Source organism: Yersinia vastinensis (genome assembly GCF_044905075.1).
GTDB lineage: Bacteria > Pseudomonadota > Gammaproteobacteria > Enterobacterales > Enterobacteriaceae > Yersinia > Yersinia vastinensis.
Window position 1 is genome coordinate 3,396,113 of record NZ_CP173260.1, and the last position, 230,686, is coordinate 3,626,798.

Here is a 230,686-nt window from a genome sequence, read left to right on the forward strand (position 1 = left end):
CGGGTAGGCTAACAATAAAGTCATGAATGTGAGCAAGTTTTGCGGCTCGTTCTATCTCTTCAAAACTGGAAGTAGTTCTACCATAAGCGATGTTATAACGCAGCGTGTCATTAAATAGCACCGTATCTTGGGGCACAATACCAATGGCTTCACGCAAACTCGCTTGGGTAACATTGCGAATATCTTGGTCATCAATATAAATCGCACCATCGGTCACATCATAAAAACGAAATAGCAAACGACCGAGTGTTGACTTACCTGCGCCCGAAGCTCCAACCACCGCCACAGTTTTGCCCGCAGGGATAGTGAAACTCACTTTCTTCAAAATAGGTCTACGTGGATCATAGCCAAAACTGACTGAATCAAAACGCACTTCACCTTTTGTAAGATGCAAAGCCGGAGCATTAGGACGATCAGTAATCTCTTTTTTCACCATCAACAAATCAAGCATGTTCTCCATATCAATTAATGCCTGTCTGATCTCCGAGTAAATAAATCCAAAGAAATTGAGTGGCTGATATAACTGAAGAAGATAGGCATTTACCAGTACGAAATCGCCGATAGTCATATGGCCTTGCGTAATGCCTTTCGCTGCCATGGCCATCATGACAACCAGCCCTATTGATATAATGGCAGTCTGTCCCAGACTTAACGCCGTAAAACTGAACTGATTTTTTATCGCGGCATATTCATAAAGTTGCCGTGACGTATTAAAACGTTGGGCCTCAAACTCTTCATTGCCAAAATATTTTACTGTTTCATAATTTATCAGGCTGTCGATAGATTTGGTGTTGGCATCCGCATTAGCTTGGTTCAATTCTCGCCGAAAGCGGGTTCGCCAACTAACGGCTATAACAGTAAATAAGATGTAACAGGCAACAGTGACAAGAATAGCAACCGCAAACCAGCCATCTAATAGATGCCACATGATCAAAGAGACCAGTGTTATCTCAAATAAAATAGGAAAAATAGAGAACAGCAAACGCGAAAGTACCGTCGCAACAGCTTGTGTTCCGCGTTCAATAGATAAAGATAACCCCCCTGTTTGCCGGTCTAGATGAAAACGTAAACTAAGTTCATGTAATTGCTTAAATACCCGTAGCCCAAGTAGCCGAGTTGCATTCTGGCTAATATGGATAAACATGACGTTACGTAATTCTTCAAATAAAGAGGCACTAATTCTCGCGACCCCATAAGCAACGATAAAGCCAATTGGAATCGCCAGCATCTTGGCACTTTCACTGCTTAACGCATCAACCATTGCCCTATAGGCGAGTGGAACCAGTGTGGTGCTGACTTTAGATGCCACCATAAAGATAACAGCAGCAATCAAGTAGTAGCGTAGTTTGGGGTTATTTTGGGGCCACAGATAAGGCAGCAGGAACTTCAGTAAACGGGAGCGATCCATATTTAGGTATCTGTCATCTCAGGTGAAAAAGCTGTCATTATTTTTTTATATTCTGCCACGTATCAGAGTAATGGGCTAATCAGGTGGATGATGTTCGCGACTTTGTATACCGGAAAAATCATTCATATTTTTTGAACAACATCAGCAATTCTCTTTGATATCCAAATTATGTGATCGGAGTAACATTTCTTCTATCGAAAGCAACCTGCTTTCCCATAAAAAACAGAAGAGAATTTATCATGAAAACAACTATCGCAGCACTGACCCTGATCGCAGCAATGTTAGCCCCAACAATTTCAATGGCAAATATCGGTGACCATGACAGCTATCAAGGTACTTACTCTATAAGCCAAGGCCAAAATACCAATACTGCTGGCCAGACTGCGAAAAACTAATACGTGAAAAGTCCCACTGAATTTCAGTGGGACTTTTTTAATGACAGGCTAGCGCTTATTTATTCTGAATACGTTCTATTGCTGTGTCATAAACAGGGTTATTTTTCTGCTCTTTTGCCAATTGATAATAGCGTAAAGCATCTGAGTTTTGACCCGCAGCTTCATAGATACGTGCAATATTGTAATTAGCCCCTGCACGAATTGTGGCAGCCTTTGGCCCACTGGCTAATGCAATAGCTTTACGATTAGCCCAAATAGCCTCCGCTGTTCGCCCCGCTTTCTGATAAACCAGCCCCAGATTACCGTATGCTTTACCGTTTTCGGCGTCAATATTGATTGCCTGAGTAAAAAGCGAAATCGCTAATTCTAAATCTTTATCCTGATAAGCTTTCTCACCCTGCAAATTCAAATTCTTAACCTGTTCAATTGTTGTGGGGCTAAGTGATGAGTGAGAAACAACAGCACTATTACTCAGTAGGGGTTGTAGCTGATTAGCGATATCTGACGCCTGAAGTGTCATACCGGCAAAGTTATTAATATCTTCAATTTCACCGGTTTTATTTATTTTGAAAACAGTCCATAAATTGCCCACTTTGCCTGTTGGCACATAGTAGGTTCGCACTAATGACTCACCAATATAGACAAAGACTTTCGCCTGGCTACTGGAAAGATTTGTGGTCTCACTGTCATCTTTATCGCTGTAGTCATGAACGGCATAGATATAATCCTCACCATATCGTTTTTTGCTTAATGTCACCGTTTCAGGGCCAAAACTGTCGGTATCATCAACATCAAGATTACCGTCTTCACCTATTTTGTGGTCGAAATAAATGTGATTACCGGGATAAACCATATGCGAGTCAAGGTCACTTGGCGTCTCCCCCCATGTCAGCACAACGCGAATGCTGTCTAATCCTTTCATTACGGGACTCAGCGCGTATGACATGCCATCGCAAGGGCATTTAACCACCAACGTTGAGTAGCCTTCTTTTTTAATGATAAGTATATTTTCGCCATCGTCCGCAGAAGCACTATTGATCTGCGCACTACCACTCGAATGAGTTGTCGCAGTGAGTGTCTGTCCGCCATTGCGTTGTAATAAGATGTTGGCGTCCGAAATTTTTTGATCTTTTACTGTCGCACTCAAAACATCAATATTGATATTCTGCGCATAGGCTGGAAAAAAGGAGAGTGTAAGCAACGAAATGATGCCAAGTTTGATGATCCTGTTCATGTAAAAAATTCATCCTAGTAAGATAAAAAAACCAATAAATATTATGCTGAGTGATATTATCTACTTTTAGATTGCAGGCAAACTAATTCAGTAATAGCGAGATGTTAAGTCTCTCCCCGACCTATATTCAATCATATTGAAAAATAAAATCGTTGTTATTAATTCGTTAAAAACAAATTTGTATGAATATTCTGACAGGGCAAGTAAGAATATTCCTGACATAGGGGAATAATATAGTTTAATTTCCTGACATACGAACATCATTGACGGTATAAGATACTAAATCAACGAGTAAAACCCCACAATCGTAAAATTGTGGGGTTAAATAGAAATGAATTGATTAACAGAAAACCCGGCACAAGCGGCCGGAAGTTGTGAGAGAGTAACTGCCTGCTGATGCCGGGATAAATACTGATTGGCCGGTTTGAACTGTCAATACTTCTCCATCACAATGTCTTAGCAAGGCATTACCACTTATGACTAATAAAATCTCACCGCTGCTAATACTGACGGGATGATTATTGACTTCGTTAAAAATACTGAAACGAAAATCATCCACTGGAATCGGATAACTCGCCTGCTCACTCTCCCAATGGGGTGCCATTAATAACGATTCAAACCGAGTAGGTTCAAACGATGTGCAATGAACCAGTTCAGTCAAATTAATGTTTTTACCCGTTAATCCCGCGCGAAGTACATTATCTGAACTGGCCATCACTTCAATGGCAGTACCTTGGACATAAGCATGTAGTGTGCCGGGATGCAAAAACATAGCTTCGCCAGGTTTCAGTGTGATGCAATTAAGAATGAGTGGCGCGAGAATGCCAATATCATTTGGGTAATTTTTATGAAGGCGCTGAATAAACGCAGAGAGTTCTTCACCATATAATCTCTGGGATGCATTGACCAACAGATGTAATACCTGCTCTTTAACCGTCAGAGACATCTGCATCAGGGCGATAAAGAACCTTTTTAATCCTTCAGAGTTTGGGCATTGCTGTAGAGAACTCACTGCGCTGTCCAGTGTTGGAGTCGCTAACAATTTGAAGTTATTTATGATGTCAGCAATCTCGCGAAAACCATTCATCGCCATAAAGTCGGTAATAGCGTAGACCAACTCCGGCTTATGGTTTTCATCGTTATAATCAGCTGCCCCGCTTTGCTTCTGACGTAAAAAACCCGCTTCTGCTTGAGTTTTAGTAGGATGAACCTGAATCGACAATGCCGTCTCTGCACTAAGAATTTTCAAAAGAAACGGTAAGTTATCGAAACGCTGAGAAACAGTAGCTCCCAACATGGCAGGCTTGTTCTGCGCAATGAAATCCGAAAGCAGTAAAGGCGTTCCCTTTTCAATAACACTTGACGAACCGGCGGGATGCACACCCATCCATAACTCTGCCTGCGGCTGATTATCTGGATTTAAAACATGAAAAAATGTATTCAGTGCAGTATGGCTACCCCATGGGTAGTTTTTCACAACATTGGTCAGCGGATAAAAATTGGCATGGCTCATGAGTCATCCTCACAAGAAAATTGATTGCTTTGCGCTAACGTTTTAAACCATAAACCATTACGTTTAATTTGCCGTTGACCTGTTGCAAGATCCAAACGGTAAAAACCGTAACGGCGCTTAAAGGAGTTAATCCACGACCAGTTATCAATAAAAGTCCATTGGTGCACACCAAAGCAATTAGCCCCAGCCGTAATAGCACGATGAAGCTGAACTAAATGTTCTTTCATCAGTTCAATGCGAAAACTGTCGTCAATTATACCGTCTTGTTGAACTGGCCCTTCGGACTCAAGATCCATCGCAATACCAATTTCAGCGAGATACCATTTTATATTGCCGTAGTTATCGCGGATATTCGTGGCAATATCGTAAATAGCCTGTGGAAATATTTCATTATTATCGCGATAGGGGTTAAAGCGGCCATCTGGATCGATATAGTTCTCGAAATAAAACTCAGGCGTAAAATAGTCTAATGCATATTCTGTCTCGCGTGCTTTTACACGACGCGGTACATAATAATTAACGCCCAAGAAATCGATGCGTGACTCAGTAATTAACGTCACGTCCGTATGACTGACGTCAGGTAGACAATGATGCTTTGCCAGTACATCACACAGTTCTTGTGGAAACTGATGCTTCACCAGAGGGTCAAGGAAGCTACGGTTAAACAGGAGGTCAGCATACCAAGCTGCTTTTTTATCTTCTGGCGAATCACTACGTGTGTAGGATGGCGTTAAATTGAGAACCACACCAATTTCGCCCGACAAATTTAATTCTCGGTAGCATTTTACGGCTTTTGCATGGGCCAACATGATATTAAAACCTACCTGAGCCGCAAGCTTACCGTCTTTTTTGCAAGGGTAATGGAAATCATACAAATACCCACCCTCTACTGGAACGATAGGTTCATTAAATGTTATCCAGTATTTAATCTTATGCCCAAAAAGAGTGAATGCCGTTTTGGCAAAGAGGGCAAAAAGGTCGGTGACATGATTGGATTCAAACCCACCGTAGCGATTTTGCAAAACTTCTGGCATATCGAAATGATAGAGATTGATCATCGGCTCAATGCCCTGATTGATCATCTCGTCAAAATAGTCGTTATAAAAACGCACGGCCTCTGCATTGGGTTTACCGGTTTCAACGTCTTCAATAAGGCGCGACCACTGAATAGACGTGCGAAACGAATTAAAACCAATTTTTTTCATCAACGCGACATCTTCTTTATATTTGTGCAGAGTTTCGCAGACTTTTTCCGGCCCTATTCCCTGAAAAAAACGTTCTGGCTGATGAGCATGCCAGCTATCCCAAATTGAGCGATATGGCTTGTTATCCGCACCTTCGGTTTGTGGACCAGAAGCCGCGGCTCCCCATAAAAAGTTTGCTGGGAATGAATACGTTGTCATTTAACCTCCTCAATGATTCAAAAAAAAAGCTGCGCCAATCATGACGCAGCTAAAACACTACTCGGCAGTCACCTGGATAGACTTGATAAAGAGATATCCCCAATCACCAGCAAATTTCCCGAAATCGATGATATTTTCCCCCTGCTTAAGTTGCACTGGTAACGTCATTTTCTGACCTTTATCATCCGTTTCCGGGAATTCTATTTGCTGCGGTTTCTCACTGTTTACTTGTACTGAGTTTTTCTTGCTGCCCCATTTGGCATTAAAATTCAGGTGCAATAAATACTCGCCATCCCAAGGTGCATCAACCAACCAGCTCACCTTATCTCCCTCATTAACAAACGGGCCGAGGAAACCATCGTCACCGGTTGCCAGTTGATTTTCTGCACTCTTCACGACCGTGACTTTCCCCTGCTTGAGAGACAGGGGTTTACTGTCAAACTTGCAAAAATCAGTTGGCACTCGCCCCGTCGCTTGAGTCACGGTAACGTCCATGGTTTTGCTACTTTTCAACAGGCCGTCATCCGCAGTAAATGTCAGTTGATATTGACCCGGCTTAGAGAACCAAACTCGCGTTGATGGTTTTTCCGCATCACAGAAATGCGCCTTACTTTTGCCCGAACTCCGCCATTTCACACTGACATTGCGGTTAGGCAGATTGTCATCTGTCCAGCGAGCATCAAGGCTAATACCTTTATTCTGTACCGTTGATGCAGAGTTATTCAGTTCAATAACCGGTGGCTGGTTTTTCTGGTTATGCGTCACGCTAATAACATTTGAAGGTGCCGACTGACCCGATTCATTTTTAGCAATAACTCGGTAGTAATAAGTTTTACCTAGCTCAAGTGAGGAATAATCGTCACGGAACAGGTCCATTTTGGCTGGATCCCACTCCTGAATACCGTCGGAAATATCTTGGCCGACCATTATCCATGGACCTTCTTTCGTTTCTGCCCGTTCAACATCGTAGTGACGACCAACGGCGGACCCCATCCAATTAATAGCGAATGGCGATGCCGTTTCACGGAGTTTTGGGGCCTCTGGTGCAGGAAGCGGTGACATTTTATCCCGCCCATCCATTTGTGCGGCCGCTGTCCGCACCAGATTAACCACATCCATTTCCTGTTTATCTTTCCCCTCTTGCGGGAAGCCCGGTAAGTGGTAGCTGTAGTGACCGGTGTACTCTTTGTGCCAGTAGAAACCGCCGTCATGGCGATGCCCACGGAAGCCCCAGATGAAACCGCCTGCGGCTTTCGCCCCATTCACCTCGGTATGGACGATCGATTGCATGATGTCGTTGAGATTTTTGCTATCGAGTAAACCGAACTCACCCACCAGATAAACTTTCTTCCCTGCTATGGCCTGTAAATCTTTCTTCACTTGGTCAGGATGGTTATTTCCAGCATTGGTGTAATAGTGGTTGCTGACGATATCAATGTTTGGATCATCTAATGAAAAATCATTAATTTTCTTATATGTACCATCCACCACCAACTGATGTGGCGCCCAACGTTTTATCCATGCGGCGGTTTCATGTAGGAAAGCGGCGTTGGTATCTTCAAGCTCATTCCCTGTTTCCCACGCCATAATGGCCTTTTCATCGTAATAAGGGCGGCCCGTAATCGTGTTGGTACGGGTGATAACCTGACGAATAATGTCTTGGTATGCTTTATAGGTTTTACTGTTGGTATTATAAAAATCTTCTGGTTTTTCATGATAGAAAGCGGCCAACTGCTCGCGCCCTCCCCACCACCACCATTGATCGATAAAAGGCAGGATTAATCTCAACCCTTGTTTATCAGCCTCAGCAATCATGTTGTCGTAAACTATCATGGCTTTCTCATTCAGGCTGGGCATGCCATCAGGCGTCGTCGGTGCCAGAATATGCGTCTCTCGCTCACACGCTTTATCATTCTCTTGTTGCACCGAGAGTACATATACTCGCTGCACCTTAGCGCCCGTTTGCACGATGGCTTTGATCCAGTTTTCCTGCTCTTCAGCCGTCGGCCAGGTAAAATATTGCCCCCAACCGCGCGGGTCAGCCTTACAAACCCCACGCGCATCATTTTCAATACGATGCAATTCAGGGGCATGAATACCAGCAAAACGAAATGTATTGCTGCCCTCCATTAACTGAGCGCCCTGCCGAGTAATAAAGTGCTCAAAATGGGATTGTTCCGCCGCCATGGCACCAACACTTGCCAACGCCGATAATAGCGACAATAACAGAGCTTTTCTGATAGGTAGTTTCATCGTGTTTCTCCTTAGAACCACACTTCGGCCTGAATACCAAAGTTCAGAGTGTCGGTTCCACCAGTACGGCTATAACCGCCAGCACTAATGGTGTTGGTGCTCCAGTCATAGTTGCCGTCGAGTGCGTCGGAAACCCCTTTATCCCATTTAGCATAAGTCGCAAATACGCGGATTTGTGGACGGCTCCAGAAGCCCGAGTCAAAAGTCAGCGTGGGTGCGATTGTGACTTTGGTTAAACCGCCTTTGCCTTTGCCATCCACACCTTTGTAGTTTTCATCGTCGAGATACTCGTAGCCCACCTCATACTGCATCGCGAAGTTTTTGGTGATTTGTTGGTAAGGGCGAATACCGGCGACCCAACTGGTGCGTCCCCACCCTTTGTCGTCGCTGGTCCACCAACGGTAATTCTTATCTTTTTGGTAGTAAGCAAAAGTGGAAACTTCCCAACCATCGCCCACAGAAACCAGACCATCTAGCACGACTCGCCAAGATTGCGTGTCTTCCAGATTCGCCCATCCCCAGCCATTTTTGCCCAATGAATCGCCTGCTGCTAACCCGCGACCGTACTGAGCAACAAATTTGGAGCTTCCATCAAGCAGGCCATAGAATCCATCAAAGTGATACACACCGGTGACGCCATAACCCTTTTCTGCCGCCCCAACATGATTTTCGTTGTTGTTCATATGGTGGCCGACCAGTTCCAGGTCAAAAGCCGAGCCGCCAATTTTCTTGAACCACAGATTAAGGGAGTAATCATCTGGGTAGCCCTGTTCACTCTTATCCACTGGATAGGCTTTGGCTTCATCTGTCGTGGAAAAGGAATAGATTCCCGCATCAAAACGTGCAAAGCCCAGATCAAGATTATCGAAGCCGCCTCCCGTACCGTTGTATTGGATATATTCCCAGTCAAATTGGTGGCTGGAAGTATTGGAACTGCTATAACGTTTCCCCCCCCAGAACGTGATATCTGGCGCGAAATCCAGTTGGCTTAGCTCGACGTATCCTTCGCGGAATTGCACTGATTTGCCATCATCATCAAGACAGTTCCAGTCAGAGGTACATTTGCTTTGATGAGTAATATTGGCCTGAACTTTTGCCACTACTCCAGAATCAGACTTCAGTGTGACTTGTGGGATGAGTTCAATCTTGGTGTCGTCTTCGTTGCCAAGGCGGAATTTTCCGTCCGGCATCAGGCCAACAGAATCGACACGGTTACCATCAGTGTTTGCAAGAATGCCGGAGCGGATATAGCCATGCATTTTAAAATCGTATTGATCCGCATAAGCAAGGCCACTAATTGCAGAGCTAACCAGTAAAGACAGAGGCAATAATCGGTTCAGACTTTTCATGATTTCCCTTTTGTATTTTGAGTGAGATGGCATCTGAATAACGCGGAGGGAAATTTACGGATCAATTACGGAAATGTACATCCAATAACGGAAAGCGCTTTCCATAATTGCCGGATTGCGTCACAAATTAGCGGTGAATGTTCGCTAAATCGTGATAGAGATCACTCTATAAAGTTTGCAGGCATAAAAAAGCCAGCTACCCGTAGGCGCTGGCTAAGAGTAAAACATGACATTGATGAGCTATTTGTTTTCTAATTCAGTGAGTTGCCGTTCGTAGACTTTGAAGAATGGCCGATAGATCATCCAAGAGTTAAAGATGGCGAACAAACACATAAACATATTTTTCCAGCTACCATTAGCGGCCCATGCAGCCCCTAAGGGTGACGGCATAGACCAAGGAAGCATCGCCACAGCCCGGTCGAGCACACCTAAGTGTGTTAGATACCAGGCAATGCAGGCATTAATCATCGGAACACCAATAAAAGGCAACAAAAATACAGGGTTAAGAATGATGGGAAATCCAAAAAGAATCGGTTCATTGATATTAAACAAGGAAGGAATAAGGCCTATTTTACCGACACTTTTTAGCTGCCTTGAACGACTACGCATCGCCATAAATATCAGCGGAAGTGTAGAACCAATCCCGCCAATCAGCAGATAAAAATCCCAGAATCCCTGCAAATAAATATGGGGGAGTGGCGTAATACCCTGTGCTAATGCTTGTTGATTTTCAAACAGATACGTCATCCAAAACGGGTTCATAATGCCAGTAACTATCAGCGCACCGTGAATACCGACAAACCACAGTAGATGGCAGATAAGTAGCGAGATAAGCAAAGCCGTCAGGGTGTCGGATGCAATAATTAAGGGGCGAAATGCTTCGCTAATTAGGTTAGGTAAAATCATCCCTGTTGTCAGTTTGAGCCAAGCGTTAATCACCGTGATCGACAACATAATCACGAGCAACGGCACCAATAACTGGAAGCTGTTACGCGTCATCACGGGGACTTCTTCAGGTAAGCGGATACACCACCCTTTACGATAAAAAAAACGTATTATTTCAATCGTATAAAAACTTGAAATAAGCGCACTAAAAATCCCCATTCCGCCCAGAAAAACGTTCGTGCCGGCATTTTCCTTAAACCCAACAAACATCAAAAAAGCCAGACACCCAGTCAAACCCGATAACCGTTCAGGTAGGCGGTATTGCTTGGCCAAACTGGCACTCGCACCGAAGGCGATAATCACCGCCACCAGTCCAATGGTTAATTCAAAAGTCGGTAACAACATCGGGCGAACAACCTGATAAACCCCGCCATACCAAGAAAAAATATCAATGGCAAAAGGGGGAAATATCAGCGGCACCATGAGGCTGCCAATAATCACAAATGGCATGGCAAGAGCAAAGCTGTCGCGCATTGCGGTGATGTGTTGGCTGCGAGTGAGCATATTCGCAAAGGGAGTCAACCGCTGTTCAATCAGCGTGACAGCAACATTCATAAACTGAATGTTCATCTGGAAACCTATAAGGAACCTATTAGTTCCGCGATGATCGCTTACATCCGTGGAAAGTGAAAGCCTCCATCTGGTGATCGTGCTCACATTTAACGGATCCATTAACGGAAAGCGCTTTCCGTTTTGAATCCATATAATTATAGTCCGCTCATTGTTATTACCCAATCAGGAGTTACCAATGAAAAAAATCATGCTTTGCTGCTCTGCCGGAATGTCCACCAGCTTGTTGGTTAAAAAAATGGTGGAAGAAGCAGATAAGCGCGGTCTTGAGGTGGATATCAAAGCTTTTGGCGTCGCGGAATTTGAGCAAGTCGTTGGCGGTTATCAGGTAGTTTTGCTTGGTCCTCAAGTGAAGTACATGCAAAAAGACCTGCAAAACAAAGCGAACGCATACGGCATTAAAGTCGAACCCATCAACATGATGGATTACGGCATGCAAAAAGGTGCGGCTGTTTTAGATTTTGCCCTTTCATTAATTGAAAATAATAAATAAAGGATAAGGTATGAGCACTCTGTACTCTAAATTAATCAGCGTGATAGAAGAAAAAATCACGCCAATGGCCGGTGTCGTTGGACAGCAAAAATATGTCACGTCTATTCGTGATGGCTTTATTACCGCCCTGCCCTTTATGATTGTCGGTTCATTCATGTTGGTCTTTATTTTCCCTCCTTTTTCGCCGGATACCCAGTGGGGCTTCGCCCGGGCTTGGCTCCAATTTTCGTTAGAAAATCGAGAAAGTCTTATGCTGCCATTTAATTTCAGCATGGGCATCATGACGATATTTATTTCTGTTGGGATTGCGGCAAGCTTGGCTCGGCATCATGGCCTTGACCCGCTAACGTCTGGAATGCTATCGCTGATGGGATTCTTGCTCGTAGCTGCCCCTTTAAAAGAAGGGCAAATATCGACAGCTTATTTCTCTGGGCAAGGCATTTTCACGGCCATTCTGGTGGCTATCTACACCACAGAGCTATACGCCTTCCTGAAACGTCACAATATTACGATACGCTTACCACCAGAAGTTCCTACAGGGGTCGCGCGTTCTTTCGAAATTTTGATCCCAGTACTGGCCGTCGTGCTCACTTTACATCCTCTGAATCTGTTTATCGAAACGCAACTTGGCATGATTATTCCTGAAGCCATTATGTCGCTGGTCAAACCGCTAGTGGCGGCTTCTGACACACTGCCAGCCATTTTACTTTCTGTCTTAGTTTGCCAAGTGCTTTGGTTTGCGGGGATCCACGGGGCATTAATCGTTACAGGCATCATGAACCCATTCTGGATGGCAAACCTGTCAGTCAATCAGGCGGCGATGGCGGCTGGTGCTGCCATTCCGCACATCTATGTTCAGGGTTTCTGGGATCACTACTTGCTCATTGGTGGCGTAGGTTCCACTCTGCCACTGGCATTTTTACTGATGCGTAGCAAAGCCGTACATTTGCGCACCATTGGTCGTATGGGTGTGGTTCCCGGCCTTTTCAATATTAATGAGCCTATTTTGTTCGGCGCACCGATCATTATGAACCCATTGTTTTTCATCCCCTTTGTATTAGTACCGATGGTAAATGCCACTTTTGCGTATTTTGCCCTCGATTTAGATTTAGTGTCCCGTGTGGTGTCGATGACGCCATGGACAACCCCAGCGCCAATAGGTGCCTCGTGGGCGGCTAACTGGACATTTAGCCCGGTCATTTTGTGCCTGCTGTGCATGGTAAGCTCCGCCATAATGTACTTCCCGTTCCTGAAAGCATATGAAAAACAATTACTTGAACAGGAATATGAAAATACTGAACTGCAAGGTGCGAACGCACAATCAGAAACTGCATAATTTTTTGTCTTAAATATCAGAGGTTGTCATGGAATTAGAAGAACAGGTTATGGGCATCATTATTAATGCCGGTCAATCGCGTAGCTTGTGTTACGAAGCCCTCAGTAGTGCGAAACAAGGTGATTTTGCCGATGCTGATGAAAAAATGAAGCAGGCTCAACATTATGCTCGTGAAGCTCATTTGGTTCAGACCCAGTTGATTGAAGCCGATGAGGGGGAGGGAAAAACCAAAATGACACTGGTCATGGTGCATGCGCAAGACCATTTAATGACCTCGATTCTCGCCAAAGAACTCGTGACCGAATTGATTGAGATTTACCGCACCCGCCAGTAAGTTTCTGTGTCTTTTAAGAGAGGCGCTATCGCCTCTCTGACTTTTTTGTGAGGACAATATGTTACATCTCGGCCTGGATATCGGTGGCACTAAAATGGAGGCCGTGCTGCTCGATCAGCATGGCAACCTGCACTACAGTGAACGCCGCCCAACACATAAAGAGAGTTATCAAGGTTTTCTCAGTAACCTGCTCTCGATGATTGAAAGTGTCAGACACAGGGCAGAAGAAGAATTTACTCTCGGTATCGGCTTACCGGGGGCCATTGATCCACAAAGTGGGCTTATCAAAAATTGTAATTGTCTGGTACTCAATGGTGAGGATCTCAAAGGCGATCTTATCCATCAACTCAAACAACCGGTATTTTTGGCAAATGATGCCGATTGCTTTGCACTCTCGGAAGCGGTCGATGGTGCAGGTGCGGGGTATGCTTGCGTGTTTGGCGTCATTGTTGGAACTGGCTGCGGTGGCGGTGTTGTGGTTAATGGGAATTTACTCCGCGGCCCTAACGCAATTGCCGGTGAGTGGGGACATAACCCCTTACCCGCCATGAACCAAATGAACGATGGCCCGGCGCAATATTGCTATTGTGGCCAAGAGAATTGCATTGAGAGTTTTATCTCTGGGACCGGTTTTGCCAGACGATTTAATGAAACTCATGGAACATTATTCACCACAGAAGCCATTATGGATTTCGTGCAAAAGCAGGAGGCACACGCGGTTGCGCATTATCAGCATTTTATTGATGCTTTTGCTCGCAGCCTCGCAAGTGTAATCAACATTCTTGATCCCCACGCGATAGTCATTGGCGGTGGATTATCAAATGTTGAGCAAATTTATCAGGATCTACCGAAAGTTATTGAAAAATATATTTTCTCAACACATTGCCGCACCGCCATTCTGAAAGCCAAATATGGCGATTCTAGTGGTGTACGGGGGGCTGCGTGGTTACCAACATTGACGTAATATTGAGAATATACGCTTTCGCAAGTGGGCTAATTCCACTTCGCATTTGTGTTACTATAAGGGGAAAATCGTTATACAGAAGACACCATGCCTACAATTGATGATGTTTCAAAGTTAGCCAACGTTTCCCGAGCCACCGTGTCACGTGTTCTTACTGGCACACGCGGCGTTCGTGATGAAAGCCGTGAGGCCGTATTACGGGCGGTAGAAGAGTTAAACTACCGTCCAAGCTTTGCCGCCCAAAATTTGGCAAGCCAAACATCCAGTTACGTTGGAATGGTGTTACCGGCAACTGAAGCCGGGTTAAGCGCCTCTCTGTTACCTCAGCTATCTCAAGCCATAAAATCCCTCAATAAGTCATTATTGATTCAATATGTAAACGATGAAATTGAACAGCAACGCGCTGTTGAAGATTTACAGCACCAATGTGTTGCTGTCGTGACTTTGGGGAGAAATAGCACAGCTATTGCCAACAATGTCATTGCTTTTGATGAGTTTTCAGTAAAAGGCAACGTCAGTCAGGGCTATAATTATGCGTTTGCCACTGAAAGTGCGTGCCGCTATGTCTTGGGGAAAGGGCATCGTAATATTGCTCTCTTGGTCGATAGCGAACAGGATGAAGCCAGCAAACAGATGCTCGAAGGCTATCGCAGTGTCTTGCAAAACTACTCGCTCCCCTTTAACCGACAATTATTGGTCACGGCTAATCGCAATGTTGAGCAGGCGTTGCTCACCCTCATAAACAGTTTCACCAAGTACTCGGTCATTATTGCCAAGCGCGATTGCTACGCGGCTGAAGCTATGCGTTTGTTGCGTGAATTTAATATCGCAGTTCCGCAAGAGGTCTCTTTGGTTAGCCTTGAGGATTCACCACTGGCATCCTTGCTCTACCCACCACTGACGTGCATCGCTTACCCGGTGGAACAGCTTTTAGAAAACTGTATGCAACGTATTCGCGCATTGATTGACGGGCATCCCGTATTTAGCACGGAAGGCCATACAATCACCGGCCGTCTGATTGCACGCGCTTCAGTTTCTGATATTAGCTAAAAGCGATCATTGCAAATGTATGGGAATGACTCTAATGCCAACAGCATTTATGAGTACCATTCATAACTTCTATCCTTTTACATGTAATTATTTCCCCGCCTGAAAGCGTTAACCTATGTCTATCTCCTTATCTCCAAATCGATAATTATGATTGACACTCAGGCGCACATGCAGACCATTTCCCGAAAAACGACCGGCCTTTCTTTTGTTATTATTCTCAGTGCATTAATGGCTTTCACCTCTTTATCTACCGATATTTATTTACCGGCTATGCCTACCATGGCGGAAGATTTGCAAGGCAATGTGGAACTGACCATCACCGGATTTTTAATCGGCTTTTGCATTGCTCAATTGATTTGGGGGCCATTAAGTGATGGCACATGGGTTGGATAATCGCAGTATTTACCGTGGCCAGTGCAGCGATGGCACTGACTACCCGAGTAACAAAAATAGCCAATTAGGTGAGTAGAAAGGAGTGGTAACGAGATGATATGTCTCTGGAAAAATCTATATTGCATCTATGGCGTATAGCTCCATTACACTAGCATACCAACAGAAACTGATATCGCATTTCTCTTTTTGCGCTTCCTGAACATTTATTTCTGGTTAACTACTGCAATTTGTCACATCAAGTTTATCGAAGCAGATCACACTTTTCCGGCGCCCACATACATCTTCTAAAACCACGTGTTATTATTCACCTCGTAAATACCTTTCAACTCAATCCGAGGCTTTGATGCTGGAGAATGTAATCATCCGATAATCAGTTTACCGACCTTTTCAGGCCGGGCTGATTATCAATGCGCCGAAATCGAATGCGGACACCGCTGTGTGTTTGCACGTTTTGCACATGATGATTAAACAGGTTTTCCAGTATGAATTTATCCCGTCAGGAACAACGTACCTTACACGTTCTCGCCAAAGGTGGACGTATTGTGTACGTTCGCGACACATCAGGCCGCGTCACATCCGTTGAATGCTACAGCCGCGAAGGACTGTTGCTCACCAATTGTACACTTGCCGTTTTTAAAAAACTCAAAACCAAAAAACTGATTAAATCCGTCAATGGTCAACCTTACCGCATCAACACCACCGGGCTGAACAATGTTCGTGCCCAGTTGGACAATCGCTAAGGAGCGCTTTATGACATCACATTACTGCAACGTTCACATCGCCGCAGAATGCGACACCGATGACATTCACGAGGTTAAAACTCGCGCATTTGGATTCAACACAGCAGCCACTCTGGTGGCTGATGTGTTTGATAACAAAAACATCTACTCAGTGTTGCTGCTGTCTGAAAAAGCAGTCACCAAAATTTGTAAGGGAACTCCCCTTAACACTCGACCCTATAAAAGGAATTAAGCATTGGATATTCCACGTATTTTTACGATTAGCGAAAGTGAGCACCGCATCCATAACCCGTTCACACCAGAAAAGTATGACACCCTTGGGCGCGTATTACGCATGAAATCGGGCACGCAAATCCTCGATCTCGGCAGCGGCTCGGGCGAAATGCTCTGCACTTGGGCTCGCGATTATGGCATTACCGGTGTCGGCATCGACATGAGCCAACTGTTCAGTGAGCAAGCTAAACTGCGCGCTGAAGAACTCGGCGTCAGCGATCGGGTGACTTTTATCCATAACGACGCAACGGGTTATGTTGCAAAAGAGAAATGCGACATAGCAGCCTGCGTCGGTGCCACTTGGATTGCTGGAGGCGTCGCCGGGACCATTGAGCTGCTAGCAAAAAGCCTTAAGCCTGGCGGAATGCTGCTCATTGGGGAGCCGTATTGGCGTCAGTTGCCCACGACGGATGAAATGGCAAGAGAGTGTGAGAGTGGCGTCACATCTCTGGCCGATTTTCTTACCCTTTCCGAGCTGGTCACCTCTTTCGACACACTCGGTTATGACGTGGTGGAAATGGTGCTGGCGGATCAAGAGGGCTGGGACAGATATGAAGGAGCTAAGTGGCTGACCATGCACCGCTGGCTGGAGGAAAATCCTAACGATGACTTTGCCGAAGAGGTCAGAGCGGAGTTAACGATATCGCCGAAACGCCACGTCACCTACACAAGGGAATACTTTGGCTGGGGCGTGTTCGCACTCATCGCTAGATAGCATCGGTCTCCCTGTATGAGCTAACTCATTGAGGACATTCTATTTAGCCCATTAAAATAGAGTGAAGATGAAGATAAGATGTAAATTTGGGCTATTGCAAAATAGCCCTCCCATATCAAGTGAGGCTCAAGCAGCTCGATATTATTGACCACCCTGTGCCCTATAAAAGGAAAAACAGGGGACTACGCCGTGTCATCGGCGACAAGAGGCTACGGCGAATTCTGCACATATCTTTGTTGGTAACCGCTTGGTAGATACTGAAGAAATAACACACACAGGTGAATCACTGTGTTGCATTTTGGCTAGGAATGGCGTGGCTACATCAACCTCCACAGCAGCACCGTATCGTTTAGAAATATCAAACGATACATTCATTATTAATAGATATTCTAAATAAAATAATCTCCATAGAATGATTTTACAGTAGTAAAAACACGCTTAAGGAGGAAAAAATGGTCATTTATAATGAGCATAATTTTTATTTTTTCCAGTTAGTGACAGAGTCGCTCACTTATATTTAGTGACTTATTCTTCCCCTCCTAAACCATTTCAGTGCCAAGGCATGTAACCCTCAAACAAGGTGTTTATTTATGTCATTTCTTCTCACCAATCCTGCGTTGGAGCAGTTGTTCAAGCGATTGCGACTTGATTACAGGATTATGGCGCCAGTGGCCGAATATCAGGGTGGCCGCTTCTCCGACACTGACAACGTCACCTACCGCAATATCCGTCAACCCGCGGAACTGGTGTGGCAGGAAAAGTCCCACTTCTCCCCCAAGGAGGTGGTACTTCCCATCACTCAGACCCTGTTTCACTTCGACAATTTGGAACTACGGGAATCGAAAGTCGATGCCAAGCCCACCCTGCTGTTCCTGCGTAGCTGCGATATTCACGCCCTGCGCCGACTGGATCAAATTTACCTTAAGAACGGCCAAAATCAGGATGTCTACTACGCGAGGCTACGCAGTAAGCTCAAGCTGGTGTTGCTGGAGTGCCGCGAGAGCTTCGAGAACTGCTTTTGCGTTTCCATGGGCAGCAATAAAACCCATGACTACGCTGCCGCCATTCGCATGAGCGACCATAACGCACGCATCGAGATAAAAGACCCAGATCTGTTGCCCTATTTTGCCGAGCTGGGAAAACCTGACGCTTTCACGCCAGAATTTGTCCAGAGCAATCCTGTCAAGGTACGTACTCCAGATAGTGTCTGTGATGATCCCAAACGTATTCGTCAAATCCTTACAGGCCATCCTATCTGGGCTGAATATGACAGCCGCTGTATCGGTTGCGGTCGCTGCACAACTTCCTGTCCTACCTGTAGCTGCTATAGCGTACACGACCTAACCTATGCCGAGAACTCACAGCAGGGCGAGCGACGCCGCCAGTGGTCAAGCTGCATGGTGGATGGTTTCAGCGACATGGCTGGTGGCCACGGTTTTCGAGTCAAGCATGGCGAGCGGTTGCGTTACCGAGCTCTGCACAAGGTTAATGACTATAAAGCCCGTCAGGGGGAGGAACACATGTGCGTTGGCTGCGGCCGCTGTGACGATCGTTGCCCTCACTACATCTCCTTTACCAACATCATCAATAAGATGACTGATGTGGTCGAACAGACCATAGAGGCTGACCAAGCACAGGGGGGGAACTGATATGTCCGACTGCCAGCAAACCACAACAATGGAACAGACAGAGTCGAAGAACCGTCTGCTCCCCAAACCCTACACCATCCAAGACATCGAACGTCACACTGAACTGGAGTGGAACTTTCGTGTTTCCCGTGACTTTGATGTCCACTATGGTCAGTTTGTTGAGGTCTCTCTACCCGCCGTCGGCGAGGCCCCCATCTCCGTCTCAGACTATGGAGATGGCTACGTGGATCTATTGATCCGTAAAGTTGGCAAAGTAACCGATGCTCTATTCACTCTTGATGTGGGTGAAAAGGTGTGGATGCGCGGCGTTCATGGCAACGGCTATCCACTGGAGAGCTATAGCAATCAGCATCTTATTGTCGTAGCTGGCGGCACAGGTGTCGCCCCTGTCAAGGGTTTGCTACGTCGTTTTAGCAAACACCCAGAGGAGGTGAAATCCCTCGACATCATCCTCGGTTTCAAAAACGAGCAGGCAGTGCTCTATCGCCACGAAATGCCTCTATGGGCCGAGCAGCAGAACCTCATCGTCACGCTAGATGAGGGCAAGGAAAGCGAGCAATTTCGCATCGGTCGGGTGACCGATTACATTGATCAGTTGGATTTAGCCGACAAGGAGGATATCCAAGTGATCGTGGTCGGCCCCCCCATAATGATCCGCTTCGTGGTACTCGCCTTCCTCAAACTCGGCATCTCCAAGGATCGCATTTGGGTCGACTACGAGCGGCGTATGGCTTGCGCAGTTGGCAAGTGTGGTCACTGCAGGATGGGTGACACCTATATCTGCATGGATGGCCCGGTCTTTCGTTTTGACCAAGCCCAGCATCTGATCGATTGAGGGAGAACATTATGAGTCTCGATATTGACATCATCAAGGCACGCGCTAATAACGAATACCGCCTCTCCAAAGTGCGCGGTGAGGCGATGATCAGCGTCCGCATTCCCGGTGGAATTATGCCCGCCCATCTACTGGCAGTCGCCCAGCAGATCGCCGAACAGTACGGCAATGGTCTGATACACCTCACTACCCGACAGAAACTGGCTATGCCCGGCATCAAGTACCGTGACATGGACAAGGTCAACGCCGCCCTGGAGCCGTTCATTAAAGAAATCGAGGTGGAGACCTGTAGCATCGAGATAGCTGATACCAAAGTGGGTTACCAGAGCATCGGCGGGCGCAACATCGTTGCCTGTCAGGGCAACACTATCTGTCAGAAGGGCAATATCGACTGTACCGGTCTGGCCCAGCGGATGGAAAAGCACCTCTATCCCAATCCCTATCACCTCAAGATGGTGATCGCTGGCTGCCCTAATGACTGTGCCAAGGCTAACATGGCCGACTTTGGCATCTTCGGTATCGCCAAAATCCACTTCAAGGCCGAGCGCTGCATTGGCTGTGGTGCCTGTATCAAGGCATGCAGTCACCACGCGGTAGATTGCCTCACCATCAAACATGGAAAGGCGGTGAAAGAGAAGAGCAAGTGCATCGGGTGTGGCGAGTGCGTGCTGGCCTGCCCGACGCTCGCCTGGCAGCGAGATCCCCAACAGCTCTACATGGTCAAGTTGGGAGGCCGTACCAGCAAGAAGACTCCTCGTACCGGCAAGCAGTTTCTCAATTGGGTAACCGAAGATGTGCTGCATGCGGTGATCAAGAACCTGTTCGAATTTGAAGCCGAGATGTTGGGTGGTAAACCCATTTACCTCCACATGGGCCATCTGATCGATCGAGCCGGTTATCACAAGTTCAAGGAACGAGTGCTATGCGGCGTCACCCTCAACCCAGAAGCCATGGTTGCCGAGCGTATCTTCTGGGCAGAAGATCAATACGTCGCCAACATGCATGTCAAAGCGATAGGAAAAACCTAGTTTTAGAAGTGGTTTATCATCGCCGACAACCGCTGGCAATCACCTCGAATGCCGGCAAGAAACCTGCGCTCAACCGCTTGATACGCCACCGCAGCGCTAGGGAAGTTTGCCTCTAGTGGACGCAGGCCCGACAATGCTGGGCTGTTCACATCGAACAGCCTACAACAGCTATCACTGGCTGATGTATAGTTCCGTTTAGCCCCTCAACACTGTTATACAAATCCGCTTCACGCCCTGAGTCACCTACAGGAGCCAAATTAAAATCCTAATCAACTGTTAAAATTTGTTATTTTTTTCGTTCAATTTTCCATATACCCCAAAATTATTTTGGGTCACCAAATTGAGTCTAAAAAACGCTTAGATTGGAAGGTGATATTGTTATCTTTAAACTGTGTTTAACCATCAACAGCATCATTCAAACGCAATCATTTCCCCCATGTATTAAAGAAAGTTAAGGCAGTTTTAACAACCGTGGCTCATGCTGATATAGCGCAATAACAATCTCAATTTGGCTATTCTCATTAGTTGCGGGATTATCAACACTCGCGCGGCCAATTTCCCATAGTTCTTTCTTACTAAGTGATGAATCCACCAACAGCGCCCCAGCGGCTGCTTTTGCATAACAACCATTCTTGCTTTCCTTCGGAGCACCATAATCTCCTTTATTAATACCTTTAATAAACCCAGCTTCACAAAGGGCAAGAAAGGCACTTCTTGGGCACCCTTTTTTCTGGGATGCGGATCGCCCCTCAAACACATACACCGCCTGTTTGCACCACTCATCACGGATATCTGATCGATTACTTTGGCGTGCTAAAACTGTAGCAACAGCAACTTCACCGTACTTATTAGCCATATTTCATCACCTGTAGTTAAGGTCTGCGCATCAATTGATATTCGCCTGACAAACTAATTTCTTAGTTACATCAAATTCAAAAATCTGGAATAAATCCCTCTTTTCGCAAAGCATGAATGACACCACGCATCAGATCTGATTTCGAAAAACCAGCGGTATAAATTCGTGATCCTGCCTCTACGGGTTGCAAAAGGCCACGATCAACTAACTTACCAATCTGATAGGTAATTTGAGCCGATTTCAATCCGGGCAAAACCTCTTTTAAATCATTGGCTTTTACCGTCCCCTGGCTAATGGTTCGCTTAAGAATTTTAGATTCCGTCTCATTGATTATCCCCCGCCCCTTGGAATACTCGAGCGCTGGATAAAGAATTTTTGAGTTTAAAAAGTGAAGATTAGAGAGCTTATCGACTTTCTTTAACTCCGCCGATATACCGGTAAGAACATACAGGCACCATTGCTCTAGCCCCTCAACAGCCCCTGTATCCGCTTCGGCCAGCATCGAGTAATAGCGTTCACGATCATTACAAAAAACCGCCGTTGGGTTTAGTACCCGCCCACTGGTTTTCACATTAAAACCGTACTTTATCAGCAAAGAATAAGTCAGCAGGCGCACCGTTCTGCCATTGCCATTACCAAATGGATGAATCCAGCCAAAACGGTGATGTGTCAGAGCCACTTTCATCAGATCATATTTTGGCGCGTCTGCACGATTCATAAACCCGACCAATTCCTGCATATAAGCCGGAACATGGATGAATTCAGGCGGCAAATGAATTGATTGAGCAATACTCACTCCATGACTACGATAGGCTCCTGGCGTTTTATCCCCTTCCCGTTCAAGCCCATTTACCGTTATGGCATGCAGTTCTCTGACAAAATACTCCGTGATATCTTCACCAGCATGCAGATGCTCATCAATAAAGTTCATAGCATGTTCAATGTTGCCAATCTCTTTCAGTTGATCCGTGGAATCCTCTGCCCCTTCAACTTTACTTTCAACGTAATCGGCTAACGTTGTATGGTTACCTTCGATTCTTGCTGAACCCAAGCTTTCCAACATATGAAAAATGCTTTTTAACTGGGCAAATAACAAAGGATGCACATCAGTTTCAAGGCGCAGGTGTCTCAGTAACTCAAGCTCGGTCAACGCATCAACCAGTGGCGAGTCGAAACTGGGGTTTAACAGTGCTAAATCATAGTGATTAAATTTAGGCATAAAGTCAGATTATCTCAAACAGATGAATGTCACTATCTTAAAAATAGATTAAAAAACACTTTATAGCCATAATGTTAACAGATTATTGTTTGTAGATTATCTCAAAAGTAACTTTATGATTATCTCAAAAAACCTATAGCGATACATCCGATTGAATATCACTGTACACCGAACTGAAATCAACACCCCCCCCCTACTACATTCACTTTGAACCATTATGTTCGGTACCATTCAAAGCAGGGCCAACCAGAGATAACAGGAGTAATCTCATGATAAACCCAGCGGAAAAGCTCAAGGCGAAGCAGCAGGAATTTATCAGTATCAGGGAGCTGATTAACCGGATATCACGGCTCCACCCTGCCATGAGTCAGGCGCAGATAGCTAACTGGCTGCTGATAGAATTGACGGATGCCAGGCCATTGACGCCATCATTTACCATGATTTGAATAACTTCATTAGGGATGGTCTGATTATCTTCGAGTTTTGCATTACACCAACAAATACGGCCCCTCTCGCATCTACAAAAATGTTTGTCCTAATTTACTACTGGTTAATTGAACAGTAGAGAATGGCTGGATATAGTGCCCTCGCAGCGGCAAAATCCGTTGCTGGGTTTAGCAGCCCGAGACAAAACAGAGCGCACAACCGCGCAGGCGGTTACTATGTGCGGGTACAGTTACACCTGTGAAAAAGCAATGGTGGGCTGGACGGGGGCATCGCAAGATGCGCCGGGTTCTCTGTTGACCGGTCTGCTAACCCCGTTCAGTCCACCACCCAAAGGGATTAGCAGCTCTTGGTGGTGGGATAAAGCCATCAACTGAGAGGTTGTCATCATGGATTCGACGACTAAAGCCCCTTGCCTTACAGCTTTTCTTCACCTGCCAGCATTACTGGCCTCCACTCTCCGGTCGGAGGTGCGCCATGTACGATAACTCGCCCCGCGAAGTGGAAGACCTCATTGATCATTGCCGTGCGCTCATTTACGCCCTCATCACACTCGAATCGCAGGAAGTGAAAGAAATACTCAGTTTTGTCCTACAACAGCAAATAGACCTGCTACACCGCATCTATCATCAAGATCTCAACGAACCTCTGGAAGCTGCGGCATAACGCCCAAAATACAAAAAGGCATCGTGAGATGCCTTTCCCGAAAGTATGCATTAGTCAATAAACAGATTGAAATCCTTACCATGTAAGACTAAAATTAACTCAACCTAAGTTAAGGTGATGTCAAGGATGGCTACATAATGGATTTTTTGCAGTTCATTGAAGCCCCGTTCTTCTCTAAGCAACGGGAGATATTACTAACCGAAGATGAGTTCAGAGAGCTTCAGCAAGTCTTGCTATTAAACCCATCTTCGGGTGCATTGATTATGGGTACCGGCGGTGTACGCAAGGTAAGATTTGCCATCGGTCAGAAAGGGAGTGCGGCATGAGTGATTTTTTCAATGATTTAATGACATCCGCGAAACAGGCTGTAGCGATTAGCCATGATGAATTAAAAGCAGGCAGAGTCACTGAGGTTGCTATCCCTAATGTAAAAGAAATCAGAAAGAAAATTGGGTACAGGCAAAAAGACTTTGCACAACTTGTTGGTGTGAGTCCTTCATTAGTTGAAGCGTGGGAGCAACATAGAAGGATTCCATCAGGTAGCTCACTTAAGCTATTGATAATGATTGATCGGCATCCCTCTTTGATTAACGAGCTTTCAGGAATTTAACCCTTTAAACTGCTCATAAAAGTGTATCTTAGCCTCAGTCTTCTGGGCCATCTGCCATAGTGGCCCGTTTTAACCTATCTTCAGAATTTGTGATACGAATTATGCCCGTTTCCCAAATCTGCCATGGATTACATTCTCACCACGTTCCAAACTATCCATATAGTCGGCATACCATTGCAGCATTTCTCTGCGGCCATCCAGATATTGAGCGTAATTATAAGTACCGCGAATACTATTTTTATCGACGTGCGCCAGTTGTGTTTCTATCCACGCAATATTGAAACCCTGCTCATGCAAGATAGTGCTCATGGTGTGGCGAAAACCGTGGCCGGTGGCTCTGCCATGGTAGCCAATACGCTTTATGACCTGATTGATACTGGCCTCACTCATTGGCTTTAAACTGTCATTACGACCAGGAAAAACTAATTTAAAGCGGCCGGTTATAGCATGCAGTTGCAATAACAACTCCAAAACCTGTTCAGATAGAGGAACCAGATGGGGGCGACGCATTTTCATTCGAATAATGGGAACTTCCCACAGACCTTTATCTAAATTGAATTCAGTCCACTCAGCAGCACGTAGCTCAATTGTTCGAACGCCAGTAAGCATGAGCAAACGGGTAGCTATTCGAGTAACAGAGCTACCGCTGTAGGCACTAAGGGATTGGAGATATTCAGGAAGCTCAGCAGCTAAAAGGTAGGGATAATGCTGATGTTTCTGAACGGATAAAGCACCTGCCAGCTCACTGACGGGGTTGTTCTCCGCCCTGCCGGTGACGATCGCATAGCGAAAAGTCTGATTGCACGCTTGACGGATTTTGCGCATTTTATCGAGGACACCACGCGCTTCTAATTTGCGCAGCGCTTCAAGCATCTCTAACGGCTTGATTTAGGCTACTGGACGATTTCCTACATAGGGGAAGATATCGTTTTCAAAAGCTTCCATCAGATCTTCGGCATAGCCTTTAGACCAGTTAGGTCGTTTGTATTCATGCCATTCCAAGGCAATAGCTTTGAATGTGTTTTCTACATTAGCCTTTTGAGCTAATTTTTCAGCTTTCTTCTCTTCGCTCGGATCGCCACCCAAAGCAACAATCTTGCGAGCTTCTTCGCGTTTCAGCCGGGCATCTGCCAAAGAGATATCAGGATAAACCCCGATAGAAAGTTTTTTCTCTTTACCCAAAACACGATACTTAAAGCGCCAGTACTTCGCGCCATTAGGCTTTACTAACAGATACAGGCCGCCGCCATCAGTGAGTTTGTATTCTTTTTCTTTGGGTTTTGCAGTATCAATCTGTCGTGCATTTAGTGGCATATGGGGCCTCTAATTTCCATTGAACGAGATGAGCCCCCTCAAAGGCCCCCAGATACCGCTTGATTTGGGTATAACTGAGTTGACTTCGATAGAACTCGTGACAGAAAAATCCAGTAATTTCAGGGAGTATAAAGGAGAAAAGGCGAATTCAGTAGAGGTGTATTGACTTGAAAATGGTACGCCCTACAGGGCTCGAACCTGTGACCTACGGCTTAGAAGGCCGTTGCTCTATCCAACTGAGCTAAGGGCGCATTTGATATTTACCGCAGCACAGAATACTGCAGGTTGTCAGTTGCGGGTTGGATTATACGGGCAGTCGCTTTCGAGTCAATGGGTTTTCGCCTTACGGTTTATCATCTGGCTATTTAATCGTTAATTAATCGTTATTATACGCCTGACAGCACGCCCCGCTTCTGACAAAATAGACTGATTCCCGCTTTTTTAATTGATGGACCCCTCCACTGATGTCAGCAAAAATTATTGATGGTAAAACGATTGCGCAGCAGGTAAGAAATGAAATTGCTGCGTTAGTACAGAAACGCCTAGCTGCGGGTAAGCGTGCTCCCGGTCTTGCCGTGGTGTTGGTTGGCGAGAATCCGGCGTCACAAATTTATGTCGCCAGTAAGCGTAAGGCCTGTGAAGAGGTCGGCTTTGTTTCCCGTTCTTATGACCTGCCGATGACCACCACTGAAGCCGAGCTGCTATCCTTGATTGATTCACTGAATGACGATAGTGAAATTGATGGAATTTTAGTACAGCTACCGCTGCCTGCCGGTATTGATAATGTCAAAGTCTTGGAGCGTATCCATCCAGATAAAGATGTCGACGGCTTCCATCCGTATAACGTTGGTCGCCTGTGCCAGCGCGCACCAAAACTACGCCCTTGTACCCCACGCGGTATCGTTACCTTACTTGAACGCTATGAGATCCCAACTTATGGGTTGAATGCGGTCGTTGTTGGGGCATCTAATATTGTTGGTCGCCCGATGAGCCTAGAGCTACTGCTAGCGGGGTGTACCACAACCGTAACGCACCGTTTCACCAAAAATCTGCGTCAGCATGTTGAAAATGCGGATTTATTGGTCGTGGCAGTCGGCAAACCTGGTTTTATTCCCGGTGAGTGGATTAAACCCGGTGCTATCGTGATTGATGTGGGCATTAACCGCCTGGAAAGTGGTAAAGTAGTCGGTGATGTAGAATTTGATGTCGCTGTTGAACGTGCGGGTTGGATTACACCGGTCCCCGGTGGGGTCGGGCCAATGACCGTTGCAACGCTGATACAAAATACCTTGCAAGCCTGCGAGGAATATCACGACATCAACGAAAATTGATAGAAAGGACAGTAATGGACATTTTTCATTTGGAAAAACACCCGCATGTCGAGCTGTGTGACTTACTCAAGTTGCAAGGTTGGAGCGACAGTGGTGCCTCAGCAAAAGCCGCCGTCGCTGATGGGCTGGTAAAAGTCGACGGAAATGTAGAAACGCGCAAGCGCTGCAAAATCGTGGCCGATCAGATTGTTGAGTTTGAAGGTATGAAAGTGCAGGTTAAAGCCTGAGCTTAATCTCCCCTGCTGGTAGCACACGGTATGGGCAAAAAAATGCGGTTACTGGTTAGCACCAGAACCGCAATTTTTTTATCTTATTGCCTAATTCGCCCGGCTATTTGCGACGCCAAGTCGTTCCTTGTGGACCATCTTCCAGCACGATGCCCAGCTCATTGAGTTGATCACGAGCAGAATCGGCCAATGCCCAATCTTTGCTGCTGCGAGCATCATTGCGTTGCTTAATCAGAGCTTCAATTTTTGCCACTTCATCGTCGTCAGTCTTCGCACCACTTTGTAAAAACAGTTCAGGATCCTGTTCCAACAAGCCCAGCACACGGGCCAGTTTGCGCAGTTCCGCTGCTAAACCATTCGCCGCAGCGATATCTTCGGTTTTCAGGCGGTTCACTTCGCGGGCGATATCAAACAACACTGAGTAGGCTTCTGGCGTATTGAAATCATCATCCATAGCGGCGCGGAAACGCGCTTCAAATTCAGCGCCACCGGCTGGGGCTGCGCTTGCATCTGTACCACGTAACGCAGTATAGAGACGCTCTAATGAAGCTCGCGCTTGTTTGAGATTTTCTTCGCTGTAATTAAGCTGGCTGCGATAGTGCCCTGACATCAGGAAATAGCGCACAGTCTCAGCATCGTAATAAGCCAGTACATCACGGATAGTGAAAAAGTTATTCAGTGATTTCGACATTTTCTCTTTATCGATCATCACCATACCGGAATGCATCCAGTAATTAACGTAGGGGCCATCATGCGCACAGGTGGATTGCGCAATTTCATTTTCATGATGTGGGAACATCAAATCTGAGCCCCCCCCATGAATGTCGAAATGTGCCCCCAACTGCTTGCCATTCATGGCAGAGCACTCAATATGCCAACCAGGGCGGCCCGGACCCCAAGGTGATTCCCAGCTAGGTTCTCCGGGTTTGGACATCTTCCATAAAACAAAATCCATCGGATTGCGTTTAACATCAGCAACTTCAACCCGTGCTCCCGCCTGCAATTGGTCCAGATCCTGACGAGACAACACGCCATAGTCAGGATCACTGTCGACAGCGAACATAACATCACCATTTGAAGCCACATAGGCGTGATCACGGGCGATCAAACGCTCAGTCAACTCAATGATTTCGGGAATATGATGCGTAGCTCGTGGTTCTAAATCTGGGCGCTCAAGATTCAGGGCATCGAAATCTTTGTGCATTTCGGCCAACATCCGCGTCGTGAGCTGCTCGCAGGTTTCATTGTTCTCAATCGCACGTTTAATGATCTTATCATCGACATCCGTGACATTACGAACATAGGTCAAAGAGTAACCTAAATAACGCAAATAACGCGCAACAACGTCGAAAGCCACAAAAGTGCGCCCATGCCCGATGTGACACAGGTCATAAATGGTGATCCCGCACACGTACATACCAATTTTACCGGCATGGATTGGCTTGAATTCCTCTTTTTGGCGACTCAGTGTATTAAAAATCTTTAGCATCGGGACATTCCGTGGTTTCTGTTTTTGCGGTACGCATGGTTTAATAGGATATCATTAGATTATGAGGCAAATCAGCCTCTGATACAGTACTTTTTCGCACATCTTGGCGGCGTTTCGAGTGCTGACTCAATCTCAGAGATATGATATAAGAGCCGTCTAAAGAGTTACGGCTCATTTGTGAGTACACTTATTACACTAGCAGGAACATTATTATGGTCACGTTTCATACTAATCATGGCGATATCGTCATCAACACCTTCGCCGATAAAGCGCCGGTTACCGTTGAAAACTTCCTGAACTACTGCCGTAAAGGTTTCTATGATAACACTATCTTCCACCGTGTTATCGATGGTTTCATGATTCAAGGCGGTGGTTTTGAGCCCGGCATGAACCAGAAGAATACTGATGCTCCTATCAAGAACGAAGCCAACAACGGTCTGAAAAACACCCGCGGCACCTTGGCAATGGCACGTACTAATGATCCGCACTCTGCCACTGCTCAGTTCTTTATTAACGTTGCAGATAACGACTTCCTGAACTTCCGTTCAGAGCGCCCAGATGGCTGGGGATACTGTGTATTCGCTGAAGTTGTTGAAGGCATGGACGTGGTTGATAAAATCAAAAACGTTTCAACTGGCCGCAGCGGTATGCATCAAGATGTGCCGAAAGAAGATGTGATCATTAAAAGCGTTACTGTTAGCGAGTAATAACGGCTTAATGAGCACGCTTTTTATCGCAGACTTGCATCTTAGTGTTCAGGAACCGGCAATCACTGCCGGTTTCCTGCATTTTATACAGCGTGAAGCTATTCATGCTGATGCCCTCTATATTCTGGGTGATTTATTTGAGTCTTGGATTGGCGACGATGACCCCGAACCTTTGTATCGGCAAGTCGCTGCTGCATTAAAATCCCTCCAGCAACAGGGTGTACCCTGCTACTTTATTCACGGCAACCGCGATTTTTTGCTCGGTAAACGCTTTGCGGCTGAAAGTGGCATGATCTTACTGCCCGAAGAAAAAGTGGTCGAATTGTATGACCGCCGCATTGTGATTTTACACGGAGATACTCTGTGTACTGATGATGCTGACTATCAACATTTTCGCCGCCGAGTGCACAACCCACTGATCCAAAAATTATTCCTGTGGCTCCCTTTGCGCTTTCGCTTGCGAATAGCAGTTTATATGCGCGGCCAAAGTCAGCAAAATAACACCGGTAAATCGCAACTGATTATGGATGTTAATCCACAGGCTGTGGTGGACACTTTTCAGCGTAATAATGTCAGTTGGATGATTCATGGACATACCCATCGCCCTGCAGTTCATACTGTAGAATTGCCAACAACAACAGCCCATCGAGTCGTTTTAGGAGCTTGGCATGTTGAAGGGTCGATGGTAAAAGTCACTAAAGAGAGCGTCGAGTTGATTAAATTCCCCTTTTAATCAGACATCGTTATAAATCACGACAGCATCCCCATAGATAAAAAAACCGGTAAATCCCGCTAAAAGCCGCGACGCAACCGTTTTCCTTGCCTTTGGCTCATGATATGCTCTACGCCCTCTTCGCCAGTCACGATTTATATCAAGTCGTTCTGGCCGACGCTTGCGCAATTACAGGAGCTTTACACCCATGGGAGCCAACCTCGATTCGGCTTATGCAGCCGGGGTTAAAATCGCTATCGTAATGGGGTCCAAGAGTGACTGGGCCACCATGCAGTTCGCCGCCGACGTGCTCACCACGCTCAATGTTCCGTTTCATGTCGAAGTTGTTTCTGCACACCGAACCCCTGACAAACTGTTCAGTTTCGCCGAACAAGCGGATGCCAATGGCTTACATGTCATTATTGCTGGCGCGGGAGGTGCAGCTCACCTGCCGGGTATGCTGGCAGCAAAAACATTGGTGCCGGTTTTAGGGGTTCCAGTACAAAGTGCCGCACTAAGTGGCGTCGATAGCCTGTATTCTATTGTGCAAATGCCGCGCGGTATTCCGGTGGGAACGCTGGCGATTGGTAAAGCAGGGGCAGCGAACGCGGCCTTACTAGCAGCTCAAATACTGGCGCTACATGACCACAAGTTAGCAGAGCGTCTAGCCGATTGGCGTAAAAGCCAAACTGACGAAGTGTTAGATAACCCAGACCCACGGGAATCAGATCTACCAATGCCGAATTCACAGGTGAAAGCATGAAACCCGTTTGCGTATTAGGCAACGGTCAGTTAGGGCGCATGCTGCGTCAAGCTGGCGAGCCTCTGGGTATTGCTGTTTATCCGGTAGGTTTGGATGCTGAACCGGAAGCCGTACCTTATCAGCACAGTGTTATCACCGCTGAGATTGAGCGCTGGCCAGAAACCGCCCTGACTCGCGAACTCGCCACACACACCGCTTTTGTTAACCGCGATATTTTCCCGCGCCTGGCTGATCGTCTGACACAAAAGCAGTTACTCGACAGCCTGAATTTGGCGACAGCGCCATGGCAATTATTGGCCAGTGCCAGCGAGTGGCCACAAGTCTTCGCCACGCTAGGTGAATTAGCCATCGTGAAACGTCGAGTCGGCGGCTATGACGGACGTGGTCAATGGCGTATACGTGCTGGCGAGCAAAACACCTTGCCTGCTGATGCTTATGGCGAATGTATTGTTGAACAAGGCATCAATTTTTCCGGCGAAGTCTCTTTGGTGGGCGCACGTAGCCATCAAGGTAAATCTGTCTTTTACCCACTCACTCATAACCTGCATGAGGATGGCATCCTACGCATGAGCGTAGCCTTGCCACAGCCAAATAGCCGTCTACAGCAGCAAGCTGAAAAGATGCTGTCAGCCATTATGGATGAGCTGAATTATGTCGGTGTGATGGCGATGGAGTGCTTTATTGTCGGGGACAGTTTACTGATCAATGAACTGGCACCACGAGTGCATAACAGCGGTCACTGGACTCAGAATGGGGCTTCTATCAACCAGTTTGAGCTGCATTTGCGCGCTATTTTAGATTTACCGTTGCCAACGCCGGTAGTGAATACCCCATCAGCCATGGTCAATCTGATTGGTACGCCAGTGAATACCGAGTGGTTATCGCTGCCATTAGTACATCTGCATTGGTATGAAAAAGAGGTGCGTGACGGGCGTAAAGTGGGTCATTTGAATTTAAATGATCCCGATGGCGCAGCACTGAGTACCGCACTGGCCGCATTAGCGCCTTTGCTGCCTACTGAATATCAGAATGCTCTACGTTGGGCACAGGCGAAGTTATAAATAAATCGCGGGCGGCAGAGGCTGCCCGCGATGCTCCTAAATTTCGTCATTGCGGAACAACGCCCGCCCCTGTAATAACCTCGCGCCTAGCCATCCGCCACAAAGAGACAGCAAGAGCGCGGCCGCCAGTGGCAATAGCCACCACATCACCCAATTAGGTTGCCACGGGAAATCAAACACTAACCGCTGTAATGCCCAGAGTGCGGCTTCTGCGCCGATGGCCGCTGCAAGACCCGCAACCAACCCCAATAGCGCAAACTCCCACCACAATGTACCTCGCAGTAAGCGTTTACTTGCTCCGAGTGTGCGATAGACCACCAGCTCCTGACGGCGCTGGCGCATGCCGACCTGCACCTGAGCCAACAGCAGCAAGGTGCCACAAATAATCACCAAAACCACCATGACTTCCAGTGCACGACTGACCTGTTGCAGCACCTGCCCGACTTGTTTCAGCATCGCGCCGATATCCAGCAAACTGAGTGTTGGGAATTGGCGATTTAATTGCGTCAGAACCTCTCCATCCCCCTGATAGCGGAAGCTGGTCAGCCAAGTTTGCGGCTGGTTATCCAGTGCGCCCGGCGGGAAAATAAAGTAAAAATTAGGACGCAGACTTTCCCAATCCACTTGGCGAATACTACTCACCGTTGCCTCAAATGATTGAGTATCGCCGCTGAATGTCAGTTTATCGCCGATTTTAATTCCTAGTCGATCAGCAATCCCCTGCTCCATCGAGACTTCATTTTCCTTCGGTGGCCACTGCCCCGCAGTCAAAATATTGTGTGCAGGTAAATCCTGCTGCCAAGTCAGATTCAACTCACGGTTAACCGCCTCGCCGCCAGGGTCGTCTTCATGTACACGCTCCGTGGCCAGTTGTTGGTTAATCTCCGTTAAACGCACCCGGACAATAGGATAGAAAGTCGACGGCGTTATTTGATGCTGTGTAAGGAACTCCGTGACTTGTGGCACCTGCTGCGGCGTGATATTTAGCAGAAAATAATTCGGGCTATCGGGTGGCAACTGTTGTTGCCAACGATCTAATAGATCGCCGCGCAGCACCAATAATAAAGCCAATAACATAAACGACAGTGAGAATGCCGCCAGTTGAGTCAGTGTCATCCAAGGTTGGCGCAATAACCGGTTGATAGCCAGCCGGAGTGACAGACGAGTGACCGTCAAGCGGCGGAGTAGCAATAAACCGCCCCAGCCAATCACCCCCAACAACAACGCCAACACCACCATACCGCCAAGAATCGCCCATAGCAGCGTGTTTCCGCCCATGAGTAAGGCCAATAACCCCACCACAACTACGATCATGGCTGGAATAAAGTAACGAAGCGGCCAAACATTAGCAGAGACATCGCGGCGCAAAACTCGCAAAGGTTGAGTCGCCAGCAGTTGCCGATAAGGGCGAATTCCCACCAGTAGCGAAATCAATACCAGCGATCCCATTGACCATACCCATGGCCATAGACCAGCCGCCGGTAATGCTGCCGGTAATACCGGGGACAATAAGCGGATTAATATTTTCTCAAACAGTAGCCCAATCACACTGCCACACAGGCCTGCCAACACCAGAACAGAGAACCACTGACCAATAATCAACCGCCGTAATGCACTGCGCCCGGCCCCCAATGTTTTCAGCACCGCCACCAGAGAGTAGCGGCTGCGGCAATAGTGCCCCATCGCCACAGCAACAGCAGCAATGGACAACAACAACGTCAATAATGCCGATAACAGCAAGAACTGTTGCGCACGTTGCAGTGATTTCCCCAACGCACCACCGGATTCTTGTAAACCATACCAGCGCTGATCAGGTGTCAGTTGCGGTGTGAGCCAATCACTAAATTGCGTAACCGCATCTGGCGGGCCTGCAAACATATAGCGATAACTTAAACGGCTCCCCGGTTGTATTGCTCCGGTTTTTTCTACATCGCTCAGATTGATCAAAATACGTGGGGCAGTTTGGAATGGATTAAACCCCGAATCTGGCTCCTGAATCACTTCACCAATGATTTTCAGGGACGTATCCCCCACTTCAAGGGTGTCACCTACCTTAACGCCCAACAGGGCTAGCAACCGTGGGGCCACCAGTGCCGTACCCGGCTCAAGTTTGACTTGAGGTGGTAAGGTTTCTAACTCGCCATACAGCGGATAGGCTAAGTCAGTGGCCTTCACATCCGCCAGCTGTGGCCGGTCACCGGCAAAGGTCATGGTCATAAACGAAAGCTGACGACTGATAACCAGCCCCTGTTTTTGCGCTTCTTGCAACCAACTTTCGGGGACGGGATGAGATGATCTCAGAACTCTATCACCTGCCAGAAAATCACGGCTCTGCTGACTCAGCCCTTGATCCATCCGATCACTAATACTGCCCAGTGCCAATACGCAAGCCACCGCCAGTGTTAATGCCAGCCAGACAATCAGCAGTGAGGGTGAGCGCCACTCACGCCAAAACCACCGCCAGATCATGCTTCCTCCCACAATTTACCGTCCTGTAAGCGCAGCCGACGCTGACAACGGCCAGCCAGTTGCACATCATGGGTGACGAGAATAAGCGTGGTGTCGTAATCCCGATTAAGGGAAAACAGCAAGTCGGCAATGCGATCGCCGGTGTGTCTATCAAGATTACCGGTGGGTTCATCGGCAAAAAGTATTTTGGGTCGGCCACTGAAAGCCCGCGCCAGCGCCACACGCTGCTGTTCACCGCCAGAAAGTTGGGCAGGAAGGTGGTGCAGGCGTTTCTCCAGCCCCACCTGTTTTAACAGTTCAATGGCGTGCACTTTACTTTCGCGCTCACTTTCGCCGCGCAACAACGCTGGAAGCTGAACGTTTTCCAATGTATTGAGTGTTGGCACCAACATAAATGACTGAAACACAAAACCGACGTTTTTTGCGCGCAACTGCGCCCGCCCTTCTTCATCCATTGCGGTCAAGGACTGGCCGAGCAGACTCACCTCACCACTACTGCCATCATCCAACCCGGCCAGAATTCCCAGCAAAGTTGATTTGCCTGAACCTGACTCACCAATAAGCGCAATTGTCTGAGCGGGTTTGACAACCAGCTCAACTCCGGTAAGGATGGAGAGCTGTTGCTCACCCTGACCGACGTGTTTATTAAGATGATGAACTTCAAGAACGTTTTCCGCTGGCATCTTCCCTTCCTATTACTGTTGGGATTATTCAGTTTGCGTGCCGCCGCAACCGACACACTTTTGATTCTCGGCGACAGTTTAAGCGCCGGCTACCGCTTGCCCATTGCCGAAGCATGGCCTTCACGGCTGGATAAAACATGGCAGGCCACGCCCTCATTGCCAAAGGTCATCAACGCCAGTATCAGTGGTGATACGGCGGCACAAGGTTTAGCTCGCCTGCCCGCGCTGCTCAAGCAACATCAGCCGCGCTGGGTATTGATTGAATTGGGTGCCAATGACGGCCTACGCGGTTTTCCAACGCAGGATATTCAACGGGATCTCACACAAATTATCAATCTGGTCAAGGAAGCGAAAGCCCAACCATTATTGATGCAAATCCGCATTCCGCCTAACTATGGCCGCCGTTATACTGAGGCCTTCACCGCAATGTATCCGCAATTGGCACAACAATTTGGCATCCCGCTTGTCCCATTCTTTATGGAACACGTTGCCGTAAAGCCTGAGTGGATGCAGGATGATGGTTTACATCCTAATGCAGAAGCGCAACCTTTTATCGCTGATTGGATGGCGCAACAACTCAAACCGTTAGTTAGTCATTAGTATGAATACTCTACCTAATAGATTTCAAAATGCAGGCAGGCGGCAAGGGAGAGAATCCCGATGAGCTTACGAAGTCAAGTGATTCGGGTGAGCGAGAACAGCCAACACACCGGCAATTTGAAAGATGAAAGGTATAACATTTGTTTAAACAAATAGATTCATTCACTAGGTAAAGTTATGCAAAAAGCAGTATTAATTACCGGTTGTTCCAGTGGTATCGGCCTGGTTGCGGCGAAAGATTTGAAAAACCGCGGTTATCGCGTACTCGCGGCCTGCCGTAAACCCGATGACGTGGTAAAAATGACGCAGATGGGTCTGGAAGGTATTGAACTGGATTTGGATGACAGTGACAGTGTCGAGCGTGCTGCGGCACAAGTTATCGAGCTGACTGGTGGACGCTTGTATGCCTTGTTCAACAACGGAGGTTTTGGCCTCTACGGACCGTTACATACCATCTCGCGCCAGCAGTTGGAGAAACAATTCTCAACCAACTTGTTTGGTACTCACCAACTGACACAGTTGCTGCTACCCGCGATGCTGCCTCACAGCGAAGGCCGCATTATTCAAACCAGTTCCGTTATGGGGTTGGTTTCAACTGCGGGTCGTGGTGCCTATGCTGCCAGTAAATACGCTCTGGAGGCTTGGTCAGATGCATTACGTATGGAACTACACGGCAGTGGAATTCAAGTCAGTCTGATTGAGCCTGGCCCGATAAGCACCCATTTTACGCAAAATGTTAACCAGGCCGAAGCCGACAAACCGGTGAACAATCCCGGCATTGCAAAACGCTTTACACTACCGCCAGAGGCTATATTACCGAAATTACGCCACGCATTGGAAAGCCCGCGTCCACAGTTACGTTATCCGGTCACCTTAGTGGCCCATGCGTTGACAGTACTGCGCCGTATATTGCCAGGTCGCATGTTAGATAAAGTCCTGCGTGGTAATTCTTGATAAGCGCCGTGAGGGTTGAAGCTACATAATCTGCCCCCATCTACTGCTAAAACGGATGAGAGAAATAAGTCATGCTAGCACCTACAACGATTGATATTACCGAAGCGAATCTGCATCAGACATTAGAACAATCCATGGCTGTGCCCGTGCTGTTCTATTTTTGGTCTGAACGCAGTCAGCACTGCCTGCAACTGACCCCGGTACTGGATAAGCTGGCAGCAGAATATGCTGGTCAATTTATTCTGGCGCGTGTCGATTGCGATGCACAACAGATGGTCGCATCACAGTTTGGTTTACGCTCCATTCCGGCAGTTTACCTCTTTAAAGATGGTCAGCCGGTTGATGGTTTTCAGGGGCCACAGCCAGAAGAAGTGATTCGCGAATTGCTGCAACGAGTGTTGCCAAAACCAGAAGAGCTAAAAGCGGCAGAAGCGGCACGTTTGATGAGCGAGGGGAATGCGCAAGACGCTCTGCCATTGCTCAAAGATGCCTGGCAACTGATGCAGCAAAATCACAACCCACAAACCAGCGATATCGCGCTGCAATTGGCTGAAGCACAAATTTTGCTAAATCGCAGTGAAGATGCCGAAGGCGTACTGGCGACAATCCCACTGCAAGACCGTGATACACGTTATCAGGGGCTGATTGCACAAATCGAGCTACTCAAACAAGCCGCTGACACACCAGAAATTCAGCAATTACAGCAGCAAGTGGCCGATCAACCAGATAACGTTGAACTGGCCGTGCAATTAGCACTGCAATTGCATCAGGTTGGTCGCAATGAAGAAGCGCTGGAACTGCTATTGGGGCACTTGAAGAAAGACTTAACTGCCGCCAATGGTACTGCCCGTAAGACATTAATGGATATTTTGGCTGCATTAGGCACTGGCGATGCACTGGCAGCTAAATATCGTCGTCAGTTGTATGCATTATTGTACTGATTGACATATTTAACCGGCATTCGTTGCCATTATTTACGACTGCGCGAGGCCATCCCGCGCAGTTTTATTCTGCCCTAATCAAGCTTTCTCTCATTTACACGCTTTTACCCGCCTTTCGTTAGGCATTTAGCGCTCTGTCACGTAATATTAAGAAACAATATTCATTGCTGACAGGAAGTTAAATATGTTTACGGTTATCCCTGTTCTTATCGTTGTCGCCCTGATTGTGGTCTTCTCCTCAATCAAAATTGTTCCACAAGGTTTTCAGTGGACGGTCGAACGTTTTGGTCGCTATACCAAAACGCTAATGCCGGGTCTGAATATCGTTGTGCCATTCATGGATCGTATTGGTCGTAAAATCAATATGATGGAACAGGTCCTGGATATCCCATCCCAAGAAATCATCTCCCGCGATAATGCTAACGTGGCAATTGATGCCGTCTGTTTTATTCAGGTAATTGACCCAGTAAAAGCCGCATATGAAGTCAGCAACCTTGAACTGGCCATCGTTAACCTGACCATGACCAACTTCCGTACTGTTTTAGGCTCAATGGAGTTGGATGAAATGTTGTCTCAGCGTGACAACATCAATAGCCGTTTGCTGCATATCGTCGATGAAGCCACCAACCCGTGGGGCATTAAAATCACGCGAATTGAAATCCGTGATGTGCGCCCACCGACTGAACTGATTTCAGCGATGAATGCTCAGATGAAAGCTGAACGTACCAAGCGTGCCGATATTCTAGAAGCTGAAGGGGTTCGTCAGGCCGCGATTTTACGTGCTGAAGGTGAAAAACAGTCACAAATTCTGAAAGCGGAAGGTGAGCGTCAGTCCGCATTCTTACAGGCTGAAGCGCGTGAACGTGCCGCAGAAGCGGAAGCTCAAGCAACCAAAATGGTTTCTGAAGCTATCGCCGCCGGTGATATTCAAGCCATTAACTACTTTGTAGCGCAAAAATATACCGATGCACTGCAACATATTGGCTCTGCCAATAACAGCAAAGTCATTATGATGCCACTGGAAGCCAGCAACCTAATGGGCGCTATTGGTGGAATTGCAGAACTGATTGGTGAGAGTAAAAACAGCCGGGGTAAATAACCATGCTGGAAGAAATTGCAGCAAATCCAAACTGGTTTTGGCTTTCACTCGGCGGCTTATTATTGGCCGCTGAGATGCTAGGAGCCAGTGGTTATATGTTGTGGAGCGGTGTTGCTGCCGTGGTCGTCGGCATTTTGGTCTGGCTATTTCCTTTTAGCTGGGAAATGCAGGGCGTGCTGTTTTCTATCCTGACAGTAGTCTCTGCCATCCTGTGGTGGTATTGGCTAAGTAAACGTACCAAACCGCAACCCGCTATGCTGAACCAGCGTAACCATCAATTATTGGGAACTCGAGCAACACTGACCGAGGCCACGGTTGACGGTTATGGCCGTATGAAAGTAGGCGACAGCAGTTGGCGTATTTACAGTGCGACGGAGCTGAATGTGGGCACCGAAGTTGAAGTGATACTAGTGGAAGGCAATACTTTGCATGTCCGTCCCACAATTCATCACTGATGATTGAATCTAAAGGCGTATTTATCTAAATACGCCGAGGCTAATGACATAAATTAATCGCCGATTGATTTGTTAACTTACCACTTTTTGCTTATCACTCATGTGGCAACATCCCGCCAAGTTATTAATAATCGGGCAATCTGCACCATCATCACCAGGGCATTCATCGGCTAACGCTAATAAGCGTAATCGCATCTGATTAAGATCATTAATGTGCTGCTCAATTTCTGCGACTTTTTGCAATGTCGCTGCTTTTACATCCGCGCTATGCCGCGCTGGGTTATGAAACAATGCCAGCAATTCACGACATTCATCCAATGTGAAGCCAACCTGCCGTGCCTGACGCAGCAGAGTTAACTCTTCAATATGTTTAGCATTGTAGCTGCGATAGCCATTATCCGTGCGGATCGGTGGCGTCATCAGCTTTTTTTCTTCGTAAAAGCGAATGGCTTTGCTGGTTAAGCCTGTTTTTTTTGCGACATCGCTAATATTCATATTCCCCCTTGACCTTCCCCTTGCTGGAAGGTTTAACCTCTATCATTAGTGAAAAGAACCATGCGAGTCAAGCGGAATGAAAGACGTTCAAGCTCAATAAAACCGGTACAACTAGAGGCAATGAATAAGACCATTATTGCCATAGATAAGGAATATGACGGGGAATACCGACTAAACTTATCCCTACAAAATTTATGGATAGGTTCCTACTCGATAAGGAGTTAACTATGTTGCAAACCACAGTACTGGCCTTACACGGCCTTTCCTGCATGAATTGTGCCAAACGCGTGAAAACAGCGCTAGAAAGCCGTGAAGATGTCCATCATGCAGAAGTGAATGTTCACTACGCAAAAGTGACCGGTGAAGCTGAAACCAATACGCTGATTGATACAATCAAACAAGCAGGTTATCAGGCAGAAGAAGCGCAGACTCCTGATGTTGAACTACAACTCTCGGGCTTGAGTTGCGGGCATTGCACTGAATCCACCCGAAAAGCTCTGGAGGCAGTTCCCGGTGTGATAGCTGCTGATGTGACCCTCGACAGTGCCAATATTTACGGCAAAGTAGATGCACAGACATTGATTGATGCTGTCGAACAAGCGGGCTATCACGCTACACTGCAAGGGGCTGAACTCCCAAAAACTGAGCCGCTGACTCACTCAGCCCCATCTCAGCCGGAACATCTGGCAGCGGCCTCTTCAACTGTTCCGGCAGCGACAGTATCAACATTGGCAACAACCGCATCGACGACAGCCGCAGAGCCACCAGCCAGTGATAGCGATAGTGTCCAACTCTTGCTCACGGGGATGAGCTGCGCCAGTTGCGTCTCTAAAGTACAAAATGCACTGGGAAGTGTTGATGGCGTTGAAGTTGCACGCGTCAATCTTGCCGAACGTAGTGCATTGGTTACCGGTAATCCGAGTCACGAGGCTTTAATCACGGCCGTGAAGAATGCCGGTTATGGTGCTGAAATTATTGAAGATGAAGGGGAGCGGCGCGAGCGTCAGCAACAAATGTCGCAAGCCAGTATGAAGCGCTTCCAATGGCAAGCCGCGCTCGGCCTATTGCTGGGTATCCCATTGATGGCATGGGGGTTATTTGGCGGCAGTATGACGCTAACACCAGAAACCCAAACGCCGTGGCTGATTGTCGGCATAATCACTCTGCTGGTGATGATATTTGCCGGTGGTCACTTTTATCGTAATGCTTGGGTCAGTCTGAAGAATGGCAGTGCCACTATGGATACCTTGGTGGCATTGGGGACAGGTGCCGCTTGGGTTTACTCCATTACGGTGAATATCTGGCCAGACGTTTTTCCAATGGAAGCTCGCCATCTTTATTACGAAGCCAGTGCCATGATCATCGGTTTGATTAACCTTGGTCATGCCATGGAGCAGCGCGCCAGACAGCGCTCATCCAACGCGCTGGAGCGCTTATTAGATTTAGCCCCTCCGACCGCTCGGCTGGTAACTGATGAAGGTGAGAAAGTTATTCCATTGGCGGATGTTCAATTAGGCATGACATTACGTCTGACTACGGGTGACCGTGTCCCGGTTGATGGCGAAATTGTGCAAGGGGAAGTGTGGATGGATGAAGCCATGTTGACTGGCGAACCTATCCCACAGCAAAAATCGGCTGGTGATGTGGTTCATGCAGGGACGCAAGTTCAGGATGGTTCAGTACTGTTCCGCGCCAATGCCATCGGCAGCCAAACAACGTTGGCGCGCATCATCAAATTAGTTCGGCAAGCGCAAAGCAGTAAACCGGAAATCGGCAAACTGGCTGATAGAATCTCTGCGGTATTTGTTCCAACCGTGGTCGCAATTGCGGTGATAGCCGGGTTGATTTGGTATTTCTTCGGCCCACAACCACAGTTGGTCTATACCCTGGTCGTCGCCACGACAGTACTGATTATCGCCTGCCCATGTGCTCTCGGGCTGGCAACACCTATGTCGATCATCTCAGGTGTTGGGCGAGCGGCTGAGTTTGGCGTTCTGGTACGTGATGCTGATGCATTACAGCAGGCCAGCAACCTCGATACTTTAGTGTTCGACAAAACCGGCACATTGACCGAAGGGCATCCGCAGGTAGTTGCCATTCATACTTTCAATGGCGTGAACGAACAGCAAGCGCTGGAATGGGCAGCAGCACTGGAGACTGGCTCTAATCACCCCTTGGCTCGTGCGATTTTACAACGGGCGGAAGGACTGACACTGGCGACAGTGAGCCAATTCCGCACACTGCGCGGCTTAGGGGTCAGTGGTGAAGTGGATGGCATTCCACTATTGCTGGGGAATAACCGCCTACTGGAAGAGCAACAGATTGACACCAGCGAGTTGCAAGCATTGATGCAGCAACAAGCAGAAAGTGGTGCAACACCTGTTATTCTGACGGCACAGGGCAAACCCGCGGCACTGTTATCGATTCGTGATCCACTGCGCAGTGACAGTGTTAGTGCCCTGCAACGATTGCATCAGCAAGGATATAATTTGGTGATGTTAACCGGCGATAACCCTATTACTGCGAATGCTATTGCTAAAGAAGCGGGTATTGATCAGGTGATCGCCGGAGTCTTGCCTGATGGTAAAGCAGAGGCAATTAAGCAACTGCAAGCTGCCGGACACAAAGTAGCGATGATTGGCGATGGTATCAATGATGCACCAGCACTGGCGCAAGCCGATGTCGGTATTGCTATGGGTGGCGGCAGTGATATTGCGATTGAAACCGCCGCTATTACCTTGATGCGCCACAGTTTGCATGGCGTTGCTGATGCGGTAGAGCTTTCCAAAGCAACATTGCGCAACATGAAACAAAATCTGCTGGGAGCGTTCTTCTACAACGCCTTAGGGATTCCGATTGCTGCGGGTATTTTGTTCCCCTTCACCGGAACCCTCCTCAGCCCTGTGGTGGCAGGGGCGGCGATGGCGTTGTCATCTATTACCGTTGTGAGCAATGCGAACCGATTACTGCGGTTTAAGCCTAAGCAATAATTAGGAACCTAATGGCGCACAACCCCTTTCTTGTGCGCCACTTAGCGTTTAGCATGTTAAGAAACGCTAATAAGGGAACCACATGGGCCAATTATTACGCCGCCTCGCAAAATTTTTGGGCATGACTGCCCCGGCGAGCTATTCCTACCCAGCTTTAGACATGACTTTACCTGGTGAACGTCATTTTCACTTGGTTGGCAGTATCCATATGGGAACCGAGGGGATGTTTCCCCTCCCCCATGAGTTACTCAATAAATTGAATCAGGCTGATGCACTTATTGTCGAAGCTGATATCACCGATACAGCCTCTCCCTTTGGTAACGATAGCCTTGATGAACCATTAATTGACAGGTTATCTGCAGAGCATTATCAACAATTTTTGCAACGCTGCGAAGAACTGGACAATGACCCACTTACTATGGCCTTTCTGCCAGCATGGCAAGTGGCCTTAATGCTCCAGGCCCGTCAGGCCCAGCGTTTAGGGTTACGAGGGGAATACGGTATCGATTACCAATTATTGAAAGCGGCGACAGCACAGGACAAAAACGTGATTGAGCTGGAAGGTGCGCAGATGCAGCTCGATTTGTTGGAAACATTGCCTGACAACGGCATGTCGTTACTGCTGGATACCTTAACTCACTGGCACACCAATGCCCGTTTACTGCAAACCATGATTAGCTGGTGGCTGGAACATCATCCAGTCAATGACCTGACGGCTCTGGCCCCCACCTTTAGCCAAGGGTTGTACGATGTTCTGATGATTCAAAGGAACAAACGCTGGCAAAGACAACTTGAACAACTGCCTTCCGGGCGCTATGTCATTGCCGTCGGTGCGCTACACTTGTATGGCGAAGGGAATCTTCCTGATTTATTAAAATCCAACGCCCAATAAAAAAATGGCCGATATCGCTATCGGCCAGTCAAAGAGGAATTTTCGTTATTTTAGTTATTAAGCGCCCACATTCCTTGCGGATAATATGAGCAGCCAATACAGGGTAGCAACCTGACGATTAGATTAGCAACCGACATTCATCATAACTCGCGGAGCACCTAACCATTATGCTGATTTTGCTCGGTTAATTTTTATCCCTGTCACCATGATTCCGTGTAGGATAATCCACCTGAATAAATCTTCATTTTTAATTGGACGTTTATTATGACACCTGCCGTTGTTTTGCTGGAAAAACAAAAAGTTCCTTTCACACTACACCCATATCACCACGATGCAGCAGAAACCAACTTTGGCGATGAAGCCGTTAAAAAATTGGGTCTCAATGCCGATCAAGTCTATAAGACATTGCTGGTCGCTTTAAATGGTGATGCCAAAAATTTAGCCGTTGCCGTCACCCCTGTCGCCACCCAACTTGACCTGAAAAAAGTAGCCCGTGCATTGGGGGCAAAGAAGGCTGAAATGGCCGATCCACAATTGGCACAGCGCAGCACCGGATATTTAGTGGGGGGTATTAGCCCATTGGGGCAAAAAAAACGCCTCCCCACGGTAATTGATAGCCCAGCACAAGAATACGCCACGATATTTGTTTCCGGGGGTAAGCGGGGATTAGATATTGAACTAGCCGCAACAGATTTATGCCGATTACTGCAAGGCACATTTGCTGATATCGCAAAAAGGGATTGATGAACAGCCACGAAACCGAGCAGAAATTAACAACCTAGCCCTGCTCGGCTTAATAATTGCGTAGGATTTTTATCTACCCCTATAAAAAACAAAAGCTTTGCGAATTATACTCTGAGGACAAAGGCTGATAACCAGCAAAGATATCTTCATACTTAAGCTAATAGTACTCGTGAGTATATAACGGCGAGCACTCGCCTTATCATTACTTAATAGACTATAAGTAATTCTCGCTAAACTGATACGACGAAATTGCTCTGGATAATCTTTGGATATACGCTCACCAAATTGGGACAATGTTAGATCGGCGAGAATTTTATGTTCTGCTGAATATTTAACTTGCGTAGTAGCACTAGTTAAGCGCGATGGAGCATCATTTGAAACATCGATTAATTTCATATTAAAGGTAGGGATTCCTTTATAATCTAACGCAATACGCCACCACAATAGATGCTCACCACCAAGCCTAGTTTGAGGATAGCTTAACCCTGTTGCTAAGAATTTTTCTCTATTAAAGACAGGCGTAAAATCGCCGATAATATACCCAGACATATAATCATCAAAACTAATTAGATGATATTTATCCCTCATACTCCCGTTAGAACAGGCAAACATAGTTACTAAATATGAATCAAGATTTTCGTCATCAAGAATATGCATAAGTTTTTCAACAGATCCTGATGTCATCACATCGTCATCATCTAGTATTAATACCCAAGGTGCATGGGATAATTTAAGCCCCTGCATCCTTGCTAAACCAGGACCGCCGTTGATGGGCATGCGATAAGTGATAAGTTCAGGTACATTGAATTCGGGTAAAAGTGATGTCGAGGCATCATCAACAACTATGATTTCAATACGATATTTCTGACTTCTCTGTGACACTACGGAATTAACAGCCCTAACCACTAATTCGGGGCGATTATAAGTTGTAATCACAACACTTAGAGTTAAATCATTCACTATCTATTCCTACAAAAAAAGAATATTAGCACCAAGAACATTATTATCTCGGCCACCAAAAATGCGAGTGTCATACCCAGGCCACCTAGCGTTGGAATTAATAGTATAGCAAGCATGCAAATAAGGCTTATATTAGCTATCATCACTCTGCTGGCAATACGTTCTTTTCCTGTAGGAATGAACCATAAAACGGCCAAAATCATACTATTAATACGAAATGGCACTACCCACACCAGTATTTTTAATAAATTAATAGCATCTTGATAGCCTGGCCCGAAAACAATATTCACAACCCAGGCTGATGCAAATACAGTGGTAATTGAGAATAATATAGTGGCGATTGAAATTACCACTAGTGCGATAGTGACTAATTTTTTAGCAGTACGTTCGGAGTCACGCTGCAATTTAACCAGATGTGGAAATGCTGCATTTAAAGCCGGAATAGCCAAGCCACTAGCCGCTCGAATTAGTTTTTCCGCAGGGACAAACGAACCAACAGCACGAGCACCACCTAAAAAACCTAATAATGTTGAAGCAATGGAACCCATAATACTTTGAGCACCTTTGTACAAAAATAGCTCCCAACTATCACGAATAACTTGCCATGTACCATTCAGGTTTATTCGCCCCAAGCCCGTTTGGCGCAGCATAATAAATGTTGGAATAAAGGTGTTAAGAATTCCAACCGTTGCCTGGATAATTAATACACGTTGGGCATGTTCTGGTGATGAAACCAAAGTGATCGTAAATAAAAGTCCCGTGCTGCGTAGTGCAAGATCTAATAATGAAGGCAAGATTAGCCGTTCAATTCCTACGTAGTACCATAGTGGACTAAAACCAAATGCAACAAGAAACAGTGAAACCCAAATAAACCAATAGTGAGGAATCGTAGTCGCCCCCATACTGAAAAATATCAAAACTCCGATGGCAAGAATAACTACCGAACTTAATAGCAGCTTTGCTGCCAATACGTTAGTAACGAGTTGAGCTAGTCTTGCACGATCTTCTTTCACTTTTACGACGCTACGTGCTGCGCTGAAATTAAAACCAAACTCGACAAAAACGGAAGCAGTCAATGCTAGCCCCAAAGCATAAAGCACTTGCCCATAACCTTGTTGCCCCAAAGCTCGAGCCAACACAGGTAGCTCAATCAAGGGGATAAATAAACCGCCAATTTGTGCCAACATTAGCCAGAATGTATTTTTTGCTACACGCGACATGAACTATCACCATGGATGGATGCAAGAAAAACCAGTTAATTCCTTGCTCAATGAGGACAAAAAATCGATGGGTGAGAAATTATTGTTGCATACAGCTAGCAAAAATTTTTCTTTTACGAAATCTATTCTAAAACAGCAGTCTTCTCAAGAAGTTCTGCTTATCGGGGACGAAAAAAAAGATGAAGCACAGTATACCACCTGAACATCATCTTTATTAAATACAGCACGTTACAATTAATTACTTATAAACAATCTCACCTTTCGGCTGATACTGACTGGCATCCAGTGTAGAGTGTTTTTCAATATACTGTTTTAGAACTTCTGCATCGATAAAACCGGTATTGACATAGCCAGGTAGGGTATCAATCTTCGGATATCCATCCCCCCCTAACGCATTAAAATTCAATGTTGCCAGACGATAGGTTTTATTTGGGTCTAGCAGCTTGCCCTGTATTTTGACATCACTCACCCCCTCACCATCGGCCACTAGGCTAACGTTGGCAAATTGGGCATAAGCACCAGAATCTACTTTTTTATTTGCCACCACAGCCAGATACTTCTCAACATCACGCCCTTTCATGTCAGCGTAAACCAGAGTATTACCGAATGGTTGAACTTTGAGCACGTCTTTATAGGTGATATCACCTTTTTCGATAGAATCACGAATACCGCCACCACTCATCACAGCAAAATCTGCTCCCGCACGTTCCATTTGTGCTGCCAATAACATGCGAGCCAAATTCGTTTGCTCGAAACGGACTTTGCTGCGATCCCCTTCTAGCTTGTCATTCACACTCCCCACTTTAATCTCCAGCTGCGCCTTGCCCTGCTCTTCAAATGGGGTCAACAGTTTCAGCATCGATGGGTCTTGGGCTATTTCTTGCGTATAAAAGACACGCTCGCTAGTGCCATCAGCTTTTTCGATTTTTTTCTTCAAATTAATTGGGATTAACTGATAGCTCACTAATTTCAGCTCGCCATTGCGGAATGTAAAATCAGCTCGGCCAACATATTTTCCCCACTCATGGGCTTGTACGATCCAAGTGCCATTTTGTCGATCGGGGACGCAAGGTGTCCCTGGTACATAATCAGCCTGTTTATGATTCTCGCTAGCCATACAAACCGGATCCTGCGAGTGACCACCTACTATCATGTCTAAATAGCCTGCTGGTAAACTGCGTGCCATCTCGACATCACCCGCAGCATTAGAACCATGCTTACCATCATCGTAATGCCCCATATGGGTTGCAGCGATGATAATGTCCGGCTTTTCTGTTTTTCTTAACTGATCGACAACTTGCTTTGCTTCTACTGCTGGCACTCGAAATTCAATATCAGTGAAATATTCGGGATTACCGATCTTTGCTGTATCGTCAGTCGTTAGTCCAATTACCGCAATTTTCACCCCTTGTTTATCAAACAAAGTGTAGGGTTTGAATAACCGCTGCTGGGTACTTTTCTGATAAATATTGGCCGACAACAATGGGAAAGTCGCCCACTTCTCCTGTTGGCGCAGCACACTCAGTGGGTTATCAAATTCATGATTGCCAATAGCCATCGCATCATAGCCAACCAGATTCATCCCGCGGAAGTCTGGCTCGGCATCTTGCAAATCCGACTCAGGAACACCTGTATTGATATCCCCGCCGGAGAGTAACAGTAAACTTCCTCCTTGGGCGGCAACTTGCTTGCGAATCTCATCAACAAGCGTTTTCTGTGCCGCCAGACCATACTCACCGTGATCGTTTTGCCAAAAATGCCCATGGTGGTCATTAGTATGCAAAATGGTGATGTCGTAGGTTTTGTCTTTTTCCCACGCAGCGGCCCATCCCGGTGTAAACGCCAGCGACACAGCCAAAGCACAGGCGGTGGTCGGTAATGAAAAACGCATGGCAAATCTCCATATTGTCGTTAAAAACCGACACCATCAATGCCAGTCTAATGAGTGAAGTTTGAGTGGTATATATTAATACCACGATAAATCAAGACCATACTGTGACACACTTTGTATTGTAATGTGATAGTGCCGCTATCAATTTCATAACTTTGGAATAGATATCAAAGAATGTCAGGAGTAGTAAAAATCGTCCGAACTGCATAATATGTATTCGTTACCAACATATTATTAACAGTGAAAATTATTAGGCGAATACTCACTATGACCGATCGCTCTGAGACGGAATTCCCACCCTCCGTTACTGCCTCCGTAAAACGCACCTCATTCTCTATTTTAGGTGCGATCAGCGTATCTCACTTGCTCAACGATATGATTCAATCGCTGATTTTGGCGATTTATCCTCTCTTACAAGCCGAGTTTTCACTGAGTTTTGCCCAAATCGGGTTAATTACTCTGACTTACCAGCTTACCGCCTCACTGTTACAGCCATTGATTGGCCTGTATACAGATAAACATCCACAACCCTACTCATTGCCCATCGGTATGGGATTTACCCTATCAGGTATTTTGTTGTTGGCTATTGCCACGACTTTCCCTGTGGTTTTACTGGCAGCGGCGTTGGTCGGGACCGGCTCTTCAGTATTCCACCCAGAATCTTCGCGAGTCGCCCGGATGGCCTCTGGTGGGCGTCATGGTATGGCTCAATCTATTTTTCAAGTTGGTGGCAACTTCGGTAGTGCTCTTGGCCCACTGCTAGCCGCAATTCTGATCGCACCTTATGGTAAAGGCAACGTTGGTTGGTTCTCACTCGCGGCATTACTGGCGATCGTGGTGCTACTGCAAGTCAGTAAATGGTATCAGCAACAACAAAGAGCCAGCCATGGCAAAGCCATAAAAGTCTCATCGGCAAAAGTACTGCCAAAAAAGACAGTTATTAGCACATTAGCTATTTTGATGGTGCTGATATTCTCTAAATACTTCTATTTGACTAGTATCAGCAGCTATTACACCTTTTATCTGATGCATAAGTTTGGAGTTTCGGTACAAAACGCCCAGATACATTTGTTTGTTTTCCTCTTTGCCGTAGCCGCTGGCACTATTATTGGCGGCCCTCTTGGCGATCGGATTGGGAGAAAATATGTTATTTGGGGGTCAATCTTAGGCGTAGCGCCATTTACACTCATTTTACCCTATGCATCTTTGTATTGGATTGGGATTTTAACCGTGATCATTGGTGTAATCCTCGCATCGGCCTTCTCGGCCATACTGGTGTACGCGCAAGAGCTGATCCCAGGAAAAGTCGGTATGGTTTCTGGTTTATTCTTCGGTTTTGCTTTCGGTATGGGGGGGTTAGGTGCGGCTGTACTAGGGTATGTTGCTGATTTAACCAGTATCGAATTGGTTTACCAAATATGTGCATTCTTACCATTACTGGGGATATTTACTGCCTTACTGCCTAATATAGAAGATAAGTAATAGTAATAACCTTATAATCCCGACTGAGACATGTGTTTCAGTCGGGAGAGTCCCCTGCATTATCGAGATGAAAACATCAAGTCCACGACAAACAACCACTTCAAACAATTTTCGTGCCAAACTAGACTTTTCTTGATAAAAAATGAAATTTTATCGCGCATTGATCGCATAAATGCAATAAACTGATGTTATTGCTGTGAAATGCTTGTCGCTCTGTATATACCCATCGATTTAACATGCAGGAAGGTGGCAAACACCGGCCCGAAGAGTGAGCCTCTTATGAAGCTCAAAAACCCTGATGAACTTACCCAGGTAAGTGACTTTAGTCATTGAACACAGCCAACACGCCTGTAATTTGAAAAATGACGGGTAGTCACGAGAAGGAGTCTGGATGCACCACTCAACACCCTTAATTACCACGATTGTCGGAGGCCTTGTTCTCGCCTTCCTTTTGGGCACTCTGGCTCATCGCCTGCGCATCTCACCTCTGGTGGGATATCTTGCTGCAGGGGTGCTTGCCGGGCCATTCACGCCAGGTTTTGTTGCTGATACCTCATTAGCTCCTGAACTGGCTGAAATTGGTGTTATTTTGTTGATGTTTGGTGTTGGGCTTCACTTCTCACTTAAAGATCTTCTCGCCGTAAAAGCCATCGCCATCCCCGGAGCCGTAGCGCAAATTGCTGTCGCTACCTTACTGGGTATGGGGCTATCGCATTTATTAGGCTGGGATTTGATGACAGGATTTGTCTTCGGTCTTTGTCTATCAACCGCCAGTACAGTGGTATTGCTACGAGCATTGGAAGAGCGGCAACTGATTGATAGCCAACGAGGGCAAATTGCGATTGGCTGGCTGATTGTTGAAGATTTGGCAATGGTACTGACATTAGTCCTCTTGCCGGCATTTGCAGGCGTCATGGGGAACGAAACCACCAGTTTGGGCCAACTGTTCACTGAGCTGGCCATTACCATCGGTAAAGTTATCGCTTTCATTACCTTGATGATTGTTGTCGGTCGCCGATTGGTCCCGTGGATACTGGCCAAAACTGCCAGCACGGGTTCCCGTGAGTTATTTACTCTGGCCGTGCTGGTATTAGCTCTCGGTATTGCCTACGGCGCTGTCGGGTTGTTCGATGTCTCCTTCGCTCTGGGTGCATTCTTCGCCGGAATGGTCTTGAATGAATCTGAACTCAGCCACCGTGCTGCGCAAGATACTTTGCCACTACGCGACGCATTCGCCGTACTGTTCTTTGTCTCTGTTGGGATGCTGTTTGATCCGATGATTTTGGTGCATGAGCCGTTAACCGTGTTAGCTTCGCTGGCTATCATCATCTTCGGTAAATCTGCTGCAGCATTCATATTGGTACGCATGTTTGGTCACTCCAAACGCACTGCACTGACCATCTCAGTCAGTCTGGCGCAAATTGGAGAGTTCGCCTTTATTTTGGCAGGGCTTGGAATTTCCCTTGGTTTGATGTCAGAACAGGGCCGTAATTTAGTGCTGGCTAGCGCAATTTTATCCATTATGCTCAACCCCCTGCTTTTCACCTTGCTAGACCGCTATTTAGCCAAAAATGAGACGATGGAAGATCTGATTCTGGAAGAAGCCGTAGAAGAAGAAAAACAGATCCCTGTCGACTTGTGTAACCATGCATTATTGGTTGGCTATGGTCGAGTCGGTAGCTTATTAGGGGCAAAACTGAATGCTGCGGGCATTCCACTGGTCGTCATTGAAAATTCCCGACCAAGAGTTGAAGCGCTACGTGAACAGGGTATTAATGCCGTATTAGGGAATGCTGCTAGCGCTGATATAATGTCACTGGCACGTCTGGATTGCGCACGCTGGTTATTGCTAACCATTCCAAATGGCTACGAAGCTGGAGAGATAGTCGCGTCTGCCAGAATTAAGCGACCAGACCTTGAAATTATTGCACGCGCACATTATGACGACGAAGTGGTTTATATTTCGGATCGCGGTGCGAATCAGGTTGTTATGGGTGAACGTGAAATTGCCAATAGCATGCTTAATATGCTGAAAATAGAAACACTAACCGAGGATGATAAGCGCCCGGTTTGCCCAATCTAAATCGTTTCGATGGCGATGATTTCACGCCATATAGACAAAAAGGGCCAGCATAAGCTGGCCCTCATTATTTTTGATGTCGGCGCGACGTAAATTATCGCTCCCAGTAAGACTCTTCCAAACTGTCTTCTCTCTCAGGCAATCCACGAGTTAAACGTGGTGAATGTTGATTCAATACTTGATAGCTGACCCGATTGGCATATTTGCACACTTGCGCCAAGGAAGAGTAACTCAGATAACTACGTACATGTTTACTTGAGTTAGGAACATTATTACGGTGATAACCATTAGCAGCAATGTCATGCAGCAAAGCTGATAAAGCACCATCACCAGCCCCATTGGTATTCATTATTTTCTCAGGTCCCCCCATATAGGGAGCAATGTGAGAATAAATACGTAATGGGTTATCACAATGCTCTTTACGCATTGCTCGACTGAATTCATACAAGTTAAATTCGGCAATAGCGCCGGGGAGTAAAGGGTGCTGTGTCTGTCGTTTATTAGCTTCTTCTGTATAGCCCGCCATATAAAGACCATTAGGGCCAGCAGTACACAGAACCAAATCAACCCAGTTCAATGCCATATCAGAGGCCATTAACGGATCATTTAGGCCCGTCAGCTCATAAGCCTCATCTTCATTCATTGCGACGATAGAAACATGCTCATTAAGGAAATCACGCCACCACTGCGGATTATCTGCAATGACGTATTTTGTTCCCAGAGTCATCACCACAGGCACATTATGCTTCTTCGCATAACGAATTGCCTGCATCGTCGCATCTGGCATCGGCTCTCCAGGTTTACAGCGCACCAGATAAGCGGTAAGAACTAGCGCTGATGCCCCAGCAATAACATCCTCAGGAATGCTTTCTGGCCGCAATTGATTCATTTGCCCCGGGCTGATGGCAAATGTCCGCTCACCATTGTCCGTAATTAAAGTAAAGCAGCGGCCAATAGCACCATCAACGGCCTGTAAGTAATTCAAATCAGTACGACTTGAGGTATTGCACAGGTAGCGATAGGCATAGCTACCAATCTTAATATTACTACACATCGTACCCAACAAAATTGAACGATCATCAGCCAGTACGGAATAGTTATGTAACGTATTGCCAATGGTACCGCCAGCAAACTCATGCGTAATTAATCCATTGGCCGTGAGCTCCTGATAAAGGCGTTCAGCAACATCATCTTCAATCACCAAAGAGTGCCCTTGGCTCAAACCATAACGCGCAATAAAGTCCTCATCGACCTTCGCTTCAATATCAACCAGCGTCTGATCAATGCCAACAATATAAGATGTACTCACTTCATTTTCTGTTTGAGCTGGCTGCAATAAGGGATCGCGAGCATTAACAGGAAAATAGTGTTTAGATTTGCGTTTGCCAGGAAATTTCATTGTTATGAGTTACAAATTTAGAAATGAAAAGATAAAGAATTTTAGCACAAGTCATCTGGGATTCAGCGCGCATAACCATTTGGATTACGCTGCTGCCAATTCCATGCATCTGTTAGCATATCGGTTAAGTTTCTTTTGGCTTCCCAACCCAACTCGTTAAATGCTAATTTCGCACTCGCCCAACATTCGGCGATATCGCCAGACCGTCGTGCGACTATCTCATAAGGAATTTTTTTACCCGATATACGTTCAAACTCATTAATCATCTGTAACACAGAATACCCAACGCCCGAGCCGAGATTATAAACCTTAAATCCTGTCGTTAGTTTATTCAGTGCACAAAGATGCCCTTCAGCAAGATCCATAACATGGATATAATCACGAACCCCTGAACCATCTACTGTAGGATAATCATCACCATAGACAGCTAACTTAGGGAGTTTTCCAATAGCAACTTGCGTGATAAAAGGCAACAAATTGTTAGGTTTCCCATTTGGATCCTCGCCAATTAACCCAGATGGATGAGCACCTACAGGATTAAAATAACGTAATGCGCTGATGGAGAAGTCTGGGTGCGCGACAGAGAAATCTTTCAGTATTTGCTCAACCATGACTTTAGATGAGCCATAAGGGTTTGTCGTACCACCGATGCGTGCGTTTTCTGTCAAAGGAACAAACTCTGGATCACCATATACAGTTGCAGATGAGCTAAATATTAGTTTTGTTACACCAGCACTGACCATCTCTTCTAGCAAGAGCAGCGAGCCGGTAACGTTATTTTGATAATATTCAATCGGCTTAATAACCGATTCACCTACTGATTTTAAACCAGCAAAATGAATGACAGCATCTATTTTATGTTCAGAAAATATTTTTTTTAGGCAATGCCTATCGAGTACATCGCCCTCATAAAATATTGCACTTCGGCCCGTAATTTCGGCTACACGTCGCAGTGACTCTACCGAAGCATTAGATAAATTATCTAACACAACAACATCGTTGCCTTGTTCTAATAATGTTAATACTGTATGTGAGCCAATATATCCTGCACCACCAGTTACTAAAATAGTCATAATGCACCTATTGTATTTGAGGTATTTGAACAGAATTCATTGACCAAGAATAATTTCACGACACTTATTTTTAACATTATTTATATCAAACTTACTCTTTTGTTTCTGAGCTGCTTTATAGAATGACTCATAATTTGAAAATACAGTATTAAGCGCTGACTCTAGCGCTTCTGTTGTATTTTCAATTAAGATGCCATTTTGATCGACAACCTCACCACAACCACCGACATCACTCAGAATAACGGGTAAGCAGGCACTAGTCGCTTCAATCGCTGCCATGGGTAAACCTTCACTTTCTGATGTTAATACAAATACATCATACTCATTAAATTTATCAAATCCCTTTATCTCACCATAGAAATGAATGTTTTTATAATCATCATATTCTTTTTTTAGATCTTGATAATATTCACCATCACCAACAACATCTAGGTTATATTGAGGGTTAGATGCGGCTACCTTTAACATCAAATCAGGTCGTTTAGGATAGGCTAACCGACAAACATAAATGATTTTATTTTGGCAAGGACGATCGGCTCTCTCAACCAATGGTGTAATTGCATTAAGTTGAGTCATGATTTTTTCAGGCTTGATACCAATAATATTTATAGCCTTATCAGCATCACTTTGAGAAACACACCAGATAACATCAGTAATATTCGATAATAACTTTTCAATATAGCAAAAAATAAATTTCAATACATTCCCATTGTAGATACATGACCAGCCATGGGAAACATAGACACCACGAAAACGTAAGAACAAACGAGCTAATCGACTGTAAAGACCTGCATTTGCAGAGCTAGAGACAACAATATCAACCTTATTTTCTTTAAGAGTCTTATATAAAGAGTAGATAGCCTTAATACTGGCCATTTTTCTGATCTCTGGAATAATAACGACTTTATCGCAAATAATTGTTTCAGTTAACCAACCTGGCTCAGAAGTTATTAAAATAATCTTACAATCATCTTTAAGTAATTTTACTTGCTCAAGAACCCAGCCTTGGGCTCCACCAATGATTGACTTTGTGATGACAAATGCAATATTTTTCATATCTTTTCCATAAACAATAAAATGCAAATATGACGAGAGAACAGCCTCAACACTCTCAATGGACTGTTATATTTTTTGCATTTCCTTCGTGAGTCTTCTGCCAAACTATATCGCAGATACCATCTGTAGGTTGAAATCCTGCGGGCGCTTCTAATAATAAAGAGCGAATAGACTCATAATTAAAGTCATTGCAAGCAGCTTCAATTTTGTTTAGTAAAATATTCAAATCACTCCATGCAAGCATAACTTCAGTTGCAGTCATAATTCGTGGATGATAAGTGTTCTGTACAGATTCACCAATGAGTAACTCTTCATATAATTTCTCACCAGGGCGTAAACCTGAGATCTCTATTGCAATATCACCTTCAGGATTATCTTCACTCTTAATTGAAAGACCTGAAAGGTTAATCATACGTTTTGCCAAATCAATAATCTTAACCGGATCGCCCATATCCAATACAAAAACATCCCCTCCTTGCCCCATAGCACCAGCTTGAATAACAAGTTGAGCTGCTTCTGGAATGGTCATGAAGTAGCGAATAATATCTTTATGGGTTAGCGTTATTGGCCCTCCCTCAGCGATCTGTTTCTTAAAGAGCGGTACAACAGAACCTGAAGATCCAAGAACATTACCAAAGCGAACCATACAAAATTTAGTCTTATCCTGTTCTTTAGATAATGCCTGCAATACAAGTTCAGCCATCCGTTTGGTTGCTCCCATAGTATTGGTTGGCCGAACTGCTTTATCTGTAGAAATTAAAACAAACTTTTCCACCTCAGATTTTATTGCCGCTTTAGCGCAACAAAGCGTACCAAATATATTATTTTTCACCCCTTCAATAACATTATTTTCAACCAGAGGGACATGTTTATAAGCGGCGGCATGGTATACTGTATTCACGTTGAAACTAGACATGACTTGAATTAAGCGCTTTTCACTTTGTACAGAACCAAGTAGTGCCACAAATTTTGTATCAATATGATGATGTCTACAAATTGCAGCAATTTCATTTTCAATGGAATAAAGTGAAAACTCAGAAATATCAAAAAGAATGAGTAAAGTTGGTTTTTCAACAATAATTTGGCGGCATAATTCTGAGCCAATTGACCCCCCAGCGCCGGTCACCATAACGACTTTGTCGGTGATATTTTTAGCTAACAACTTTTCATCCGGCTCGACAGGATCTCTTCCGAGAAGTTCCTCTATTGACACTTTCTTTAAACTACTGATTTGTGCTCGACCTTCAACTAAGTCAGACATACCAGGAATAGATAGAACTTCACAAGAAAGATTTTCAAGTTTACTTATCACGGCTCTGCGCTGACTTTGGCTAACACTTGGCATCGCCAGTAATACTTTCTTTATGCCATAACGGCCAACTAAATATTCAAGTTTTTCTGAGGGATAAACTGTCACACCATGGATAACAGCTTTATGTAGTTTAGGATTATCATCAACAAAGGCGATTGGGAAGTATTCACTTGCTTGCATAAGTGCAGGTACTAATTGTCGGCCAGATGCACCTGCACCATAAATAACGACTGGAACCTGCCCCCTAACACCATAGTTTAATAGCATTCGGAAGAATATCCGAGAACCACAGATTAGCACTAACGAGAAAATAAAGAACATAACGGATACTGTTCTTGGCAAGTACACACCTAGGAAATAGGAACCCAATACCAGTAAACCAGAGGACAACACAACACCAACAAGTACGGTACTGATAATTTTTGCACTAACATAACGTAATACAGTCCGATATAGACCAAGACGAATATATACCAATAGAGTCGGTGGTATAATTACAGCCAAGGCGACCCACTGTTCAACACTGCTAAATGGACTATCAACATCCAATCGTACCCAAAAAGCGCCCCAGTATGCTAAAGCAATAAGAATAGTATCTAGCAAAAGCATAATGATTCGTTTTACAGGCCTTGGTAAAGATAATAAAAAAACAAGGAACATAGAGTACCAACCCAAGACGGAATACGTCGTTTTAAATATTCGGATGCAACCAGTTATCTGACAACAAACCCAATCAATTAATTATTATTAACTCCAGCATTAAGTTTATAATCAATATAAAAAAGAGGGATATAAGAGATAATTAGTGCAACTACCGGATTAACAATATTTAATCCAACCAGAAGTGCAATAGGGAAAAGCCAGATAACATTAATAGCAATGGCAGACAGTGTTACGGGCAAATGTCGTTTAAATTTTCTGGACGCAATTTGGTAACCATGGCTTCGATGAGCTTCATAAACTTTAAACCCACCAAGAACTCTACGTATTAAAGTCCAAGTTGCATCAACAATAAATAAACCCAATAAAATTAGCCAACAGAAGAAGAACTTCGTTTCTATCCATCCCGCGTTTATCGCCAAAGCCCCTATAACCAGCCCCAAAAAGCCGCTACCTGCATCTCCCATAAATATTTTTGCTGGCGGAAAATTCCACAATAAAAAGCCCAAAACTGTACTCGCAAGTAACCAAAGAACCAAATAATTATCTAGTGCGATATGATCGGCGCTAATGTAATAGATAACGATTGCACCAATACAACTAGTTACCGCTTGAGCACTGGCTAAACCGTCAATACCATCCATAAAGTTATAGAGGTTCAGCATCCAGACTAGAAATAGTAAACCAAACAAACTGCTCAATATCCCAAGATTAAGAGTATATTCAGAGAAAGTTAATACAGGGAAACCACCTAAACAAAATAATAAAAATGCCGCAGCAGAAAAGTGGGCAAGAAGACGCCAACGAGCCGCAATATGCCCATGGTCATCCCAAAAACCAACCAATGCAATGATCCCACCGGAGATAATTAATCCTACAGAAGGCAATAGTGGTAGATAACCTTGAAAATAAAATAGAGCTATGCCGACAAGGAAACTAATCACAATAGCAACACCGCCACCACGTGGGGTTGGAATCACATGTGAACTGCGTGAATTAGGTGTATCTATAATATTATTTTTAAGAGCATAACGACGCAACTGCCAAGTTAATATAATCGATAGAGCAAGATAGAAGAACAACTCCAACATAATATTAGACATATATTCTCTTCACGTTTTATAGACAATGAAATTACATATAAAAACACAATAAACAAAGAAAGTTTTATTATAGCTTCAATGAATATTGATACTGAACAATCATCTCATCACAAAATTATTAGTTTTTAATAATTAATTCATTTGCCCACGATATATATCAACCCATCTATTCATGATTACATCAATAGAATTATTTTTAATAATTCGTTCTCTCGCATGGGCACCCAATTTTGTTTTTTCCTCAACGGTAATTGTTAACATTCTTGATATAGCGTCAGATAATGCAATATGATTCTTTATGGGTACTAGTTCACCACAATTTCCAATAACTTCTTTTACTCCACCACAATCAGTCGCGACAACAACTCTTTCACAGGCCATTGCTTCTGCTATAACCAAACCAAACCCTTCCCACTCAGAAGATAATATAAATATATCCGCAGCACACATTAAATCAGGAATATCATTTCTTATTCCTAAAAAGTGAATACTACTTTTAATATTCAACTCTTCAGCTAAAGTTTCAAGCTCTGTCTGTAGATGTCCAACACCAACTATAAAAAATAATAATTCCCTACCAAAATAATTTTCTTTACATAGTTTAGCATATGCTTTAAATAGATTAGGATAATCTTTGGCTTCAGTCAGTCGACCTACACTTAATAACATTAGATTGTTATCATTAATATTTAATTCTTTTCTTTTTATCAACCTAGTTTCAGTCGTATATTTAAATTTATCAGTATCAATTCCGTTGGGTATACTGATAATCCGTCCAGGGTATGAAGCTCCTTTATCAATAAAAGTTTGGACTGCTTCCTGACTTACATTTGTTGTGATAGACGCCAGTTTATCAGTTAATCGATATATAAACATTCTAGCTTTATTGCCCTCATTAGTACTGTGAGCAGTGCATACTAGACAAGGTATTTTAGTAAAAATACGTAATATACGTGAAAAAATATTTGCATGAAACATATGGCTATGAACCACATCTGGTTTGAATTTTTTTATTAATTCCCTTGCTCTTATCAATGTATATATAAAAGAAAATATATTCTTACCCATTTTAAGTTCTTTAATAGAAATATTGTTTATTGGTCTTACAACTGTATTACCAGTAAGAGATATGATTATAACATCATGTCCAGCATCAACCATTCTATCTGCCAATAAACATGTTTGCTTTTCGGCGCCGCCCATACCAAGCCCTGTGATAACAAATAGTATCTTCATTAGGAACTCTTTACTTATGATAGTTTAATTAAGAAATTAATTATAAACTTACAAAACATGCTATATGTGAAACTATTTTTAGTTTATATAAGACTTAGCTTATTAAATACTAGATTCGCACTAGACAAAATCACGGTAAGCGTAGAAGTCATTTTTACAGATATAATAGAGACACGCTACCGCCCTTGGCTTGCAGCTACCAATGTACTGTTCTGGGAATCAGCATTCTGTTCGACCGAATAAAAATCAATTTATAACAAATGGTTACAGGATATAATCACATGCCTATTTTTTATAATTAAGTAATTCTCATACATCTAAACAGGTATTACAAGCAAAAGGCCGAGTAAAAAAAGTGTAATGATGGCCACTTAGCGACCGACTGATACATAAAAAATTATGAAGACAAGGATAGTGAACCAATTTCTTGTTTTACCAGTTGTTCTAAAAGATCAATATGGCTCTCGTCGTCGTTCAGTGCCGGAATATATTCAAATTTCTCGCCACCTGCATGCAAGAAAATCTCTCGGTTTTGCTCTTTGATCTCTTCCAATGTTTCCAGACAGTCAGCAGAAAAGCCGGGGCAAATCAGCTGAATATGCTTAACACCTTGGGAAGGTAGACTTTTTAATGTCTCGTCTGTATAGGGGGTAAGCCAAGGCTCGCGACCAAATCGAGATTGATAAGTCATCATGACTTGTTCAGCAGGTAGCGTTAATTCTGCCCGTAAAGCATGGCTGGTATCTTCACAGCGCTGTGGATAGTCATCACCTAAGTGGGCATAGCGTTTGGGAATGCCGTGGAAAGAGAGCACTAACCGATCAGGTTTTCCATGCTGCTCGAAAGCACGTTCAACGCTGTGTTTCAATGCCGAAATATAAGCGGGATGTTCAGCATAATCACGGATAAATGACACCGACGGTAAGCGGCGATAGCCTTTCAAAATACGAGCAACAGCATCCCAAACGGCGGCACTTGTTGAGCAAGAATATTGCGGATAAAGCGGCAATACCACTAGCTTGGTCACGCCTTGCGCTAACAATTTATCAATAGCATTAGCTAGATTTGGCGAACCATAGCTCATACCTAATTCGACGGGGATTTCAGGCATACGTGCAGCGAGTGCTTTTTGCTGTCGCCGACTATAAACCAAGAGAGGAGAGCCTTCCTCCATCCAGACTGATTGATATAATTTTGCCACACGGGGCGAGCGAATTGGCAGAATAACCCCACGCAACAGTGGCCACCAGAGCCAAGGGGAAGTATCCACCACACGACGGTCGCTCAGGAACTCAGCCAGATAGCGTTTAACCGCTTGTGATGTAGGGGCATCCGGTGTCCCTAGATTAACCATCAGTACGCCAAGCTTGCTGTGCATCATGCATAAGTCCTTGTTGTGGGTATTGCACCGATTATGTGAGCAGATGGATAAACCCGTAAAATAATAAAGGCGACCTCAGGCCGCCTTCGCTATCTTACCATCCAGAATTAACCGAGAATAGTCGCCAGCTCTGCACTGACTTCTGCTACTTTACGGGTTCCGTCCAGTTTATAATATTGGGTATTTCCTGCATCAGCTTCTTTACGATAATAAGAAACTAAAGGTGCAGTTTGCTGATGATATTCGATCAAACGTTTACGGACCGTGGCTTCCTGATCATCTTTACGGATAGTCAGATCTTCACCGGTCACATCGTCTCTATCGTCAACTTTTGGTGGGTTGAATTTAATGTGATAAACACGGCCTGAAGCGGCGTGCACTCGACGGCCGACAATGCGCTCAACGATCAACTCGTCCGGAACATCAAACTCCAGCACATAATCAACCTTGATACCGGCTTCTTTCATGGCATCAGCCTGAGGAATGGTACGTGGGAACCCGTCTAACAGGAAACCGTCACGGCAATCGTCCTGAGTGATGCGCTCTTTAACCAATGCGATAACCAGCTCATCAGTGACCAGCTTGCCGGCATCCATAATTTCTTTCGCTTTCAGACCTAACTCAGAACCTGCTTTTACAGCGGCGCGCAACATGTCACCAGTAGAGATTTGCGGAATACCGTATTTCTCCATGATGAATTGAGCCTGAGTACCCTTACCAGCGCCCGGAGCGCCCAGCAGAATGATACGCATTGCGTAAATCCCCTTGCTATGTAGTTTTTCTATACCCTTCATCTTTCAAGCTGCAAATGTGTTGCCTGCTCTAGGTCACCCGAATCGCTGACTTAAGTCAGTTCATCGGGATTAATGAATCCCATCTCTGAGGTTCACCCTGCGGACTAGCGCAAACACGGTTCAAATCGGTTCCCGACCAATTTTTCTCTCGTTTGTCGCCTTTCTGCATCATGAAATCTATTGGGTATCTGTGTTTTTTTAAATTAAATCGAAATTGCGGAAAACAAGCAACCTTACCATTTTCAGGGGGGTTGGCTCAAGGTATGCGATTTTGTTTCATGAGATAGAATTCATAAGAACAAGACAAAAAATAAGAATAACACAATGAAATTAAACAAAAAACGCCCCTGACAACATCTCTGTCAAGGGCGTCTCATTACTTAATTAAGCAGTTAATAGCTGATTCATTCTACGAATGAACTGGTTAGGATCTTCTAATGTTCCACGCTCGGCAAGCAGAGCTTGATCCAGTAATAACTCGACCCACTCGGCAAACTGAGCGTCATCAGCCACATCAGCAGCACGTTTGACCAGGCTATGTTCTGGATTCAATTCAAAGATATACTTCACTTCCGGTGCCTGTTGACCCGCAGCAGCGAATAATTTCGCCATTTGCGTGCTCATTTCGTCAGCATCTGTGGTCACAATCGCCGGAGTATCCGTCAGCCGATGTGTCAGACGGACATCTTTTACACGCTCACCTAACAGCGTTTTCACACGCTCAACGAAAGGTTCCAACGCTTTGTCCGCCTCTTGCTGCTCTGGGCGTTCTTCATCTGCCAGTTTGTTCAGTGAGTCATCGGCCTTGCTGACAGATTGGAAAGATTTACTCTCAAACTCAGTCAGGTAACTCATCATCCATTCGTCAATACGGTCAGATAACAGCAAGACTTCAATGCCTTTTTTACGGAACAATTCTAGATGCGGACTGTTCTTCGCAGCAGCGTAGCTATCAGCAGTGATGTAGTAAATCTTCTCCTGCCCTTCGGCCATGCGGCTGACATAATCTTCTAACGACACGGTCTGCGCAGAGCTGTCAGTATGAGTTGAAGCAAAGCGTAACAACTTGGCGATAGTCTCTTTGTTGCTACCATCTTCCGCAGGGCCTTCTTTTAATGCCATACCAAACTGTTGCCAGAACTGCTGATATTTCTCAGCATCATCTTTCGCCAGTTTCTCCAGCATTTGTAGCACACGCTTTGTCAGCGCACTACGCAGGTTCTGTGTCACACGACTATCTTGCAGAATTTCGCGTGAGACGTTCAGCGGCAGATCATTAGAATCGATTAAACCACGAACGAATCGCAGATAATTCGGCATGAATTGTTCAGCATCATCCATGATAAAGACACGCTGGACGTACAATTTCAGGCCATGTTTATGGTCGCGATTCCACATATCCCAAGGCGCTTGTGCCGGGATATATAGCAAACTGGTGTACTCTTGCTTACCTTCAACGCGGTTATGGCTCCAAATGAGTGGATCAGTGAAGTCATGCGCGATGTGTTTGTAGAATGCCTTATATTCGTCGTCGGTTATTTCTGCTTTACCGCGAGTCCACAGCGCTTGGGCTTTATTAATTTTTTCCCATGTCACTGTGCCATCTTCTTCATTCTTGCTCTGAATTTCGACCGGCAGTGCAATATGGTCTGAGTATTTGCTGATAACGGAGCGCAAGCGCCAGTCATCAAGGTATTCATCTTCACCTTCTCGCAGGTGCAATGTAATTTCTGTACCGCGATCTTCTTTGGTGATATCTGCGATAGTGTAATCACCCTCGCCTGCTGATTCCCAGAATACGCCAGCATCAGCCGGGGCACCTGCCGCGCGGGTACGAACAGTGACTTTATCTGCCACGATGAAAGCTGAGTAGAAGCCCACGCCAAACTGACCGATTAATTGACTGTCTTTGGCTTGATCAGAACCAATAGATTCGAGGAATGCTTTGGTCCCTGATTTTGCGATGGTGCCGAGATTATCAATGACTTCATCACGGCTCATACCGATGCCGTTATCACTTAGGGTCAAAGTGCGTTTTTCTTTATCAAAAGATAAACGCACGCGCAGCTCACCATCCCCTTCAAACAATTCAGGGTTAGACAGCGCACGGAAACGCAGTTTATCTGCCGCATCAGAAGCGTTAGAGATCAACTCGCGCAAGAAAATTTCTTTATTGGAATAGAGCGAGTGAATCATCAAATGGAGAAGTTGTTTAACTTCAGATTGGAATCCACGGGTTTCTTGACCTTTCATACTCATTAATTACCTCAATCCAAATTACCGACAGGTATATAAAATCGAACAATGTGTATCAAATGGGGCCAACAGGAGGGGGTTTCAAGTCGTTACAGAGAAAAAAACAGAGAATCAGGGGCGATTTACTGAGTATCAGGAATTGAAATATTCATATGATAATCAATGGAAAACAATCGCCCACCAGATTAAATACGATTAATACTTAATGGGAGTCCGCCCGGCTAAAGAGTGGGATAAGGTCGTACCATCAACCATTTCCAGCTCGCCCCCCACCGGTACACCATGTGCTATACGGCTAGCTTGCACACCATACTGACCACACATCTGGCCAATATAGTTGGCGGTTGCATCACCTTCAACGGTTGGGTTGGTTGCTAAAATAACTTCACTGATAGTTTCAGTTCTCAGCCGTTCTTCAAGCAAATCCAGACCTATATCGCCGGGGCCAATACCATCAAGCGGTGATAAATGCCCCATCAGCACAAAGTAACGCCCACCAAATTGGCCCGTTTGCTCAATTGCATGGATATCCGCTGGACTTTCGACCACGCAGATTTGGCCGTTTTGCTGACGGCGTGGATTAGCGCAAATAGTACAACGGTCTTGCTCGGTAAATGTGCGGCAATCCGCACAGTGACCAATCTCAGACATCGCGCGGGTCAAAGACTGCGCCAGACGCATCCCACCGCTACGGTCACGCTGTAGCAACTGAAATGCCATACGCTGCGCTGATTTTGGGCCGACACCCGGTAAACAGCGCAACGCCTCCATTAATGACTCAAGGAGTGGACTGGTTTGCATCAGAACGGCATCTTAAAGCCTGGTGGCAATTGCATACCACTTGAGACAGAAGCCATTTTCTCTTTTTGCGTTTCATCGATACGGCGAGCAGCATCGTTGAAGGCCGCAGCAATCAGGTCTTCCAGCATTTCCTTATCGTCTTCAACCAACAGGCTTGGGTCAATTTCAACCCGACGGCAATTGTGCGCCCCATTAATTGTCACTTTGACCAAGCCCGCGCCAGATTCACCGGTAACTTCCAATTTGGCGACTTCTTCCTGCATCTGCTGCATTTTTTCCTGCATCTGCTGGGCTTGTTTCATTAAATTGCCAATACCGCCTTTACCAAACATAGTCATCTCTCATAGCAAGGGGCTGCGTCAGTGCACCACGCACTTATCACAGCGATTAAACCGGCCGGATACTATCTTCATCCAATTCAGCGTCGAAGAAACGACGCAGCGTCTGAATATTATTATCCGCAATAATTGACTGGCGTGCTTGTGCCAGTTTTTCTTCATAAATGGCCTGCCGCCATTCCAACGGGGTACGCTCCGTTAGATTATCATCTTCAATAACACTCAATGTAACAGCGCTACCGTGTAATTCACTCAACGCATCAGCCAGCGCCTTTTGCGCTGACGGCGAGTTTAAATGGCGCTGAGCAGAACGCAGGTGAAGGCAAATATTACCCGGTTCTATTTCTTCTTTAAATGCATTCAGTGCAAGTTGCTGCACCAACTTAGGAATCTGTAGCTTATCTATCTCAGCAGCCCAAGGGTCTCGAGCTATAGCAGCTTCAGCCAATTTCGCAGATAGCTCCGGTGTTTTCTCATGTTCCAACGCAGAACGTAGTGCTTTCGGTGTGGCGACAGGTTCAGGCGACACCTCGGGTTGGTTCTGCGCAGTCCAGCGATACGCTTCTTTCTTCGCCGGCTTCTTTTCTTCCGTTGATTTAGCCGCCAGACGTTGCTGGCTTCGCTCAGTCACCGAGGCTAATCGCTCCAGTGCTGAGTTTGCCGGCCGCGCTTTTCCTGGCGCTGCCGGCTCATTCTTTTTTGGTGTGGTTGTCCCCGACTGTCGCAGTAACTGTGTACGTGCCTGAAGCAGTTGCGCAGTAGAATCCGGAAGTTGAGTATTCACCTGCATAGTTGCACCTAATGGCGGCGCCTCTTGCTGGGGAGCTGGCTGAGTATGAGCAGAAACTTGCGTATACTGCTGGGCAGGTACGCTATGATTAATGGCCGCCGGAACACTCACTGGCACCATTTGAGATTCAGCAATTATCGCTTTTGGGTGAAAAGCTAACGCTCGCAAAAAGGTCATTTCAACCCCCATGCGGCGATCGGGGGCAAAAGCTAACTCTTTACGTCCCACCAGCAAGGTTTGGTAATAAAGCTGAATATCCGTAGGCGGCAGAGTCCGGGCCAACTCACGCAATCGCGGTTCCAAGGTAGCGTAATGATTATCCAGCATCGATGGTAATAACTGCACCATGGCAATGCGGTGCAACAAACTTAGGGTTTCGACCAACAGGTTTTCCCAATCGATGCCGCGTGATGCCGCTTGTTCAAGTTGGGCCATTACCCGCGCCCCATCAGCACTCACCAAGGCTTCAATTATTGCCAATGGTTGCTCGTCATCCAATGTCCCTAACATTTGGCTGACAGTGGAGGTCGTCACACTACCATCCCCCATCGCGATGGCTTGATCAGTCAAACTTAGCGCATCGCGCATGCTACCATCAGCCGCTCGAGCCAGTAACTGTAAGGCGCGAGCATCACTGCTAATCTGTTCAGCCAGTAGTATTTTTTCAAGCTGCGCACGAATGATATCAACATCAATAACTTTGAGATGAAACTGTAAGCACCGGGAAAGAATCGTCACTGGCAACTTTTGCGGATCAGTAGTCGCCAACAGGAATTTCACATGAGCAGGCGGCTCTTCAAGCGTTTTTAGTAAGGCGTTAAAACTGTGCCGTGACAACATGTGTACTTCATCAATCAAATAGACCTTGAAGCGACCACGGGCCGGAGCATATTGAACATTATCTAGCAGTTCTCGGGTGTCTTCGACTTTCGTGCGAGAGGCGGCGTCTATTTCGATGAGGTCAACAAAACGGCCTTGTTCGATTTCCTGACAATTGGCGCAGACGCCACAAGGTGTCGCAGTAATGCCCGTTTCGCAATTAAGACCTTTGGCTAACAAGCGAGCTATAGAGGTCTTGCCGACACCACGAGTACCAGAGAATAGATAGGCGTGATGAATTCGCCCTAACGAAAGGCCATTAGCCAACGCCGTCAGGACATGTTCCTGACCAACGACGTCTGAAAACGTTTTGGGGCGCCACTTACGGGCCAGTACCTGATAGCTCATTAATGCTTCATCGTTGATTTATGATGGATAATTTAACCTAGTATATCTAATTTGGCCGGTTTTCGGACATATGCAAGTCGCATAATGATGATGCTCAGCGTAGTGTACCAGTACGTCTATCCTCATTCCCATAAATTTACTTTGTGGATGCCAAGTCGTCTTGGCGAGATCATGGGAGATAGTGGGGAACATGGTGATAGCAAGGCGGGTTTTCTGTGATGAGAATATCTTTATACCGGGTACCCTTCCCCAACCTAACGTTCTCAGGCCTAATACAGGCCTAATAAAATAAATAGTAGGTCGGATAACCCAAATATCAGCCTCACGACTTGCTGCGAGACTGATATTATCAATGCGATCAGTGGCCGCTGAAAGAGACCAAACTGTAGCAAGTAATCCCTTGCTGAGTCAGACGCGTTTCGCCACCCAGTTCAGGTAAATCGATGACAAACGCAGCATCTGTCACTTCACCACCCAAACGACGGATGAGCTTAACCGTCGCTTCAATTGTTCCACCGGTCGCCAGTAAGTCGTCAATTACCAAGACTTTATCGCCAGGTTGAATGCTATCGGTGTGGATCTCAAGTTTGTCAGTACCGTATTCCAATTCATAGCTTTCGCTGATGGTTTCACGCGGCAACTTGCCCGGTTTACGTACCGGAACAAAACCCACGCCCAGCGACAAAGCCACTGGCGCACCGAACAGAAAACCACGAGCTTCAGTACCGACGACTTTAGTCACGCCTGCATCCAGATAACGTTCAACCAGCAATTCAATACTGGCGGCATAGGCTAAAGGATCTTCCAGCAAGCTGGTCACATCACGGAACAGTATTCCCGCTTTTGGATAATCGGGGATAGTTTTGATACTGTTTTTAATATATTCAAGCTGTTGTGCTGTATTAGGTGCAGTAGCGGTCATAATTTGTGCCTGATAAAACTGCTGTACATACTAAAGCGCGGCCAGTCGGTGCAAAATGGCATCAACTGAGTAACTTATTCTACCCATCAATATCGCCTGAATAGAGTAAATTACTGCATCCTTAACCCTAAGGACGCAACGAGGGATTACCCCGCGCACGAAAACGCTCAAATCTATGCAAACTGATACTAAAATGCAACTGGTGTAAGCTGCTCAGGGCTTTTTTTGTTGCGATAGGTCAATAACTGGCATGCGCAACATGAAAGTCAGCAATAACGTTAATATAACGAGCAAGATGACTCTGACCCACCAAATTTTCACTAACCATAGCGAAATAGCAAAAGTGAGTAAGGTCACCATTATTGCTTTCCATTTAACACCTGGTGGCAACGCTTTATGTTGTTGCCAAGTGCGTATGTAGCTGCCGAACCACGAACGATACAGTAGCCAATGATGAAAGCGGGGCGATGAACGCGCAAAACACCATGCAGCCAATAGTAAAAATGGCGTAGTGGGCAGAAGAGGCAGCACAACACCTAAGGTTGCTAAAACCACCGCCACCCAACCCAAGGCAATTAACAACCAACGAGACATAAACTCCCTTTATAATATTCATCAAAATATGCCGCTCTATCATTAGCGCATGCGTTGAGCATCATCAATAGATATTCTTGGCATTATTAACACGATACATATATTTACTCGTCCTTGCTTGTCACCCCCCCTTTTCGAGGGCAAGCTGGCGAGAAACCTCCAGGAGAAGCGCCATGAGTACAGAAAAATTATTACAGGTGCTTGAAAGCCAAATTGAAGCATTGTCTACGCAGGTTGGCCCACAAGCCAATACTCCATCCCAGCAAGCCCGTTTTGATCTGAATTTATTCAGTAATCATGGTAATCGTTTTCGCGATTATCTATTAGAAGTGCATAAGAATATGGCACAACTAAAGCAAGTCGTGGCAGAGAATCGTACACAACAGGTCGCCTTTTTGGCTGAGAAATTGGTAGCGCAGATATCCGCATTACAAAGAGAGTTAGCGACGCAGAAATTGAGAAAATCTAATCCTGAACCTCGTGAAAGCAAGTCGGACCCTTACCATAAACTGGCTGAACACCAAGATTATGAACGAAGAATACTGGCGATGATTCAAGATAGAGAGAGCCTGCTCGGTAAGCAAAGTCTATTAAGTGAACAGCAAAAAATACAAAAAGAACTTGCCGCACTAGAGGGACGTTTAATGCGTTGTCGGCAGGCGTTAATAAAAATTGAGCGCAGCATTGAAAGGAAAGAGAACGGTTTTTGAATATTTGTCACATTTTTTGAATCATTAGGGTTTCGACATCGAATAGTTTTCTATAATGTTTAAATCTATTGTCCTTCAGGTTGCATGTATGTCGGTTGTTTCAATCGCCAGAATGACTTACTTATGTAAGCTCATCAGGGCTAATGAGGCCTCTCCAGAGGCTCACCCAGTAGATCCGTCCCACATATTGCAACTAATTAGGTATAGAGATTGAAATCAAGTCAGGTGAAAACTCACAGTAGCGGTGTTCCCCGACTTTCCCAATTAACTGAAAATCAAATGTTGGCCACATTATGTCAGTTGAAAAAGCTTCACCAGAACTGCAACTGGCAGTAGATCTTATCTACTTGCTGGAATGCAATGAGATAGCGCCAGAAACAGCATTGGCGGCATTAGCGATCGTGCAACTTGATTATCAGCGTAAGCTCCGCCGCCAGACTTCGGATTAGTCATGATGTTTAACCAAGGCGATACATTCAGGTATCGCCTTGTTGTATAGCGTTCGTTTTACGAAATGCAGTGTGGTTGGTCGCCATCCCTCATTCCATGCTTTCCCTGCAGAGTATCTTAAGCGAGTGGTTTATTGATATCTGGTAAACCAGGTTTGGCATTTCCAATTTTAGCCTGAGTTGAAGGTAACTCTTTGGTTTCAAAAGGACGATTAACTTCTTGAACTTCTGTTCCATCCGCTTTGTGCAGATACACTTCCAACTGATTAAACGCGATATTAATGTCGTTCTCACGACATAGTTTATCAATCGCCCGGTTTAATTCGTCCACCGTATAGCTTCGATCTCGTAATTCACGCACATACACACGCAACTCATGATCAAGGGTACTGGCACCAAAGTTCAGGAAGAATGCATGAGGTTCCGGATCAGACATTACCCGTGGATTTTCATGGGCCGCTTGCAGCAATATGTCTTTTACTTTTGTCAAATCAGAGCCATATGCCACCCCGACTTTAATAATAATCCGGGTAACAGTGTCTGACAGTGACCAGTTAATCAGCCGCTCGGTAACAAAGGCTTTGTTTGGAATAATGACTTCTTTGCGGTCAAAATCAGTAATAGTTGTTGCACGTATACGTATCTTGCTGACATTACCCGAGAAAGTCCCAATAGTGATTGTATCGCCGATACGAACAGGACGTTCAAAGAGGATAATTAAACCCGAAACAAAGTTGGCGAAGATTTCCTGCAAACCAAACCCCAAACCGACGGAGAGTGCCGCAACCAACCATTGCAACTTATCCCACGAGACACCGAGTGAACCAAGTGCGGTAATGACCCCAATAGCGGTAATCAGATAGGTCAGGATTGTGGTGATTGCATAAGAAGTCCCCTGACGTAGTTGCAGGCGCGACAGCACCACCACTTCAAGTAAACCAGGTAGGTTACGTGTCAAAACATAAGCAACCACCAGAGCCATCACTGCCACTAGCATATTACCTAATGTGACAGCTTGTGTGATGCTCGCACCAGCTACTGTTGAGGTGTAGTGCCATAAAGAGATGCTATCCAGATAAGAAATAACGGTTATCAGATCCGCCCAGATGCCATAAAAGGCACTACCGAATATCACGAACAGTGTCATGGTAGTCAGACGCAATGACTGCTGATTAATTTGGTCCAAGGCCAGTGGCGGTTCTTCTACTGGTTCACCACCTTCAGCCCCCTCTTTAACTAGGCTTTGTCGCCGCGCAATGGCTCGCCGATAGGCCAAGCGCCGTGCTGCAACCCCCAAGCCGCGAATAGCCGTTAGATAAACAATATTCCACAAGAATAATAAATACAGGCTATCAATCCAGCGGCCAGCAAGTTGTAATGCTGTGTAGAAATACCCAGCGATCATTAAGCCGATCAGTATTATCGGTGTTATCGCTACTGCGGTAACAATCACTAACCGTACTGCATGTGAGTTTTTCTCACGCCAACTATCTCGGCAGAACGGATAGACAAATAGGGCCAGCAGCCCCAAAGCAATCACAATAACAATCTGCCCAATGACATCATCGACCAAACGAAGTGGGCTTTTCGCCCCCAACACAGACCAGAAAATAACAGGTAATAATGCCGCACCTAACCGCACCATTTGGCGGCGGTAATGTGCACATCGGTCAGCCGCTATCATAAAGTGCCGCTCAGTGATGCCCCCGGGCGACAACATGCGGTATGACAAGTCAAACACGAGCCAGAACAGGGCAAGACGCTGGAAGAAGCTCCAGAATAAATCACTGAGGTTGAAGTCTGAGCGGAAACACCAGTAACCCACACCAAGAATGATCAAGGCCCCCGGCAGCACTTTCAGTAAAGTGAGCATAATGGCGTTGGGCGTGTGCATTTGACTATCGTGCTTTAGCTGCCCGACATCAGCAGCCAGCCGCTCCAAATGCTTATTGATGATTTTATAGCGTGAGCGGATGACTGCGACCACAACCAGCATTGGTATCAGGAATACCAATGACTTAAGTAATCCCGCAAATACATCATCCCATGACAGGGTAAAATGAAAACTGCTTAATTCTGCTTTAATCGCCCCTGGTAATGCTTTCAACCAAGACCAATCCATCGGTTTGTTACTGCTGACCCAAAAAATCTGCTGCGTCAATGTATGCTGCAGTGATTCATTGACACTCAAAAGCTGCTGTTGGTTAATTTGCAGATTAATTGCCAGTGTCAGTTGGTTACCCAGTTGCTTATTTAATTGGTCCAGCAATTCACGCCGAATATCAACAATTTGCCCTAAGGCATCCTCCACATCGGGGCTAACTTTCTCTTTACTGTCACTCGTCAGGGTTTGAATATAGTCATTGCCTTGGAATAACTGGTCACGCTGCTGGTTAATTTCAAACTGCTCAAGTCGCAGGTCAGCAATGCGTGGCCCCATATTAGTAATCAAGCCAGAAGTCGGTAAATTGAGTTGTTGCTGATACAGAATACGAGAAAGCAGTAAGCTGCCACGCAATACGGTAATTTGCTCCTTTAAATTACGTTCAGATTGCAGGGCACGATCGAGCCAGTTTTTAACCCTGATGTTCTGCTGTACCAGTGTATTGCCTTCTTTAGTGGCATTAATAAGCCGTTGGCTTAATTCTTTATTAATGGCTAATTCACGACTGACTAAAGGATCATTTTGGATATCAGTCGCATCACTGGGTGCTTGCGCTTCTTTGGCTGTTTTCTCTGATAGGATTAGCCGCTTTCCGCTAACAACTTCTTGCAGTAGCTGAACATAGCGCTCTAATTGATTAATGTGTGCCGTGGTGTAATCGCGCTGTTTTTGCAGCAAATCTTGCAACGTCGTATTAGCTTCCAGATTTTTACGCTGCAAATCTAGCTGCGCATTTAACATGACTTGTTCAGTCAATAACTCTTGCTGTTGGGTGGGCCGTAAAACCTCTTGATTTGAAGTCAACCCATTGAGTTGGTTACGAATCTGCATTAAACGCATAGATGCATTGTACATCGCACTCTGTACGCGTTCAGGCTGAGTTTGCAGAGAAATGAGCTGGCTATTATAGGCGGAGAGATCTTCCTGAGCAGATTGTAAATCATCCAGCGTTTCGTTGAGACGTGACTCTAACTGGCGTAATGAATAATTGGCCAGCGACTCGCGAGTTAGAGTATCTGCGCTATCGTTTTTGAGTGTATCCAGCCCTTCTGTCGCCTGACGTAACTTCGCCGGAGCCTGCGCTAGTTGCTGCTTAAGCTGAGCCGTTTCCTGCCGAGTCCGCTCAATAGTATCAAGATACTCGAGCGTCTTAGTCAGATCCTGCTGCGATAGTTTTTCCGCTGGTGACAATATCTTTTGCTTGGATAATGTATCCAACTGGCTCATCACTTCTGAGCGGGTCGGTACATCAATATTCATTCCCGCAGCAAAGATCGACGGAGAAAATGTAAATGCAATTATAAGCAGAGTAACCATTACTTTCAGGCGTAATAAAAATACACCTGTTAACGCCATTATTGGCAAAGAGAAGGGTAAAGAATATTGATTGTGAAATCTGATGCTCATATTTGAACTTCATTTCAACAGAGAAGCTGAGATCCTATCACGTTCAGTCTCAGGCCATAATAGGAAAAATATTTCCGAGCATGAATAGCTGCAATAATGCGAGCAGTGATGCAATGACAGCTCGATGGGATGCAACAGCCAGAAATATCAGTTAATTCAATATATCAAAAAAACAGCGATCATCAGCACTCAGAATGTCAGTACTTTTTCAGCAGCCAGTGTCCATTGGGCCAATTCGACTAAAGTGCCAATTTCCACGCCATCGACCAATTTCAACTCACTAATCCCCCGCGCATTGGCGCAGGTTTTACAGAGCAGCACCGGAACATTCTGCGCCGTCAGTATTTCCAGCATCTGCTGCAAATTATATCCTTCATTTGGTTTCTGCCCATCAAGGCCTGCAATAACCGCGTCTGACATTAAGAATAGACGTAAATCAAGATCTATTTGTTGTTCTTTCAAAGCGATGGATAAACGCAGCGCATTAAATAGTGATTCGTGACCATAAGCGGCACCACTTGCAATCACGACCAGTGAATTCGTTTTATCGCTCATATAAACTTCTCCAGTTAATCCTATACCTTGCTATTAATCTCTTTTCGCAATGAAAGGCTGTGACTTAACATATCCAGATATGCATCAATTAATGTAGGGGCCTCTTGTTTTATGTCAAAACTTTCTGGCATAAAAAGCCAATTTTCCATCAAACCTGTAATATAGGCTCTCATGATTATCGCAGCACGGCGAGTATCAAGATCGACGGGTAATTGATTTGCTTCAATACAACCTTGCAAAACCGATTCAATTCGCTCATAACTAGCTAAATCAAGAACTTTACGCGCATCATGGACTGAGGTCATCTCACCAACAAATTCACATTTATGGAATACAATCTCCATCAATGCGCGGCGTCGACAATCCTCACGCGTAGAAACAAGTACATAGATGAGTATTTCGCGCAGAATACGTAGTGGATTATCAGGATATTTTACCTGATACTCTGATTCGAGCTGATCAATTTTAGACTCTGATAATTCCCAAACCTCGTTAAAGAGGTCTACCTTATTCTTGAAGTGCCAGTAAATTGCCCCTCGAGTGACACCAGCGGCGGCGGCAATATCAGTAAGCGAGGTGCTGGAAACACCGTGCGCAGAAAATTCCCGCACGGCGGCATCTAGAATTTGTTGCCGGGTCTCTTCGGCTTGTTGTTTGGTTTTTCGTGCCATAGCGTTGTTTTTTCGAGGGGGTGCGATTTACATACATTCACGAATGTATGTACCATAGCACGCACATATAATTTACGCAGCAATGGGTTTTAAAGCTTGTGATCCATTGGATTAAATTAAAAATCGGACACTTGAGGTTTATCTATGAGCAAAAACAGAGGGGTAATGCCTCTGGCTGCAATTCTGGTTCTTTCAGGCAGCTTAGTACTTATAGGATGTAATGATAAAGATGCGGCGCAAGCCCATGCTCAACAGGCACCTGAAGTCGGCATTGTGACATTGAAAGCGGCTCCACTGAACATCACGACCGAATTGCCAGGCCGCACGTCCGCATTCCGTGTTGCAGAAGTTCGTCCGCAAGTTAGCGGGATTATCCTTAAACGTAACTATGTTGAAGGCAGTGATGTCACCGCCGGAACATCTCTTTATCAAATCGACCCTGCGACTTATCAGGCGGCTTATGATAGTGCAAAAGGTGATTTAGCTAAGGCGCAAGCGGCTGCGGAAATCGCACGTCTGACAGTAAATCGCTACAAACCATTACTGGGCACCAATTACATCAGTAAGCAAGAATATGACCAGGCAGTGTCAAGTTCAATGCAAGCCAATGCTGCGGTTGTCGCTGCAAAAGCCGCAGTAGAAACTGCGCGCATTAATCTGGCATACACTCAGGTCACATCACCAATCAGTGGCCGTACAGGTAAATCTTCAGTCACTGAAGGCGCACTGGTGACTAGCGGCCAGACCGTTGCACTGACCACTGTTCAGCAGCTTGATCCGATGTATGTTGATGTCACTCAATCAAGCGATGAATTCTTGCGCCTGAAAAAAGAGCTGGCTGACGGCACGCTCAAACAAGAGAACGGCAAAGCCAAAGTTCGCTTGTTACTGGAAAACGGGACTGAGTACTCTGAAACAGGTACGTTGGAATTCTCGGGTGTGACCGTGGATGAAACCACCGGTTCAATCACTATTCGTGCCATCTTCCCTAACCCGAATGAAGCATTACTGCCAGGGATGTTTGTCCGAGCCCGTCTGGATGAAGGTGTTAGACCTGATGCACTGTTAGTGCCTCAACAAGGTGTGACCCGTAACCCACGTGGTGAGGCAACAGCAATGGTCGTTGGTGCCGACGACAAAGTTGAAATGCGTACGCTGGTTGCTAATCAAGCTATTGGTAATAAATGGTTGGTTACCGAAGGGTTGAAAGCAGGCGATCGCCTTATTGTTTCCGGCTTGCAGAAAATCAGACCGGGCGTGCAGGTAAAAGTGCAGGAAGTTACTGAGCAGACGCAAGCAGCAGCCCCAGCTGATACAGCGAAGAAGTCTTAAAAGGAGCCGGTAATTCATGGCTAAGTTCTTTATAGATCGCCCTATTTTCGCTTGGGTTATCGCTATCATAATTATGTTGGCGGGCGCCCTGGCGATAATGAAATTACCTGTCGCGCAATATCCGACCATTGCGCCACCGGCAATTACAATCTCCGCCAACTACCCTGGCGCCGATGCGACAACTGTGCAGAATACAGTTACGCAGGTTATCGAACAGAATATGAACGGTATCGATAACCTGTTGTATATGTCTTCGAGCAGCGACTCATCCGGTAACGTTCAGTTGACGTTGACCTTTAACTCAGGCACTGACCCGGATATCGCTCAGGTTCAGGTCCAGAACAAACTGCAATTAGCCATGCCACTGTTGCCACAAGAAGTGCAGCAACAAGGTGTGAGCGTTGAAAAGTCTAGTAGTAGCTTCCTGATGGTGGCCGGCTTTATTTCTGAAGACGGCACGATGAAACAGGAAGATATTGCAGACTATGTGGGTTCAAACGTTAAAGATCCGATCAGCCGTACGACAGGGGTTGGTGACGTTCAGTTGTTCGGTTCCCAATATGCGATGCGTATTTGGATGGACCCGCACAAGCTGAATAACTTCGGTTTGACACCTGTTGACGTTATTAGCGCCATTAAAGTACAGAACAATCAGGTTGCAGCCGGCCAGTTAGGTGGAACACCACCCGTACCGGGCCAAGAGCTGAACTCATCCATTATTGCGCAAACCCGTTTAACCAATGCGGAAGAATTCAGCCAGATCATGCTGAAAGTCAATACCGATGGTTCGCAGGTTCGTCTGAAAGATGTGGCTATTGTTGAACTGGGCGCTGAAAGTTATAACATCATTGCCCGTTATAATGGTAAGCCAGCAGCAGGTATCGGTATTAAGTTGGCAACAGGGGCTAACGCCCTGAATACCTCTGCTGCGGTTAAAGCTGAACTGGCAAAATTACAGCCGTTCTTCCCCGCTGGGTTGAAAGTAGTCTATCCGTATGACACCACGCCGTTCGTTAAGATCTCGATTAACGAAGTGGTTAAAACACTGGTAGAAGCTATCATTCTGGTGTTCTTGGTCATGTACCTGTTCTTGCAAAACTTCCGCGCAACGTTGATCCCAACGATTGCGGTACCGGTTGTATTGATGGGGACGTTTGCCATCCTTTCTGCCTTTGGCTATTCGATAAACACCCTAACGATGTTCGGGATGGTGTTGGCGATAGGGCTATTGGTGGATGACGCCATTGTGGTCGTCGAGAACGTCGAACGTGTCATGCAAGAGGAAGGGCTACCACCGAAAGAAGCCACCAAGAAATCCATGGAGCAGATCCAGGGTGCATTGGTGGGGATAGCCTTGGTACTTTCTGCGGTATTTATCCCGATGGCCTTCTTCGGCGGCGCAACCGGGGCGATTTATCGTCAGTTCTCTATCACTATCGTTTCAGCCATGGTGCTCTCGGTTATGGTGGCATTAATTCTGACACCAGCACTGTGCGCCACCATGTTGAAACCTATCGCCAAAGGCGAACATGGCCCGAAAACCGGCTTCTTTGGTTGGTTTAACCGCATGTTTGAGAGCAGTACCCACCATTATACCGACAGTGTTGCCAACATCCTGCGCAGCACCGGCCGTTATCTGGTGATCTATCTGGCACTGGTGATTGGTATGGGCTTGCTGTTCCTGCGCTTACCTTCGTCATTCTTACCAGAAGAAGATCAGGGCGTGTTCCTGACCATGGTACAAATGCCTGCGGGGGCAACCCAAGAACGTACTCAGAATGTACTGAATCAGGTGACTGATTATTACCTCGACAAAGAAAAAGATGTGGTTAACTCGGTCTTTACCGTTAACGGCTTCGGTTTCAGTGGTCAAGGTCAGAACACCGGTCTGGCATTCGTGAGTCTGAAAAACTGGGACGAACGCCCGGGTGAGCAAAACAAAGTTCCAGCCATTGTGGGCCGTGCTTCTGCTGCTTTCTCACAAATTAAAGACGGTTTGGTCTTCGCCTTTAACTTGCCAGCGATTGTAGAATTAGGTACAGCTACCGGCTTTGACTTCCAGTTAATTGACCAAGGTAACTTGGGGCATCAGAAATTAACTGAAGCACGTAACCAACTGCTTGGCATGGCTGCGCAACATCCCGATATGTTAGTGGGGATGCGTCCAAACGGGCTGGAAGATACACCGCAGTTCAAAGTGGAAGTTGATCAGGAAAAAGCACAAGCCCTTGGCGTCGCCATTTCTGATATCAATACCACTCTGGGTTCCGCTATGGGCGGCAGCTATGTCAATGACTTTATCGACCGCGGTCGTGTGAAGAAAGTTTACGTACAAGCTGATGCCCCATTCCGTATGTTGCCGGGTGATATCGATAAATGGTATGTCCGTAACAGTTCTGGCCAGATGGTGTCATTTGCTACCTTCTCCAGCGCGAAATGGGAATATGGTTCGCCGCGATTAGAGCGTTATAACGGCTTGCCATCCATGGAAATTTTGGGTCAAGCAGCACCGGGTAAAAGTACTGGTGAAGCAATGGATCTGATGCAGGAGTTAGCGGCTAAATTACCAAGCGGCATTGGCTATGACTGGACGGGTATGTCCTATCAAGAGCGTTTGTCTGGTAACCAAGCTCCAGCACTGTATGCCATCTCGCTGATTGTGGTCTTCTTATGTCTGGCTGCGTTGTATGAAAGCTGGTCGATTCCATTCTCTGTTATGTTGGTGGTTCCGCTGGGTGTAGTCGGTGCGTTACTGGCTGCGACACTGCGTGGGTTGGAAAATGACGTTTACTTCCAGGTAGGCTTATTGACCACCATCGGGCTATCGGCCAAGAACGCCATATTGATTGTTGAGTTCGCCAAGGACTTGATGGACAAAGAAGGCAAAGGCTTGGTTGAGTCAACATTGGAAGCCGTGCGTATGCGTCTGCGTCCAATCCTGATGACCTCACTGGCCTTTATCCTTGGGGTTCTACCGCTAGTTATCAGTAGCGGTGCAGGTTCTGGCGCACAGAACGCGGTTGGTACTGGTGTTATGGGCGGTATGATAACCGCGACAGTACTGGCTATCTTCTTTGTTCCAGTCTTCTTCGTGGTAGTTCGCCGCCGTTTCAGTCGGAAAAGCGAAGATGTAGAACATGCACATCCAGTTGAGCATAAGTGAAATAATTCAAACTGACAGCAGATGATGTCATACCTAAAAGGCCGCAAAAGCGGCCTTTTTCTTTATCTCTACTTTATCAATGCCCCACTGATGCAGTAGAAAACAGGGCACTGTCTCTGCGATAAAGCAGACAATTCCATTAATGTGACTATATTGTGATCTCTATGCCAAATGGTGAGTTGAGTATTTGCAGTAAGGAAATAAGTTACTATGATGTAAATATTCATAAAAATGAAGATAAAGACAAGCAATATCAAGGAAAGATAGATGGAAACGAGATTAAAAATTCTCTATGACGCGCAGGTTATTAACTCCGATGTTTATCTCGGTATGCTTAATGTCCTCGAGCGCCTAGAACAACACTGGCAACTCTCTATTCGCCATCCTCAGGGAGAAATGCTGATAACGCATATGGCTAATGCGCTGATGCGGGCCAACCAAGGACAGGCAATTCCCCCTATTGATGAAGAAATATTAAAAGAAATCGAAGCCGCAGAAATTTATGCCAATATCAGGGAAATTAATAACGATTTACTCTCGCTGTTTACCTTTAATGTTCCCGATTACGAAATAGGATATTTACTCGTCAACCTATATGGCCTGCATCTTGCCCAGCAGGCAGAGAGCTAATTGTATTTACATAAGCTAAATATTCAAAAAAATGAATAATAAAATATCGCTATTTGGAAATTTAATATGCTATTGAAAGCACTACAAAAACAGAATCCAGCACTTATAGATGCAGCACTTTTACTCTGGCAGAAAGGTGCAATTAAACCCGATAGCTATGTCATTGACGTCGATCAGGTCAAGCAAAATGCCCATTTATTGCTGGAAACCGCTGCCCGTTATGGCATTACACTTTATCTGATGAGTAAACAGTTTGGCCGTAACCCCCTACTCTGCAAACTACTGCTCGAATGGGGTTATCAAGGTATCGTGGCGGTGGACTTCAAAGAGGCACGCCAGCTTTACCAACATCACTTACCAGTGGCCCATGTCGGACATTTGGTGCAAATCCCCAGTGCAATGGTGGATGATGTTGTAGCTCATCGGCCAGAGGTGATCACGGTATACAGCATCGCTAAAGCGCGGGAAATTGCCGCCGCGGCCCTACGCCAAAAAACAGAACAGGCTTTATTACTAAAAGTTTGGCACCACAGTGACCTAATTTATCCTGGGCAAGAGGCGGGATTCGCCCTCGAAGAACTACCTTCCATTATTAATGAAATAAAAACCTTATCCGGTGTTCGTCTGGTGGGCGTCACACATTTTCCTTGCATGTTGTTTGATGATGAAAAAGGAAAAACATTGCCCAGCCCCAACCTCAATACCTTAATTGAGGCAAAAAGTATCCTTGAACAAAAGGGAATACAGGTAGAGCAAGTTAATGGCCCTTCGGCCACGGGAGTTGAAAGTCTTCCACAGTTGGCTCGCTTTGGTGTAACTCATGCCGAGCCGGGGCATTCATTGACCGGCACCATGCCGTCCAATCAGCATGGCAATCAGCCCGAGCACGTCGCCATGCTCTATCTCACTGAAATCTCGCATTGTCACCAAGGCAAAAGCTATTGCTATGGCGGCGGATATTATCGGCGTGGTCACCTCAGTAATGCGCTGGTTTATGACCAACAATGGCGGATGAGCAAGGTACTGAAACCCGCCAATGACAGCATCGACTATACGCTGAGCCTCACTGAGTCATTCACTGTTGGTAGCCCGGTTGTGATGTGTTTTCGTACCCAAATTTTTGCCACACGCAGTGACGTAGCTCTTGTCGCTGGGATTCACTGCGGTCAGCCAACCTTGCTGGGTATTTATGATAGTCAAGGTAATACCATTCCAACGTCCAGAGGACAGGAGGGGTTATGAGTAAGTTTATCGTGCTGGTTATCGACAGTTTTGGCGTGGGTGCCATGCCTGATGTTTGTGACGTTCGACCACAAGATAAAGAGGCCAATACCTGCGCCCACATTTTGCAAACCTACCCGACGTTACGTTTACCAAATCTGGAGACGTTGGGGTTAATCAATGCGCTGCATATTGGCTCACCTGATTTCAATGACAGTGTGATGCAAGATAATCCACAGGCCAATTTTGGTGTCGCGCTACTGCAACACGAGGGCGGAGATACGTTTATGGGCCATCAGGAAATTATGGGTACCCTGCCCCGTTCGCCCTTAAGCATGCCATTTTCCACCCTAAGATCACTGGTGGCTGATGCATTACGCCAGCAGGGATATTGGGTGGAAGAGCGCAGTGCGCCAGGTGATAGCAGCAATTTACAATTTCTATGGGTCAATAACTGCGTCGCCATTGGCGATAATCTTGAGGCAGATTTAGGTCAAGTATTTAATATTTGTGCTAATTTAAGCGCCATTGATTTTTCTCAGGTAGAAAAGATAGGTAGGATAGTGCGCGGTTGTGTGGAAGTGAACCGCGTGATTGCCTATGGTGGGCAACTGACGGACAGTCTCGCAATCATCAGCGCTGCTGAAGTGAAGCAACAACATTATATTGGCATCAATAGCCCAAAATCCGGAGTTTACGATAACGGCTTTCAAGTTATTCATCTCGGTTATGGTGTTGATGCCGATGTGCAAGTTCCGCGCCAGTTGGAGAAAGTGAATATTCCAACGGTTTTAGTCGGTAAAGTTGCTGATATTGTTGCCAATCCAGCAGGGCGAAATTACCAACAATTGGTTGATTCCCAAGTTATTTTGGATATCACATTGGAAGAGGTTCAACGTGCCGGCAGTGCATTTATCTGCACCAACATTCAGGAAACCGACTTGGCGGGGCATGGGCAAGATGTCGAGCGTTATGCTGAACGTCTGCAATTGGTCGACCCTATGTTAGGCAAAATAATTTCAGCCATGTCCGCAGGTGATTGTCTGGTCGTGATGGCTGACCACGGTAATGACCCGACAATTGGCCACAGTAAACACACACGAGAGCAGGTCCCGCTGCTGGTTTATCATGCGGGCACCCAAGGCTCAATGCAGAAACCTATTCAGCTAGGGATCCGCAAAACAATGTCTGATGTCGGCGCGACAGTTTGTGAGTTCTTTGCCGCTCCTGCACCACAAAATGGCCACTCTTTCTGGCATCAACTAACTAATGCCAGCAAATAATGGAATAAATACAGACTGCTTAAATAATATTCAAAGTGGGGACGTGGAAATGCTTAAAATTGCTATTGGTGGGCAGCTTAATAAAAATGAAATACAAGATTGTTTAATTAAATATGGTGCAGGGAAAGTTTCTTCTGAAATATTCACCGACATGGATGCTGCCATGAAAGTTAAAAATGGTAGCTTCGATTATTATGTCGGTGCTTGCCAAAGTGGCGCAGGCGGTGCTCTGGCTATGGCCTATGCCCTGATTGGCCGCGACAAATGTGCCACTATCGCCAATGCGCTGACTCAACCTTCAGAAGCGAATGTGAGTCAATTGATAGAACAGGGAAAAAAAGCATTTGGGTTTACCAATGACCGCGTTGAAAACTCAGTTAAAGCTTTGTGCGCCGTTTTACTGGCCGACAAATAATGCTGTCAATTAATAACGCTTAGTCACTTTGTTGCCTATATCCAAAGGATTTGGCGTTACAGCTAACAACAATAATAAACAAATTAACCTAGGGCCGATTGGTCCTGATGGGATTGTGATATGGAATCGTTTAATTTAGTCAAGATTATCCTTTTCTCGTTAATGGGAGGATATGCCACTTTTCTTGCCAATAAATCTATCGCGGTTTATCACGATGGATTGCGCCCTATAATGCCGGAGTTTATGAACGGCAATATGAGCCGCAAAGAACTTGCCGGTATCTCTTTTGCCATCAGCATTGGTTTTATCACCGGCTTTGCAATGCCGATTACGTTGGCAACCGGGATTATTGTTATCCATATTGTGTTGCTGACGGCCGATATTATTGGGGTATCACTGAGCAATACTAAACTGGCTGTATTAATTGGTACGGTTTATGGTGCATTAGTCACGATTGCACTGGATGGTCTGATTAAAGGTTTTGCTTATCTGCCAGTAAATTTCCTCGATGCATTAGCATCAGTGGGAGATCCCATAATTTATGCATTTGTGGCCTTCCCCGCGATTGCCGTCGGTTATCAATTTGGCAAGAAAGCCGGGTTAATCACCATTATCATTGCCTTCTTGGCCCGCGTAGTAATTGAGCGCATTAACCCGGTCACCATTGCCGGCAATGAAGTTGCGCTCAGTCCTGAAGGGATCGCGATGCTGTTTGGCATGATTTGCCTGCTGTTTTTTGCCTCTCGCGATAAGCGCCATGGCGAAGAAGTTGAGCACAGCCTATTTGATGACAATATTAAACGTATTCGGAAAAATGCGATTTATCTATTGCCCATGGCAGCACTGATCACCATCACTGCCCACTACCATTGGATTGCAGGTGAACCCATTGCCGCGGCATTGCTCGGCAAAGGGCAAATCACATCAGCGGCCATTGTGGCCATTGTCCAGGCACTTGCTTTTATGCCGCTGATTATTACTACCGCAATGATAAGTGGTGTGTATGGCACTAACGGCTGGTGTGACTGGTTCCTCGGATTGGGCTATCTTGCCCCAAACCCGGTGGTAGCTGGCATCCTCGGCGCTGGCGCTATGGGGGTGGAAATTACCAGCCTGAGCCGAATTGGCAAAGCAATGAACCGCTTCCCATCCTTAAAGATGTCCGGTGACAATATTCGTACCGCCATGACACAAATTCTTGAAATTGCACTATTAGTTGGCGGGGTCAATGCGGCTAATCAGATCTGGCCCGGCACCGGTATTTTTGTCGTCGTCAGCTTATACATCCTGAACGAAATTTGTGGTCGCCCAGTCATGAAACTGGCTGCTGGCCCAATTGCCGCCATTATCGTCGGGGTGTTGGCAAATATCTTTGCTGTTCTCGGATTACATGTTGTTGCCTGAAACACCACTATAGTGTCATCCGTATTGAGAAACCGCAGGCATCAGTCTGCGGTTTTTTTTTATTCGGGCTTGAAACTGGAAAGTGAATGGCGCATAATTATTGTTATATTATAACATAACAAATGGAGTTCTTATGAAACCTGCCATCCATCCTAACTACCGGACAGTGGTTTTTCACGACACCAGCGCTGACATCTATTTCACTGTCGGCTCTACCATAGCCACATCACGCACGATTGAACGCGATGGCCAGACGTATCCATATGTCACATTGGATATCTCTTCAGCTTCTCATCCGTATTACACCGGTAAACAAAAAGAGTTTTCAAAAGAGGGCAGTACAGCACGCTTCCATCAACGTTTCGGTAGTTTTTTGACCAAAAAAGCCAGCTAATTCTGAGAGTTAATTATGCAAGTATTGAGTTCATTACGTTCAGCAAAAAACCGCCATCCCGATTGTAAAATCGTCCGCCGCCGTGGTCGGGTGTATGTTATCTGCAAAAGCAACCCGCGTTTTAAAGCGGTTCAAGGAGGTACGCATAAAAAGCGTTAATGCTGAGTTATATGCCTACGAATAAGCCCCGTTGCTGCCCAACGGGGCTTTTTTCTGTCATAAAAGGTACTGAAATTCAGCCTCTGATATCAATCAGAGACCGAACTGTCTTCATTCTTGCAACTACTTCATACTGCCCACAATCGTATCTACATTGTGCTTAAACGCCTCAACATAGGTCGCAGCCGGGCCACCTACATCAGACAGCGCTTCTGGATACAGTTCCCCACCCGCTTTAGCGCCACTGGCTGCAGCAATTTGCTTAACCAGACGTGGATCCGTCTGATTTTCAATGAAATATGTTTTTATTTTCTCTTGCTTGATTTGATGAATCAGTGCCGCCACACCACTGGCACTGGCTTCAGACTCCGTAGAAAATCCGACTGGTGACAAAAAGCGAACCCCATATTCCTGGCTAAAATAACCAAAAGCATCATGGCTGGTCAGTACTTTTCGCTGTCCGGCAGGGATCGCGGCAAACTGGGCTTTGGCATAAGCATCCAGCTTTTCTAACTGCTGAATATATTCCCCTCCCCGTTTGCGAAAATAATCCGCATCTTCTGGATCGGCGACAATTAATGCATTCATCACATTGGTGGCATATTTAATACCATTAGCCATGCTGTTCCATGCATGAGGATCAGTCACCACTTTGCCCTCTTCATCCATTTTACGAGTGTCGACTCCAGTTGATGCGATAACAACCTGTCCTTTATAACCTGAAGCACTGATTAATCGCTCCAACCACCCCTCAAGCCCTAACCCACTGATAAACACCACATCCGCTTTAGATAATTGCCTGCTATTTTTCGGTGTCGGCTCAAAACCATGGGGATCACCATCTGCTCCAACCAAAGTGACGACATTGACATGCTCCCCCCCGACCTGCTGGACGATGTCACCTAAAATAGAAAAACTGGCAACGGCCTCAACAGTTTTGGCCATTGCCAATGGGCTTGACAGTAGGGCAGCCACCGCCAAAGCGATAGGTAAACGCTTCATTTTACTCTCCTTTAATGACAGGTACTTCTCAACGGCGCGCAGTGACCCAAACGCCACCTCGCGTTCCAAATAGAATAGATAAAAAGAAAATCAGACTGGCACTCAGCACAATTGCCGGTCCGGCGGGTAATGAGGCGTAATAAGACCAGAGCAAGCCAACAATGCTGGCAATCATGCCAATTAGCATGGCTACGCCCAGAGTTTGGGGTAGATTTTTAGCCCAAAAACGCGCACTAGCTGCCGGCAACATCATTAACCCGACTGACATCAAGGTGCCAAGGATCTGGAACCCAGCCACAAGATTGAGTACCACCAGTGACAAAAATAGTGCGTGGACCACCATCAACCAACGGCCCATACTGACGCGCAAAAAGACAGGATCGAACGATTCAACCACCAGTGCGCGATAAATAACCGCGAGTACCAACATGGATGATGTAGTGATGATGCCGACCATCGTCATGGCGCTGGTATCAACGGCCAGAATAGAACCGAATAACACATGGAGCAGATCCATACTGGACCCCCGCAGTGATACCAGCGTCACCCCTAAGGCCAGAGAGCCAAGATAGAAGCCGGCAAAACTGGCATCTTCTTTTAAGAGTGTTCGCCGACTGACCCATCCAGACATCATGGCAACGGCCAGTCCAGCAATAAAACCCCCTATCCCCATGGCGACCAGTGACATCCCTGAAATCAAATAACCAATGGCTGCTCCGGGCAATACTGCGTGGGACAAAGCGTCGCCGACTAAACTCATGCGACGTAATAATAAGAAAACGCCCAAAGGAGCTGAACTTAGTGACAATGCTAAACAAGCTATCAAAGCTCGGCGCATAAAACCGAAATCGATAAAAGGGTCGGTAAGTAAATGAAGCAAAATCATGAGTTCATCACTCTCAATGGTTCATGTAGGTCCAACGAGGAAAGTGCACAAGATGAATGGTGCGAGTGATGCCATTGCGCTAAAACCTGCTCAGATGATTGCCAACAATAGCCCTGAGGGGTTAACCACAATGCATGAGGAAAATGTTCTGCGACCATCGACATATCGTGCAGAACTGCAATAATTGTTCGCCCCTCATTATGTAACCGATGAATAACCTCAAGTAATAATTGCAGTGTATGGCTATCAATGCCGGTAAAAGGCTCATCCAGTAAAATCAAGGGGGCCTGCTGGACTAACAGACGAGCAAATAGCACACGTTGTAACTGACCACCTGAAAGCTCCCCTACGGGCCACCGCGCCATATCCTGCATACCGACAATACTCAGTGCCTGCTTGATTCGTTGACGTGATTGAAGATTAATCCCACCGAGTAATCCACTTTGCGGCCAACACCCCATCGCCACAACATCTTGGACAGCAATAGGAAACTGCTTATCTAATTCAGCCTGTTGGGGAAGATAGGCAATTTGTGGGGCTTTACCGCCAGTGAATGCTATTTGGCCACTGACTGTTGGTTGTAAACCTGCCAATGTTTTGAGTAGTGTTGATTTTCCCGTGCCATTTGCTCCAATGATGGCAGTCAAAGACCCGGCCAAAAAACAACCATTGATAGGAGGAGTGAGAGCATGCTGCTCATATCCAATTTCGATATTTCTCAAATTTATCATGGCAGTACATTAGCCCAATAAATAGCGCACCATAGCAATATGCAAAGCGGTGCAACGGCGGCAACACGCCATGATGAAGAAAGTGAAAACAGGGTTCTGTAAGAAAAAAAGTTAAGCCAGGCAGATAATCTATTCATATCGGAAAGAAACACATAGCCACAATTGATACAATATAACATCACATGTTTTACTTCGATTCAAGAGCTGGTGGATGTCTTATCGATATCATTAGTAACAAACTCTAGCGAGATAGCTGATCAATGAAGATGACGGGAGGAAGGAAAATTACCGCTGTAGATATAACAAGCACTGCAAACATGATTAGTTACAGTAAATTAAACTATCTTTACGGGGGCTTGGCTGGTTATGGTTGGTTGGATTTTGGTACTCTACGGTGAGAATGACTCGTTAACGCTCGCAAAATGGTAAATTACACAATAAAAAATAACGCCAGTGGCAACCGCACACTTGATAAAACTCGTTGGGCATTCTAAATTAATAGTGATGTGTTAAATTAATCGCGGGTAATTATCTTAAATATTGAGAATTCTATTTAAGTATTGTTATTTTATTGCAAGACCGTGTTATTGAGAGGGTGATTCAAATAACATCACTATGTGTTCGCTAACCATTTGGGTTGATAAATCTCATTAAATTTGAATTTTCTGATTCAAATCATGTCAATAGTTGTTGAAAACAAATATCATCGCATTTTTTGTAACGATAGCAACACGGTAATGAATTATTCTTACCACCATGAGCGGACAATTAATGAACAATGAAATAGCTGGCGATTTCACCTCAGGGTGTTACCCAATTTCATTACTGAAGAATGTTATCAGCAATAATATCCAGAAAATTGAAGGAAGCTTAGTTTCCGGCTTAATGTATTATTCTGAAAATGCCAGATACAGTGCTGGTTCATTAGAAATTCTTGATATTACCGAGTTGGAAGTTAGCTGTTATTCAATGACTTACTGTTATCAGTGGTATATTTTTAATCCTTGTTTAGATATCAATACTGAAGAATCACTAACAGATACTGTAAGATTTGTTGTACATCCAGATAAAATCATCTTTGATATAATTAACAAAGACAGGCCTTCAACCGCTGACGAATTGTAAGATTAAGTAATAAAGTTGCGCGGTGAGCGGAGAAATGATTTATATTCATAGCAAGACAAGCTTATTTACTTTACCGATAAGCTTCTGCGTTAATATGATTACCGATCTACTCACATTGTGTTATCAACACCGAATTAAGAATTTACGGAGGGGATGATATGGATGAGTACTCACCGAAGCGGCATGACATTGCCCAATTGAAGTTCTTATGTGAGAGTTTGTATGATGAAGGCATTGCCACTCTAGGTGATAGCCACCATGGCTGGGTAAATGACCCCACATCTGCCGTAAACCTACAACTCAATGATTTGATCGAGCATATAGCTTCATTTGTGATGAGTTTTAAAATAAAATACCCTGACGGCGGCGATCTCTCAGAGTTAGTGGAAGAATATTTAGACGATACATATACTCTGTTTAGTAGTTATGGGATCAATGATCCTGAATTGCGTCGCTGGCAAAAAACCAAAGACCGTTTATTCAGACTTTTCTCAGGGGAATACATCTGTACCCTGATGAAAACTTAAGGGATAGTTTCCCTAATATTATTTGTATATTGAGAAGAAAAATCACCATGACAAAAACTGACTACCTGATGCGTTTAAGAAAATGTACGACTATTGATACATTGGAGCGTGTAATTGAAAAAAATAAGTACGAACTATCCGATGATGAGCTGGAATTGTTTTACTCAGCTGCTGACCATCGTTTAGCGGAACTCACAATGAATAAACTTTATGATAAAATTCCGCCTACTGTCTGGCAACATGTGAAATAGTCTGCTTAACGCTGGTTAAGACACACAACGTTGAGCCGATAATCGTTATCGGCTTCAATGCAGCAAGCGGTTTGTACGTGTTTTAATTTGGGATAAATGTCGTGATAGTGCTACGGTATTGAAGGTTATCTTTAATCCCGCGTTATTGCCTATGTGTGATTAAGTGAAGTTCTGAACCCGATCAGAGCATTTAAGTAAAAGTGCATTTTGCCCTATTTAACTTATTAACATTCGATCTTATCGCTAATAATTTAGAGACTTTATTAATTCCTCGCTAAACTTAAAGCGTAATTAGAAAACCTAACACACATAGAAATAAGAAAAATCCTACTACACCGTGTAATATCCTATCCGCGCAGTTCATCCCCAAAACTTAAAGATACCTCGTTTGGAAAATCCCAGTAAACGTGATGGAAACATGACACATTGAATTGCTTTCGGAACTAATCAGACAAGAGAGTGATACGTTAGAAATGGTGGAGGCCCTGCCAGCTACATCCCGGCACACACCTCGCCTGCTGCGGCTGCTTCCTTCCGGACCTGACCGAGTTCACAAGTTAGTGTTGCGGGAGAACCAACAGGGCCTCCATTGACGTTAACGGCTCCTTATGCTCTGGAGCGACGGGCATTATCGACCATGCCCCACCAAATAGCAAGACAACCCGCGCTAACCGGTGATTTCTTACCCAGCTATCTGTTAATGAATGCTGAATTTATTTTCTTCTAGCAAAAAAAACGCTGATGATATTATTTATTCCTAGCGCATTGTGCCAAAAACAGAAAATAAAGAGGATGCTGTGACATCATCAAAAACAGAAACTGCAAACTGGGATGAAGCGGATGCTCAGAATCAGATGGCAGAGCAAAGCAACACGCCGACAATAGACAGCTTTCGCCAACGCGTATTTCATGTGGTCGCCGCTATTCCCTACGGCCAAGTGACCACCTATGGTGATATTGCCCGGCTGATAGGTTCCCCCAGAGCCGCACGACAAGTTGGCGGGGTGTTAAAGCGCTTACCGGAAGGTTCTACACTCCCTTGGTATCGTGTTATTAATCGCCATGGCGAAATATCATTAGTCGGAGAAGATTATCTCAGGCAGAAAAAGGCATTATTGGCCGAGGGCATTGAAATAACCCCAGCTGGACGGATTGATTTACAGCAATATCGTTGGCAATACACATGACTTTAGCGCAACAGAATAACGATTATCCTGCTGCGCTATATAGGATTACTGTATCGTCCCAGTACCTGATGTTGTCGCAGTCGGCGCTGTTTCAATGGCGACTGAAGTCATTGGAACCAGCAGCAGATTAGCCTGAGTCCCGTTGCCATTGTTAATCACCTCTTGAATGGTATCAGTGATAAACATCAGCTGGCCATTATGCGTAATCGCCGCACTGACGATAATACGTGCATTTGGCTGAATCTCTGATGGGTTAAACGGCAAGGTAAAAGTGAAAGGTGCCTGTTTACCCTCGGTACGAATTGCTTTTTGAGCGATCACCCGAGTTGGGGCATCAGCCAGTGAGGCATCCGACAGCGTCACCGTTACAACTGCATCAGGTGGCAAGGCAATGCGCTCGCGGATATTCACTGTCCCTTGTACGGCAGGTTGCGCAATAGGTGCCGCGGCTGTCGATATCCCAGCTGGTGCTGGAACCGGAACATCTGCGCCCTGATGAGCACATGCGGATAGGCTCACTACCAATATCGCCCCACCCGCTAACTGACAAAATTTTATGGGTTGCCAAGGTTTCATAGGTCGCACTCCTTCTTATTATTAAGATGCTGGCTACTCACAGAAAAGCCCGCGTTTAATAAGTGGCTTCAACCACCTAGCTAGCTAATTATAGCACAATATGCTACCACCTGCCGTTCTCGGCCCAATTAAGCTATTTATCAGACTAATCCTTATAAAAGAAGTATCAGTTAGGTAGCAGTTTCACAGCAATATATTGACGACCCCCTAACGGATTCAGCACACTGTGGCTGAACTCAATCATCAGAGGCCACAACATGAGCCAAGCATTAAAAGAACTGCTCGATCTACTCGATTTGGAAAAAATTGAAGAAAGGCTCTTCCGTGGCCAAAGTGAAGACCTTGGCTTACGTCAGGTGTTTGGTGGTCAGGTGGTGGGTCAGGCGATTTATGCTGCAAAGCAGACCGTCCCTAGTGATCGGCTCGTCCACTCATTTCACAGCTATTTTTTACGTCCGGGTGATAGCAGCAAGCCAATTATTTATGACGTGGAAACATTGCGTGATGGCAACAGTTTTAGTGCCCGCCGGGTCAGCGCGATCCAGAATGGTAAACCTATCTTCTATATGACAGCATCTTTCCAAGGTCAGGAAGAAGGTCTTGAGCACCAAAATACCATGCCAGATGTTCCTCCGCCGGAGGGATTAATGTCTGAAACGGATATCGCTCGTCAATTTGCCCATCTAATCCCCGAAAAAGTACGAGAAAAGTTCATTGGTCCTCAGCCGATAGAAATGCGGCCTGTGAAATTCCACAATCCCCTGCAAGGCTCAGTTGATGAACCCCATCGCTATGTCTGGTTCCGCGCCAATGGAAAAATGCCAGATGACTTACGAATTCATCAGTATTTGCTGGGTTATGCCTCTGATTTCAATTTTCTACTGACCGCTTTACAACCGCACGGTATTGGTTTCCTAGAACCGGGTGTGCAAATTGCCACGATAGACCATTCAATGTGGTTCCACCGGCCATTCCGTATGGATGAGTGGCTGTTGTATGCCGTGGAGAGTACCTCAACTTCAGGCGCTCGCGGTTTTGTTCGTGGGCAAATCTATACTCGCGAAGGCGTGTTGGTCGCCTCAACGGTTCAGGAAGGGGTTATTCGTTTACACCGTTAGTTCCTTGAAAAGTTCAGGGGCGATGTTTCCATCGCCCCTGTTACCATCATCATTAATTATTATTTTCTAACTTGCCAGCCATTACTGGTTGTATGCATTTTCGCCGTGGCTGTTAACATCCAGACCTTCGCGTTCTTGCTCTTCCGGTACTCGCAATCCGACCACCAAGTCAGCAATTTTGTAAGCAACGAAAGCAACAACACCCGACCAGACTAAACAGACCCCGACGCTGAACAACTGAACACCAACTTGATGCCCCATTGTGACGCCGGCGGCATAGCCTGTACCGCCGAGTGAAGCAGAGGTGAAGACACCGGTCAGAATACAACCGACAATCCCACACACACCGTGGACGCCAAACACGTCACAGGTGTCATCCACCCGCAGCCATTTTTTCAGCAGTACCACACCCCACAGACCTGCAACCCCGCCAATCAAGCCGATAATCAATGCGCCCCCCACTCCGACAGTCCCTGCCGCAGGAGTAATCGCTACCAGACCCGCGATACAACCAGAGCATGCACCTAACAGTGACGGTTTGCCACGCAAAATCCACTCAGCAAAGACCCAAGAGAGGATGGCACCCGCGGTTGCCACGACAGTATTTAAGAAGGCAAGTGCCGCAATCTCGTTAGCCGCGCTAGCGGAGCCAGCATTGAAACCAAACCAGCCGATATACAGGATAGCGGTCCCAGTGAAGACCATCGGTAAGTTGTGCGGTTTGAAGGCCTCTTTACCAAAACCGGCACGTTTACCCAACAAGTAAGCGCCAACCAGACCTGCAATCGCGGCATTAATATGCACCACGGTCCCACCCGCAAAGTCCAGTGCGCCGTCCATTGCCAGGAAACCGCCGCCCCATACCATGTGCGCCATTGGCAGGTATGAGAAGGTGAACCACAGCACCGCAAAGATTAATACGGCGGAGAAGCGAATACGTTCAGCGAATGAACCCACAACCAATGCCACCGTGATACAGGCAAATGAAGCCTGGAAAACCACATGGATATATTGATAGAACGTGCCGCTCAAGCTTGTCAGCTCAATCCCTTTAAGCATCGCCATATCGAAACTGCCAAAGAATGCATTACCGGTACTGAACGCCAAGCTGTAACCATACAGCACCCACAGCACACAAATCAGCGCAAAACTGACCATGACCTGAGTCATCATGGATAACACGTTCTTAGAACGCAGCAGGCCACCATAGAACAGGGCAATACCGGGCACAGTCATAAACAGCACTAAAGCGGTACAAATCATCATAAAAGCGTTATCGGCTTTGTCAGCTACAGCCGGTGCTGCGGCCATTGCCAAAGAGGGCAGCATCGCTACCGAACTCAGGCCCAACACGGATAAAAGTTTTTTCATCATCAACCCATCCCTATTCACTAAATTTGAGCCTGCAAATTACAGTGCTGCTTCGTCTGTTTCGCCGGTACGAATGCGAATAACACGTTGCAATTCAGCAACGAAAATTTTGCCATCACCAATTTTGCCGGTGTAGGCCGCCTTACTGATCACATCAATAACTTCATCCAATTGATCATCCGCAATAGCGATATCAATTTTCACTTTGGGTAAGAAATTAACGCTGTATTCAGCCCCTCGATAAAGTTCGGCGTGCCCTTTCTGGCGACCAAATCCTTTTACTTCGGTGACGGTCAGCCCCTGAATACCCACAGAGGACAAGGCTTCACGCACATCCTCCAGCTTAAATGGTTTGATCACCACGGTAACCAGCTTCATATTTGCCCCTTCTCGAATTAAGTCGAATTCATGTCTGCCACGAAACAGATAAAGCAAAGGCTATGCCATAAATATCAGTCACGAGAATTTAATGCAGAAAGGGCGAACACAGGGAGGTTGAGATAGTCAGCTTAGTGACAGCCTGAAGGAATCAAGCAGATTGACTAGTTTTTGTGCACCATAATAGTGCGATGCGCGTCACGGAAGTGCACTCCGCCTTTAGCTCAGGATTACGCTGCCAGATTATGGTGCGGAATTCATAGTAGATGGGCGTTTACGGGGCTATGGGCTGAAGAAATTAGGAGATATTGACTGAAAAAATCTGCGGAGCCAGCAACTCCGCAGACTCTTGCTTAACTTGCTGCGGTTTCCACCTGATCAATGGCGGCTAAATCTTCACTGACTAATTGCAACTGATACATTTGATAATAGCGCCCGTGAGCCGCTAATAGCGCTTGATGTGTCCCTTGCTCAACAGCAACACCGCGGTGCAATACCAAAATAGTATCTGCATCAACAATGGTTGAGAGGCGGTGTGCGATCACTACCAGTGTGGTATTTTTCCGAATAAGTTGTAATGCCCGCTGAATCGCCTGCTCTGTGCCAGAATCAATATTCGCTGTTGCTTCATCCAAAATCAGAATTTGTGGTGCCTGCACCAACACCCGAGCCATCGCGAGTAATTGTTTTTGCCCAACAGACAAAGTGTTGCCCTGCTCACCAAGCAGACTGTGCAACCCATCAGGCAAGGCACGGACCAAGGCAGCCAATTGCACCGTTTCCAGAGCATCCCACACTTGCTGTTCACTGATATCACGACCTAAGGCCACATTGGCATAAAACGAGTCTGCCAAAACCACGGGGTCTTGCTGCACCATAGCTACACCTTGGCGCAAGGTTTGATGTGATAATGTCGATAGAGGCCGGCCATCAAGCAAAATCTCACCTTTCTGCACGGGATAGTAGCCCATCAACAAGTTAGCCAAGGTGCTTTTACCACTGCCCGTATGCCCGACTAAAGCAACAAAACCACGAGAAGGCACATCAAGGGAGATATTTTGCAGCACCATTTTATCGCTACGGTAAGCAAAACTAACGTTATTCACTTGAATACGACCACTGGTCAGTGGATTGTCATCCGTACCATAACCTTGCTGGGTGCGATCCATCAGCTCGAAAATACGCTCCCCTGCCACCACAGCCTGCTGCATGATGGATTGTTGAGATGTCAGCTCAATCAATGGTTCGTTCAAGCGCCCCAGATAGTTAATGAACGCATACAGCACCCCAACCCCCACGGAACCTTCTGGGCTGAAGCCGAACAGGAGTAACAAGCCGCAGAGCACCATGGCGGAGAATAAGCTCAGTAGCGGGCGCAAGAGAAAACCTTCTAAACGCAGCGTCTGCATACGCGCAACATAATGCGCGCGACTGACAGACTCCATACGCTCCCCAAAACGGGCTTGCTGGCGGAACTGTTGAATAACACCCATGCCGTTAATAACTTCATTAAAGCCGTCATTAATATCCGCTAAATAAGCCCGAACCCGGCGCACAACAGGCGTGCTATAGCGCTGATAAATCGCCATAACCACCAGCACCGCAGGGAAAATACAAATCGAAATCAACGCCATGCGCCAATCCAAGCTGAACATAGCTACCAGCATCGCACCGATTAATGCTGCACTTTTCAGCACCGTTGACACCACCATCACATACAAATCTTTTATCACTTCGGTGTCATTCGTTACGCGAGATATTAATTGCCCTACCGGTTGAGTATCAAAAGCACTCAGAGGCTGGCGCAAAGCGGCATCCATCACTTCAATACGCAACCGTTGAACCACGCCGACTGCCGCTCGGTTAAATAGCAATGCCTGAAAATAGTGCAATGATGCAGCCAGTAATTGCAGCAGCAAATAAGCCAACGCCAACCCACTGACCAACCCCAGAGGCAACGTGCCTTTGGCAACCACATGGTCGATAAAATAACTAATAAGCAAGGGGCCACTAACCTCTGCCGCCGCCGCTACCCACAGCATGAAGACTGCCAGCCCTAAAGGTTTACGGTACGGAGATCCATAAGAGAGCAGGCGCTTTAGTGTGGGCCAGAGTTTCCGTATTGGTAGAGGTTGCTGAACTTTACTCATCGGTTTTGGCCTCCGATTCACCCTCATCCAAAGCGGCCTCTAACTGCTGATAACGGTACATTTCTCTATACCAACCAGACTGATTAACCAATACGTTATGCGTGCCTCGCTGCATCACGCTACCTTGTTGCATCACCAAAATTTCATTCGCCTCAGTCAAAGCAGAAAGACGATGAGCACTGATAATAACGGTGCGATGTTCGCCCCATTCGCGCAGATTTTTTAATATTTCATACTCCGTCTGACCATCAACCGCTGAAAGCGCGTCATCTAGGATCAAAATTTCAGTGTCAAGCAACAGTGCGCGAGCAATAGAAATTCGCTGTTTCTGCCCGCCTGACAGCATCACACCGCGCTCCCCCACTTCAGTCTCATAACCTTGCGGGAGACGGAGAATGTCTTCATGCACGCTGGCTAAACGGGCTGCCCGTTCAATCTGTGCTTGGGTGGCATCGGGTTTACCCAACGCAATATTGCCAGCGACCGTATCAGAGAACAGAAATGGCGTCTGACTGACCACAGATAATCGCCCGCGCCAGTCATGCAAGCGGATATCAGACAGCGAATGTCCCTGATAGCAAATCGAGCCATCATCAACATCAAATTGCCGCTGAATTAATGCCAGTAAGGTACTTTTACCCGACCCCGTAGGCCCACAGAGTCCTAGCATTTGCCCCGGGGCCAATGTCAGCGCCACATCATGTAATGATGGTTTTTCAGCCCCCGGATACTGGAAGTGGTGAATATTCACCGCCAAAGTGCCGCGCTCATCAGATAAAGCCATATCGCCATCTTTTACCACTGGCACTTCTTCCAACAAACTGCGAATGCGACTATAGGCCGCACTGCCCCGTTCGACGATATTAAACATCCATGCCAGTGCCAGCATCGGCCAAATCATCAACCCTAAGTACATGACAAAACTGGTCAACTGCCCAAGGGTAATGCTGTGATTCACCACCATCCAGCTGCCGCCGCCGATGGCCAATAAATTAGCGACGCCGATGGCGATATAAATCGTCGGGTCAAAGCGGGCGTCAATTTGTGCAACGTACATGTTCTTCGCACCAGCCTGCTCTGCGACCTGCGCAAACTGATGTGACTGGCTATCTTCCAAACCAAAAGCTTTAATCATGCGAATGCTGGTTAGACTTTCTTGCGCCTGATTATTGAGGGTAGAAAATGCCCCTTGAGCTGACTTGAATCGCTGATGTAGCTGGTCACCGTAATATTTGATGACCACTGCCATGACTGGCATCGGCAGTAATGACAACAAGGTGAGCTGCCAACTAATTTGCGTGCTCATCACAATCAACACCGCGCAGCCCATCACAAGCGAATCTACTAGTGTCAAGACCCCTTCACCGGCAGCAAATACCACGCGGTCAACATCATTTGTGGCACGCGCCATTAAATCGCCAGTGCGATGACGTAAATAGAAACCTGGGGCCTGCCGGCTGAGTTGGCGGTAAAATTTTGCCCGCAACTCTACGGCTAATTGATAAGAAGCACCAAAAAGTAGGACGCGCCACACATAGCGCAATAGATAGACCACAATCGCCGTTAACAGCATCACGCCGACCCAGACCAACAGCATATTAGTCGACATCTGTTTTGTACTGATGCCATCGACTATCACCCCGACCAGCTTAGGTGGCAATAATTGCAAGATAGCAATAATGATCAGCAACAATACCGCGCCCACGTAACGGCGCCATTCACGGCGGAAATACCAGCCTAATTGTGCAAACAATCTCACGCAGTTTTATTCCATGGTTTGACACCGAAAAGCATCGGTATTTCACTACAGCGACTAAGAGTAGAATATCATCATTAAAATAGCTTTTTATTCAAAAAATCATTCGGGCACAGGTAGCATGGTTGTATATTTTATCTTTTCCATCGCAAAGCTCGAAGTCACATCAATCAACCCAGGCACACCATTAACCATTCGTTTGTAAAAACGGTCATAGCTCTTCATATCGGCAACTTCAACCTGCATCAGATAGTCATATTCACCCGCCATACGGTAAAACGCCAACACCTCTGGCATTTGCTTAGTAAACTCGACGAATTCTTGATACCAGCCACTATTATGCTGTTGTGTTTTGATCAGCACAAATGCGGTGAGTCCTAATCCTAATTTTTCACTATCTAATAACGCGACTCGCCCACGAATAAACCCCTCATCTTCAAGGCGCTTTAAACGTTTCCAACACGGAGTGGAGGTCAGATTGACCGCCTCGGCCAGAACTTGCAGTGACTGTGTGCAATCTTCTTGCAACATACAGAGGAGTTTACGGTCAGTTTTATCTAGCATAGCGATTAACCATAGAATAAATTTCTACCATTTGGCGATAAAGCAGGAAAAATGGCAACGTTTTTTTCTTTGATAACCGTTAATCTAGTCATCATTAGTTTACTACCTACATCGCAGGCCATGAAATGACCAATACTTGGGTAAAAAACGCTATCAGCGAAATAGAAGCCGATTTTCAACGCTCCGCTGATACACACCTAATTCGACTCAACTTGCCCGCTTTTCCCGGCATTTATCTCTATTTAAAGGATGAAAGTACACATCCAACAGGCAGTTTGAAGCACCGTTTAGCCCGCTCACTGTTTCTCTATGGTTTGTGTAATGGTTGGATAAAAGAAGGCACTACGATAATAGAGGCATCGTCAGGAAGCACCGCGGTATCTGAAGCCTATTTTGCACGTCTGATTGGTTTACCCTTTATTGCAGTAATGCCTAGTTGTACCGCCCGACGTAAAGTTGAACAAATCGCCTTCTATGGTGGCCGCTGCCATTTTGTTGAAAGTGCAGGGCAAATTTATGCCGCATCAGAACAATTGGCGCGCGAACTTAACGGTCACTATATGGATCAATTCACCTACGCCGAGCGGGCGACCGATTGGCGTGGCAACAATAACATCGCCGATAGTATCTTCCGCCAAATGGCCCGCGAACCTTTCCCAGTCCCTGACTATATTGTGATGAGTGCAGGTACTGGCGGCACATCGGCGACCTTAGGCCGCTATATCCGTTATCAAGGTCATGATACTCAGCTTGTGGTGGTTGATCCGGAAAATTCAGTATTTTATGACTGCTTCTGCAATCGTGACCGCGCAGTCACTGGCAGTTGTGGGAGCCGTATTGAAGGTATTGGCCGGCCACGTGCAGAGCCTTCATTTATTCCAGAAGTGATCGACAGTATGTTACGCGTACCGGATGCTGCCAGTATCGCTACCATTCATTGGTTAGAAGGTATTCTTGGCCGTAAAGTGGGAGCGTCAACCGGCACAAACGTCTGGGGAGCGCTGCAATTGGCCAAGAAAATGCGCGAAGAGGGTAAAAGCGGCGCGATTGTGACTTTGCTCTGTGATAGTGGTGAACGTTATCTTGATACCTACTACAACCCACCCTGGGTAAGCAGTAATATCGGCGACTTAACCCCCTTCAGCCATGAGTTAAACAACCTGTAGCTGACAGATAAAAGGGGCCTTGACACTGGCCCCTTTCGGAAGAAAAAAACCGGATGGTTATCCGGCTGGCTAATAGCTACCCCAACGTAAAGTACGCTGGGATATACCTCAGAATTCGGGGGAATAGGTGAGGTGTGGTGAACTTAGCCAATGTTGCAAATAGTGCGCCACGCCTTGTTGCTCGCAGCGTCCAATAACTTGTAATTGAGGTAACTCTTGCTTCAATTGTGGCAATGCATTTCCCATCACCAAACCACGACCCACTCGCGACAACATCTCTTTATCATTCATGGCATCACCAAATGCCATGCAATCTGCCAGAGTTAAATCGAGGTGGTGACTTAATCTCTCCAAAGCCGCCCCTTTATTACAACCGAGGGGTAAAACTTCCAGACACTCCAGCGCAGAGAAACAGAAGTCAGCTTTCCCCCCCATTTGCTGCTCAAGTTGAGTTTTCAGCTCAACCAGCTCTTCATGAGGCGCGATAAAACAAATTTTGTGATTGCCTGTCAGGGGCAATGTATCCCATTGAGTATGTTGGAACCGGAAACCACTGGTTTTATGTGCCGTCAACAGGGTGGAATCATTGCAGTCAGTAAACCAGCCCTCATCACGGAAGATATGAATACTGGCATTCGTTTGCCATGGTGCGTGTAGAGCAAATTCCACCAGTTCTGCAGGCAAATCCATGCCATAAAGCGGCTCCCCATCCATGCCACAGACGCGAGTACCATTACCAGTAATCAAATAGCCGTTAATACCTGAGTGGGATAAGATCCCTTTCATATCAATGTAATGTCGACCAGTCGCAAAGGTCAGGATGATGCCATTTTCCACCAATTGATGTAACGCGTTCAATGTCGCGCCACCAATATTATGGTCGCGCATCAGTAAAGTTCCATCCATATCAAAAGCGGCTAAACGGTACATTCAAAACCTCATAAAGAGTGAAACTGGTGATATGTATAAAATTATGGCGTAATATTTACGGAACTAATAGTGAACAATTAATTTAAACTGTTCTGTATTTAGCATCGATTCAATCAGTGGTCTATTTTTATGCGAGTGCTGGTGAGATTCAAATTGGCAGATAAGATAGCCCTAATGGAATAGGTTATTAATTATGCGCATTATTCACCGACTTGCCCAATATCAGCGTCTATACAAGAAGTTTGCAGACCAGCAGGTATCTACCACGGTAGGTGAAATTGCGGGTCTACTATTTTGCAGTGAACGTCATGCCCGCACCCTGATTCAGCAACTACAAGCGAACGACTGGCTCAGTTGGCACTCTCAGGTTGGCCGAGGAAAACGCGCGCAGTTGCAATGCCTGAAAAGCCCGGAAATACTCAGGGCAAGTTATCTGCAAATCTTTCTTGAGCAAGGTGATCATCAAGCCGCATTTGAATTAGCTCAGTTGGAACCTGAACGCCTCCAAGCGTTGTTGAACCCGCATATGGGTGGGCAGTGGCAAGCCGATAGCCCAATATTGCGAATCCCTTACTACCGCAAACTTGAACCATTAAACCCTCTTACCGCCACAGGCCGGGCTGAACAACACTTAATTTATACGTTACATGCGGGTTTGACTCGGTTTAATACCGGTGACCCACAGCCTCAACCCGATCTGGCCCATCACTGGCACGTCAGTGAAGATGGTTTAATCTGGCAATTCTTTTTACGTAGCCAATTGCGCTGGCATAACGGTGAACACATCCGTGGCGAACAATTATTACAAACACTGACACTGCTGCAGGAAAATACGCGCAGTCAGCCTAGTTTCGCCAATATTTTAACTATTACCCTGCCCCATGCTCTGTGTCTGCAATTTACGCTTTCTCGGCCTGATTACTGGCTGGCTCACCGATTAGCTGATTTACCCTGCCGGTTATTTCATCCAGAGCATCCGCTGCTAGGGGCTGGCCCTTTTAAGCTAGCCACGTTTGAACCGCATCTGGTGCGATTAGAACAGCATGAATTTTACCATTTGCAGCACCCTTATCTGGAAATCATCGAATACTGGATAACGCCAAGTCTGGCGATCCCCTCAACCGATGGCAGTTGTCAGCATCCGGTGCGCATCACCATCGGTCAAGAAGAGGATTTCCCTCTGGTTCGCCCTGTCCAGCGCAGTATGAGCCTTGGCTTTTGCTATCTGGCAATTAATCAGCACCGACATCATATGACTTCGCAGCAAACCGCTAAGTTACTGATGATCGTGCAAACCTCTGGAATATTGGAGGAGCTTTCCATCAAGCGCGGTATTATCACCCCCAGCCATGAGATGCTGCCGGGCTGGCCTATTCCACAATTTAGCACCAATGAAGACCCACCACTGCCAGACCATTTGGTATTGGTTTATCAGCCGCCAATGGAGCTTGAGACGGTCGCCATGCAACTCAAAACAGTTCTGGCTGTTCACGGCTGCACATTAGATATTCGCGCCAACAATGATAAGCAGTGGAAAAGTATTCGCCAAATTGAAGAAGCTGACTTATTGCTTGCAGACCATTTAGTTGGTGAATCACCTGAAGCGACGATGGAAAGTTGGCTCCGGCTTGACCCGCTGTGGCGTGGCATTCTCTCACCCGAACAGTGGGAACAGCAGCAAAAAACGCTGACCCGTATTCAGCAAATCGAACCCTCTCCAGAGCGCTTTCGCCAATTGCGCGCACATTACAATGAGTTAATGCTGTCAGGGCTGATTCTGCCACTGTTTAACTATCAATATCAGGTCAATGCCCCACCACGAATTAATGGTGTTACGTTAACTGCTTACGGCTGGTTCGACTTTAGTCAGGCGTGGCTCCCCCCAACTACAGTCTGATGGCCAAACGCACCTTGCTACCTTTTCTCGTGCTAACTGAGTACCATACTGTCAGTTCTTAATTTTGCTGTAGGGGATGACGTCCTTAAATCCCACAGCCGCACGAGGTAATAGCATGACACGCGCCGTCGTTGTTTTTAGTGGTGGGCAAGACTCCACCACCTGTTTAATCCAAGCATTACAGCAATATGATGAAGTCCACTGTATTACATTCGATTACGGGCAGCGCCACCGTGCAGAAATAGAGGTTGCCCAAAAATTGGCAACTGAACTTGGTGCTGCGGCTCACAAAGTCCTGGATGTCGGTATGCTCAATGAGTTAGCGGTTAGTAGCCTGACCCGCGACAGTATCCCCGTCCCTCTCTACAGTGAGGACGAAAAAGATGCTGTTCCCAGTACTTTTGTCCCTGGCCGTAATATTTTATTTCTTACCTTAGCGGCTATTTATGCATATCAGGTACAAGCTGAAGCCGTCATCACTGGGGTCTGCGAAACTGATTTCTCCGGCTATCCAGATTGCCGGGATGAGTTCGTTAAAGCACTCAACCATGCCATAGATTTAGGTATTGGCCGAGATATCGCGTTCATCACGCCTTTGATGTGGCTAGATAAGGCCGAAACCTGGGCCCTAGCCGATTATTATCAGCAACTCGAACGAGTCCGCCATAACACCCTCACCTGTTACAATGGAATTCAGGGTGATGGCTGCGGCCAATGTGCCGCATGTCATTTGCGTGCTAAAGGGTTAGAGTTTTATCTGGCGAATAAATCTAATGTTCTGCTGAGCCTAAAGCAAAAAACCGGATTGATTTAACTCTTTATTGTCGCTACCTCGTGCTATCCGGCCGAGGTAGCTATTAATAAGCAATAATTCGTTATGATTATAAATAGCAAAGCCGTTTCTTTTAGCGCTCCCGATTCACAAACTCCTCAAGTTTTTCGCGCAGCGCCCCTTCAATGGGCAATGCCTTTTGGCTACGTAAATCAATACAAACAAAAGTCAATTCCGCATCAGCGACAGCAATAGACTCTGGTTCCAGTGTGACAGTTTGCTTCATTACGCCGCTTTTACCATTCAGCCTCAATAGCTGACTATCAATGCGCAACAGATCACCCAATACTGCAGGCCGTCGGTAGTTAATATTGATATTAACTACGATAAAAGCGATTTGGTGTTCCGCCATCCACTGTGCTGCTGGTTCTCCCTCAAGCCACTCCCAACGCGCCTCTTCGAGAAACTCTAAGTAGCGGGCATTATTAACATGTTGAAAAACATCAATATGGAAACCCCTAACTTTAATATGAGTATGCATGACGACGAGCTTCTCCAGACAGTTAATTGTAATTATAGAGTGACGGGCACAACTGGTATGACCTCAAAAAGAAAGATTAGCAGAGGAAAAACACTTCATAGCACGCTGACTATATAATCTGGATCAGCATCACAGTTTTACCCCACCTTTGCGACTTACATTATGAAATACTGGGAATTATTCGTTATGAAAATAGTCAGGCAAACACTCTCTCGAATCTGCCTGACTGCCCTATTTATATCTTAATTCTGGTGCTATTTTTCTCTAGAAAAGAGGGACCAATCCCCGGGACTTCAAGCAGTTGTTCAGCCTCTGTAAAAGGGCCGAATTGCTCGCGATAGCTAACAATTGCCTCGGCTTTTTTCCTACCAACACCATTGAGGTACTGCGCTAACTGTTCTGCATCAGCACGATTAATATCAATTTGGCTTTGTAGACTATCTGATGCTTTATTTGCTGAGTGCTTGTCCGCTGTAGCGGTTACCGTCATTTTGTCCTGTACCACTTTTGATGCGTTACTGGATACGGTTACCTTACCTGACGAATGAAGCACTTTTTCTTGCGGGGAGCTACTGGCGGAACTTGCAGCTACTGCGTGGGCTGGAGAGTGGATATTTAAACCGGTTAATAGCAACGTAACTACAAATAATTTTCCTAGGGATTTCATGCTGTGTCCTCCTTGTATTTGACAGCATGACTACCTTGCCGTACCTCCCGACTCACCGCAAATGACAGATTTCAGATATGCGAAAGGCCGCCAAAGCGACCTTTCGTTGTTACATCGATTTGCAAATGAATGCGAGACTTATTGCGGTTGCTGCTGCTCCGCAGGCCCCATCTTGATAGTCGCCTGTTTGTGCAGGTTAGCCATCAACGCATCAAAAGTGACACCGCTGGAACCCTCTTGCATTTTAGCAATAAAGGTTTTCATTTCACCTTCCGGCAATTTACCCGGCGTCACTGATAACAGTTCAATCAATACAATGTTGTCCTGACGGTCCTGAGACAAACCATAAACCGGTTGGTCTTTTTGCGGATGAGGCAATGCAAAGATGGTCTGCACCAGTTGATCATCATCTGGTGCCCGCGACAAGGTTTTCTTCTCACCGAAGCTGATACCCGCGGCTTTCATGGCTTCTTCGCCTTTACCTTGTTTCAGCGCCGTTAGGATCTTCTCACCATCAACTCGTGCCAGTTGTTCTGCTTTCTGGCGTTTCACCAATTCAGCAACTTGATCACGAACTTGAGCGAATGGCTCAATGCCTTCTGGTTTATGCCCATCAATACGAATAACAAACGCACGATCACCATCAACAGTGATGACATCTGAGTTGCTACCCGGTGCGCCATTCTCACCCACTAAACCGCCATCAAAGATGGCTTGAACAACAGGTTTGAAATTAACTTCAGCGGGTACCGTATCACGGGTAAACCAATCTGTTTGTTTGGCTTTAGCCCCTGCTGCTTCTTCGGCGGAGGCCAAAGACTCGTTATCACTGGTTGCCGCTTCGCTCACTTTTTGCTGTAACGCGTAATAAGCATCAACCGCTTTTTCCTGCTTAACCTGTTTAGCCAGCGCATCATGCACTTCAGATAATGGTTTAACTTGCTCTGGCTTGATGTCATTCAAACGGACAATCAAGTAGCCTACAGAAGATTTAACTACATCAGATAACTGACCTTTTTCAGTCAGATTAGCTTGTTTCAGTTCATCCGCAGTAGTTTCTGGCTCCAACCAACCCAATTCACCGCCATTCTTACGAGAGATGATATCGGTAGATTTCTCTTTTGCCATCGCGGAAAAATCAGCACCTTTTTTCAGTTCATCCAGTGCAGCTTTGGCTTCTGCTTCGGTTTTAAACTGAATAACACTGTAATTACGCTGTTCTGGTTGGGTGTAGCTGCTTTTGTGTTGGTCGTAATAAGCAGAAATGTCTTCTTCGGTAACCGTAATCTTGTCCTGCATCGCTGCAGCATCCATCACAATGAAACTGACTTTCATCTGTTCCGGCGCGATGAAGCTATTTTTGTTCTGATCATAGTAGGCTTGCAGCTCTTCATCGGTCACTTTTTGCTGTGCTTGCAGAGCTTTAAGGTCGATGGTTGCCAAGCGGACTTCACGTTGCTGCAAAATCAGCTCTGACATGGCTTGTGCTTCGACAGGAAGAACAAAACCAGTATCGCCAAAGGCTTGCAGCAATTGTTGATTAATGAGCTGCTGACGTTGTAATTGAGCAAATTGATCTGGGGTGTAACCCATGCGATTAACCAGCTCAAGATATTTGCTGTTATCGAACTTACCATCAGTTTGGAAATAAGGTGCCTGGCGAATGGCATCTTTAACTTGTTCGTCGCTCGCTGTCAGGCCCAGTTTTTTAGCATATTGGTCAAGTAACATATTGTTGACCAACTGCCCAAGAACTTGCTGGCGCAGTTGCAGCATGTAGCCTTCGTTCGCAGCCAGTGCGGAGAACTGTTCACCTAATTGCTGTTGCAAGCGGCCACGTTCACTCTGTACAGCCTGTTCTAACTGAGCACGACTAATCTCTTGGCCATTAACCTTGGCGGCGAAGTCGTTGGAACCACCAATCAGATAGCTGCCAACCCCAGTCAGGATAAAGGACAACATGATCAAGGCCAGAATGATTTTGAGCACGACGTTATTAGCAGCCGCGCGTAAATTGTCCATCATAATGTGACAATACTCCGCTGTAATATGGATTAAAACTGTTGCGCAGGTCTAAATAAACCCAGCATTCCTTGCGACAGCCCTTCGTGCTGCTGCGCGTTAAAACTGCTTATTGTACTTTCTTACTACTGCATTTTTTACTCAAAAGGCTACCGACATTTTTTCGACAAACCAGAATGTTACGTAAGTTCAGCGCTAAGTCAGTTCAACTGCCTAAACGAAAAAAAAGCGCATCATTAACGATGCGCCTTGTATCTTACCTTACCAGCTCAACTGCGTCAGGTTATTGTTTAACACAAACGCAGGTGAGAATTGACGCGGCAATCAGTTTACAGCGTCTTTCAGACCCTTGCCGGCCTTGAAGCCTGGTACTTTAGCTGCTGGAATACTGATTTCTTTACCAGTCTGAGGGTTACGGCCAGTTCGTGCAGCACGCTCACGAACTGTAAAAGAACCAAAACCAACCAGAGCTACTTCATCCCCATCTTTCAAGGTATCAGTAACAGAAGAAATAATTGCATCCAATGCGCGCCCAGCGGCCGCTTTAGAAATATCAGCACCTGCGGCAATTTTGTCGATCAGTTGTGACTTATTCACTCTTTCATCCCCTTTAGAATTCTATCGTCGCGCCGAAAATCCCTACGGACAACACGACAGCGCAGCTGTTATATCAATCCTGCCCGACCTTAGCAAGCAGCCCAAAGGCTTAAACTTTTGCCAGACAGCCGAACTAACTTAGCCGCACAAAAAATAGCTGGCAAGTAGCATTTCACTCACCAGCATCAGTTTTATCAATACTTTTTGCGATCCGTCACTATTTTGACGCTACCGGCTGTGCCCCGAAGGCTGGATTTTGCAAAGCAATGGCTAAAACATCATCAATCCGTTTAACCGGGTGAATCTCCAGATCAGCAATAACGTTATCCGGAATCTCTTCTAAATCACGTTTATTATCATCTGGAATCAGCACCACTTTGATCCCACCACGGTGAGCGGCCAGTAATTTCTCTTTTAAACCACCGATAGGTAATACTAAACCACGTAAAGTGATTTCGCCGGTCATCGCCACATCGGCCCGAACTGGGTTACCGGTCAAGCAAGAAACCAATGCGGTACACATTGCAATACCTGCGCTTGGACCATCTTTCGGTGTCGCACCTTCAGGCACATGCACGTGAATATCACGTTTTTCATAAAAATCAGGGTTAATGCCCAATTTATCTGCACGTGCGCGCACCACCGTCAATGCGGCCTGAATTGACTCTTGCATGACTTCGCCCAGCGAACCGGTGTAAGTCAGTTTACCTTTACCCGGAACACAGGCCGTTTCGATAGTCAGCAAATCGCCGCCGACTTCGGTCCATGCCAAGCCAGTGACTTGACCAACACGGTTTTCAGTATCAGCACGGCCATAATCGACTTTCTGTACACCTAAGAAATCTTTCAGATTGTCGCCTGTGATTTCAATGTGCTTAACCGTTTTATCCATCAGCAGATTTTTTACCGCTTTCCGACACAGTTTGGAGATTTCACGTTCCAAACTACGTACCCCTGCTTCACGGGTGTAATAACGGATAATGCTCATAATGGCGCTATCGTCGATGGTCAGCTCGCCTTTTTTGATGGCGTTGCGCTCAAATTGTTTTGGCAGCAGATGCTGCTTGGCAATATTGAGTTTCTCATCTTCGGTATAGCCAGACAGACGGATAACTTCCATACGATCCAGCAGTGGGGCCGGAATATTCATGGAGTTAGACGTTGCTACAAACATGACATCTGACAGATCATAATCCACTTCCAGATAGTGATCGTTAAATGCGACGTTTTGTTCTGGATCTAATACTTCAAGCAATGCAGAGGCAGGATCACCACGCATATCAGATGCCATTTTGTCGATCTCATCTAACAGGAAAAGTGGGTTTTTCACTCCAACTTTTGCCATTTTCTGGATCAATTTACCTGGCATAGAACCAATATAGGTACGGCGGTGACCGCGAATTTCCGCTTCATCACGCACGCCACCCAATGCCATGCGCACATATTGGCGCCCGGTTGCTTTGGCAATAGACTGCCCCAAGGAGGTTTTACCTACCCCAGGAGGCCCTACCAGACACAAAATTGGCCCTTTAATTTTGCTAACCCGGCTTTGTACTGCGAGGTATTCCAAAATACGATCTTTAACACGTTCTAAGCCGTAGTGGTCGGTATCCAGAACTTCCTGCGCTTTGACCAGATCTTTTTTCACTTTACTGCGGCTGTTCCACGGAACCTGCAACATCCAATCAATGTAACCACGAACAACGGTGGCCTCCGCCGACATCGGCGACATCATTTTCAGTTTTTGCAGTTCAGCTTCTGTTTTTTCACGCGCATCTTTCGGCATTTTGGCCGCTTCGATTTTGCGTTTTAATGCTTCATGTTCGTCTGGTGCGTCATCCATCTCGCCCAGTTCTTTCTGAATAGCTTTCATTTGCTCATTCAGATAGTACTCACGCTGGCTCTTTTCCATCTGTTTTTTGACGCGATTACGAATCCGTTTTTCAACCTGCAACAGGTCAATTTCAGACTCCATCATCGCCATCAGATATTCCAGACGCTCGGTCACATCGAACATTTCCAGAACAGCTTGCTTATCATTTAATTTCAACGGCATATGTGCCGCGATAGTGTCAGCAAGACGTGCCGCATCATCAATACTGTGCAATGAAGCCAGTACCTCTGGTGGGATTTTTTTGTTCAGTTTGATGTAACCTTCAAACTGATTAATCGCCGTGCGAACCAGCACTTCTTGCTCGCGATCGTCCATCACCGGTGATTCTAAATATTCTGCTTGAGCAGCAAAGTGCTCACCGCTGTCGGAAAGCGTGGTAATACGCGCACGCTGTAGCCCTTCAACCAGCACTTTGACTGTGCCATCAGGCAATTTAAGCATTTGCAGAATTGAGGCTACAGTGCCGACTGAAAACAGATCGTTGATACCAGGCTCATCAGTTGAGGCTTCTTTCTGCGCAACCAGCATGATTTTTTTATCATGGTCCATTGCCGCTTCCAGGCACCGAATCGACTTTTCCCGGCCGACAAACAGTGGAATCACCATATGCGGATAAACCACCACATCGCGCAGAGGCAATACAGGGATTTCTATGCGTTCGGAACGCTCAGGGTTCATAGAGCTCTCTCTTAGTTTAGCTTCCGCCAGATTACTGGGAATCTCGTGAAACACGAATCATCACGAGTTTCACTAAATAGGTAATTGAGTATATGGGGACGAATGTCTTACATTCAACGATTACAATGCGAGGAAAAAGAAATGGGGGATAAAATCCCCCATTGTCGTACTAACCATCTGGATTATTTGGCTAATTATTCGCCAGAAGCTTGAGCTTCAGGCTGACCATAAATTAGCATTGGCGCAGACTGACCAGCAATAACTGACTCGTCTACTACGACTTTTTCCACACTGTCCATTGATGGCAAGTCATACATGGTATCGAGCAAAGCAGCTTCTACGATAGAACGCAGGCCACGAGCACCGGTTTTACGCGCCATCGCTTTTTTAGCGATAGCGGTCAACGCTTCATCACGGAACTCAAGCTCTACCCCTTCAAGATTGAACAATGCCTGATATTGTTTCGTCAGAGCGTTTTTCGGCTCTTTTAGAATCTGAATCAGAGCATCTTCGCTCAACTCGCTCAAGGTCGCTACAACAGGTAAACGGCCGATAAACTCAGGGATTAAACCGAATTTAATTAAGTCTTCTGGCTCTGCCTGGCGTAATAATTCACCTTCAGTCGCCTTTTCTGACTTACCTTTTACTGTGGCACCAAAGCCAATACCGCTACCGGTGTTAATACGCTGCCCGATAACTTTATCCAAGCCCGCGAAAGCACCACCACAGATAAACAGAATCTTAGAGGTATCAACCTGCAAAAACTCCTGCTGAGGATGTTTACGGCCACCTTGCGGCGGAACAGCAGCAATAGTCCCTTCGATCAATTTCAACAGGGCCTGTTGCACACCTTCACCCGACACATCACGGGTGATAGATGGGTTATCAGACTTGCGTGAAATTTTATCAATTTCATCGATATAGACGATACCGCGCTGTGCTTTCTGCACATCGTAATCACATTTCTGCAGCAACTTCTGAATGATGTTTTCAACATCTTCACCCACATAACCGGCTTCAGTCAGTGTGGTTGCATCTGCCATCGTAAATGGCACATCCAAGAAGCGAGCCAGCGTTTCCGCCAACAGCGTTTTACCACTGCCTGTCGGGCCAATCAGCAGAATGTTACTTTTACCCAATTCGATACCATTGCTGGTGTCGCCATTGCGTAAACGTTTGTAGTGGTTATACACCGCAACCGCCAATACTTTTTTCGCCGGTTCTTGCCCGATGACGTAATCATCAAGGTGGCGACGAATTTCGTGTGGCGTTGGCAGCGAGCTACGCTCGCGGTGCGGTGCGACTTCTTTGATCTCTTCGCGAATAATGTCGTTACACAAATCGACACATTCATCGCAGATATACACTGACGGCCCGGCAATTAGCTTACGCACTTCATGCTGGCTTTTGCCGCAGAAAGAGCAATACAGCAGCTTTCCAGAACCGTCTTTGCGCTTATCTGTCATCAGTAAACCTCTTCTTTAATATCTGCCACATCGAAAACCTGCGGCAGGGAGACTATTCTCGCAACTTCTGTACGCCACGTTAGCCTTCAACGGACAGTCGACATCATATGGAGTGAACAAACAATACGCAACCTGGCTAATTAAGCATCGCGATTTGTTCTATTTACATTCACTATAGTATATCGGCTCACAGAAATAAGTCGTTAGTCACGACGGGTGAACACAGAATCGACTAAACCGTATTCTACAGCCTGTTCGGCAGACAGGAAACGGTCGCGCTCAGTGTCTCTCTCTATTTCTTCGAGAGATTTTCCCGTGTGATGCGCCATCAGTTCGTTCATGCGTGATTTCACTTTTAAAATCTCTTTTGCATGAATTTCAATATCTGTGGCCTGGCCCTGGAAGCCGCCCAACGGTTGATGAATCATCACCCGCGAATTCGGCAGGCAGAAACGTTTACCTTTGGCACCCGCAGTCAACAAGAATGCGCCCATCGAACACGCCTGGCCCATACAAATAGTGCTGACATCAGGCTTAATAAATTGCATGGTGTCATAAATTGACATCCCGGCAGTAATCACCCCACCTGGTGAGTTGATATACAGGAAAATGTCTTTTTCCGGATTCTCTGCTTCCAGAAACAGCATTTGCGCTGTGATCAAGTTGGCCATATGGTCTTCAACTTGACCGGTCAGAAAAATGATGCGCTCTTTCAGCAGACGGGAGAAGATATCGTAAGAACGCTCCCCACGTGAAGTCTGCTCAACTACCATTGGCACCAGAGCCATGTTAGGTGCAAATTGATCTCGTTCGCCACTGTATGACATTACCGTCTCCTAATAGAATTTACTTTGGCGCCATTCATAACCGATTCTACTTGAGATAAGCAATGATGACTATGTTCATGCATCAAGGTCGCATGCAAACAGTCTGGTTATCCAGACTCATTTGACGGTGGTATTCAGCCAGTGTTTTATCAACATCGAATATGAACGTCTATTAAGTTAATTGGGGGATTAATATTCTTTTTCAAGTCCCACACACATTTTTCAACCTAACCATCGTTCGCGATCCCTGCCGTAATCCCGACGCCGTATTAATAAATTATTTGTTAATGACTTCATTTCACTTTTCAAATATAGCGCAGATTACAGCGAAACATGCCAGATTAATCATACTATTGAGGGATTATTGTTACTAAAAGAAAAAGCCCGTAGCCAAAGGCGACGGGCTTAATCCGTTTACTACGCTAAAAAAACATTACGCAGTCGTGGTCTGATTCATCAGTTCACTAAAGGTCGTTGGTTTTTCAGTTACTTTGGCTTTAGCCAGCAGAGTTTCTACGGCTTGTTCTTCCAGAGCAACATTGCGCATATTGTTCATCAGCTCTTTGTTTTTGCTGTAGAACTCAATCACTTCTTGTGGATCTTCGTAAGCAGAAGCCATTTCTTCGATCAGTGCTTTCACACGATCTTCATCAGCTTTCAGCTCGTGCTGGCTGATAACCTCACCCAGCAACAGACCAACAACAACGCGACGTTTAGCTTGTTCTTCGAACAATTCACGTGGCAGTTCAGCAGCTTGTTTCTCGTTACCACCGAAACGCTGTGCAGCTTGACGGCGCAGAACGTCGATTTCACCTTCAACCAGTGCTGCTGGAACGTCGATTTCGTTAGCACTAACCAGACCGTCGATTGCCTGAGTTTTAACACGGTTACGCACTGCACCTTTCAGCTCACGTTCCATGTTTTTGCGCACTTCAGCACGCAGACCCGCTAATGAACCATCAGCAACGCCGAAACGTTTGATGAATTCTTCAGTGAGTTCTGGCAATTCACGCACTTCAACTTTTTTCAACACGATGTCGAATTTAGCTGATTTACCTTTCAGGTTTTCTGCGTGGTAATCTTCTGGGAAGTTGACGTCGATGGTGAATTCTTCACCGGCTTTATGGCCGATTACACCTTCTTCGAAACCTGGGATCATACGACCCTGGCCCATTGCCAGCACGAAATCAGATGCTTTGCCACCTTCGAACACTTCACCGTCGATAGAACCAGTGAAATCCAGAGTGACGCGATCTTCAGCCGTTACTGCAGCGTCAGTTTCTTTCCAAGTTGCTTGTTGCTTACGCAGAGTTTCCAGCATGGTATCAACGTCAGCGTCATTAACTTCAACAACTGGCTTTTCAACTTCAATGCTTTCCAGATCTTTCAGCTCAACTTCCGGATACACTTCAAACTCAACGGAATAAGTAAAATCTTCACCCTGCTTGTACTGGCCCGGCACATAGTTTGGCGCGCCCGCTGGGTTGATTTTTTCTTTAATGATCGCATCAACGAAATTACGTTGCATCAGATCACCCAGCACATCCTGACGAACTGATGCGCCGTAACGCTGTTCAACGATGTTCATTGGCACATGGCCTTTACGGAAACCGTCGATACGAACATTTTTAGCGGCTTTAACTAATTCGCTTTTTACTGCTTTCTCAATGCTGTCAGCAGCAACAGTAATTGTTACACGGCGGCCAAGGCCTTGAGTGGTTTCAACAGAAACTTGCATCTTGTTACCTCAAAAAAATCACAGTGCTCGGTCAACTCCAGAAGCTGCAACGAAGCAGCACCATTACCCTTTCAGGAATGATGCGAACTCTGAAAACACCCTCTAAGAACCGGGACGGCCGCATTAAACAGAACCGAGTATCCCAGATGTCAGAAGCGTCCCGAAACCATTCCGGAAAAATAAGACGCGACATTATAGCGGCGCACAGGTTATGAGTCGAGGAAAGCAAGCGAATGTTGTCGCGGTAAAATTCACGCGTGAATCGTTCCCTCGGCTAAAACTCCTGCGGCGCACCGATTAAACTAAGACGTCGCCTATACAGAAACAGAAGCGGCCCTATAGGCCGCTCGCAAAATTCTCACCTACTAATACCCTAAATCAGACCAGAATTACTACTGTTATCCGGTTTGTATTTGATTACGCTCGCAGATTAAGCCAGTGTACCCGCGCCACGACAAGAAGGTGAAGCCGGTACAGTATCTTGTAACCCCGCCCACTCTTTTTGAGTGTAAGTATGTAAGGCCAGCGCATGAACAGTGCTTGCCAGCTCATCAGCCAACGCACTATAAATCGCGCGATGGCGATTCAGAAAGCGTTGATCTTGAAATTTATTGCTGACGATCACAATTTTAAAATGACTTTCAGAACCCGCGGGAACATTGTGGCGATAACTTTCATTAATCACCTCCAGATGATCCGGTTCGAATGCCCTTTTTAGTTTTTCTTCAATTTGTTCTCGAATCAAAATCATCATGCTCTCCTTACTACTGAGGCAGAAAACTGCCTACTATTTATTACAATATTAGTTGATTTTCGCTGTTTTATAACATTTCAGATACAAAATATCCTGAATATCTCTGCATCGGGATCTTCCACCCGTCAATCGCGGTGATATGATGTGGCAACTGCAAACTTGCAAAATAACATGGCTGCTATCCCGCTCTGATTATTAAAAAATTCCATAACTATTGAGAAAGTGAACATGCTAAAGAAAATTCTTTTCCCGCTGTTGGCGGTTTTTATATTGGCGGGTTGTGCTGCCAGTAACAACACCTTGAATGTCACCCCGAAAGTCGTATTACCACCACAAGACCCAACATTAATGGGGATTACTATCAGCATTAATGGGGCAGACCAGCGTCAGGACTCTGCACTGGCTAAAGTCAATCGTGATGGCCAACTGGTCGTGTTGACCCCATCTCGTGATCTGCGGTTCCTGTTACAAGAAGTGCTTGAAAAGCAAATGACCGCCCGTGGTTACATGATTGGTACTAATGCACCTGTTGATCTGCAAATTGTTGTCAATCAACTGTATGCCGATGTACAAGAAGGTAACCTGCGCTACAACATCACCACGAAAGCCGATATTTCTATTACCGCTACCGCGAAAAATGGCAATAAACAGGTGAAGAATTACCGTGCCAGCTACAATGTTCAGGGCGCATTTACTGCGACCAATGAAAAGATTACTGACGCAGTGAATACCGTATTAAGCGATGTTATTGCCGATATGGCGCAAGACACTAGCGTCAGCAGCTTTATCAAGCAAAATGCCCGTTAATTGGTTGTGCGTTTAACATCATGATTACTGCTTAACAGAATGCTCTGCCCCGCTCACGGGGTGGAGCATGTAGGTCTCACATGCCCAATCGCTATTCAAATCTTTTTACCCAGCGCAATTCTCTTGTTCTGCTATTGTTGGGTTTTGCTTCAGGCCTTCCTCTGGCCCTTACGGGCGGAACGCTGCAAGCCTGGATGACGGTCGAAAACGTCAGCCTGAAAACTATTGGTATCTTTTCGCTGGTCGGTCAGGCTTACGTATTTAAGTTCCTCTGGTCCCCGTTGATGGACCGCTACACTCCCTCATTCCTTGGCCGTCGACGTGGTTGGTTGCTGGTCAGTCAGTTGTTATTAATTGTGGCTATTATCGCCATGGGCTTTATGGAGCCTGCCAAACATTTATGGTGGCTGGCCGCAATTGCCGTGCTGGTTGCCTTCTGCTCTGCATCACAAGATATTGTTTTTGATGCCTATAAAACCGATTTGCTCGCAGCGGAAGATCGCGGTACAGGGGCGGCAGTTTCCGTCTTAGGCTATCGTCTCGCCATGTTGGTGTCGGGTGGGTTAGCGCTATGGATAGCTGACCGCTATCTTGGCTGGCAATCCACTTACTGGCTGATGGCTGGGTTAATGCTAATTGGGGTGTTTGCCACGCTGTTTGCCCCTGAACCTGAGATTCGAATTGCCCCACCAAAAACGCTGGAGCAGGCAATTGTTGAGCCGTTGCGTGATTTTTTTGGTCGTAATAATGCATGGCTGATTCTGCTGCTGATTGTGTTGTACAAAATGGGGGATGCATTTGCAGCCAGCCTCAGTACAACGTTCCTGATCCGTGGAGTCGGTTTTGATGCCGGCGAAGTCGGGCTGGTTAATAAAACGCTAGGGTTGATTGCCACTATTATTGGCGCTCTGTATGGCGGTTTGCTGATGCAGCGCTTGAGTTTATTCCGCGCATTGATGATTTTCGGGATTTTACAAGCGATCTCCAACATTGGTTATTGGCTATTATCCATCACCGACAAGAATATAATCTCCATGGGCAGCGCTATCTTCTTGGAGAACTTGTGTGGGGGAATGGGAACTGCGGCATTTGTTGCACTGCTGATGACGCTTTGTAATAAATCGTTCTCCGCCACACAATTTGCGTTGTTATCGGCACTTTCTGCGGTAGGTCGAGTTTATGTCGGCCCAATTGCTGGATGGTTCGTTGAGACGCACGGTTGGCCGCTGTTTTATTTGTTTTCAATTGCTGCCGCGATTCCCGGTTTGCTTCTGCTTTATATCTGCCGACAGACGCTGGAACATACCCAGAAAACAGATGAATTTATGCCTCGAACAGCGTTCAAAACAGCTTATCGTTGGGCGCTACGCTTTTTAACGATTGGCTGCATATTATTAGGTGCATGGTTAGTTTTACTGATCTGTAACGCTCTGGATTGGACGGCAGTCCCACAAATAGCCGATATATTGTTGCTACGCGGCATTCAGCTCAGTGTGGTCGGCATGGTTCTTGGCGGGGTATTGGATTATCTTGCGCTAAGACGAGAAAAATTAGCTTAATAAACCACACTCATTAACCAAAGCCGGCACTTGTGCCGGCTTTTTTGCATTTATCAGCCCGCTCCACTCATTCTACTCTCGGAAGAACCCTGCATATTTATTGAACCAAGTCACAAATTACAGCAACACTTGCAAAATATTATTCACAAAATGAGACCTGCATCACCTCGAGCTATTTATCCTTTCGTGCTCTGAGACTATGATGTGCGCACTTTTTGTTAAGGACTGTGTCCTTTTATTTCTCCTGATATCTTTCAACTACACAGAGGCATTTATGCGTAAAATTCTTCTCGGCGCTGTCGCGCTGACTGCGGTCACGGTGGCTCCCGCCGTACAAGCTGAATACCAGTGGGGATTTGCTAATATCAGCATGAACTATCTTGACTGGACCCGCAGCACTACGCATAAATCAGGTGATTCTTCGCACAAAGATGACTTTGCTTATATCGAACTTGAAGGTGGTGCAGGTTATAGCTGGGGTGAGGTCTACGGCTTCTTTGATTTAGAAAACCCATTCAACTCAAAAACGGCGCAACCGGGTGATAACCAGCGCTATACCTTCAAAACAACAGGCCGCTACTATTTAGGTGATTCCGGCTTCAACCTGTATGGTCATCTTTATGGCACTTACTCGCTACCGAGTGCTGAAGGTAACAATTACAGCAACTTCCACGAAGTAAATACCCTGTACGGTATCGGCTATAACGCCACCGTAGCAGGTGTCTGGATGAAACCTTTCGTCGCATTGCATTATGTTGACCAAACCTATTACTCAGGTAATAACGGTTATGTAGTGGGCTGGGTTGCAGGTTATGACTTCACCGCATTCGATGAAAACTTCAGTATCACCAACTGGAATGAACTGGAGTTTAATCGCGCTGAACGTTATGCCGCAGGTAACGGTGGCCGTAATGGGGTAAATGGTGCCATTGCACTTTGGTGGACACCGGTAAAACAATTCACTACTGGTATTCAGTACCGTTATGCTTATAACAAATTGGGTGAAGATTTCTTACAAGACGGTATCGTTTACTCAATTAAATATAATTTCTAGTTAAATGATTCTGGGGTGACTATTTATAGCGCCCCTGAATATATTTTATTTTACCGTGTCATCACATATTATTTACATAAAATAAGCCTAGGTAATAATTTAAAATCAGTATTTCCCATGAATAAAACGCTAATTACCGTTGTTTTTCCTTAACATCTAGCGATTCTCCACCAGTCACTATCGCCAACATATTGTTGCTATTAGTAAATTGTCACGCATGGCAACATCTGTGACCCCCTTAACATAAAGTGTCAACAAGCCGCTGACACAATCTTAAGCATGTTTACAGTCCTGCAACCTTCCCGTAAAATGCCCGCACACATGAAACGACAATAGAGCCCTTTTGTAATTGAGGTCGTTAGATGAGACTTAAGAAATACATTAAAAATATGGGTATGTTGTCTTTATTAGCAGCCACGGTAATGCTCAGTGGTTGCGATATGGTATTGATGAATCCCAAAGGCGCAATCGGAGTCGAACAAAAAACACTGATACTTACTGCTATCGGTTTAATGTTGATCGTCGTAATTCCGGTTATTTTTATGGCGTTTGCTTTTGCATGGAAGTACCGCGCGTCCAACAAAAGTGCGACCTACACCCCAAACTGGTCCCATTCCAACAAAATTGAGCTTGTTGTTTGGGCTGTTCCAATCATTATCATCGCTATTTTGGCAACGATAACCTGGAAAACCTCCCACGAACTTGACCCGTTCAAACCGCTTGAAGTGGCTGGCAAAGAACCGATCACTATTGAAGTGGTCTCCCTTGACTGGAAATGGCTATTTATCTATCCAGAACAAGGTATTGCTACAGTAAATGAACTGGCTTTCCCTACTGATGTTCCGGTGAACTTCAAAATCACCTCTAACTCAGTAATGAACTCGTTCTTTATCCCTCAGTTAGGCGGGCAGATTTATGCGATGGCCGGGATGCAAACCAAACTGCATCTGATCGCCAACGAAGCCGGTAAATACAATGGTATTTCCAGTAGCTTCAGCGGCAAAGGCTTCTCTGGTATGAAATTTACTGCGATAGCGACACCAACGCAGGAAGACTTCAACCAGTGGGTCGCACAAGTGAAAAAATCGCCAAATACCCTTAATACCACTGACGATTTCAATAAGCTGGCTGAACCGAGTGAAAATAACCCGGTTGAGTATTTCTCCAGTGTTAAACCGGAGCTGTTTAAAGGAATTATTGGCAAGTTTATGGGCGATATGAACATGCACCAGAAAGGCAATGACCCCCATAAAGGTATGGACATGAGCCAGGGCATGGATATGGGCGAACACGCCGCTCACGCCGGAGCCGAGGAATAAAACGATGTTGGGAAAATTAACACTTGATGCGGTTCCGCTACACGAACCAATCATTATGGTTACCGTTGCTGCAATTGTTCTGGGTGGGCTGGCTCTTGTCGCCGCTCTGACCTATTTTGGCAAATGGAAATGGTTATGGAGCGAATGGCTGACCTCGGTTGACCATAAAAAAATCGGTATCATGTACATTCTGGTCGCCATGGTCATGCTGTTGCGTGGCTTTGCCGATGCTATCATGATGCGCAGCCAGCAAGCACTTGCTTCAGCTGGTGAGGCTGGGTTCCTCCCGCCTCATCACTATGATCAGATTTTCACGGCGCACGGCGTTATCATGATTTTCTTCATGGCGATGCCTTTTGTCGTCGGCTTGATGAACGTGGTTGTACCGCTACAAATCGGCGCTCGTGACGTCGCCTTCCCGTTCCTGAACTCACTGAGCTTCTGGTTCTTTGTCGTCGGGGTGGTGTTAATTAACATCTCTCTGGGGGTCGGTGAATTCGCACAAACCGGTTGGTTGGCTTATCCGCCACTGTCGGGTAAAGAGTACAACCCTGGTGTCGGGGTCGATTACTGGATCTGGAGTCTACAGATTTCGGGTCTTGGGACCTTGTTGACCGGTGTTAACTTCTTCGCAACTATTTTGAAAATGCGTGCACCAGGCATGTCGATGATGAAGATGCCTGTCTTCACATGGGCGGCACTCTGCACCAACATTTTGATTATCGTTTCTTTCCCAATCCTGACAGTGACCGTCGCGTTACTGACACTGGACCGTTACCTTGGCACCCATTTCTTTACCAATGATATGGGTGGCAACATGATGATGTACATCAACCTGATTTGGGCCTGGGGCCATCCGGAAGTGTACATTTTGGTGCTGCCAGTATTCGGTGTGTTCTCCGAAGTGACTGCGACTTTCTCAAGAAAGCGTCTGTTTGGTTACACCTCTTTAGTCTGGGCAACCATCGCCATTACCGTACTGTCGTTTATTGTTTGGCTACACCACTTCTTCACCATGGGGTCCGGTGCCAACGTTAACGCCTTCTTCGGTATAGCCACGATGATCATTTCCATCCCTACTGGGGTGAAAATCTTCAACTGGTTGTTCACCATGTACCAAGGCCGCATTCAGTTTAACTCTGCAATGTTGTGGACTGTTGGCTTCATCATCACCTTCTCTATCGGTGGAATGACCGGTGTTCTGCTCGCCGTTCCGGGTGCAAACTTTGTCCTGCATAACAGCCTGTTCCTGATTGCGCACTTCCATAACGTGATTATCGGTGGTGTGGTATTCGGTTGCTTCGCTGGCCTGACTTACTGGTGGCCTAAGTCCTTCGGCTTCACGCTGAATGAAAAATGGGGCATCCGTGCATTCTGGTTCTGGATTATTGGTTTCTTCGTCGCCTTTATGCCGCTGTACGTACTGGGCTTCATGGGTATGACCCGTCGTCTAAGCCAAGACATCAACCCGGAATTCCACCCGATGTTGATGGTAGCTGCAGGCGGTGCAGCACTGATTGCATGCGGTATCTTGTGTCAGGTTATCCAAGTGTTTGTCAGTATTCGCGACCGCGAGCAAAATCGCGATCTGACGGGTGACCCATGGGGTGGCCGTACACTGGAGTGGTCTACCTCTTCCCCACCGCCGTTCTATAACTTCGCCGTTGTTCCTGAAGTTGTTGACCGTGACGAATTCTGGGATATGAAAGAGAAAGGCGAAGCATACAAACGCCCAGCGAAATACGAAGAGATCCACATGCCGAAGAATACCGGTGCAGGTGTGATTATTGCTGGCTTCAGCTTGATCTTTGGCTTTGCCATGATCTGGTATATCTGGTGGCTAGCCATCGTTGGCTTCGTCGGCATGATTGTGACCTGGATTGTGAAAAGCTTCGACGAGGATGTTGATTACTATGTGCCGGTTGCAGAAGTTGAGCGCATTGAAGATCTTCATTATGAACAAATCAGCAAAGCAGGCGTGAATCATGTCAACTGAAACTCTGACTAACCACAACGTCGCCCATGCAGAGCATGGGCATCACGATGCGGGAGCGACGAAAGTATTCGGCTTCTGGATCTACCTGATGAGCGACTGTATTTTGTTTGCGACCTTATTCGCAACTTATGCAGTGCTGGTAAACGGGACCGCTGGCGGTCCTTCAGGACGGGATATCTTCGACTTGAACTTTGTTCTGGTCGAAACCTTCCTGTTACTGTTCAGTAGTATTACTTACGGCATCGCTATGCTGGGCATGAATAAAGGCCATAAAAACCAAGTAAACACTTGGTTAGGTCTGACTTTCCTGTTCGGCCTAGGCTTTGTGGCAATGGAAATCTATGAATTCCATCACCTGATTGCTGAAGGCTATGGTCCGGACCGCAGTGCGTTCCTGTCCAGCTTCTTTGCACTGGTTGCCACCCACGGTATTCACGTTACTGCTGGCCTGGTTTGGATCATCATTATGATGATTCAAGTAGCAAAACGCGGCCTGAATGAGACGAACCGTACCCGCCTGATGTGTCTGAGCTTGTTCTGGCACTTCTTAGACGTGGTTTGGATCTGCGTATTCACCGTTGTCTATCTGTTAGGAGCCATGTAATGAGTCATCCAACAACTACTCACGGTGGAGCCAGCCACGGTAGCTTGAAGTCATATCTTATTGGCTTCATTCTGTCGGTCATTCTGACAGTTATTCCATTTGCTATGGTGATGAGCGGTACCGCCTCCCATACGACTATTCTGGCCACAGTGGTCGGTTTAGCCGTGGTGCAGATTATTGTGCACCTGGTGTACTTCCTGCATATGAATGGATCGTCCGAAGAACGTTGGAATCTGGTGGCGTTCCTGTTCACCGCTATGATTATCGCAATCGTTGTTGTGGGCTCACTCTGGATTATGTACAACCTCAACATCAATATGATGGTTGACTGAAGAGCTGCATGTGATGATTAAGCAATACCTGCAAGTAACTAAACCAGGAATTATTTTCGGCAATTTAATTTCTGTCGTTGGGGGATTTCTCCTCGCTTCCAAAGGCGTGATTGATTACCCCCTTTTTCTCGCCACCCTGTTCGGTGTCTCGTTAGTTGTTGCCTCCGGGTGTGTATTTAACAACTATATCGACCGTGATATCGACCGTATCATGGAGAGAACGAAGAATCGTGTCCTGGTCAAAGGGCTTATCGATCCGAAAGTGAGCCTGATTTATGCATCAGTACTGGGTATTGCTGGCATGCTGTTGCTCTACGTCGCCGCCAATCCATTAGCAATGATGCTGGCAGTCATCGGTTTCGTTATCTATGTCGGGGTTTATAGCCTCTATATGAAACGTAAATCAGTCTATGGCACGTTAATTGGTAGCTTGTCAGGTGCCGCACCGCCAGTGATTGGTTACTGTGCCGTTACCGGGCAGTTCGATATGGGTGCGTTGATCCTGCTGCTGATCTTCAGTTTGTGGCAGATGCCGCACTCTTATGCCATCGCGATTTTCCGTTTTAAGGATTATCAAGCTGCCAACATTCCAGTACTGCCGGTCATAAAAGGAATATCGGTCACCAAAAACCATATTACCCTTTATATTCTGGCATTTATGGTGGCAACCTTGATGCTGACGTTAAGTGGCTATGCCGGTTATAAATATCTGGTTGTGGCTGCGGCGGTCAGTGCCTGGTGGTTGGGTATGGCGTTGCGCGGTTACAAGGCAACCAATGACATCGTTTGGGCGAGAAAACTCTTTGTCTTCTCTATCATTGCGATTACGTCATTGAGCGTTATGATGTCGGTTGACTTCAACGTCCCCTCCTCGGCTGGATTGCTGACTTACGTCGGGTAAGGTCCATCGGGTTGGTGTAAGAAAATAATGTGAGCGGCTGGCAGGCAGATAACCTACCAGCCGCTTTGTATTTTGGCCCTCCCCTGCCTTTTACACATACCCATTTCTCTATCTGCCTGTTTCTATGTTCGCATGTGCCTATAACAGTCAATCCCATTATTTGTAAAGTGTGTCCTTATAGAGACGATATCCTACTAATTCATGCTTAAAATATCGCCGGTAATACATTCTAAACATCAATAGATTTACCGGTTGGCATTAACATCATTACAATAGCGCAATTGGTTTTTCTGAGGTGGTAATGAACGACAATAAAATGACCCCGTTAGAGCTTCGGGCTACTTGGGGGCTGGGTACGGTTTTCTCTCTGCGCATGCTGGGCATGTTCATGGTGTTGCCGGTTCTCACCACCTATGGCATGGCACTTTCCGGTGCCAGTGAGGCTCTGATTGGTATTGCCATTGGCATCTACGGTCTATCACAGGCTATTTTCCAGATCCCCTTTGGGCTGATTTCCGATCGTATTGGCCGCAAGCCCCTGATCGTCGGTGGTTTGCTGGTATTTGCTTTGGGAAGTGTTATTGCTGCACTGAGTGATTCTATCTGGGGCATCATTCTGGGTCGTGCATTGCAAGGTTCCGGTGCTATCGCGGCTGCCGTCATGGCGCTACTGTCTGACCTGACTCGCGAACAAAATCGAACCAAAGCGATGGCATTTATTGGTGTCAGCTTTGGTATCACCTTTGCCATTGCGATGGTGATAGGGCCAATAGTAACCCATGCTTTTGGTTTACAAGCTTTATTCTGGGGAATAGCCATACTGGCGCTATTGGGTATTGTCATCACTTTAGCCGTAGTACCTGATGCGGATAAGCACGTGCTTAACCGCGAATCCAGTATCGTCAAAGGCAGTGTGAGCAAAGTGCTTAATAATAGCCGGCTGCTTAAACTCAATTTCGGCATCATGTGCCTGCATATTTTGCTGATGTCGAGCTTTGTTGCTTTACCACAAATTATGGCCAGCGCCGGATTAGCCCCTGCTCAGCATTGGATTGTCTATTTAGTGACTATGTTGGTCTCGTTCGCCGCCGTCGTACCATTCATTATCTATGCCGAAGTCAAACGCCGCATGAAGCACGTGTTTATGGGCTGCGTTGCTGTGCTATTTGCCGCCGAAGTCGTGCTATGGTCTGCTGGGCAGCAGCTCTGGATCATCATTGCCGGTGTACAGTTATTCTTTATTGCTTTCAACGTGATGGAGGCTATATTGCCGTCATTAATCAGTAAAGAATCGCCTGCTGGCTATAAAGGCACCGCTATGGGAATTTACTCCACCAGCCAGTTTATTGGTGTGGCTATCGGCGGGAGTTTAGGGGGTTGGATATTTGGTCTGGAAGGCGCGAGTATGGTGTTTGCCGCCGGAGCGGTTATCGCACTAGTGTGGTTTGCCGTCAGTGCTACCATGCAAGAACCCCCTTACGTCAGTAGCCTGCGCATCACCTTGTCAGAATTGGCGGTAAAAGACTCGGCATTGGAAGAACGAATCAAAGCACAACCGGGTGTTACAGAAGCTATTGTCGTGACAGCAGAGCGCAGTGCTTACGTCAAAGTGGATACCAAAAAAACCAATCGCAGTCAGTTGGAGCAGTTAGTCAACGCGCTATAAATCCAAAGAAGGTACAAAGGTGGTCAATACCTTTGTACCTGATTCAGCTAAATATCAGTCACGGAAATTATTGAACTGGAAGGGTTGCCCCAGATCAGCACCACGAACCAAGGCCATGACACTCTGTAAATCATCACGAGCTTTACCGGTGACACGAACTTGTTCACCCTGAATTTGAGCTTGAACTTTCAATTTGCTGTCTTTGATCAGCTTAACCAGCTTCTTCGCTTGCACACTTTCAATGCCTTGTTTCAGCTTGGCTTCTACACTGTAGGTTTTGCCGCTGCGATCCATTTCTTCTGGGATCTCCAGTGCCGCGCCTTCAATGCCACGTTTACTGAGTTGAGCACGCAAAATATCCAGTAACTGTTCGACCTGAAAATCAGACTCGCTGGCTACTTTGATACTTTCGTTCTTTTCATTTAATTCAAAACTCGCTGGAACATTACGAAAATCCCAACGGTTCGCCAGATCACGGATGGCGTTTTCAACGGCGTTACGCACTTCCTGCATATCAATTTCAGATACGATGTCGAAAGATGGCATATTCCCTCCTCCTGATAAGATGAATGGCGAGCATAATAACCGCTTTATCCCCGCAGACAAAGTCAAGCCACTGCAATTACAGTGTTCTTCGCTAATCCCGCGTGTAGCTAACTCTGCTTTTAATGACCAAAAAGTCTATAATCAAAGCATAACACTTAGAAAGAAGCAGTGTATTGCGCTCACACCAAGGAGGTCTCAATGAAAATTACTGTGCTTGGTTGCGGAGCTCTTGGGCAATTATGGTTATCAGCGTTATACCAGCAAGGCCATGATGTACAAGGCTGGTTACGTGTACCGCAGCCCTTTTGTTCGGTCAATGTCATTACGTTAAGTGGTGAAGCATTCAACCAAAACCTCCCCACTAATGACCCAGAGCACTTGTCGAAAAGTGAATTACTGCTGGTTTGCTTAAAAGCATGGCAAGTTTCCAGCGCCGTAACCGCTTTACTACCTAAACTCCACCCTGAATGTCAGATTTTACTGTTACATAATGGGATGGGAACTCAGGAAGAATTGCCTCGTGATGAGCATATTTTTCTACATGGTGTCACAACCCATGCCGCGCGTCGGGACGGTAACACGATTGTCCATGTGGCGAGTGGCATAACGCATATCGGCCCGACAGTTCCTATCGCAATGGATATCAGCCATCTGGCCGATGTTCTCCATCAAGCATTGCCCGATGTCGCCTGGCACAACGATATCTCAGCTGCGTGCTGGCAAAAATTGGCGGTAAACTGTGTGATTAACCCACTGACCGGTCTCTATGACTGCCGCAATGGTGATTTGCAGCGCTATCCAGATCAAATTGCTCGTCTATGCGCTGAAGTTGCCAGTGTGATGGAGATGGAGGGCTACCATACCTCTACAGACAGTCTGCTCAGCTATGTTAACGACGTTATCCAAAATACGGCCGATAATATCTCCTCCCTATTGCAGGATTTACGCTGTCAGCGGCACACCGAAATAGACTATATCACCGGCTATTTATTACGCCGAGCACGCAGTCACGGTATGACATTACCGGAAAACTCCCGGCTGTATGATTTAATTAAGCGTAAGGAAAATGAGTATGAGCGTATCGGCGCTGGTTTGCCTGGCTCCTGGTAGCGAAGAAACAGAAGCAGTTACCACGATTGATATTCTGGTACGCGCGGGAATTCAGGTCACGACAGCCAGTGTCGCCAGCGATGGCGCATTAGAAATCGTCTGTTCACGCGGTGTGCGGTTATTGGCTGATGCTCGACTAGTTGATGTCGCAGATGAAAAATTTGATGTGGTGGTACTGCCCGGTGGCATCAAAGGGGCAGAATGCTTTCGTGACAGCCCACTATTAGTCGCGACTGTGCAGCAAACACATAATGAAGGCCGCTTGGTTGCGGCAATCTGTGCCGCCCCCGCCTTAGTGCTTGAACATCACAATCTGTTCCCGGTGGGCAATATGACAGGTTTTCCGGGGCTGAAAGATAAAATCGCTACGACTAAATGGATGGATCAGCGGGTAGTTTATGACCGACGGGTTAATTTAGTGACCAGCCAAGGGCCGGGAACGTCCATCGATTTCGCCCTAAAGATTGTTTTCTTATTGCTTGGACGCGAGAAAGCAGAAGAAATTGCCTGGCAATTAGTATTGCCGCCGGGAATTTATAACTACCGCGAGTAAATAAGTCACTGTAAATAAAGAAGGGGGACACTGTTATTAATAGTGTCTCATCTTATAGTGTTTTTATGAATCAAGTTAGTATTTCTTTACCATCAGCGGCTTTCACTCTTAAATCATTTATAAACTCACTCTTATCTCATGCTTTCAATCAATCAAAAAGACGAAATTGTTATCAGCTAATATAGCTATAGAGCGGAAAACAAAAACATTCCCACTATTATTTTAGTGACATCAAAAAACAAAATAACAATATTAATCAATAATATAAATATTAATAATGACACTTGGAAATAAAAATCATTACGAAAAGCAAAATAATGAACATCTATTTAATTATTGTGAGCAGTGAAGAGTTCATATAACATCAAATTTAGTTAGAGATACTTAACAAATTAGAATTACTGATACATCCTAATTCTACTTTAATATGCTAATCTAAAATAAATAAGGTGAAAATATGAAAAAATTATTATTAGCTAGTACATTAATGGCTTCGTTTAGCCTATTTTCTTCTGTTTCCCTAGCTGCTGAGTCGCCATTAAACAGTAAAATTCTTATACCCAAATTTAATATTAAAGTCTGTTTTCCAGACGGTCGCTGTTTTGATCCCAGCGATATTGGTGGTATTTGTTGCCCATTCTCACCAACTGTACCAAATATCAAACCTGACGATTTAGTTGAATTTAAATAGCCTCAGGGTCGCCCCACGCTTGTTTTAAGGCTGAGAATTATTCAGGTGGGGCGATGATACAAGGCTTGGGCACTGCGCAATCCCGAAATGGCAAAGCGCAGTAGCTGCTGACATATCACACTCTTAAGGGCGATAGACTTTCACGTTAGAATATCCCTGTTCGCGCAGATACAGCGCCTGTAAACGGCTCATCACACCGCGATCGCAATACAGCAAATAAGTTTTGCTCTGATCCAAGTCGGCAAATTGCGAACTCAGCTTATAGAAAGGCAAAGCGCGAACCTCAATACTATCGAGTTTCAGCGGTTTTTCATCCTGTTCATCCGGCGCACGGATATCCAGTAACACATCGGTATCGGCCAACTCTGCAACAGTTTCAACTTCGACGACCTGTTCACGACTCTGCTCGGCGATTTCACGGATATCAACATTTTTGGCTTCGCTGACAACACGGTCCAGAATAGAGAAATCAAAGTGAGATTCCTCTTCCTCAATCTTGGCCTTAACAGCTTTTACTGTTGGGCTTTTTGAGATAACACCGCAATATTCTGGCATGGTTTTCGCGAAATCTTCGGTACCAATTTCCCGCGCCAAATTAATGATGTGCTCTTTATCATGTGAGATAAGTGGGCGCAAAATCAAAGTGTCAGAAGCATTATCAATTAAGCGCAAGTTAGTCAGTGTCTGACTGGATACCTGCCCCAGAGCTTCACCAGTAACCAACGCCTGTACGCCATAGCGCTCAGCAACCTGAGACGCTGCACGCACCATCATACGTTTTAGGACGACGCCCATCTGGCCATCTTCAACTTTTTCGAGAATCTCTCCGACCACGGGTTCGAAATCAATGGCAATAAAACGTACCCGATGAGAGCTACCAAAACGATTCCACAGATAATGCGCAACTTGTTTAACACCAATCTCGTGGGCTGAACCACCGAGATTAAAGAAGCAATAGTGTACGCGACAACCACGACGCATCAGCATATAGCTCGATACACCGGAGTCAAAACCACCCGAAATCAAAGATAAAACATCTTCTTGCGTACCGATTGGGAAGCCGCCCAACCCTTCATGACGCGCTTTGATCAGTGTTAGTTTGTCCTGATCAATTTCCAGATGAACGGTCACTTGAGGGTGGTTCAGTTTAACTTTGGCGCTTTCAATATGTTGATTGAGGCCACCACCGACATACCGCTCAACATCACCAGAAGAAAACTCGTGCTTACCACGGCGCTTCACTCGAACACAGAAAGTTTTTCCGACCAATGTTTCGCGGTAGGCTTCCAGCGTCTGCTCAAAAATATTGTGCATATCAGTGTAGCTGCGGTCTTCCACTTCAAGAATATGGTGGATCCCCGGAACGCGGGTCAACGCATCACAAATTTGTGGGCCAAGATTGTCATCTTTAGTGCGGATTTCAATATGATCCCAATGACGGACAACGGCGAGGGTATCATCCTCAAGGTTTTTCAATACGTTGCGAATATTGGTTGTGAGGATCTTAATGAAGCGCAATCGCACAGATTGACTCTTGATGGTGATTTCTGGGAACAATTTAATGATAAACTTCATGGCGGTCTTTAGTTGTCAGGTTATGGAGTGATGGCGTCGCTATCGATTAGCAACAGTCAAAGGCGTTAGCGAAAACATGCAAGCCGTGGAGTATATCACTATATAGGGCTACGCTGCGTACTAAAAACCAGACTTAAACGTCACGATTTCCCCTTCATTATCCGCTAGAATAGCCGGTAATAAGTTTAAGGCCTGAAAAGTTGCTTTCAGCAAGCAGTAAGACGTTACGCGCCATCAAGGTTACGTTTCATCAAAGATATCGAGTCGAATAAAAACTATGCCGAAAAAAGCCGCAGCACCCGAAACCAAAGCAACCAGTTTTGAGACATCGCTCAGCGAACTGGAACAAATTGTCACTCGTCTGGAGTCAGGTGAACTTCCGCTGGAAGAAGCCTTGAATGAGTTTGAGCGTGGCGTACAGTTGGCTCGTGTTGGTCAGCAGACCTTGCTGCAAGCCGAGCAACGTGTTCAGGTCCTTCTGAGCGACAGTGTCGATGCACCATTAACCCCTTTTGCCCCGGATGCTGAGTAGCCTTATGTCCAACGCCCACTCAACTGTTGATTTTAGCCAGCAGCTTGCCGCTCACCAGCAGCGGGTTAATCAGGCCATACTGGACTTCATCACGCCACTTCCTTTTGGTAACAGTGATTTAGTCAACGCTATGCGTTATGGCACTGTGCTTGGCGGTAAACGGTTACGCCCTTATCTGGTTTATGCCACCGGCCAAATGTTTGGCTTGTCACTGGCTAATTTAGATGCGCCAGCCGCGGCAATTGAATGTATCCATGCGTATTCATTAATGCATGATGATTTACCGGCAATGGATGACGATGATTTACGCCGTGGACAACCAACGTGCCATGTTAAATTTGGCGAGGCCAATGCCATTTTGGCGGGTGATGCGCTACAAACCTTAGCTTTCTCTATACTGTCAGAAGCGACAATGCCCGACGTGGCAGATAAAGATCGCCTGTCAATGATTGCAGAATTAGCTTACGCCAGTGGTGTCGCAGGAATGTGTGGCGGTCAGGCATTGGATCTGGAAGCAGAAGCGCGTCAGATTTCACTGGCTGACCTTGAACAAATCCATCGTCATAAAACCGGCGCATTGATCCGCGCTGCCGTGCGTCTCGGCGCTTTGGCGGCAGGTGCTCCTGGGCGTGAGGCACTGCCACTGCTTGATCGTTATGCCGATGCAATCGGTCTGGCTTTTCAGGTACAGGACGATATTTTAGATGTGATTGGCGACACCGCAACCATTGGTAAACGTCAAGGTTCAGACCAGCAACTCGGAAAAAGTACCTATCCGGCGCTTCTGGGATTAGAGTGTGCCAAGGCTAAAGCCATGGATCTTTATCAGGAAGCTATTAGCGCCCTGAATGCGCTGGCGGAGCAATCCTATAACATAGCGCCATTACAAGCATTAGCCTGCTTTGTTATTGAGCGTGATAATTAGAAATATACTGGCAGTGCGTGAATGCCTACTTACAATTTTGATATGAGCATCGAATGAGTCTTGATATAGCCAAATACCCGACATTGGCACTTGCGGAGAATCCTGAAGAACTCCGCATGTTGCCGGAAAAAAGTCTGCCGAAGTTGTGTGATGAACTACGGCAGTATTTGCTTGCCTCGGTCAGCCGATCCAGTGGGCATTTTGCTTCTGGGCTGGGTGTAGTCGAGCTCACTGTCGCGTTGCATTACGTCTACAACACCCCATTTGATCACTTGGTGTGGGACGTGGGCCATCAGGCTTATCCACACAAGATATTGACGGGTCGCCGTGAACAAATAGGTACTATTCGCCAGAAAGATGGTTTGCATCCTTTCCCCTGGCGCGGTGAAAGTGAATATGACGTACTTTCTGTTGGCCACTCCTCCACCTCAATCAGTGCCGGCTTGGGGATGGCAGTTGCCGCTGAACGTGAAGGTAAAGGCCGGCGTACCGTCTGTGTTATTGGTGATGGCGCGATTACTGCGGGAATGGCTTTTGAAGCCATGAATCATGCCGGTGATATTCATTCAGACATGCTGGTTATCCTTAACGATAACGAAATGTCCATCTCAGAAAACGTAGGCGGCCTGAATAACCATTTGGCCCAGTTATTATCTGGCAAGCTCTATGCCAGTCTACGTGAGGGCGGTAAAAAAGCGTTATCCGGTTTACCTCCGATCAAAGATCTTCTGAAACGCACGGAAGAACATCTTAAAGGCATGGTGGTGCCAAGCACCCTGTTTGAAGAGCTAGGTTTCAACTATATCGGCCCGGTCGATGGTCACGATGTACAGGCATTGACGCAAACATTAAAAAATATGCGCAGCTTGAAAGGCCCACAACTTCTACACATCATGACCAAAAAGGGCAAAGGTTACGCTCCTGCGGAGAAAGACCCCATCGGCTGGCATGCCGTGCCTAAATTTGATCCGGCCTCAGGCACGCTACCGAAAAGCCAAGGAGGTTTACCGACTTACTCCAAGATTTTTGGTGAGTGGTTATGCGAAACCGCCGCGAAAGACAGCCGGTTAATGGCCGTCACACCCGCAATGCGGGAAGGTTCGGGGATGGTTCGCTTTTCGCGCGAATACCCACAACAGTATTTTGATGTGGCGATCGCGGAACAACACGCAGTGACTTTCGCGGCTGGCTTGGCCATTGGTGGCTACAAACCGGTAGTTGCCATTTACTCCACGTTCCTGCAACGCGCTTATGATCAGTTGATCCACGATGTTGCCATCCAGAACCTACCAGTCTTGTTTGCCATTGACCGTGGTGGTTTAGTTGGTGCTGATGGTCAAACCCATCAGGGTGCTTTTGATCTTTCATTCATGCGTTGCATTCCTAATATGGTCATCATGGCACCAAGTGATGAAAATGAGTGCCGCCAGATGTTACACACCGGCTATCATCACAATGGTCCCGCGGCAGTGCGTTACCCTCGAGGCAATGGCACCGGTGCAGTACTGGAACCATTAGAGATCTTACCTATCGGTAAAGGGATTGTGCGCCGCGAAGGTGAAAAAGTTGCCATTCTGTGCTTTGGTACGTTGCTGGCTCAAGCACAAATTGTCGCCGACAACCTTAATGCCACTCTGGTGGATATGCGATTCGTCAAACCACTGGATGAAGAACTCATATTGAACTTAGCTGCCAATCACGAAGTCTTCGTCACGGTGGAAGAAAATGCCATTATGGGTGGTGCGGGTAGCGGCGTGAATGAGTTATTGATGGCGAAGCGGCAGTTAGTTCCGGTGCTCAACCTTGGATTACCAGACCACTTTGTACCACAGGGTGAGCAAGATGAAATGCGCGCTGAATTTGGTTTGGATGCCGCGGGCATACAACGCCAAATTGACGCGTGGCTGGCGTGATAACTCAATTTAAGGCATAACCACGCGGGTTATGCCTTTATTCTATTCTCAGTACCGCCAACACACCTGTAACTTGAAAGATGACGGGTATCAGTAAAATAAATCTATTGGCCAGTAATACCCAATAACAAAAATAATCGCGGCGGCAATCACACCAGCAATAATATCATCGACCATTATTCCCATGCCGCCATGGACGTTGCGATCAAACCAGCGAATCGGCCAAGGTTTCCAGATATCAAAAATACGGAATGCCACAAAACCAGCAGCAACCCATTGCCAATCATTCACTGGCAAGGCCATCAAAGTAATCCACATTCCGACAAATTCATCCCACACGATACTGCCGTGGTCATGAACCTGCATATCTTTGGCTGTGCGATGGCAGATATAGACGCCGATACAGATGCTGAACATCACCGCCAGAGAATATACCTGCCAAGGTAACTGAATTAATAATAACCAGAATGGAATAGCCGCAATCGACCCCATCGTGCCCGGCGCCCACGGCGATAAGCCACTGCCGAACCCGGTTGCCAACAAATGCCACGGATTAGATAGTCGCAGGCGACGTTTGGCTTCATCCATGGGATTTACCTACTAAGAAATGGTCAAACCCATGAAAGTCCAGTTCAATGGTTTTACCATCACGGAAGAACTTCACACCTTCCGACTGTGGGCCAATCTGGCCAATGCAGGTATAGGCTGCACCAGTATTGCTCAGAGCGACCTCCAGTGCACCGCGGTTTATCTCCGGTACGGTAAAGCACAGTTCGTAGTCTTCACCACCGCTTAATGCCCAGCGTAATGCTTGTTCCGCATCCACCTGACGTGTTAAAGCATCAGAATAGGGTAAATCATCCAGATCAATACGTGCGCCACAATGACTCGCTTTCAGAATATGGTGCAGATCAGAAATCAACCCATCCGAGATATCAATCGCAGAACTTGCAAGGTCTCGCAGCGCCTGCCCCTGCAATATACGAGGTTGTGGTCGCAAATGGCGGTGAATTAAAGCCGCACGATCTGATTCGTTATCAACACGTAGCTCATCTTGCAAAATAGCCAGACCCGCTGCGCTGTCACCCAAAGTACCCGTGACGTAAATCCAATCACCAATCCGTGCCCCTGCACGGGTCAAGGCCCGCCCTTCTGGTACTAAGCCCTGAATAGTTAATGTCAGGCTCAGTGGCCCACGAGTGGTATCACCACCAATCAATTGCATGCCGTAATAATTCAATTGATCAAACAGACTGTCGCTGAATGCTTGTAACCAGTCTTCATTAACATTTGGGAGAGTAAGAGCAAGAGATAACCAGGCAGGATCAGCACCCATCGCAGCTAAATCGCTAAGGTTCACCGCTAAAGATTTGTAACCAAGATCAGCCGGATCGATATCCGGAAGGAAATGAATACCGGACACCAGTGTATCTGTACTGATGGCCAACAGCTGTTTATCTGCCACTGTAAGAAGTGCGCAGTCGTCTCCAATACCCAACTCTACATCCCGGCGATTACTTCTGAACCGGTCAAAGTAGCGGGCAATGAGGTCAAATTCGCCACATGCCATAATACAATTCCAGAAATGTTTGCCGATACATGATTAAGGCCGGAAACCGGCCTTAATTCAAACTACTTCAGGTATAGCCTAAAGAACTTCAAGTTGCAGGTCACTAGCCACCCTGTAGCTTCAAGAGCAAAGGATATAACGAGATTATTTTTTCTTACGAACCATCGGAGCTACCTTATCCAGCACTCCGTTGACAAACTTATGGCTATCTTCTGCACCAAATGTTTTGGCCAGTTCGATTGCTTCATTGATTGCCACTTTATAAGGGACATCATCACGTTTGCTCAGTTCAAACAGCGCAATACGCAGAACCGCCCTTTCAACCTGGCCTAATTCTTCGAGCTGGCGGGAAAGAACTGGTGCCATCAACGCATCCAGAGATGCGGCATTCACGGCAACCCCAGACAGCAATTCGCGAAAATAGGCGATGTCGACGTCTTTGACATCCTGCTCCGACAGGAACTGTAATTCAACATCAGCGATGTCGTTTTTAGACAACTGCCAAGAGTAAAGCGCTTGAACAGCGCACTCACGAGCGCGGCGACGAGCAGCAGGTTTCACGGAATTCCCCTTAACTTAACTAAATTCAGCCTTTAATAGCCTTGATTACATTAATCATTTCAAGCGCGGTCAGGGCAGCTTCTGCACCTTTATTACCCGCTTTAGTACCCGCACGCTCAATGGCTTGCTCAATACTTTCTGTGGTCAGCACACCGAAAGCGACTGGGATATCACTGTTCATGGCGACACTCGATAGACCAGAACTTGCTTCACCAGCAACATACTCAAAATGTGCAGTACCCCCACGGATAACTGTACCCAGCGCAATTACCGCATCGTAACGATTTGTTTTTGCTAACACATTGGCAACCAGCGGTAACTCGTAGGCACCCGGTACCCAAACAACAGTGATGTTGTCATCTGCGACTTGACCAATGCGTTTGAGGGCATCAATTGCACCTTCCAGCAGGCTGTCGTTGATAAAGTTGTTAAAACGCGCAATTGCAATCGCCACGCGGGCATTAGGAGTAGCAACAACACCTTCGATAACGTTCATAGCTTTCCTCAATATGGGTTCATACCCCGCAGGGGGGCGGATTCTATCATATTCTTTCGCGCCCCGCCCCTGCGCATTTGTAAAACGCGGGCAAGACAATGAATGGCAGAGAGAATCTCAGCCAGATAATGTCATTAATACTTCGGTTTCAAGCGCAAGCGGAGATCCGGCCCCACCTGACGCACATCACTAAATTCAAACTCTGGAGCTTGCGATAAATGTGTTAAACCTGCTAACTGGCATAAACCACGCGCATCGCTACCTAGTAGTTTGGGAGCGATATAAAGAATTAGCTCATCAACCACACCGGCCTGCAACAAGGCACCGGCCAATTGTGGCCCGGCTTCAACCCACACTGAGTTAATCTGCCGCTTGCCCAATTGCATCATCAATAAAACCAAGTCCACACCACTGCCATGGCGGGGTAGCAATAATTGCTCAACATTGGCAGGCCACGGCTGTTTATCTGCCTCGACTCGAGCTAACCAGCAGGAACCATCTTGCTGTGTGACTTTGTGCTCTGGCGTCACGCGATTTTGACTATCGAGTATAATGCGTGTTGGCTGACGTAGGTTGTCTTGAGGATACAATGCTTGGGTTTCAGCATCTAACTCCTGCCAGCGAACCGTCAATGAAGGATCATCAGCCAAGACGGTAGCGCTGGTACTGAGGATCGCCGAACTTTCAGCACGAAAACGCTGCACATCTTGGCGTGCTTGTGGTGAGGTAATCCATTGACTCTCGCCTGAGGCCATTGCCGTTCGGCCATCCAACGATGCCGCCATTTTCAGTTGCAGATAAGGGAAGCCGGTACGCATCCGTTTTAAAAAACCGAGGTTGACCGCTTCAGCCTCCGCCAGCATGAGGCCATGATGAACGTCGACACCCGCCTGTTTCAGGCGATATAACCCGCGCCCGGCAACCTGTGGATTAGGGTCTTGCATAGCCGCGACAACCCGCACAACCCCTGCGGCAACCAGCGCATCAGCACACGGTGGTGTGCGTCCGTGGTGACTGCATGGCTCAAGAGTGACATAGGCAGTCGCGCCGCGCGCCTTTTCTCCTGCCATGCGCAGCGCATGCACTTCAGCGTGAGGTTCTCCGGCTCGTAAGTGATAACCTTCACCCACGATCTGACCGTCACGCACCAAAACACACCCGACATTAGGGTTAGGTGACGTCGTAAAGCGCCCCAACCGTGCCAACTCAAAGGCACGGGCCATATAGAACTCATCGGGCTGCATGACTTTCCTTACTGTTTATGCTGCAATTCTGATACTGAACTATGTCGTACAGTATAAAATGCGAGTTAATCCTGCAAACGGGCAATCTCTTCGCCAAATTCGCGAATATCTTCAAAACTGCGATATACAGAGGCAAAACGGATATACGCCACTTTATCCAGACGTTTCAGTGCTTCCATCACTAAGTTGCCGACCATCTTGGTGGGAACTTCACGTTCGCCAGTGGCACGTAGCTGAGATTTAATATGACTTATGGCGGTTTCGACATCATCAGAACTGACAGGTCGTTTTTCTAATGCTTTAAGCATGCCCCGCCGTAATTTTTCTTCATTGAAGGGTTCGCGCACATCATCACTTTTAATAACGCGCGGAAGTACCAATTCAGCCACTTCGAAAGTGGTAAAGCGTTCATTACAATCTAAACACTGGCGGCGACGGCGCACTTGCGAACCATCGCTCACCAGACGGGAATCAATGACTTTGGTATCCACGGCGGCACAAAACGGGCAATGCATAGCGCTTCCTGATTGGTGAACTTAAACTTGCTTATAGTTTACCGCGAACTGCTGCGACAACAAAGGCCGGAAACGGCAGTTTATCTTGATCAATTATTGCGAAAGCTCTGGTTCAACGGATTTATCCTGCAAAAGTGTTAACCATTCTTTTTGCAATTCTAACCAAACTTTACGATCCGGGGACAACACATTGAAAGGATCAAAAGGGTATTGAACCGGCGTACCCTGAACTAACAAATGAGAAACCAATTCATAAAGCCATGGGGATTTCATCACATTATCGTAGTTTGGTTTTTTACTTAATTCAGTTATTAATTGATCCAATTCTGACAGGTTATTTTCAAGCTGCATTTTTTTATCCTGCTTCTCTTTAGAGATTGCCGGGAATAGAAAAGCGGAGATAGCATTTGCTAGCCGCGTCCAAATATTTTCTAGCGGACACAACAACTCAGATCTTGCCGTAATTATCATCTTTAGTACATCAGGAATTTCTTTATTAGTCAGATGTTTTAATTCATCAATCGAAGTCGGTAATGAATTCAAATTTACTTCTATTGCATGATAATAAATTTCAATATTGTTTTTTTGTTTATTGGCATGGTCTTCTAATGATTTTAAGTCATAACTCGACATGTTAGTCTGAGGTTCAATATTTTCACACTTTTCGTCATCAACTACCTTGTTATCTCTGGAGAAAACCTGGTTAAACATTGCTACCAGACGATAAGTTATCCTATGAAGATCTTTCAGTGCAATAAGTTCGTTATCTGCATTTTTTATCGTTTCCATTGTTTTATTAATAATAGTTTCTTTCTCTTTTTCAGTTCCCAAACCCTCCAAAATTTGGGCTTTGATTTTAGTTTCGTGTTGTCTAACCCCTGTTCAACCGCGGATGGCGTCAATGCAGCTTTTGAGTCAGAAAAATGTTTATGGACCAACTTATAACATTTTTTTGATTGAGTAATTAAATGATACTCTTTACCAATCACTGAATTTTCGTCTCTAATCAATGCACTTAAATCATCAATAAATTCTTTATTTCTGTCTGTCCCCTTACTTTTATCAAGGTAGGCATTAACATTATCGATAACATCATTAACATTAGGGCTTTTTGTTATTTCTTCTATACATTTACTTATCTTTGATTTTTTATCAAAATTTATTTGACTAAATTCCCGTATTATTTCCACTTTAATGTCATTCAATAAATCACTGTTTTTTTCGTTATCAATTAATTGAGGTAAATGGAGTGGCGAATTAATATTCGTAATAACACTTTTGGCAAGCAAGCACATTAACAACCCCTTCTTTTTTTAATGGAATATTCATACATGATATAGAACATCTATTATAAACATTATTAAATAATTGAGGGATTAACTATCAAATCAATGCCATAACTTCCAGAATACATCTGCTTAATAATCTTTTATTCTTATTAATTAGAACTTGTAAGTTTAAATAAAATAACAGTCACATCAATAATAACTATATTAATTGAGATAATAGCAAAGAACAACGTAACAATGCGATTTCATAGGGAATCTAACGCAACCAATCAGCAATAAAAAAGCCCTGATACCGCTTTAACGGTATCAGGGCTTCATGCGTATTACGGCTCTACACTATCACGGCAGGATCGAAGGTTGATCTGCACCTTCTTTCTCAACTTTCTGCTGCAACATATGTTCACGTTTCATACCCAGTTTCAACGCCAACGCGGACGCAACATAGATAGATGAAACAGTACCGATGGAAACACCGATCAGCATCGTCAGTGAGAAGCCTTGTAGCATCGCACCACCGAAGATAAACAGCATCAATACCACCATCAGCGTGGTTGCAGATGTCATGATAGTACGGCTTAGCGTCTGGGTTAGAGACACGTTCATGATTTCATAAGGAGTACCGCGGCGAATCTTGCGGAAGTTCTCACGAATACGGTCCGATACCACGATACTGTCGTTAAGTGAATAACCAATAACCGACATCAATGAAGCGATGATGGTTAGGTCAATCTCAATATGGAATAACGACAAGATCCCCATAGTAATGACCACGTCATGCGCCAGAGCGATAACCGCCCCCAACGCCAGACGCCATTCAAAACGGAAACCAACATAAACCAGAATACAGAGCAACGCGACCAACAACGCCATACCACCCGCTTGAGCTAAATCACTGCCCACACTAGGTCCGACGAATTCGATACGTTTTACTGATGCATTCTTATCAACTGATTCATTGATAACGGAAATGACTTTGTTACCCAACTCCTGTCCTGCAGTGCCAGTGGCGGGTGGCATACGAACCATCACATCACGGGTACTACCAAAGTTTTGCAGGATTGGCGATTCAAAGCCCGCCGCTTCCAAAGTGTCACGCAGTTGGTCCATATTGGCAGGGTTTTCCAGACTAATTTCAATCACCGTACCACCGGTGAAATCGAGACCCCAGTTAAACCCCTTCGTGGACATCACCACTACGGATGCCACTAACAATAGCAATGAGACACCGAAAGCAACGTAATCCCAGCGCATAAAGTCATAGACTTTACGGCCATAGTTCAGTTGTTCAACAGTATAATCCTGTGCCACAACGTACTCCTCAAATAGACAGCTTGTTAATGCGCTTGCCGCCGTAAAGCAGGTTGACGATGGCACGAGTACCGACTATTGCGGTGAACATTGATGTCGCAACACCAATAGCTGTTGTAATAGCAAAGCCTTTAATCGAACCGGTCCCCACAGCGTAAAGAATAATGGCTGTGATGAGTGTCGTTACGTTTGCATCAACGATACTTGAGAAGGCACCTTTGTACCCTTCATGAATCGCTTGCTGTATCGTCCGCCCGTTTCTGTACTCTTCTTTTATTCGCTCGTTAATCAGTACGTTAGCATCAACTGCTACCGCCAGCGTCAATACGATCCCGGCAATACCCGGCATAGTTAATGTCGCCCCCGGTAATAGAGACATAACGCCCACGATCAACACGAGGTTAGCCAACAGTGCTGTACTGGCAATCACACCAAACTTACGGTAGTAAATCACCATAAACAGGATAGAGACCGCCAAGCCCCACAAGCAGGCTTCCAAACCTTGAGTAATGTTCTGTGAACCCAAAGTTGGCCCGATAGTACGCTCTTCCACAATCTGGATTGGTGCAATCAATGCACCCGCACGCAGTAACAGGGAAAGCTGACGAGCTTCAGCTGGGTTATCAATGCCGGTAATACGGAAACTGTTACCCAAGCGAGACTGAATCGTCGCGACGTTGATAACCTCTTCCTGCTTAACCAGAATTGCCCGGCCATTAGCATCTTTTTTACCGCTGTCTTTATATTCTACGAACAAAGTCGCCATCGGCTTGCCGATATTGTCTTTGGTAAAATTAGACATCAATGAACCACCAGCGCTATCGAGCGAAATATTAACCTGAGCTTGGTTATATTCATCAGTGCTGGAAGTTGAGTCGGTAATATGATCACCGGTTAGGATAACGCGTTTGTACAAGACAACCGGGCGACCTTCGCGGGTATTTTTAACTTCTGAGTCACCCGGTACACGACCGGAAGCAGCAACAGAGGCGTCAACATTGCTATTGACTAAGCGGAATTCCAGAGTCGCCGTTGCACCAAGAATCTCTTTAGCACGTGCGGTATCCTGAATACCCGGTAATTCGACCACAATACGATCTGAACCCTGGCGCTGAACCAACGGTTCGGCTACACCTAATTGGTTAACCCGGTTACGCAGAATAGTAATGTTTTGCTGAACAGCATATTCACGCGCTTCACGCAGACGGTCATCGCTCATCACAGCTTTTAAGGTATTGCTGCCATTGGAGCTAATCACCAGATCACGGTGGCGAGAAGAGAGGTAGCTGATAGCGTCATCGCGTGTTTTATCATCGCGGAAACGCACTTCAACGCCATAATTGTCGAGTTTGCGCACAGTCGCATACGGGATATTTTTCTCACGCAAATCGGTGCGCAGGGTATCCATCGTTTGCTCTTGCAGCTTGCCAAGTGCGGTATCCATATCCACTTCCATCAAGAAGTGCACACCACCGCGCAGGTCAAGGCCAAGCTTCATCGGCTCTGCACCTAATTTAGCAAGCCAAGAAGGCGTTGCTGGAGCCAGGTTCAGGGCGATTACGTATTGGTCCCCCATCGCAGCCATCAGTGCCTCACGGGCGCGCAGCTGGACGTCGGGATCTTTAAAGCGAGCCAGGATTGCACCGTTTTCCAGCGCAATGGACTTGCTCGCTATGTTGTCTTTTTCTAAAACGTCACGGACTTGGACCAGCGTTGTTTCACTGGCGGCGATTCCTCGCGCACCAGTGATTTGAACAGCCGGATCCTCACCATAAAGGTTGGGAAGTGCATATAGCAGACCGACGAAGATCACAACGATCAGCATCAGGTACTTCCACAAAGGATAACGGTTTAACACGGCAATTCCCTTCGGGAAAATCGAAAATTACAGAGCTTTCATTGTACCTTTCGGTAAAACGGCAGCAACGAAGTCACGTTTGATCATCACTTCAGTGGTGTCGTTCAGTGCGATTACGATATAACCTGTTTCCGCTACTTTAGTTACACGACCAAGCAAACCACCAGTGGTCAACACTTCATCACCTTTACCAATAGAATCCATCAGTTTTTTGTGTTCTTTGGCACGTTTTTGCTGTGGACGCAGGATCATGAAGTAGAAAATCAGACCAAATACCACCAGCATAATCACCAGGGAGTACGGGCTGCTCTGAGCTGGAGCCCCAGCGGATGCGACAGCATCAGAAATGAAAAGACTCATTAAAATTCCCTCATTGTTATCAATATCAGTAGTGTGAAATCAGTGCGATAGAACCAAAAACGGTAAATCGTAACTGCTTAACCTTTAAATACAAAGGTAATAATTTTAAAATCAAACATTTAATGGTGGAACAGGTTTCCCTATCCGGCCATAGAAATCTTCAACGAAGCTCTCTAATTTACCCTCTTCAATAGCCTGACGTAAACCCGCCATTAAGCGTTGGTAGTAACGCAGGTTATGAATGGTATTTAGCCGTGCACCCAGTATTTCGTTGCAACGGTCAAGATGATGCAAGTAGGCACGGCTATAATTGCGACAAGTGTAGCAATCACAGTGCTCATCCAACGTTGCAGTATCACTCTTATGCTTGGCATTACGGATTTTTACGACACCGTCAGTGACAAACAAATGACCATTGCGGGCATTGCGTGTCGGCATAACACAGTCAAACATGTCGATGCCGCGACGTACACCTTCAACCAAATCCTCGGGTTTCCCCACGCCCATCAAGTAACGAGGTTTATCCGCCGGAATCTGTGGGCAAACATGCTCCAAAATGCGGTGCATATCCTCTTTTGGCTCACCTACCGCCAAGCCGCCCACAGCGTAACCATCAAAACCAATCTCTACCAGCCCTTTTACGGACACATCACGTAAATCTTCGTAAACACCGCCTTGAATGATACCGAACAATGCATTTTTATTGTTCAACTCATCAAAACGTTGGCGACTACGGGCTGCCCAGCGCAACGACATTTCCATCGAGCGTTTGGCATAATCCCAATCCGCAGGGTATGGGGTACATTCGTCGAAAATCATCACGATATCAGAACCGAGATCGTACTGAATTTCCATCGATTTTTCTGGGCTAAGGAACACTTTATCGCCGTTGATTGGGTTCTGGAACGTCACCCCCTCTTCTTTGATTTTGCGCATCGCCCCGAGGCTGAACACTTGAAAGCCGCCTGAGTCGGTCAGAATTGGGCCGGGCCATTGCATAAAGTCATGCAAGTCGCCGTGCAGTTTCATAATTTCCTGACCTGGGCGTAGCCAAAGATGGAAAGTGTTACCCAATAAGATTTGAGCACCCGTTTCTTTAACTTCTTCCGGTGTCATCCCTTTGACTGTGCCATAGGTTCCGACTGGCATAAATGCCGGAGTCTCTACCACACCGCGTTCAAACACCAGACGACCACGACGGGCGCGGCCATCAGTTTTTTGTAATTCGTACTTCACATAACCTCCAGCATCGGAAAAACAGTCCAATGTTGTTTTGCCTGATCACACGGCAAGTGTGACCGAAAATTTACGGGTTGACCGTCTCTTGCGGCGCCCGTGGATTACGGCTGATGAACATAGCATCACCGTAACTGAAAAAGCGATATTGCTCGGCAACCGCTTGCTGATATGCATTCATGGTATTTTTATAGCCAGCAAAAGCAGAAACCAACATTATCAATGTTGATTCAGGTAAATGGAAGTTGGTGACCAAGGCATCCACGACCTGATAATGATATCCCGGGTAAATAAAGATGCGAGTATCACCAAAGAAAGGAGCAATCAAGCCGTTCTCGGTGGCCTTAGCGGCACTTTCCAGTGAGCGTACTGACGTGGTACCTACCGCGACGACACGATTGCCGCGGGCTTTACAGGCCAAAACCGCATCTACGACCTCTTGGGGCACCTCTGCATATTCGGAATGCATAATATGCTCTTCAATGGTATCGACTCGCACTGGCTGGAATGTCCCAGCCCCCACATGCAAGGTGACAAAAGCCATCTCAATGCCTTTCTCACGCAACGCAGCCAAGAGCGGCTCGTCAAAATGCAGCCCAGCAGTTGGCGCAGCTACTGCCCCAGGACGTTCGCTGTATACAGTTTGATATAGCTCACGATCAGCATCTTCATCAGGGCGATCAATATAAGGAGGCAAAGGCATGTGGCCGACCAGATTCAGGATAGTAAAAACATCCCGCTCATCATCAAAGCGCAGCTCAAACAAGGTGTCATGACGTGCCAGCATCGTGGCGCGAATGCTTTCGTCATCCCCCAACAGTAGCTCAGTGCCCGGTTTGGGTGCTTTTGAGGCTTTGACATGGGCTAGAACGCGATGGTCATCCAGAACGCGCTCTACCAACACTTCAAGTTTGCCACCGCTGGCTTTACGGCCAAACAAACGCGCTGGAATCACCCGAGTGTTATTGAACACCAGTAGATCACCTGGCTCCAACTTATCCAGTAAATCAGTAAAAATGCCGTGCGTTAACGTTCCCGTAGGGCCATCCAGAGACAATAAGCGGCAACCGCTCCGCTGGGGCTGAGGGTAATGGGCAATCAGAGATTCCGGGAGCTCAAAAGAAAAATCGGCAACACGCATGGCTTTCCACTTTATATCAGGGCAGACCCGACCAACAGGAATGATGGACTGGTTTACAAAAAATAGGCCGCTAGTCTAGAGCCACCAAGGGCAGGCTGCAACTTAAAGTAATAAAGGTATATACTCAGTTCATGAATTTTCTCGCTCACCTCCATCTCGCCACATTGGCTGATAGCTCTTTATTGGGCAATTTATTGGCTGACTTTATTCGGGGTAATCCGCAGGGTGAGTATTCCCCTGAGATAGTCTCTGGCATCATGATGCATCGTCGTGTTGACGTAATGACAGATACTTTGCCGTTAGTTAAAGAAGCTCGAACCTATTTTAGTGCCGATTATCGCCGAGTGGCTCCTATTACGCTGGATGTGCTGTGGGACCATTTCCTCGCGCGTGACTGGGATAAATTGATGCCCGACTGCCCTCTGCCCGATTTTATTGACCATGCGCAACGCCAGATTTTACCGCATTTACCGCAGACACCTGCTCGTTTCCAAAACCTGAATGCCTATCTGTGGCCTGAACGTTGGCTGGAACGCTACGCTGAACTACCCTTTATAGCTGATGTGTTACAAGGTATGGCAAACCGACGTCCCAAACTGGCTGCGCTTGCGGGATCTTTTCAGGATATAGAACAGCACTATCAGCCACTAGAACAACTGTTTTGGGCGTTTTATCCTACGATGATGTCGCAGGCGAAACATAAGCAGATATAGATTAAACATTTTAGTTTGTGTGGTTATTGGCCTTAAGTCACTTGCTCTTTCTGTAAGAATGGGTATCTTAGCAAGACTACGAAACTAAAATCGTTGTAACAATAGGTGAAAGCTATCACAGCGATTGGTATTTATCCCTTTATTCATTGAGTTTAAATACCTATGCTGTGCCGATACTTTTAAGACAACTGGTTAATCCATCTTTCATTAACAGGAGTAATTTATGGTTCTGGTAACTCGTCAAGCCCCTGATTTTACAGCAGCTGCTGTTCTTGGTAGCGGCGAAATCGTTGAAAACTTCAACCTGAAAAAACACCTGAACGGCCGCCCTGCTGTCCTGTTCTTCTGGCCAATGGACTTCACTTTTGTTTGCCCTTCAGAGTTGATCGCTTTCGACCACCGTTACGAAGAATTCCAGAAACGTGGCGTTGAAGTTGTAGGCGTTTCTTTTGACTCTGAATTTGTACACAACGCATGGCGTAAAACCCCTGTTGATAACGGCGGTATTGGTGAAGTTAAATACCCAATGGTTGCTGATATCAAACGTGAAATTCAGAAAGCCTACGGCATTGAGCACCCAGATGCTGGTGTTGCACTGCGTGGTTCTTTCCTGATCGACAAAAACGGCGTAGTTCGTCACCAAGTAGTTAACGACCTGCCACTGGGCCGTAACATTGACGAAATGCTGCGTATGGTTGACGCACTGCAATTCCATGAAGAACACGGCGATGTTTGCCCTGCTCAGTGGGAAAAAGGCAAAGCAGGTATGGGCGCATCTCCAGATGGCGTAGCTAAATACCTGTCTGAGAACGCTTCTAAACTGTAATAACAGTTTATGCCTCTCCTGATTCACTCAGGGGATATTAAGCCAGTCAGTTCACGCTGACTGGCTTTTTTATTTTGATATAACTTAAAAATGGGTGCTTGAAAGCTGCAACCAACAATAAAATGGCTACCCGGACAACGAAGGGCGAGAATGACTCCCCGCCCAGTTGCCTTACCTTTCAGATTCGTAAGCTAAAATGGCCGCAACTTCCTTGTTTCCATCTTTTAGGCGTAATTCACACAGTGATTTATGCGTAATTAATGTAAATGCCAGAACTGTTATGCAAACAATCAATAGGCACCAAACAAGTGTATTTTGTGGCAACATATCAAGCCTCCTTGCCTTGCCTTTCGGCGGGGAAAAGGCTACCGTAATACTGTCCGGTATTACAGAGAGCCTCGTATTAATTAACATTGATACGGGGCTTTTCTCTGTCTACTCTCAACCCGAAATAAGCACCTAAAGCAGACAGCTTCAAGCACCCGCCACGAAGTCTATATAATTATTATTTCTAATCCCACCTTATCTTCCTTAAGCAGATCGCTTTATTTTCAATCAGTTGTTTTCATTTAATTTAATTCTCACTGAGCCAAAACCAACCTATTAGCCCGCGCATAACTGGCTCAACCACCTTCCGCCGCCAATTAATTAGCTGCCACAAACATTTATTCTGCTATTAATTATTACTGGTATGTGTTTTGCACATTCCATAAGCAGATCTTTTAGGCTGCCAGACAAAAATGACCGGGTAATCCCTGGCGGACAGGAAATAACAGGAGTCAGAATGCATTTAAAAAAATGGAACAAACCCTTGGCTATATTGGCTTTGTTGGTCAGTGGTACGCTACATGCGGCCTCAACACCGGCGGTAGAGGCAAAAAATGGCATGGTGGTCACCTCCCAGTATCTGGCTTCACAGGTTGGGACGGATATTTTAAAAATGGGTGGAAACGCGGTAGATGCCGCGGTGGCTGTGGGTTACGCACAAGCAGTAGTCAATCCCTGCTGCGGCAATATTGGCGGGGGTGGTTTTATGACCATTCATCTTGCTGATGGAACCGATACATTTATAAATTTCCGTGAGACCGCCCCTGCCGCAGCCAGTGCTGATATGTATCTGGATAAAGAGGGCAACGTCACCAAAGATGCCAGTTTATATGGCTATTTGGCCGCAGGCGTGCCGGGCACCGTATTGGGTATGGACAGTGCCCAGAAGAAATACGGCAAATTGACACGCCAGCAAGTGATGGCGCCAGCAATCAAGCTAGCCCGCGAGGGCTTTACATTGACCCGCGCTGACACAGACATTCTGGATACAACTGTCAAACGCTTCCGGCAAGACCCTGAATCTGCACGTATTTTCCTGCGTCCAAATGGGGAAGCACTGCAGCCGGGTGATCGTCTTGTCCAGACTGATCTGGCTGATACTCTAGCCGCGATATCCGAGAACGGACCAGATGCGTTCTATCAGGGGAAAATCCCTCAAGCGGTTGAGGCTGCGGCAAAAAATAACGGGGGAATTCTGACCGCTGCCGACTTTGCTAACTATAAAATCACTGAAACAGCGCCTATTACCTGTAGTTATCGCGGTTATAAATTTGTCTCTTCCCCACCCCCTAGCTCTGGTGGCGTCACACTCTGTGAAACATTAAATGTTCTTGAGGGATATGACCTAAAAAGCATGGGCTTCAACTCTGCCGCTTACATTCATACGCTGACTGAGGCTATGCGCCATGCTTATATGGATCGCAATACTTTCCTCGGTGACCCAGAACTTGTTAAGAACCCCATTGATCGTCTGTTGAGCAAAAGTTATGCCGCAGATATTCGCAAGCAAATCATTGCCAATAAAGCAACCCCGTCAGTAGAAGTGCAGCCGGGTATGCAACCGCATGAAAAACCAGAAACAACCCACTATTCTATCGTCGATCATGAGGGGAATGCGGTCTCTACTACCTACACAGTTAATGGCCGCTTTGGTGCTGTAGTGATAGCGCCTGGTACCGGTTTTTTCCTTAATGATGAAATGGACGATTTTACCGTCAAAGTAGGTGAGCAAAATCTGTATGGTTTAGTTCAGGGAGCGACGAATTCTATCGCCCCCGGTAAGCGCCCACTATCATCTATGAGCCCAACATTAGTGACCAAAGACGGTAAGACATTCATGGTGTTGGGGTCACCTGGTGGTTCGCGAATTATTACCATTACCCTGCAAACAGCACTGAATGTGATTGACCATGGTATGGCACCGCAAGAGGCGGTAGATGCGCCACGCATCCATCATCAGTGGTTACCTGATGAAGTTTACTACGAACAACGTGGAGTTTCTGCTGACAGTCTTAGTCTACTGAAAACAATGGGCTATAACATGGTTGAGCAGAATCCATGGGGCGCTGCGGAGCTCATTTTAGTCGGCTTAGCCGGTGTTGAAGGCGTTAGCCCTGCAAACTCCGGGAATGACTCTGCGGTATCAGGCAAAGTGCGTGAAGGTTACTTGTACGGGGCTAATGATGTCCGCCGCCCTGCCGGAGCCGCTATCGGTTACTAATTGGGTTCACTCGTCCCCCCATCAAGGTATCGATGGGGGAGATTTATCAGTTTAAAGTCATTACCAAGGTAATATATGTCCTTGATAATCAATAAAACCATGACCACCTTTGCCTGATGCATGCTCAATCTGGTCAACAACGCCTTTCACGCTAGTCGCAATCGTCAATGGCGCGGCATCCCCCCCCATATCGGTTTTCACCCAACCCGGATGAATGGATAATACAGTCAGTGACGGATCTGCGACCTCAGCCACCAGATTGCGCGTCATCATATTCAGTGCCGCCTTACTGGCTGAATATAAAGGCTTATGGCCAGATGCATTATGACCCAGACTACCCAGTTGAGAAGACATAAAGGCCAATACACTGTGGGCGGGATGACGTTGTGCCAGCAGGCGCTGGGCAATACGAATTGGAGAAATTGCATTAGTTTGGAACAATTCGAGAATCTCTTCAGGTTTAGCCTCAATCGCTGACTGATGTTCTGGCCCTGAGATGCCCGCATTAACAAATATCAAATCAAACGTCTGCCCCTGCACCTGAGACAAAAACGCAGTAATACTTTCAGGTTGATTAATATCCAATGTCAGCCAGTGGGCTTTGTGTGCGCTGGTATCTTGCGCAGTGCCACGTGTTGTCGCAGTCACAGACCAGCCACGGCGATTAAGCTCGTCAACCAGCCCCAACCCTAAGCCTCGAGAAGCGCCGATAATCAATGCCTGTCTTTTCGCTGTGCTCATATTACTCTCCCTTCGATGAAGTGACTCAGTCACTATCTATAGCTGCCTTATATATACTATCTCAGCTAAAGAAAAAGCGGCGTTTAGCCGCTTTTTATATCTTACAGAGTGTAACCGCCCTTGAGTTAGCGCTCACCAACTCCACACCATAGGGTGACACTCTCACCAGACAACTGCAGATTGACACCCTCACCTGTGACACTCAACTCGGATGAACCTTCCAGACGCTGCCATTTAGCCACATTGAGTAAAGGAGATGCCACTAAGGAAATATCAGTATTGTGGTTGCGCTGGATTGCCACCATCACTCGCTCACGCTGATAGCAACGAATAAATATCAGAGAATCACCATCGGCATGAATAACCTGACATCCACCGCGTCGCAGAGCCATACTTTTGTGCCGCAGAGCGGCCATTCGTTGACACAACTTCAGCAAATCGCTCTGCCATTGAGACTCATCCCATGGGAATGGTTTACGACAGAACGGATCATTACCCCCATCCAGCCCAATTTCATCGCCGTAAAATAAGCAAGGCACGCCAATCCAACTAAACAACCACACCAGCGCCATTTGCATACGTGCTTTATCACCATCGAGCAGCGTGATAAAACGGGCAGTATCATGGCTGTCCAACTGATTAAATAGACGAAGTTGGTGACCATGAGGTAACCCAGCACGGTATTCATCCATCCAATAAGCACACTCTTCGGCCTGAAGTTTTATGGGATGATAGGCAACATCCTGACCGGCCAAAAAACTGCGCACCGGCAAAGCAAATCCCATGTAGTTCATTGCCGCATCCTCTACTCCGGCATGTAACCAATTTCGTGCATCACCAAAGTGCTCCCCCAATATATAAGCCTGAGGATTCTCTTCTTTCGCTGCCTGATAGATACCCGCCAGATGGTGTAAATTTCCTTTTGCTCCGCCCTCTTCCCCGAGCATATGCACTACATCCAACCGCCAGCCATCAATACTGTAAGGCGGTTTTAACCAATGACGAACAACACTATTTTCGCCACGATAAATTTGATTCACCACGCCATCATTCGCAAAGTTGAGTTTTGGCAGGCTGGCATTGCCTTTCCAATCCAGCGCCCGCCCATCGGGGAAGAAATTAAACCAACCACGGTAAGGTGAATCTTGATGGTGGCAAGCGCCATCCTCTCCTTGCTGATGGCGGTCAAACCAATGGTGAGAATCCCCGGTATGGTTAAACACACCATCAAGCACCAATTTGATACCGGCATCATACGTTGCATGACGCAATTGCAAAAAAGCACTCTCACCACCGAGGTAGGGATCAATCTGATAATAATCTTGCGTATCGTATTTATGGACACTGGGAGCGGTAAAAATCGGGTTTAAATACAGTGCGGTAACACCGAGCTGTTGTAAATAGGGGATTTTTTGACAGATACCAGCCAAATCACCGCCGTAGAATGTCGAGGAGGCATTTATATCTTCCAATGGGTGCTGCCATTCTCGGCGCGACACCGCCACACCCGCAGCATGATGAGGATAACTGCCTTCCTGCACCCCATATTCCCCCTGACTGCTGGCAAAACGATCGGGGAAAATCTGATAAAAAATTTGGTCAGCTACCCAATCAGGGCCACTATCAGGTGTATCAATAGCAAACTGTGCCAACTGTGCTGGGGGAATTTTTGAAAGTCCCAATGGACCAAACCACTGTTGATCATCATTCCACAGCAGTTTGAAACAATAACGCCGTGTCGGCTGACCTTCATGCAAAGGGAGTTTCGCACTATAAGACCAAAAACCATCTCGTTGCTGCCCCTTCATACTGAGCAGCCATTCTTCATTATCGGGTTCACAGCGCAAGAAAACCTGCTCGGGTAAATTATTCCCCTGCAACCATAACGTCATATGTAATGCATCGCCTTGCTGACGAACAAAAGGCGTGACCGGTAGATGCCAACCACTCAGCATAAAACTCTCCTGCTTTAACCAAAACCATTCCTGTTAAGGCTATCTGGTGCAGACATTAACGCCGCGACACATTCACCCGATGATAGGCGATTGAGCTGAATAAACAGCCCTGCTATATAAACAGTTCGCCGACATAAATAATGACATGCAGTAGGAGCTTGCCCCTCATCTGCCAGCATAAATATCGGGGATGAGGCTGGGGGCGGAGAAAAGTTAATTAAATGGCAACATACCGAGTCTAATAAAAAAAGCCGGGAAATTTCCCGGCTTCAGATGGCGTTCAGCTAAGTATTACTCGGCCTCTTTCACCGGTATTGCTTGTTTCTTCTGATGACTGACTTTGAAATAGTATCCCACCAACAGCAGTGCAATCCACACCAGCCCCACATACAAAGAGATGCGAGTGGTTGGGAACCAACCAATCAGGCCGATGATAAAGACTAAGAAAATGATCGCCAGTACCGAGGTAAAAGTACCGCCACGCAGCGGGAAATCCAGCGCTTTAATCTGATCTTTACTCAAGGAGCGGCGGAAACCAATCTGGGAAAACAGGATCATAATCCACACCCAGACAGTAGCGAAAGTCGCCAGCGACGCGATCACCAGGAAGACATTTTCAGGCATGATATAGTTCAAATACACTGCAATCAGCATAGCGAACATCATCACCAATACTGTAACCCACGGCACTCCGCGTTTGGAAATAGCGGCAAAGGCTTTGGGTGCATGGCCTTGTTCAGCCATCCCATTGAGCATACGCCCGACCCCAAACACATCACTGTTGATAGCGGATAATGATGCGGTGATAACCACGAAGTTCAGTATGCCGGCCGCCACTGTAATCCCCATATGCTGGAAGGTCAGAACAAATGGACTACCATTGGTACCCACCTGATTCCATGGGTAAATAGACATGATGACAAACAAAGTACCGACGTAGAACACCAAAATACGCCATGGTACTGAGTTGATTGCTTTTGGAATGGATTTTTTTGGATTCTCTGCTTCACCAGCAGTAATACCGATAATTTCAATACCGCCATAAGCAAACATTACCAGTTGCAATGACAAAATCATGCCGACAAAACCATTACTGAAGAAGCCGCCGTTAGTCCATAAATTATGAATGCCAGTCGGTTGCCCACCGTTACCAATACCCCAAATAATGATACCAATACCGGCCAGAATCATGATGATGATGGTGGCAACTTTAAAGAATGAGAACCAAAATTCCAACTCGCCGAATACTTTGACACTCATCATATTGATAGCGCCAATAATAAGGACAACACTCAGCACCCATACCCAGTGAGGCACATCGGGGAACCAGACGCCCATATAGATACCGAAAGCGGTCACATCCGCGATCGCAACAATCAGAATTTCAAAGCAATATGTCCAGCCAGTGATGTAACCCGCCATCGGCCCGAGGTAATCTTGGGCATAACGAGAGAAAGAACTGGCCTGCGGGTTATTGACTGACATTTCGCCCAAGGCGCGCATGATGATAAATGCCACCACACCACCAATCAGGTATGCCAATAATACACTTGGCCCTGCCATTCTTATTGCATCAGCCGAACCATAGAATAAGCCCGTACCTATTGCTGATCCCAATGCCATAAAGCGGATATGGCGTGTCGTCAGGCCGCGTTTCAGCTTATTTTTGACTGGTAATTCCATCAACATTTTCCCGTCTTTTTTCAGCAAAAAGCCACGGGGATGAGCCGTGGCTAAAAATATCTTATAACTGTGCAGTTATTGCTTGGCAGCAACTTCCTGACGACAGCAGAGGCGATCGTACAACCCTACGACGACGAATACCAGCAGAGAAGGCGATAACCATGCCAGACCTTGTTCAGACAGCGGTAGGTGCTGGGTCCATTCCGGCAAGAAATGCGCAAATGTCGAGGCTTTTACCGCATCGAGAATCCCAAACAGCAAGCTGACCAACATCACAGGGGCCACAATACGCGAAGCATGATGCCACCAGCGCAAGGTGAAACTCATCAACACCAGCACGATGCATGGAGGATAAATTGCTGTCAGCACGGGGATAGAGACCTGAATCAGATGGCTCAGCCCCAGATTCGATACCATCATTGAGAAGATACCAAGAATAAAGACCAGTGCTCGATATGACAAAGGAAGGTACTGAGCAAAGAACTCAGCACAGGCGCAGGTCAGACCCACAGCCGTCACCATACAAGCGATGAAAATCAAAGCCGCTAGGAACACACTCCCCAACCCACCAAAAGTATGCTGAACATAAGCATGCAGCACCACGGCACCATTTTGTGCATCCGGTGTCAGGCTGCCGCTACTGGAACCCAACTTAAACAGACTCAGGTAAACCAGCGTCAAACCAACACCGGCAATCAACCCGGCCCAAATGGTGTAACGTGTTAGTAAGCCGGAAGAAACCACTCCGCGCGAACGAGCAGCGTTGACAATAACAATACCAAAGACCAATGCGCCTAAAGTGTCCATGGTCAGATAACCATTAACGAAACCAGAGGAGAATGGCACTTGTTGGTAAGCGTCCGTTGCCGGAATCAATGGCCCAGCGGGCCAAATCAACGCAGCGATACCCAAGATAGCCAATGCCAAAATTTTCAGTGGTGCCAGAATATGCCCAACCGTATCCAACAAACGCCCCGGATACAGCGAAATCCCGATAACCAATGCGAAATAGACCACACTATAGATAAACAGCGGCAGTGGGCCATCCCCCGTCAGTGGGGCAATGCCGACTTCAAAGGACACAGTGGCAGTTCGTGGAGTCGCAAACAGTGGGCCCACCGCCAGATAACAGACGGTCGCCAGAACCAAGCCCGCGCCACGGCCAATTGGCGTGCTCAAAGCATCAATACCGCCGCCCACACGGGCAAGAGCAATCACCGTAATAACCGGTAATCCAACCGCAGTAATCAGAAAGCCCAGTGCGGCCCACCAAACATGTTCACCGGATTGTAAACCAACCATCGGTGGGAAGATGATGTTGCCCGCGCCAACGAATAAGGCAAAGGTCATAAAACCTAATGCCATAATATCTTTAGATGATAAACGATGACTCATAGTGGTGTGCGTTGCCTAGTTAAATGACCAAAAGAAAAAGTTCTCAGTTGTGGTCTTTCCGACGTGATCGAAACGATACAAAGCTCTGATAAACGCAAACTCCAGCGGTTAATAAGCAATCTATTTCGTCAGTATGCAGTGTTTTTGAAGTTATTTGCAGGTGGAATAGGCCAACAACGGCGGTAAGTAGACCGTTTATAGCGGAGAAAGGCAAGTCAGGATCACAAAAGCAGAGTCTTCATCCAGACAATTCTTCTAAACCAGTTAATCGTGCCAGTTTTAGAGAAATACACGCCATATGATTTGTATCATTTATAGCCAACCGTTAACAATTTAATGAGCAAAACCCAACGCTTCTCGGGTATGAGCCAGCATATCGGGGGGCAGCGGCAGGTAACCATCGTGTGTCACTCTTTTTTGCCCTTCAGGTGATAAAACCCGTGCCAAAAATGCCGCAGTCAAAGGTTCTAACGGCTGACCAGGTGCTTTATTGATGTAGATATACAGATAGCGCGACAAAGGATAGCGGCCATCTTTAACATTTTCGGCCGTCGGCATCACAAAATCCTGACCGTTAGCAGACAGTGATAATGGTTTAACCCCGCTATTACGAAAACCAATACTGGCATAACCCATACTATTTAATGAACCAGCGATGGCTTGCACCACGGATGCCGAACCGGGTAACTCATTGACATTATCCATAAAATCGCCATCGCACAGTACGCGATGTTTGAAAAAACCGTAGGTTCCAGAGGCTGAATTTCGGCTATAAAGTTGTAAGGAACGAGCGGCCCAGCCCTCTCCTAACCCCAATTCGCCAAAACGCACAATTCGACGAGGCTCTCCACAGCGGCGGTTCTGCGAAAAAATAGCATCAAGCTGAGATAAAGTAATTTTATTCAATGGGTTATCTTGATGAACAAAAACCACGAGTGCATCAACAGCAACAGGAACCGCAAGAGGGGGATAACCGTATCGTTGAGTAAATGCAGCGATTTCAGCAGCCTTCATTGGCCGGCTCATCGGACCAAGTTGAGCAGCCCCGGCAGCCAATGCCGCAGGGGCTGTAGAGGATCCCGCCGCTTGTATTTGCAGATTAACACCGGGGTAGTGATGATTAAAATCTTCCGCCCACAGCGACATCAAATTAGCCAAAGTGTCCGATCCGACACTGGAAAGATTGCCAGACAAGGTGTGGCTTGCCGCTACCGATGATGGCTGCTCCGCCACCGTAGGCGATACCACCGGTTGCGCCAATGCGCCATAACTCAGGCAGAGCATGGCATTCAACAGCGCCCATTTTCCCCATCTCATCAACTTGGTGCCCATGCAGTCTTAGGATTTGACTGCATTCTCGGTTAAAACCGTCGGAACAATCAACCGGTTCGGTAAGGTAAAAATAAATCGCGTACCCAAACCAATTTCACTGATAACATCCAAACGCGCGTCATGGTGGCTCAGTGCGTGTTTCACAATAGCCAACCCCAACCCACTCCCGCCAGTTTGTCTTGAGCGAGCTTTGTCCACCCGATAAAAGCGCTCAGTCAGGCGCGGAACATGCTCAGGAGCAATCCCTGGCCCATTGTCGCTGACCTGAAATTGCGCTCCTTGTGGTGTTTGCTGCCAGCACACCTCAATTTTTGTGCCTTCAGGGGTATGATTAACCGCGTTATAAACCAGATTAGAGACCGCACTGCGCAATTGATCTTCGTTACCAAAAACTTTCAGTTGCTCATTGATACGGAAAGTAATCTCATGACGCCCATTACTCAGTGCCTGAACCTCGTGCTGCAACACTTTCAACATACGCGGAATATCGACCTGCTCATTCATATCCACGTTAGGTGCGGCCTCAATTCGTGATAGCGTCAACAGTTGCTTTACCAACCCATCCATTCGCTTGGTCTGCTCTTGCATGGTTCCTAGCGCTTTTTCGCGTAATGGGCCAGACAATTCCTGGTCATGCATCATTTCCAGATACCCTTGTAACACCGTCAGTGGTGTACGCAGCTCATGACTGACATTGGCGAAGAAATTACGCCGCGCCCCTTCCAATTGACGCATTTGCGTGACATCTCGCGCCACCATAAGTAATTGCCCTTCAGAGTAGGGCATCACACGGAACTCCACGTAATGACCATTATTCAATTGCAGGGTTAGTGGGCGAGAAAACTCTTGTTGCTGTAGATACTGACTGAATTCTGGATAACGTAATAAGTTGAGAATATGTTGACCGTTATCTTCCGGCCAACGAAAACACAATAATTTCTGGGCCAGACCATTACACCAGAAAATATTACCGTCGATCGTAGTCATCACCACAGCATCAGGTAATGATTCAGCACCACTGCGAAAGCGCTTGATAAGCAATGCTAATTCGCGACGCCTCCGGCGATTACGCAGTTGCATCTGGTACAAGCCATAAAATAAAGGCTCCCAACTCCAACGCCCGGCGGGTGGCGTCATGCTGCGGTCTAACCACAGCCAGTGAGATAATTTGAGTTGGTTATAGAAATTCCAGATTAAAGCGGCGAGCACTGAAAGCAGTAATAGCCAAGGGAGATACCCAATAAAGGCACCTAACAATAATGCAGGTAAACAAAAAATAGCCAGCTCTAAAGCCAGCGTTTTCCACGATAAACGTTCTAACACAACGAATTCTCCGGCACTGAAAACTCAGTAGCGCGTTGAGAAACGATATCCAGTTCCCCGGACGGTTTGTACCATTTTGTCATGACCATCAATTTCAAGCGCCTTACGTAACCGACGAATATGCACATCAACAGTGCGATCTTCTACATAAACGTTAGTGCCCCAGACATAATTAAGCAACTGCTCACGGCTGTACACACGCTCTGGATGGGTCATAAAAAAGTGCAGCAATTTAAACTCTGTAGGCCCCATATCTAGCGCTTGCTCGTTAGCCATAACCCGATGTGAGGAGGGGTCAAGACTCAATCCTTGCATTTCAATAACTTCTTCTACTGCCATTGGCGATATCCGGCGCATGACTGCTTTAATTCGTGCCACCAGCTCTTTTGGCGAAAAAGGCTTGGTAATATAATCATCCGCCCCTACTTCCAAACCACGAACACGGTCTTCTTCTTCGCCACGAGCGGTCAGCATCATCACAGGAATATCACGTGTCAGTGCTTCACGTTTCATATGCTTGATAAACTGGATGCCCGAACCACCAGGCAACATCCAGTCTAGCAACACCAAATCAGGGAAAGGCTCCGACAAACGCGCCACTGCGCTGTCATAATCTTCGGCTTCTAACGGTTGGTAGCCATTCTGTTCCAACACAAAGCACACCATCTCACGGATTGGTGCTTCATCTTCCACCACAAGTATGCGTCTTGCCATCATCAATCCTGCCAGTAAGTTAGTGGTCACTATGTTATGCCGCGAGCCATTATGCGTCAGTTTTGTGACATTTTTATGAAAAACATCACGCTCTCGTAAGCAATAAGCATAGTGATTAATTTCATGTTAATTGCAAAATACAGCACTCAAGTTTGCGAAGCGCCTCGGAGATTTTCGCCATCACCTTTTTTTAGCCGAGACATCCGGCGAACAGCGTTTATAATCAGCGCCATTCGATGAGAGATAACCTGCCATAGCGGGAGATTTATGCGCATTATTCATACCTCTGACTGGCATTTGGGCCAGCATTTCTTCACCAAAAGCCGTGCAGCCGAACACCAGGCATTTCTGCATTGGCTTATTGAGCAGATCGAAGAAAATCAGGTGGATGCGCTGATTGTTGCCGGTGATATATTTGATACAGGTTCTCCTCCCAGCTATGCCCGTGAGCTATATAACCGTTTTGTAGTCGAACTCCAACCCACAGGGTGCCAATTAGTCGTGCTGGGGGGGAATCACGATTCAGTATCAACACTCAATGAATCTCGGGGTTTGCTTTCCTATTTAAATACCACGGTAATATCCTGCGCCAGCAACCAACTGGAGCAACAAATCATTATCTTGAAAGATCGCCAACATCAGCCTGCCGCGTTGCTATGCGCTATTCCTTTCTTGCGTCCTCGAGATTTAGTAACCAGCCAAGCTGGTGAATCTGGCGGACAAAAACAGTTAGCGTTGCAAGAAGCCATTGCTAATCATTATCACGCGCTCTATCAGCAAGCAGTTGAACTGCGAACGAAGCTCAGCCTACCGTTACCTATTATTGCTACTGGCCACTTAACCACGGTAGGCGTGACCACAAGTGATTCAGTTCGTGATATTTACATCGGGACATTGGATGCCTTCCCTGCACACGCTTTCCCACCAGCCGATTACATTGCTTTGGGCCATATTCATCGCGCCCAACAGGTCGCAAAAACCGAGCATATTCGTTACAGCGGCTCGCCAATAGCCTTGAGCTTTGACGAGTTAAGCAAAGAAAAAAGTGTCTATCTGGTGGAGTTTAAGCAGCAGGTCCTGTCATCAGTAACCCCGCTGTTTATTCCACAATTTCAACCAATGCAGCTAATTAAAGGCGATTTACAACAAATAGAGCATCAACTGGCTAAATTTACTGGCCATCAGGGGTTGCCGGTATGGCTAGATATCGAAGTTGCCACTCAAGACTACCTCACTGATATTCAAAGACGAATTCAGGCTCTTGCCGCAGACCTCCCTGTTGAAGTGGTGCTATTGCGCCGCAGTAAGGAACAACGAAATAGCAGTATTGAGCGACAGGAAAAAGAGACCCTCAATGAACTAAGTGTTTCCGATGTATTTGAACGTAGACTCGCGTTGGAGATAGACCTCGCCGAACCTCGCCAACAGCGTATGCGCCAGATGTTCAATCAGGTTGTTGAAGACATTACACAAGATAAAGATGCAGCAGAGGAGCAATCCGCATGAGGATTTTAAGCCTGCGCCTGAAAAACATTAATTCTCTGCAAGGAGAGTGGAAAATAGATTTCACTGCAGAGCCTTTCGCCAGCAACGGGTTATTCGCCATCACTGGCCCCACCGGAGCAGGTAAAACCACTCTGCTGGATGCAATTTGCCTTGCGCTATACCACCAGACTCCGCGCCTGACGGTCACGCCAAGTCATAATGAGTTGATGACACGCCACACTGCAGAGTCACTGGCTGAAGTTGAGTTTGAAGTACAAAATATCCGTTATCGCGCATTCTGGAGCCAGCGCCGCGCTAAAAATAGCCCGGAAGGAAATCTACAAGCCCCCAAAGTTGAGCTGGCACTTTGCGAAGACGGCAAAATTCTGGCTGATAAAGTACGTGATAAACTGGATATGATTGCAGCAATCACTGGGCTGGATTTTGGCCGGTTTACCAAATCCATGATGCTATCACAAGGGCAATTTGCCGCTTTTCTCAATGCCGACGCCAATGACCGCGCTGAATTATTAGAAGAATTAACCGGTACTGATATCTATGGGCGCTTATCTGAGTATGTATTTGAACAACATAAGCAAGCCAAAATTTCGTTAGATGCCTTACACCAGCGCGCCAGTGGCATTGAACTACTCAATGAAGAACAGCGCTTAGAACTGACCCAACAATTAGACGCTCTGAGTGAACAAGAAAAGCAACTCACTTTAGATCAACGGGTAAATCAGAACCACATAAACTGGCTAACAGGTTGGCAACAGCAGCAAAAAAACTTGCTCGAATATCAACAGCAACAAAAGCTCATTGAGCAAGAATACCAACAAGCTCAACCTGAATTACAGCGGCTCGCTCGTAGTGAGCCCGCGGAGAAATTGCGCCCTTTACTACACGAATGCTCACGTAGCTTGCAAGATTTACAACAATTACAACAACGCATGGCTACGCTGACCCAACAGCAGCATCAACTTCAAACGCAACTGACTCCGTTAGCTCTGGCTCTGGAAAAAGCCAACCTTGCTCGCCAACAACAAACCACCAGGCAATATGAACAAGAAACGCTGATCGAACAAAAAGTGGTTCCACTGGATAACCTTATTGTTCAGCAACAGCATTTATTAGCGCAATTTGCCACACAGTTGCAGCAATTGCGTGGTAAAGAAAAACAAAGCAGACAACAACTCGAACTTAATGAACAGCAGTTGCGGCAAACTCATCAGCGTCTGCAACAACTTTCCGAATATTCGCACCAACATGCACATCATCAGCACTGGGAAAAAAGCCTTCCTTTGTGGCGTGAACAGTTTCGCCAGTTGCAAACGCAACAACGACTATCAGTTGAAAGCGAGCAACAATTACAACAACAGGTCACATTGCTCAACGCATTACAGCAGCAAATTGCCACACTGAATGAACAAGATAAGCAGCAACAAACGGCATTAGTACAAGCTAATTTGCAGGCAGGTAGCATCCAGCAACAACTCTCGGCACTTGAACAATCCCAACCTTCTACACAATTACGCCAACAGTTGAATGAACTTCAGCAACAACGATCAGTGAGACAACAATTAGCCGCGTTATCACCCTTGGCGCAGCAAGTTCAGGCGCAACACGATAAGCAGCAGCAGCAATTTGCTCACCAACAGCAACAGCTAGCAATACTGGAAAAACAGTTAGCGGAAAAACGTCAGTTATACAAACAACAAAAACAACATCTGACGGATTTGGAATCCCTGCTGGATCGCGAAAATCAGATAGTTCGCCTCGAGGCAGAAAGAGCCAAACTGCAACCGGGAGAAGCATGCCCATTGTGTGGCGCATTGGATCACCCAGCAGTGACTAAATATCAGACGGTAAAACCCTCTGAAACTGCCCAACGTGTTGATAAACAGCGCCAATACGTTGAGAAATTATCGACAGAAGGTTCCGAACTCAGTGCTCAGACTCAAAGCCTGCTTCAGCAACTTAAACACCTAGAGCAAGAGTTACAGCACAGCAAGCAACAGCTGGCCGATTATCAACAGCGCTGGCAAATGTGGATAAAACCACTGGCACTGACATTGGCATTAAATGACACGGCAGCCTTATCAACTTGGCTGGAGCAACAAGAACAATCAGAACAAATCTGCCAGCAAAAACTTGCCGAATATGAAAAACTGAATCAAGCATATCAACAAGCTAAAGATATACTTGCTCACGTAGAACAGCAGCAACAAAAACATCAACAACAGCTGGCACTCGTCACTCAACGTCAACAAGATACCCAGCAATCTCACCAACAATTGTTGGTACAACATCAGCGTCAACAAAACGACCTGGCGAGAATGCGCCAAGATTTCGATACTGCTTTAGCTGCATTTTCGCTGTCGATACCAGAAGCCGACCAGCAACAAAGTTGGTTAGCTCAAAGAGAAGAAGAAAATCAACGCTGGCACCAGCACCAGCAAGAACAACAACAGCTGGAAATTGGGCAAAAAGCACTGGAAACACAGATTGAAAATGAGCGCCGCTATTTACAAGAATATGTCGATCAGTTAGCTGCCATTAATCAACAACAGCAACAAGCTGAAACCCTACTACAACAACAAAGTCAGCAACGCCAAGCCCTGTTTGGTAACAACAGCGTTACCGAGGTACGCCAGTTATTACGTCAGCAACAGCAACAAGCTGAATTGGCGCAGCAGAATGCCGCACAGGCTCTGCAACAAGCACAATCTCAGCTTAACTTACTCTCGGGTGAACTGGCGGGATTAGAACAACAACATCAACAAAATCAGCAGCGCGCAACAACTGCCCAAACTGAACTGCAACAGGCGCTAGTCAGCAGTGAATTTGCTGATGAAGAAGCATTAGCCGCAGCATTATTGAGTGAAGAAGAAAGACAGCGTTTGCAGCAGTTGAAACAGCTGCTGAATGAACGTCAACAACAAGCCAATATCCGCCAGCAACAAGCCAATGAAGCCTTGGAGCAATATAGACAATCTTGCCCAGAGGGCGTCTCGCAGACCTCTGAATTGGCCATATTGCAGCAGCAATCAGAACAGTTACTGGCACAATTAAAAGCCACTACATTGCGACAAGGTGAATTACGTAATCAGCTAGAAACAGACGCCACTCGTCGTAGCAACCAACATGCTCTATTTGAACAAATTGAACGTAGCCAGCAGCAATATGATGATTGGAGTTATCTCAATCACTTAATTGGCTCCAAAGAGGGTGATAAATTCCGTAAATTCGCTCAGGGCTTAACACTTGACCATCTGGTTTATCTGGCCAATAACCAACTTAGTCGCTTGCATGGCCGCTATCAATTGCAACGCAAAACCAGTGATGCTCTGGAGCTACAAGTGGTCGATACTTGGCAAGCAGATGCAATCCGCGATACCCGCACTCTGTCAGGAGGAGAAAGCTTTTTGGTCAGCTTAGCTCTGGCTTTGGCACTATCCGATTTGGTCAGCCATAAAACCAGTATTGACTCACTGTTCCTTGACGAAGGCTTCGGTACATTGGATGCAGAAACACTGGATACGGCACTGGATGCACTGGATAGCCTGAATGCGTCCGGTAAAACCATTGGAGTTATCAGCCATGTCGAAGCCATGAAAGACCGAATTCCGGTGCAGATTAAAGTCAAAAAAGTCAATGGACTGGGTGTCAGTCGTCTGGATAATCTTTTTAAGATCAGTGACTAAACACCCCGCGCGCCTCAATAGCAACGCTATTCCCCAATGCCATTGGCGTTACAGCTAGGCAGCAAACAAACGCATCCCGATGAGCTTACATCAGTAAGTGATTCGGGTAAGTGAGTGCAGCTAACAACGCTGCCCCCGTCAAGGGCAACGCTATTCCCCAATGCCATTGGTGTTACAGCTAGGCAGCAAACAAACGCATCCCGATGAGCTTACATCAGTAAGTGATTCGGGTAAGTGAGTGCAGCTAACAACGCTGCCCCCGTCAATAGCAACGCTATTCCCCAATGCCATTGGCGTTACAGCTAGGCAGCAAACAAACGCATCCCGATGAGCTTACATCAGTAAGTGATTCGGGTAAGTGAGTGCAGCTAACAACGCTGCCCCCGTCAATAGCAACGCTATTCCCCAATGCCATTGGCGTTACAGCTAGGCAGCAAACGAATGCATCCCGATGAGCTTACATCAGTAAGTGATTCGGGTAAGTGAGTGCAGCTAACAACGCTGTAGCGTCAAGGACGAAGGGGAATAGTAGGCCACAACCAAGCCGCACCACGCACCCCACTCGAATCCCCATGCAATGCTTTACGGATAGGCGTCTGGCACTCGCCGCCAAATACCCAAGGGCTGATTAAAGCGGGCAATGTTTTATACAGGCGGTCGACATTGCTCATTCCTCCGCCTAACACCACCACATCGGGATCAAACAGATTGATAACATGGGCCAGCGACTTAGCCAAACGCTGTTCATAATGACCCATGGCTTGTTCAGCTATAGCATCCCCTTGCTCTACCAAGGTGATAATCTCGTGTCCTTTAAGGGGGTTACCACTCAGACGAAAGTAATCAGTGGCAAAGCCAGTACCAGAGACAAAGGTTTCAATGCAGCCTTTTTTGCCACAATAGCAAGCCACTTCCTGTTGATATTGCCGCTCCTCGTCATTCTGCCACGGTAACGGGTTATGCCCCCATTCACCGGCAATACCATTACCTCCGGCGTGCACTCGCCCATTAATTGCAATCCCAGAGCCACAGCCTGTACCGATAATGGCTGCAAACACCAGATGCTTTCCAGCACCGGCACCATCAGTCGCCTCAGAAACGGCAAGGCAGTTAGCATCATTAGCCAAACGCACCGGGCGTGTGAGCAGCCCTGACAGATCTTTATCGACAACCTGACCATTTAGCCAGACAGAATTGGCATTTTTTACCTTCCCGGTAAATGGGGAGAGTGTGCCAGGAATTCCCACCCCCACGCTACCCTGCTCTCCAGTAGCGTGTTCAGCATCGGCAACTAAAGCGGCAATCGCCTGCAATGTTTCTTGGTAATTATGACGGGGAGTATCGACCCGTTTACGGAAAAGTTCCTGTCCATCATTGGCTAAAGCAATAACCTCTATTTTGGTGCCACCTAAATCTATACCAATGCGCATGGTGCTTCACCTCATTGACAGGGTTGTTCTCTATTTTATTAATAAAAATTGTTATTAATACCTCAGTATTAGCAATAAATCCGTTTCTGGCTGAAAACGCTACCAATCAAAGACTCTAACAATAATAAGAATCCTATCATTCAGTTTGGACAATACCGCGCCGTGGCACAATCTTTGTCACCGGCAATTTTGTACTTTGTGCGATGTGAATCTCTTCAGACAGAAATAATGTTCAACGAATTGCCGACTGGCTCTGTTTTTTCTTATTCTTTTTACTAGGGGCCGACGCCTCAATTCGTTATCATGCCGCCCTGCGTTTGATTAACTCGCGCGCTCCAAGCGCGCCCGAGCCAGGGATAACACTATGCTGTGGTTTAAGAATTTAATGGTTTACCGTTTGAGCCGGGAAGTTTCACTGTCTGCGGATGAAATGGAGAAACAGTTAAGCGCCCTCAGTTTCACGCCATGTGGCAGCCAAGATATGGCCAAAACCGGTTGGGTCTCACCAATGGGTTCACACAGTGATGCATTAACCCATACAGTTAATGGTCAAATTGTCATTTGTGCGCGTAAAGAAGAGAAAATCTTGCCATCCCCCGTGATTAAGCAAGAGTTGCAGGCCAAAATTGAGCGGTTGGAAGGTGAACAACACCGCAAACTAAAAAAAACTGAGAAAGACTCATTAAAAGATGAAGTTTTGCATAGTTTATTGCCACGGGCATTCAGTCGTTTTAACCAAACGTTTTTGTGGATTGATACCGTCAATGGCCTGATTATGGTGGATGCCGCCAGCGCCAAACGAGCCGAAGACACCTTAGCGCTACTGCGTAAAAGTTTGGGTTCTTTGCCTGTCGTGCCGCTGACATTAGAAAATCCAATTGAACTAACGCTAACTGAATGGGTACGCAGTAAAGAATTACCAGCCGGTTTTGCGTTAATGGATGAAGCTGAATTAAAAGCTATTTTGGAAGAAGGTGGCGTGATCCGCTGTAAGAAGCAGGATCTGTTCAGTGATGAAATTGCAGTACATATAGAAGCTGGCAAGCTGGTCACCAAATTAGCACTCGATTGGCAAGAGCGCATTCAGTTGGTACTGTCCGATGATGGCTCGCTAAAACGCCTAAAATTCTCTGACACTCTGCGCGAGCAGAACGAAGATATTGATAGGGAAGACTTTGCACAGCGTTTTGATGCGGATTTTATTCTGATGACGAGTGAATTAGCGGCTCTGATAAAAAACCTTATTGAAGCTTTAGGTGGCGAAGCACAGCACTAATACGCATCACATCAAAAAAACGTATCGCCCTCTCTGGCATGGAGAGGGCGGAATTCAAAGAAGAAATTAGCTTAAATATTTACATAAATAAGAAGATGCTTCAGCAACCTGCAGATTAAATTCACTTTCCCCCGGGATATAGAAAGTTTCACCCGGCTTGAAGACCTCCCAACCCGCAGAACCAGGAATCAGTACTTTTAAGCTACCGGTGATGACGGTCATTTCTTCCGCTTTAGCGGTACTGAACGTGTACTCGCCTTTCTCCATCACCCCAACGCTAGCTTGCCCAATGCTGTCACTGTCAAAACCAATAGATTTCACTTTCCCGGTAAAATACTCATTAAATTTCAGCATAGTTTTGCACCCGCGTCTTAATCAAAATTGAGCTTTCATATTAGAGTCTCTGTAAACGCTCTGTCACTGATTATTATGGTGAAATGGGATCATCTAACAAAGTTACGAAGAAAGCGTACACTTTGCGACCAAAAGGCACTTTTTTCTATACCTGAAAAGGGATGATTTGAATAAAACGAACCACCTTCACAGCAAAGGTGAAGGTCCACTGGCGGGAAATGAGAGGAATATTAGAGATTACGTAAAATATACAATGCGAGCGAAGTTTCAAAAACGACAATCAATATTGACCAGAAAGCTGGCATAAAATTAGTGTGTTGTTGGATAAAAGATTTGAAGGTTTTCATCGGCCCGCCTTGAATGGCCTTGCCTTGAGTGGCATTAACTAACGTAAATGATTTACGTCAAAATGATTCCGTAGGTGATAATTATACGCTTCGTACAATTATCAGGCAATCAGATGGGCTAAATATTCATCCTACAAATAGCAGCTATGACTACTTCACTTTTTCATCGGCTAAAATCTGTAAAATTTGTTCAACAACGTCTTCGGGTGGCTGAGTGGCATCCAGCACATGGTGAGCAACGTCTTGGTATAACGCTTCCCGACTGGCCAGCACATCCAACATTTCCTCAACGATCGGTTTACCTGTCAGACTTGGGCGTTGGGCATCTTCTGGATCTTCGGTTAACCGTTCAGCCAGCACATCAGCAGAGGCTCGCAAATAAATGACTATTCCATGATTACGCATAAATGCACGATTTTCATGAGACAACACCGCCCCCCCTCCCGTCGCCACTACCGTTTTAGCTGCGGTTACGGTTTGTAGGGCAATACTTTCTCGCAGACGAAAACCATCCCATCCTTCGCGTGCGACAATCTCGGCAACACTCGACTGCAATGTTTGCTGCATAAACAAGTCTGTATCAATAAACCGATATTTCAACGCCAGTGCCAACGCTTTCCCTATTGTTGTTTTACCCGCACCACGCGCACCTACCATGAAGATAGCCTGTGTCATTACTTGAAAGTCCTTTAGTATCAACTTCTTAGGATAAATTCTCGGCATCAAAAAACCAGTAACTCGTGTTAACCGGTTAAACAGGATTCACACTCAGCTCTACGCTGTAGATGCAAATCATACCTATAATTGAGAGTAGTGCAAACTTTACAGCACCGTAAAATTAACGATACACCAAGAATGAATAATATTACACAACCACCCGACATGCAGCATTAATTCACATCGGGTGATAACCCTAATTAGAAATCAACACTGGCACGCAGAACAAACTGTCGGGGTTCTCCCACAGCAACCCGCAAATTTCCCCCACTAGAAGGATAATATGTTTTATCAAAGAAGTTTTTCACATTAAGCTGCCATTTCACCTGATAATTATTAATGGGTAGCGAATATGAAATAAATGCATCAGCTACTGTGTAATCATCTAAAGTAAAACTGTTTGCCGCATCACCGGCACGACGACCAACATAACGCACACCCGCCCCTATTCGCAGATAGTCACCACCTTGCCAACCAGTAGAACCCAGTGCTTGTGTTAGGAATAAAGAGGCGCTATTACGAGCGACGTTAGCCATCTGATTACCTTTATTATCAGGATCTTCCGTTACTCTAGCATCCGTATAAGCATAGCTGGCTATCGCACTTAGGTTATCGGTTAACTGCCCTGCCACATCTAACTCAACACCCTGAGAGCGCACACGACCCGCAGTACGGGTGATGGTTTCACCATTGACCAATTCATTAACCATGACATTACGCTTTGCAATATCAAACAGCGCCAATGTACCAGTAACGCCATTAACTAATTCGACTTTGCTACCTATTTCCCAAGATTGTCCCTGCTCCGGTGGCAAAGAATCTATCTGTGTCGCAATAGAGGAATTGGGTTTAAAAGACTCACTGTAGCTGCCGTAAAAAGAAAGCTCGGGTGTTAATTTATAGACCACCCCAGTACGTGGTATCAATTTACTGTCTGAAGTGTCGGTATTGGTGATAAAAGGCCGGCCTTTACCCGCAAAAACATCAAAATGATCGTAACGTAAACCTGCCAGTATCAACCATTTATCCGTCAGTTCAATTGAGTCCTGCATAAACCAGCCGTAACTTTTCAGATTCTCACGCTGGTCACTGTCCTTCGCGCTGACAGCCGTTGAGATTGGCATCAAACCATATATTGGATGGTAGATATTGAAATTCGAGTTCTTTTTACCACGAATCATATCACCACGATATGTACGGTTATCCTCATAATCAAAACCAAATAACATCTGATGACCCATTCCACCCAGATCAAGATCACCATTCAGCGTCATCTGTACCGCTTGGGCACGACTCACTGCACTGGCGGTGGAATCAGCCTGCCGACTCAATACACCGGTCACCGGATCAAGTAGCAATGCTCGAGCCTGATTATCGCTATACCGATTACGGTTATAAGCGTATGTCAGTGAGCTTTTCCAACTATCATTGAGCACCTGATCAATTTGCAGAGTGATATTATCCTGATCACCCCGAGTGGCATTGTAGGCCTCATCAAAGCGGCGAACTCGCGGGGTATCAACCGGCTTGCCCGTACGACTATCAATAATGGTGCCGCGATCAAAAGGAGTGAGATAATCCATATGCTCATAAGCAACGCGTACTGTGGTTGTTTCACCAAACCACATGATTGAGGGTGCCACTACAGTTTGACGATTACGACCAAAATTGCGCCAGTAGTCCGTTTCATCGTGATCAACAATCATTCGATAAGCGAAACCCGATTGGCCTAATGGGCCTGTGACGTCCAACTGGCCACCGCCCCCTTTGAAGCTGCTGCCCCAACCTTCAATATGAGTTTGCTGCACGAGTTGTGGTTTCTTGGTAATGATATTGATTACCCCACCAGGCTCTCCCATGCCATATAGCATTGATGCCGGGCCTTTAAGAACCTCAACCCTTTCAGTGGTCGGGGTAAAATTACGAGCCTGTACCGAGCGGACACCGTCACGCAAAATTGAGCCATCACGATTATCACCGAACCCACGTTTCATCACAGCATCTTGAGTGCCACCCAATGTATTCGATTGCGTAATCCCACTGACATTATATAAAGCTTCATCAATATTTCTTACCGCCTGATCGCGTAATACTTGCCGTGGTACCACATTCACTGCCTGTGGCACATTCAACAGATTGGTATTAGTGCGAGTTCCTGTTACCGAAGTTGTCGGTTGGTAGCTTTGTGTGTCAGCTTCGCGCTGCTGGCCAATGACGACGATTTTGGTTCTTTCTTCATTATTCTCATCTGCCGTAAGATTTTCTGCAGCATGGGCTACCGCCCCTATTGCAAGCATAGGAAGGCTGCACCAGTAAACATGCTGGTGCTTAATTATTTTCATTTTTAAACTGACTCCAATAAATCCCTGAAAAAGGTAACGGCAAAAATTGTTGATATAATTGTTGGAAAGTGTGCTGCGGATTAATATCGGCGAAGAGGTCTGGATAAAACGCCTTAGCGAACATTTCTACGGCTACGACGTGATAAGGACTAAGATAAAAATTGTGCCAAATACTGTAGGCTCGTCCGTGGGTCACGGCATCAAGATGAACAAGAATGGGTTGTCCGGATAACACTTGCTGGAAGCTATGTTGCGCTTGTTCCATATTAACTTGCGGGCCCAGTTGCAAACTGGAGAAGCGCTTGCCTACCGGCCCAGCCATGCCAGTAGCGATATAAATATCTGGATTCGCTTGCAGCACATTCTCTGGATTTAGCTCACCGTAAACGGTATTAATGCGCGAAGCAGCAATATTGTCTCCCCCAGCAAACGCAATAAGATCGCCGAGATTACCTTTCGAGGCCGTGGTGCAGCAGCTCTCCCGCCGCCCAAGGTGCAAATGCAACATAACGGTCGGTTTTCGCCCCTGATATTTTGCCAAACGTTGTTGGATCAGCTGCATATGTTGCTGGTAAAAATTGATAAATTTCTCAGCACGAACCTGACGATTAAGCACTTCGCCTAGCAATTTGATACTGGGTACTGTGTGGCTGAGCAGATCAACCCGCAAATCGACATAAATAACCGGAATACCGGCTTTTGTTAAATCTGCCAGTGTTCCATCATCATCTTCTGCACGAGCAAACCGTGGCAAAATAATAAGATCAGGTTGTAATTGGATGAGCCGCTCGGCGTTTATCTGCCGAATATTCCCACTACCAATGATTGGAATATGAGCGATTGCAGGGAATTTTTGTATATAAAGTTGCCAACTTTGCGCATCAAAACGTTCAAGGTCAGCGGGCCAACCAATCACACGCTGTGCTGGGTTTCCTGGTTCTAGTAATGCCAACGTATATAACATCCGGCTTTCCCCCAGAATGATACGTTGCGGATTATCTGGCACCGCCACCTGACGCCCTAAAATATCTGTGACATTCTTAGCTAACCCGTTTAAAGAAACAGCTAACAGACAAAAAGCCAAGAGAGCTTGAAAATAGCGCATGTACTTCACATAATCAGAAAAAAATAGTCGCGCATGATAATCATTATCATTGAGGTTTTCAATAAAATTGGCTAGGCATTTGAAAAAGAGCGAGAGGTTTCAGGCAGGAATGTATAAGCCTTCTTTGGCGGTATCAAATTGCGCTTTTCGCCTGATAATCCTCTGACAAGCCAGAGGATTAAGATGCGGTTAACTGAGAATATGAGCCTCTAACGAGGCTGGCAAATATAGACTAACGCGGGGGGAAAATTACGTACGACACGGATTTTTTTCCACGTAAAGTAGCGAGATAATAAAGGTTCAGAAAGATGACTGTATTGAAATAAAACCAAAACACCATTATTTACACGTAAGCGCTGCTGGGCCTGTTGCAATATCTTAATACTTATCTTGGTCGGGATGGATAACAGTGGCAGACAACAAAAAACGACATCGTAATTTTCATCCAACTGTTCAGCTGATCGAAAAACCACCTGCAAACGTGAATCCTCAAGCTGGTGCAATGCATGCACAAAATGTGGCTGAATCTCATAAGCTTGCAAGCGGGAATTTACTGACATGTGCGACAAAATACGCTTTGTCAGCACACCGTCAGCCGCGCCTAATTCAGCTATATTAAGATCTTGTTTCCAATCCACCTGATTCAACATCGCCTGACACAACCAAGGCGACGAAGGAGCTAATGTACCAACAGTACGGGGTGAGGCAATAAAACGCTGTAAATAAGAAAACTGACTTTTAAAATTACGCCTAACAGTGTTTAACATAGCCGCTCCTCGAAAACCCGGATGGACTACAATAACACCTTATATTCCTGAAGTTATCATTAAGATTGCTCTAAGAGTTAATTATTTTCGGTAGCAAAATTGAAAAAAACAACCATATGAATACCCGCAATATTAAAATAATAAAACGCAATATAACAATCACCTACTATTGTAATATTGCGTTTGTAATCAAGCCCCATACTGTATCTAACTATTTCATTCATTGTCATTTATTGTGACGAATTAATGATAGATCTCTGCACTAGCACTGTAATTACTCGAATCGCCAGGGTTACTTATACCAATGACTCGGTAATGATTCGCGCCATCAGCTGCAGCTTTAGCACTTAGCGCTGATTCGACATCCATTGGAGAACCACTCACATTGGAAAGAGTAATCACCCCCATACTTTGTAACTTAGTCGCTTGTTCCGGACTAACTTCTTGTGCTGCCATTGTGGCAAACGAAGCGGTAGCAATAAGTGCAGCAGCGATGACAGGTAATAGTTTCATAATATGCTCCAACTGACAGGTTATAGATAATGTCTTTGTGAAGTTAATTATGAGCGGGGCAGTGCAAGGGGACGTAATGCTATGTAAAGAAAATCAATCATTGTGACGATAATAAGGAGGAAATAAATTAATATATGTCACAAGAAAAAACGCATAGAAAATACTAAATGAAGGACGGCGATATATTAACACCGTCGCCCACATAAACAAATACTCAGTTACGCTTTGCAACAATCATCATAATATCGCTGGTAAATGAACCATCAGCTTGAATCGCAAAATGATTAATCACACTGTCAGATGCGCGTTTTTGTAGTTCCCGAATAGCCATCGCGAAATAGGTTGGTGTGCGCATTCTGGCAATCCAGCTACTGAACTCCAAATATAATTTATCGGAGGTCACTTCATTAATGATCAATCCAGCTTCGGTAAACAGTGCTAACCATTCGCCAGGAGAGTAGTTACGAACATGTGAGGTATCACGTAAAACCTCCACGGTCTGTAAATAAATATCTAACACCGGATGGCCGGGAGAAATAACATCCATAAAAATAACTTTGCCACCAGGACGCAATACCCGCTTAACCTCACGCAAAGCTTGTCCAACATCATGCCAGTGATGGGCTGAATATCGGCTAATAACAATATCAAAACTCTGGTCATCAAAGGGCAATGATTCTGCCAGCCCTTGTTTTACCTCTATATTAGTCAGCCCTTTATCCGATGCAGCCTGACTCACCACATTCAACATTTGTGCTGAAAGATCATAGGAAACCACTGACTTGACTACCGTCGCCGCTGTAAAACTGGCATGTCCAGCACCACATCCAAGATCAAGTAAACGGGCATCTCCATGAGGTTGCAGTAGTGTCGTCAGGCGCTGTAAATCTTTACCTTGGGCATGAACCGCACTAGTCAAATAAGCATTGGCTTGATCACCAAACTGCCTTTCAACTGCATCTTGATGGCTATTTTGTATTGTCATTACGTCCCCGTTTATCGTTAACCTTCTGATTGACTTTATATTCTTATTTCCTACAAAGCGTTACTATGTTTACCTCAGACTCAATTCACTCTATAGCAATTAACGCTATGGATAGACTGTATTATCACAATAGCGTAATTTCATTAAGGAAAACATCATGGTAACACTCCGAGCAATGCGGACTGAGGAGCTTAACGGTTATCGGAATTTATTTATCACTGAATATGCACAAGATTTATCATCAAATAATGGCTATAGCGCAGAGCAGGCCCTAAGCCATGCGGCAAACAGCTTTGATAACTATCTACCTGAGGGGGTTAATAGTCCTCATGACCATCTCTATTGTATCGAAAACACAGAAAATACCGGCCATGAAGAACAGCTTGTAGGCTATTTATGGTTTGGCTTGGGTAAAAATGATAGTGCAGCCTTTATTAAGGATTTCTATGTACTACCGGAGTATCAGCGAAAAGGTTATGGCTCATCATCATTGCAAGAATTGGAAAAGTTGTTAGTTGCACAGGGGATATTCGAGATAAAGCTAAGGGTTGCGGCCGATAATCCACGAGCCAAAAGATTGTATGAGCAAATGGCATTTGTGGTAACTGGATTTAATATGTCTAAATCACTTAAATCAACGAACAACACATAATAGAGATGAGGGCAATATCAACTACGCGCTTGCAGACAGCAAACGGAACTAGAGAATGGACTGGAAATTGGACGAACAGTTCACCAAGTGCTTTACGTACTGTTCTTCTAAATATATCAGTCTCATCGGCGTATGGGTTTCGGATTAAACCATTTTATCATCGCCCATCTGTTGCAACTGATTTTTGTAGGATTTCACTTTCTGGCGTTTCTTCATCCAGATTGAGAATGACACTACAAAAATCCCACCGGCTAATGTTAGTACGCCCAATTCATGCTGATAAAACAGCATAATAACAAAATAGACTGCAGAAATAATCGCTACCCATTTAGCCGAATGACCAATAGAGCTTTTCTCATCAGTCAAACGGCGGATACTCTCTTCCTCGCTGATCCCCATGCTTAGTCCTCCTTAGTGACAAGCTTATAATATTGGGCCAGTCGCATGATAATTCAATACATTTTTTAGCTTTTATTTTATTTAGTCGAGATTGCGCTGATTGACTATTCCTTTTTATATGACGCCACAGCAATTATTGTGCAGCAACGCCATAACCTTAGGAATATCTGTTCAAAAACTAGAGACCGTCCTGAAATTTTCTTGCCTTGGCCGTTTGCTGTTTTTCCAGTTCAAAAATGGCACGCTGCAACCCTTTCTCTTGGATTGGACTTAACCGAGGGAATTTAAAGCTCAAGCGCTGCACAGTGAGCGTTTCGCCTTTGTTATTCACTACTTGTTTATCGATGGCTCGGATAAATTGTAAATCCAGTTTAAAAATACCAAAGCCACATAAATCGACTGAGACATCACGCAGGATGCCACAGTCCTGAACAGGAAATTCGCTACCTTTCACCGCATATAGCCCCATGCCGCCCAAAGAAACATCGGCTAGGGTATAGGAGAATTTACTGCCATCAGCGAACTTACCAGAGCAATAATAGGCAGGCCATTGAGGGATATTGACCCGGAAATATTCCCGACGTTGAATGAAGTAAAGGCTCTCTGGTATCACAGTGCTAAAAGCGGGTAATGATAAATACTTTATCTCTTTCAGAGGATTACAAATGAATTCAATTTTTGCGCCCGTCGGTTCAGCAATGATTGTCAGTTGATTAGCGGCAAGAGCCGCAATATTCTCATGGGCTACGCTACCAAAATCAAAAATAAATTGATTAGTTTCAGGAACCACATCCAAAATGCGGCTAATGAATTGCCCTCGAGCATGAATCACCATCACTGCGGTATCGTTCTTCTTTAAATCACGAAGAATTGCACAGATCGCTAATTTATTCGTTTTTACAAAATTCTCTTTAGACGCTTCGCTCACCTGCCATTCCCCATCTTTAATTTATTGCTCTGGTCGCCCAGATTAGTATCAAATAGCATATAAATATCAAAAATTGTTATCGGCAAATGGCGGGGATACTTTACTGATTCTTCTATAAAAACAAAAAATAAAATCTATAGCTAACACATCTATAACTTGAAGATAGCCGTTCCCCTGGTGTTGGGCACTCACTGTCAAGATGTGCAGCTATAACAAACTCAAACGGGCTATATAGGATTTAGCCAGTGCTAGTTTAACGTCCAGTAGGCTTTATTCGCTTCAATCAAGTCATCTAGAATCAACTTTGCGATCTTTGCGCTGGGAATGGTTTTAGATAATGTCAGCGCTTGCCAGAGTTTTTGATAGGACTTTTCAACCCAAGCATCAACAACTAACTTTTCTACTGCATGCTGCTGATACAATAAGCCACGCTGGAAGGTAGGAATATCACCAATCGCTAAAGGTTCAACACCTTCAGTTCCAACCAGACAAGGGACTTCAACCATGGCATCGTCATCAAAGTTACTGATAGCACCTTTATTCGGCACAATCAGCAACATGCGGCGTTTGGTATTGAATGTAATGGCCTGTGCTAAATCAACAATATAAGAGGCATGTTCATCAATTTTAAGTTGAGTATTTACCGCACTGTCCTCTGCAATAATTTTCCGGCACTCATCAAACACAAATGCTTCTCGCCCTTCCATGACTTCATTCGCTCGAGTGTGCTCTGGTGAGGAGTGTGCCACCATATCATCGCCATACAGATAATATTGCAAATAGGTATTAGGGAAACTACTAGGATCTAATGCAAAACTATCACGGGCTTTCGCGAAAGTTTCATTCCAACTTATTTCTTCTTTACCTTCACCTTGTTCATCAGCATAGCCATATTGGTGAACATGTTCCGCCAACCTCGGCATTAAATCTTCGCCTGTCACTCTATCTCGCACAGAACTCCACCATCCAAAATGGTTGAGGCCGTAATAACGGGTTTCTAAATCTGCTGCTGAAGGATAGTGCAGTATTTTTGCCATTGCCTCTTCAATACTGATGGGCATATCACAAATATGGTAAATACGTGCCGCGGGCCGCAGTCGGCGAGTAGCCTCAGCAACGATAGCCGCTGGATTAGAGTAATTTAACATCCAAGCATTCGGGGAATATTCCGTCATATAGTCGAGAATTTCTAACACACCGCCAATGGAACGCATTCCATAAGCAATCCCCCCTGCCCCGCATGTCTCCTGCCCAACACAGCCATACTTCATTGGGATTTTTTCATCTTTTTCGCGCATCGAAAGTTTGCCCTGCCGAATATGAGCCATCACGAAGTCAACACCGCTAAAAGCTGTTTTAGGATCTGTAGTATAAGAAAATGTTATTCCACTGGATTGTTCACGCAAAATGATTTCGCAGGCTTTTGCCACAACTTCCTGACGTGGGCCATCATTGTCATATAACTTTATTTCTGCAATAGGGAACCGGTGTAAATTATCCAACAACATAAGAATAATGCCGTGTGTATAAGTTGAACCACCACCAGCAATCAAAATGGATGATTTTTTCATCTAAAAAAACTCCTTAATTCATCAACTCTGCAAATTGTTCATAAATATGCGTCACATTGTTACCAACAATCACCTGTACATCATTGCCATTTTTATAAACTTCAATGGCGGAATAGGCTTTAAATGCTGTACTAGGTTGAACTCGACTAATATCTTTCACCACTAATCTCAAGCGGGTAAAACAGTGGGTATAACTAGCAATATTATCTTTTCCACCTGCGGCCTCTAAATATGCACTGGCTCTTTGTTGGAATTCATTCCCTTGGTCTTCGCCTTTTTGTTTGTAATCTTGTTTTGAATAAAGTTTGATATCACTATCTTCACGACCCAAAGTTTTAAAATTAAATTTGAGAATCAAAATACGGAATATCAGGAAGTAAATACCACTGAATATCAGCCCGACAATAATTTGGGTCACCATGACATTGGCATGATGACTAAACATCGGTATCCAGTTTTGTGTTGCCCACTCAAGGATCCCTGAACCAAAGTTCCCCACCACACCCAAGCTATACATTACAACTGTCATGGTGGCAGAGAGCATGGCATGGACAACAAACAGTGCAGGAGCAATAAAGAGGAAGGTAAAATCCAATGGTTCGGTAATACCGATAAATATGCTTGTAATGGTGGCTGGGATCAGTAACCCTGCAACTTTAGCTTTATTTTCTGGTTTTGCCGTGCTGTATATTGCTAACGCCATACCTAAACCACCAAATACCGCACCGTTTCCCTGCATAGCAAATCCCCCCGCAGGGAAAAGTTGCCTTAAAGGCTCGGTGGATTGACTGAACTCTTGTAAATGGGTCAACCAATACAGAGTGGTGCCGCCAGGTACAGCGACATCGGTATATTGAAAAGGGCTATAAACAAAATGGTGTAAGCCCGTTGGTAATAAAATCTTTTCTAAAAAGATATAACACCAGATACCAAAGTTGCCGGCATGTAGGATAAAACCTTGCAATGAAATCATGCCCAATTGCACTTTTGGCCACAGCATCAATGTTAAAAAGGCCAGCGGTAACATCACAATAAAACCGAGGATATTAACAAAGGCTGCTCCCTGAAAAATACTGATGTAATCAGGTAACTTTGTTGAGTAATAACGATTATGTATCCATGTAACCAAGCTGCCACATAATATTGCACCAATGACACTGGTATCTAATGTCTTAATACCACCAATGGTTGCCAAACCACTCGTACCACCCGTTTCTTGTGCGAAATTAACGCCCCAATGTGCGCCCCAGACTTCACACATTGCGCCGAGAAAAGCGTTGAATGTCAGGTAGGTAATTAAAGAGACCAAGCAGGCAGAAGCTGGAGCTTTATTCGCTAACTTTATGGGCAAACCAACGGCAAATAATAATCCCATATTGTTAAATACAGTCCAGCCACCGGACTCAATGATTTTCATTAATTGGAAAAATAAACTGTCTGGGCTAGCAAAGGTAGGACTTTGCAGTACCAAAGATATGCCAACGACCATCCCTGCAAAAGGGAAGAGTAGCACCGCGCCGAGCATTGCCCCGCCAAACCGATTAAACGAACTTAACATGATCGCTTCCCGTGTGAGTGTAAACCATCATCACTCTATGGAATCGTCAGGCGATGACTTGGCGATTAATAAAAATTTGTGATCAGAACTGCATTAAATCTCCAAACAGATTTGTATATTATTAAGATAAAAATTAGACGTTTAAGCCAATTTTTATACTCTATATATTTTAATATATTATTATCAATGAATTAAAAAACGTCTCGTGATAAACATCACCCTTAAAATAGGTATAAAGATGGTATACAAAAACCTGGTCACTAATATCCGAAAATTAATAAACCATCAGGATATTTCTGTCGGTGACTGTTTACCGTCTGAGATTCAGTTAGCGGAGCGTTTCGGTGCATCACGAATGACGGTCAGAAAAGCACTGGATGTCTTAATTCAGGATGGTTTACTGGAACGCCAGCAAGGTCGGGGAACGTTTATTATTGGGAAAGACCTAAAACACGACAATAATCATCTGAACAGTTTTACCGAGCATATGAAAATGCTAGGAAAAACGCCCCATACTGAAGTGTCTGAATTCAAAATCATCAGAGCACCACAAGCCATAGCTAGCCAGTTGAATGTTCAACAAGATGATAAAACATATTACATCAAGAGACTGCGTTATGCCGATAAACAGATTATTCAAATAGAAGAGAGTTATTTACCCGTCGCCCTAATGCCGGATTTAACTTATCACCATCTTGAGTCATCAAAATATGATTTTATCGAGAAACATGCTCATTACCAGATTGAAGGATGCCGACAAACATTTTTGCCCATTGTAGCCAGTCAGGAATTTGCCCTACAACTTCATTGCGATCCACGCACGCTATTACTGCAATTATTGGCAGTGTCGAATACAACGGATGGTGTGATTGTGGATTTTTCAGTGATTACCTTTAATCCGGTCGATTATAAAATTAGTTACTATCTTAAGCGCCATCCCCTCGATTAAATTATTAGCACGTAAATTACCGCCACACTTAAACAGTATCTATTTCATTACATTCTCTCAAACAGAAATGGCCGAGCAAAAAAGAAAGCGACATTGGCAATGCCAAATGTCGCTTTACAATATCTATTTCTGTACCCAATAAATTCCAATATAACGGGAATTTAGCTGCGGACTAAATCATCACCATAACCAATCCACTTATAGGTTGTCAGTGCATCCAATCCCATTGGGCCACGGGCATGGAGTTTTTGTGTACTGACAGCCACTTCCGCACCTAAACCGAACTGACCACCATCGGTAAAACGGGTGCTGGCATTGACATAAACTGCTGATGAATCAACTGCGCGGACAAAATGTTCAGCGCTACTGAGTGAGCGAGTCAGGATAGCATCTGAATGGCTGGTGCCATGTTCGCGGATATGATCAATCGCGACATCAATATTGGCAACAATATCGACATTAAGATCCAGTGATAACCATTCATCATCGTAATCAACAGCTTCCACTGCCACAACCTTAGCTTTACCTTCTGTCAGATACGGCATAGCTTTCGGGCTAGCATGAAGTGTCACACCAAAAGCATGCATTCTGTCACTCAGCACTGGCAAGAAACGCTCGGCGATTGCCTGATGAACCAGTAATGTTTCCAATGAGTTACATGCACTTGGCCGCTGAATTTTAGCATTTTCAATAACCAGTAATGCTTTCTCAAAATCAGCACTTTCGTCAACAAAGGTGTGGCAAACACCAATACCACCAGTAATGACTGGGATCGTTGATTGCTCGCGGCACAGTTTATGTAAACCTGCTCCCCCTCGTGGAATCAACATATCAACATAGCGATCCATCCGCAGTAATTGATTAACTAGCTCACGGTCAGGGCTTTCAATCGCCTGCACCGCTGCTGCCGGTAAACCGCACTGCTCTAGTGCCTGCTGGATCACTTTCACCGTAGCCTGATTAGTGTGATGAGTCTCTTTACCACCACGCAAAATTACCGCATTACCGGTTTTCAGACATAAGCTGGCTACATCAATCGTCACATTAGGGCGAGCTTCGTAAATCACGCCAATCACCCCCAAGGGGACACGGCGGCGTTCTAATTTTAAGCCGCTGTCGAGCAGGCTCCCATCAATCACTCGACCTACCGGGTCATTCAGACGGCATACCTGGCGCACATCATTAGCAATCGCGGTTAAACGTGTCGGGGTCAGCAATAGCCTATCCAGTAACGCTTCACTCATGCCGCTGTCGCGTGCAGCGCTCATATCTTGTTCGTTCGCTTGCAAAATAGTCTGACTTTCAGACTCTAGCAGGTTAGCAATCACGGCCAATGCCTGATTTTTCTTTGCTGTACTCAACATCGCCAATTGCCAGGAAGCCTGTTTCGCGGCTTTCCCCATCTGTTCCAGCATGTTCATGCTTGCTCCTTAGCTGACAATCATATCGTCACGGTGGACTGCCACCGGGCCATATTCATATCCGAGGATTTCACTGATTTGTTGCGAATGGTGCCCCGCCAACAGGCGCAGAGCATCGCTATTATAACGTGACACACCGTGAGCTAGGTCGCGCCCACTGAGGTTACGAATACGGATCACTTCGCCGCGTGAGAAATTCCCTTTAACATCACGGATGCCTTTCGGCAGCAGCGAGCTACCCCGCTCCATGATGGCGGCAACCGCACCATCATCAACAGTAATTTCACCCGCAGGAGGAGCACCAAAAATCCAGCGCTTACGGTTTTCCAATGGTGTTTCCAGCGCATGAAAGCGAGTACCTACCGGCGTTCCCTCAATCACATCAGCAATGACACCCACTTGGCTACCCGCAGCAATCACCACATCAATACCTGCACGGCACGCAACATCCGCAGCCTGCAACTTTGTCGCCATGCCACCAGTGCCAAGGCCAGAGACACTGTCACCGGCAATCTCACGTAAGGCATCATCAATACCATGCACTTCGCGAATCAATTCTGCTTCTGGATTATTGCGCGGATCGGCGGTGTATAAACCTGCCTGATCTGTCAGCAATAACAGTTTATCGGCACCCGCAAGGATAGCGGCCAATGCCGAGAGATTATCGTTATCGCCGACTTTTATTTCGGCAGTCGCCACTGCATCATTCTCATTGATAACAGGAACAATACGGTTATCCAGCAAAGCATTCATGGTATCGCGGGCATTTAAGAAACGCTCACGATCTTCTAAATCAGCACGGGTCAGTAGCATCTGGCCCACATGGATGCCATAAATGGAAAACAGTTGTTCCCAGAGCTGAATAAGCCGGCTTTGCCCGACTGCGGCTAACAATTGCTTCGAGGCAATGGTGGCCGGTAATTCCGGATACCCCAAGTGCTCACGCCCGGCGGCAATCGCCCCGGAGGTGACAATAACAATACGATGACCTTTTGCGTGTTGCTGGGCGCATTGGCGCACCAATTCAACAATATGGGCACGGTTAAGACGACGGGAACCGCCAGTCAGAACACTTGTCCCCAATTTCACAACCAATGTCTGGCTGCCACTCATAATTTTTCTGCCGTTGGGATGAATAAAAGAAATGATATAGGGGTCTTTGTAGCAGGCGCGAGGCATTATGCCAACAGGCATAATGAGAAATCCCCCTTTTTATTGCGCTAAAAGGGGGATTTATTTCTAGGCAGACAGCTTAACGGGTTGATCGCTAAAGTCTTGTGCTGGCTCCAGTCTCATTTCAATTGACGTCAGCATTTCAGTGAGGCGTTTGTGGAAACCACGTAACGTGGTCTCCAGCTTCTCTTGTACTTCAGGATCTTTAATCTTTTCAACTTTCCAGTTGCCATCTTTATTAAACAGACCAAGCTGGTAAACGTAGGTAAAATGGTCCGCCGCAGGTTCCAGTACAATCCACCATCCCCAGAACTCACGCTTCTCTGGTGCTAGCTTCACATTGACGCACACAGCTAAACAATCAAAAAAGAACCGGTCGTTCTGGCACTGCCCTTCACGCAGATAGGGTCCTAAAGCTGCAAAACGTTTCATAAGCTTGCTTTTAGGATGAGCACTGGTTGACGTCATTCTTAAATCTCCTTATGTAGACTCACCTTTTTAGCAAACTGTTAAAAATTAGCAACTCATTAACGCATTTTATCTTCTAACCACTGACTGGTTTGCAATAATGCGCGATGGAAATTGTCATACAACGGAGTTGATGATATGGGCAATAACTTACCGTCTGCGGAAGAAGAAGAAATCAGCTTAGATTCTTCTTTCGGGCTGAAAGGATCATTCTCCCAAAAACCGGCCAGCATCGGGGTTTGGCAACGCCGCCCCAGTAACCCCTGAGTTTTCAGCGAGTAACGGCTCATTTCTGTTTTGAGGATTTCATCCGAAGCATCAGCCATACCCAAGCGGCTAGCCATCACATCCATATACATGTCGGGTACTTTGCGCTGGCAATCGGCATTGCATAACAGATGGTGCACAATCGGCCCGAGACAAGCCACGGCGCGCACACGTTGCGGTTCCAGATACCCTAAACGAACCGCGACATTAGCACCAAAACGGAAGCCAAAAGCACTGACACGCTGATGATCAACCCAAGGTATATTGGGCAAAGCATGCAATACTTGTTGATGTAAGAAGCTGGTGTCCTGAGTGAGTTTCCAGCGAGAGGAAGCCCCAACAGAAGGCATGTCGATGGTCAACATCGCAATCCCTTTCGGTGCCAGATAGTCACGGAACAGGCGGTGATAATCACTTTGTAACGTATCCAGCCCACCACATATCAACACTGTTGGGAAAGGCGCACTGCCCACGGTGGGCATATGCAGGAACCCCGTCAAAGTACCGCCATCTGAAATGGCAAAACTAAGTTCTTTTAGTGTGTAAGGCAAATGTTGAGCAGCTTCTTCATAAGCCCGATTAGACAGCACTTCGACTTGCTCGGCCAACTCATCACCTTTCAGATGTGGGTAACCCGCGATGCTGTATAAATTAGCCGCATTCAACCAATACTGGCCAGCATTCATCGGGTCTGGCTCGTCCATGGCTTTTTGTTGCCATGCCATCCCCTGCTGGGCCCATTCATAAATCCAGTTGCCATTACGGTAACCCACAACGGTATCGAGCAATTCGTTGTCACTATGTTCGGCTTTGGAACATGCGATGCGCGACAACACTTCTTCAATTTCCAGCGGATCGACACCACGCCAAGTCCAAATTAGGCGGTTTATCATCCGATACCAATGGCTGGCGGTGTCGCCATCAAGTGCTGAGTGAACACTCATAGGGTGGTTACAATGTGCATGCCGCACTAAAGTCGAGGTTTCAGGATGTTTGAATTTTGGTTTAAACAGAGTTTCAGAAAGGTTGGCTTGTGCCATGATAACAATAGCCTCCATAAGCCGTGATTCAAGCCCGTTGAGGGCTGGTCAGATGGGGACAAGTGTACTCATACTGCGAGGAAAATGAAACGCCCGGTGTCATTAAGGTACATCGGGCGCTTTAAAGATGGCTAGATTACTTGCTGCTCAGAGGAGCAACGAAGGTTACAGCCATATCCCACGGCTGTTCAATCCATGTGTTCTGAGGGATGTCAACCACATAGTCATCAACTAATGGGCGGCCAGCCGGTTTGGCAAAGATAGTCACAAAATGTGCTTTCGGATACATATCGCGAATCGCTTTCGCGGTGCCACCAGTATCAACCAAATCATCAATCACGATAAAGCCTTCACCGTCGCCTTCTGCGCGTTTTAAGACTTTGAGATCACGTTGGTTATCATGGTCATAGCTAGAGATGCAAACGGTGTCTACATAACGAATACCCAGCTCACGCGCCAGAATACCAGCCGGTACTAACCCACCACGGCTCACCGCGATGATACCTTTCCATTGCTCGGCTGGCAGTAAACGCTGTGCCAGTTTGCGGGCGTGAATTTGCAACATATCCCAGGTAACGACGTATTTTTCGCTCATAAAGTGTAATCCCAGCCAGTATAGGAGTGGCTTGCCATGAATCAGAAGGGGAAAAAAGGTTGCGCGAGATTATAGAGAGCCAGCCGGATAAAAACCAGCAATTATCTGGCTAATTAATCAGGTTAGACGCAGTAAATGTGCTGCGATACGCGCGTAATGCTAATGAAAGTGATATTCTCAAACTATCTCGCCATCTTGATGGCGGTTTGTCATTACCCCTAAAATCTTTAGTCATCAACCCAATAGCCTCTTTGACATCCCCGTTGCGGGTTGTCGATATAAGAGTGCTATTACAGGAGACTTACAGTGTCTGAACTGTCTCAACTTTCGCCTCAGCCGTTGTGGGATATTTTCGCAAAAATCTGCTCTATCCCGCATCCGTCTTATCATGAAGAAGCGCTAGCACAACATATTATGACGTGGGCCAAGGAAAAAGGTCTGCACGCCGAGCGTGATCAGGTCGGTAATATCCTGCTGCGTAAACCTGCTACCAAAGGGATGGAGAATCGTAAGCCCGTGGCACTGCAAGCCCATCTGGATATGGTCCCGCAGAAGAATAATGATACGGTACATGACTTTACCAAAGATCCAATTCAACCTTATATCGACGGTGAATGGGTTAAAGCGCGTGGCACAACATTAGGTGCCGATAACGGCATTGGTATGGCCTCTGCACTGGCTGTGTTGTCTGACGATAGCGTCGAACACGGCCCGCTGGAAGTGCTGCTGACGATGACCGAAGAAGCCGGTATGGACGGTGCATTCGGTCTGCAACCGAACTGGTTAAAAGCCGATATTTTGATCAACACCGACTCCGAGCAAGAAGGTGAAATCTATATGGGTTGTGCCGGTGGCATTGATTTTATCACCACTCTGGCGCTGAAACGGGAAGCGATTCCTACCGGTTATCAGACGTTAAAGCTGACCATTAAGGGCCTGAAAGGCGGTCACTCTGGCGCTGATATCCATCTGGGATTAGGCAATGCCAATAAACTTCTCGCTCGTTTCCTGTTTGAACAGGCCAATGATTTAGACCTGCGAGTGTTGGATCTGAATGGCGGCACATTACGTAATGCTATCCCACGCGAAGGTTCTGTCACTCTGGCAATTGCCGCAGATAAAGTCGATCAGTTGAAAGCGCGGAGCCAGGAGTATCTGGCAATACTGAAAAACGAATTAGCGGCAGTTGAAAAAAATCTGACTGTCTTGCTTGAGCCAGTATCTACTGATGCGAAGGCGCTGACAAAAGAGACTCAACAACGCTTGGTGGCATTATTGAATGCAACACCAAACGGTGTGATCCGCATGAGTGATGCGGTGAAAGGCGTGGTTGAAACCTCACTGAACGTGGGTGTTGTGACCATGAATGAAAACGAAGCAGAAATTATTTGCCTGATTCGTTCTCTGATCGACAGCGGCAAAGATTACGTAGTGAGCATGCTGACAGCAATTGGTCAGTTGGCTGGCGCGAAAACCTCGCCAAAAGGCGGCTATCCAGGCTGGCAGCCAGATCCTAGCTCACCTGTGATGGCATTGGTGCGGGAAACCTACGAAAAACTGTTTAACAAAACGCCAAATATTATGGTCATCCATGCGGGTCTGGAATGCGGTTTATTCAAAAAACCGTATCCAGATATGGACATGGTCTCCATTGGGCCAACCATGACTGGGCCACATTCACCAGATGAACAAGTTCATATCGAGAGTGTGGGTCAATATTGGCAGTTGTTGACTGCGCTGTTGAAAGCGATACCTGAGCGCGCATAATACGGGTCATATTTCGAGCCGCAGGGGCGTTGACTACCAGCAGTCAGCGCCTAGGGGTTCGCACTCCTACCGCTCGAATTATTTACTGTAGAGTGATAGTTAAAATGATGATGGTGGGTCTAACTGACCTGCCATTTTTTATGTCATTTACGGGCTATTCCCAACTCAGCAGCAATTGCCGCTCAAGTTGAGGGTCAAGTAACGTGACATGTAACCCGACCAGACGCACACCTCGCCCAGCTCGCCGTTCATTCCATGCTGCTCGTGCAACATGCAGTAAATCTTCTTTATTCAGTTTCGGCCAAACATGTTCTTGTGTCGTTTGCTGAAAATCATGAAATTTCAATTTTACCCCTTGCCGGGCAATATGCAGATCTGGCCGCACCTTACGTAAGCGAGTTTCCAGCTCCATATATAGCTGATCAATTAATGACTCACAGCTTTGCCAATCATGAATATCCTCGGCCAGAGTTCGCTCTACGCCGACAGATTTTCGCAAACGGTCTGGAGAAACTTGGCGCTCATCAATGCCGTGGCTGCGTTCCCACAATACATGGCCAAACTTACCAAAACGCTTTAACAATTCGGCTTGTGGATAGTTTTGTACATCACTGCACGTTATCAAACCCAGCTCTTGTAACTTGCCAGCCGTCACTTTACCCACTCCCGGAATTTTACTCAGCGGTAAGTTATGTAAAAAGGACGAAACCTTTTCCGGGGTTATCACATACTGACCATTAGGTTTATTTAAATCAGAGGCTATCTTGGCTAAAAACTTAATGGGGGCAACGCCAGCAGAAGCCGTCAGATTAAGCTCATCCGCAATAGATTGGCGAATTTCCTGTGCAATTAAGGTGGCTGAACCACTGCACGCCGAGCAATCAGACACATCAAGATAAGCCTCATCTAAGGACAGCGGTTCAATCAACGGAGTATAGCGAGCAAATATTTCGCGAATATGCAGCGAAGCTTCTTTATAGGCGGCCATTCGGCCAGGGATCACTCTAAGTTGTGGACACAATTTAAGTGCCATGGCGGTTGGCATCGCACTGCGCACACCAAAACGACGTGCCGGGTAATTAGCCGTGCTGATGACACCACGTCGATCCCGGCTACCACCAATGGCAATGGGGATATCACGCAAGCTAGGATCGTCGCGCATTTCGACTGCCGCGAAGAAGCAATCCATATCAATATGAATAATTTTTCGCATATTTACTCCCCCAACCAACCACTGTATAAGTATACAGCTAATGTGAGAGTATTCAAGATTATCCTAGGATCTGTTCATCCTTTTTCGACACGTTAAAAGACTCGAAGGGCAGTTGCGCTATAGCTTCAATCTCTAAAGCTAATCCATAATGCAAAGCAGGCACGGGTACGACGCAGCGCGCCGGTTTGTGTGGCCCCAGCCAGTCAGCATAAAGTGTATTAAAATCTGACCATAACGTGACATCACACAGATAAACACGCACCTGAATCAAATGATTTTTACTGCATCCACAATCAGCCAGTACCCCCTCGATATTGGCAAAAACCTGGCGAACCTGCATATCAAAAGGTTGGTTTGATAATGCCAGCCCTTGTGCTGTCACCGGCAGTTGACCAGAAAGATAGGCCATGCCTCCGGCACAGACAGCATGGCTATAATGACCCGCCGGAGGCAGGCCCTGCGTAGCATTGATCAACACCCTCTCTGGTATCATCAAGCCTCTCCAATAAAAGTGGCCAAACGAGCTAAATCAACATTACCGCCAGAAAGAATCACCCCAACCCGCTTACCACGCAGATCAAGTTCGTCGCCAAAGGCCACCGCGGCACCTAAACAGCCCGTTGGTTCCACCACTATCTTCATTCGGCTAGTGAAAAACTTCATCGCCGAGATAAGCTGCTCGTCAGTCGCAGTCAGAATATTATCAACCCGCTCCTGAATGACGGGAAAGGTATAGTGACCCAACGCGGAGGTTTGTGCACCATCAGCAATCGTGACTGGCGTATCGATTTTAACAATTTTGCCACCACGGAAACTAAGTTGGCCATCGTTGCCTGCGGCCGGTTCTACACCAATAACCTGACAATTCGGATAGCGTGCTTTAGCAACCGTAGCACAGCCAGATAACAATCCCCCGCCCCCTAAAGGCACCAGCAGTACATCCAACTCGCCTACTTCGTCAAATAGCTCTTGTGCAGCCGTTCCTTGCCCTGCCATCACATCAGCATGGTCGTAAGGAGGAATTAAGGTTAGCCCTTGTTCTTGCGCAAGTTTATGACTAATGGCTTCACGATCTTCTCGATAACGGTCATACAGCACCACTTCACCACCATAGCCCCGGGTAGCGGCAATTTTGGCTGCGGGTGCATCTTTTGGCATAACGATAACGGCACGAATTCCCAACTTACGGGCAGACAAAGCAATAGCTTGTGCATGATTGCCCGAGGAAAAAGCAACAACCCCTTTAGCTTGCTGTTCTGGCGATAACTTCACTAGCGCGTTATAGGCACCGCGAAATTTAAATGCCCCCATATGCTGAAAATTTTCGCATTTAAAAAAAAGCTGCGCGCCCGTCATCTCATTGGCTGTGGCTGAAGTCAGCACCGGTGTTTTTAGTGCAAAACCAACAAGCCGCTGATGTGCTTGAACAATATCGTCATAACAGATTGCTAATGGGGCCATTTTCAGTTTCCTTCAGTCGGGAGATAGGTATAGACCGTAGAACGGGCAACACCCAGATTATTGGCAACGACAGTCTGTGCATTTTTCAGATCCATCAACCCCGCTTGGGCCAATTGACGGACAATTTCACGCCGCTGTGCCGGGTTTAGCGCGCGTGGAGTGGTATTGTGTGCCGCCGCGAATTGCTCCAGTTGGGTGCGTAGCATTTCAAGGCGGGGAGAGGCCAGAGACTCCTGGATTTCGGTTGGCGTGGTTTGTGTCAATTGCGACAAGCTGGCGCTAACGGCTGAAAACAAAGAGATATCCATATTGAGACAAAGTGCTCCAATGAACTCCCCTTTACTATTTTTCAGGCCAATTGATGTACTTTTTGCCGGTCGTCCATCAGGAAACTGGTTCGGATAATTGAGGATCACTTCAGGGAAATTAGGATCTGCAATGCGGCTCAAGCCCAGCTCAGTAGCGGGTTCACCCACTTCGCGACCAGATAAGTTGTTTGAAATCGCTGCGATGGCATGTTCAGGTTGCGTAAGGTCATGCAAAACAAATTCCACTAAGGGTGCAAACGTTTTACCCAGTGCCTCAACGATTTTTTTGCTCTCCCGTAACAGGAGTTGGTCTTCAGTTAGTTTCATTTGTGAAGTATTGTCATTTATTGACACTTTGTCAAATTCGTTATGTGAAAAGATACCCATAAAAAAAGCTGCACACGGCAGCTCTTTTTATTGAAATTACAGTAGCGAGAATTACTGAAGAATAGAACTTTTCAGGTCTTTATCGTGCTGATGACGCTCTAATGCCAGCTCAATAAGTTTAGTGATTAGCTCGGTAGAACCAACACCCGTGGCTCGCCACAATTTGGGATACATACTGATATTGGTGAAACCCGGTAAGGTATTTATTTCGTTGATAATAATGCGGTTATCTGGTGTTAAAAAGACATCAACCCGCGCCATACCACAGCATTCGAGAGCACGAAAAGCCGCTAATGCGACGCCACGAATCTGGTCACTGACTTCACTGTCTATTGCCGCAGGGATAACAACCTGTGCACCGGTTTCATTGATGTATTTTGTGTCATAGGAATAGAACTCGTCACTAATGACCACTTCACCACATAAACTGGCTTGCGGATTATCATTCCCCAAAATGGCACACTCAATCTCGCGGCCAACAATGGCCGACTCGACCAGCACTTTATGGTCAAAATCAAATGCAAATGCCACAGCCTGCTGGTATTCAGCCTCATTGCGAACCTTGCTCACTCCAACTGAAGAGCCTTGGTTCGCTGGCTTAATAAATAATGGCAAGCCAAGTTCTGCCGTGATCTGCTCAAAATTATAATGGCCTTTGTTCGCTCGTGTCAGGGTAATAAAAGGAGCAATATTCAGCCCGGCGTCACGCAGCAACCGCTTCGTGATATCTTTATCCATACTGACCGCTGAACCCACGACCCCTGATCCGACAAAAGGAATGTTCGCCATTCGTAGTAGACCCTGCAAGGAGCCATCCTCCCCTAATGTGCCATGCACAATAGGGAAAACAACATCTAACTGAGCCAATGCAGAGGCATTATCAGCTGCGATAAGTTGTTGGCTGGTTTGCCCAGGAATCAAGGCTACATTTCGGTTTGAATGATTCAAGGAGATCAGTGCAGGATTTTCTGCATTTAGCAGGTAACTGGAAGCATCGTTAACATGCCATTGCCCTTGCTTATCAATACCTAAGAGCATCACATCAAATTTTTCTTTATCAATTGCCTCTACGATATTTTTTGCCGACTGCAATGACACTTCATGTTCAGCCGATTTACCGCCAAAAATCACACCAACCCGTAATTTCGACACACTACATTCCTTCTTAAAGACCGGGTACTGAAGGGGATGAGTACCCAATAAAATCAGACATCACACTAATACAAATTTTGCATACTTAACTAATGTTTTTTAAGATTTCTAAAGAATTTTCTCAAAACAAGGTAACAGTAGCTTAGAGTCATAATTATCCTAATCAAAATGCCACTTAATTCAAAAAATATCAGAATTGAATTCTGTTATTAGTATCAACACTCTTTTTATTATTTATTTTTAATAAAAAATCATTAAATTTGACATAGACGAAGACTATTATCTATATGATTGAAATCACCCTACAGAAAATCATTACCAATCAATGGATGGAAAATAAATACTATGCGAAATTATATAATGGCGACTCTATTACTCTCCGCAGCTTTTATCACAAATGCTCAATCAACGACATCAGCGCTACAATCTCCGCAAATTATCGCTCACCGTGGTGGAACGGGCGATGCTCCTGAAAACACTATACCCGCTATCAAAAAAGCGCTAGATAACGGTGCCGATGCAATCTGGATTACGCTGCAACTCTCAAAGGATAATATTCCAGTATTGTACCGCCCCTCTGATCTAAAAGAATTAACAGATAAGAGTGGTAAAGTTTCAGCCTATACAGCACAGCAACTTGCCCAAGCGAATGCCAGTATTGGCTACAATAAAAAACATAATATTACCTCGACATCGGATACACGCGTTGGTATTCCCACACTTGATGAAGTATTAAAAACATTTCCGACAACAACCTTTTACCTCGACATAAAATCCCCAGATGCAAACCCGGCAACATTCGCTAAAGCGCTACAAAAGACACTGACTGCGACGACTAAAGGTGAAGAAAACCGGTTAGACAGAACCCGGGTCTACTCAACGGACGATCACTATTTGGATGCACTGGATGTCGTCAATCAAGGCAATGACAACGCACATAAAATCCAGCGTTTTGAAAGCCGCGATTTTACTCGAACGCAGCTCGCTAATATCACTATGGACCATAAATGTGAATTACCAGCAGACAATAAAGAACGGTGGTATGGTTTGGAGTTACACCGCAAAGTCGAAGTTATCGAGAAATACACGTTGGGTGAGGGGCGGTCTAACGCCATATTAAGCTGGGACAAAGAAGCCGTTGATTGTTTCCGTAAAAATACTAATGCCCATATTATTTTCTTCGGTATTAATACACCTGAAGATTACAAGAAAGCGAAAGAGTTAGGTGCTAACGCTGTTATGGTTGATTCTCCCGCACTATTTAAAAAAATAGTTAACAATAACAGCCAATAATAGATTAACAGTGAACATTAGCTTATTGCTGAGTAAATAATTAAATGGCTTTTTATTAGAAATATCCCCTCAACCACCAATATTGGCCGAGGGGATATTTTAATGTCCAAGATTTATGGTATACCCATAAAATAATTCGGTAACTATAAAATACGATACTGATCCAGCGCCTTTTGACGTGCAGCCTCTTTTGCCAGCCGCTTTTTACGCGAATCACAAGGCTCGGGGCAATCACAGACTTTCTCCATCCCCAATGCCCCAATACCTCCGCAACTGCCCTGCAAGGTTTTACGTTTTACAATATAACCCAGTGACATCCCTACGATGACCAAGAGAAAAAAGACAAAGGATGCGATAAAAACAGTCAACATATCTTCTCCTATTAGGGCCGTTTTTGCAGATAAGGCTTGAACGACTCAGAGTGATGTTCCTCAAAACCTTCATCAGTTTTGACTATCATAAGCACGGGGATGCCCAATAAATTAGCGAGAGCCATTCCTCGCTCAGGGCCAAGAACACCTAATCCTGTCGATAAACCATCAGCTGTCATACAACTTGGGTCTAAAACTGTTATTGAGACTAAGCGGTGGTTAATCGGGCGGCCAGTTTCAGGATCAATGGTGTGAGAATAACGCACCCCCTCCTGCTCAAAGTAATTACGGTAATCCCCTGACGTTGCAATCGCCATACGCCCAGGTTCGATAATCTCTTGCGCACTCTGCGCGGAACCTGCGACAGGTTTCTCTATGGCTATGCGCCAAGGTTTGTTTTCCCCATTATTACCACGGGTTCGTACTTCACCACCAATATCAACCATATAATTATTGATATTTTGAGTTTCCAAATACTCGGCAACAACATCGACACCATAACCTTTAGCAATCGCAGAAAGATCAACATACAACTCAGGAATCAGTTTGACCAACGCACCTCTTTTTACAGCGAGCTTATCGATACCGACCCATTCCTGTCGTTTCGCAATCTCAGCATCGGTAGGGACAACATTGGGTCGCCCTTGTGGCCCAAATCCCCATAAATTAACTAGAGGACCAACAGTAACATCCAGCGCTCCATCGGTCAGGCGATTAATGCGGATAGCCTCGCGTACAACTTTGGCTGTCGCAGCTGAGACTGGGAACGGCGTATCCACTGCCTGACTTTTGTTGAAAAGACTTAATTCAGAATGGGGTCGATAAGTCGACATCTGGTCATTAACCTGCTCCAATTCCCGATCGATTTCTTGCTGTAATTTTTCAGGACTGGGTGCTGAAGAATCACTCACATACTTAATTGAGTATGTGGTGCCCATGGTTTTACCTTCGAGATTGATTTGCTCAGGGCCGCACCCGGTGAGTAGTAAAACCCCCGCTACCGCCATGAACCAATGCATAATATATCTGTGCACGATATCCTCAAATTATTGTGCCCCACTCAAACGTGAAGTTGCAGAATATTCACTGCAACACCACGTTCTTTGGGGATATCCTCACTTACCGTGAAAACTCAAGTGATAGCAAATCAACCACCGAAATCATCGAGCATAATATTTTCATCTTCTACACCAAGGTCTTTCAGCATCTTGATAACTGCCGCATTCATCATCGGTGGGCCACACATATAAAATTCACAATCTTCAGGGGCTGGATGATTTTTAAGATAATTTTCAAATAATACGTTATGAATGAAACCGGTATAGCCGGTCCAGTTATCCTCGGGTTGCGGATCAGACAACGCGACATGCCAACGGAAATTCTCATTCTCAGCCTGTAACTGGTCAAAATCTTCTTCATAGAACATTTCACGCCGTGAACGAGCGCCATACCAGAAACTGATTTTACGCTTCGAGTGTAGCCGTTTGAGCTGATCAAAAATATGTGAGCGCATAGGAGCCATACCGGCACCACCACCAATAAAGACCATCTCGGCATCAGTATCTTTGGCAAAAAACTCACCAAATGGCCCTGAAATAACCACCTTATCGCCGGGTTTCAGCGACCAAATATAGGAAGACATAATCCCCGGCGGAGCATCAGGAACGGACGGTGGCGGCGTGGCAATACGCACGTTAAGCATGATAATGCCACGCTCCTCCGGGTAGTTTGCCATGGAGTAAGCACGTACTGTCGGTTCAGTCACCACCGACTCAAATCGGAACAGATTGAATTTATCCCAATCACCACGATATTCCGCTGGTACATCAAAATCAGCATATTTCACGGTATGAGGTTCGGCCTCAATTTGAATAAACCCACCGGCACGGAATGGCACCACTTCACCATCAGGAATTTTTAGCTTCAGCTCTTTAATAAAAGTGGCTTTATTATCATTAGAGATAACTTCACATTCCCACTTTTTCACGCCAAAGATTTCTTCCGGTAATTCAATTTTCAGATTCTGCTTCACGCTAACTTGGCATGCCAGCCGACAGCCCTCTTTCGCTTCGCGCTTAGAAATATGAGAAAGCTCAGTTGGCAGAATATCGCCACCGCCTTCTTTAATTTTCACACGGCACTGCCCGCAAGAACCACCGCCACCACAAGCTGAAGATACGAAAATGCCATGGCTGGACAGCATATTGAGTAACTTATCCCCAGCCGGGGCTGTAAAACTTTTATCCGCGTCGTCATTAACTTCAATTGTAATATCACCTGTATTCACCAACTTAGATTTGGCAAATAAAATCATCACCGTCAATGCCAGCACGATAAGGGTGAACATCACTACGCCCAGAATTATTTCCATGAATTATTCCTGCCTTTATAGGTTCACACCGGAGAACGACATAAACCCTAATGCCATCAATCCGGTAGTGATAAAGGTGATCCCTAACCCCTGTAAGCCCGCGGGCACATTGGCATATTTCATTTTTTCGCGAATACCCGCCAGCGCGACAATCGCCAGCATCCACCCAATACCGGAACCAAAGCCATAAACAATAGATTCAGGGAAGTTGTAATCACGTTGCGCCATAAATGACACGCCGCCGAAGATGGCGCAGTTCACGGTGATCAGTGGCAGGAAAATGCCCAGAGCGTTATACAGTGCCGGGAAATATCTATCCAAGATCATCTCTAATACCTGCACAATGGCAGCGATAACCCCGATAAAGGTAATAAAGTTCAGGAAACTCAGGTCCACACCTTCAACTAAAGCGCCATCGCGCAGAACCAGGTTATAAACCAGATTGTTCGCGGGCACTGAAATACCTAATACCACGGTAACCGCAATGCCAAGGCCGAAAGCTGTGGAGACTTTCTTGGAAACCGCCAGAAAAGTACACATCCCCAGAAAGAAAGCTAACGCCATATTTTCGATAAACACTGCGCGGACAAACAGACTGATGTAATGTTCCATCGTCAATTACTCCTTCTCAATCTGCGCAGGTTTCAGAGTCCGCAGACCCCAAATCAGCATGCCAATAATAAAGAATGCACTTGGTGCTAACAGGAACAATCCATTCGGCTGATACCAACCGCCATTCTGGACACTTTCCAATACTGTTACACCAAACAATTTACCAGAGCCTATCAACTCACGGACAAAGCCGACAAGCACGAGTACCACCCCATAGCCCAAGCCATTACCGATACCATCCATAAAGCTTTCAATCGGAGGGGATTTCATGGCATAGGCTTCTGCCCGCCCCATCACAATACAGTTAGTGATAATCAAGCCGACAAAGACTGATAACTGTTTGGATATCTCATAGGCATAAGCACGCAGGATCTGATCTACCACTATCACCAGTGAGGCAATAATCACCATTTGAACGATGATACGTACGCTGTTGGGAATATGATGACGAATCAGTGAGATGAAGAAACTGGAGAAAGCCGTTACCAAGGTAACCGCCAGTGTCATCACTAAAGCCGTTCCCAGTGTGGTGGTGACAGCCAATGCCGAACACACCCCAAGGATTTGTAATGCGATCGGGTTGTTATCAAATAACGGCCCGAATAAAACCCGTTTTATCTCTTTGCTATCAGCCATTTTTTAACGCTCCTTCGCGCACTTTTTTCAGGAACGGGCCAAAGCCGTTTTCACCAAGCCAAAAATCAAAGCTATTTTGTACCCCATTAGAGGTCAGTGTCGCACCCGACAAACCATCAATTGCATGGGGGTCATTAGCCGGAGCACGCCCTTTAACAATGCGAATAGCCGGTTGCCCTTGATCATCGAATAACCGTTTTCCAATCCACTGGTTACGCCAAATCGGGTTCTCAACTTCGCCCCCCAGCCCCGGAGTTTCGCCTTGGTCATAATAGGTAATACCACGTACTGTTTTGCCATCAGTATCAATAGCGACAAAGGCATACATCATTGACCACAAACCAGAACCATAAATCGGTAACACGATTTTGTTGATCTGCCCACTTTCAGCACGTACCAGATAAATTTCAACGATATTAGCTCGGCGACGAATGCCCGCAATATCCTGTGCTGGCGTCAGCGCAATACTCATTTGATTACTGCGCAGTGCGGCTGCACGATCAAATGTGGCCGGATCCTGTTGAATAAACTCCCCGCTTTGCAAATCCAACAAACGCGGCTCAATGCGCTCGGCAAATTCACGTTGGATCTCTTCTGCTGGCATTCTTGGTTGCAACAGACCCGCCACGGCCAAAATATTACGCTGCTTGTCCAGCAGACGCTGCTCTTGCTGCTTGGCCTTCAGGCCCACAGCGGCTCCCGCGACCACAACCGAACACACCAGACACAGCACAATCACCACCAGCAGTGTTTTGCCGATGCTGTCATTATTTCTTGGTTTATCATTCGCCACGGGCTTTCCTCCGCTTGATATTGGCCTGAACAACCACATAGTCGAACAATGGCGCAAACAGGTTAGCAAACAGAATTGCCAGCATCATTCCCTCCGGATAAGCCGGATTGGCCACGCGGATCAACACACACATCGCGCCGATTAAGCCGCCATACCACCATTTGCCTTTATTAGTAAAGGAAGCCGATACCGGATCAGTCGCCATAAAGATCATGCCGAAAGCGAAACCGCCGAGCACTAAATGCCAGTACCACGGCATAGCAAATAATGGATTAGTCGTGGAGCCAACCCAGTTAAACAGATAAGCCGTCGCCATCATGCCGATCATGACACCGGCAACAATGCGCCAAGATGCCACTCGACCAAAGAGGATAATGGCACCGCCAATCAGGATCATTAGTGTGGAAACTTCACCAATAGAACCGGGAATATTGCCGAGGAAAGCATCCATCCAAGTGATAGGTTGGCCACTGACTGTATTGACCAAGCTGTGGCTACCATTAACACTCCACTGCGATAAAGGCGTGGCGCCAGAGAAACCATCCGCCGCAGTCCAAACTAAGTCACCCGAAATCTGAGCCGGATATGCAAAGAACAGGAAAGCACGCCCAGCCAGAGCTGGGTTGAGGAAGTTACGCCCAGTACCACCAAAAATCTCTTTACCAATCACCACCCCAAAAGAGATCCCTAGCGCCGCCTGCCATAAGGGCAACGTGGGCGGCACAATCAGGGAAAACAGAATCGAGGTAACAAAGAAACCTTCGTTAATTTCATGTTTGCGGATAATGGAAAAGACCACTTCCCAAAAACCACCCACCACGAATACCACGGCATAAATCGGCAGGAAATAGACAGCACCGAGCACCATCTTGCTAACCCAACCGGCATCGGGTGCCAGTGATGCACCCAAGAGTTGTGCCAGCCGATAATGCCAATCACTGGCGATAATCTGTTGTAGTTCTGCTCCGCTGTAGAGTTGGTTTAAGGCCGGGATCGCTTGCCCCCCGACGTTATACATCCCCCAGAACATGGCAGGGAATACCGCCAGCCACACCAAAATCATCATCCGTTTCAGGTCGATGGCATCTCGAACGTGAGAAGCACCGGGTGTCACTTTACCCTGCGTATAAAAAATAGTGGCAGCAGCTTCATACAGCGGATAATACTTCTCGAGTTTTCCACCCGCTTCAAAGTGATGCTCTATTTTCTCAAGAAAACTTTTCAGGCCCATCAGTTATCCTTCCTGCTCAATCTTGGTCAGTATGTCACGCAATACCGGCCCATATTCATACTTACCCGGGCAGACAAATGTACACAGAGCCAAATCCTCTTCGTCTAACTCCAGACAACCCAACGCTTGTGCGCTGTCGGTATCGCCGGACAACAAATCACGCAGCAAATGGGTAGCCAAAATATCCAGCGGCATCACTCGCTCATAATTGCCAATTGGTACCATAGCGCGCTCCCCGCCGTGCATATCGGTGGAGAAGGCAAACAGTTTGCGTTTGAAAAAGTGCCCCAGAGTCGTCCGGGTAATTGAATATTTATCGCGCCCTGGCATCACCCAACCGAATAGCTCTTTTTCTCGCCCTTCGCGGATAACAGACACCTGCTGATGAAAGCGCCCCAGATAACCATGCGTTGCCGAGAAAGCCGTACCGCTGAGTACCGAACCGGAGATAATACGGTTATCCCCTTCTTTCAGTCGACCAGCCGTCAGTTCAGATAAGCTGGCACCAACACGTGTGCGCAGTAAAATTGGTTGGATTACTTGGGGGCCTGCCAGTGCGATGATGCGGTCAGTACACAACTCACCACGGGTGAACAATTTACCGATGGCAATGACATCCTGATACCCCACGTGCCAGACAATTTTTTTCAGGCTCACCGGTTCAAGGAAATGAATGTGAGTACCAACCAACCCCGCAGGATGCGGGCCGGAGAACTCATTGTAAGTCACCTGCGCATTCTGATGACTCGTTGCCACTTGCCCTGGCGCATGACACACATGAACTTTGCCATCGGTCAGACGCGTTAATACGGTTAGCCCTTGGTTGAAGGCATCGGCTTCAGTGGCAATAATTACACGCGGATCGGCTGCCAGAGGTTGTGTATCCATCGCGCTGACAAAAATAGCCCGCGGGCGGCTCCCTGGAACTGGGGTTTTGCTGAAAGGCCGCGTGCGCAGTGCCGTCCATAAACCAGACGCCAGCAAATGCTGTTGTACCTGTTCATTGCTCAGTTGATTGAGGTCTGCTTCATCATAATGTTCGAAAGGAATTTGCTCATCCCCTTCAATCTCAATCACGACCGATTGCAAAACACGGCGCTCACCACGATTGATAGCACTGACCTTGCCACTAGCAGGGGCGGTAAATAGCACGCCTGGATTCTTTTTGTCTTCAAACAGCGGTTGGCCTTTCTTAACCCAATCGCCTTCGTGTACCAACATTGAGGGGCGCATGCCCACATATTCTTCACCAAGCAAGGCGACATGGTGAATCGCTGGACCGTCCTCTATCACTTGTGCAGGTACTCCCGCGATAGGGAGGTCAAGTCCTTTCTTTATTTTAATCATAGGGTTGAACAACTTTATTAGTTATATCAAATGCTGTACTTAGCCCAGAGCGTACAGCCACGCAAGGAGTTGAGACTTTCATGGTTCTGTTAAACGACGGATTAATACTTAGTCGATTAGATATACAAGAATATCGGCAGAAAAAGCCCGATAATTAATGCGGCCCCCATATTAAATGTTATCTAAACCAATAATAGCAGGAAGAGTCATTAATTGAGCAGGTCCCAGCCGCGGGCAATTCTAGCATTTCCATCTCGCACTGTCTGACAAATGCAGTGACTTGAGTCAAGCAAACATAAATAATTTGCTGCTAAATTTTGTATGTATTCGGTAAAATCGTGTCATTAATTCATCTTTACCGACTTTGTATTTATTTTATACAAAACATATATTGCTAAAAATTTTCTGGCTGATAATCTGCGCCTATAAATCAGAAGAAGTCAGTGGCATCTATAAATATAAGTAGGAATAATAAATGCGCAAAATCACGCCGTTTTTTGCGATGATAATGTTTGCGGTGATAATTTGCTTGCCTGCGGTATCCTTCAACAGCTCGGCCAGTGAGCCTGTCGCGGTATCCAAAGAGCTAAAACAGCAATTACTAGGGTCATCGGTCTATATTCAGATCTTCAAAGAAGAACGCACTTTGGAATTATATGCCAAGCTGCAAGGCGAGTATCGTTTGGTACAAAGCTATCGCATCTGCGAATTCTCAGGTGGCCTTGGCCCGAAGCGCCGTGAAGGCGATTTTAAGAGCCCAGAAGGTTTTTACAGCATTGATATGCGCCATTTAAAACCTGACAGTAAGTTTTACCGGGCAATCAATATCGGCTTCCCAAATGATTATGATAAGTCGCAAGGTTACTCAGGGAAATATCTGATGATCCACGGCGCTTGCAAATCAATCGGCTGTTATGCGATGACGGATGCCTATATGGACGAGATATTTAACTACGTGCAAACGGCATTTATCTTCGGCCAAGAAAAAGTAGATATCAGTATCTATCCATTTCGCATGACCGAACAAAATATGCAACGTCACCGTAATTCTTCAGATTACAACTTCTGGCGCCAATTGCAGCCGGGATATGCGTATTTTGCCAAAAACCGGATGCCACCATCGGTTGCCGTAATAAACGGGCAGTATGTCTTAAGCCGCCCTCCGGTCTCCAGCGAACCTGCATCCCAGTACGCACTGAGCAAATCAGGCTCTATGCTCCAATCAGATACGCTCGCCAAAACAGAATAATGCAAACTCACCTGGTGCAATTTTGTGCCAGGTTTCATTACCGGTAAGCGGCTGAGTGGCAATCACGGTAACCACGTCTTTAGGTGTGGTTTGACGCTGAAAATCGATTTCAACATCTTGGTCCAGCAAAGTCGCTTTACCAAAAGGTGCGCGGCGGGTTATCCAATATAGATTGGTGGAACAGAATGCCATCACAAAACGTCCATCCGACAGCAACATATTAAACACCCCTTTCGCCCGCAATTGTTCACATAACGTACCAATATAGCGGAATACCGCAGGCCAGTTACTGGGGGTGCGCGGGTAGCGTTTTGCTAATTGATGAAGCAACCAGCAGAAAGCATATTCGCTGTCAGTTTGGCCAATAGGGCGGAAAGTACCGGTATCTAGTTGGCGATAACCCTTAAGTTGGCCGTTATGGGCATAAGTCCAGTTACGCCCCCACATTTCACGAGTAAAAGGATGGGTATTTTCTAACGCGACTTCGCCCCGGTTTGCCTGACGAATATGGGAAATTACCGCGCAGGATTTTATAGGGTAATCCTGCACTAATCTGGCAATGGGAGAATTAAAACTGGGTTGGGGATCTTTAAACGTACGGCAACCATTACCTTCATAGAAAGTAATCCCCCAGCCATCTTTGTGTGGCCCTGTCCCGCCGCCTCGTTGCACTAGGCCGGTAAAACTAAAGCAAATATCCGTAGGAACATTTGCGCTCATCCCGAGCAATTCGCACATACATTCCTCCTTCTTATTCCCTCCATCTTGAAAGATGAAGGGGATAAATTACGGCCAATAACTCACTCTATCTAACTCAGGATTTTACCATCTCTTTTTCAATCAACTGAATCAAGATATGAATCGCTTTGATATGAATTTCCTGAATACGATCAGCATAACCGAAATGAGGAACCCGGATTTCGATATCCGCAGTGCCTGCCATTTTGCCGCCATCTTTACCTGTCAGAGTGATGACTTTCATGCCTTTGGCGCGAGCAGCTTCAATTGCCTTGATGATATTACCTGAATTACCGGAAGTTGAAATGCCCAACAGCACATCACCTTCGCGACCCACAGCTTCAACATAGCGAGAGAAAACATAGTCATAACCAAAGTCATTACTGACGCAAGAGAGATGGCTAACATCAGAAATAGCAATCGCCGGATAACCCGGGCGATTTTCACGGTAGCGGCCCGTTAACTCTTCGGCAAAATGCATGGCATCACAATGGGAACCGCCATTGCCACATGACAATACCTTACCGCCCGCTTTAAAAGAGTCCGCCAGTAATACGGCTGCGCGCTGGATGGCATCGATATTGGCATCATCTTTCAGAAAGTTTGCCAGCGTGGTTGCTGCTTCGTTCAGTTCACTACGGATTAAATCGTGGTACATGGGAGCCTCTTTAATAGTCCTATGGCATCAATGTTTTTCCTGCGCCAGTGTACCGGATAGCACAAACAGCGAGAAGTACTGTAATGAATTAGCCAAACAGCAATGACATCGATGGGGCTATTTGGGCGCTTAATGAGAACAATTTGTGAAGTAAGTTGTAAATGACATGTAATGGTATTGATAAATAGAATGAGATGAACTACAACAAATGTATCACTCAACAGGTCAGACCTCCTACATCTCAGGAGCTTCATTATGATGGTTCTTAGCATTATTGCCTTGCTGGTTCTTATTGGTGTGTTGTTCTATCACCGGGTGAACCTCTATCTCAGTAGTTTGATTTTGGTGGTTTACGCCGCTGCCATGGGGGCCGCACAGTTATGGTCATATTGGGCATTATTGCCGATAGTGATTGTTCTGTTACCTCTGACACTAACCCCTCTGCGCCAATCCCTATTTTCCGCCCCAGCATTGCGCATGTTCCGAAAAGTCATGCCTGCGATGTCGCGCACCGAAAAAGAGGCGATTGATGCAGGCACAACTTGGTGGGAAGGTGATTTATTTCAGGGTCAACCTGACTGGAAAAAATTACACAACTATCCAAAACCGCAATTAACTGCGGAAGAACAAGCCTTTATCGACGGCCCGGTTGAAGAAGCGTGCCGCATGGCAAATGATTTCCAGATTACGCATGAATTGGCTGATTTACCGCCTGAGCTGTGGAATTATCTGAAAGAGAATCGCTTCTTTGCGATGATCATTAAGAAAGAGTATGGCGGTCTTGAGTTCTCTGCTTATGCTCAGGCCCGAGTACTACAAAAACTCTCCGGAGTCTCCGGTATCTTGGCTATCACCGTTGGTGTACCTAACTCTCTCGGCCCCGGTGAATTGCTGCAACACTACGGTACTGAAGAGCAAAAAAATCATTATTTACCGGGACTGGCCCGTGGCGATGAGATCCCTTGTTTTGCCTTGACCAGCCCGGAGGCCGGTTCAGATGCCGGCGCCATTCCAGATACCGGCACTGTGTGTATGGGTGAATGGCAAGGTAAACAGGTGCTGGGCATGCGCCTGACTTGGAACAAACGCTATATTACTCTGGCCCCTATTGCCACCGTGCTTGGGCTCGCCTTTAAGCTATCTGACCCTGAGCATCTGTTGGGTGAAACCGTTGATTTAGGCATTACCTGTGCGCTTATCCCGACCAACACCCCAGGGGTTGAAATCGGCCATCGTCACTTCCCACTGAATGTGCCATTCCAAAACGGTCCGACACGCGGCAATGATATCTTTGTTCCTATTGATTACATTATTGGCGGGCCGAAAATGGCCGGTCAAGGCTGGCGGATGCTGGTGGAATGTCTGTCTGTCGGCCGTGGCATCACATTGCCATCCAACGCCACAGGCAGCCTGAAAAGTGTGGCAATGGGGATCGGCGCTTACGCCTATATACGTCGGCAGTTCAAGATCTCAATCGGTAAAATGGAGGGGATTGAAGAGCCATTAGCGCGCATTGCCGGTAATGCCTATGTGATGGATGCTGCGGCGACCTTAATTACCAGCGGTATTATGCTGGGCGAGAAACCCGCCGTGTTGTCCGCCATTGTTAAATATCATTGTACCCACCGTGGTCAGCGCGCAGTGATGGATGCGATGGATATCGCCGGAGGCAAAGGTATCTGCCTTGGCCCAGCTAACTTTGTCGCTCGTGGTTATCAAGGTGCCCCGATTGGTATTACCGTGGAAGGCGCTAACATACTGACTCGTAGCATGATTATCTTCGGTCAGGGCGCTATTCGTTGTCATCCGTTCGTGCTGGACGAAATGGCCGCCGCGCAATCCAATGATGTTTCCGCATTTGATAAAGCCCTGTTTGGCCACTTGGGCCATGTGGGTAGTAGCAAAGTTCGCAGCTTCTGGTTGGGGCTGACTAATGGCCGTACTAGTGCGACACCGGTCAAAGACAGTACACGCCGTTATTACCAGCACCTGAACCGGCTGAGTGCCAACTTGGCTTTGATGTCCGATGTTTCAATGGGCGTGCTGGGTGGCAGTCTGAAGCGTCGCGAGCGAATTTCAGCTCGCTTAGGGGATATTCTCAGCCAAATGTATCTGGCTTCAGCCACACTGAAACGCTATGAAGATGAAGGCCGTCAGAAAGAAGATTTGCCACTGGTACACTGGGGCGTGCAGGATGCCCTAAATCAGGCTGAAATTGCACTGGATGATTTACTGCGTAACTTCCCGAACAAATTCATTGCGGGCGTCATGCGGTTCGGGATCTTCCCACTTGGCCGGGTACATAAGGCACCGTCAGACCGACTGGATCACCAGTTAGCCCAGTTGCTACAAGTACCATCAGCAACCCGCAGCCGTATTGGCCGTGGTCAATATCTGACACCAAGTGAGTTCAACCCGGTGGGCTTACTGGAAGCGGCGTTGCAAGATGTTATCGCGGCCGAGCCAATTCATAAACGCTTGAGTAAAGAAGCGGGCAAGAGTTTGCCATTTACTCGCCTAGATATGCTGGCAAAACGCGCATTGTCAGAAGGTAAAATCAATGCCGAAGAAGCCGCCATATTGACTAAAGCAGAAGAGAGTCGTCTACGTTCTATTAATGTCGATGAGTTTGAAGCGGATGCTCTGGCGGTTAAACCCGCCGTAAAGCAACCGACTAAACCACGACATACTGAAGCAGCCTAATTTTTGTCTTATTGATGTGTGTGTCTAACTGACAAAGCCTCCTATTAATGGAGGCTTTTTTTATCGTCGAGCAAACGGCGGACAATCACCCCGAACTGCTCAGGTTTACCAGCAAATAGTACATTGTCTGGCTGAATCTGTAGCAATCGACGGCGCAAGCTATCACGCCAAACTTTGTCACTAATCAGCCGAACAGTCACTGCAATATATTCAGCTAAGCTATGTGCAACCAGTTCCTCACCCAGCCCCAAACGGCGAAATAACCCTTCATCGATATGTTCATGAACTTCGGCCCCACTGAGACACACACCGGGTAATCCCTGACGCACGGTATCAACGATGCCATTGGTATTGCCGAAAGGGAATGGATTGATAAAGAGGTCACATTGGTTAATCACCTGCAAATAATCCAGATACGCCAAGTGTTCGTAAACTTTCGCTTGGGGCACCACCTCATGAACCGCTTTTTCCATGACCCGATGGGTGATACCCCAACAAAAACCCACGAGAAAATGAAAAATGACTGGTGTAGATGTGCGCTGCGCTATTTCCTCACAGGTGGCGAGAAAACGCGGATTAATCTTCATGGCAGATGCACAAACAGCAATATGTACCTCGGGCCGCTCATCAACGTGCAATAGAGGTTCCGGTTGGCTGATATTGGCGGGAGGGACGTAGGGTAAGCAATCTTTGGGTAATGAGACCACGTTTTCGGAAAAGCAGCCAATGTCGCCTAAATAGTCCTCTTCCACTAAAACGGCATCAATATAATCGGAATGTGTTGTGGCAGGATGGCCTAACGCCATCACCTGTAGGGGCGCTAAACGTAAATTGGTCAGCGCAATGGTCAGTGGGAACATACCAACACTGGGGAAATAGATAACGTCAGGAAGTAATCGCTGTGCCAAAGCCACGATGGCCTCGACAGCGCCTGCACGGCTGACCTCGGTAAAGTCATCAAATACCTCGCGAGCGAGGGTGTCTGTCGCCTCCGAAATTGTAGTGCCATGGGTAGAAAAGTGCTCCCGCGCAGCACGTAATGTACTGGAATGGGTTCGATAAATAGAATGGCCGCTGTTAAACCACTCTAAAATAACTAACATTAATGGTTTATCGCGTAAGGGTGGCAATAAGTCATTATCAGATAATCCACGATGAAGCAGTGAATTGCGCAGATGAAAATTAATGCTGCGCTTTATAGCATGCTTTTGTGCCATATCGGCATAACTGCAATGCATATAAACATCATGCAGAATGCGCTCTGGCAGATGTTCAATACGGTCCAACGTTAATAGTTTTTCAGGCAGCCAACCCAAGAGGAACTCGCGCTTAGCGTGCCCTACCGTACTGGGTAAAATCCGCGGAGACAATAAAGCCAGAAATAGTGCCGCCGTCGCATACGGATTAAATTGCCACAATATTTCCGGTTGTAGGGGAATACCTGATTCAGGTAAATACATCACACAGAATTTAAGAAAGTGGCCTCGTTCAAACCGAAGAGGATGTGCGCAGCCTTCTCCTGCCTGATTCAGGTTCGTAATCACATGATCAGCATGTCCAAATGGAGAGGCGGCAAAAATTAAGGCAATCCAACGATGAAAATTGATTAATTGTAAAAATCCTTTTTCCGATAACACAAAACCCGGATCGGAAAACAGATTCCCAATGGCGGCCGCCAGCCGATTACAATAATGTGCCTGCTGCTGCGGCGACGGTTTATTTAGCGAGAAAACATCCCAACGACCATAGTGTGTATCTAACTGCTCCAGCATGAATATTAATACTCGCCCCGCTTCTTCATAGCGTCGGGCGCTGACTAAAAACTCAAAATAGGGCAGTGAAAATACTGTTGGCTCCTCGACTATCGGCGCGATTTCAATTGTTTTTTCCACTATTGTTGCTCTCCCTGGCCATGACGCACTCACCCAATGAATGCATTTATCCGCTAAATAACTCCCCTAACAATGCATTGCTGCTCCTCATCCTCGACTTAATGTTGCGGTTTCCATCGCCCAAAAATGTGCTTGTCGCAGACTTCCTGCTGGAGAGAGGCATCAGACGGAATACAAATTGCAATACTGGTGTTGGCGACAATATCTCTCTCAGGCTCGCTCACAATCGAGGGCGGGAAAGGCTGGTGTTCAAGAGAACTGAGAATCTGCCCGTGTTCCACCAACAATAATTCAGGCTCTTCTCTCCGTGACGGGAGGGTTATTTCTCCCGCGATTCTCAGAGTATTCCTTCCGGAAACGAGGTCTGGTTTCGGTTTCCGTTTCGGTTTCGGTTTAGTCGTCTTCACATTAGCGCCGCTACGCGTAATATTTCCGCCTAAATGAGTGTTATCGACAGGCTTGCCATTGAACGTCACATTGTCATGGATAAGGCCGGGTGATGTTATGTATATAAGAGGCTTACCTGAGCCAATGACAGCAAGATCGCGTAGCTCTGCATCGTCATCGAGAAAAACACCGTAATTATTGCCGGAGATACCGCTTATTACCCCCCCAGTGAGCGAACCATCAACATCCACCCCATGACCCTTGTTAGCGGCATTACCTGTAATAGTGGCATTGCCTTTATTTGTCACAGCGCCGGTGATCGCTACACCATGCCCGTCGACGCTATTGCCATTAAGGAAGGTGTTATCGAGAGTGTTATTACCGCCCAACTGCACGCCAGTACCTTTACCGCCGATCGCATTACCGGTCACTGCCAGTTGATCATTCGCCCCACCGCCGGTCAAAATCGCATCTTTGCCGATATCAACACCGCTGCCGTTACTGGTATTGCCTTGCACGGTGCTGCCATTGCTGCCGGCCAGATTGGCGACAATCTCCACACCCTTACCGTCGGTACTGCGACCATTGAGCGCTACATTGTTAAGCGTAGTGTCACCCTCCACTATAACGCCGACGCCGGTGTCGGATGTACCAATCACCACACCGCCACTCACCGCACCATCCAGTTGGATCCCGTCGCCGTGATTTGTTTTACCGTCAATAGCTGTATTGCCGGTATTCACCAACGGGCCGGAGATATCCACCCCACTGCCGTCAGTGGCATTGCCATGAAGTGAAATGTTATCGAGAGCATTATTACCGCGTAGTTGCACGCCGCTCCCCTTATCGCCGGTGGCATTACCGGCCACTGCCAGCAAGTCATCAACCCTGCTCCCGGTTAAGGTGACCTTATTACTCACCATGACACCCGTGCCATTCACCGTATTACCCTGCACCACGCTGCTTTGGCGACCTACGATATTTCCCGCCATTTCCACCCCTTTACCGTCGATGCTTCCCCCCACTAGCGCAACATTATTGAGAACTGTATCGCCATCAATTTTCACCCCACTGCCGCTAGTTGAAACACCATTAATGCGACTATCGCCAAGTGAGCCATTAATATGAACACCAATGCCGCTGACTGAGGTCCCATTAACGACATGATTATTCAGTGAACCATTAATTTGTACACCGATACCGGTACCGGAAGCCGTACCACTTAATCCCGTATTGCCACGGCTAGTTAACGAGCCGTCAACATCTAATGCAATACCCTCTACAGCAGAACCATTTAAACTGGTATTGCTTAAATCGTTATTGCCATTCAGTTTTATTCCCGTTCCTGCTCCTGTCGTCGCCTCCCCTGTGAGGGTGAGTAAATCAACTTGACTGGTGCCAGTTACATTCACATTTTCAGCAATATCAATGCCGTAGCCAATACCATTAACTGTCCCATTAATCGTACTTTGGTGAATTCCTTTTACTTCACTGGTGATTTCCACGCCTTTACCATGACGGCTGACACCATTGAGTGCAGCATTATCTAATACAGTACGAGTGATAACATTAGAGCCTGGAGGAGAATCAATTCTCACACCGCTATGACTAATTGAACCGCCATTCAGTGTGGCATCAGTAATTGTTGCATTACCGCTAATGATTAAGCCTTCTGCGTGAGTGGAATTCCCCGTAATATTAATCCGACTGACTTGATGCTCTGGACTAAAAAGGTGAACGCCAATGCCATCAACGCTAGTACCTTCAATAGTGACGGGGCCTGTACTGTTATTCACCACCCCAGAAATAGCAACTCCGTGACCGGCAACACTACTGCCCCTAATCAACGTGTCACCCTCACCATTTAATACCACCGTATTATTATCTCTCGGGAAGTGAATTCCCGAACCACGGGTTGAACTGCCCTCCATTTTTAACGATCCGTTATTATTAATCGTTAACTTAATTGGGCCTGAGTGGGTGATACCATTCCCACCAGCAGTATCTTGTGCGCCATTATTTTCTCCAACTAAAGAGAGTTGGCTTCCTTTGGCGATATTAAGTGTATTCGGCCCATAAAAATAAATACCTTTTCGTGTTGCACCTATTCCTTCCGTTTTTCCTTGAAAGGTAATAATGCCTTCAATGGATAAGCTGTTATTTTCTCTGAATCCAATACCGGCTCCCTGTGACGTATTTAGCGCACTGCCAATAACGGAACCATTCTGAGCCTTGATAGTATTATTCCCTGCCATACTCAAAGTTGAACTGAGTGCTGAAGTCAAAGCTGATACTGTCTCGGCATAAACCGTCACATTACCCGCAATGGCAGTTAGATCTATATTACTAAAATGTACACTCCCCAACCCCGAACCATTAATCGCAATGTTACCCGTTCCAGATACCAGACTAACATTGTCTAAATTCATTGATGAACTTTGAACACTAACATTGCTATTATTGGCTTTTAAGGTGATATCACGTTGGGCCTTAATCATATTACGTGAAGTATCTGAAGCACCTTGAATAACAATCCCTTCACCCGTACTGTTCGCCTCTCCATTCAATATAATATCTCGGTTAGAATTTAAGGAGGAGTTAGCCTTAATCCAAATACTTTTATTTTTCGCAGTGGTATTAATATGAATATCGTCAACAGTTGAGGTTACATTAACCCCTGATAGCACGATACCCCCAAGGTCAACAGGATCGGACGTTATTTCAATATTATTTGCAGTGATATTTGTATTGGTAATGTTACTTGTTTTCTCTCCTGCAATATTTAAATGATAATCACCATTAATACTTTCTATATTGGCATAATCCACAATGACACTCATTCCGGCGGATTTACCCGAATCATTCCCGTTCATTGAGATATTCCCACTCGCCGTAATATTGGCATAATCAGTGGAGTCACCACCAATTTTGATACCCTCAGTGCCTGCAAGCAACCCAGTGGTGATACCTTGCAACGCAATATTGCCATTGGCATTTAAACTACTATTCCCAGAGATCCATATCCCTTTATTGGTTGTTGTGCTATTGGCATTAATATCGCCCGCTGTCGCTATAATACGGCTGTTCGCCAATAAAAAACCATCTGCACCAGTAATATGGCTCTCAATATTGACATGTTGTCCACTGACCAATGAACCACTATTAAAATCAACACCTTTATTTGACGCAGTCATAATACTGCCATTTAAATTAATCGAAACATTTCCCAATAATGAGGTTAATTTACTCGAATTAAAGGCTAACCCACCCCATGTAGTCCCATTCGCTTGGAATATAATATTTTTATCACTGGTTATTGTTGTATTAGAGAAAGATGCCATCCATGCAGTTTTGGAATTAGAAGTAATGGCAAAGGTTATATCCCCCTTTCCGATAATGGTTGAGTTACCTGATATTTCAACACTCCGCCACCCTTGTCCATTCGAATTGCTGCTCTCACCTGCTATCCGCGTTTCACCTGCTACGGTTATGTTAGCGGCATTACTGATATTCATCCCGACCTGAGAAGCAACACCGGTATTTCCATCAAACGTCAGGTTACCGACGTCATAACGCCCACCGATCACACTGATACGAGCTGTATTATTCTCATTCGCGTGCTTTGCCAACAAATCCCCGCCATTTAATAGCACAGAACTGTTATTTAATGTAATAACTGAGTCAACTGTTGTGTTGCCAGCCAGTAAATTAACATTCAATTTCCCCGCACTCGCGGTAATATTATTATTAGCGACGATATTGCCATCAGCATGTAACGTTAGCGTAGCATCTGTCCCAGAAATTTTATTAATATCGGCTTGCAGCGTAATATTACACCATCGGCAACTCAATGAACGGCCATTACTGGTAGTAATCGTGACATTCGTGCCGCTATTGAGTTGAGCATTAATACTGCTATTGGCTATTTGTGCAACATTAGTCGTTGGAATAAAAATTTGTGCGTTAGTAACATGCCCGGCAGGAATGTTTCCCGCCTGAATCAATACTCCACTCTCAGCACCACTGCCGACGATGTTCACCTCTGCCGGATCGAGCAGCCAAGTTCCGCTTCTTCCATAAATAGCCGCAGCATCAACCTGACCAAAAGCCTGCAAATTACGCACACTGGATGTTTCAACCTGCCCACCATTTCCTGACTCCCCCCCACCTCTGGCATAAATATCGCCATAAAAGCCCGTGTAATGATCAGACCAAAGCACAGCCACACCACCATGCCCCTTATTGGTGGCTGAAACATCAATCTTTGCACCTTTATCCATGACGACTGAGTGAGCATTTCTTATATTTTTATTTTTACCCTGCCAACCGCCGCCGACCCATACTTTTCCACCGCCGTCACGGCCGCGCGCATCTATTTTACTGCCGGTGACCAAATGAATATTTTCACCTTGAAGAATAACCTCCCCACCACGTCCCTGTGGATGACTCACATCGACCCTTCCATGTTGTTTCGTGACACCGACACCACCACTATCGAGGTGAATAACACCATTTTTCCCAGATATTCCGTTGGCCTGTAAAATACCCGTATTATTAATTACGGTATTCATCAACATATCTTTACCATGAGCCGTCAGTTGGATAACCCCTTCATCAGCCTGAATCAGCCCACCATTTTGTAATAGTGCAGTAATCTGCTCACTCTGAATCTGCACTCCCAATAATTGCCCATGATCCAAATTGAGTGTGACACGTTGACCAGCAGCAAATAATGTTCTGCCTTGGGGGGTATGAATAATGCCTGAACTCTGGTTATCCACTCGTTGCCCTACGAGCGCAATATAGCCACCTGATGTGGTACGTAAATTAGCCTGATTAATAACGCTACCTTCCTGCTTTCGACTTATCAGCGTATAGCGTCCATTGATAAAATCATGATCAGACATGGATTTCGTCGTGGCAACCAGCCCACCGACATTAACCTCAGCCCCTTTGCCAAATAAAATGCCATTAGGATTAAGTAGGAACACCTGACCGTTTGCTTTGAGGTTGCCGTATATCTGCGATGCATTTCGTCCCAATACGCGATTCAATGCAATGCTCTGGACGCTAGGCTGGTTATAAATAACGCTATTCCCCTGCGCGATATCAAAACTGCGCCAATTAATCGCTAATTTATCGCTTTGCTGTGTCACCGTGAGAGTGGCGTTATTTATACCTAGCTCGCCTTGCCCGACAACAACTTGACCGTCAATGGGTAATGAGGAACGAGCGAATACCAGCAAAGGCGATGTTCCCAGAGCCAGTCCCATCATTATGGCTAGAGGCGTTAATATTCTGGTGTAATGCTCTTTAATTAATTTCTCCCCTGTTGACGAAAATGATTTCCCATAGGATCGGGTAAATTCTCCAACAGCAACGAAACATCCCAATCTATGACAAAAAATAAGTTTGTATAATTTACTGTTCATTATTCACCTCCATTTAATCTGACAAATATGCAGGTAAACGCTAGAACATCTTATAAGCGTTGAGCCATAACTGGTCGTGGTCTTGATTACGTGTTATTGCCTGACCGGTTCGATGTGCCCAAGTCAGATTTAAGGTGTAATCTGCCGGGCGAGCGAATGAAATATAGGCACCAGCGCCAGATAAATTAATGTTATTTTCTGATAGGCCCTCAATTGGTTGGCGATAATATGCCCCCCACCCCTGATCAAAAAATGCAGCAATCGTAATTTGATTCCCGACGCCTGCCCATGCAGGAAAATGGGGTTGCCAGTGAGTACGTAACTCCGTGGTAAATACAGTGCCTTTGTCTACCGCCCCCTCACCAATACCATAGGCACGGACAGCCAATGGCCCTGCCAGTAATAGCTTTTGAGAACTATCAAGATTCTTACTGGCCATTTGGCCGGTGAACTGATTAAAAAATGAAACATAGGAACTAAAACCCTGATCATGGCCGAGACGATAATTAAAGCGAGCAAAGGTGCCCCCTATTCCGGTCAGCGTATTTACACTTTGGCTAAATTCATCGTCCAGAGAAAGGTGGCCCGCTGTACCGAGTAAATTGAAATGACTCAGCCCTCGAGGCAAGGCACTTAGCGAGCCATCAATACCGAACTCACCAGCATCCAGATTTCGTTTTTGTTTTGGCAGCATAATCAGTGAATCGCGCATTCTGGCCTGATAATAGCCGACATTTGCATTTACCCTGACTTGTGAATTACGTATCCATGGATGACGTAAATTAATACCCCACGTATCGGAATACCCATGAGCATCCAACGCATCGAATGGCCCGGCTAAGGTGTAATTCAAATGACTATAATTAATTGCAGCACGGGTACCATAGGTATTAATAGGAAAGTTGTAATCTAGCAAACCACTAAAAACATCTGTTGAACTGGATAATATTAGATCTGCCCGTAATTGATCCCCCCATCCAGTTAAATGATTAAATGCCCCTCCAACTAATAGCCGATTATGACCAGAATAATCATTACCTTGATTATCTATCCCCAGATACCCCATTGCACGCTGCCCCGGAGTAATATCAGCGTAAATTCGAGTCATTCCAGATTGAGTTCCTGGCTTTAATGCCAGAGAAGCATCGATACCGGGAATTTCATTAAGAATAAGTGCTGTACGTTCCAGGCGGGATAATTCTACTGGAGAAGCGGCACAGTTTTTTCCACCAAAGAATCCAACCTCTTTGCCGCAACTATTACTTTCAATCATAGCGATAGCAAATGGGGTATTCAGTCGAGTTTGATTATTGATTTCAGGTTTATCTAATCTTCCGGCAATCACTCTAACCAAAATAATACCATTATGAACAGTTTGAGGCGGTAATATTGCCTGAGCGGCGACCCATCCGTTATTCCGATAGAACCGAGTTATTGCCAACGCCATACTCTGCAAATCAGAAAATGTTAATGACTGGCCTAACCAAGGGTTAACCACCGTGTACAAATCCTGATAATTGGTAGACAACAACTCAGTATCCCCCTCAAATCTCACCTTACTTAATATAATATAATGCTCTACAACAGGTTGATTGGGTGGCGATGCTGGCGCCAGTGTCTGGAACTGTATTTCTGTTTCATGTGGTACTGGCGTAGGCTCTACCGTTGTTTGCCTAATTTCATTACTAATATTACCTGCATTAGGTATATTTATTATTTGAGGCGCAGCGGTAAGATTAAAATTTAAACAGAGCACAGAGAAAGGGAAAAAAAGAAATAAAACCGAACTTTTTTTTGATTGGTTTAACATCATTACTGGGTAATAAAAATATCGCATAAATACATGCCCATTTAATTAGAGATAACATCAGCCAAACAATAACCACCCTAATTACTTAATTAGTCGGCCACTCAGTAAATTTTTTAGTTATCAATATAATAGTTAATTAAAATAAACCTCGAGTGATAATAGTTAGATAAATTAAAAATGAGCAATAAAAAAACAGTATGTTAACTGCTAAACTCTCATCTGTTTGTTATGAAAACAGCCTAGTAGGACAGGTCTCTTTCTCACAAATAGTTATTTTAGTTGAATAGTAAGTTATTAATCCAAAACAATAATAAGTCGCAAAGGTAAATGATTTCAAAATAAGTATTACTTATATTAATAGCAATGAATTATTGTAACCTTATGAAAATCATTAATTTAAACAACAAGACTATTAAAGCGTAGCGTTCAAAGCTAATTTAATATATCAATAAGTTATGAAAGAAAATAAATCGAATTAAATTACACTAAAAAATATTTAATTCATTGCATGAGAAAAGTGTTATTAACATTAATAGTATTTAAAATAATAAAGCCACCCTAGATTGCTATGCAGGGTGGCTATATTTTTATAGAAATAGCGGCAATTAATGCAGTGTGGCCGATTTAGTTATCCATTTTGCCTAATACGGGCTATTAGATCATCAATACTGTCAATGTGCGACGCCGCCAATATCAATGTCCTCCCTAAGTTCAGGGCATGGCGTTGGCATGCTCTGCGCATTTCATCATCAGCAATACTATCCAAATCAGCAACATGGGCTAGCCCAATGGTGCGTCTGATTAATTCACTACCACAGTAACCAATGGTATCTTGCCAAACCTGCTGAAGAAATAGCTGGGCATAGCCCTCGATTGCCAGTGCTGAATCCTGCGTTTTTTCCTGACTCAATGCCAAAAAACGGTAAGAGAAAGTTTCCCAGAGAACATGAATATCTTTTAGTCGTTGTTCACGACCTGCCGCTGCATCACGTGCGCCAGCCAATCCCGGTAAGCCACAATAATTGAGCAGCAAATTCCCCAGCGCAGTGCCCACATCAAAGCCAATCGGGCCATAAAAACCAAATTCCGCATCAATGGTTTTCAGGCGGCCATCCGCGACAAAAATTGAACCACTGTGAATATCACCGTGAAGTAACGCCTCAGCTTTACTTAAAAAACGATGCTTCAGGGAAGCCACAGCCAATTTAAGCGCATGATCCTGACGCAGTGCCAATACATCGGCTAATAAAGCTGGGTCAAAATTATTGCGTTCATGGTCTATATAAGGATCAGTGAAGAACAGATCTTCGGTTATTTGGCACAATTCCGGGTTGGTATATTGGCTTACTGCGGCTTTTTTAGCTTGGGCTGACTGATAAAAATCTGAAGTATGGAATAAGGTCTGCGCCAAGTATTCCGCCAGTTGTGCAGCGGCCTGCGGGTAGTGCTTTCCAGCGAGCAACTCACTGCGCCAGATATGGTGATCAGATAAATCCTCTTGCACCATCACGGCTAATTCCGCGTCATGGTGCAATATATTGACGGTATGTTGTGGACAGAATTGGCTGTGTGTCAGCAGCGTTTGTGCCTCAATTCTGGCGCGATCTAAGGTCAACGGCCAAGATTCACCAACGCAACGTACGTAAGGCAGCGCTTGTTTGACAATGACTCGGCTCACCCCTGCTGTATCGCGGATTTTAAATACCAAGTTGAGATTTCCATCACCAATTTCATCAGCCGACACTAAAGTCAGTGGATCGGCCACTTGGCCGAATTGACGAGCATATTCAACAGCATCCGCAGCAGTAAATGTATGGTAGCGCGACATCTTCAACCTCTTTTTCTTTTATCTGATTCTGATTCACTCACCGCCAACCCTGTGTTTAGCCGTGAAATTATTCCCTGTTAGTACAAAAATCCCAAATTTAGGCGTAAAACCATATAGACGTCTACACATCCATAAGTTATGTTGGCAGAATAAGAAACCAGATGCAATAACGCAACATGGATTTAACTGACAATGCAGATGCTTAACATGCTCAATTTACAAACAACCAGCTTAAAAATTGTTGATAACCAGCTTTGGATACTCGATCAACAGGCCTTGCCGCAGCGCCAAGAATGGTTGTCTGCCGATACTGTGGAATTGCTGATTGAGCATATTCAAGCACTGCGAGTACGCGGTGCCCCCTTGATTGGTCTGTCTGCCAGCCTATTGTTGGCCTTGCTGGCAGAACGTGGCTTATCACAAGCTCAACTTGAGCAAGCCCTAATTGCTCTACGGGAATCGCGCCCTACTGCGGTTAATCTGATGAATAATCTGGCCCGGATGCAGCAAGCACTTTTGCAAGCCAACTGGGTGGAAACCATGGTGCACGAGGCTTTGCGCTTGGTAGAGGAAGATCGCGAACTCTGTGAGCGTATTGCCCAACATGGTGCTGCACTGGTAAAACCCGGCAGCAACCTGCTGACTCACTGCAATACCGGCGGGCTGGCAACTGCGGGGATCGGTACGGCTATCGGTGTATTACTGCGCGCTCACCAGCAGGGCAAAATCCGTCAAGTGTGGGTCGATGAAACCCGCCCTTTGTTGCAAGGTGGCCGCTTAACGGCATGGGAGTTAGGGGAACTGGGTATTCCATATCAATTAATTTGTGATTCGATGGCCGCCAGCTTGATGGCGCAAGGTCAAGTAGATGCCATTTGGGTCGGTGCGGACCGAATTGCCGCCAATGGCGATATCGCGAATAAAATTGGCACATATAGTCTGGCGGTCTTGGCTCACTACCACCGTATTCCATTCTACGTTGCCGCACCACACACTACCCATGATCCGGCTTGTCCTAATGGTGCAGCCATCCCTATAGAGCAGCGGGCAGCCAGTGAAGTCACCGGAGTGTCTGGGAGTTTTGGCAACTGCCAATGGGCGCCACAAGATGCGAGAGTGTACAACCCGGCGTTTGATGTTACCCCGGCAGCATTAATTAGCGGTTGGGTTTTGGACAGTGGTGTAATTACACCAGAGCAAGTGACAGCAGGCTTCTTCCAACCTGAGCATTAAAAAAAACCTCAGGTGGCTATACTGCCGCCTGAGGTCAACTTTTGCTCAATTCAATCGAGGATAAGCATCGGCAATCTTATCACCGGTAAAATGTGCCACCCATCCTTCTGGGTTATCAAATACACGAATAGCGGTGAAATTCGGTGCCGATCCCATATCAAACCAATGACGAGTATTCGCAGGGACGGAGATGAGATCATTCTTTTCACAGAGAATTTGATAAATCTTACCATTCAGGTGCAAGCAAAATAGCCCACTGCCTTCAACGAAGAAACGCACTTCATCTTCACCGTGAGTATGTTCCGATAAAAATTTCTCACGTAAAACTTCACGCTGCGCGTTATCGGGGCGCATACTGATCACATCCCAACTCTGATAGCCTTTTTCTGCGACTAATCGATCAATTTCGTGCTGATAAGCGGCTATCACCGTTTCAGGTTGTGGATTTTCGCCCAACTCACGGTCTGCTTGCCAACGCTCAAAACGCACGCCAATGGCCGTCAACTCCTGTTGGATTGCATCAGCATCAACACTTTGCCACAGTGGCTGTGCCGGCTGTTCTTCACTGAAAATAGTTAATCCGCTCATACTGTAAAACCCCCAGCTATTTATTTAAAACGCGCTAAATCTATCTGATCAAAGCGGTTGACTTGTGGATGACGGCTCTCGCTATCAGGAAGGTCGCGAATCAACTGGCAGGTATGCCAGCCGGCAAGTTGTGCAGCATCCAATTCCTGACGGATATCAGATAAAAACAGTAACGCTGGCGGTGCAATCGCCAATTGGCTAGCAATATTCTGGTAAGCGCTCACTTCACGTTTGGCCCCTACGTGGGTATCAAAATAGCCGCTGAATAAGGGGCGTAAATCTCCTGCATCGCTGTAACCAAACAGCAATTTCTGGGCATCAACAGAGCCGGAGGAGTAGACATACAGTCCTAGCCCCTGCTGTTGCCAATCAGCCAATTGTTGGGCAACTTCCGGGTAGAGATGGCCGCGAAAATCACCGTGCAGGTAGCCGCTACGCCAGATAATGCCTTGAATGGCCTTCAGTGCCGTAGATTTGCGGTCTTCATCCATAAAACGGTGCAAAGTATCAATCAACGTTTCAGTATCTGCATCGGGTTGTTCAATCTCGCGGCGCAAATCAGTTAGAGCGGCAACAATCTCTTCATCTTGTTGATGTTCAAACAGAAATGGGGTTAATCGCTCTCTGGCATAAGGAAACAGCACTTGATGCACAAAGCGAATGTCAGTGGTGGTGCCTTCAATATCGGTAACAATTGCCTGAATCATTCGGCCTCCAGCCTTAAGGGTTTACGTCAAACAAGCGCCGTTGTAATTCACACTGGAACAAAAACTCCAGCCCTTCCAAATGGCGGCGTGCTTCAGATACCGAATTCCCCCAACAATACAGGCCATGGCCACGCACTAAAAAGCCATAACGCAGTGGATGATTATCCGCCAACGCGGCGACTCGCTGCGCCAACGCAGGAATATCCTGATCATTATCGAAGATAGGGATGACCACGGTATCAAGATGACTGCGCTGCCCGGAAAGCGATTTTTGCATTTCGTAGCCCTGCAATACCAACTCATTGCTACGTTCTACTCGCGATAACACCGTAGCGTTCACCGAGTGAGTATGTAAGACCGCATTGATTTCAGGATACAGACGATAAAGTAAGGTATGCAGGCCGGTTTCGGCTGAAGGTGTACGGCCACTCGGCACATGATTACTGGCGGTTTCCACCAGTAAAAAGTCATCTGCGGTCAAGCTGCCTTTATCTTTGCCAGATTCCGTCACCAGACAGTGTGCTGAGTCCAGACGCAGGGACATATTGCCACCGGTCGCAGGGCACCAGCCCTTCTCACCGATCCAGTGGCAGGCGGCGAGTAACGCGCCAAGTTGTACATTTTCGGTCATTGCATATCCCTGTTGTGGTGTTGGTGTGCCCTAGCCCGCAGCTACTGCAATTAGCTGGATAATCGCTGTTAGCACAATTTTATCTATGCTTAGCACATTACGTCATTTAGCCGTTTAAACATCTAAGCGTCTCGATTGCCAAATCTTAACATCGTGTTATATTGACGGCAACATACGGCACCAGGAGTATTCACCTGCCATGAGCACTTTATCTTTTATTCCAGACAGTAAATTGCCTGCACAAGGCACCACCATCTTCACCCAAATGAGTGCATTGGCGCAAAAACATCAAGCCATTAACCTGTCGCAGGGCTTCCCGGATTTCGATGGACCTGACTATCTAAAGCAGCGATTGGCCTATCATGTCAGCCAAGGCGCTAACCAATATGCGCCCATGACGGGTGTTGCACCGCTGCGCCATGCCATTGCGGAGAAAACCGCAAAAAGTTATGGCTGGCAGCCTGATGCCGATAGCGAAGTTACCGTGACTACCGGTGCCAGTGAAGCCTTATTTGCCGCGATTACTGCCTTGGTTCGTCCCGGCGATGAAGTTATTTGCTTTGACCCCAGCTACGACAGTTATGCCCCAGTGGTGAAACTGGCAGGCGGTATTCTCAAGCGTATCGCTCTCAAGCCCCCAGCATTCACCACTGACTGGGCCGAATTTGCCGATTTGATTTCTGAGCGCACTCGATTGGTGATTGTGAATACACCCCATAACCCTTCTGCAACGGTTTGGCGCGCAGCCGATTTTGAACAGCTATGGCTAGTGATTGCTGAACGCAATATTTATGTATTGAGTGATGAAGTGTACGAACATATCTGCTTCAGTGACGCAGGCCATGCCAGTATATTGGCTCATCCGCAATTACGGGAGCGGGCGATAGCGGTATCTTCTTTTGGCAAAACTTTTCACATGACTGGCTGGAAAGCGGGTTATTGCATTGCCCCTGCCGCCATCAGTGCTGAAGTGCGTAAAATTCACCAATATCTGACCTTCTCAGTCTGCACCCCCGTTCAGTTGGCACTGGCCGATATGCTGAATGCCGAACCAGAACATTGGCAGCAATTGCCGGCGTTTTACCGCGCTCGCCGCGACCGCTTTGTCGATGCGTTATCTGCCAGTCGCCTGAAAATCCTACCCAGCGAGGGCACTTATTTCCTCTTGGTCGATTACAGCGCGGTTTCAGATCTTGATGATGTTGAGTTCTGCCAATGGCTGACCGAACAAGTGGGCGTGGCGGCTATTCCTTTATCGGTATTCTGTGAAGGCCCCTTCCCCCATAAACTGATCCGGCTTTGCTTCGCCAAACAAGATGCCACGCTGGACGCCGCTGCGGAGCGATTGTGTCAACTTTAAAACTGACTCTACTGCAACAACCGCTGGTGTGGTTGGATGCGCAAGCTAATCTGCGTCACTTTGACATGCTATTAGCGTCTTTGACGCCACGAGATGTGATTGTGCTGCCAGAAATGTTTACCACCGGTTTTGCCATGAATGCAGCTGAAAATGCACTTTCAGAAGCCGAGATCATCGGCTGGCTGTGCCAATGGTCGGCACGTGCTGATGCTCTGGTGGGGGGAAGTGTGGCGTTGAGCACACCACAGGGCGCAGTTAACCGTTTTCTGCTGGCTGAACCTAGTGGAAAAATCCATCGCTATGACAAGCGCCACTTATTCCGTATGGCGGGTGAACATCATCATTATCAGGCAGGTAAAGAGCGCAAAATTGTGGCATGGCGCGGCTGGCGTATTTTACCGCAAGTCTGTTATGACCTGCGTTTCCCGGTGTGGTCACGTAACCTGCAAGATTATGATTTAGCGTTGTATGTCGCTAATTGGCCTGCAGCTCGTGCCAAACACTGGCAAACCTTGCTGGCAGCCCGTGCGATAGAAAATCAGGCTTACGTAGCGGGCTGTAATCGAGTCGGTGATGATGATAATGGTCATTATTATCAAGGCGATAGCCTCATTCTAGATGCGCAAGGCGAGGTTCTGGCACAGGCAGAACCAGGGCAAGCCACACAATTAAATGCGGAGCTATCGCTAGAAACACTGCAAAATTACCGCGAAGCGTTTCCGGCTTATCATGATGCCGACAAATTTTTACTGGTATAAATATCCAGCAATGGGAAGCGTGCCTCGCGGCACGTTAACCCCGCGGCTCAAGCCCATGACAATACCGTCTCTAGGTAGGCTTGAATGCCCAGAGCAACATCATTACTGGTAACGGATTCATCTGGGTGATGGCTTATCCCCCCTTTGCAGCGTACAAACAACATTCCCACCGGCCAACATTCGCCAACCGCAATCGCATCATGACCCGCGCCACTGGGCAGGGCTAATGAACGCCCCTGTACTCGGCTAACGCTCTCGCTGATACGTTGCTGTAAATTATCATCGCAGCAAGTTGCATTGATGCGGTAAAACTCTTCAGCCGAGAATGTCAGGCCACGGCGAACCGCTATCACTTCAGCTTCAGCCAATAAGCGGGCTAACAAATGGTTTATGTCGCTGTCGTGCGGGCCGCGAATATCCAGAGTTAACGTCACTTCACCTGGAATAACATTTACTGCGCCGGGTAAACATGCCAGCGTCCCTACCGTCGCCACGAGATACTCACCATAACTTTCAGTGAACTGTTCAACCGCATATATCCATTCAGCCGCACCGGATAATGCATCCTGACGCTGCCCCATTGGGACTGTTCCAGCATGACCCGCTAGCCCGATAAACTGGCAATGTAGGCGGCAAGCCCCATTAATTGCCGTCACGACGCCCAAGGCTAAATCAGCGTTTTCCAAACACGGACCTTGCTCTATATGTAGCTCAAGATAAGCACAGAACTCACTGATTGCCCGCTGCGATTCCCCAACCGCTGCGGGGGGGAAGCCGGCTTTATCCAGCGCCTGCGCCACACTAACACCTTCAGCATCCGTTTTATTTAGCCAGTCAGTTGGCCAGTGCCCGGTAATTCCTTTGCTGCCCAGCAAAGTAATACCAAAGCGCGTTCCCTCTTCATCAGCAAAACCAATGACTTCGATGGCAACCGGTAGTCGCCGCCGCTGCTGATGCAAATACCCCACGACTTCCAAGGCGCTTAATACCCCGAGCATGCCGTCATAGCGGCCTGCATTGCGCACTGTATCAAGATGGGAACCAAGTAATATGGCTGGAGCATCGAGTTGCAGTCCCTCATAACGGCCACAAATGTTACCAACAGAGTCCTGCCAAACGCGCATTCCGACGGCTTGCATCCATTTCCCAACTTGCTGATTCGCGAGTAAATGTTCAGGTGACATATACACTCGCGTCAACATCTCGGGTGATTCACTGATTGCCGCCAGCGCATCACAACGGGCCAAAACCCGTAATGCGGCCTGCTCTGCCTCGGCATCAGGCAGGGTGGCGGCCATTATCTGGCACCATCAGGTTTATTCATTGATTGTTTATCAAAGAACGGTTTATCACTGTCTGCTTGATAAATATTCCATGCAGCTTGTAGCCCCGCGCCTTGAACGGTGGCAAACCCTAGCCGGTTCAGCACCGCCTCCAATGCCGCCAGTGTTTGCATCACGCAGTCTTTTCTGGCGTTATATCCCATGGTGCCAATGCGCCAAATTTTGCCATTCAATGGCCCAAATGACGTACCTATCTCGATCCCAAAGTCATTTAGCATCAGTTGACGTACTTGCTCACTAGCAATACCTGCGGGGATCATCACGCCCAGTACATTATTCATCCGGTGCTTCATATCACCAAACACCGCCAACCCCATTCCCTGAATGCCTGCCAGCAGTGCAGCCCCTTGCAAGGCATGGCGAGCGATGCCGTTATCCAGCCCCTCTTCCAATATCACCCGCGCACATTCTCGTGCTGCAAAAAGCATACTGGTGGCTTCAGTATGATGATTGAGCCGTTCTGGCCCCCAGTAATCCATGATCATGCCCAAATCAAAGTAATTGGAGTAAATCATCTCTTCGTCACCGTCAGCGTGAGCTTCGGTTCGGATCCCTTGCTCAATACATTTACGACGACGAATTTGCTCGGCGAATTGTGGACTGAGGGTCACCGGAGAGCTGCCTGATGGCCCTCCGAGGCACTTTTGCAACCCAGCCGAAACCGCATCCAACCCCCAAGCATCCGTTTCCAACGCGTTTCCCCCCAATGAAGCAGTGGCATCGGTATAAAACAGCACTTGATGGCGACGACAAATCTCACCTAACTCCACCAGCGGTTGCAACAAAGTGGTCGAGGTATCGCCATGCACAGTCAGCAACAGGCGCGGACGTACTTTCTTGATGGCATCTTCAATCATCTCTGGGCTGAAGACTTCACCCCACGGCACCTCAATGGTATGCACCTCGGCGCGGCAACGGCGGGCGATTTCACATAGCAAATGGCCGAAGCGGCCAAAAACCGGCACCAGCACTTTGTCACCGGGGCGGATAGCCGACAGCAAAATTGCCTCGATACCCGCGCGCGAAGTGCCATCAATCAGCATTGTCCACTGATTTTCAGTGCGAAAAACACCGCGATACAGCGCCATCACCTGATTCATATAGTCGGTCATCGCCGGATCATATTGCCCGATCAGCTGACTGGCCATCGCGCGTAGTACTCGCGGATCAGCATTGACTGGCCCTGGCCCCATCAGTAATCGTGCTGGCGGGTTTATCTGGCTAAACAGCGGATTATGACTGAGCGCTGACATAAAAAATCTCCATTTTCTAAATCGGTAAGACGTTGTTATAAACCGCGAACGGTGGATATAAATTGTTTTAACTCAGTTGTTTGAGGTGCAGAAAATAGGGCGCGGCTTTCACCCTGCTCCCACACTTGTCCTTGATGCATGAACACCACTCTGTCACCCACTTCTCGAGCAAAATTCATCTCATGAGTGACTAGGATCAGGGTCATCCCTTCCGCCGCAAGTTGTTCAAGGACTTTCAATACTTCGCCCACCAGTTCAGGATCCAACGCGGAAGTTATTTCATCGCAGAGTAGGACTTTAGGTTGCATTGCCAGCGCACGTGCAATGGCGACTCGCTGCTGCTGACCGCCAGAAAGATTGGCAGGATAGTAATCGATTCGATCTGCTAACCCGACTTTGGTTAGCATTTCGGTTGCCAGAGCACGGCACTCGGCAGCACTCTTTTTCAATACCCGGCGCGGTGCCAGCATGACGTTTTCCAGCGCCGTCATATGTGGGAATAAATTAAAACTCTGGAACACCATCCCGACTGAACGGCTAATTTCCCGCGCCTGTGAATCGCGATGAGTCACCGTCATGCCGCCCAGTTTAATACTGCCGTCCTGATAGGCTTCCAACCCATTGATACAACGCAGTAGCGTGCTTTTTCCAGAACCACTGCGGCCAATGATTGAGATAACTTCACCCATTTCAATATCCAGATCCACACCTTTCAGTACATGGTTCTGACCATAGTATTTTTGAACTTGATTAATGGTGATCAGCGGCATGGAATTTTCTCTCCAAATAATGGCTGTAGCGCGACAAGGGGTAACACATCAGAAAGTAGCCCAGCGCCACCAACCCAAAGACTTTAAATGGCTGATAAGTGACATTATTTAGCATGGTTCCTGCTTTAGTCAGCTCAATAAAACCAATGATCGAAGCCAGTGCAGTGCCTTTAATCACCTGCACCGAAAATCCTACGGTGGGTGCAATGGCAATGCGCATCGCTTGCGGGGCGATAACTCGGAGCAAGGTTTGGCTGAAACTCAGGCCCAAACAGCGCGAAGCCTCCCATTGACCTTTTGGTAAAGCATCAATACTGCCGCACCAGATATCCACTAGAAACGCACTGGTAAACAGGGTCAATGCCATTGCCGCCGCCGTCCACGGGCTAACATCAATGCCAAACAGCGCTAAACCGAAAAACGCCAAAAATAGCTGCATCAGCAAGGGAGTGCCTTGAAATAGCTCGGTATAGCCACGTACAAAACATGCCAGCCACCGCCAACGGCTCATGCGCATCAACATCAGCGGCAATGTCACCAGAGTGCCCCCCATAAAGGCAGTCAGTGACAGTAAGAGCGTCCAGCGGGCCGCCAGTAACAAATTGCGGATAATATCCCAGTCAGTAAACATCATGAGGTACGGCTCCCAAAGAATCGACGTCCTGCCATCAACAACAACTGACGCATCGCAATGGACAACAACAAATACAGCAATGTGGTCACCAAATAGACCTCAAAACTGAGAAATGTACGTGACTGAATTAAGTTGGCCGTAAATGTCAGTTCTTCAAATGCCACTTGCGATACCACCGCAGAGCCAAGCATCACAATAATGCACTGGCTGACGAGGGCAGGATAAATCCGCTGTAATGAAGGCGGCAGGATCACCCGGAAAAATGTCTGGCTGCGACTCAACCCCAATACTCGCCCGGCTTCCCATTGGCCTTTGGCACTGGCCTGAATTCCGGCGCGGATAATCTCGGTACTGTAAGCACCCAAATTGATTATCATCGCCAGCAAGGCAGCTTGCCCCGCACTTAACTTCAAGCCCAGCGCCGGTAAGCCAAAAACGATAAAGAATAACTGCACAACAAAAGGGGTATTGCGCACAATTTCCACATATCCCCCCCATATATGGCGCAATATGACGCTACCGCTAGCCTTATTGTCACTACAGCGGATCGCCGCACCGACGATCCCCAGTGCCATGCCGCCAATGGTCGCCATGACCGTCAACTCAATGGTGATCAGCAGACCAGACAATAGATCCGGCCAATAGGGCCACAAAGCAGAGAAATTTAGCTGATAGGTCATCGGCCGCTCCTGTTATGCACCAAGGTCAGCAGGTAACGGAGCCTTTAACCATTTTTCAGACAAATTATTGAGAGTGTTGTCCTGCAGCGCTTCAACAATCAGTGCATCTACCTTTGCTTTCAAAGCAGGTTCTCCTTGGCGCAAACCGATATAGCAGGGTGAATCTTTCAGCATAAATTTCGCCACTGGCGCTTGGGTTGGATTCTGTCGAGCTAATGCACTGACCACTAGATTACCGGTAGCCAGAAAATCCACCTGACCTGATAAATAAGCTGACAATGTAGTGTTGTTATCCTCATAACGTTTTATTTGAGCCTCTTTGGGAGCTAACTCACTCAGCACCATATCCTCCACAGCCCCACGGGTCACTCCGACCGTTTTCCCTGCTAACTGATCGGGTTGCTTCAGTGCATCCTCCTTCGCGCCAAATACTCCGAGGAAAAACGGCGCATAAGCTCGACTAAAGGCGATGGCTTTTTCTCGTTCCGGGTTTTTACCCAAACTAGAAATGACTAAATCCACTTTATCGGTTTGCAGATAGGGCACCCGATTAGCACTGGTCACAGGCACTAATTGCAACTTTAGTTTCATCTTATCAGCCAGATAGTGGGCCATATCGATGTCATACCCCTGAGGCTGAAGATCGGTGCCCACAGAGCCAAAAGGCGGAAAATCCTGTGGAACAGCCACTCGTAATACGCCACGTTGTTGAATTTGCTCTAATTGATCGGCTAACACTAAAGGTGCCTGAACGAGTATCAGTGCAGCACCCAACCAGGCCAACATCCGCTTTTTCATGTTCATAGCTTATCTCCGATAAGTAAGTGATGAAACGATAGATTCTTTAATTCAATATACTGAAACCATCGTTGCAACTACTGTGCCAAAGATAAACTTGCAGAGAAGGCCCATAATCAGGAGTTCTATGCCGGGTAAAGGGAAATGTCACGGAGGGAAAATCACAGAGAAAGTGCAAATCAGCAAATGAAATGCACCATAAAAGAGCAGTCAGTGGTAATTACGACGTGGAAACCTGCCTTCGAGAAGTCCTCTTGCGGGTTCAGTCATGACCGTTGTTCTAGTTCAGAAAAAGCGTCATATAAATCAGCTATTTGATGAATTCTTTGTCGCCCTTGTGCCAGAGTCTCATGCAATAATGCATTACTCAGTAAGTTTGCCAAACTCATCGCTGAGGAGTAACTATCAAAAGCCGACACACTGTCGAGTGGTGTGGTAAATCGCCAGTGTGCCAACGGTAGCAATGACTGGGCCTGTGGTTCACAAATCAATAATGTCGGTACTCCCAGCACCTGCATATGCAGCAGAATGTCGCGGATAATCTTAGGCCGCCGACGAAAAGCCACCACAATCACCACATCCTGTGAACTGACATCTACCAACTCCTCTGATAATGTCTGCCCCGCTTGTGGTATGAGTTGGACATGCGGGCGTACTTGCAGCAGTTGTTGGCGTAAATGCAGTGCTACTGGGTAACTGTTACGCAACCCCAACAACAGGATGCGCGGTGCATGCACCAGTGCTGAGATAACGTCGCTAAATTGTTGACTGTCTAATTGATTGACCCACTGAGTCAGGTTCGCCATTTCCTGCTTATAGTGGCGAGACAGCAAGGTATTTCCTTGCACAGCATCACGGTTATCTGTCAACGGCATTCCACTTTGGCGCAAGGTTCGCACCTCTTCACGCATCTCCCGATAACTGCTGTAGCCAAGCCGCTTAAACAGCCGACTGACGGTGGCCTTAGACACGCCACTTAACCGCGCCAGTTCGGCACTGTTATAACTGATCAGGTCATCAAAATGGTCAAAGATAAAGTCAGTAACTCGCTGCTCCTGTGGGGTTAATTGCGCATAGTGCGCCCGTAAACGCTCATCAATCTGTTTCATATTCTTCCCCAGCCCTTGAAACTATCGTTTCAATATAGCCATTTTTTGCGGAACATAGCACATCTGCCCCTACCGGTAATATGGTAATTTTCATTCTCAGCACAAAACTCGACATTCTGGAACGCCTCTTGCTTTGTTTCTGTGATTTCCTTTTTTCTATTTCAACCAATGGGCAATGAGGGAAGCCAGATAATCAACAGCAATATGGCCCTGCAAGGAAGGGTGGCAGCGCCGTTGGTTATTAATTTCATCCACAATTTAGAACAGGAATTGTCATGAAAAAAACTTCAAATAAAACCGCCATGGATTGGGCTACTTATATTCAGCAAATGGAAGTCTTATTGGCATTAGAACTGGATGATACCCGCCGCGCCGCCTTGCTACTGCAATTTGAACGAATTGCTGCCATGGCGGGGCCCTTGATGGCCGTGCCTTTGGATGAGAAACAGGAAATTGCTGGGGTATACCGGCTATGAAACAGATTCCAACACTCACCATCAGTGAAATTCAGCAGGCTTTGAATCATGGTGAACTCTCCGCACAAGATATTGCACTACACACGCTGGACACTATCAGCGCTGTCAACCCAACCATCAATGCCTATACCCACATCACAGCGGATCGCATGCTCAGTGAAGCCTACCGACTTGATAGCCTGCGCGCCAAAGGCCAAACCTTACCGGCACTGGCGGCAATTCCGTATGCCGTGAAAAATCTGTTTGATGTCGAGGGTGAAACCACCCTCGCCGGAGCCAGCTTATTTTGCGAACGCCCACCCGCCAAACACGATGCAGCCGTTATTTCACGCTTAGCCGGCCAAGGGGCCATGCTCTCTGGCATGCTAAATATGGATGCCTATGCCTATGGTTTTACTACCGAAAATAGTCATTATGGCGCAACACGTAACCCTCATGACCTTAACCGTATTGCCGGCGGGTCTTCGGGAGGATCAGCCGCCGCCGTGGCTGCCGGGCTGGTTAATTTTTCGCTGGGTAGCGATACCAATGGCTCCATTCGAGTCCCGGCCTCACTGTGCGGTATTTTCGGATTGAAACCCACCTTTGGCCGACTCTCACGCACGGGCACTCATCCTTTTGTCGCCAGTCTGGATCATGTTGGCCCGATGGCGCGCTGTGTGCCAGATTTGGCCGCTGTGTATGATGCTATGCAAGGGGCTGATATTCATGACAGTTTCCAATCGGAAAAACCACCGGCCCCCTGTTCTGACCAGTTGTATCGTGGGCAACAAGGATTAAGAAGTGCGGTATTGGGGGGCTATTTCGCCCAATGGTGTGATAGCGATGCAAAAGCTGCTGTACATCGTGTGGCCAAAGGGCTGGAAGCGGTTACCGAGGTCGAGATGCCGCAGAGCGATTTGGCACGTTCAGCGGCATTTATTATCAGTGCCACCGAGGGGGGAAATCAGTACCTCCCTGCGTTGAGAAAATCCCCCCAGCGCTTTGAACCACTATCACGAGAGCGGCTGTTAGCCGGTGCCATGTTGCCAGCAAGCTGGTATGTTCAAGCTCAACGCTTTCGTCACCATTTTCGTCAGCAAATTCTGCCGCTGTTTGAGCACTGGGATATCTTGATTGCACCCGCAACCCCTAGCAGTGCCACACTCATCGGGCAGGAATTCATGCGGATTAACGATACTGATTTACCCATTCGCGCCAGTATGGGGATGTTAACCCAGCCCATTTCTTTCCTCGGTTTACCGGTGGTTACCGTGCCACTGAAAACCACCAATGGGTTGCCGATAGGTGTTCAATTAATCGCCGCGCCATGGCGAGAAGATTTCTGCTTGCGGGCCGCTTATGCATTAGAGCAACAAGGGTTGATTGGGGTTCACCGGATATGATGCCGGATGCAGAGTCCGACTCAAGAGCGGATAATCGTTCAGGTGAATCTGTTTGATTGACATGAGATCAACGGCAACTTAATCCCCGTCACCTCAACCGAGCAAGAGGGCCAGCCTACCTACTCGGCTGAGATGACGGAGCTAGCAAAGAGAACAAATCGAATACCCACCGAAGCCAAACCCGATCAAAATGAAATAAAAAATTATCCATTGGTTTATCACTGCCATTTATCTAATACTGTCACTCTTTTCAATTCAGAATAATCCCCCATGACACAAAAAACCGAAACCGCCGGTTTAAGCCCAGCATTAATTGTCTTGATGTCCGTCGCCACCGGATTGGCGGTTGCTAGCAACTATTATGCCCAGCCCCTACTAGAAACTATCGCGCAAGCGTTTAATCTTTCGGTCAATCAGGCCGGTTTTATCGTCACGGCAGCCCAGTTGGGTTACGCGGTGGGGTTGATGTTCTTGGTACCACTGGGAGATATGTTCGAGCGCCGTGGGCTGATCGTCAGCATGACCTTACTGGCCGCAGGCGGAATGCTAATCACCGCCTTGTCGCAAAACCTCACCATGATGATTGTCGGCACAGCACTCACCGGCCTCTTTTCCGTCGTAGCACAATTATTAGTGCCACTGGCAGCGACGCTCGCCGCACCAGAAAAACGCGGTAAAGTTGTCGGCATTATTATGAGTGGCCTGTTGCTGGGGATTTTACTGGCACGAACTGTAGCGGGCGCATTGGCCTCTGTTGGCGGATGGCGCACGATCTATTGGGTTGCTAGCGTATTGATGATTTTTATGGCGCTGACGCTGTGGCGCTACCTACCTCGCTATAAACAACATACCGGTCTGAATTACGGCCAGCTACTCAGCTCAATATTTTCTCTATTTATCCGTACCCCTGTATTACGCACTCGAGCCTTACTGGGTGCGCTATCTTTCGCCAACTTCAGTGTCTTGTGGACATCAATGGCCTTTCTGCTGGCCTCACCACCCTATGGTTATTCAGAAGCCGCTATCGGACTATTTGGTTTGGTCGGGGCGGCCGGTGCATTAATGGCCACCAAAGCAGGTCAGTTGGCGGATAAAGGAAAAGCGCGTGTAACCACCAGTGTCGGCTTGGTATTGTTGCTGCTCTCATGGATACCCATCGCATTGGGGCAGTACTCCATTCTTGCGCTAATTATTGGGATAGTCGTGTTGGACTTGGCTGTTCAAGGGGTTCATGTCACTAACCAGAGCGTTATCTACCGCATGATGCCGGAAGCCAGAAACCGGTTAACCGCAGGCTATATGACCACCTACTTTATTGGTGGCGCACTGGGCTCATTAATTTCAGCCGCCGCCTATCAACATGCAGGTTGGTATGGTGTGGCTATCGCCGGTTTAGTGTTGTGCATTTTGAACATAACGACTTGGCTGGCCGGTAAACGTTTTGACCCACCAGCAAACCAGCCTGTTGAGTGATGTCGGTTATACCCAGCCTCTTATCAGAGGCTGGGCTATTCGCTATAAAGCGAGATATTACCTCTGGTTGTTAATTAGCTAACTACTAATCAACGTAGATAGAAATTTGGGTTCTAGGGTATTAAGACAATTACTACTCTGTTAGTGTTATCTAACGTATTATTTTTCCCTGAAACTTAATTAATAGCTGACCCTATGCATAGCCAAA

General features: G+C 46.3%; 208 protein-coding genes, 1 tRNA gene, 1 other RNA gene, 2 pseudogenes and 1 other annotated feature (2 of these 213 cut by a window edge). Of the genes and pseudogenes, 88 read left to right on the top strand and 124 right to left on the bottom strand.

Annotation, left to right across the window (positions count from 1 at the left end):
- Window positions 1-1,408, bottom strand: partial view of an ABC transporter ATP-binding protein/permease gene (locus ACIOG0_RS15830; protein ID WP_050098991.1) — the 5' portion only. The gene continues 365 nt to the left of window position 1, outside the view; 1,408 of the gene's 1,773 nt are visible here — the first part of the coding sequence; it begins with the start codon at window positions 1,406-1,408; its stop codon lies beyond the left edge, outside the window.
- Window positions 1,409-1,647: 239 nt separating this feature from the next.
- On the opposite strand from ACIOG0_RS15830, the gene ACIOG0_RS15835 reads away from it, so the two are divergent.
- Window positions 1,648-1,803 carry a hypothetical protein gene (locus ACIOG0_RS15835; RefSeq protein WP_164908374.1) on the top strand — a complete coding sequence of 52 codons (156 nt, stop codon included), beginning with the start codon at window positions 1,648-1,650 and terminating at the stop codon, window positions 1,801-1,803.
- Between the two features lie 55 nt (window positions 1,804-1,858).
- Here the strand turns inward: ACIOG0_RS15835 and ACIOG0_RS15840 are convergent, their stop codons facing one another.
- The 6 genes from ACIOG0_RS15840 to ACIOG0_RS15865 form a co-directional block, all read right to left on the bottom strand.
- Window positions 1,859-3,037, bottom strand: coding sequence for a tetratricopeptide repeat protein (locus tag ACIOG0_RS15840; RefSeq protein ID WP_128451503.1), 1,179 nt, complete (start codon window positions 3,035-3,037; stop codon window positions 1,859-1,861).
- A 340-nt stretch (window positions 3,038-3,377) separates the two neighbouring features.
- Window positions 3,378-4,550, bottom strand: coding sequence for a mannose-6-phosphate isomerase, class I (gene manA, locus ACIOG0_RS15845; RefSeq protein WP_050295416.1), 1,173 nt, complete (start codon window positions 4,548-4,550; stop codon window positions 3,378-3,380).
- Window positions 4,547-5,953: a glycoside hydrolase family 1 protein gene (locus ACIOG0_RS15850; RefSeq protein ID WP_050139851.1), complete on the bottom strand. Its 1,407-nt coding sequence runs from the start codon at window positions 5,951-5,953 to the stop codon at window positions 4,547-4,549. Before ACIOG0_RS15850 ends, manA begins: the two co-directional genes overlap by 4 nt.
- A 57-nt stretch (window positions 5,954-6,010) precedes the next feature.
- Window positions 6,011-8,206 (bottom strand): CBM35 domain-containing protein, encoded by a 2,196-nt coding sequence (locus tag ACIOG0_RS15855; RefSeq protein WP_128451502.1) that lies wholly within the window; start codon window positions 8,204-8,206, stop codon window positions 6,011-6,013.
- An 11-nt stretch (window positions 8,207-8,217) separates the two neighbouring features.
- Entirely contained in the window at window positions 8,218-9,555 is a 1,338-nt protein-coding gene (locus ACIOG0_RS15860) for a carbohydrate porin (RefSeq protein WP_050099002.1), read from the bottom strand.
- A gap of 240 nt (window positions 9,556-9,795) precedes the next feature.
- The gene (locus ACIOG0_RS15865) at window positions 9,796-11,070 is read right to left on the bottom strand and encodes a PTS sugar transporter subunit IIC (protein ID WP_050099004.1); all 1,275 of its coding nucleotides are present in this window, start codon (window positions 11,068-11,070) and stop codon (window positions 9,796-9,798) included.
- Between the two features lie 178 nt (window positions 11,071-11,248).
- Here ACIOG0_RS15865 and ACIOG0_RS15870 point away from each other — a divergent pair, with 178 nt between their 5' ends.
- The 12 genes and pseudogenes from ACIOG0_RS15870 to asrC all read left to right on the top strand — a co-directional run bounded on the left by ACIOG0_RS15870 (window position 11,249) and on the right by asrC (window position 20,880).
- A complete protein-coding gene (locus ACIOG0_RS15870) occupies window positions 11,249-11,563 on the top strand; it encodes a PTS sugar transporter subunit IIB (RefSeq protein WP_050099006.1) in 315 nt (104 codons plus the stop codon).
- A 10-nt stretch (window positions 11,564-11,573) separates the two neighbouring features.
- Window positions 11,574-12,899 (top strand): PTS sugar transporter subunit IIC, encoded by a 1,326-nt coding sequence (locus ACIOG0_RS15875; protein ID WP_128451500.1) that lies wholly within the window; start codon window positions 11,574-11,576, stop codon window positions 12,897-12,899.
- 28 nt (window positions 12,900-12,927) lie between these two features.
- Complete coding sequence (chbA, locus tag ACIOG0_RS15880) at window positions 12,928-13,233, top strand: PTS N,N'-diacetylchitobiose transporter subunit IIA (protein WP_050099010.1); 306 nt, start codon at window positions 12,928-12,930, stop codon at window positions 13,231-13,233.
- A 58-nt stretch (window positions 13,234-13,291) separates the two neighbouring features.
- Window positions 13,292-14,197 carry an ROK family protein gene (locus ACIOG0_RS15885; RefSeq protein ID WP_050099012.1) on the top strand — a complete coding sequence of 302 codons (906 nt, stop codon included), beginning with the start codon at window positions 13,292-13,294 and terminating at the stop codon, window positions 14,195-14,197.
- Window positions 14,198-14,284: 87 nt separating this feature from the next.
- A complete protein-coding gene (locus ACIOG0_RS15890) occupies window positions 14,285-15,247 on the top strand; it encodes a LacI family DNA-binding transcriptional regulator (RefSeq protein ID WP_050099014.1) in 963 nt (320 codons plus the stop codon).
- A 147-nt stretch (window positions 15,248-15,394) separates the two neighbouring features.
- Window positions 15,395-15,622: pseudogene (locus ACIOG0_RS15895) on the top strand (Bcr/CflA family drug resistance efflux transporter); the annotation flags it as partial.
- Window positions 15,623-16,122: 500 nt separating this feature from the next.
- A complete protein-coding gene (locus ACIOG0_RS15900; protein ID WP_050099017.1) occupies window positions 16,123-16,380 on the top strand; it encodes a YjhX family toxin in 258 nt (85 codons plus the stop codon).
- Window positions 16,381-16,390: 10 nt separating this feature from the next.
- Window positions 16,391-16,612: a hypothetical protein gene (locus ACIOG0_RS15905; protein WP_050099020.1), complete on the top strand. Its 222-nt coding sequence runs from the start codon at window positions 16,391-16,393 to the stop codon at window positions 16,610-16,612.
- A gap of 3 nt (window positions 16,613-16,615) precedes the next feature.
- Window positions 16,616-17,368, top strand: coding sequence for a cyclopropane-fatty-acyl-phospholipid synthase family protein (locus tag ACIOG0_RS15910; protein WP_050099022.1), 753 nt, complete (start codon window positions 16,616-16,618; stop codon window positions 17,366-17,368).
- Window positions 17,369-17,958: 590 nt separating this feature from the next.
- On the top strand, window positions 17,959-19,017 hold the full coding sequence (gene asrA / locus ACIOG0_RS15915; RefSeq protein ID WP_128451499.1) for an anaerobic sulfite reductase subunit AsrA: 1,059 nt from the start codon (window positions 17,959-17,961) through the stop codon (window positions 19,015-19,017).
- A gap of 1 nt (window position 19,018) precedes the next feature.
- Window positions 19,019-19,852: an anaerobic sulfite reductase subunit AsrB gene (gene asrB / locus ACIOG0_RS15920; protein ID WP_050099025.1), complete on the top strand. Its 834-nt coding sequence runs from the start codon at window positions 19,019-19,021 to the stop codon at window positions 19,850-19,852.
- A gap of 11 nt (window positions 19,853-19,863) precedes the next feature.
- Window positions 19,864-20,880 (top strand): sulfite reductase subunit C, encoded by a 1,017-nt coding sequence (gene asrC / locus ACIOG0_RS15925; protein WP_050099027.1) that lies wholly within the window; start codon window positions 19,864-19,866, stop codon window positions 20,878-20,880.
- 451 nt (window positions 20,881-21,331) lie between these two features.
- On the opposite strand, the gene ACIOG0_RS15930 is transcribed toward asrC, so the two are convergent.
- Window positions 21,332-21,736 carry a DUF6979 family protein gene (locus ACIOG0_RS15930; protein ID WP_050099029.1) on the bottom strand — a complete coding sequence of 135 codons (405 nt, stop codon included), beginning with the start codon at window positions 21,734-21,736 and terminating at the stop codon, window positions 21,332-21,334.
- Window positions 21,737-21,812: 76 nt separating this feature from the next.
- On the bottom strand, window positions 21,813-22,955 hold the full coding sequence (locus ACIOG0_RS15935) for a Fic family protein (RefSeq protein WP_050099031.1): 1,143 nt from the start codon (window positions 22,953-22,955) through the stop codon (window positions 21,813-21,815).
- A gap of 269 nt (window positions 22,956-23,224) precedes the next feature.
- Between ACIOG0_RS15935 and ACIOG0_RS15940 the strand changes: the two genes are divergently transcribed.
- The 5 genes from ACIOG0_RS15940 to nadS all read left to right on the top strand — a co-directional run bounded on the left by ACIOG0_RS15940 (window position 23,225) and on the right by nadS (window position 24,675).
- Window positions 23,225-23,401, top strand: a complete 177-nt coding sequence (locus ACIOG0_RS15940) for a hypothetical protein (RefSeq protein ID WP_164908373.1) — start codon at window positions 23,225-23,227, stop codon at window positions 23,399-23,401.
- 216 nt (window positions 23,402-23,617) lie between these two features.
- Window positions 23,618-23,776 carry a hypothetical protein gene (locus ACIOG0_RS15945; protein WP_164908368.1) on the top strand — a complete coding sequence of 53 codons (159 nt, stop codon included), beginning with the start codon at window positions 23,618-23,620 and terminating at the stop codon, window positions 23,774-23,776.
- A gap of 100 nt (window positions 23,777-23,876) precedes the next feature.
- Entirely contained in the window at window positions 23,877-24,065 is a 189-nt protein-coding gene (locus ACIOG0_RS15950; protein WP_164908372.1) for a hypothetical protein, read from the top strand.
- A 137-nt stretch (window positions 24,066-24,202) separates the two neighbouring features.
- Window positions 24,203-24,391: a hypothetical protein gene (locus ACIOG0_RS15955; protein ID WP_186367183.1), complete on the top strand. Its 189-nt coding sequence runs from the start codon at window positions 24,203-24,205 to the stop codon at window positions 24,389-24,391.
- A complete protein-coding gene (gene nadS, locus ACIOG0_RS15960) occupies window positions 24,388-24,675 on the top strand; it encodes a NadS family protein (protein WP_050099037.1) in 288 nt (95 codons plus the stop codon). The genes ACIOG0_RS15955 and nadS overlap by 4 nt, the downstream gene beginning before the upstream one ends.
- A gap of 99 nt (window positions 24,676-24,774) precedes the next feature.
- On the opposite strand, the pseudogene ACIOG0_RS15965 reads toward nadS, so the two are convergent.
- Together ACIOG0_RS15965 and ACIOG0_RS15970 are read right to left on the bottom strand one after the other, a co-directional pair.
- A pseudogene (locus tag ACIOG0_RS15965) lies at window positions 24,775-25,989 on the bottom strand (tyrosine-type recombinase/integrase).
- A gap of 174 nt (window positions 25,990-26,163) precedes the next feature.
- A tRNA-Arg gene (locus tag ACIOG0_RS15970) sits at window positions 26,164-26,240 on the bottom strand.
- Window positions 26,241-26,453: 213 nt separating this feature from the next.
- Between ACIOG0_RS15970 and folD the strand changes: the two genes are divergently transcribed.
- Together folD and ybcJ are read left to right on the top strand one after the other, a co-directional pair.
- Window positions 26,454-27,320 carry a bifunctional methylenetetrahydrofolate dehydrogenase/methenyltetrahydrofolate cyclohydrolase FolD gene (folD, locus tag ACIOG0_RS15975; RefSeq protein ID WP_128451497.1) on the top strand — a complete coding sequence of 289 codons (867 nt, stop codon included), beginning with the start codon at window positions 26,454-26,456 and terminating at the stop codon, window positions 27,318-27,320.
- Window positions 27,321-27,334: 14 nt separating this feature from the next.
- Entirely contained in the window at window positions 27,335-27,547 is a 213-nt protein-coding gene (gene ybcJ / locus ACIOG0_RS15980; protein ID WP_050139875.1) for a ribosome-associated protein YbcJ, read from the top strand.
- A gap of 103 nt (window positions 27,548-27,650) precedes the next feature.
- Here ybcJ and cysS read toward each other — a convergent pair whose 3' ends face one another.
- On the bottom strand, window positions 27,651-29,036 hold the full coding sequence (gene cysS, locus ACIOG0_RS15985; protein WP_050139876.1) for a cysteine--tRNA ligase: 1,386 nt from the start codon (window positions 29,034-29,036) through the stop codon (window positions 27,651-27,653).
- A 212-nt stretch (window positions 29,037-29,248) separates the two neighbouring features.
- Here cysS and ppiB point away from each other — a divergent pair, with 212 nt between their 5' ends.
- From ppiB to purK, 4 genes are all read left to right on the top strand, one after another.
- Window positions 29,249-29,743 (top strand): peptidylprolyl isomerase B, encoded by a 495-nt coding sequence (gene ppiB, locus ACIOG0_RS15990; RefSeq protein ID WP_050099046.1) that lies wholly within the window; start codon window positions 29,249-29,251, stop codon window positions 29,741-29,743.
- 10 nt (window positions 29,744-29,753) lie between these two features.
- On the top strand, window positions 29,754-30,476 hold the full coding sequence (locus tag ACIOG0_RS15995) for a UDP-2,3-diacylglucosamine diphosphatase (RefSeq protein ID WP_050099049.1): 723 nt from the start codon (window positions 29,754-29,756) through the stop codon (window positions 30,474-30,476).
- Window positions 30,477-30,663: 187 nt separating this feature from the next.
- On the top strand, window positions 30,664-31,218 hold the full coding sequence (gene purE / locus ACIOG0_RS16000) for a 5-(carboxyamino)imidazole ribonucleotide mutase (protein WP_050099051.1): 555 nt from the start codon (window positions 30,664-30,666) through the stop codon (window positions 31,216-31,218).
- A complete protein-coding gene (gene purK / locus ACIOG0_RS16005; protein WP_128451496.1) occupies window positions 31,215-32,279 on the top strand; it encodes a 5-(carboxyamino)imidazole ribonucleotide synthase in 1,065 nt (354 codons plus the stop codon). Before purE ends, purK begins: the two co-directional genes overlap by 4 nt.
- Window positions 32,280-32,315: 36 nt before the next feature.
- Here purK and ybbP read toward each other — a convergent pair whose 3' ends face one another.
- Window positions 32,316-34,748 carry a putative ABC transporter permease subunit YbbP gene (ybbP, locus tag ACIOG0_RS16010; protein ID WP_145582050.1) on the bottom strand — a complete coding sequence of 811 codons (2,433 nt, stop codon included), beginning with the start codon at window positions 34,746-34,748 and terminating at the stop codon, window positions 32,316-32,318.
- A complete protein-coding gene (gene ybbA / locus ACIOG0_RS16015) occupies window positions 34,745-35,431 on the bottom strand; it encodes a putative ABC transporter ATP-binding protein YbbA (RefSeq protein ID WP_050099054.1) in 687 nt (228 codons plus the stop codon). Before ybbA ends, ybbP begins: the two co-directional genes overlap by 4 nt.
- Between ybbA and tesA the strand changes: the two genes are divergently transcribed.
- From tesA to ACIOG0_RS16040, 5 genes are all read left to right on the top strand, one after another.
- On the top strand, window positions 35,402-36,031 hold the full coding sequence (gene tesA, locus ACIOG0_RS16020; RefSeq protein ID WP_050099246.1) for a multifunctional acyl-CoA thioesterase I/protease I/lysophospholipase L1: 630 nt from the start codon (window positions 35,402-35,404) through the stop codon (window positions 36,029-36,031). The genes ybbA and tesA overlap by 30 nt on opposite strands.
- A 177-nt stretch (window positions 36,032-36,208) precedes the next feature.
- Window positions 36,209-36,985 carry an SDR family oxidoreductase gene (locus ACIOG0_RS16025; RefSeq protein ID WP_050099055.1) on the top strand — a complete coding sequence of 259 codons (777 nt, stop codon included), beginning with the start codon at window positions 36,209-36,211 and terminating at the stop codon, window positions 36,983-36,985.
- 71 nt (window positions 36,986-37,056) lie between these two features.
- The gene (locus ACIOG0_RS16030; protein ID WP_128451494.1) at window positions 37,057-37,926 is read left to right on the top strand and encodes a co-chaperone YbbN; all 870 of its coding nucleotides are present in this window, start codon (window positions 37,057-37,059) and stop codon (window positions 37,924-37,926) included.
- A 184-nt stretch (window positions 37,927-38,110) separates the two neighbouring features.
- Window positions 38,111-39,025, top strand: coding sequence for an SPFH domain-containing protein (locus ACIOG0_RS16035; protein WP_005158246.1), 915 nt, complete (start codon window positions 38,111-38,113; stop codon window positions 39,023-39,025).
- Window positions 39,026-39,027: 2 nt separating this feature from the next.
- Window positions 39,028-39,480 carry an NfeD family protein gene (locus ACIOG0_RS16040; RefSeq protein ID WP_050099059.1) on the top strand — a complete coding sequence of 151 codons (453 nt, stop codon included), beginning with the start codon at window positions 39,028-39,030 and terminating at the stop codon, window positions 39,478-39,480.
- Window positions 39,481-39,552: 72 nt separating this feature from the next.
- On the opposite strand, the gene cueR is transcribed toward ACIOG0_RS16040, so the two are convergent.
- Complete coding sequence (gene cueR, locus ACIOG0_RS16045; protein ID WP_050099060.1) at window positions 39,553-39,975, bottom strand: Cu(I)-responsive transcriptional regulator; 423 nt, start codon at window positions 39,973-39,975, stop codon at window positions 39,553-39,555.
- A 227-nt stretch (window positions 39,976-40,202) separates the two neighbouring features.
- Here cueR and copA point away from each other — a divergent pair, with 227 nt between their 5' ends.
- The 3 genes from copA (at window position 40,203) to ybaK (ending at window position 44,601) form a co-directional block, all read left to right on the top strand.
- Window positions 40,203-42,965, top strand: a complete 2,763-nt coding sequence (gene copA, locus ACIOG0_RS16050) for a copper-exporting P-type ATPase CopA (RefSeq protein WP_128451455.1) — start codon at window positions 40,203-40,205, stop codon at window positions 42,963-42,965.
- Between the two features lie 82 nt (window positions 42,966-43,047).
- The gene (locus ACIOG0_RS16055) at window positions 43,048-43,857 is read left to right on the top strand and encodes a TraB/GumN family protein (RefSeq protein WP_050099063.1); all 810 of its coding nucleotides are present in this window, start codon (window positions 43,048-43,050) and stop codon (window positions 43,855-43,857) included.
- Between the two features lie 264 nt (window positions 43,858-44,121).
- Window positions 44,122-44,601: a Cys-tRNA(Pro)/Cys-tRNA(Cys) deacylase YbaK gene (gene ybaK / locus ACIOG0_RS16060; RefSeq protein WP_050099065.1), complete on the top strand. Its 480-nt coding sequence runs from the start codon at window positions 44,122-44,124 to the stop codon at window positions 44,599-44,601.
- A 69-nt stretch (window positions 44,602-44,670) separates the two neighbouring features.
- Here the strand turns inward: ybaK and ACIOG0_RS16065 are convergent, their stop codons facing one another.
- Complete coding sequence (locus ACIOG0_RS16065; RefSeq protein WP_164908369.1) at window positions 44,671-45,561, bottom strand: glycosyltransferase family 2 protein; 891 nt, start codon at window positions 45,559-45,561, stop codon at window positions 44,671-44,673.
- Window positions 45,561-46,781 (bottom strand): oligosaccharide flippase family protein, encoded by a 1,221-nt coding sequence (locus tag ACIOG0_RS16070; RefSeq protein WP_050139902.1) that lies wholly within the window; start codon window positions 46,779-46,781, stop codon window positions 45,561-45,563. Before ACIOG0_RS16070 ends, ACIOG0_RS16065 begins: the two co-directional genes overlap by 1 nt.
- A 19-nt stretch (window positions 46,782-46,800) precedes the next feature.
- On the opposite strand from ACIOG0_RS16070, the gene ACIOG0_RS16075 reads away from it, so the two are divergent.
- A complete protein-coding gene (locus tag ACIOG0_RS16075; protein WP_050139903.1) occupies window positions 46,801-46,983 on the top strand; it encodes a hypothetical protein in 183 nt (60 codons plus the stop codon).
- Window positions 46,984-47,019: 36 nt separating this feature from the next.
- Here the strand turns inward: ACIOG0_RS16075 and ushA are convergent, their stop codons facing one another.
- Window positions 47,020-48,672: a bifunctional UDP-sugar hydrolase/5'-nucleotidase UshA gene (gene ushA, locus ACIOG0_RS16080; protein WP_128451453.1), complete on the bottom strand. Its 1,653-nt coding sequence runs from the start codon at window positions 48,670-48,672 to the stop codon at window positions 47,020-47,022.
- Window positions 48,673-48,939: 267 nt separating this feature from the next.
- Between ushA and ACIOG0_RS16085 the strand changes: the two genes are divergently transcribed.
- Together ACIOG0_RS16085 and ybaL are read left to right on the top strand one after the other, a co-directional pair.
- A complete protein-coding gene (locus ACIOG0_RS16085; RefSeq protein WP_128451452.1) occupies window positions 48,940-50,154 on the top strand; it encodes an MFS transporter in 1,215 nt (404 codons plus the stop codon).
- A gap of 391 nt (window positions 50,155-50,545) precedes the next feature.
- Window positions 50,546-52,237, top strand: coding sequence for a YbaL family putative K(+) efflux transporter (ybaL, locus tag ACIOG0_RS16090; RefSeq protein ID WP_050099069.1), 1,692 nt, complete (start codon window positions 50,546-50,548; stop codon window positions 52,235-52,237).
- 91 nt (window positions 52,238-52,328) lie between these two features.
- On the opposite strand, the gene ACIOG0_RS16095 is transcribed toward ybaL, so the two are convergent.
- From ACIOG0_RS16095 to ACIOG0_RS16160, 14 genes are all read right to left on the bottom strand, one after another.
- Window positions 52,329-53,633 carry an inosine/guanosine kinase gene (locus ACIOG0_RS16095; RefSeq protein WP_128451451.1) on the bottom strand — a complete coding sequence of 435 codons (1,305 nt, stop codon included), beginning with the start codon at window positions 53,631-53,633 and terminating at the stop codon, window positions 52,329-52,331.
- A 62-nt stretch (window positions 53,634-53,695) separates the two neighbouring features.
- Complete coding sequence (gene galE / locus ACIOG0_RS16100; protein ID WP_050296022.1) at window positions 53,696-54,706, bottom strand: UDP-glucose 4-epimerase GalE; 1,011 nt, start codon at window positions 54,704-54,706, stop codon at window positions 53,696-53,698.
- Between the two features lie 36 nt (window positions 54,707-54,742).
- Complete coding sequence (locus ACIOG0_RS16105) at window positions 54,743-55,762, bottom strand: glycosyltransferase (RefSeq protein WP_050139906.1); 1,020 nt, start codon at window positions 55,760-55,762, stop codon at window positions 54,743-54,745.
- A 55-nt stretch (window positions 55,763-55,817) separates the two neighbouring features.
- Complete coding sequence (locus ACIOG0_RS16110) at window positions 55,818-57,734, bottom strand: nucleoside-diphosphate sugar epimerase/dehydratase (protein ID WP_074006906.1); 1,917 nt, start codon at window positions 57,732-57,734, stop codon at window positions 55,818-55,820.
- A 77-nt stretch (window positions 57,735-57,811) separates the two neighbouring features.
- Entirely contained in the window at window positions 57,812-58,837 is a 1,026-nt protein-coding gene (locus ACIOG0_RS16115) for a glycosyltransferase family 4 protein (RefSeq protein ID WP_050139907.1), read from the bottom strand.
- Window positions 58,838-58,969: 132 nt separating this feature from the next.
- Window positions 58,970-60,073, bottom strand: a complete 1,104-nt coding sequence (locus ACIOG0_RS16120) for a glycosyltransferase (protein WP_128451450.1) — start codon at window positions 60,071-60,073, stop codon at window positions 58,970-58,972.
- Window positions 60,074-60,470: 397 nt separating this feature from the next.
- The gene (gene hemH, locus ACIOG0_RS16125) at window positions 60,471-61,454 is read right to left on the bottom strand and encodes a ferrochelatase (RefSeq protein WP_050099088.1); all 984 of its coding nucleotides are present in this window, start codon (window positions 61,452-61,454) and stop codon (window positions 60,471-60,473) included.
- A 107-nt stretch (window positions 61,455-61,561) separates the two neighbouring features.
- Complete coding sequence (adk, locus tag ACIOG0_RS16130) at window positions 61,562-62,206, bottom strand: adenylate kinase (protein ID WP_050099089.1); 645 nt, start codon at window positions 62,204-62,206, stop codon at window positions 61,562-61,564.
- Between the two features lie 426 nt (window positions 62,207-62,632).
- The gene (htpG, locus tag ACIOG0_RS16135) at window positions 62,633-64,501 is read right to left on the bottom strand and encodes a molecular chaperone HtpG (protein WP_174846828.1); all 1,869 of its coding nucleotides are present in this window, start codon (window positions 64,499-64,501) and stop codon (window positions 62,633-62,635) included.
- A gap of 198 nt (window positions 64,502-64,699) precedes the next feature.
- Window positions 64,700-65,305, bottom strand: a complete 606-nt coding sequence (gene recR, locus ACIOG0_RS16140) for a recombination mediator RecR (RefSeq protein ID WP_050099093.1) — start codon at window positions 65,303-65,305, stop codon at window positions 64,700-64,702.
- Entirely contained in the window at window positions 65,305-65,637 is a 333-nt protein-coding gene (locus ACIOG0_RS16145; RefSeq protein WP_019212859.1) for a YbaB/EbfC family nucleoid-associated protein, read from the bottom strand. The genes recR and ACIOG0_RS16145 overlap by 1 nt, the downstream gene beginning before the upstream one ends.
- A 55-nt stretch (window positions 65,638-65,692) precedes the next feature.
- Entirely contained in the window at window positions 65,693-67,660 is a 1,968-nt protein-coding gene (gene dnaX / locus ACIOG0_RS16150; protein WP_050099097.1) for a DNA polymerase III subunit gamma/tau, read from the bottom strand.
- Window positions 66,299-66,363: a sequence feature (DnaX frameshifting element), on the bottom strand. Its footprint overlaps the gene before it by 65 nt.
- 358 nt (window positions 67,661-68,018) lie before the next feature.
- A complete protein-coding gene (gene apt, locus ACIOG0_RS16155; protein WP_050099099.1) occupies window positions 68,019-68,582 on the bottom strand; it encodes an adenine phosphoribosyltransferase in 564 nt (187 codons plus the stop codon).
- A gap of 213 nt (window positions 68,583-68,795) precedes the next feature.
- Window positions 68,796-69,176 (bottom strand): DUF454 family protein, encoded by a 381-nt coding sequence (locus ACIOG0_RS16160; RefSeq protein WP_050099100.1) that lies wholly within the window; start codon window positions 69,174-69,176, stop codon window positions 68,796-68,798.
- Window positions 69,177-69,349: 173 nt separating this feature from the next.
- Between ACIOG0_RS16160 and priC the strand changes: the two genes are divergently transcribed.
- Both priC and rsmS read left to right on the top strand, forming a co-directional pair.
- On the top strand, window positions 69,350-69,886 hold the full coding sequence (priC, locus tag ACIOG0_RS16165) for a primosomal replication protein PriC (RefSeq protein ID WP_050099101.1): 537 nt from the start codon (window positions 69,350-69,352) through the stop codon (window positions 69,884-69,886).
- A gap of 293 nt (window positions 69,887-70,179) precedes the next feature.
- Complete coding sequence (gene rsmS / locus ACIOG0_RS16170; RefSeq protein ID WP_050099102.1) at window positions 70,180-70,335, top strand: pleiotropic regulatory protein RsmS; 156 nt, start codon at window positions 70,180-70,182, stop codon at window positions 70,333-70,335.
- Between the two features lie 118 nt (window positions 70,336-70,453).
- Here rsmS and mscK read toward each other — a convergent pair whose 3' ends face one another.
- The 3 genes from mscK to acrR all read right to left on the bottom strand — a co-directional run bounded on the left by mscK (window position 70,454) and on the right by acrR (window position 75,132).
- A complete protein-coding gene (gene mscK, locus ACIOG0_RS16175; RefSeq protein WP_050099103.1) occupies window positions 70,454-73,906 on the bottom strand; it encodes a mechanosensitive channel MscK in 3,453 nt (1,150 codons plus the stop codon).
- Window positions 73,907-74,095: 189 nt separating this feature from the next.
- Window positions 74,096-74,461 (bottom strand): DsrE/DsrF/TusD sulfur relay family protein, encoded by a 366-nt coding sequence (locus ACIOG0_RS16180; protein WP_050099104.1) that lies wholly within the window; start codon window positions 74,459-74,461, stop codon window positions 74,096-74,098.
- Window positions 74,462-74,481: 20 nt separating this feature from the next.
- Window positions 74,482-75,132 carry a multidrug efflux transporter transcriptional repressor AcrR gene (gene acrR / locus ACIOG0_RS16185; RefSeq protein WP_050099106.1) on the bottom strand — a complete coding sequence of 217 codons (651 nt, stop codon included), beginning with the start codon at window positions 75,130-75,132 and terminating at the stop codon, window positions 74,482-74,484.
- Between the two features lie 144 nt (window positions 75,133-75,276).
- On the opposite strand from acrR, the gene acrA reads away from it, so the two are divergent.
- The 9 genes from acrA to ykgO all read left to right on the top strand — a co-directional run bounded on the left by acrA (window position 75,277) and on the right by ykgO (window position 85,133).
- Window positions 75,277-76,464, top strand: a complete 1,188-nt coding sequence (gene acrA, locus ACIOG0_RS16190) for an efflux RND transporter adaptor subunit AcrA (protein WP_050099108.1) — start codon at window positions 75,277-75,279, stop codon at window positions 76,462-76,464.
- A 16-nt stretch (window positions 76,465-76,480) separates the two neighbouring features.
- A complete protein-coding gene (gene acrB / locus ACIOG0_RS16195) occupies window positions 76,481-79,627 on the top strand; it encodes an efflux RND transporter permease AcrB (protein WP_050296025.1) in 3,147 nt (1,048 codons plus the stop codon).
- A gap of 267 nt (window positions 79,628-79,894) precedes the next feature.
- Window positions 79,895-80,257, top strand: coding sequence for a PRD domain-containing protein (locus ACIOG0_RS16200; protein WP_128451449.1), 363 nt, complete (start codon window positions 79,895-79,897; stop codon window positions 80,255-80,257).
- Between the two features lie 66 nt (window positions 80,258-80,323).
- The gene (locus tag ACIOG0_RS16205; protein WP_050139912.1) at window positions 80,324-81,499 is read left to right on the top strand and encodes a YhfX family PLP-dependent enzyme; all 1,176 of its coding nucleotides are present in this window, start codon (window positions 80,324-80,326) and stop codon (window positions 81,497-81,499) included.
- Window positions 81,496-82,761 (top strand): phosphopentomutase, encoded by a 1,266-nt coding sequence (locus tag ACIOG0_RS16210; RefSeq protein ID WP_050099115.1) that lies wholly within the window; start codon window positions 81,496-81,498, stop codon window positions 82,759-82,761. The genes ACIOG0_RS16205 and ACIOG0_RS16210 overlap by 4 nt, the downstream gene beginning before the upstream one ends.
- 49 nt (window positions 82,762-82,810) lie before the next feature.
- Window positions 82,811-83,176, top strand: a complete 366-nt coding sequence (locus ACIOG0_RS16215) for a DUF2620 domain-containing protein (RefSeq protein WP_050099116.1) — start codon at window positions 82,811-82,813, stop codon at window positions 83,174-83,176.
- A 120-nt stretch (window positions 83,177-83,296) separates the two neighbouring features.
- Complete coding sequence (locus tag ACIOG0_RS16220; protein WP_050099117.1) at window positions 83,297-84,580, top strand: YhfT family protein; 1,284 nt, start codon at window positions 83,297-83,299, stop codon at window positions 84,578-84,580.
- Between the two features lie 133 nt (window positions 84,581-84,713).
- Complete coding sequence (locus ACIOG0_RS16225; RefSeq protein ID WP_128451448.1) at window positions 84,714-84,974, top strand: type B 50S ribosomal protein L31; 261 nt, start codon at window positions 84,714-84,716, stop codon at window positions 84,972-84,974.
- A 15-nt stretch (window positions 84,975-84,989) separates the two neighbouring features.
- Window positions 84,990-85,133, top strand: coding sequence for a type B 50S ribosomal protein L36 (gene ykgO, locus ACIOG0_RS16230; RefSeq protein WP_002208618.1), 144 nt, complete (start codon window positions 84,990-84,992; stop codon window positions 85,131-85,133).
- 123 nt (window positions 85,134-85,256) lie between these two features.
- Here ykgO and ACIOG0_RS16235 read toward each other — a convergent pair whose 3' ends face one another.
- Genes ACIOG0_RS16235 through ACIOG0_RS16245 form a run of 3 tightly spaced genes read right to left on the bottom strand, consistent with a single transcriptional unit; the run spans window position 85,257 to window position 87,752 of the window.
- Window positions 85,257-86,135, bottom strand: coding sequence for a metal ABC transporter substrate-binding protein (locus tag ACIOG0_RS16235; RefSeq protein WP_050296027.1), 879 nt, complete (start codon window positions 86,133-86,135; stop codon window positions 85,257-85,259).
- A 28-nt stretch (window positions 86,136-86,163) separates the two neighbouring features.
- Complete coding sequence (locus ACIOG0_RS16240; RefSeq protein WP_050139914.1) at window positions 86,164-87,021, bottom strand: metal ABC transporter permease; 858 nt, start codon at window positions 87,019-87,021, stop codon at window positions 86,164-86,166.
- Window positions 87,018-87,752 carry a metal ABC transporter ATP-binding protein gene (locus ACIOG0_RS16245; protein ID WP_050099124.1) on the bottom strand — a complete coding sequence of 245 codons (735 nt, stop codon included), beginning with the start codon at window positions 87,750-87,752 and terminating at the stop codon, window positions 87,018-87,020. Before ACIOG0_RS16245 ends, ACIOG0_RS16240 begins: the two co-directional genes overlap by 4 nt.
- 771 nt (window positions 87,753-88,523) lie before the next feature.
- Between ACIOG0_RS16245 and ACIOG0_RS16250 the strand changes: the two genes are divergently transcribed.
- The 3 genes from ACIOG0_RS16250 (at window position 88,524) to ymoA (ending at window position 89,655) form a co-directional block, all read left to right on the top strand.
- Window positions 88,524-88,877 (top strand): hypothetical protein, encoded by a 354-nt coding sequence (locus ACIOG0_RS16250; RefSeq protein ID WP_050099125.1) that lies wholly within the window; start codon window positions 88,524-88,526, stop codon window positions 88,875-88,877.
- A gap of 158 nt (window positions 88,878-89,035) precedes the next feature.
- On the top strand, window positions 89,036-89,404 hold the full coding sequence (tomB, locus tag ACIOG0_RS16255) for an Hha toxicity modulator TomB (protein ID WP_050099126.1): 369 nt from the start codon (window positions 89,036-89,038) through the stop codon (window positions 89,402-89,404).
- A gap of 47 nt (window positions 89,405-89,451) precedes the next feature.
- Entirely contained in the window at window positions 89,452-89,655 is a 204-nt protein-coding gene (gene ymoA / locus ACIOG0_RS16260; protein WP_002208622.1) for an expression modulating protein YmoA, read from the top strand.
- Between the two features lie 483 nt (window positions 89,656-90,138).
- Here ymoA and ffs read toward each other — a convergent pair.
- An RNA gene (gene ffs / locus ACIOG0_RS16265) (signal recognition particle sRNA small type) lies at window positions 90,139-90,235 on the bottom strand.
- 217 nt (window positions 90,236-90,452) lie between these two features.
- Between ffs and ACIOG0_RS16270 the strand changes: the two genes are divergently transcribed.
- Window positions 90,453-90,842 carry an MGMT family protein gene (locus ACIOG0_RS16270; protein WP_050099127.1) on the top strand — a complete coding sequence of 130 codons (390 nt, stop codon included), beginning with the start codon at window positions 90,453-90,455 and terminating at the stop codon, window positions 90,840-90,842.
- A 45-nt stretch (window positions 90,843-90,887) separates the two neighbouring features.
- On the opposite strand, the gene ACIOG0_RS16275 is transcribed toward ACIOG0_RS16270, so the two are convergent.
- Window positions 90,888-91,418 (bottom strand): YbaY family lipoprotein, encoded by a 531-nt coding sequence (locus ACIOG0_RS16275; protein WP_050139915.1) that lies wholly within the window; start codon window positions 91,416-91,418, stop codon window positions 90,888-90,890.
- Between the two features lie 257 nt (window positions 91,419-91,675).
- Here ACIOG0_RS16275 and tesB point away from each other — a divergent pair, with 257 nt between their 5' ends.
- Window positions 91,676-92,536 (top strand): acyl-CoA thioesterase II, encoded by an 861-nt coding sequence (gene tesB / locus ACIOG0_RS16280; RefSeq protein ID WP_050099129.1) that lies wholly within the window; start codon window positions 91,676-91,678, stop codon window positions 92,534-92,536.
- A gap of 81 nt (window positions 92,537-92,617) precedes the next feature.
- Here the strand turns inward: tesB and amtB are convergent, their stop codons facing one another.
- From amtB to ACIOG0_RS16305, 5 genes are all read right to left on the bottom strand, one after another.
- Entirely contained in the window at window positions 92,618-93,907 is a 1,290-nt protein-coding gene (gene amtB / locus ACIOG0_RS16285; protein WP_050099252.1) for an ammonium transporter AmtB, read from the bottom strand.
- A 39-nt stretch (window positions 93,908-93,946) separates the two neighbouring features.
- Entirely contained in the window at window positions 93,947-94,285 is a 339-nt protein-coding gene (gene glnK / locus ACIOG0_RS16290) for a P-II family nitrogen regulator (protein ID WP_002208627.1), read from the bottom strand.
- A gap of 353 nt (window positions 94,286-94,638) precedes the next feature.
- The gene (locus ACIOG0_RS16295; protein ID WP_050099131.1) at window positions 94,639-96,435 is read right to left on the bottom strand and encodes a SmdB family multidrug efflux ABC transporter permease/ATP-binding protein; all 1,797 of its coding nucleotides are present in this window, start codon (window positions 96,433-96,435) and stop codon (window positions 94,639-94,641) included.
- Window positions 96,428-98,194: a SmdA family multidrug ABC transporter permease/ATP-binding protein gene (locus ACIOG0_RS16300; protein ID WP_128451609.1), complete on the bottom strand. Its 1,767-nt coding sequence runs from the start codon at window positions 98,192-98,194 to the stop codon at window positions 96,428-96,430. Before ACIOG0_RS16300 ends, ACIOG0_RS16295 begins: the two co-directional genes overlap by 8 nt.
- Window positions 98,195-98,293: 99 nt before the next feature.
- On the bottom strand, window positions 98,294-98,755 hold the full coding sequence (locus tag ACIOG0_RS16305; RefSeq protein ID WP_050099134.1) for an Lrp/AsnC family transcriptional regulator: 462 nt from the start codon (window positions 98,753-98,755) through the stop codon (window positions 98,294-98,296).
- A gap of 125 nt (window positions 98,756-98,880) precedes the next feature.
- On the opposite strand from ACIOG0_RS16305, the gene ACIOG0_RS16310 reads away from it, so the two are divergent.
- Window positions 98,881-99,921, top strand: a complete 1,041-nt coding sequence (locus ACIOG0_RS16310) for a PLP-dependent cysteine synthase family protein (RefSeq protein ID WP_050099137.1) — start codon at window positions 98,881-98,883, stop codon at window positions 99,919-99,921.
- A 108-nt stretch (window positions 99,922-100,029) separates the two neighbouring features.
- Here ACIOG0_RS16310 and cof read toward each other — a convergent pair whose 3' ends face one another.
- Entirely contained in the window at window positions 100,030-100,851 is an 822-nt protein-coding gene (gene cof / locus ACIOG0_RS16315) for an HMP-PP phosphatase (RefSeq protein WP_050139916.1), read from the bottom strand.
- 193 nt (window positions 100,852-101,044) lie between these two features.
- Here cof and ACIOG0_RS16320 point away from each other — a divergent pair, with 193 nt between their 5' ends.
- Window positions 101,045-102,748 (top strand): SgrR family transcriptional regulator, encoded by a 1,704-nt coding sequence (locus ACIOG0_RS16320; protein ID WP_050139917.1) that lies wholly within the window; start codon window positions 101,045-101,047, stop codon window positions 102,746-102,748.
- A gap of 115 nt (window positions 102,749-102,863) precedes the next feature.
- Entirely contained in the window at window positions 102,864-103,562 is a 699-nt protein-coding gene (gene queC / locus ACIOG0_RS16325) for a 7-cyano-7-deazaguanine synthase QueC (RefSeq protein WP_050139918.1), read from the top strand.
- Between the two features lie 91 nt (window positions 103,563-103,653).
- On the opposite strand, the gene ACIOG0_RS16330 is transcribed toward queC, so the two are convergent.
- From ACIOG0_RS16330 to bolA, 9 genes are all read right to left on the bottom strand, one after another.
- Window positions 103,654-104,061, bottom strand: coding sequence for a YbgC/FadM family acyl-CoA thioesterase (locus ACIOG0_RS16330; RefSeq protein ID WP_050099144.1), 408 nt, complete (start codon window positions 104,059-104,061; stop codon window positions 103,654-103,656).
- A 235-nt stretch (window positions 104,062-104,296) separates the two neighbouring features.
- A complete protein-coding gene (locus tag ACIOG0_RS16335) occupies window positions 104,297-104,728 on the bottom strand; it encodes a ComEA family DNA-binding protein (protein ID WP_128451612.1) in 432 nt (143 codons plus the stop codon).
- 138 nt (window positions 104,729-104,866) lie between these two features.
- Entirely contained in the window at window positions 104,867-106,753 is a 1,887-nt protein-coding gene (ppiD, locus tag ACIOG0_RS16340) for a peptidylprolyl isomerase (RefSeq protein WP_128451613.1), read from the bottom strand.
- Window positions 106,754-107,074: 321 nt separating this feature from the next.
- A complete protein-coding gene (hupB, locus tag ACIOG0_RS16345) occupies window positions 107,075-107,347 on the bottom strand; it encodes a nucleoid-associated protein HU-beta (protein ID WP_050099149.1) in 273 nt (90 codons plus the stop codon).
- Between the two features lie 217 nt (window positions 107,348-107,564).
- Window positions 107,565-109,919: an endopeptidase La gene (gene lon / locus ACIOG0_RS16350; protein ID WP_050077342.1), complete on the bottom strand. Its 2,355-nt coding sequence runs from the start codon at window positions 109,917-109,919 to the stop codon at window positions 107,565-107,567.
- A gap of 194 nt (window positions 109,920-110,113) precedes the next feature.
- On the bottom strand, window positions 110,114-111,385 hold the full coding sequence (gene clpX, locus ACIOG0_RS16355; RefSeq protein WP_050099151.1) for an ATP-dependent protease ATP-binding subunit ClpX: 1,272 nt from the start codon (window positions 111,383-111,385) through the stop codon (window positions 110,114-110,116).
- Between the two features lie 203 nt (window positions 111,386-111,588).
- On the bottom strand, window positions 111,589-112,212 hold the full coding sequence (clpP, locus tag ACIOG0_RS16360) for an ATP-dependent Clp endopeptidase proteolytic subunit ClpP (protein ID WP_004714577.1): 624 nt from the start codon (window positions 112,210-112,212) through the stop codon (window positions 111,589-111,591).
- Window positions 112,213-112,645: 433 nt separating this feature from the next.
- The gene (tig, locus tag ACIOG0_RS16365; protein WP_050099152.1) at window positions 112,646-113,950 is read right to left on the bottom strand and encodes a trigger factor; all 1,305 of its coding nucleotides are present in this window, start codon (window positions 113,948-113,950) and stop codon (window positions 112,646-112,648) included.
- Window positions 113,951-114,380: 430 nt separating this feature from the next.
- The gene (bolA, locus tag ACIOG0_RS16370; RefSeq protein WP_072086593.1) at window positions 114,381-114,701 is read right to left on the bottom strand and encodes a transcriptional regulator BolA; all 321 of its coding nucleotides are present in this window, start codon (window positions 114,699-114,701) and stop codon (window positions 114,381-114,383) included.
- A gap of 231 nt (window positions 114,702-114,932) precedes the next feature.
- Here bolA and ACIOG0_RS16375 point away from each other — a divergent pair, with 231 nt between their 5' ends.
- The 9 genes from ACIOG0_RS16375 to ACIOG0_RS16415 all read left to right on the top strand — a co-directional run bounded on the left by ACIOG0_RS16375 (window position 114,933) and on the right by ACIOG0_RS16415 (window position 124,942).
- Window positions 114,933-115,511: a lipoprotein gene (locus ACIOG0_RS16375; protein ID WP_050099154.1), complete on the top strand. Its 579-nt coding sequence runs from the start codon at window positions 114,933-114,935 to the stop codon at window positions 115,509-115,511.
- Window positions 115,512-115,591: 80 nt separating this feature from the next.
- A complete protein-coding gene (gene ampG / locus ACIOG0_RS16380) occupies window positions 115,592-117,070 on the top strand; it encodes a muropeptide MFS transporter AmpG (RefSeq protein ID WP_050139922.1) in 1,479 nt (492 codons plus the stop codon).
- A gap of 274 nt (window positions 117,071-117,344) precedes the next feature.
- A complete protein-coding gene (locus tag ACIOG0_RS16385; RefSeq protein ID WP_050099157.1) occupies window positions 117,345-118,124 on the top strand; it encodes an outer membrane protein OmpK in 780 nt (259 codons plus the stop codon).
- A 362-nt stretch (window positions 118,125-118,486) separates the two neighbouring features.
- Complete coding sequence (gene cyoA, locus ACIOG0_RS16390; RefSeq protein WP_050099158.1) at window positions 118,487-119,443, top strand: cytochrome o ubiquinol oxidase subunit II; 957 nt, start codon at window positions 118,487-118,489, stop codon at window positions 119,441-119,443.
- 4 nt (window positions 119,444-119,447) lie between these two features.
- Window positions 119,448-121,439: a cytochrome o ubiquinol oxidase subunit I gene (cyoB, locus tag ACIOG0_RS16395; protein WP_050099160.1), complete on the top strand. Its 1,992-nt coding sequence runs from the start codon at window positions 119,448-119,450 to the stop codon at window positions 121,437-121,439.
- Entirely contained in the window at window positions 121,429-122,043 is a 615-nt protein-coding gene (locus ACIOG0_RS16400; RefSeq protein ID WP_005163525.1) for a cytochrome o ubiquinol oxidase subunit III, read from the top strand. Before cyoB ends, ACIOG0_RS16400 begins: the two co-directional genes overlap by 11 nt.
- A complete protein-coding gene (locus ACIOG0_RS16405) occupies window positions 122,043-122,375 on the top strand; it encodes a cytochrome o ubiquinol oxidase subunit IV (RefSeq protein WP_025377412.1) in 333 nt (110 codons plus the stop codon). Before ACIOG0_RS16400 ends, ACIOG0_RS16405 begins: the two co-directional genes overlap by 1 nt.
- 13 nt (window positions 122,376-122,388) lie before the next feature.
- A complete protein-coding gene (cyoE, locus tag ACIOG0_RS16410; protein ID WP_164908386.1) occupies window positions 122,389-123,276 on the top strand; it encodes a heme o synthase in 888 nt (295 codons plus the stop codon).
- Window positions 123,277-123,577: 301 nt separating this feature from the next.
- The gene (locus tag ACIOG0_RS16415) at window positions 123,578-124,942 is read left to right on the top strand and encodes an MFS transporter (RefSeq protein WP_050099164.1); all 1,365 of its coding nucleotides are present in this window, start codon (window positions 123,578-123,580) and stop codon (window positions 124,940-124,942) included.
- Window positions 124,943-124,996: 54 nt separating this feature from the next.
- Here ACIOG0_RS16415 and ACIOG0_RS16420 read toward each other — a convergent pair whose 3' ends face one another.
- A complete protein-coding gene (locus ACIOG0_RS16420; protein ID WP_128451614.1) occupies window positions 124,997-125,488 on the bottom strand; it encodes a YajQ family cyclic di-GMP-binding protein in 492 nt (163 codons plus the stop codon).
- Window positions 125,489-125,686: 198 nt separating this feature from the next.
- Here ACIOG0_RS16420 and panE point away from each other — a divergent pair, with 198 nt between their 5' ends.
- From panE to ACIOG0_RS16435, 3 genes are all read left to right on the top strand, one after another.
- The gene (gene panE, locus ACIOG0_RS16425; RefSeq protein WP_050099167.1) at window positions 125,687-126,598 is read left to right on the top strand and encodes a 2-dehydropantoate 2-reductase; all 912 of its coding nucleotides are present in this window, start codon (window positions 125,687-125,689) and stop codon (window positions 126,596-126,598) included.
- A complete protein-coding gene (gene yajL / locus ACIOG0_RS16430) occupies window positions 126,561-127,151 on the top strand; it encodes a protein deglycase YajL (RefSeq protein ID WP_050099169.1) in 591 nt (196 codons plus the stop codon). Before panE ends, yajL begins: the two co-directional genes overlap by 38 nt.
- Before the next feature lie 457 nt (window positions 127,152-127,608).
- Window positions 127,609-127,842 (top strand): hypothetical protein, encoded by a 234-nt coding sequence (locus ACIOG0_RS16435; RefSeq protein WP_050099171.1) that lies wholly within the window; start codon window positions 127,609-127,611, stop codon window positions 127,840-127,842.
- Between the two features lie 123 nt (window positions 127,843-127,965).
- On the opposite strand, the gene thiI is transcribed toward ACIOG0_RS16435, so the two are convergent.
- Window positions 127,966-129,417 (bottom strand): tRNA uracil 4-sulfurtransferase ThiI, encoded by a 1,452-nt coding sequence (gene thiI, locus ACIOG0_RS16440; protein WP_050099173.1) that lies wholly within the window; start codon window positions 129,415-129,417, stop codon window positions 127,966-127,968.
- A gap of 277 nt (window positions 129,418-129,694) precedes the next feature.
- On the opposite strand from thiI, the gene xseB reads away from it, so the two are divergent.
- The 3 genes from xseB to dxs are packed head-to-tail and all read left to right on the top strand — an operon-like array spanning window position 129,695 to window position 132,787.
- The gene (xseB, locus tag ACIOG0_RS16445) at window positions 129,695-129,949 is read left to right on the top strand and encodes an exodeoxyribonuclease VII small subunit (protein WP_050099174.1); all 255 of its coding nucleotides are present in this window, start codon (window positions 129,695-129,697) and stop codon (window positions 129,947-129,949) included.
- 4 nt (window positions 129,950-129,953) lie between these two features.
- Window positions 129,954-130,874 (top strand): (2E,6E)-farnesyl diphosphate synthase, encoded by a 921-nt coding sequence (ispA, locus tag ACIOG0_RS16450; RefSeq protein ID WP_050099176.1) that lies wholly within the window; start codon window positions 129,954-129,956, stop codon window positions 130,872-130,874.
- 53 nt (window positions 130,875-130,927) lie between these two features.
- Window positions 130,928-132,787, top strand: a complete 1,860-nt coding sequence (gene dxs / locus ACIOG0_RS16455) for a 1-deoxy-D-xylulose-5-phosphate synthase (protein ID WP_145525702.1) — start codon at window positions 130,928-130,930, stop codon at window positions 132,785-132,787.
- Window positions 132,788-132,877: 90 nt separating this feature from the next.
- Here the strand turns inward: dxs and pgpA are convergent, their stop codons facing one another.
- The 13 genes from pgpA to queA all read right to left on the bottom strand — a co-directional run bounded on the left by pgpA (window position 132,878) and on the right by queA (window position 144,365).
- Window positions 132,878-133,375: a phosphatidylglycerophosphatase A gene (gene pgpA, locus ACIOG0_RS16460; protein ID WP_050099179.1), complete on the bottom strand. Its 498-nt coding sequence runs from the start codon at window positions 133,373-133,375 to the stop codon at window positions 132,878-132,880.
- Window positions 133,368-134,357 (bottom strand): thiamine-phosphate kinase, encoded by a 990-nt coding sequence (gene thiL / locus ACIOG0_RS16465; RefSeq protein WP_050099181.1) that lies wholly within the window; start codon window positions 134,355-134,357, stop codon window positions 133,368-133,370. The genes pgpA and thiL overlap by 8 nt, the downstream gene beginning before the upstream one ends.
- A 144-nt stretch (window positions 134,358-134,501) precedes the next feature.
- Entirely contained in the window at window positions 134,502-134,918 is a 417-nt protein-coding gene (gene nusB, locus ACIOG0_RS16470; RefSeq protein WP_050099184.1) for a transcription antitermination factor NusB, read from the bottom strand.
- A 25-nt stretch (window positions 134,919-134,943) separates the two neighbouring features.
- A complete protein-coding gene (gene ribE, locus ACIOG0_RS16475; protein WP_025377400.1) occupies window positions 134,944-135,414 on the bottom strand; it encodes a 6,7-dimethyl-8-ribityllumazine synthase in 471 nt (156 codons plus the stop codon).
- A 134-nt stretch (window positions 135,415-135,548) separates the two neighbouring features.
- Window positions 135,549-136,658: a bifunctional diaminohydroxyphosphoribosylaminopyrimidine deaminase/5-amino-6-(5-phosphoribosylamino)uracil reductase RibD gene (gene ribD, locus ACIOG0_RS16480; RefSeq protein ID WP_050099186.1), complete on the bottom strand. Its 1,110-nt coding sequence runs from the start codon at window positions 136,656-136,658 to the stop codon at window positions 135,549-135,551.
- 65 nt (window positions 136,659-136,723) lie between these two features.
- On the bottom strand, window positions 136,724-137,173 hold the full coding sequence (gene nrdR / locus ACIOG0_RS16485; protein ID WP_004716459.1) for a transcriptional regulator NrdR: 450 nt from the start codon (window positions 137,171-137,173) through the stop codon (window positions 136,724-136,726).
- A gap of 93 nt (window positions 137,174-137,266) precedes the next feature.
- The gene (locus tag ACIOG0_RS16490; protein WP_404704876.1) at window positions 137,267-138,004 is read right to left on the bottom strand and encodes a hypothetical protein; all 738 of its coding nucleotides are present in this window, start codon (window positions 138,002-138,004) and stop codon (window positions 137,267-137,269) included.
- Window positions 137,950-138,468 (bottom strand): hypothetical protein, encoded by a 519-nt coding sequence (locus ACIOG0_RS16495; protein ID WP_404704877.1) that lies wholly within the window; start codon window positions 138,466-138,468, stop codon window positions 137,950-137,952. The genes ACIOG0_RS16490 and ACIOG0_RS16495 overlap by 55 nt, the downstream gene beginning before the upstream one ends.
- A gap of 333 nt (window positions 138,469-138,801) precedes the next feature.
- Window positions 138,802-139,770: a protein translocase subunit SecF gene (gene secF, locus ACIOG0_RS16500; RefSeq protein WP_050099192.1), complete on the bottom strand. Its 969-nt coding sequence runs from the start codon at window positions 139,768-139,770 to the stop codon at window positions 138,802-138,804.
- 10 nt (window positions 139,771-139,780) lie between these two features.
- Window positions 139,781-141,628: a protein translocase subunit SecD gene (gene secD / locus ACIOG0_RS16505; protein WP_072086595.1), complete on the bottom strand. Its 1,848-nt coding sequence runs from the start codon at window positions 141,626-141,628 to the stop codon at window positions 139,781-139,783.
- 27 nt (window positions 141,629-141,655) lie between these two features.
- Window positions 141,656-141,988, bottom strand: coding sequence for a preprotein translocase subunit YajC (yajC, locus tag ACIOG0_RS16510; protein WP_005166605.1), 333 nt, complete (start codon window positions 141,986-141,988; stop codon window positions 141,656-141,658).
- 111 nt (window positions 141,989-142,099) lie between these two features.
- Window positions 142,100-143,224, bottom strand: coding sequence for a tRNA guanosine(34) transglycosylase Tgt (tgt, locus tag ACIOG0_RS16515; protein ID WP_050139929.1), 1,125 nt, complete (start codon window positions 143,222-143,224; stop codon window positions 142,100-142,102).
- A 70-nt stretch (window positions 143,225-143,294) separates the two neighbouring features.
- Window positions 143,295-144,365 (bottom strand): tRNA preQ1(34) S-adenosylmethionine ribosyltransferase-isomerase QueA, encoded by a 1,071-nt coding sequence (gene queA / locus ACIOG0_RS16520; RefSeq protein ID WP_050099199.1) that lies wholly within the window; start codon window positions 144,363-144,365, stop codon window positions 143,295-143,297.
- Between the two features lie 131 nt (window positions 144,366-144,496).
- On the opposite strand from queA, the gene ACIOG0_RS16525 reads away from it, so the two are divergent.
- Both ACIOG0_RS16525 and ACIOG0_RS16530 read left to right on the top strand, forming a co-directional pair.
- A complete protein-coding gene (locus tag ACIOG0_RS16525) occupies window positions 144,497-145,078 on the top strand; it encodes an ACP phosphodiesterase (protein WP_050099200.1) in 582 nt (193 codons plus the stop codon).
- Window positions 145,079-145,301: 223 nt separating this feature from the next.
- Window positions 145,302-145,904 (top strand): peroxiredoxin C, encoded by a 603-nt coding sequence (locus ACIOG0_RS16530; protein WP_004873480.1) that lies wholly within the window; start codon window positions 145,302-145,304, stop codon window positions 145,902-145,904.
- 171 nt (window positions 145,905-146,075) lie between these two features.
- Here the strand turns inward: ACIOG0_RS16530 and ACIOG0_RS16535 are convergent, their stop codons facing one another.
- On the bottom strand, window positions 146,076-146,231 hold the full coding sequence (locus ACIOG0_RS16535; RefSeq protein WP_050099201.1) for a type I toxin-antitoxin system Hok family toxin: 156 nt from the start codon (window positions 146,229-146,231) through the stop codon (window positions 146,076-146,078).
- Window positions 146,232-146,688: 457 nt separating this feature from the next.
- Here ACIOG0_RS16535 and ggt point away from each other — a divergent pair, with 457 nt between their 5' ends.
- On the top strand, window positions 146,689-148,452 hold the full coding sequence (gene ggt / locus ACIOG0_RS16540; RefSeq protein ID WP_404704878.1) for a gamma-glutamyltransferase: 1,764 nt from the start codon (window positions 146,689-146,691) through the stop codon (window positions 148,450-148,452).
- A gap of 60 nt (window positions 148,453-148,512) precedes the next feature.
- On the opposite strand, the gene ACIOG0_RS16545 is transcribed toward ggt, so the two are convergent.
- The 7 genes from ACIOG0_RS16545 to phoB form a co-directional block, all read right to left on the bottom strand.
- Complete coding sequence (locus ACIOG0_RS16545; protein WP_050099205.1) at window positions 148,513-149,193, bottom strand: SDR family oxidoreductase; 681 nt, start codon at window positions 149,191-149,193, stop codon at window positions 148,513-148,515.
- 125 nt (window positions 149,194-149,318) lie between these two features.
- A complete protein-coding gene (gene malZ / locus ACIOG0_RS16550) occupies window positions 149,319-151,148 on the bottom strand; it encodes a maltodextrin glucosidase (RefSeq protein ID WP_050139931.1) in 1,830 nt (609 codons plus the stop codon).
- Between the two features lie 291 nt (window positions 151,149-151,439).
- Window positions 151,440-152,831: a proline-specific permease ProY gene (gene proY / locus ACIOG0_RS16555; RefSeq protein WP_050099256.1), complete on the bottom strand. Its 1,392-nt coding sequence runs from the start codon at window positions 152,829-152,831 to the stop codon at window positions 151,440-151,442.
- 75 nt (window positions 152,832-152,906) lie between these two features.
- Window positions 152,907-154,226, bottom strand: a complete 1,320-nt coding sequence (brnQ, locus tag ACIOG0_RS16560; RefSeq protein ID WP_050099209.1) for a branched-chain amino acid transport system II carrier protein — start codon at window positions 154,224-154,226, stop codon at window positions 152,907-152,909.
- Window positions 154,227-154,559: 333 nt separating this feature from the next.
- Window positions 154,560-155,543 (bottom strand): PstS family phosphate ABC transporter substrate-binding protein, encoded by a 984-nt coding sequence (locus tag ACIOG0_RS16565; protein WP_050099258.1) that lies wholly within the window; start codon window positions 155,541-155,543, stop codon window positions 154,560-154,562.
- A 21-nt stretch (window positions 155,544-155,564) separates the two neighbouring features.
- Complete coding sequence (phoR, locus tag ACIOG0_RS16570) at window positions 155,565-156,881, bottom strand: phosphate regulon sensor histidine kinase PhoR (protein ID WP_050099210.1); 1,317 nt, start codon at window positions 156,879-156,881, stop codon at window positions 155,565-155,567.
- 24 nt (window positions 156,882-156,905) lie between these two features.
- Window positions 156,906-157,595 carry a phosphate response regulator transcription factor PhoB gene (gene phoB / locus ACIOG0_RS16575; protein ID WP_050139933.1) on the bottom strand — a complete coding sequence of 230 codons (690 nt, stop codon included), beginning with the start codon at window positions 157,593-157,595 and terminating at the stop codon, window positions 156,906-156,908.
- A gap of 267 nt (window positions 157,596-157,862) precedes the next feature.
- Between phoB and sbcD the strand changes: the two genes are divergently transcribed.
- The gene (gene sbcD, locus ACIOG0_RS16580; RefSeq protein WP_050296039.1) at window positions 157,863-159,101 is read left to right on the top strand and encodes an exonuclease subunit SbcD; all 1,239 of its coding nucleotides are present in this window, start codon (window positions 157,863-157,865) and stop codon (window positions 159,099-159,101) included.
- Complete coding sequence (locus ACIOG0_RS16585) at window positions 159,098-162,784, top strand: AAA family ATPase (RefSeq protein ID WP_128451619.1); 3,687 nt, start codon at window positions 159,098-159,100, stop codon at window positions 162,782-162,784. Before sbcD ends, ACIOG0_RS16585 begins: the two co-directional genes overlap by 4 nt.
- Before the next feature lie 509 nt (window positions 162,785-163,293).
- Here ACIOG0_RS16585 and mak read toward each other — a convergent pair.
- Complete coding sequence (gene mak, locus ACIOG0_RS16590; RefSeq protein ID WP_050101578.1) at window positions 163,294-164,214, bottom strand: fructokinase; 921 nt, start codon at window positions 164,212-164,214, stop codon at window positions 163,294-163,296.
- A gap of 364 nt (window positions 164,215-164,578) precedes the next feature.
- On the opposite strand from mak, the gene rdgC reads away from it, so the two are divergent.
- The gene (gene rdgC / locus ACIOG0_RS16595; protein ID WP_050101579.1) at window positions 164,579-165,490 is read left to right on the top strand and encodes a recombination-associated protein RdgC; all 912 of its coding nucleotides are present in this window, start codon (window positions 164,579-164,581) and stop codon (window positions 165,488-165,490) included.
- A 66-nt stretch (window positions 165,491-165,556) separates the two neighbouring features.
- Here the strand turns inward: rdgC and ppnP are convergent, their stop codons facing one another.
- From ppnP to ACIOG0_RS16630, 7 genes are all read right to left on the bottom strand, one after another.
- Window positions 165,557-165,844 carry a pyrimidine/purine nucleoside phosphorylase gene (gene ppnP, locus ACIOG0_RS16600; protein ID WP_050101581.1) on the bottom strand — a complete coding sequence of 96 codons (288 nt, stop codon included), beginning with the start codon at window positions 165,842-165,844 and terminating at the stop codon, window positions 165,557-165,559.
- Window positions 165,845-166,341: 497 nt separating this feature from the next.
- Window positions 166,342-166,866, bottom strand: coding sequence for a shikimate kinase AroL (aroL, locus tag ACIOG0_RS16605; protein ID WP_050101583.1), 525 nt, complete (start codon window positions 166,864-166,866; stop codon window positions 166,342-166,344).
- Window positions 166,867-167,108: 242 nt separating this feature from the next.
- Window positions 167,109-169,250, bottom strand: a complete 2,142-nt coding sequence (locus ACIOG0_RS16610) for a TonB-dependent siderophore receptor (protein ID WP_128451620.1) — start codon at window positions 169,248-169,250, stop codon at window positions 167,109-167,111.
- The gene (locus tag ACIOG0_RS16615; protein WP_128451621.1) at window positions 169,237-170,355 is read right to left on the bottom strand and encodes an ABC transporter substrate-binding protein; all 1,119 of its coding nucleotides are present in this window, start codon (window positions 170,353-170,355) and stop codon (window positions 169,237-169,239) included. Before ACIOG0_RS16615 ends, ACIOG0_RS16610 begins: the two co-directional genes overlap by 14 nt.
- Before the next feature lie 209 nt (window positions 170,356-170,564).
- Window positions 170,565-171,122, bottom strand: coding sequence for a class I SAM-dependent methyltransferase (locus ACIOG0_RS16620; protein WP_050101588.1), 558 nt, complete (start codon window positions 171,120-171,122; stop codon window positions 170,565-170,567).
- 243 nt (window positions 171,123-171,365) lie between these two features.
- The gene (locus ACIOG0_RS16625) at window positions 171,366-171,635 is read right to left on the bottom strand and encodes a YdgH/BhsA/McbA-like domain containing protein (protein ID WP_050101590.1); all 270 of its coding nucleotides are present in this window, start codon (window positions 171,633-171,635) and stop codon (window positions 171,366-171,368) included.
- Window positions 171,636-171,849: 214 nt separating this feature from the next.
- The gene (locus tag ACIOG0_RS16630; RefSeq protein WP_128451622.1) at window positions 171,850-172,620 is read right to left on the bottom strand and encodes a class I SAM-dependent methyltransferase; all 771 of its coding nucleotides are present in this window, start codon (window positions 172,618-172,620) and stop codon (window positions 171,850-171,852) included.
- Window positions 172,621-172,777: 157 nt separating this feature from the next.
- Here ACIOG0_RS16630 and ACIOG0_RS16635 point away from each other — a divergent pair, with 157 nt between their 5' ends.
- A complete protein-coding gene (locus ACIOG0_RS16635) occupies window positions 172,778-173,272 on the top strand; it encodes a GNAT family N-acetyltransferase (protein WP_050101593.1) in 495 nt (164 codons plus the stop codon).
- 144 nt (window positions 173,273-173,416) lie between these two features.
- On the opposite strand, the gene ACIOG0_RS16640 is transcribed toward ACIOG0_RS16635, so the two are convergent.
- The 4 genes from ACIOG0_RS16640 to ACIOG0_RS16655 form a co-directional block, all read right to left on the bottom strand.
- Entirely contained in the window at window positions 173,417-173,671 is a 255-nt protein-coding gene (locus tag ACIOG0_RS16640) for a hypothetical protein (RefSeq protein WP_050139937.1), read from the bottom strand.
- A gap of 178 nt (window positions 173,672-173,849) precedes the next feature.
- On the bottom strand, window positions 173,850-174,599 hold the full coding sequence (locus ACIOG0_RS16645) for a flagellar brake protein (protein WP_050101598.1): 750 nt from the start codon (window positions 174,597-174,599) through the stop codon (window positions 173,850-173,852).
- Between the two features lie 248 nt (window positions 174,600-174,847).
- Window positions 174,848-176,170: a 6-phospho-alpha-glucosidase gene (locus ACIOG0_RS16650; RefSeq protein ID WP_050296046.1), complete on the bottom strand. Its 1,323-nt coding sequence runs from the start codon at window positions 176,168-176,170 to the stop codon at window positions 174,848-174,850.
- A gap of 13 nt (window positions 176,171-176,183) precedes the next feature.
- Window positions 176,184-177,728, bottom strand: a complete 1,545-nt coding sequence (locus tag ACIOG0_RS16655) for an alpha-glucoside-specific PTS transporter subunit IIBC (protein ID WP_128451623.1) — start codon at window positions 177,726-177,728, stop codon at window positions 176,184-176,186.
- A gap of 238 nt (window positions 177,729-177,966) precedes the next feature.
- Here ACIOG0_RS16655 and ACIOG0_RS16660 point away from each other — a divergent pair, with 238 nt between their 5' ends.
- Window positions 177,967-178,677 carry a GntR family transcriptional regulator gene (locus ACIOG0_RS16660; protein ID WP_050101605.1) on the top strand — a complete coding sequence of 237 codons (711 nt, stop codon included), beginning with the start codon at window positions 177,967-177,969 and terminating at the stop codon, window positions 178,675-178,677.
- A gap of 161 nt (window positions 178,678-178,838) precedes the next feature.
- Here the strand turns inward: ACIOG0_RS16660 and proA are convergent, their stop codons facing one another.
- From proA to gpt, 5 genes are all read right to left on the bottom strand, one after another.
- Window positions 178,839-180,092 carry a glutamate-5-semialdehyde dehydrogenase gene (gene proA / locus ACIOG0_RS16665; protein ID WP_050101675.1) on the bottom strand — a complete coding sequence of 418 codons (1,254 nt, stop codon included), beginning with the start codon at window positions 180,090-180,092 and terminating at the stop codon, window positions 178,839-178,841.
- A gap of 15 nt (window positions 180,093-180,107) precedes the next feature.
- Window positions 180,108-181,211, bottom strand: coding sequence for a glutamate 5-kinase (proB, locus tag ACIOG0_RS16670; protein ID WP_050101676.1), 1,104 nt, complete (start codon window positions 181,209-181,211; stop codon window positions 180,108-180,110).
- 126 nt (window positions 181,212-181,337) lie between these two features.
- Complete coding sequence (gene crl, locus ACIOG0_RS16675; RefSeq protein ID WP_050101608.1) at window positions 181,338-181,739, bottom strand: sigma factor-binding protein Crl; 402 nt, start codon at window positions 181,737-181,739, stop codon at window positions 181,338-181,340.
- A gap of 59 nt (window positions 181,740-181,798) precedes the next feature.
- Entirely contained in the window at window positions 181,799-183,046 is a 1,248-nt protein-coding gene (frsA, locus tag ACIOG0_RS16680; RefSeq protein WP_050101677.1) for an esterase FrsA, read from the bottom strand.
- Between the two features lie 136 nt (window positions 183,047-183,182).
- Window positions 183,183-183,641 carry a xanthine phosphoribosyltransferase gene (gene gpt, locus ACIOG0_RS16685; RefSeq protein ID WP_004707460.1) on the bottom strand — a complete coding sequence of 153 codons (459 nt, stop codon included), beginning with the start codon at window positions 183,639-183,641 and terminating at the stop codon, window positions 183,183-183,185.
- A 306-nt stretch (window positions 183,642-183,947) separates the two neighbouring features.
- Between gpt and pepD the strand changes: the two genes are divergently transcribed.
- The gene (gene pepD, locus ACIOG0_RS16690) at window positions 183,948-185,408 is read left to right on the top strand and encodes a beta-Ala-His dipeptidase (RefSeq protein ID WP_050139939.1); all 1,461 of its coding nucleotides are present in this window, start codon (window positions 183,948-183,950) and stop codon (window positions 185,406-185,408) included.
- 154 nt (window positions 185,409-185,562) lie between these two features.
- Here the strand turns inward: pepD and dinB are convergent, their stop codons facing one another.
- The 5 genes from dinB to ddlA form a co-directional block, all read right to left on the bottom strand.
- Entirely contained in the window at window positions 185,563-186,621 is a 1,059-nt protein-coding gene (dinB, locus tag ACIOG0_RS16695) for a DNA polymerase IV (RefSeq protein ID WP_050101613.1), read from the bottom strand.
- Between the two features lie 58 nt (window positions 186,622-186,679).
- Window positions 186,680-187,114, bottom strand: a complete 435-nt coding sequence (locus ACIOG0_RS16700; RefSeq protein WP_128451624.1) for a RidA family protein — start codon at window positions 187,112-187,114, stop codon at window positions 186,680-186,682.
- Window positions 187,114-188,082, bottom strand: coding sequence for a threo-3-hydroxy-L-aspartate ammonia-lyase (locus ACIOG0_RS16705; RefSeq protein WP_050139940.1), 969 nt, complete (start codon window positions 188,080-188,082; stop codon window positions 187,114-187,116). The genes ACIOG0_RS16700 and ACIOG0_RS16705 overlap by 1 nt, the downstream gene beginning before the upstream one ends.
- A gap of 2 nt (window positions 188,083-188,084) precedes the next feature.
- Complete coding sequence (locus tag ACIOG0_RS16710; protein WP_011816929.1) at window positions 188,085-188,717, bottom strand: transcriptional regulator; 633 nt, start codon at window positions 188,715-188,717, stop codon at window positions 188,085-188,087.
- 111 nt (window positions 188,718-188,828) lie between these two features.
- Window positions 188,829-189,929, bottom strand: a complete 1,101-nt coding sequence (gene ddlA, locus ACIOG0_RS16715; protein ID WP_128451626.1) for a D-alanine--D-alanine ligase — start codon at window positions 189,927-189,929, stop codon at window positions 188,829-188,831.
- Between the two features lie 345 nt (window positions 189,930-190,274).
- Here ddlA and ACIOG0_RS16720 point away from each other — a divergent pair, with 345 nt between their 5' ends.
- Window positions 190,275-191,222 carry a glycerophosphodiester phosphodiesterase family protein gene (locus ACIOG0_RS16720; RefSeq protein WP_128451627.1) on the top strand — a complete coding sequence of 316 codons (948 nt, stop codon included), beginning with the start codon at window positions 190,275-190,277 and terminating at the stop codon, window positions 191,220-191,222.
- A 143-nt stretch (window positions 191,223-191,365) separates the two neighbouring features.
- Here ACIOG0_RS16720 and nqrM read toward each other — a convergent pair whose 3' ends face one another.
- The 8 genes from nqrM to ACIOG0_RS16760 all read right to left on the bottom strand — a co-directional run bounded on the left by nqrM (window position 191,366) and on the right by ACIOG0_RS16760 (window position 198,583).
- Window positions 191,366-191,593: a (Na+)-NQR maturation NqrM gene (nqrM, locus tag ACIOG0_RS16725; RefSeq protein ID WP_050101622.1), complete on the bottom strand. Its 228-nt coding sequence runs from the start codon at window positions 191,591-191,593 to the stop codon at window positions 191,366-191,368.
- Window positions 191,594-191,604: 11 nt separating this feature from the next.
- The gene (locus tag ACIOG0_RS16730) at window positions 191,605-192,612 is read right to left on the bottom strand and encodes an FAD:protein FMN transferase (protein WP_164908384.1); all 1,008 of its coding nucleotides are present in this window, start codon (window positions 192,610-192,612) and stop codon (window positions 191,605-191,607) included.
- Window positions 192,613-192,740: 128 nt separating this feature from the next.
- On the bottom strand, window positions 192,741-193,964 hold the full coding sequence (nqrF, locus tag ACIOG0_RS16735) for an NADH:ubiquinone reductase (Na(+)-transporting) subunit F (protein WP_050101626.1): 1,224 nt from the start codon (window positions 193,962-193,964) through the stop codon (window positions 192,741-192,743).
- Window positions 193,965-193,979: 15 nt separating this feature from the next.
- On the bottom strand, window positions 193,980-194,576 hold the full coding sequence (nqrE, locus tag ACIOG0_RS16740) for an NADH:ubiquinone reductase (Na(+)-transporting) subunit E (RefSeq protein WP_050101628.1): 597 nt from the start codon (window positions 194,574-194,576) through the stop codon (window positions 193,980-193,982).
- A gap of 6 nt (window positions 194,577-194,582) precedes the next feature.
- Entirely contained in the window at window positions 194,583-195,212 is a 630-nt protein-coding gene (locus ACIOG0_RS16745; RefSeq protein ID WP_050101630.1) for an NADH:ubiquinone reductase (Na(+)-transporting) subunit D, read from the bottom strand.
- Window positions 195,205-196,005: a Na(+)-translocating NADH-quinone reductase subunit C gene (locus ACIOG0_RS16750; protein ID WP_050101632.1), complete on the bottom strand. Its 801-nt coding sequence runs from the start codon at window positions 196,003-196,005 to the stop codon at window positions 195,205-195,207. The genes ACIOG0_RS16745 and ACIOG0_RS16750 overlap by 8 nt, the downstream gene beginning before the upstream one ends.
- Window positions 195,995-197,236 carry an NADH:ubiquinone reductase (Na(+)-transporting) subunit B gene (locus tag ACIOG0_RS16755; protein WP_050101634.1) on the bottom strand — a complete coding sequence of 414 codons (1,242 nt, stop codon included), beginning with the start codon at window positions 197,234-197,236 and terminating at the stop codon, window positions 195,995-195,997. The genes ACIOG0_RS16750 and ACIOG0_RS16755 overlap by 11 nt, the downstream gene beginning before the upstream one ends.
- Window positions 197,237-197,239: 3 nt before the next feature.
- Window positions 197,240-198,583 (bottom strand): Na(+)-translocating NADH-quinone reductase subunit A, encoded by a 1,344-nt coding sequence (locus ACIOG0_RS16760; protein WP_050101636.1) that lies wholly within the window; start codon window positions 198,581-198,583, stop codon window positions 197,240-197,242.
- 475 nt (window positions 198,584-199,058) lie between these two features.
- Between ACIOG0_RS16760 and dpaA the strand changes: the two genes are divergently transcribed.
- Window positions 199,059-199,832 (top strand): peptidoglycan meso-diaminopimelic acid protein amidase, encoded by a 774-nt coding sequence (dpaA, locus tag ACIOG0_RS16765; protein WP_050101638.1) that lies wholly within the window; start codon window positions 199,059-199,061, stop codon window positions 199,830-199,832.
- Here dpaA and ACIOG0_RS16770 read toward each other — a convergent pair.
- Window positions 199,806-200,570, bottom strand: coding sequence for a class II glutamine amidotransferase (locus ACIOG0_RS16770; protein WP_050101640.1), 765 nt, complete (start codon window positions 200,568-200,570; stop codon window positions 199,806-199,808). The genes dpaA and ACIOG0_RS16770 overlap by 27 nt on opposite strands.
- Before the next feature lie 76 nt (window positions 200,571-200,646).
- Window positions 200,647-201,228 (bottom strand): D-sedoheptulose 7-phosphate isomerase, encoded by a 582-nt coding sequence (gene lpcA, locus ACIOG0_RS16775; protein WP_050101642.1) that lies wholly within the window; start codon window positions 201,226-201,228, stop codon window positions 200,647-200,649.
- Between the two features lie 255 nt (window positions 201,229-201,483).
- On the opposite strand from lpcA, the gene fadE reads away from it, so the two are divergent.
- Window positions 201,484-203,931 carry an acyl-CoA dehydrogenase FadE gene (gene fadE, locus ACIOG0_RS16780; protein ID WP_050296052.1) on the top strand — a complete coding sequence of 816 codons (2,448 nt, stop codon included), beginning with the start codon at window positions 201,484-201,486 and terminating at the stop codon, window positions 203,929-203,931.
- Between the two features lie 44 nt (window positions 203,932-203,975).
- On the opposite strand, the gene ACIOG0_RS16785 is transcribed toward fadE, so the two are convergent.
- The 4 genes from ACIOG0_RS16785 to mtnK all read right to left on the bottom strand — a co-directional run bounded on the left by ACIOG0_RS16785 (window position 203,976) and on the right by mtnK (window position 215,280).
- A complete protein-coding gene (locus tag ACIOG0_RS16785; RefSeq protein WP_128451638.1) occupies window positions 203,976-205,826 on the bottom strand; it encodes a glycosyltransferase in 1,851 nt (616 codons plus the stop codon).
- A 95-nt stretch (window positions 205,827-205,921) separates the two neighbouring features.
- On the bottom strand, window positions 205,922-211,642 hold the full coding sequence (locus ACIOG0_RS16790; protein WP_128451629.1) for a filamentous hemagglutinin N-terminal domain-containing protein: 5,721 nt from the start codon (window positions 211,640-211,642) through the stop codon (window positions 205,922-205,924).
- A 40-nt stretch (window positions 211,643-211,682) separates the two neighbouring features.
- Window positions 211,683-213,452 (bottom strand): ShlB/FhaC/HecB family hemolysin secretion/activation protein, encoded by a 1,770-nt coding sequence (locus ACIOG0_RS16795; protein ID WP_164908387.1) that lies wholly within the window; start codon window positions 213,450-213,452, stop codon window positions 211,683-211,685.
- Between the two features lie 628 nt (window positions 213,453-214,080).
- Window positions 214,081-215,280, bottom strand: coding sequence for an S-methyl-5-thioribose kinase (gene mtnK, locus ACIOG0_RS16800; protein ID WP_050139945.1), 1,200 nt, complete (start codon window positions 215,278-215,280; stop codon window positions 214,081-214,083).
- A gap of 192 nt (window positions 215,281-215,472) precedes the next feature.
- Here mtnK and mtnA point away from each other — a divergent pair, with 192 nt between their 5' ends.
- Window positions 215,473-216,513, top strand: coding sequence for an S-methyl-5-thioribose-1-phosphate isomerase (gene mtnA / locus ACIOG0_RS16805; protein ID WP_050139946.1), 1,041 nt, complete (start codon window positions 215,473-215,475; stop codon window positions 216,511-216,513).
- A gap of 45 nt (window positions 216,514-216,558) precedes the next feature.
- Here the strand turns inward: mtnA and ACIOG0_RS16810 are convergent, their stop codons facing one another.
- Genes ACIOG0_RS16810 through ACIOG0_RS16820 form a run of 3 tightly spaced genes read right to left on the bottom strand, consistent with a single transcriptional unit; the run spans window position 216,559 to window position 218,439 of the window.
- Window positions 216,559-217,101: an acireductone dioxygenase gene (locus tag ACIOG0_RS16810; protein ID WP_050101648.1), complete on the bottom strand. Its 543-nt coding sequence runs from the start codon at window positions 217,099-217,101 to the stop codon at window positions 216,559-216,561.
- 20 nt (window positions 217,102-217,121) lie between these two features.
- Window positions 217,122-217,808 carry an acireductone synthase gene (gene mtnC, locus ACIOG0_RS16815; RefSeq protein WP_050101649.1) on the bottom strand — a complete coding sequence of 229 codons (687 nt, stop codon included), beginning with the start codon at window positions 217,806-217,808 and terminating at the stop codon, window positions 217,122-217,124.
- Window positions 217,809-217,821: 13 nt separating this feature from the next.
- Window positions 217,822-218,439, bottom strand: coding sequence for a methylthioribulose 1-phosphate dehydratase (locus ACIOG0_RS16820; protein WP_050101650.1), 618 nt, complete (start codon window positions 218,437-218,439; stop codon window positions 217,822-217,824).
- Between the two features lie 199 nt (window positions 218,440-218,638).
- On the opposite strand from ACIOG0_RS16820, the gene ACIOG0_RS16825 reads away from it, so the two are divergent.
- Both ACIOG0_RS16825 and ACIOG0_RS16830 read left to right on the top strand, forming a co-directional pair.
- Window positions 218,639-219,799 (top strand): pyridoxal phosphate-dependent aminotransferase, encoded by a 1,161-nt coding sequence (locus ACIOG0_RS16825; protein ID WP_128451631.1) that lies wholly within the window; start codon window positions 218,639-218,641, stop codon window positions 219,797-219,799.
- Entirely contained in the window at window positions 219,787-220,557 is a 771-nt protein-coding gene (locus ACIOG0_RS16830; RefSeq protein ID WP_145582022.1) for an amidohydrolase, read from the top strand. The genes ACIOG0_RS16825 and ACIOG0_RS16830 overlap by 13 nt, the downstream gene beginning before the upstream one ends.
- 47 nt (window positions 220,558-220,604) lie before the next feature.
- Here ACIOG0_RS16830 and hpxK read toward each other — a convergent pair whose 3' ends face one another.
- The 7 genes from hpxK to ACIOG0_RS16865 all read right to left on the bottom strand — a co-directional run bounded on the left by hpxK (window position 220,605) and on the right by ACIOG0_RS16865 (window position 227,144).
- Window positions 220,605-221,855 (bottom strand): allantoate amidohydrolase, encoded by a 1,251-nt coding sequence (gene hpxK, locus ACIOG0_RS16835; protein WP_128451633.1) that lies wholly within the window; start codon window positions 221,853-221,855, stop codon window positions 220,605-220,607.
- Window positions 221,855-223,153: an alanine--glyoxylate aminotransferase family protein gene (locus tag ACIOG0_RS16840; protein ID WP_050101654.1), complete on the bottom strand. Its 1,299-nt coding sequence runs from the start codon at window positions 223,151-223,153 to the stop codon at window positions 221,855-221,857. The genes hpxK and ACIOG0_RS16840 overlap by 1 nt, the downstream gene beginning before the upstream one ends.
- Window positions 223,154-223,188: 35 nt before the next feature.
- Window positions 223,189-223,923 (bottom strand): amino acid ABC transporter ATP-binding protein, encoded by a 735-nt coding sequence (locus tag ACIOG0_RS16845; protein WP_050101655.1) that lies wholly within the window; start codon window positions 223,921-223,923, stop codon window positions 223,189-223,191.
- On the bottom strand, window positions 223,904-224,557 hold the full coding sequence (locus ACIOG0_RS16850) for an amino acid ABC transporter permease (protein WP_050101656.1): 654 nt from the start codon (window positions 224,555-224,557) through the stop codon (window positions 223,904-223,906). The genes ACIOG0_RS16845 and ACIOG0_RS16850 overlap by 20 nt, the downstream gene beginning before the upstream one ends.
- The gene (locus ACIOG0_RS16855) at window positions 224,554-225,237 is read right to left on the bottom strand and encodes an amino acid ABC transporter permease (protein ID WP_050101657.1); all 684 of its coding nucleotides are present in this window, start codon (window positions 225,235-225,237) and stop codon (window positions 224,554-224,556) included. The genes ACIOG0_RS16850 and ACIOG0_RS16855 overlap by 4 nt, the downstream gene beginning before the upstream one ends.
- 12 nt (window positions 225,238-225,249) lie before the next feature.
- On the bottom strand, window positions 225,250-226,041 hold the full coding sequence (locus ACIOG0_RS16860; RefSeq protein ID WP_050101658.1) for a transporter substrate-binding domain-containing protein: 792 nt from the start codon (window positions 226,039-226,041) through the stop codon (window positions 225,250-225,252).
- Between the two features lie 260 nt (window positions 226,042-226,301).
- Entirely contained in the window at window positions 226,302-227,144 is an 843-nt protein-coding gene (locus ACIOG0_RS16865; RefSeq protein WP_050101659.1) for a MurR/RpiR family transcriptional regulator, read from the bottom strand.
- Window positions 227,145-227,419: 275 nt separating this feature from the next.
- Here ACIOG0_RS16865 and hpxX point away from each other — a divergent pair, with 275 nt between their 5' ends.
- From hpxX to ACIOG0_RS16885, 4 genes are all read left to right on the top strand, one after another.
- A complete protein-coding gene (gene hpxX, locus ACIOG0_RS16870; RefSeq protein ID WP_050139968.1) occupies window positions 227,420-227,620 on the top strand; it encodes an oxalurate catabolism protein HpxX in 201 nt (66 codons plus the stop codon).
- The gene (locus ACIOG0_RS16875) at window positions 227,617-229,005 is read left to right on the top strand and encodes an AtzE family amidohydrolase (protein ID WP_050139969.1); all 1,389 of its coding nucleotides are present in this window, start codon (window positions 227,617-227,619) and stop codon (window positions 229,003-229,005) included. The genes hpxX and ACIOG0_RS16875 overlap by 4 nt, the downstream gene beginning before the upstream one ends.
- 270 nt (window positions 229,006-229,275) lie before the next feature.
- The gene (locus ACIOG0_RS16880) at window positions 229,276-230,478 is read left to right on the top strand and encodes an MFS transporter (protein ID WP_050101662.1); all 1,203 of its coding nucleotides are present in this window, start codon (window positions 229,276-229,278) and stop codon (window positions 230,476-230,478) included.
- 195 nt (window positions 230,479-230,673) lie between these two features.
- On the top strand, window positions 230,674-230,686 hold the 5' portion of the coding sequence (locus ACIOG0_RS16885) for an AzlC family ABC transporter permease (protein ID WP_050101663.1). 761 nt of this gene lie beyond the right edge of the window; the window shows 13 of its 774 coding nt (coding positions 1-13); it begins with the start codon at window positions 230,674-230,676; the stop codon falls past the right edge of the window.

Coding starts and splice junctions, on each gene's coding strand:
- ACIOG0_RS15835 (WP_164908374.1), top strand. CDS start 1,648: ATGAAAACAACTATCGCAGCACTGACCCTGATCGCAGCAATGTTAGCC.
- ACIOG0_RS16620 (WP_050101588.1), bottom strand. CDS start 171,122: ATGTTAAACACTGTTAGGCGTAATTTTAAAAGTCAGTTTTCTTATTTA.
- ACIOG0_RS15850 (WP_050139851.1), bottom strand. CDS start 5,953: ATGACAACGTATTCATTCCCAGCAAACTTTTTATGGGGAGCCGCGGCT.
- ACIOG0_RS16335 (WP_128451612.1), bottom strand. CDS start 104,728: ATGAAATCCCTAGGAAAATTATTTGTAGTTACGTTGCTATTAACCGGT.
- ACIOG0_RS16710 (WP_011816929.1), bottom strand. CDS start 188,717: ATGAAACTAACTGAAGACCAACTCCTGTTACGGGAGAGCAAAAAAATC.
- galE (WP_050296022.1), bottom strand. CDS start 54,706: ATGACTATTTTAGTAACTGGTGGTGCAGGATATATTGGCTCACATACA.
- ACIOG0_RS16820 (WP_050101650.1), bottom strand. CDS start 218,439: ATGACCGAAAATGTACAACTTGGCGCGTTACTCGCCGCCTGCCACTGG.
- ACIOG0_RS16105 (WP_050139906.1), bottom strand. CDS start 55,762: ATGAAAAATATTGCATTTGTCATCACAAAGTCAATCATTGGTGGAGCC.
- ACIOG0_RS16030 (WP_128451494.1), top strand. CDS start 37,057: ATGCTAGCACCTACAACGATTGATATTACCGAAGCGAATCTGCATCAG.
- lpcA (WP_050101642.1), bottom strand. CDS start 201,228: ATGTACCACGATTTAATCCGTAGTGAACTGAACGAAGCAGCAACCACG.
- tomB (WP_050099126.1), top strand. CDS start 89,036: ATGGATGAGTACTCACCGAAGCGGCATGACATTGCCCAATTGAAGTTC.
- dpaA (WP_050101638.1), top strand. CDS start 199,059: ATGCGCAAAATCACGCCGTTTTTTGCGATGATAATGTTTGCGGTGATA.
- ACIOG0_RS16405 (WP_025377412.1), top strand. CDS start 122,043: ATGAGTCATCCAACAACTACTCACGGTGGAGCCAGCCACGGTAGCTTG.
- ACIOG0_RS16700 (WP_128451624.1), bottom strand. CDS start 187,114: ATGATACCAGAGAGGGTGTTGATCAATGCTACGCAGGGCCTGCCTCCG.
- tig (WP_050099152.1), bottom strand. CDS start 113,950: ATGCAAGTTTCTGTTGAAACCACTCAAGGCCTTGGCCGCCGTGTAACA.
- chbA (WP_050099010.1), top strand. CDS start 12,928: ATGGAATTAGAAGAACAGGTTATGGGCATCATTATTAATGCCGGTCAA.
- ampG (WP_050139922.1), top strand. CDS start 115,592: ATGCCCAATCGCTATTCAAATCTTTTTACCCAGCGCAATTCTCTTGTT.
- ACIOG0_RS15875 (WP_128451500.1), top strand. CDS start 11,574: ATGAGCACTCTGTACTCTAAATTAATCAGCGTGATAGAAGAAAAAATC.
- glnK (WP_002208627.1), bottom strand. CDS start 94,285: ATGAAGCTGGTTACCGTGGTGATCAAACCATTTAAGCTGGAGGATGTG.
- ACIOG0_RS16160 (WP_050099100.1), bottom strand. CDS start 69,176: ATGTCTCGTTGGTTGTTAATTGCCTTGGGTTGGGTGGCGGTGGTTTTA.
- thiI (WP_050099173.1), bottom strand. CDS start 129,417: ATGAAGTTTATCATTAAATTGTTCCCAGAAATCACCATCAAGAGTCAA.
- ACIOG0_RS15860 (WP_050099002.1), bottom strand. CDS start 9,555: ATGAAAAGTCTGAACCGATTATTGCCTCTGTCTTTACTGGTTAGCTCT.
- ACIOG0_RS16215 (WP_050099116.1), top strand. CDS start 82,811: ATGCTTAAAATTGCTATTGGTGGGCAGCTTAATAAAAATGAAATACAA.
- ymoA (WP_002208622.1), top strand. CDS start 89,452: ATGACAAAAACTGACTACCTGATGCGTTTAAGAAAATGTACGACTATT.
- dnaX (WP_050099097.1), bottom strand. CDS start 67,660: ATGAGCTATCAGGTACTGGCCCGTAAGTGGCGCCCCAAAACGTTTTCA.
- manA (WP_050295416.1), bottom strand. CDS start 4,550: ATGAGCCATGCCAATTTTTATCCGCTGACCAATGTTGTGAAAAACTAC.
- ggt (WP_404704878.1), top strand. CDS start 146,689: ATGCATTTAAAAAAATGGAACAAACCCTTGGCTATATTGGCTTTGTTG.
- malZ (WP_050139931.1), bottom strand. CDS start 151,148: ATGCTGAGTGGTTGGCATCTACCGGTCACGCCTTTTGTTCGTCAGCAA.
- ACIOG0_RS16115 (WP_050139907.1), bottom strand. CDS start 58,837: ATGTCTAATATTATGTTGGAGTTGTTCTTCTATCTTGCTCTATCGATT.
- ACIOG0_RS16525 (WP_050099200.1), top strand. CDS start 144,497: ATGAATTTTCTCGCTCACCTCCATCTCGCCACATTGGCTGATAGCTCT.
- bolA (WP_072086593.1), bottom strand. CDS start 114,701: ATGATTTTGATTCGAGAACAAATTGAAGAAAAACTAAAAAGGGCATTC.
- ACIOG0_RS15885 (WP_050099012.1), top strand. CDS start 13,292: ATGTTACATCTCGGCCTGGATATCGGTGGCACTAAAATGGAGGCCGTG.
- proA (WP_050101675.1), bottom strand. CDS start 180,092: ATGCTGGAACAGATGGGGAAAGCCGCGAAACAGGCTTCCTGGCAATTG.
- ACIOG0_RS16660 (WP_050101605.1), top strand. CDS start 177,967: ATGGTATACAAAAACCTGGTCACTAATATCCGAAAATTAATAAACCAT.
- ACIOG0_RS16795 (WP_164908387.1), bottom strand. CDS start 213,452: ATGTTAAACCAATCAAAAAAAAGTTCGGTTTTATTTCTTTTTTTCCCT.
- priC (WP_050099101.1), top strand. CDS start 69,350: ATGAGTACAGAAAAATTATTACAGGTGCTTGAAAGCCAAATTGAAGCA.
- tesB (WP_050099129.1), top strand. CDS start 91,676: ATGAGCCAAGCATTAAAAGAACTGCTCGATCTACTCGATTTGGAAAAA.
- ACIOG0_RS16810 (WP_050101648.1), bottom strand. CDS start 217,101: ATGAGCGGATTAACTATTTTCAGTGAAGAACAGCCGGCACAGCCACTG.
- ACIOG0_RS16205 (WP_050139912.1), top strand. CDS start 80,324: ATGCTATTGAAAGCACTACAAAAACAGAATCCAGCACTTATAGATGCA.
- fadE (WP_050296052.1), top strand. CDS start 201,484: ATGATGGTTCTTAGCATTATTGCCTTGCTGGTTCTTATTGGTGTGTTG.
- ACIOG0_RS16385 (WP_050099157.1), top strand. CDS start 117,345: ATGCGTAAAATTCTTCTCGGCGCTGTCGCGCTGACTGCGGTCACGGTG.
- cof (WP_050139916.1), bottom strand. CDS start 100,851: ATGTACCGTTTAGCCGCTTTTGATATGGATGGAACTTTACTGATGCGC.
- ACIOG0_RS16225 (WP_128451448.1), top strand. CDS start 84,714: ATGAAACCTGCCATCCATCCTAACTACCGGACAGTGGTTTTTCACGAC.
- pgpA (WP_050099179.1), bottom strand. CDS start 133,375: ATGGATGAAGCCAAACGTCGCCTGCGACTATCTAATCCGTGGCATTTG.
- ACIOG0_RS16435 (WP_050099171.1), top strand. CDS start 127,609: ATGAAAAAATTATTATTAGCTAGTACATTAATGGCTTCGTTTAGCCTA.
- ACIOG0_RS16840 (WP_050101654.1), bottom strand. CDS start 223,153: ATGTCAGCGCTCAGTCATAATCCGCTGTTTAGCCAGATAAACCCGCCA.
- ribE (WP_025377400.1), bottom strand. CDS start 135,414: ATGAACGTTATCGAAGGTGTTGTTGCTACTCCTAATGCCCGCGTGGCG.
- ykgO (WP_002208618.1), top strand. CDS start 84,990: ATGCAAGTATTGAGTTCATTACGTTCAGCAAAAAACCGCCATCCCGAT.
- cyoB (WP_050099160.1), top strand. CDS start 119,448: ATGTTGGGAAAATTAACACTTGATGCGGTTCCGCTACACGAACCAATC.
- queA (WP_050099199.1), bottom strand. CDS start 144,365: ATGCGTGTTGCCGATTTTTCTTTTGAGCTCCCGGAATCTCTGATTGCC.
- lon (WP_050077342.1), bottom strand. CDS start 109,919: ATGAACCCTGAGCGTTCCGAACGCATAGAAATCCCTGTATTGCCTCTG.
- amtB (WP_050099252.1), bottom strand. CDS start 93,907: ATGAAAAAACTTTTATCCGTGTTGGGCCTGAGTTCGGTAGCGATGCTG.
- rsmS (WP_050099102.1), top strand. CDS start 70,180: ATGTCAGTTGAAAAAGCTTCACCAGAACTGCAACTGGCAGTAGATCTT.
- ACIOG0_RS16745 (WP_050101630.1), bottom strand. CDS start 195,212: ATGGCTGATAGCAAAGAGATAAAACGGGTTTTATTCGGGCCGTTATTT.
- ACIOG0_RS16025 (WP_050099055.1), top strand. CDS start 36,209: ATGCAAAAAGCAGTATTAATTACCGGTTGTTCCAGTGGTATCGGCCTG.
- ACIOG0_RS15955 (WP_186367183.1), top strand. CDS start 24,203: ATGGATTTTTTGCAGTTCATTGAAGCCCCGTTCTTCTCTAAGCAACGG.
- asrA (WP_128451499.1), top strand. CDS start 17,959: ATGTCATTTCTTCTCACCAATCCTGCGTTGGAGCAGTTGTTCAAGCGA.
- thiL (WP_050099181.1), bottom strand. CDS start 134,357: ATGGCATGTGGCGAATTTGACCTCATTGCCCGCTACTTTGACCGGTTC.
- ACIOG0_RS16790 (WP_128451629.1), bottom strand. CDS start 211,642: ATGAACAGTAAATTATACAAACTTATTTTTTGTCATAGATTGGGATGT.
- gpt (WP_004707460.1), bottom strand. CDS start 183,641: ATGAGCGAAAAATACGTCGTTACCTGGGATATGTTGCAAATTCACGCC.
- ACIOG0_RS16635 (WP_050101593.1), top strand. CDS start 172,778: ATGGTAACACTCCGAGCAATGCGGACTGAGGAGCTTAACGGTTATCGG.
- ACIOG0_RS16055 (WP_050099063.1), top strand. CDS start 43,048: ATGGGCCAATTATTACGCCGCCTCGCAAAATTTTTGGGCATGACTGCC.
- brnQ (WP_050099209.1), bottom strand. CDS start 154,226: ATGAGTCATCGTTTATCATCTAAAGATATTATGGCATTAGGTTTTATG.
- ACIOG0_RS16220 (WP_050099117.1), top strand. CDS start 83,297: ATGGAATCGTTTAATTTAGTCAAGATTATCCTTTTCTCGTTAATGGGA.
- ACIOG0_RS16730 (WP_164908384.1), bottom strand. CDS start 192,612: ATGCATTGGTTCATGGCGGTAGCGGGGGTTTTACTACTCACCGGGTGC.
- ACIOG0_RS16420 (WP_128451614.1), bottom strand. CDS start 125,488: ATGCCATCTTTCGACATCGTATCTGAAATTGATATGCAGGAAGTGCGT.
- ybbP (WP_145582050.1), bottom strand. CDS start 34,748: ATGATCTGGCGGTGGTTTTGGCGTGAGTGGCGCTCACCCTCACTGCTG.
- cyoA (WP_050099158.1), top strand. CDS start 118,487: ATGAGACTTAAGAAATACATTAAAAATATGGGTATGTTGTCTTTATTA.
- ACIOG0_RS16760 (WP_050101636.1), bottom strand. CDS start 198,583: ATGATTAAAATAAAGAAAGGACTTGACCTCCCTATCGCGGGAGTACCT.
- ybaK (WP_050099065.1), top strand. CDS start 44,122: ATGACACCTGCCGTTGTTTTGCTGGAAAAACAAAAAGTTCCTTTCACA.
- ACIOG0_RS15865 (WP_050099004.1), bottom strand. CDS start 11,070: ATGAACATTCAGTTTATGAATGTTGCTGTCACGCTGATTGAACAGCGG.
- ACIOG0_RS16120 (WP_128451450.1), bottom strand. CDS start 60,073: ATGAAGATACTATTTGTTATCACAGGGCTTGGTATGGGCGGCGCCGAA.
- ACIOG0_RS16545 (WP_050099205.1), bottom strand. CDS start 149,193: ATGAGCACAGCGAAAAGACAGGCATTGATTATCGGCGCTTCTCGAGGC.
- ACIOG0_RS16845 (WP_050101655.1), bottom strand. CDS start 223,923: ATGCCGCTGATCACCATTAATCAAGTTCAAAAATACTATGGTCAGAAC.
- ACIOG0_RS15940 (WP_164908373.1), top strand. CDS start 23,225: ATGATAAACCCAGCGGAAAAGCTCAAGGCGAAGCAGCAGGAATTTATC.
- ACIOG0_RS16825 (WP_128451631.1), top strand. CDS start 218,639: ATGAGCACTTTATCTTTTATTCCAGACAGTAAATTGCCTGCACAAGGC.
- asrC (WP_050099027.1), top strand. CDS start 19,864: ATGAGTCTCGATATTGACATCATCAAGGCACGCGCTAATAACGAATAC.
- ACIOG0_RS16655 (WP_128451623.1), bottom strand. CDS start 177,728: ATGTTAAGTTCGTTTAATCGGTTTGGCGGGGCAATGCTCGGCGCGGTG.
- clpP (WP_004714577.1), bottom strand. CDS start 112,212: ATGTCATACAGTGGCGAACGAGATCAATTTGCACCTAACATGGCTCTG.
- folD (WP_128451497.1), top strand. CDS start 26,454: ATGTCAGCAAAAATTATTGATGGTAAAACGATTGCGCAGCAGGTAAGA.
- ACIOG0_RS15840 (WP_128451503.1), bottom strand. CDS start 3,037: ATGAACAGGATCATCAAACTTGGCATCATTTCGTTGCTTACACTCTCC.
- frsA (WP_050101677.1), bottom strand. CDS start 183,046: ATGGCACAAGCCAACCTTTCTGAAACTCTGTTTAAACCAAAATTCAAA.
- proB (WP_050101676.1), bottom strand. CDS start 181,211: ATGAGTGGCAGCCAGACATTGGTTGTGAAATTGGGGACAAGTGTTCTG.
- mtnC (WP_050101649.1), bottom strand. CDS start 217,808: ATGATTCAGGCAATTGTTACCGATATTGAAGGCACCACCACTGACATT.
- ACIOG0_RS16860 (WP_050101658.1), bottom strand. CDS start 226,041: ATGAACATGAAAAAGCGGATGTTGGCCTGGTTGGGTGCTGCACTGATA.
- ACIOG0_RS16070 (WP_050139902.1), bottom strand. CDS start 46,781: ATGTCGCGTGTAGCAAAAAATACATTCTGGCTAATGTTGGCACAAATT.
- ACIOG0_RS16240 (WP_050139914.1), bottom strand. CDS start 87,021: ATGATTTTGCTTCATTTACTTACCGACCCTTTTATCGATTTCGGTTTT.
- ACIOG0_RS16415 (WP_050099164.1), top strand. CDS start 123,578: ATGAACGACAATAAAATGACCCCGTTAGAGCTTCGGGCTACTTGGGGG.
- ACIOG0_RS16495 (WP_404704877.1), bottom strand. CDS start 138,468: ATGTGCTTGCTTGCCAAAAGTGTTATTACGAATATTAATTCGCCACTC.
- ACIOG0_RS16585 (WP_128451619.1), top strand. CDS start 159,098: ATGAGGATTTTAAGCCTGCGCCTGAAAAACATTAATTCTCTGCAAGGA.
- aroL (WP_050101583.1), bottom strand. CDS start 166,866: ATGACACAGGCTATCTTCATGGTAGGTGCGCGTGGTGCGGGTAAAACA.
- ACIOG0_RS16180 (WP_050099104.1), bottom strand. CDS start 74,461: ATGAGCGATAAAACGAATTCACTGGTCGTGATTGCAAGTGGTGCCGCT.
- nadS (WP_050099037.1), top strand. CDS start 24,388: ATGAGTGATTTTTTCAATGATTTAATGACATCCGCGAAACAGGCTGTA.
- ACIOG0_RS15945 (WP_164908368.1), top strand. CDS start 23,618: ATGTGCGGGTACAGTTACACCTGTGAAAAAGCAATGGTGGGCTGGACG.
- ACIOG0_RS15905 (WP_050099020.1), top strand. CDS start 16,391: ATGACATCACATTACTGCAACGTTCACATCGCCGCAGAATGCGACACC.
- ybcJ (WP_050139875.1), top strand. CDS start 27,335: ATGGACATTTTTCATTTGGAAAAACACCCGCATGTCGAGCTGTGTGAC.
- clpX (WP_050099151.1), bottom strand. CDS start 111,385: ATGACAGATAAGCGCAAAGACGGTTCTGGAAAGCTGCTGTATTGCTCT.
- ppnP (WP_050101581.1), bottom strand. CDS start 165,844: ATGCTGAAATTTAATGAGTATTTTACCGGGAAAGTGAAATCTATTGGT.
- ACIOG0_RS16875 (WP_050139969.1), top strand. CDS start 227,617: ATGAAACAGATTCCAACACTCACCATCAGTGAAATTCAGCAGGCTTTG.
- acrA (WP_050099108.1), top strand. CDS start 75,277: ATGAGCAAAAACAGAGGGGTAATGCCTCTGGCTGCAATTCTGGTTCTT.
- nqrM (WP_050101622.1), bottom strand. CDS start 191,593: ATGTTGACTGTTTTTATCGCATCCTTTGTCTTTTTTCTCTTGGTCATC.
- ACIOG0_RS16305 (WP_050099134.1), bottom strand. CDS start 98,755: ATGCTAGATAAAACTGACCGTAAACTCCTCTGTATGTTGCAAGAAGAT.
- ACIOG0_RS16040 (WP_050099059.1), top strand. CDS start 39,028: ATGCTGGAAGAAATTGCAGCAAATCCAAACTGGTTTTGGCTTTCACTC.
- ACIOG0_RS15995 (WP_050099049.1), top strand. CDS start 29,754: ATGAGCACGCTTTTTATCGCAGACTTGCATCTTAGTGTTCAGGAACCG.
- ACIOG0_RS16035 (WP_005158246.1), top strand. CDS start 38,111: ATGTTTACGGTTATCCCTGTTCTTATCGTTGTCGCCCTGATTGTGGTC.
- ACIOG0_RS16535 (WP_050099201.1), bottom strand. CDS start 146,231: ATGTTGCCACAAAATACACTTGTTTGGTGCCTATTGATTGTTTGCATA.
- ACIOG0_RS15900 (WP_050099017.1), top strand. CDS start 16,123: ATGAATTTATCCCGTCAGGAACAACGTACCTTACACGTTCTCGCCAAA.
- ACIOG0_RS16400 (WP_005163525.1), top strand. CDS start 121,429: ATGTCAACTGAAACTCTGACTAACCACAACGTCGCCCATGCAGAGCAT.
- ACIOG0_RS15935 (WP_050099031.1), bottom strand. CDS start 22,955: ATGCCTAAATTTAATCACTATGATTTAGCACTGTTAAACCCCAGTTTC.
- ACIOG0_RS15855 (WP_128451502.1), bottom strand. CDS start 8,206: ATGAAACTACCTATCAGAAAAGCTCTGTTATTGTCGCTATTATCGGCG.
- ppiB (WP_050099046.1), top strand. CDS start 29,249: ATGGTCACGTTTCATACTAATCATGGCGATATCGTCATCAACACCTTC.
- ACIOG0_RS16200 (WP_128451449.1), top strand. CDS start 79,895: ATGGAAACGAGATTAAAAATTCTCTATGACGCGCAGGTTATTAACTCC.
- ppiD (WP_128451613.1), bottom strand. CDS start 106,753: ATGATGGACAATTTACGCGCGGCTGCTAATAACGTCGTGCTCAAAATC.
- cyoE (WP_164908386.1), top strand. CDS start 122,389: ATGATTAAGCAATACCTGCAAGTAACTAAACCAGGAATTATTTTCGGC.
- ACIOG0_RS16330 (WP_050099144.1), bottom strand. CDS start 104,061: ATGCATACTCATATTAAAGTTAGGGGTTTCCATATTGATGTTTTTCAA.
- adk (WP_050099089.1), bottom strand. CDS start 62,206: ATGCGTATCATTCTGCTGGGCGCTCCGGGCGCTGGTAAGGGTACTCAG.
- htpG (WP_174846828.1), bottom strand. CDS start 64,501: ATGAAAGGTCAAGAAACCCGTGGATTCCAATCTGAAGTTAAACAACTT.
- ACIOG0_RS16850 (WP_050101656.1), bottom strand. CDS start 224,557: ATGATGTTTACTGACTGGGATATTATCCGCAATTTGTTACTGGCGGCC.
- ybaL (WP_050099069.1), top strand. CDS start 50,546: ATGCACCACTCAACACCCTTAATTACCACGATTGTCGGAGGCCTTGTT.
- proY (WP_050099256.1), bottom strand. CDS start 152,831: ATGGAATTACCAGTCAAAAATAAGCTGAAACGCGGCCTGACGACACGC.
- ACIOG0_RS16235 (WP_050296027.1), bottom strand. CDS start 86,135: ATGAAGCGTTTACCTATCGCTTTGGCGGTGGCTGCCCTACTGTCAAGC.
- dxs (WP_145525702.1), top strand. CDS start 130,928: ATGAGTCTTGATATAGCCAAATACCCGACATTGGCACTTGCGGAGAAT.
- rdgC (WP_050101579.1), top strand. CDS start 164,579: ATGCTGTGGTTTAAGAATTTAATGGTTTACCGTTTGAGCCGGGAAGTT.
- apt (WP_050099099.1), bottom strand. CDS start 68,582: ATGACCGCTACTGCACCTAATACAGCACAACAGCTTGAATATATTAAA.
- ACIOG0_RS16210 (WP_050099115.1), top strand. CDS start 81,496: ATGAGTAAGTTTATCGTGCTGGTTATCGACAGTTTTGGCGTGGGTGCC.
- ACIOG0_RS16610 (WP_128451620.1), bottom strand. CDS start 169,250: ATGAAAATAATTAAGCACCAGCATGTTTACTGGTGCAGCCTTCCTATG.
- ACIOG0_RS16880 (WP_050101662.1), top strand. CDS start 229,276: ATGACACAAAAAACCGAAACCGCCGGTTTAAGCCCAGCATTAATTGTC.
- mtnA (WP_050139946.1), top strand. CDS start 215,473: ATGCAGATGCTTAACATGCTCAATTTACAAACAACCAGCTTAAAAATT.
- ushA (WP_128451453.1), bottom strand. CDS start 48,672: ATGCGTTTTTCATTACCGACCACCGCCTGTGCTTTGGCTGTGTCGCTG.
- ribD (WP_050099186.1), bottom strand. CDS start 136,658: ATGCAGCCCGATGAGTTCTATATGGCCCGTGCCTTTGAGTTGGCACGG.
- recR (WP_050099093.1), bottom strand. CDS start 65,305: ATGCAAACCAGTCCACTCCTTGAGTCATTAATGGAGGCGTTGCGCTGT.
- copA (WP_128451455.1), top strand. CDS start 40,203: ATGTTGCAAACCACAGTACTGGCCTTACACGGCCTTTCCTGCATGAAT.
- ACIOG0_RS16625 (WP_050101590.1), bottom strand. CDS start 171,635: ATGAAACTATTACCTGTCATCGCTGCTGCACTTATTGCTACCGCTTCG.
- ACIOG0_RS15870 (WP_050099006.1), top strand. CDS start 11,249: ATGAAAAAAATCATGCTTTGCTGCTCTGCCGGAATGTCCACCAGCTTG.
- purK (WP_128451496.1), top strand. CDS start 31,215: ATGAAACCCGTTTGCGTATTAGGCAACGGTCAGTTAGGGCGCATGCTG.
- ACIOG0_RS16705 (WP_050139940.1), bottom strand. CDS start 188,082: ATGGCCCCATTAGCAATCTGTTATGACGATATTGTTCAAGCACATCAG.
- ACIOG0_RS16855 (WP_050101657.1), bottom strand. CDS start 225,237: ATGACCTATCAGCTAAATTTCTCTGCTTTGTGGCCCTATTGGCCGGAT.
- ispA (WP_050099176.1), top strand. CDS start 129,954: ATGTCCAACGCCCACTCAACTGTTGATTTTAGCCAGCAGCTTGCCGCT.
- ACIOG0_RS16770 (WP_050101640.1), bottom strand. CDS start 200,570: ATGTGCGAATTGCTCGGGATGAGCGCAAATGTTCCTACGGATATTTGC.
- ACIOG0_RS16110 (WP_074006906.1), bottom strand. CDS start 57,734: ATGTTCCTTGTTTTTTTATTATCTTTACCAAGGCCTGTAAAACGAATC.
- ACIOG0_RS15890 (WP_050099014.1), top strand. CDS start 14,285: ATGCCTACAATTGATGATGTTTCAAAGTTAGCCAACGTTTCCCGAGCC.
- nrdR (WP_004716459.1), bottom strand. CDS start 137,173: ATGCATTGCCCGTTTTGTGCCGCCGTGGATACCAAAGTCATTGATTCC.
- ACIOG0_RS16755 (WP_050101634.1), bottom strand. CDS start 197,236: ATGGGCCTGAAAAGTTTTCTTGAGAAAATAGAGCATCACTTTGAAGCG.
- ACIOG0_RS16375 (WP_050099154.1), top strand. CDS start 114,933: ATGCTAAAGAAAATTCTTTTCCCGCTGTTGGCGGTTTTTATATTGGCG.
- ACIOG0_RS16615 (WP_128451621.1), bottom strand. CDS start 170,355: ATGCGCTATTTTCAAGCTCTCTTGGCTTTTTGTCTGTTAGCTGTTTCT.
- acrB (WP_050296025.1), top strand. CDS start 76,481: ATGGCTAAGTTCTTTATAGATCGCCCTATTTTCGCTTGGGTTATCGCT.
- hemH (WP_050099088.1), bottom strand. CDS start 61,454: ATGATGCACAGCAAGCTTGGCGTACTGATGGTTAATCTAGGGACACCG.
- hpxX (WP_050139968.1), top strand. CDS start 227,420: ATGAAAAAAACTTCAAATAAAACCGCCATGGATTGGGCTACTTATATT.
- ACIOG0_RS16720 (WP_128451627.1), top strand. CDS start 190,275: ATGCGAAATTATATAATGGCGACTCTATTACTCTCCGCAGCTTTTATC.
- yajL (WP_050099169.1), top strand. CDS start 126,561: ATGAGCGTATCGGCGCTGGTTTGCCTGGCTCCTGGTAGCGAAGAAACA.
- ACIOG0_RS16145 (WP_019212859.1), bottom strand. CDS start 65,637: ATGTTTGGTAAAGGCGGTATTGGCAATTTAATGAAACAAGCCCAGCAG.
- ybbA (WP_050099054.1), bottom strand. CDS start 35,431: ATGCCAGCGGAAAACGTTCTTGAAGTTCATCATCTTAATAAACACGTC.
- ACIOG0_RS16865 (WP_050101659.1), bottom strand. CDS start 227,144: ATGAAACAGATTGATGAGCGTTTACGGGCGCACTATGCGCAATTAACC.
- cueR (WP_050099060.1), bottom strand. CDS start 39,975: ATGAATATTAGCGATGTCGCAAAAAAAACAGGCTTAACCAGCAAAGCC.
- ACIOG0_RS16095 (WP_128451451.1), bottom strand. CDS start 53,633: ATGAAATTTCCTGGCAAACGCAAATCTAAACACTATTTTCCTGTTAAT.
- crl (WP_050101608.1), bottom strand. CDS start 181,739: ATGACGTCAACCAGTGCTCATCCTAAAAGCAAGCTTATGAAACGTTTT.
- ACIOG0_RS16530 (WP_004873480.1), top strand. CDS start 145,302: ATGGTTCTGGTAACTCGTCAAGCCCCTGATTTTACAGCAGCTGCTGTT.
- nqrF (WP_050101626.1), bottom strand. CDS start 193,964: ATGGAAATAATTCTGGGCGTAGTGATGTTCACCCTTATCGTGCTGGCA.
- mscK (WP_050099103.1), bottom strand. CDS start 73,906: ATGAGCATCAGATTTCACAATCAATATTCTTTACCCTTCTCTTTGCCA.
- yajC (WP_005166605.1), bottom strand. CDS start 141,988: ATGAGTCTTTTCATTTCTGATGCTGTCGCATCCGCTGGGGCTCCAGCT.
- acrR (WP_050099106.1), bottom strand. CDS start 75,132: ATGGCACGAAAAACCAAACAACAAGCCGAAGAGACCCGGCAACAAATT.
- ACIOG0_RS16245 (WP_050099124.1), bottom strand. CDS start 87,752: ATGATAAATTTGAGAAATATCGAAATTGGATATGAGCAGCATGCTCTC.
- ACIOG0_RS16085 (WP_128451452.1), top strand. CDS start 48,940: ATGACCGATCGCTCTGAGACGGAATTCCCACCCTCCGTTACTGCCTCC.
- ACIOG0_RS16250 (WP_050099125.1), top strand. CDS start 88,524: ATGAACAATGAAATAGCTGGCGATTTCACCTCAGGGTGTTACCCAATT.
- xseB (WP_050099174.1), top strand. CDS start 129,695: ATGCCGAAAAAAGCCGCAGCACCCGAAACCAAAGCAACCAGTTTTGAG.
- ACIOG0_RS16630 (WP_128451622.1), bottom strand. CDS start 172,620: ATGACAATACAAAATAGCCATCAAGATGCAGTTGAAAGGCAGTTTGGT.
- nqrE (WP_050101628.1), bottom strand. CDS start 194,576: ATGGAACATTACATCAGTCTGTTTGTCCGCGCAGTGTTTATCGAAAAT.
- ACIOG0_RS16295 (WP_050099131.1), bottom strand. CDS start 96,435: ATGAGTAAAGTTCAGCAACCTCTACCAATACGGAAACTCTGGCCCACA.
- mak (WP_050101578.1), bottom strand. CDS start 164,214: ATGCGCATTGGTATAGATTTAGGTGGCACCAAAATAGAGGTTATTGCT.
- tesA (WP_050099246.1), top strand. CDS start 35,402: ATGAACTTCAAGAACGTTTTCCGCTGGCATCTTCCCTTCCTATTACTG.
- ACIOG0_RS16075 (WP_050139903.1), top strand. CDS start 46,801: ATGCAAGAAAAACCAGTTAATTCCTTGCTCAATGAGGACAAAAAATCG.
- hpxK (WP_128451633.1), bottom strand. CDS start 221,855: ATGGCCGCCACCCTGCCTGATGCCGAGGCAGAGCAGGCCGCATTACGG.
- ACIOG0_RS15930 (WP_050099029.1), bottom strand. CDS start 21,736: ATGGCTAATAAGTACGGTGAAGTTGCTGTTGCTACAGTTTTAGCACGC.
- ACIOG0_RS15950 (WP_164908372.1), top strand. CDS start 23,877: ATGTACGATAACTCGCCCCGCGAAGTGGAAGACCTCATTGATCATTGC.
- asrB (WP_050099025.1), top strand. CDS start 19,019: ATGTCCGACTGCCAGCAAACCACAACAATGGAACAGACAGAGTCGAAG.
- ACIOG0_RS16650 (WP_050296046.1), bottom strand. CDS start 176,170: ATGAAAAAATCATCCATTTTGATTGCTGGTGGTGGTTCAACTTATACA.
- ACIOG0_RS16320 (WP_050139917.1), top strand. CDS start 101,045: ATGCGCATTATTCACCGACTTGCCCAATATCAGCGTCTATACAAGAAG.
- phoB (WP_050139933.1), bottom strand. CDS start 157,595: ATGGCAAGACGCATACTTGTGGTGGAAGATGAAGCACCAATCCGTGAG.
- dinB (WP_050101613.1), bottom strand. CDS start 186,621: ATGCGAAAAATTATTCATATTGATATGGATTGCTTCTTCGCGGCAGTC.
- cysS (WP_050139876.1), bottom strand. CDS start 29,036: ATGCTAAAGATTTTTAATACACTGAGTCGCCAAAAAGAGGAATTCAAG.
- queC (WP_050139918.1), top strand. CDS start 102,864: ATGACACGCGCCGTCGTTGTTTTTAGTGGTGGGCAAGACTCCACCACC.
- purE (WP_050099051.1), top strand. CDS start 30,664: ATGGGAGCCAACCTCGATTCGGCTTATGCAGCCGGGGTTAAAATCGCT.
- ACIOG0_RS16565 (WP_050099258.1), bottom strand. CDS start 155,543: ATGAGATGGGGAAAATGGGCGCTGTTGAATGCCATGCTCTGCCTGAGT.
- sbcD (WP_050296039.1), top strand. CDS start 157,863: ATGCGCATTATTCATACCTCTGACTGGCATTTGGGCCAGCATTTCTTC.
- panE (WP_050099167.1), top strand. CDS start 125,687: ATGAAAATTACTGTGCTTGGTTGCGGAGCTCTTGGGCAATTATGGTTA.
- ACIOG0_RS16640 (WP_050139937.1), bottom strand. CDS start 173,671: ATGGGGATCAGCGAGGAAGAGAGTATCCGCCGTTTGACTGATGAGAAA.
- mtnK (WP_050139945.1), bottom strand. CDS start 215,280: ATGTCGCGCTACCATACATTTACTGCTGCGGATGCTGTTGAATATGCT.
- ACIOG0_RS16310 (WP_050099137.1), top strand. CDS start 98,881: ATGACCAATACTTGGGTAAAAAACGCTATCAGCGAAATAGAAGCCGAT.
- ACIOG0_RS16275 (WP_050139915.1), bottom strand. CDS start 91,418: ATGAAACCTTGGCAACCCATAAAATTTTGTCAGTTAGCGGGTGGGGCG.